Annotated in this window: 208 protein-coding genes, 2 tRNA genes and 2 pseudogenes (2 of these 212 cut by a window edge); 96 read left to right on the top strand and 116 right to left on the bottom strand. The window is 44.2% G+C overall.

Annotation, left to right across the window (positions count from 1 at the left end; all coding sequences use genetic code 11):
- Positions 1–3,933, top strand: the 3' portion of a protein-coding gene (locus tag ACLI09_RS00830; protein ID WP_411417680.1) for a GEVED domain-containing protein. Its footprint begins 486 nt before the window's first position; 3,933 of the gene's 4,419 nt are visible here — the last part of the coding sequence; its start codon lies beyond the left edge, outside the window; it ends in the stop codon at positions 3,931–3,933.
- A 66-nt stretch (positions 3,934–3,999) separates the two neighbouring features.
- On the opposite strand, the gene ACLI09_RS00835 is transcribed toward ACLI09_RS00830, so the two are convergent.
- A complete protein-coding gene (locus ACLI09_RS00835) occupies positions 4,000–4,602 on the bottom strand; it encodes an FMN-dependent NADH-azoreductase (RefSeq protein ID WP_411417681.1) in 603 nt (200 codons plus the stop codon).
- A gap of 121 nt (positions 4,603–4,723) precedes the next feature.
- On the opposite strand from ACLI09_RS00835, the gene ACLI09_RS00840 reads away from it, so the two are divergent.
- Positions 4,724–5,098: a winged helix-turn-helix transcriptional regulator gene (locus tag ACLI09_RS00840; RefSeq protein ID WP_411417682.1), complete on the top strand. Its 375-nt coding sequence runs from the start codon at positions 4,724–4,726 to the stop codon at positions 5,096–5,098.
- A gap of 53 nt (positions 5,099–5,151) precedes the next feature.
- Here ACLI09_RS00840 and ACLI09_RS00845 read toward each other — a convergent pair whose 3' ends face one another.
- Positions 5,152–5,754, bottom strand: coding sequence for a DUF1349 domain-containing protein (locus ACLI09_RS00845; RefSeq protein WP_411417683.1), 603 nt, complete (start codon positions 5,752–5,754; stop codon positions 5,152–5,154).
- A 59-nt stretch (positions 5,755–5,813) separates the two neighbouring features.
- The gene (pdeM, locus tag ACLI09_RS00850; protein ID WP_411417684.1) at positions 5,814–6,464 is read right to left on the bottom strand and encodes a ligase-associated DNA damage response endonuclease PdeM; all 651 of its coding nucleotides are present in this window, start codon (positions 6,462–6,464) and stop codon (positions 5,814–5,816) included.
- A gap of 101 nt (positions 6,465–6,565) precedes the next feature.
- Between pdeM and ACLI09_RS00855 the strand changes: the two genes are divergently transcribed.
- Together ACLI09_RS00855 and ACLI09_RS00860 are read left to right on the top strand one after the other, a co-directional pair.
- A complete protein-coding gene (locus ACLI09_RS00855) occupies positions 6,566–6,967 on the top strand; it encodes a transposase (RefSeq protein ID WP_411417685.1) in 402 nt (133 codons plus the stop codon).
- A gap of 6 nt (positions 6,968–6,973) precedes the next feature.
- Positions 6,974–7,891, top strand: coding sequence for a P63C domain-containing protein (locus ACLI09_RS00860; protein ID WP_411417686.1), 918 nt, complete (start codon positions 6,974–6,976; stop codon positions 7,889–7,891).
- A 3-nt stretch (positions 7,892–7,894) separates the two neighbouring features.
- On the opposite strand, the gene ACLI09_RS00865 is transcribed toward ACLI09_RS00860, so the two are convergent.
- The 3 genes from ACLI09_RS00865 to ACLI09_RS00875 all read right to left on the bottom strand — a co-directional run bounded on the left by ACLI09_RS00865 (position 7,895) and on the right by ACLI09_RS00875 (position 13,213).
- Entirely contained in the window at positions 7,895–10,354 is a 2,460-nt protein-coding gene (locus ACLI09_RS00865; RefSeq protein ID WP_411417687.1) for a ligase-associated DNA damage response DEXH box helicase, read from the bottom strand.
- Between the two features lie 216 nt (positions 10,355–10,570).
- Positions 10,571–12,175, bottom strand: coding sequence for an ATP-dependent DNA ligase (locus ACLI09_RS00870; RefSeq protein WP_411417688.1), 1,605 nt, complete (start codon positions 12,173–12,175; stop codon positions 10,571–10,573).
- A complete protein-coding gene (locus ACLI09_RS00875; protein WP_411417689.1) occupies positions 12,176–13,213 on the bottom strand; it encodes a ligase-associated DNA damage response exonuclease in 1,038 nt (345 codons plus the stop codon). It lies immediately after the preceding gene.
- A 123-nt stretch (positions 13,214–13,336) separates the two neighbouring features.
- On the opposite strand from ACLI09_RS00875, the gene ACLI09_RS00880 reads away from it, so the two are divergent.
- The 3 genes from ACLI09_RS00880 (at position 13,337) to ACLI09_RS00890 (ending at position 15,814) form a co-directional block, all read left to right on the top strand.
- On the top strand, positions 13,337–13,777 hold the full coding sequence (locus tag ACLI09_RS00880) for a very short patch repair endonuclease (RefSeq protein WP_411417690.1): 441 nt from the start codon (positions 13,337–13,339) through the stop codon (positions 13,775–13,777).
- 67 nt (positions 13,778–13,844) lie between these two features.
- Entirely contained in the window at positions 13,845–15,071 is a 1,227-nt protein-coding gene (dcm, locus tag ACLI09_RS00885) for a DNA (cytosine-5-)-methyltransferase (protein WP_411417691.1), read from the top strand.
- A 41-nt stretch (positions 15,072–15,112) separates the two neighbouring features.
- Positions 15,113–15,814 (top strand): Eco47II family restriction endonuclease, encoded by a 702-nt coding sequence (locus ACLI09_RS00890; protein ID WP_411417692.1) that lies wholly within the window; start codon positions 15,113–15,115, stop codon positions 15,812–15,814.
- Between the two features lie 66 nt (positions 15,815–15,880).
- Here the strand turns inward: ACLI09_RS00890 and ACLI09_RS00895 are convergent, their stop codons facing one another.
- The gene (locus ACLI09_RS00895; RefSeq protein ID WP_411417693.1) at positions 15,881–17,245 is read right to left on the bottom strand and encodes a DUF5689 domain-containing protein; all 1,365 of its coding nucleotides are present in this window, start codon (positions 17,243–17,245) and stop codon (positions 15,881–15,883) included.
- Positions 17,246–17,264: 19 nt separating this feature from the next.
- Positions 17,265–20,171, bottom strand: a complete 2,907-nt coding sequence (locus ACLI09_RS00900; RefSeq protein WP_411417694.1) for a carboxypeptidase regulatory-like domain-containing protein — start codon at positions 20,169–20,171, stop codon at positions 17,265–17,267.
- Positions 20,172–20,308: 137 nt separating this feature from the next.
- Between ACLI09_RS00900 and ACLI09_RS00905 the strand changes: the two genes are divergently transcribed.
- From ACLI09_RS00905 to mgtE, 7 genes are all read left to right on the top strand, one after another.
- Positions 20,309–21,427, top strand: a complete 1,119-nt coding sequence (locus tag ACLI09_RS00905) for an endonuclease/exonuclease/phosphatase family protein (protein WP_411417695.1) — start codon at positions 20,309–20,311, stop codon at positions 21,425–21,427.
- Positions 21,428–21,632: 205 nt separating this feature from the next.
- A complete protein-coding gene (locus ACLI09_RS00910; protein ID WP_411417696.1) occupies positions 21,633–22,841 on the top strand; it encodes a serine hydrolase domain-containing protein in 1,209 nt (402 codons plus the stop codon).
- Positions 22,842–22,945: 104 nt separating this feature from the next.
- A complete protein-coding gene (locus tag ACLI09_RS00915) occupies positions 22,946–23,659 on the top strand; it encodes a 3'-5' exonuclease (protein WP_411417697.1) in 714 nt (237 codons plus the stop codon).
- 130 nt (positions 23,660–23,789) lie between these two features.
- Positions 23,790–25,076: an AbiH family protein gene (locus tag ACLI09_RS00920; protein WP_411417698.1), complete on the top strand. Its 1,287-nt coding sequence runs from the start codon at positions 23,790–23,792 to the stop codon at positions 25,074–25,076.
- Between the two features lie 132 nt (positions 25,077–25,208).
- Positions 25,209–25,529 carry a DUF4286 family protein gene (locus ACLI09_RS00925; protein WP_411417699.1) on the top strand — a complete coding sequence of 107 codons (321 nt, stop codon included), beginning with the start codon at positions 25,209–25,211 and terminating at the stop codon, positions 25,527–25,529.
- Positions 25,530–25,580: 51 nt separating this feature from the next.
- Positions 25,581–26,360: a 16S rRNA (adenine(1518)-N(6)/adenine(1519)-N(6))-dimethyltransferase RsmA gene (gene rsmA, locus ACLI09_RS00930; RefSeq protein ID WP_411417700.1), complete on the top strand. Its 780-nt coding sequence runs from the start codon at positions 25,581–25,583 to the stop codon at positions 26,358–26,360.
- Positions 26,350–27,702, top strand: a complete 1,353-nt coding sequence (mgtE, locus tag ACLI09_RS00935) for a magnesium transporter (RefSeq protein WP_411417701.1) — start codon at positions 26,350–26,352, stop codon at positions 27,700–27,702. Before rsmA ends, mgtE begins: the two co-directional genes overlap by 11 nt.
- A gap of 107 nt (positions 27,703–27,809) precedes the next feature.
- On the opposite strand, the gene ACLI09_RS00940 is transcribed toward mgtE, so the two are convergent.
- The 3 genes from ACLI09_RS00940 to serS all read right to left on the bottom strand — a co-directional run bounded on the left by ACLI09_RS00940 (position 27,810) and on the right by serS (position 33,007).
- The gene (locus ACLI09_RS00940; RefSeq protein ID WP_411417702.1) at positions 27,810–29,492 is read right to left on the bottom strand and encodes an ABC transporter ATP-binding protein; all 1,683 of its coding nucleotides are present in this window, start codon (positions 29,490–29,492) and stop codon (positions 27,810–27,812) included.
- A 186-nt stretch (positions 29,493–29,678) separates the two neighbouring features.
- A complete protein-coding gene (locus tag ACLI09_RS00945; RefSeq protein WP_411417703.1) occupies positions 29,679–31,463 on the bottom strand; it encodes a tetratricopeptide repeat protein in 1,785 nt (594 codons plus the stop codon).
- Between the two features lie 272 nt (positions 31,464–31,735).
- Entirely contained in the window at positions 31,736–33,007 is a 1,272-nt protein-coding gene (gene serS / locus ACLI09_RS00950) for a serine--tRNA ligase (RefSeq protein ID WP_411417704.1), read from the bottom strand.
- Between the two features lie 162 nt (positions 33,008–33,169).
- On the opposite strand from serS, the gene ACLI09_RS00955 reads away from it, so the two are divergent.
- Positions 33,170–34,981: a GNAT family N-acyltransferase gene (locus tag ACLI09_RS00955; protein WP_411417705.1), complete on the top strand. Its 1,812-nt coding sequence runs from the start codon at positions 33,170–33,172 to the stop codon at positions 34,979–34,981.
- Between the two features lie 56 nt (positions 34,982–35,037).
- Here ACLI09_RS00955 and ACLI09_RS00960 read toward each other — a convergent pair whose 3' ends face one another.
- A complete protein-coding gene (locus ACLI09_RS00960) occupies positions 35,038–35,757 on the bottom strand; it encodes a hypothetical protein (protein WP_411417706.1) in 720 nt (239 codons plus the stop codon).
- Between the two features lie 91 nt (positions 35,758–35,848).
- Entirely contained in the window at positions 35,849–36,832 is a 984-nt protein-coding gene (locus ACLI09_RS00965; RefSeq protein ID WP_411417707.1) for an aldo/keto reductase, read from the bottom strand.
- A 207-nt stretch (positions 36,833–37,039) separates the two neighbouring features.
- Here ACLI09_RS00965 and ACLI09_RS00970 point away from each other — a divergent pair, with 207 nt between their 5' ends.
- A complete protein-coding gene (locus tag ACLI09_RS00970; protein ID WP_411417708.1) occupies positions 37,040–37,435 on the top strand; it encodes a hypothetical protein in 396 nt (131 codons plus the stop codon).
- Positions 37,436–37,553: 118 nt separating this feature from the next.
- Here the strand turns inward: ACLI09_RS00970 and ACLI09_RS00975 are convergent, their stop codons facing one another.
- Positions 37,554–38,495 (bottom strand): T9SS type A sorting domain-containing protein, encoded by a 942-nt coding sequence (locus ACLI09_RS00975; RefSeq protein ID WP_411417709.1) that lies wholly within the window; start codon positions 38,493–38,495, stop codon positions 37,554–37,556.
- Between the two features lie 128 nt (positions 38,496–38,623).
- Between ACLI09_RS00975 and ACLI09_RS00980 the strand changes: the two genes are divergently transcribed.
- Positions 38,624–39,004: a DUF1508 domain-containing protein gene (locus tag ACLI09_RS00980; protein WP_411417710.1), complete on the top strand. Its 381-nt coding sequence runs from the start codon at positions 38,624–38,626 to the stop codon at positions 39,002–39,004.
- A 94-nt stretch (positions 39,005–39,098) separates the two neighbouring features.
- On the opposite strand, the gene ACLI09_RS00985 is transcribed toward ACLI09_RS00980, so the two are convergent.
- The 3 genes from ACLI09_RS00985 to ACLI09_RS00995 form a co-directional block, all read right to left on the bottom strand.
- Positions 39,099–39,776, bottom strand: coding sequence for a hypothetical protein (locus tag ACLI09_RS00985; protein WP_411417711.1), 678 nt, complete (start codon positions 39,774–39,776; stop codon positions 39,099–39,101).
- A gap of 192 nt (positions 39,777–39,968) precedes the next feature.
- Positions 39,969–40,040: transfer RNA gene (locus ACLI09_RS00990), tRNA-Arg, on the bottom strand.
- Between the two features lie 112 nt (positions 40,041–40,152).
- Positions 40,153–41,205 carry a glycosyltransferase family 9 protein gene (locus tag ACLI09_RS00995; RefSeq protein WP_411417712.1) on the bottom strand — a complete coding sequence of 351 codons (1,053 nt, stop codon included), beginning with the start codon at positions 41,203–41,205 and terminating at the stop codon, positions 40,153–40,155.
- A 232-nt stretch (positions 41,206–41,437) separates the two neighbouring features.
- Here ACLI09_RS00995 and ACLI09_RS01000 point away from each other — a divergent pair, with 232 nt between their 5' ends.
- The 6 genes from ACLI09_RS01000 to ACLI09_RS01025 all read left to right on the top strand — a co-directional run bounded on the left by ACLI09_RS01000 (position 41,438) and on the right by ACLI09_RS01025 (position 49,110).
- Complete coding sequence (locus ACLI09_RS01000; RefSeq protein ID WP_411417713.1) at positions 41,438–42,334, top strand: S66 peptidase family protein; 897 nt, start codon at positions 41,438–41,440, stop codon at positions 42,332–42,334.
- Position 42,335: 1 nt separating this feature from the next.
- Positions 42,336–42,695 (top strand): YraN family protein, encoded by a 360-nt coding sequence (locus ACLI09_RS01005; protein WP_411417714.1) that lies wholly within the window; start codon positions 42,336–42,338, stop codon positions 42,693–42,695.
- A gap of 93 nt (positions 42,696–42,788) precedes the next feature.
- On the top strand, positions 42,789–43,451 hold the full coding sequence (locus tag ACLI09_RS01010; RefSeq protein ID WP_411417715.1) for an aspartate kinase: 663 nt from the start codon (positions 42,789–42,791) through the stop codon (positions 43,449–43,451).
- 373 nt (positions 43,452–43,824) lie between these two features.
- Complete coding sequence (locus ACLI09_RS01015; protein ID WP_411417716.1) at positions 43,825–44,493, top strand: aspartate kinase; 669 nt, start codon at positions 43,825–43,827, stop codon at positions 44,491–44,493.
- Between the two features lie 172 nt (positions 44,494–44,665).
- Positions 44,666–46,837 (top strand): M12 family metallo-peptidase, encoded by a 2,172-nt coding sequence (locus ACLI09_RS01020; protein WP_411417717.1) that lies wholly within the window; start codon positions 44,666–44,668, stop codon positions 46,835–46,837.
- Positions 46,838–46,920: 83 nt separating this feature from the next.
- A complete protein-coding gene (locus tag ACLI09_RS01025) occupies positions 46,921–49,110 on the top strand; it encodes a M12 family metallo-peptidase (protein ID WP_411417718.1) in 2,190 nt (729 codons plus the stop codon).
- Between the two features lie 55 nt (positions 49,111–49,165).
- On the opposite strand, the gene ACLI09_RS01030 is transcribed toward ACLI09_RS01025, so the two are convergent.
- The 10 genes from ACLI09_RS01030 to hemA all read right to left on the bottom strand — a co-directional run bounded on the left by ACLI09_RS01030 (position 49,166) and on the right by hemA (position 57,195).
- Positions 49,166–49,534 (bottom strand): c-type cytochrome, encoded by a 369-nt coding sequence (locus ACLI09_RS01030; RefSeq protein ID WP_411417719.1) that lies wholly within the window; start codon positions 49,532–49,534, stop codon positions 49,166–49,168.
- Positions 49,535–49,582: 48 nt separating this feature from the next.
- Positions 49,583–50,578: a porphobilinogen synthase gene (gene hemB / locus ACLI09_RS01035; protein WP_411417720.1), complete on the bottom strand. Its 996-nt coding sequence runs from the start codon at positions 50,576–50,578 to the stop codon at positions 49,583–49,585.
- Positions 50,579–50,601: 23 nt separating this feature from the next.
- On the bottom strand, positions 50,602–50,967 hold the full coding sequence (locus ACLI09_RS01040) for a four helix bundle protein (RefSeq protein WP_411417721.1): 366 nt from the start codon (positions 50,965–50,967) through the stop codon (positions 50,602–50,604).
- 53 nt (positions 50,968–51,020) lie between these two features.
- Positions 51,021–51,926 carry an oxygen-dependent coproporphyrinogen oxidase gene (hemF, locus tag ACLI09_RS01045; RefSeq protein WP_411417722.1) on the bottom strand — a complete coding sequence of 302 codons (906 nt, stop codon included), beginning with the start codon at positions 51,924–51,926 and terminating at the stop codon, positions 51,021–51,023.
- Positions 51,927–51,948: 22 nt separating this feature from the next.
- Positions 51,949–52,347, bottom strand: a complete 399-nt coding sequence (locus ACLI09_RS01050; RefSeq protein ID WP_411417723.1) for a DUF1801 domain-containing protein — start codon at positions 52,345–52,347, stop codon at positions 51,949–51,951.
- Complete coding sequence (locus ACLI09_RS01055; protein WP_411417724.1) at positions 52,344–52,880, bottom strand: GNAT family N-acetyltransferase; 537 nt, start codon at positions 52,878–52,880, stop codon at positions 52,344–52,346. Before ACLI09_RS01055 ends, ACLI09_RS01050 begins: the two co-directional genes overlap by 4 nt.
- 71 nt (positions 52,881–52,951) lie before the next feature.
- Positions 52,952–53,980 (bottom strand): uroporphyrinogen decarboxylase, encoded by a 1,029-nt coding sequence (gene hemE / locus ACLI09_RS01060; RefSeq protein WP_411417725.1) that lies wholly within the window; start codon positions 53,978–53,980, stop codon positions 52,952–52,954.
- Positions 53,981–54,225: 245 nt separating this feature from the next.
- Positions 54,226–54,921: a uroporphyrinogen-III synthase gene (locus tag ACLI09_RS01065; RefSeq protein WP_411417726.1), complete on the bottom strand. Its 696-nt coding sequence runs from the start codon at positions 54,919–54,921 to the stop codon at positions 54,226–54,228.
- Positions 54,921–55,910, bottom strand: a complete 990-nt coding sequence (gene hemC, locus ACLI09_RS01070) for a hydroxymethylbilane synthase (protein ID WP_411417727.1) — start codon at positions 55,908–55,910, stop codon at positions 54,921–54,923. The genes ACLI09_RS01065 and hemC overlap by 1 nt, the downstream gene beginning before the upstream one ends.
- Positions 55,897–57,195, bottom strand: a complete 1,299-nt coding sequence (gene hemA, locus ACLI09_RS01075) for a glutamyl-tRNA reductase (RefSeq protein ID WP_411417728.1) — start codon at positions 57,193–57,195, stop codon at positions 55,897–55,899. Before hemA ends, hemC begins: the two co-directional genes overlap by 14 nt.
- A 222-nt stretch (positions 57,196–57,417) precedes the next feature.
- On the opposite strand from hemA, the gene ACLI09_RS01080 reads away from it, so the two are divergent.
- From ACLI09_RS01080 to ACLI09_RS01115, 8 genes are all read left to right on the top strand, one after another.
- Entirely contained in the window at positions 57,418–58,287 is an 870-nt protein-coding gene (locus ACLI09_RS01080; protein ID WP_411417729.1) for a helix-turn-helix transcriptional regulator, read from the top strand.
- A gap of 86 nt (positions 58,288–58,373) precedes the next feature.
- Positions 58,374–58,925, top strand: a complete 552-nt coding sequence (locus tag ACLI09_RS01085) for a transposase (RefSeq protein ID WP_411417730.1) — start codon at positions 58,374–58,376, stop codon at positions 58,923–58,925.
- Positions 58,926–59,027: 102 nt separating this feature from the next.
- Positions 59,028–60,059 (top strand): ferrochelatase, encoded by a 1,032-nt coding sequence (hemH, locus tag ACLI09_RS01090; protein WP_411417731.1) that lies wholly within the window; start codon positions 59,028–59,030, stop codon positions 60,057–60,059.
- The gene (locus ACLI09_RS01095) at positions 60,060–61,397 is read left to right on the top strand and encodes an MATE family efflux transporter (protein WP_411417732.1); all 1,338 of its coding nucleotides are present in this window, start codon (positions 60,060–60,062) and stop codon (positions 61,395–61,397) included.
- Between the two features lie 12 nt (positions 61,398–61,409).
- The gene (locus ACLI09_RS01100; protein WP_411417733.1) at positions 61,410–62,111 is read left to right on the top strand and encodes a hypothetical protein; all 702 of its coding nucleotides are present in this window, start codon (positions 61,410–61,412) and stop codon (positions 62,109–62,111) included.
- 41 nt (positions 62,112–62,152) lie between these two features.
- The gene (locus ACLI09_RS01105) at positions 62,153–62,698 is read left to right on the top strand and encodes a CopD family protein (protein WP_411417734.1); all 546 of its coding nucleotides are present in this window, start codon (positions 62,153–62,155) and stop codon (positions 62,696–62,698) included.
- A gap of 3 nt (positions 62,699–62,701) precedes the next feature.
- On the top strand, positions 62,702–64,210 hold the full coding sequence (locus ACLI09_RS01110; protein WP_411417735.1) for a sensor histidine kinase: 1,509 nt from the start codon (positions 62,702–62,704) through the stop codon (positions 64,208–64,210).
- Between the two features lie 12 nt (positions 64,211–64,222).
- The gene (locus ACLI09_RS01115; RefSeq protein WP_411417736.1) at positions 64,223–64,999 is read left to right on the top strand and encodes an enoyl-CoA hydratase/isomerase family protein; all 777 of its coding nucleotides are present in this window, start codon (positions 64,223–64,225) and stop codon (positions 64,997–64,999) included.
- Positions 65,000–65,095: 96 nt separating this feature from the next.
- Here the strand turns inward: ACLI09_RS01115 and ACLI09_RS01120 are convergent, their stop codons facing one another.
- A complete protein-coding gene (locus ACLI09_RS01120; RefSeq protein WP_411417737.1) occupies positions 65,096–65,467 on the bottom strand; it encodes a carboxypeptidase-like regulatory domain-containing protein in 372 nt (123 codons plus the stop codon).
- A gap of 130 nt (positions 65,468–65,597) precedes the next feature.
- Between ACLI09_RS01120 and ACLI09_RS01125 the strand changes: the two genes are divergently transcribed.
- A complete protein-coding gene (locus ACLI09_RS01125; RefSeq protein WP_411417738.1) occupies positions 65,598–67,166 on the top strand; it encodes a hypothetical protein in 1,569 nt (522 codons plus the stop codon).
- Positions 67,167–67,217: 51 nt separating this feature from the next.
- Here the strand turns inward: ACLI09_RS01125 and ACLI09_RS01130 are convergent, their stop codons facing one another.
- Positions 67,218–68,765, bottom strand: coding sequence for an aldehyde dehydrogenase family protein (locus ACLI09_RS01130; RefSeq protein ID WP_411417739.1), 1,548 nt, complete (start codon positions 68,763–68,765; stop codon positions 67,218–67,220).
- A 291-nt stretch (positions 68,766–69,056) separates the two neighbouring features.
- Between ACLI09_RS01130 and ACLI09_RS01135 the strand changes: the two genes are divergently transcribed.
- A complete protein-coding gene (locus ACLI09_RS01135; RefSeq protein WP_411417740.1) occupies positions 69,057–69,446 on the top strand; it encodes a DinB family protein in 390 nt (129 codons plus the stop codon).
- 161 nt (positions 69,447–69,607) lie between these two features.
- On the opposite strand, the gene ACLI09_RS01140 is transcribed toward ACLI09_RS01135, so the two are convergent.
- Positions 69,608–70,417, bottom strand: coding sequence for a PdaC/SigV domain-containing protein (locus tag ACLI09_RS01140; protein ID WP_411417741.1), 810 nt, complete (start codon positions 70,415–70,417; stop codon positions 69,608–69,610).
- A 101-nt stretch (positions 70,418–70,518) separates the two neighbouring features.
- On the opposite strand from ACLI09_RS01140, the gene ACLI09_RS01145 reads away from it, so the two are divergent.
- Both ACLI09_RS01145 and ACLI09_RS01150 read left to right on the top strand, forming a co-directional pair.
- Complete coding sequence (locus ACLI09_RS01145) at positions 70,519–71,664, top strand: cystathionine gamma-synthase (RefSeq protein ID WP_411417742.1); 1,146 nt, start codon at positions 70,519–70,521, stop codon at positions 71,662–71,664.
- Positions 71,665–72,007: 343 nt separating this feature from the next.
- A complete protein-coding gene (locus ACLI09_RS01150; RefSeq protein ID WP_411417743.1) occupies positions 72,008–74,281 on the top strand; it encodes a T9SS type A sorting domain-containing protein in 2,274 nt (757 codons plus the stop codon).
- Between the two features lie 19 nt (positions 74,282–74,300).
- Here ACLI09_RS01150 and ACLI09_RS01155 read toward each other — a convergent pair whose 3' ends face one another.
- Both ACLI09_RS01155 and ACLI09_RS01160 read right to left on the bottom strand, forming a co-directional pair.
- Positions 74,301–74,510: a helix-turn-helix domain-containing protein gene (locus ACLI09_RS01155; RefSeq protein WP_411417744.1), complete on the bottom strand. Its 210-nt coding sequence runs from the start codon at positions 74,508–74,510 to the stop codon at positions 74,301–74,303.
- A 2-nt stretch (positions 74,511–74,512) separates the two neighbouring features.
- The gene (locus ACLI09_RS01160; protein WP_411417745.1) at positions 74,513–75,022 is read right to left on the bottom strand and encodes a DUF2975 domain-containing protein; all 510 of its coding nucleotides are present in this window, start codon (positions 75,020–75,022) and stop codon (positions 74,513–74,515) included.
- A gap of 226 nt (positions 75,023–75,248) precedes the next feature.
- On the opposite strand from ACLI09_RS01160, the gene ACLI09_RS01165 reads away from it, so the two are divergent.
- The gene (locus tag ACLI09_RS01165) at positions 75,249–76,394 is read left to right on the top strand and encodes an aminotransferase class I/II-fold pyridoxal phosphate-dependent enzyme (RefSeq protein WP_411417746.1); all 1,146 of its coding nucleotides are present in this window, start codon (positions 75,249–75,251) and stop codon (positions 76,392–76,394) included.
- Here the strand turns inward: ACLI09_RS01165 and ACLI09_RS01170 are convergent.
- The gene (locus ACLI09_RS01170) at positions 76,381–77,547 is read right to left on the bottom strand and encodes an AI-2E family transporter (RefSeq protein WP_411417747.1); all 1,167 of its coding nucleotides are present in this window, start codon (positions 77,545–77,547) and stop codon (positions 76,381–76,383) included. The two genes, ACLI09_RS01165 and ACLI09_RS01170, sit on opposite strands and share 14 nt — an antisense overlap.
- 137 nt (positions 77,548–77,684) lie before the next feature.
- On the opposite strand from ACLI09_RS01170, the pseudogene ACLI09_RS01175 reads away from it, so the two are divergent.
- From ACLI09_RS01175 to bioA, 5 genes and pseudogenes are all read left to right on the top strand, one after another.
- A pseudogene (locus tag ACLI09_RS01175) lies at positions 77,685–78,067 on the top strand (hypothetical protein).
- Positions 78,064–78,225: a hypothetical protein gene (locus ACLI09_RS01180; RefSeq protein WP_411417748.1), complete on the top strand. Its 162-nt coding sequence runs from the start codon at positions 78,064–78,066 to the stop codon at positions 78,223–78,225. The pseudogene ACLI09_RS01175 and the gene ACLI09_RS01180 overlap by 4 nt, the downstream one beginning before the upstream one ends.
- A gap of 60 nt (positions 78,226–78,285) precedes the next feature.
- Entirely contained in the window at positions 78,286–78,702 is a 417-nt protein-coding gene (locus ACLI09_RS01185) for a DUF2007 domain-containing protein (RefSeq protein ID WP_411417749.1), read from the top strand.
- Between the two features lie 30 nt (positions 78,703–78,732).
- Positions 78,733–79,353, top strand: coding sequence for a dethiobiotin synthase (gene bioD, locus ACLI09_RS01190; protein ID WP_411417750.1), 621 nt, complete (start codon positions 78,733–78,735; stop codon positions 79,351–79,353).
- A gap of 142 nt (positions 79,354–79,495) precedes the next feature.
- Positions 79,496–80,746: an adenosylmethionine--8-amino-7-oxononanoate transaminase gene (gene bioA, locus ACLI09_RS01195; RefSeq protein ID WP_411418004.1), complete on the top strand. Its 1,251-nt coding sequence runs from the start codon at positions 79,496–79,498 to the stop codon at positions 80,744–80,746.
- 32 nt (positions 80,747–80,778) lie between these two features.
- Here the strand turns inward: bioA and ACLI09_RS01200 are convergent, their stop codons facing one another.
- From ACLI09_RS01200 to ACLI09_RS01220, 5 genes are all read right to left on the bottom strand, one after another.
- Positions 80,779–81,351, bottom strand: coding sequence for a Crp/Fnr family transcriptional regulator (locus tag ACLI09_RS01200; protein ID WP_411417751.1), 573 nt, complete (start codon positions 81,349–81,351; stop codon positions 80,779–80,781).
- A 772-nt stretch (positions 81,352–82,123) separates the two neighbouring features.
- On the bottom strand, positions 82,124–83,188 hold the full coding sequence (locus ACLI09_RS01205) for a hypothetical protein (protein ID WP_411417752.1): 1,065 nt from the start codon (positions 83,186–83,188) through the stop codon (positions 82,124–82,126).
- A 272-nt stretch (positions 83,189–83,460) separates the two neighbouring features.
- Entirely contained in the window at positions 83,461–84,282 is an 822-nt protein-coding gene (locus ACLI09_RS01210) for a hypothetical protein (RefSeq protein WP_411417753.1), read from the bottom strand.
- A 187-nt stretch (positions 84,283–84,469) separates the two neighbouring features.
- The gene (locus ACLI09_RS01215) at positions 84,470–86,491 is read right to left on the bottom strand and encodes a T9SS type A sorting domain-containing protein (RefSeq protein ID WP_411417754.1); all 2,022 of its coding nucleotides are present in this window, start codon (positions 86,489–86,491) and stop codon (positions 84,470–84,472) included.
- Between the two features lie 261 nt (positions 86,492–86,752).
- The gene (locus tag ACLI09_RS01220; protein ID WP_411417755.1) at positions 86,753–88,462 is read right to left on the bottom strand and encodes a T9SS type A sorting domain-containing protein; all 1,710 of its coding nucleotides are present in this window, start codon (positions 88,460–88,462) and stop codon (positions 86,753–86,755) included.
- A 470-nt stretch (positions 88,463–88,932) separates the two neighbouring features.
- Between ACLI09_RS01220 and ACLI09_RS01225 the strand changes: the two genes are divergently transcribed.
- Together ACLI09_RS01225 and ACLI09_RS01230 are read left to right on the top strand one after the other, a co-directional pair.
- Complete coding sequence (locus ACLI09_RS01225) at positions 88,933–90,234, top strand: cytochrome ubiquinol oxidase subunit I (protein ID WP_411417756.1); 1,302 nt, start codon at positions 88,933–88,935, stop codon at positions 90,232–90,234.
- A gap of 3 nt (positions 90,235–90,237) precedes the next feature.
- Positions 90,238–91,263 carry a cytochrome d ubiquinol oxidase subunit II gene (locus ACLI09_RS01230; protein WP_411417757.1) on the top strand — a complete coding sequence of 342 codons (1,026 nt, stop codon included), beginning with the start codon at positions 90,238–90,240 and terminating at the stop codon, positions 91,261–91,263.
- Positions 91,264–91,420: 157 nt separating this feature from the next.
- Here the strand turns inward: ACLI09_RS01230 and ACLI09_RS01235 are convergent, their stop codons facing one another.
- From ACLI09_RS01235 to ACLI09_RS01255, 5 genes are all read right to left on the bottom strand, one after another.
- Positions 91,421–92,602, bottom strand: coding sequence for an MFS transporter (locus tag ACLI09_RS01235; RefSeq protein ID WP_411417758.1), 1,182 nt, complete (start codon positions 92,600–92,602; stop codon positions 91,421–91,423).
- A gap of 162 nt (positions 92,603–92,764) precedes the next feature.
- Positions 92,765–92,887: a FeoB-associated Cys-rich membrane protein gene (locus ACLI09_RS01240; RefSeq protein ID WP_411417759.1), complete on the bottom strand. Its 123-nt coding sequence runs from the start codon at positions 92,885–92,887 to the stop codon at positions 92,765–92,767.
- A 9-nt stretch (positions 92,888–92,896) separates the two neighbouring features.
- A complete protein-coding gene (gene feoB / locus ACLI09_RS01245) occupies positions 92,897–94,999 on the bottom strand; it encodes a ferrous iron transport protein B (protein WP_411417760.1) in 2,103 nt (700 codons plus the stop codon).
- 5 nt (positions 95,000–95,004) lie between these two features.
- Complete coding sequence (locus ACLI09_RS01250; protein WP_411417761.1) at positions 95,005–95,238, bottom strand: FeoA family protein; 234 nt, start codon at positions 95,236–95,238, stop codon at positions 95,005–95,007.
- 303 nt (positions 95,239–95,541) lie between these two features.
- A complete protein-coding gene (locus ACLI09_RS01255; protein WP_411417762.1) occupies positions 95,542–96,234 on the bottom strand; it encodes an SCO family protein in 693 nt (230 codons plus the stop codon).
- A 173-nt stretch (positions 96,235–96,407) separates the two neighbouring features.
- On the opposite strand from ACLI09_RS01255, the gene ACLI09_RS01260 reads away from it, so the two are divergent.
- Together ACLI09_RS01260 and ACLI09_RS01265 are read left to right on the top strand one after the other, a co-directional pair.
- Complete coding sequence (locus tag ACLI09_RS01260) at positions 96,408–98,456, top strand: M13 family metallopeptidase (protein WP_411417763.1); 2,049 nt, start codon at positions 96,408–96,410, stop codon at positions 98,454–98,456.
- Positions 98,457–98,758: 302 nt separating this feature from the next.
- The gene (locus tag ACLI09_RS01265) at positions 98,759–99,421 is read left to right on the top strand and encodes a response regulator (protein ID WP_411417764.1); all 663 of its coding nucleotides are present in this window, start codon (positions 98,759–98,761) and stop codon (positions 99,419–99,421) included.
- An 8-nt stretch (positions 99,422–99,429) separates the two neighbouring features.
- On the opposite strand, the gene ACLI09_RS01270 is transcribed toward ACLI09_RS01265, so the two are convergent.
- The 4 genes and pseudogenes from ACLI09_RS01270 to ACLI09_RS01285 all read right to left on the bottom strand — a co-directional run bounded on the left by ACLI09_RS01270 (position 99,430) and on the right by ACLI09_RS01285 (position 103,506).
- Positions 99,430–100,212: an NAD(P)H-binding protein gene (locus ACLI09_RS01270; protein WP_411417765.1), complete on the bottom strand. Its 783-nt coding sequence runs from the start codon at positions 100,210–100,212 to the stop codon at positions 99,430–99,432.
- A complete protein-coding gene (locus ACLI09_RS01275; protein ID WP_411417766.1) occupies positions 100,212–100,577 on the bottom strand; it encodes a DUF2116 family Zn-ribbon domain-containing protein in 366 nt (121 codons plus the stop codon). Before ACLI09_RS01275 ends, ACLI09_RS01270 begins: the two co-directional genes overlap by 1 nt.
- A gap of 287 nt (positions 100,578–100,864) precedes the next feature.
- Positions 100,865–102,394 (bottom strand): annotated as a pseudogene (locus tag ACLI09_RS01280) (GNAT family N-acetyltransferase); the annotation flags it as partial.
- Between the two features lie 392 nt (positions 102,395–102,786).
- The gene (locus ACLI09_RS01285) at positions 102,787–103,506 is read right to left on the bottom strand and encodes a hypothetical protein (protein WP_411417767.1); all 720 of its coding nucleotides are present in this window, start codon (positions 103,504–103,506) and stop codon (positions 102,787–102,789) included.
- A gap of 70 nt (positions 103,507–103,576) precedes the next feature.
- On the opposite strand from ACLI09_RS01285, the gene ACLI09_RS01290 reads away from it, so the two are divergent.
- A complete protein-coding gene (locus tag ACLI09_RS01290; protein WP_411417768.1) occupies positions 103,577–105,058 on the top strand; it encodes a hypothetical protein in 1,482 nt (493 codons plus the stop codon).
- A gap of 86 nt (positions 105,059–105,144) precedes the next feature.
- Here ACLI09_RS01290 and ACLI09_RS01295 read toward each other — a convergent pair whose 3' ends face one another.
- From ACLI09_RS01295 to ACLI09_RS01305, 3 genes are read right to left on the bottom strand one after another with little or no spacing between them, the layout of a single operon-like run.
- The gene (locus ACLI09_RS01295; protein ID WP_411417769.1) at positions 105,145–105,852 is read right to left on the bottom strand and encodes a class I SAM-dependent methyltransferase; all 708 of its coding nucleotides are present in this window, start codon (positions 105,850–105,852) and stop codon (positions 105,145–105,147) included.
- Positions 105,853–105,859: 7 nt separating this feature from the next.
- A complete protein-coding gene (locus tag ACLI09_RS01300; RefSeq protein ID WP_411417770.1) occupies positions 105,860–106,579 on the bottom strand; it encodes an SIMPL domain-containing protein in 720 nt (239 codons plus the stop codon).
- Positions 106,580–106,607: 28 nt separating this feature from the next.
- Positions 106,608–107,399, bottom strand: a complete 792-nt coding sequence (locus ACLI09_RS01305) for a DUF1963 domain-containing protein (RefSeq protein WP_411417771.1) — start codon at positions 107,397–107,399, stop codon at positions 106,608–106,610.
- A 166-nt stretch (positions 107,400–107,565) separates the two neighbouring features.
- Here ACLI09_RS01305 and ACLI09_RS01310 point away from each other — a divergent pair, with 166 nt between their 5' ends.
- The gene (locus ACLI09_RS01310) at positions 107,566–107,898 is read left to right on the top strand and encodes a single-stranded DNA-binding protein (RefSeq protein ID WP_411417772.1); all 333 of its coding nucleotides are present in this window, start codon (positions 107,566–107,568) and stop codon (positions 107,896–107,898) included.
- A gap of 257 nt (positions 107,899–108,155) precedes the next feature.
- On the opposite strand, the gene trpS is transcribed toward ACLI09_RS01310, so the two are convergent.
- On the bottom strand, positions 108,156–109,133 hold the full coding sequence (gene trpS / locus ACLI09_RS01315) for a tryptophan--tRNA ligase (protein WP_411417773.1): 978 nt from the start codon (positions 109,131–109,133) through the stop codon (positions 108,156–108,158).
- Between the two features lie 63 nt (positions 109,134–109,196).
- On the opposite strand from trpS, the gene ACLI09_RS01320 reads away from it, so the two are divergent.
- Both ACLI09_RS01320 and ACLI09_RS01325 read left to right on the top strand, forming a co-directional pair.
- Complete coding sequence (locus ACLI09_RS01320; protein ID WP_411417774.1) at positions 109,197–109,940, top strand: lysophospholipid acyltransferase family protein; 744 nt, start codon at positions 109,197–109,199, stop codon at positions 109,938–109,940.
- 121 nt (positions 109,941–110,061) lie between these two features.
- Positions 110,062–110,445 carry a RidA family protein gene (locus ACLI09_RS01325; RefSeq protein WP_411417775.1) on the top strand — a complete coding sequence of 128 codons (384 nt, stop codon included), beginning with the start codon at positions 110,062–110,064 and terminating at the stop codon, positions 110,443–110,445.
- Positions 110,446–110,501: 56 nt separating this feature from the next.
- On the opposite strand, the gene ACLI09_RS01330 is transcribed toward ACLI09_RS01325, so the two are convergent.
- From ACLI09_RS01330 to recA, 4 genes are all read right to left on the bottom strand, one after another.
- Entirely contained in the window at positions 110,502–112,160 is a 1,659-nt protein-coding gene (locus tag ACLI09_RS01330) for a hypothetical protein (RefSeq protein WP_411417776.1), read from the bottom strand.
- Positions 112,157–112,699, bottom strand: a complete 543-nt coding sequence (locus ACLI09_RS01335; protein ID WP_411417777.1) for an RNA polymerase sigma factor — start codon at positions 112,697–112,699, stop codon at positions 112,157–112,159. The genes ACLI09_RS01330 and ACLI09_RS01335 overlap by 4 nt, the downstream gene beginning before the upstream one ends.
- Before the next feature lie 19 nt (positions 112,700–112,718).
- On the bottom strand, positions 112,719–113,147 hold the full coding sequence (locus ACLI09_RS01340; protein ID WP_411417778.1) for a hypothetical protein: 429 nt from the start codon (positions 113,145–113,147) through the stop codon (positions 112,719–112,721).
- Positions 113,148–113,383: 236 nt separating this feature from the next.
- The gene (recA, locus tag ACLI09_RS01345) at positions 113,384–114,388 is read right to left on the bottom strand and encodes a recombinase RecA (protein ID WP_411417779.1); all 1,005 of its coding nucleotides are present in this window, start codon (positions 114,386–114,388) and stop codon (positions 113,384–113,386) included.
- Positions 114,389–114,554: 166 nt separating this feature from the next.
- Here recA and ACLI09_RS01350 point away from each other — a divergent pair, with 166 nt between their 5' ends.
- From ACLI09_RS01350 to ACLI09_RS01360, 3 genes are all read left to right on the top strand, one after another.
- Positions 114,555–116,282, top strand: coding sequence for an AIPR family protein (locus ACLI09_RS01350; RefSeq protein ID WP_411417780.1), 1,728 nt, complete (start codon positions 114,555–114,557; stop codon positions 116,280–116,282).
- A gap of 179 nt (positions 116,283–116,461) precedes the next feature.
- Positions 116,462–117,814 carry a rhodanese-related sulfurtransferase gene (locus tag ACLI09_RS01355; RefSeq protein WP_411417781.1) on the top strand — a complete coding sequence of 451 codons (1,353 nt, stop codon included), beginning with the start codon at positions 116,462–116,464 and terminating at the stop codon, positions 117,812–117,814.
- Positions 117,815–118,233: 419 nt separating this feature from the next.
- Positions 118,234–118,980, top strand: coding sequence for an NUDIX hydrolase (locus ACLI09_RS01360; RefSeq protein ID WP_411417782.1), 747 nt, complete (start codon positions 118,234–118,236; stop codon positions 118,978–118,980).
- 63 nt (positions 118,981–119,043) lie between these two features.
- Here ACLI09_RS01360 and ACLI09_RS01365 read toward each other — a convergent pair whose 3' ends face one another.
- The 18 genes from ACLI09_RS01365 to ACLI09_RS01450 all read right to left on the bottom strand — a co-directional run bounded on the left by ACLI09_RS01365 (position 119,044) and on the right by ACLI09_RS01450 (position 136,525).
- Positions 119,044–120,477, bottom strand: coding sequence for an NADH-quinone oxidoreductase subunit N (locus tag ACLI09_RS01365; RefSeq protein WP_411417783.1), 1,434 nt, complete (start codon positions 120,475–120,477; stop codon positions 119,044–119,046).
- Between the two features lie 2 nt (positions 120,478–120,479).
- A complete protein-coding gene (locus ACLI09_RS01370) occupies positions 120,480–121,970 on the bottom strand; it encodes a complex I subunit 4 family protein (protein WP_411417784.1) in 1,491 nt (496 codons plus the stop codon).
- 9 nt (positions 121,971–121,979) lie between these two features.
- Entirely contained in the window at positions 121,980–123,896 is a 1,917-nt protein-coding gene (nuoL, locus tag ACLI09_RS01375) for an NADH-quinone oxidoreductase subunit L (protein WP_411417785.1), read from the bottom strand.
- A gap of 6 nt (positions 123,897–123,902) precedes the next feature.
- The gene (gene nuoK / locus ACLI09_RS01380) at positions 123,903–124,226 is read right to left on the bottom strand and encodes an NADH-quinone oxidoreductase subunit NuoK (RefSeq protein ID WP_411417786.1); all 324 of its coding nucleotides are present in this window, start codon (positions 124,224–124,226) and stop codon (positions 123,903–123,905) included.
- A 1-nt stretch (position 124,227) separates the two neighbouring features.
- A complete protein-coding gene (locus tag ACLI09_RS01385) occupies positions 124,228–124,731 on the bottom strand; it encodes an NADH-quinone oxidoreductase subunit J (protein ID WP_411417787.1) in 504 nt (167 codons plus the stop codon).
- A gap of 1 nt (position 124,732) precedes the next feature.
- The gene (nuoI, locus tag ACLI09_RS01390; RefSeq protein ID WP_411417788.1) at positions 124,733–125,275 is read right to left on the bottom strand and encodes an NADH-quinone oxidoreductase subunit NuoI; all 543 of its coding nucleotides are present in this window, start codon (positions 125,273–125,275) and stop codon (positions 124,733–124,735) included.
- Positions 125,276–125,319: 44 nt separating this feature from the next.
- The gene (gene nuoH / locus ACLI09_RS01395; RefSeq protein ID WP_411417789.1) at positions 125,320–126,360 is read right to left on the bottom strand and encodes an NADH-quinone oxidoreductase subunit NuoH; all 1,041 of its coding nucleotides are present in this window, start codon (positions 126,358–126,360) and stop codon (positions 125,320–125,322) included.
- Between the two features lie 68 nt (positions 126,361–126,428).
- A complete protein-coding gene (locus tag ACLI09_RS01400; RefSeq protein WP_411417790.1) occupies positions 126,429–127,472 on the bottom strand; it encodes a 2Fe-2S iron-sulfur cluster-binding protein in 1,044 nt (347 codons plus the stop codon).
- A 136-nt stretch (positions 127,473–127,608) separates the two neighbouring features.
- Positions 127,609–128,979: an NADH-quinone oxidoreductase subunit NuoF gene (gene nuoF / locus ACLI09_RS01405; protein ID WP_411417791.1), complete on the bottom strand. Its 1,371-nt coding sequence runs from the start codon at positions 128,977–128,979 to the stop codon at positions 127,609–127,611.
- A 2-nt stretch (positions 128,980–128,981) separates the two neighbouring features.
- A complete protein-coding gene (gene nuoE, locus ACLI09_RS01410; protein ID WP_411417792.1) occupies positions 128,982–129,524 on the bottom strand; it encodes an NADH-quinone oxidoreductase subunit NuoE in 543 nt (180 codons plus the stop codon).
- A 118-nt stretch (positions 129,525–129,642) separates the two neighbouring features.
- Positions 129,643–130,878 (bottom strand): NADH-quinone oxidoreductase subunit D, encoded by a 1,236-nt coding sequence (locus tag ACLI09_RS01415; RefSeq protein ID WP_411417793.1) that lies wholly within the window; start codon positions 130,876–130,878, stop codon positions 129,643–129,645.
- Between the two features lie 24 nt (positions 130,879–130,902).
- A complete protein-coding gene (locus ACLI09_RS01420) occupies positions 130,903–131,433 on the bottom strand; it encodes an NADH-quinone oxidoreductase subunit C (RefSeq protein WP_411417794.1) in 531 nt (176 codons plus the stop codon).
- Between the two features lie 4 nt (positions 131,434–131,437).
- Entirely contained in the window at positions 131,438–131,989 is a 552-nt protein-coding gene (locus tag ACLI09_RS01425; protein WP_411417795.1) for an NADH-quinone oxidoreductase subunit B, read from the bottom strand.
- A gap of 52 nt (positions 131,990–132,041) precedes the next feature.
- Positions 132,042–132,407 (bottom strand): NADH-quinone oxidoreductase subunit A, encoded by a 366-nt coding sequence (locus ACLI09_RS01430; RefSeq protein ID WP_411417796.1) that lies wholly within the window; start codon positions 132,405–132,407, stop codon positions 132,042–132,044.
- 287 nt (positions 132,408–132,694) lie between these two features.
- Positions 132,695–132,892, bottom strand: coding sequence for a cold-shock protein (locus ACLI09_RS01435; protein ID WP_411417797.1), 198 nt, complete (start codon positions 132,890–132,892; stop codon positions 132,695–132,697).
- 467 nt (positions 132,893–133,359) lie between these two features.
- Complete coding sequence (locus ACLI09_RS01440; protein ID WP_411417798.1) at positions 133,360–133,986, bottom strand: porin family protein; 627 nt, start codon at positions 133,984–133,986, stop codon at positions 133,360–133,362.
- 82 nt (positions 133,987–134,068) lie between these two features.
- The gene (gene aspS, locus ACLI09_RS01445; protein ID WP_411417799.1) at positions 134,069–135,820 is read right to left on the bottom strand and encodes an aspartate--tRNA ligase; all 1,752 of its coding nucleotides are present in this window, start codon (positions 135,818–135,820) and stop codon (positions 134,069–134,071) included.
- Between the two features lie 159 nt (positions 135,821–135,979).
- On the bottom strand, positions 135,980–136,525 hold the full coding sequence (locus ACLI09_RS01450) for a hypothetical protein (RefSeq protein WP_411417800.1): 546 nt from the start codon (positions 136,523–136,525) through the stop codon (positions 135,980–135,982).
- 190 nt (positions 136,526–136,715) lie between these two features.
- Here ACLI09_RS01450 and ACLI09_RS01455 point away from each other — a divergent pair, with 190 nt between their 5' ends.
- The 4 genes from ACLI09_RS01455 to ACLI09_RS01470 all read left to right on the top strand — a co-directional run bounded on the left by ACLI09_RS01455 (position 136,716) and on the right by ACLI09_RS01470 (position 139,231).
- A complete protein-coding gene (locus tag ACLI09_RS01455; RefSeq protein WP_411417801.1) occupies positions 136,716–137,696 on the top strand; it encodes a TlpA family protein disulfide reductase in 981 nt (326 codons plus the stop codon).
- Between the two features lie 75 nt (positions 137,697–137,771).
- Positions 137,772–138,200 carry a hypothetical protein gene (locus tag ACLI09_RS01460; protein WP_411417802.1) on the top strand — a complete coding sequence of 143 codons (429 nt, stop codon included), beginning with the start codon at positions 137,772–137,774 and terminating at the stop codon, positions 138,198–138,200.
- On the top strand, positions 138,110–138,760 hold the full coding sequence (locus ACLI09_RS01465) for a TlpA family protein disulfide reductase (protein WP_411417803.1): 651 nt from the start codon (positions 138,110–138,112) through the stop codon (positions 138,758–138,760). Before ACLI09_RS01460 ends, ACLI09_RS01465 begins: the two co-directional genes overlap by 91 nt.
- 123 nt (positions 138,761–138,883) lie before the next feature.
- Positions 138,884–139,231, top strand: coding sequence for a toxin-antitoxin system YwqK family antitoxin (locus tag ACLI09_RS01470; protein WP_411417804.1), 348 nt, complete (start codon positions 138,884–138,886; stop codon positions 139,229–139,231).
- A 346-nt stretch (positions 139,232–139,577) separates the two neighbouring features.
- Here the strand turns inward: ACLI09_RS01470 and ACLI09_RS01475 are convergent, their stop codons facing one another.
- From ACLI09_RS01475 to ACLI09_RS01510, 8 genes are all read right to left on the bottom strand, one after another.
- Positions 139,578–140,744 (bottom strand): PepSY-associated TM helix domain-containing protein, encoded by a 1,167-nt coding sequence (locus ACLI09_RS01475; RefSeq protein ID WP_411417805.1) that lies wholly within the window; start codon positions 140,742–140,744, stop codon positions 139,578–139,580.
- Positions 140,745–140,753: 9 nt separating this feature from the next.
- Entirely contained in the window at positions 140,754–141,491 is a 738-nt protein-coding gene (locus ACLI09_RS01480; RefSeq protein ID WP_411417806.1) for a DUF4198 domain-containing protein, read from the bottom strand.
- 62 nt (positions 141,492–141,553) lie between these two features.
- Complete coding sequence (locus ACLI09_RS01485) at positions 141,554–143,992, bottom strand: TonB-dependent siderophore receptor (protein WP_411417807.1); 2,439 nt, start codon at positions 143,990–143,992, stop codon at positions 141,554–141,556.
- 234 nt (positions 143,993–144,226) lie between these two features.
- On the bottom strand, positions 144,227–147,403 hold the full coding sequence (locus ACLI09_RS01490; protein ID WP_411417808.1) for an efflux RND transporter permease subunit: 3,177 nt from the start codon (positions 147,401–147,403) through the stop codon (positions 144,227–144,229).
- A 75-nt stretch (positions 147,404–147,478) separates the two neighbouring features.
- On the bottom strand, positions 147,479–148,540 hold the full coding sequence (locus tag ACLI09_RS01495; protein ID WP_411417809.1) for an efflux RND transporter periplasmic adaptor subunit: 1,062 nt from the start codon (positions 148,538–148,540) through the stop codon (positions 147,479–147,481).
- Between the two features lie 7 nt (positions 148,541–148,547).
- A complete protein-coding gene (locus tag ACLI09_RS01500) occupies positions 148,548–149,858 on the bottom strand; it encodes a TolC family protein (RefSeq protein ID WP_411418005.1) in 1,311 nt (436 codons plus the stop codon).
- Positions 149,859–149,953: 95 nt separating this feature from the next.
- Positions 149,954–150,559, bottom strand: coding sequence for a TetR/AcrR family transcriptional regulator (locus ACLI09_RS01505; protein ID WP_411417810.1), 606 nt, complete (start codon positions 150,557–150,559; stop codon positions 149,954–149,956).
- A gap of 90 nt (positions 150,560–150,649) precedes the next feature.
- Positions 150,650–151,270, bottom strand: a complete 621-nt coding sequence (locus tag ACLI09_RS01510) for a TetR/AcrR family transcriptional regulator (RefSeq protein WP_411417811.1) — start codon at positions 151,268–151,270, stop codon at positions 150,650–150,652.
- Between the two features lie 127 nt (positions 151,271–151,397).
- Between ACLI09_RS01510 and ACLI09_RS01515 the strand changes: the two genes are divergently transcribed.
- On the top strand, positions 151,398–152,372 hold the full coding sequence (locus tag ACLI09_RS01515; protein ID WP_411417812.1) for a polyprenyl synthetase family protein: 975 nt from the start codon (positions 151,398–151,400) through the stop codon (positions 152,370–152,372).
- Positions 152,372–152,725, top strand: a complete 354-nt coding sequence (locus ACLI09_RS01520; protein WP_411418006.1) for a hypothetical protein — start codon at positions 152,372–152,374, stop codon at positions 152,723–152,725. Before ACLI09_RS01515 ends, ACLI09_RS01520 begins: the two co-directional genes overlap by 1 nt.
- Before the next feature lie 126 nt (positions 152,726–152,851).
- On the opposite strand, the gene ACLI09_RS01525 is transcribed toward ACLI09_RS01520, so the two are convergent.
- On the bottom strand, positions 152,852–153,409 hold the full coding sequence (locus ACLI09_RS01525) for a hypothetical protein (RefSeq protein WP_411417813.1): 558 nt from the start codon (positions 153,407–153,409) through the stop codon (positions 152,852–152,854).
- 114 nt (positions 153,410–153,523) lie between these two features.
- Between ACLI09_RS01525 and ACLI09_RS01530 the strand changes: the two genes are divergently transcribed.
- Both ACLI09_RS01530 and odhB read left to right on the top strand, forming a co-directional pair.
- A complete protein-coding gene (locus ACLI09_RS01530) occupies positions 153,524–156,310 on the top strand; it encodes a 2-oxoglutarate dehydrogenase E1 component (protein ID WP_411417814.1) in 2,787 nt (928 codons plus the stop codon).
- 51 nt (positions 156,311–156,361) lie between these two features.
- Positions 156,362–157,621, top strand: coding sequence for a 2-oxoglutarate dehydrogenase complex dihydrolipoyllysine-residue succinyltransferase (gene odhB, locus ACLI09_RS01535; RefSeq protein WP_411417815.1), 1,260 nt, complete (start codon positions 156,362–156,364; stop codon positions 157,619–157,621).
- Positions 157,622–157,690: 69 nt separating this feature from the next.
- Here odhB and ACLI09_RS01540 read toward each other — a convergent pair whose 3' ends face one another.
- The 4 genes from ACLI09_RS01540 to ACLI09_RS01555 form a co-directional block, all read right to left on the bottom strand.
- A complete protein-coding gene (locus ACLI09_RS01540) occupies positions 157,691–158,116 on the bottom strand; it encodes a hypothetical protein (RefSeq protein WP_411417816.1) in 426 nt (141 codons plus the stop codon).
- An 89-nt stretch (positions 158,117–158,205) separates the two neighbouring features.
- Positions 158,206–160,530, bottom strand: a complete 2,325-nt coding sequence (locus ACLI09_RS01545) for a T9SS type A sorting domain-containing protein (protein ID WP_411417817.1) — start codon at positions 160,528–160,530, stop codon at positions 158,206–158,208.
- Positions 160,531–160,578: 48 nt separating this feature from the next.
- Entirely contained in the window at positions 160,579–161,832 is a 1,254-nt protein-coding gene (locus ACLI09_RS01550) for a T9SS type A sorting domain-containing protein (RefSeq protein ID WP_411417818.1), read from the bottom strand.
- 41 nt (positions 161,833–161,873) lie between these two features.
- Positions 161,874–162,311: a retropepsin-like aspartic protease gene (locus tag ACLI09_RS01555; protein WP_411417819.1), complete on the bottom strand. Its 438-nt coding sequence runs from the start codon at positions 162,309–162,311 to the stop codon at positions 161,874–161,876.
- A 104-nt stretch (positions 162,312–162,415) separates the two neighbouring features.
- Between ACLI09_RS01555 and ACLI09_RS01560 the strand changes: the two genes are divergently transcribed.
- The 7 genes from ACLI09_RS01560 (at position 162,416) to ACLI09_RS01590 (ending at position 168,702) form a co-directional block, all read left to right on the top strand.
- Positions 162,416–163,189: a TatD family hydrolase gene (locus ACLI09_RS01560; protein ID WP_411417820.1), complete on the top strand. Its 774-nt coding sequence runs from the start codon at positions 162,416–162,418 to the stop codon at positions 163,187–163,189.
- Positions 163,190–163,258: 69 nt separating this feature from the next.
- Entirely contained in the window at positions 163,259–164,392 is a 1,134-nt protein-coding gene (locus tag ACLI09_RS01565) for a 1-acyl-sn-glycerol-3-phosphate acyltransferase (protein WP_411417821.1), read from the top strand.
- Positions 164,385–165,410 (top strand): asparaginase, encoded by a 1,026-nt coding sequence (locus ACLI09_RS01570; protein WP_411417822.1) that lies wholly within the window; start codon positions 164,385–164,387, stop codon positions 165,408–165,410. The genes ACLI09_RS01565 and ACLI09_RS01570 overlap by 8 nt, the downstream gene beginning before the upstream one ends.
- 46 nt (positions 165,411–165,456) lie before the next feature.
- Positions 165,457–165,544 (top strand) — tRNA-Ser (locus tag ACLI09_RS01575).
- Positions 165,545–165,826: 282 nt separating this feature from the next.
- Positions 165,827–167,146 carry a site-specific integrase gene (locus ACLI09_RS01580; RefSeq protein ID WP_411417823.1) on the top strand — a complete coding sequence of 440 codons (1,320 nt, stop codon included), beginning with the start codon at positions 165,827–165,829 and terminating at the stop codon, positions 167,144–167,146.
- 26 nt (positions 167,147–167,172) lie between these two features.
- Positions 167,173–168,237, top strand: a complete 1,065-nt coding sequence (locus ACLI09_RS01585; RefSeq protein WP_411417824.1) for a PDDEXK nuclease domain-containing protein — start codon at positions 167,173–167,175, stop codon at positions 168,235–168,237.
- Positions 168,238–168,339: 102 nt separating this feature from the next.
- The gene (locus tag ACLI09_RS01590; protein WP_411417825.1) at positions 168,340–168,702 is read left to right on the top strand and encodes a hypothetical protein; all 363 of its coding nucleotides are present in this window, start codon (positions 168,340–168,342) and stop codon (positions 168,700–168,702) included.
- Between the two features lie 156 nt (positions 168,703–168,858).
- Here ACLI09_RS01590 and ACLI09_RS01595 read toward each other — a convergent pair whose 3' ends face one another.
- The 9 genes from ACLI09_RS01595 to ACLI09_RS01635 are packed head-to-tail and all read right to left on the bottom strand — an operon-like array spanning position 168,859 to position 174,447.
- Positions 168,859–169,644 (bottom strand): PRTRC system ThiF family protein, encoded by a 786-nt coding sequence (locus ACLI09_RS01595; RefSeq protein ID WP_411417826.1) that lies wholly within the window; start codon positions 169,642–169,644, stop codon positions 168,859–168,861.
- Entirely contained in the window at positions 169,644–170,345 is a 702-nt protein-coding gene (locus ACLI09_RS01600; protein WP_411417827.1) for a PRTRC system protein B, read from the bottom strand. Before ACLI09_RS01600 ends, ACLI09_RS01595 begins: the two co-directional genes overlap by 1 nt.
- Positions 170,314–171,501 (bottom strand): hypothetical protein, encoded by a 1,188-nt coding sequence (locus tag ACLI09_RS01605; RefSeq protein WP_411417828.1) that lies wholly within the window; start codon positions 171,499–171,501, stop codon positions 170,314–170,316. Before ACLI09_RS01605 ends, ACLI09_RS01600 begins: the two co-directional genes overlap by 32 nt.
- A gap of 17 nt (positions 171,502–171,518) precedes the next feature.
- Positions 171,519–171,737, bottom strand: coding sequence for a PRTRC system protein C (locus ACLI09_RS01610; RefSeq protein WP_411417829.1), 219 nt, complete (start codon positions 171,735–171,737; stop codon positions 171,519–171,521).
- The gene (locus ACLI09_RS01615) at positions 171,691–172,329 is read right to left on the bottom strand and encodes a PRTRC system protein E (RefSeq protein ID WP_411417830.1); all 639 of its coding nucleotides are present in this window, start codon (positions 172,327–172,329) and stop codon (positions 171,691–171,693) included. Before ACLI09_RS01615 ends, ACLI09_RS01610 begins: the two co-directional genes overlap by 47 nt.
- Positions 172,330–172,336: 7 nt before the next feature.
- Positions 172,337–172,519 carry a hypothetical protein gene (locus tag ACLI09_RS01620; RefSeq protein ID WP_411417831.1) on the bottom strand — a complete coding sequence of 61 codons (183 nt, stop codon included), beginning with the start codon at positions 172,517–172,519 and terminating at the stop codon, positions 172,337–172,339.
- Positions 172,516–172,914: a hypothetical protein gene (locus tag ACLI09_RS01625; protein ID WP_411417832.1), complete on the bottom strand. Its 399-nt coding sequence runs from the start codon at positions 172,912–172,914 to the stop codon at positions 172,516–172,518. The genes ACLI09_RS01620 and ACLI09_RS01625 overlap by 4 nt, the downstream gene beginning before the upstream one ends.
- Before the next feature lie 42 nt (positions 172,915–172,956).
- Positions 172,957–174,000 (bottom strand): DUF932 domain-containing protein, encoded by a 1,044-nt coding sequence (locus tag ACLI09_RS01630; RefSeq protein WP_411417833.1) that lies wholly within the window; start codon positions 173,998–174,000, stop codon positions 172,957–172,959.
- A gap of 27 nt (positions 174,001–174,027) precedes the next feature.
- Positions 174,028–174,447 (bottom strand): single-stranded DNA-binding protein, encoded by a 420-nt coding sequence (locus ACLI09_RS01635; RefSeq protein ID WP_411417834.1) that lies wholly within the window; start codon positions 174,445–174,447, stop codon positions 174,028–174,030.
- A gap of 290 nt (positions 174,448–174,737) precedes the next feature.
- Here ACLI09_RS01635 and ACLI09_RS01640 point away from each other — a divergent pair, with 290 nt between their 5' ends.
- From ACLI09_RS01640 to ACLI09_RS01655, 4 genes are all read left to right on the top strand, one after another.
- Positions 174,738–174,983, top strand: coding sequence for a UPF0489 family protein (locus tag ACLI09_RS01640; RefSeq protein WP_411417835.1), 246 nt, complete (start codon positions 174,738–174,740; stop codon positions 174,981–174,983).
- A gap of 32 nt (positions 174,984–175,015) precedes the next feature.
- Positions 175,016–175,453, top strand: a complete 438-nt coding sequence (locus ACLI09_RS01645; protein WP_411417836.1) for a hypothetical protein — start codon at positions 175,016–175,018, stop codon at positions 175,451–175,453.
- A gap of 400 nt (positions 175,454–175,853) precedes the next feature.
- Entirely contained in the window at positions 175,854–176,039 is a 186-nt protein-coding gene (locus tag ACLI09_RS01650; protein ID WP_411417837.1) for a DUF3606 domain-containing protein, read from the top strand.
- Between the two features lie 60 nt (positions 176,040–176,099).
- Positions 176,100–177,245, top strand: coding sequence for a tyrosine-type recombinase/integrase (locus ACLI09_RS01655; RefSeq protein ID WP_411417838.1), 1,146 nt, complete (start codon positions 176,100–176,102; stop codon positions 177,243–177,245).
- Here ACLI09_RS01655 and ACLI09_RS01660 read toward each other — a convergent pair.
- From ACLI09_RS01660 to dinB, 7 genes are all read right to left on the bottom strand, one after another.
- Positions 177,232–177,657: a DUF1810 domain-containing protein gene (locus ACLI09_RS01660; RefSeq protein ID WP_411417839.1), complete on the bottom strand. Its 426-nt coding sequence runs from the start codon at positions 177,655–177,657 to the stop codon at positions 177,232–177,234. The two genes, ACLI09_RS01655 and ACLI09_RS01660, sit on opposite strands and share 14 nt — an antisense overlap.
- A gap of 4 nt (positions 177,658–177,661) precedes the next feature.
- Positions 177,662–180,334, bottom strand: coding sequence for a DNA ligase D (gene ligD / locus ACLI09_RS01665; protein ID WP_411417840.1), 2,673 nt, complete (start codon positions 180,332–180,334; stop codon positions 177,662–177,664).
- Between the two features lie 288 nt (positions 180,335–180,622).
- Positions 180,623–184,276 carry a hypothetical protein gene (locus ACLI09_RS01670; RefSeq protein WP_411417841.1) on the bottom strand — a complete coding sequence of 1,218 codons (3,654 nt, stop codon included), beginning with the start codon at positions 184,274–184,276 and terminating at the stop codon, positions 180,623–180,625.
- Between the two features lie 246 nt (positions 184,277–184,522).
- Positions 184,523–185,149: an alpha-ketoglutarate-dependent dioxygenase AlkB family protein gene (locus ACLI09_RS01675; RefSeq protein WP_411417842.1), complete on the bottom strand. Its 627-nt coding sequence runs from the start codon at positions 185,147–185,149 to the stop codon at positions 184,523–184,525.
- Positions 185,136–186,542 carry an exonuclease domain-containing protein gene (locus ACLI09_RS01680; protein WP_411417843.1) on the bottom strand — a complete coding sequence of 469 codons (1,407 nt, stop codon included), beginning with the start codon at positions 186,540–186,542 and terminating at the stop codon, positions 185,136–185,138. Before ACLI09_RS01680 ends, ACLI09_RS01675 begins: the two co-directional genes overlap by 14 nt.
- Positions 186,539–189,616, bottom strand: coding sequence for a DNA polymerase III subunit alpha (locus tag ACLI09_RS01685; protein ID WP_411417844.1), 3,078 nt, complete (start codon positions 189,614–189,616; stop codon positions 186,539–186,541). Before ACLI09_RS01685 ends, ACLI09_RS01680 begins: the two co-directional genes overlap by 4 nt.
- Before the next feature lie 2 nt (positions 189,617–189,618).
- Complete coding sequence (gene dinB, locus ACLI09_RS01690) at positions 189,619–190,773, bottom strand: DNA polymerase IV (protein ID WP_411417845.1); 1,155 nt, start codon at positions 190,771–190,773, stop codon at positions 189,619–189,621.
- An 87-nt stretch (positions 190,774–190,860) separates the two neighbouring features.
- On the opposite strand from dinB, the gene ACLI09_RS01695 reads away from it, so the two are divergent.
- Entirely contained in the window at positions 190,861–191,628 is a 768-nt protein-coding gene (locus tag ACLI09_RS01695; RefSeq protein WP_411417846.1) for an XRE family transcriptional regulator, read from the top strand.
- Between the two features lie 7 nt (positions 191,629–191,635).
- Positions 191,636–191,884: a hypothetical protein gene (locus tag ACLI09_RS01700; RefSeq protein ID WP_411417847.1), complete on the top strand. Its 249-nt coding sequence runs from the start codon at positions 191,636–191,638 to the stop codon at positions 191,882–191,884.
- 30 nt (positions 191,885–191,914) lie between these two features.
- Here ACLI09_RS01700 and mobC read toward each other — a convergent pair whose 3' ends face one another.
- The 6 genes from mobC to ACLI09_RS01730 all read right to left on the bottom strand — a co-directional run bounded on the left by mobC (position 191,915) and on the right by ACLI09_RS01730 (position 198,816).
- Positions 191,915–193,897 carry a conjugal transfer protein MobC gene (gene mobC, locus ACLI09_RS01705; protein WP_411417848.1) on the bottom strand — a complete coding sequence of 661 codons (1,983 nt, stop codon included), beginning with the start codon at positions 193,895–193,897 and terminating at the stop codon, positions 191,915–191,917.
- A 10-nt stretch (positions 193,898–193,907) separates the two neighbouring features.
- Positions 193,908–195,182 carry a relaxase/mobilization nuclease domain-containing protein gene (locus ACLI09_RS01710; RefSeq protein ID WP_411417849.1) on the bottom strand — a complete coding sequence of 425 codons (1,275 nt, stop codon included), beginning with the start codon at positions 195,180–195,182 and terminating at the stop codon, positions 193,908–193,910.
- A complete protein-coding gene (locus ACLI09_RS01715) occupies positions 195,170–195,553 on the bottom strand; it encodes a plasmid mobilization protein (protein WP_411417850.1) in 384 nt (127 codons plus the stop codon). Before ACLI09_RS01715 ends, ACLI09_RS01710 begins: the two co-directional genes overlap by 13 nt.
- Before the next feature lie 203 nt (positions 195,554–195,756).
- Positions 195,757–196,659: a hypothetical protein gene (locus ACLI09_RS01720; protein ID WP_411417851.1), complete on the bottom strand. Its 903-nt coding sequence runs from the start codon at positions 196,657–196,659 to the stop codon at positions 195,757–195,759.
- 2 nt (positions 196,660–196,661) lie between these two features.
- Positions 196,662–197,744, bottom strand: coding sequence for an AAA family ATPase (locus ACLI09_RS01725; protein WP_411417852.1), 1,083 nt, complete (start codon positions 197,742–197,744; stop codon positions 196,662–196,664).
- Positions 197,734–198,816 carry a DUF262 domain-containing protein gene (locus ACLI09_RS01730; protein WP_411417853.1) on the bottom strand — a complete coding sequence of 361 codons (1,083 nt, stop codon included), beginning with the start codon at positions 198,814–198,816 and terminating at the stop codon, positions 197,734–197,736. The genes ACLI09_RS01725 and ACLI09_RS01730 overlap by 11 nt, the downstream gene beginning before the upstream one ends.
- Positions 198,817–199,340: 524 nt before the next feature.
- Between ACLI09_RS01730 and ACLI09_RS01735 the strand changes: the two genes are divergently transcribed.
- The 4 genes from ACLI09_RS01735 to ACLI09_RS01750 all read left to right on the top strand — a co-directional run bounded on the left by ACLI09_RS01735 (position 199,341) and on the right by ACLI09_RS01750 (position 202,027).
- Positions 199,341–199,628, top strand: coding sequence for a hypothetical protein (locus ACLI09_RS01735; RefSeq protein WP_411417854.1), 288 nt, complete (start codon positions 199,341–199,343; stop codon positions 199,626–199,628).
- Positions 199,629–199,774: 146 nt separating this feature from the next.
- A complete protein-coding gene (locus ACLI09_RS01740) occupies positions 199,775–201,289 on the top strand; it encodes a MauE/DoxX family redox-associated membrane protein (protein WP_411417855.1) in 1,515 nt (504 codons plus the stop codon).
- Between the two features lie 69 nt (positions 201,290–201,358).
- Positions 201,359–201,640 carry a hypothetical protein gene (locus ACLI09_RS01745; RefSeq protein WP_411417856.1) on the top strand — a complete coding sequence of 94 codons (282 nt, stop codon included), beginning with the start codon at positions 201,359–201,361 and terminating at the stop codon, positions 201,638–201,640.
- 105 nt (positions 201,641–201,745) lie between these two features.
- The gene (locus tag ACLI09_RS01750) at positions 201,746–202,027 is read left to right on the top strand and encodes a hypothetical protein (protein WP_411417857.1); all 282 of its coding nucleotides are present in this window, start codon (positions 201,746–201,748) and stop codon (positions 202,025–202,027) included.
- A 43-nt stretch (positions 202,028–202,070) separates the two neighbouring features.
- On the opposite strand, the gene ACLI09_RS01755 is transcribed toward ACLI09_RS01750, so the two are convergent.
- The 3 genes from ACLI09_RS01755 to ACLI09_RS01765 form a co-directional block, all read right to left on the bottom strand.
- Positions 202,071–204,587, bottom strand: coding sequence for a prolyl oligopeptidase family serine peptidase (locus ACLI09_RS01755; protein ID WP_411417858.1), 2,517 nt, complete (start codon positions 204,585–204,587; stop codon positions 202,071–202,073).
- A gap of 85 nt (positions 204,588–204,672) precedes the next feature.
- Complete coding sequence (locus ACLI09_RS01760; RefSeq protein ID WP_411417859.1) at positions 204,673–206,067, bottom strand: RagB/SusD family nutrient uptake outer membrane protein; 1,395 nt, start codon at positions 206,065–206,067, stop codon at positions 204,673–204,675.
- 9 nt (positions 206,068–206,076) lie between these two features.
- The gene (locus ACLI09_RS01765) at positions 206,077–209,094 is read right to left on the bottom strand and encodes a SusC/RagA family TonB-linked outer membrane protein (RefSeq protein WP_411417860.1); all 3,018 of its coding nucleotides are present in this window, start codon (positions 209,092–209,094) and stop codon (positions 206,077–206,079) included.
- Between the two features lie 612 nt (positions 209,095–209,706).
- On the opposite strand from ACLI09_RS01765, the gene ACLI09_RS01770 reads away from it, so the two are divergent.
- Both ACLI09_RS01770 and ACLI09_RS01775 read left to right on the top strand, forming a co-directional pair.
- On the top strand, positions 209,707–210,024 hold the full coding sequence (locus tag ACLI09_RS01770) for a hypothetical protein (RefSeq protein WP_411417861.1): 318 nt from the start codon (positions 209,707–209,709) through the stop codon (positions 210,022–210,024).
- Between the two features lie 68 nt (positions 210,025–210,092).
- Entirely contained in the window at positions 210,093–210,329 is a 237-nt protein-coding gene (locus ACLI09_RS01775; RefSeq protein WP_411417862.1) for a hypothetical protein, read from the top strand.
- A 58-nt stretch (positions 210,330–210,387) separates the two neighbouring features.
- Here the strand turns inward: ACLI09_RS01775 and ACLI09_RS01780 are convergent, their stop codons facing one another.
- From ACLI09_RS01780 to ACLI09_RS01795, 4 genes are read right to left on the bottom strand one after another with little or no spacing between them, the layout of a single operon-like run.
- A complete protein-coding gene (locus ACLI09_RS01780; RefSeq protein ID WP_411417863.1) occupies positions 210,388–212,226 on the bottom strand; it encodes a class I SAM-dependent DNA methyltransferase in 1,839 nt (612 codons plus the stop codon).
- Positions 212,226–212,822 carry an HNH endonuclease gene (locus ACLI09_RS01785; RefSeq protein ID WP_411417864.1) on the bottom strand — a complete coding sequence of 199 codons (597 nt, stop codon included), beginning with the start codon at positions 212,820–212,822 and terminating at the stop codon, positions 212,226–212,228. The genes ACLI09_RS01780 and ACLI09_RS01785 overlap by 1 nt, the downstream gene beginning before the upstream one ends.
- Entirely contained in the window at positions 212,822–213,469 is a 648-nt protein-coding gene (locus ACLI09_RS01790) for a hypothetical protein (protein ID WP_411417865.1), read from the bottom strand. The genes ACLI09_RS01785 and ACLI09_RS01790 overlap by 1 nt, the downstream gene beginning before the upstream one ends.
- Complete coding sequence (locus tag ACLI09_RS01795) at positions 213,466–215,979, bottom strand: ATP-binding protein (protein WP_411417866.1); 2,514 nt, start codon at positions 215,977–215,979, stop codon at positions 213,466–213,468. Before ACLI09_RS01795 ends, ACLI09_RS01790 begins: the two co-directional genes overlap by 4 nt.
- Positions 215,980–216,189: 210 nt before the next feature.
- On the opposite strand from ACLI09_RS01795, the gene ACLI09_RS01800 reads away from it, so the two are divergent.
- From ACLI09_RS01800 to ACLI09_RS01810, 3 genes are all read left to right on the top strand, one after another.
- Positions 216,190–216,363 carry a hypothetical protein gene (locus ACLI09_RS01800; RefSeq protein WP_411417867.1) on the top strand — a complete coding sequence of 58 codons (174 nt, stop codon included), beginning with the start codon at positions 216,190–216,192 and terminating at the stop codon, positions 216,361–216,363.
- 62 nt (positions 216,364–216,425) lie between these two features.
- On the top strand, positions 216,426–216,650 hold the full coding sequence (locus ACLI09_RS01805) for a hypothetical protein (RefSeq protein ID WP_411417868.1): 225 nt from the start codon (positions 216,426–216,428) through the stop codon (positions 216,648–216,650).
- 11 nt (positions 216,651–216,661) lie between these two features.
- Positions 216,662–217,189, top strand: a complete 528-nt coding sequence (locus ACLI09_RS01810) for a hypothetical protein (RefSeq protein WP_411417869.1) — start codon at positions 216,662–216,664, stop codon at positions 217,187–217,189.
- Positions 217,190–217,200: 11 nt separating this feature from the next.
- On the opposite strand, the gene ACLI09_RS01815 is transcribed toward ACLI09_RS01810, so the two are convergent.
- Positions 217,201–218,862, bottom strand: a complete 1,662-nt coding sequence (locus ACLI09_RS01815) for a helix-turn-helix domain-containing protein (protein ID WP_411417870.1) — start codon at positions 218,860–218,862, stop codon at positions 217,201–217,203.
- Between the two features lie 301 nt (positions 218,863–219,163).
- On the opposite strand from ACLI09_RS01815, the gene ACLI09_RS01820 reads away from it, so the two are divergent.
- From ACLI09_RS01820 to traM, 14 genes are all read left to right on the top strand, one after another.
- On the top strand, positions 219,164–219,856 hold the full coding sequence (locus ACLI09_RS01820; RefSeq protein WP_411417871.1) for a hypothetical protein: 693 nt from the start codon (positions 219,164–219,166) through the stop codon (positions 219,854–219,856).
- 50 nt (positions 219,857–219,906) lie between these two features.
- Positions 219,907–220,746, top strand: a complete 840-nt coding sequence (locus tag ACLI09_RS01825) for a helix-turn-helix domain-containing protein (protein ID WP_411417872.1) — start codon at positions 219,907–219,909, stop codon at positions 220,744–220,746.
- Between the two features lie 2 nt (positions 220,747–220,748).
- Positions 220,749–221,441: a hypothetical protein gene (locus tag ACLI09_RS01830; RefSeq protein ID WP_411417873.1), complete on the top strand. Its 693-nt coding sequence runs from the start codon at positions 220,749–220,751 to the stop codon at positions 221,439–221,441.
- Between the two features lie 73 nt (positions 221,442–221,514).
- Positions 221,515–222,060: a hypothetical protein gene (locus ACLI09_RS01835; RefSeq protein ID WP_411417874.1), complete on the top strand. Its 546-nt coding sequence runs from the start codon at positions 221,515–221,517 to the stop codon at positions 222,058–222,060.
- A 114-nt stretch (positions 222,061–222,174) separates the two neighbouring features.
- The gene (locus tag ACLI09_RS01840; protein ID WP_411417875.1) at positions 222,175–222,489 is read left to right on the top strand and encodes a DUF4134 domain-containing protein; all 315 of its coding nucleotides are present in this window, start codon (positions 222,175–222,177) and stop codon (positions 222,487–222,489) included.
- Positions 222,490–222,493: 4 nt separating this feature from the next.
- A complete protein-coding gene (locus ACLI09_RS01845) occupies positions 222,494–222,805 on the top strand; it encodes a DUF4133 domain-containing protein (RefSeq protein ID WP_411417876.1) in 312 nt (103 codons plus the stop codon).
- 11 nt (positions 222,806–222,816) lie between these two features.
- The gene (locus ACLI09_RS01850; RefSeq protein WP_411417877.1) at positions 222,817–225,285 is read left to right on the top strand and encodes a TraG family conjugative transposon ATPase; all 2,469 of its coding nucleotides are present in this window, start codon (positions 222,817–222,819) and stop codon (positions 225,283–225,285) included.
- A 10-nt stretch (positions 225,286–225,295) separates the two neighbouring features.
- A complete protein-coding gene (locus tag ACLI09_RS01855) occupies positions 225,296–225,982 on the top strand; it encodes a conjugal transfer protein TraI (protein ID WP_411417878.1) in 687 nt (228 codons plus the stop codon).
- A 12-nt stretch (positions 225,983–225,994) separates the two neighbouring features.
- Positions 225,995–226,612, top strand: a complete 618-nt coding sequence (locus ACLI09_RS01860) for a hypothetical protein (RefSeq protein WP_411417879.1) — start codon at positions 225,995–225,997, stop codon at positions 226,610–226,612.
- Positions 226,609–227,244 (top strand): TerB family tellurite resistance protein, encoded by a 636-nt coding sequence (locus ACLI09_RS01865; RefSeq protein WP_411417880.1) that lies wholly within the window; start codon positions 226,609–226,611, stop codon positions 227,242–227,244. The genes ACLI09_RS01860 and ACLI09_RS01865 overlap by 4 nt, the downstream gene beginning before the upstream one ends.
- Before the next feature lie 11 nt (positions 227,245–227,255).
- Positions 227,256–228,434, top strand: a complete 1,179-nt coding sequence (traJ, locus tag ACLI09_RS01870) for a conjugative transposon protein TraJ (protein WP_411417881.1) — start codon at positions 227,256–227,258, stop codon at positions 228,432–228,434.
- Complete coding sequence (gene traK / locus ACLI09_RS01875; protein WP_411417882.1) at positions 228,421–229,065, top strand: conjugative transposon protein TraK; 645 nt, start codon at positions 228,421–228,423, stop codon at positions 229,063–229,065. Before traJ ends, traK begins: the two co-directional genes overlap by 14 nt.
- 112 nt (positions 229,066–229,177) lie before the next feature.
- Entirely contained in the window at positions 229,178–229,540 is a 363-nt protein-coding gene (locus ACLI09_RS01880) for a hypothetical protein (RefSeq protein WP_411417883.1), read from the top strand.
- Positions 229,524–230,686 carry the 5' portion of a conjugative transposon protein TraM gene (traM, locus tag ACLI09_RS01885; RefSeq protein ID WP_411417884.1) on the top strand. 73 nt of this gene lie beyond the right edge of the window, so only the first 1,163 of its 1,236 coding nucleotides appear in the window; its start codon is at positions 229,524–229,526; the stop codon falls past the right edge of the window. The genes ACLI09_RS01880 and traM overlap by 17 nt, the downstream gene beginning before the upstream one ends.

The raw sequence follows: 230,686 nt of genomic DNA on the forward strand, positions 1-230,686 counted from the left end.
GTAACCAACTGGGACAGCACGCCGCCTGCCGCCACGCCTACCATCATTGGCAACATTGGCCGTGTAAAACGTACTACGGGAGTGGTATCTACCGGTAACTTCCAGTTGTTCCAGATTACGGTGCCTATAGAAATAGGCAACCAGTCGAAACTGGTAAACAGCCTTACTGTTACCAAGACCGCTACCGGAAACGACTCACAAATACCGCACGTATTTGCAGTATCGGCACAAATACCGGGCAGCTGCCCCGTTATAGCCAGCTCTACGGGGGCATCAGCCTCTATGACATCAGGCGCTGTAAACTATACGCTTGGCTCATACGGCACCGGTGGTACCAACATTACGTATACTGTTGAAGTGTATACCGATGCCGCGTTTACTACTGCAATTGCAGGGTCGCCATTTACCGGCCTTACCGCAAGTTCTTATACCGTTCCCGGCCTTACCTTTGGCACCACGTATTACTACAGGGTAAAAGCCAATAACGGCAGTTGTGATTCTGCCTATTCAACAGGAAGCTTTACCATAGCCTATTGTACGCCTACAACAACCAATACTACTTCTACACTGTACTCTATCACACAGTTCAGCACCACGCTGGGATATATGAACATTAACCAGTCCACCGGTTTTGGAGCCTATAATAACTACAGCACTACACAAATGGTAGGCATTTCTGCCGGAAACACCTTTAACTACAGCGGTACTAAATATGGCGGTTCTACAACGGTAGACATTTGGGTAGACTGGAACCAGGACCTTGCCTTTAGCGATGCCGAAAAAGTTGTAGACGGGGGAACCGTTACAACCACAACAGGCACGTCTTTTTCAGGTTCTATAACCGTACCTGCGGGAACTGCTAACGGCAACTACCGTATGAGGGTACGTTCGCGTTATTTTAACTATGCCTCAAGCCCCTGTGCTAACATACTTTATGGCGATGCCGAAGATTACACAATTGCGGTATCAGAACAACCGGCAGACTGCCCCGCGCCTGCCGCGCCTGTGTTTACACTTGGCACCATTACGGCAAGCAGCATGACACCGGTAGTTACCATACCTACAGATGTACCTACGGGTTATGTATTAGTACGCAGTACGTCAGCAACCTTAAGCGCCACACCTGTAAACGGCACATGGTATACCGTGGGCGCAGATTTTGGCGGAGGTAAAGTTGCGGCTGTAGGTTCGGTCGCCGCGTTTACTGATTTCCTTGCGGCAAATACCCGCTACTACTATTTCTTATTTGCATATAACAATGGCGGTGCTACGTGCTACGGCCCTATTTACAGCCCTGTTACATCGGCAGATGCTTCTACCTGTGCGGTTGCTACAGCTGTTTCAGGCGCAAGTAATATAGGAAACTACAGTGCGAACCTAAATGCTACAAACATAGTAGGCACCGGCGGAAGCGCTGCCACCTACACGTTTGAAGTATATACCGATGCTGAAATGGCTAACCTGTTTGGCAGCTTTACATCTGCCACAAACAGCTACGCCCTTACCGGGCTTGATATAGCTACTACCTATTATTTCCGTGCAAAAGCTGTAACAACAGGCTGCTTTAACGATGCCTGGACAACCCTTGCCAGCTTTACCACACAAAGCCTGTATACGCCGCTGGATGTAACGGGCTATAGTGATGATGTAATTGCGAATGGAACCGGCATTGCAAACCTTTCTACTACCAATGCGGTAGATGGAGCCTCAAATGCCTATATCGCCCTTAATTATCAAAATGCGGCTACAAGTGCTGTTACCTCTGTGGGCTTACCGGTAAACAGGATATTAAACAATTCGGGTATTACAGGACTGGGATTTATAATGCCAGATTATACCGGCAATAACGCGTTAAGGCTTCCTGCGCAAAACCAGCCGGCTACACTTACCCTTACGCAGCCACGCAAACTAAGTAATCTGTACCTTGCCCTTACATCGGGTAGTGGGGCATCTACTATTTCTACTGTAATTAATTTTACCGACGGCACATCGCAGGCTTCTTCTTCCTTTGACCTTATCGACTGGTACAACCCGGGTACAGGGGCACAACCTGCATTAATAAGCAACCTGGGGCGTGCAAACAGGCAAAATGCCACAGGCGCTATAGAAACCGGCAACTCAAAAGTATTTTATGTTACGCTGCCGGTTACTGAGGAAAACCAGGCAAAAATGGTAGCATCAGTTACAATAACAAAAACCTCACCGGGTGCTACAGAGCCGGTACCAAATATCTTTGCCGTTTCAGGCAAAGTAATAGACGATTGCCCCGTACTTAACACGGCATTTAGTATGCCTACTGCCGGCGGTGCAAACGTAACTTTTGGCCTACTTGCCGGAAGCAGCGCTGCCGATTCTTACAATTACGCGGTGTATACTGATGAAGCCATGACTACACCTGTAGCAGGCTCTCCGTTTACAACTACTACAACTTCGCTTACCGTAACCGGCCTTATGGGCAACACTACATATTATTACAGTGCAACTGCAATAAATACCTCGTGTACATCAGCACCGGTAACCGGAAGTTTTACTACAACCTGTGTGGCACCTGCTGCGCCAGCCGCTACCGCGCAAACACTTTGCGCAGGCGCAACGGTGGCCGAACTTGAAGCTACTGCTGCAGAAGGCGCTACCGTAAACTGGTATGCCACTGCCACAGCTACTACACCGCTTACCGCAACTACCGCACTTACAGGCACTACATATTATGTATCTCAAACGGTGGCCGGATGCGAAAGCACAAGGGTTGCTGTTGTTGTAACTATAAATGCATTACCTGAAGCGCCTGCTGTGGCCGACCAGGATTTCTGCGGAAGCGCTACCATTGCCGACCTTGAAGTAACCGGTGCCGATGGCGCTGTATTTACATGGTTTGCTGTAGATGGCGAGCCTCTTGAAGCTACTGCGCCACTTGAATCGGGTGTATATTTTGTATCGCAAACCGTAGGCGAATGTACCAGCCCCGCTGCTGAATTTGATGTAACTGTAAACCCAACCCCGGAAGCACCTATAGCCGTTGAAGATGTTGCCTTCTGCGGAAGCGCAACCGTAGCAGACCTTACTGCTGAAGGTGAAGAAGGAGCTACCTTTACATGGTATGCTACCGAAGGCGGCGAAGCCCTTGAGGCTACCACTGCCCTGGAAACCGGTACATACTGGGTTACTCAAACCGTGGGTACCTGCAAAAGCACCGCTACTGAAGTAGCCGTTGCCATAAACAGTATACCGGATGCCCCTGCTACTGAGCCGCAAACGTTTTGCGAAGGTGCTACTGCCGCTGAGCTTACCGCTACAGCAGCCGAAGGCGCAACGCTAACATGGTTCGAAGCCGATGGTAGTACAGTGCTTGAAGCTGGCGCCGTACTTGAAACCGGTTCATACTGGGTTTCACAATCTTTGGGTGAATGTACAAGTGATGTTGCCCAGGTTGCAGTTACTGTAAATGAAACCCCTGAAGATCCTGAAGCGGAAGAAGAGCAGACGTTTACTGCCGGTGAAACGCTTGCCGACCTTGATGTAACCTTTGAGGAAGGTACTACCGTAACCTGGTATATATTTGATGAGGATGTATTTGTTGCAATACCTGCAACCACTGCCCTTGAAGATGGCGTTACCTATTATGTATCACAAAGCAACGGCACTTGTGAGAGTGAGCTTACCCCTGTTACCGCTAATGCGGCGGCAGGTATAGAGGGCTTTAACGCAAAGTCGCTCACGGTTTATCCTAACCCGTCTAACGGTGTAATAACTGTTGCTGCCAATACAAACCTTACCCGCCTGGTGCTTAACAACCTGCTGGGCCAGAAAGTAATGGAGCAAAATACAAATGCTATCGAAACACAATTAAACATTAGCGCACTTGCCGCCGGAACCTACATACTACAGGTAACCTCAGGCAACAGTACCGCCACTGTAAAAGTTATAAAGCAATAAGCTTAAACTAAAATATACTATGTGAGGCCGCCTGTTTGGGCGGCCTTTTTTTGTAGTGTCCCTTTCTTAAACAATATCAATGGCTTCTATGGCTTTTTCAAGTGCCCTAGCCTGCAGGCCGGGAATTGCTAATCCTTCTGCCCTTACAACATTAATATCGGTAATACCTATGAAGTTAAGGACACCTGTAAGGTAGGTTACAGCGTAATCAAATGCTGCCATAGGCCCTTCAGAAAATACCGAACCCGATGCTACCGCGATATAAGCTTTCTTACCTTTAGCCAGTCCGTCGGGTACCCCATCCTTATAGCGAAATGTTTGTCCAGCACGTACCACGTTATCAATCCAGCTTTTTAATGTTGAACTCACCCCGAGGTTATAAAGCGGCAGACCTATTACAAGTATATCTGATTCGAGAAGCTGTACGACCGCCTCATCTGATCGTTTTAGTGCAGCTTTAACTTCAGGTGTTGCCAATTCTGGCGGGGTAAACAAGGCAGTTATATAAGCACCATCAATGTGCGGGAAAGGGTTTACGCTGAGATCCAGTTGCGTTACCGTACTTCCGGGAAATGTTTCCGTAACCCGTTGGGCTATAGTATTGCCTAACTGTACGCTAACAGATGCTTCGCCACGCGGGCTTGATATAATGTGCAGGATGTTTTTCATCGCTTTAATTTTAAAATAGTTATTGTTACAGTTGCCAAAATTAAATACATTTGCTTACCAAAAGTTAGTAGTATACTTAAGGTAAGTAGTAACGTTTGGGTAACTGTAAATAAAAAACGGTATGAAAAATCAACTGGAATTAGCGCACAGTCCGGCACAATGCTCAGCCAGGCTGCGCAATGTGGGCGACGCGCTTTATGTTATTGGCGGGAAATGGAAACTGCGTATCATAATCGCCCTGGCCGAAGGGCATTGTCGCTTTAATGAATTGCAACGCACGCTGGAAGGCATTTCTGCAAAAGTGCTGAGCAACGAATTAAAGGACCTGGAGATAAATGGTTTTGTAAAGCGCGTGGTAAACACCGGCATACCTGTAATAGTTACCTATGAGCTGACAGATTATACCGACTCTTTAAAAGAGGTGCTGCAAGCACTGGGCAACTGGGGCGAACAGCACCGTGAAAAGCTGCGCAGCGAGAGCAGGCAGGCTTCATAATAAAACAAAAGCCGCCCTTGGGCAGCCTTATGTTGTTTATTTGATGAGGTAAATTACTTAACCTCTTTTATCTCAAAATTTTCAAAAGTAACGGGGAAGCTGAGTTTGCCCGGTGCTGCGGCTACCATGCCCACTTTTACCTTAACCCTTGGCGGGAAATAGGCCAGGCGCAGCATCTCGTATTTTTTGCCGTCAAATGAAAATTTTACCTCCACATAATCACCCTTGCGGAGTACCTTAAGCCAAACCGATTTCGGGCTGTCCTTGCGCGGTATAACCGACCAGTCGGAATAATCGCGTGTTACCACGGCACTCACGTTCTGCTTGCCGTCTACATATTCAATGCCGGTTTTTATCCAGTTTTTTTCGTCAATGCGCAGCATAATACCCGCCTGGTGAAACAACTCTTTATAAGCACCGGTTACCTTAACGCTAACCTCAAAATCGCCCTCAACCTCCACATAGCTAAACGGCCCGTTATCGCGGATAAAGCCGTAATGCGTTACCTGCCAGTAGTCGGTGCCCGGCTCCACGGTAAAGGTTAGTTTCTCGGTAGTGCCGCTCCATTGTTCGGGCGTGTTGTACCACTGCATTTTTTGCTGGGCAAAGGTAGACAGTGATACGAGTAGCGTTAGAGATAAAAATAGATTTTTCATGATGTTTTGGATAGATGTTTTTGTAAAGATAATAAATCTGCAATTGCAAATCATCCGCTTTATCGGCGTTCCAATAGCTCCACTTCTACCACATCTTCCTTAGTAATCGCATATACGGTATCGCCTTCGGCGGGTTCTAACACATAGATGCCGGTAAATTCGCCAAAGGCAGGCAGTATCATCTGTTGCGTTGACCTGAAAAAACACGGCAGCTTTAAGAACTGTCGCCCTTTGCCACGAAGTTCAATCGCCGGATGAATGTGGCCACATAGCGTAAACAAATCATCACGCTCTTCGGGGTAGTGGGTAAGCAAAAAACCGTCGATGGCCCATTCGCTTACAATTTGTATGTTGATGTCGTGGTATTTCTTCGGGTTGATGATGTCGTGATTACCCGCAACGAGAACAATAGGTAAATTAGTCCGCTCCACCCAGTCGTGAAACAGCTGCCACTCGTTATTGAGTTCGCTATGGAACAGGTCGCCCAAAAAGCAGATGCTTTCCGGCTCAAAGTAATTCACGGCACTATCCAGCTTTGTAAAATTCTTATGAATAACCCCGCCCGGTATCGCCGACCCATATTTTCTAAAATGCGAGACTTTACCTAAATGGGCATCGCTAATGAGCAGCATCCGCCGCTGCACCCAGTATAAGGCGCCGGAACAATGCAGTACAAAATCGTGGTTGTTTATTGATATTTCGAGGGTCATTGTTCATCTTTTCATATTTACTATTTAATTATAAGCTGTCCTATAATACGGTAGAAAACAGAATATTAATTTAGATAAATTTGTAAAGTAATTAAGATGTGATGAAAGTTGAGCAAATTTATGAAATCCTACCGACACAAGTTGACTGTTTGAAGTTTTTAACATCTGTTATATGGAATGATTGTCCAGTTTGCCCATATTGTACTTCAAATAAACAAACGAAATTAACAAGGGAAAATAGGCATCACTGTAATAATTGTAACACTTCATATAGTATTCTTACAAGGACGATTTTTCACAATACTAAATTAGATATTCAAAAATGGTTTAGATTGTTATTTATCATTAATAACGGAGAAATTTTTAGTGTCCGTCAGCTAAGTATGAATTTGTCAGTGTCAAAAGATACTGCATTAAGAATGAATTCGTTAATTCGTTCAAGATATATTGAGAATAAACCTCTCATTGAGAAAATAATAAAAATGTTAAACGAATATAAATAATATACTATGAAAAAGATTTTAAAAGCGACTCATCAAGGAGAGTTACCAATAAATGGCTTCTTAATCTCATGTGCTGTTTTAGAGAATGGAGAGAGAGTACTTGTAAATAGAAGTTTAGCTACTGCATTTGGATTAAAAGGATCGGGTGCTTATTGGAAAAATAAAAAAGATAAAAAAAATACTGCACTTCCAGAGTATTTATCTGCTAAATATTTACAGCCCTTTATTGATGAGGAGACCAAATCAAAATTATATAATACTATTAGTTATATAAATTCATCTGGAACAGAAACTGAAGGTGTTGATGCTACTTTCCTGTCTGATATATGTAATATTTATGTCAAAGCTGGACAGAAAGGTGTATTTAAAGACAATCCAGAAATTCCCGAAAAAGCGTATAATCTCTTAGTCGCGCTATCCAAAGTAGCTATAACTGCCTTGGTTGATGAGGTTACAGGTTATCAGGATGTTAGGGCGAAAGATGCCTTGCAAGTCTTTTTAATAAAATTTTTAGAAGAAGAGAAAGGTAAATGGATTAAAACATTTCCAGATGAATTTTTTGAAACAATTTTTAGAATGAGAGGGTTAACATGGTCGCTTGCTAATAAAGGGAAAAAGCCACAATATATAGGGCATTATATAAATAACTTTGTATATAGTAGAATAGCTCCACAGGTTTTAAATGAATTGAGAAAAATAAATCCAAAAGATGAAAACGGCAATAGAAAAGGTAAGCACCCTCAATATATTGACGTGGACTTCGGACATCCAAAATTAAAAGAGCATTTAAATATTCTTATTGCTCTTGCCAAGGCTAGTGGATATAATTGGACTAATTGGACTAGACTGGTGGAAAGGGCTTTGCCAAAATTTGAACAAGATGGTAGCCAATTGTTAAGTTTACCCTTCTCTGATCCAGATTAAAATCTATTTCATATAGCTCGCCGTCATTTTCTTTATCCGTTCTGCCAATGTTTCAGATGATAAACGCTCCCGCAGCCTGTCGGTTATAATCGGGAAGCTAAACGGGGTGGGCTTTTCACAACGCTTCCATACTATTTCCTGGCGCTGAATGCGCTCCAGGGCCAGGAGCAGGCGGCCTTCTTCCAGCTGGTGCTCAAAGGTTTCGCGATACGCCTGCTGGAACAACAGGTTGTCCGGCTCATAATCCCGAAAGACTTCGAATATCAGCTGGCTGCCGCTTTGCAGGTGCTTGGTCTTAACCACCTTGCCGGGGTAGCCGGTAAAAACCAGCCCTGCGATTACGGAAATATCGCGGAACTTGCGCCGGGCCATTTCGGTAGCATTAAGGCTGTGCTGCAGGTCGGCGTGCAGGTGGGTGGGGGTAAACAGGTCGTTATCAACAACCTGCTGCATATCGATTTCCTTATCGCTCAGCAACTCAAAACCATAATCGTTATAGGCTAATGAAAAGGTTATTGGCGTAAGCAAACTAATACGGTACGCCATAATACTGGCCAGCGCCTCGTGCACATAGCGCCCCTCAAACGGGTAAAAAATAGCGTGGTAGCCCTCACGGGTTTTAAAGGTTTCTATCAAAAACTGGTTGTCATCCGGTACAATACTTTCTTTTCGCTGGCGCGTAAAAACAGGGTTGAGGGCTTTTAATTCAGGGTTTTTTACATCGTGGTTCGCGGTGTAGAGCTCTTCGCGCAGCAGTTCGCTCATCTGTGCCGAAAGCGTCATGCGGCCACCCATCCAGCTGGCGTGTACGGCCTTTGCACCGGGGTCGGCACGGCGCACCAGCACTTCCATGTTCTTCACACGGAAAAGCTCCAGCTTTCGACCCGCGAAAATAAAGATATCACCGGGGCTAAGCTTGGAAATGAACCATTCTTCAATGCTGCCAATGTAGCCGCCGCCCATAAACTTTACGTTCATAACCGCGTCTCCTACTATGGTGCCCATCTGCATCCTGTGCCGCAAGGCGACTGACTTGCTATTTACCTTAAACTTACCGTCAGCTTCAATCTCCACCTTTTTATATTCGTCATACGCCTGTAGGCTTTGGCTGCCCCGGCTTATAAAGTTGAGGCAAAACTGCCAGTCGGCCTGCGTCATGGCCTGGAAGCAGAACGAACTTTGCACTTCCTTAAAAATATCGTTAGGGTAAAAACCATCACTTACCGCAAGGGTAACGAGGTATTGTACCAACACATCCCAACTGTTGAGGTAGGGCACGCGGTCTTCTACCACCGTTTCCTGTACGGCGCGTCGCAGGGCAGAAGCCTCAACCAACTCAATAGCATGCGTAGCCAGGAAGTAAATATTGCTCTCCTGCCCGGGGCGGTGGCCACTGCGCCCGGCGCGTTGTAAAAAACGTGCCACGCCTTTAGGGCCGCCCACCTGTATTACGGTTTCTACGGGTGCAAAATCGACACCCAGATCTAAACTACTTGTGCACACCACCGCCTTAAGCCGCTCATCACGAATGGCCTGTTCTACCCACTGCCGGGTTTCGCGTGCTATGCTGCCGTGGTGCATGGCTATCTCCCCGGCAAACTCGGGGTATTTTTCAAGCAGCCTTTGATACCATATTTCGCAGGCAGACCGTACGTTAGTAAATATCAGCGTAGTTTTGCTTTGCTTGATTATTCGTGCCACTTCGTCTACCAGGTGCAGTCCCATGTGGCCGCGCCACGGGTAGGCATCCATTTTTTCGGGAATGACGGATAGTACATTTATCTTTTTGTTGATGTGTGCCCGCACCATTGCCGCATTCGCCAATGCGTCGGACTGTGGCCCCAGCAGTACTTCCATGGCCTGCTGCAAATTTCCTATCGTTGCCGAAATTCCCCAGATGCGCATCTTAGGCGCTACGGTTTTCAACCGGCTTAATGCCAACTCTACCTGCACGCCACGCTTGGTACCCAGGAGTTCGTGCCACTCATCAATAATAATGGCGCCGCAGGTTTTAAACGTTTTTGCATAGTCTTTGCTGGCCAGCATCAGCTGCATACTTTCGGGTGTGGTAATGAGCAGGTCGGGCATTTTGTTTTTCTGCTTCGTCCGTTCTGATGCTGTAGTGTCGCCAGTGCGGATGCCCACGGTAAGCCCGGTTTCGAGTTCGTCGGCCACGCGTTCGGCAGCCTGTTTTATTTCGATGGAAAGCGCCCGCAGCGGTGTAATCCATATGGCTTTGAGTCCCGGCTTGTGTGTGTTTTTATAGTTGGGGTTGTTTTTTATGTAATCTAACACTACGGGTATCCACAGCGCGTAGGTTTTGCCACTGCCGGTAGGGGCGTTGAGCAGGCCGTGTTTTCCCTGTAAAAATGCCGCCCAGGTTTGGGTCTGGAACGGGAACGGCTTCCACCCCCGGCCTGTAAACCAGTTTGTGGCAATATCGAAAAGCTGTTCCCTGTTCATTTTTGTTTGTAATTTTTTGTTTGGGGTTGGCCTCACCCCCAGCCCCTCTCCAAAGGAGAGGGGTGGAGCTTCACTCAGTTAGCAATGCGTTTTCCATTCCGACCGAGGCTAAGCGAAGTGGAGGAATCTCAATTGCTGAAATCCTTAATTCCGCTGCACTGCATTCGACATAGAACAGCCGAGTGAAGCTACTGCCACTGCTAACTGAACACTGGCTCACCTCGGAATCATATCCTTCAAATCATCAATACTATTTGCATCTTCAATGGTTTTGTCGTGGCGCCAGCGCAGTATCCGCGGGAAGCGTGTAGCCACACCGCTCTTGTGCCTTCCGGAAAAGGCAATACCTTCAAAGCCTATCTCAAAAACCAGTTTGGGCGTTACGCTGCGCACCGGGCCGAACCGGTCTAACGTATTCTTCTTTATAAAATCATCTACCATCCTGAACTCGGCATCCGTTAACCCGGAATAGGCCTTGGCGAAGGTAACCAACTCTTTTGTGCCGTCATCATTGGTTTGCCAAAGGGCGAAAGTATAATCAGTAAACAACGTGGCACGGCGGCCGCTGCCCCGCATGGCGTAGGTAAGCACGGCATCAATGCTAAAGGGGTCGAGCTTCCATTTCCACCAGTCGCCTTTTTTACGGCCCACACCGTAGATAGAATCATTGCGCTTAAACATCAGGCCTTCGCTGCGAAGGTCGCGGGCCTTGGTTTTTTCGTGCAGGGCTTCATCCCAGTTATTAAGTTGTATCCTTTCGGACAATTGCAGCGGAAGTGCATAATCTTTTATGGTGTCGTATAATTGTTCCAACAGCTTGCGGCGTTCGATATACGGAAGTGTGCGGATGTCTTCGCCATTATATTCCAAAAGGTCATACGCTCGAATGATGACCGGTGTTTTTTTAAGCAGGGCAGGGGTAACCACCTTGCGGCCAATACGGGTCTGCAGGTCGTTAAACGAACCGATGCCGCCCTCCGTCCACGGCAAAATTTCGCCGTCGATAACCATACCGTTCGGTATAATACCCAGGAAGCTATTGAACTCCGGGTATTTATCGGTAACCAGTTCTTCGCCGCGGCTCCATACATATAACTGGTCATTACGAATAATCGTCTGGCTGCGGATGCCGTCCCACTTGTGTTCGGCGCTCCAGTTGGCAACATCGCCCAGGTCCTGCACCTCTCCTTCTACGGCATACGCCAGGTAAAAAGGATAGGGCTTAGAAAGGAAATCTTGTGCTTTTTCTTCCAATACCAAATCCTGGAAGCTGATACGCGCCGGATCCCATTCGCCCATAAGTTTGTAGGCCAGTACATCTTCATCTACGCCGGTGGCCTTGCTCAGGGCGCGGGTCATTAGCTTTTGGCTTACGCCGATGCGGAAACTCCCCGTAATAAGCTTGGTAAACACAAAGCGTTCGTAATAATTAAGCGACAGCCAGTTATCGTGCAGGTATTCTTTCTTTTCTGTATCAGATTTCTTTTTGAGCGTAATCATTTCCTCCACAAACTCGGTTAGTGTTTTTTCGCTATGGTCTTTAGAGGCGGGGATTACGAGCGCAATGGTTTCGGCGAGGTCGCCCACAATGTGGTAACTGTCTTCAAACAGCCATATCGGAATGCCGGCCAGTTCTGACGCCCAAAGCCGGAGCAAGGTGGTATTAACCGGGCGTGGTGGGCGACGGTGCGAGAGGATGGCAATGGTCCATACCCGGTCGGTATCGCTGGCCGCACGGAAGTACTGCGTAAGCGCTTCCACCTTTACGTTAGTCTTATTGCTGCTGTCGAGCGTTTTTATGAGTTCGGCGAAGTTTTGCATTTACAGTCCCTCCTCCTCCGGAACGGTTTCCTGTTCGTTAGTTTCGGTTTCGCCCTCATCGCCTTCGTACTGGGTTTTTTCAGTCCGGGCATCGTAGCCTATTTCGCGCAGGTAGGTGCTAAAAATATCGCTGTAGCCGTGGGTACAAATAATCTTTTCCGCACCCGTAGCCTGTATACTTTCCAGCAGCCCGGCCCAGTCGCAGTGGTCGCTCAGCACAAAGCCTTTGTCTATCGCCCGCCTGCGCCTTGCGCCGCGAAACGCCATCCACCCGCTGGCCGAACCCGTTACATAGGGCGTCATGCGGCGAATCCATGGGGTGCCGTGGGCGCTGGGCGGGGCCAGTACAATGCTACCCAACAGGTCTTCTTTTTTGGTTTCGGGGGTAATGCGTATCGTTTCGGGCATATCTACCATCGGGCGTAGTATTTCGGTCATGTTCTCTACCGCGCCATGGGTGTAAATGCGTCCGATACTTGGATCTAAATGTTTGAGCAGCCGTTGTGCCTTTCCCAGCGTGTAGCCAAACAGCACCGACGTTTGCCCCTCGGCGCGGTTTTGCGACCACCAGGTATTTACGTCGTTCATTACTTCAGCCTGTGGGGTCCACTTAAAGCAGGGCAGCCCAAAGGTATTTTCGGTAATAAAGGTGTGGCATTTTACGACTTCGTAAGGGGTAGAAAGCCCGTCTTCTTCGGTTTTGTAGTCGCCCGTGAATACCCAAACCTCACCCTTATACTCCACCCGAACCTGCGCGCTGCCCACAATGTGCCCGGCCGGGTGAAACGAAAATGTAACGCCGTTTATGGTAAAGGTTTCGCCCCACGCCTTGCCGGTAACGTTGATATTGCCCAGGCGGTGCTGTATAATGGGCACGTTCATGTGGTTTGTTATGTAACTGCCGTGCCCCCAGCGCGAATGGTCGGCGTGCCCGTGGGTAATTATGGCCTTGGGCACCGCACGCCACGGGTCGAGGTATACATCGGCCTGCGCGCAGTAAATGCCTTTATCGTTAAAAGCCAGCAGGGGCTGTTTCATAACACTACAGTTTTATATAAAGTTACACACTGTAGGTTTTTTACGAAAGGGTTTGTGTGAAGTTTAACGGTTGTGCGTCTTAAGATTTGCTACTTTGGTATATGGTTTGTAATTATAAAAGTTATGATTAAGCTTGAAACTACAGAGCAAAGGCGCAAAATTATGCGCGCTATTAAAAGTAAAAACACTACTGTCGAAATAATTTTGGCGAAGGCTTTATGGCATAAAGGTTACAGGTATAGAAAGAATGATAAAACTATTTTCGGGACGCCTGACCTTGTCTTTAAAAAATATAAAATTGCCATTTTTATTGATAGCGAGTTTTTCCACGGGTTTAATTGGGAAGCCAAAAAGGATAAAATTAAAAACAACCGCGATTATTGGGTTGCTAAAATTGAAAAGAATATAGCTAGGGATCAAAAAGTTAATGAATATTTAATTTCTAAAGGTTGGACGGTTCTACGATTTTGGTGTTCTGAAATAAATAAAAATCTAAGAGAATGCATTAAGGTCATTGAGAATGAGATTAATGACAAACACGCAAGGATTTATTTCTTAAAATAATTTAATTTCAGTTGAAGTGTAAGAATTTTTTCTTTATATTCGTAACCAATGTATAAGGTTGTATAATATGGTTATTAAAGATTACTACACGCTTTCAGAAGCTTCAGATTTACTGGGTAAAAATAAAGAAACCCTTAGACGATGGGACAATGAAGGAAAGTTAAGTGCTGTTAGGGAGCCTATGAGCGGCTACAGGGTATATAAGAAACAGGATATTGATTTATTTAAAGATTTTTTCGCGGGCAGTGCAGAAGGGGATACATCAAATTTTGTTGAACCCCTTAAGCAGTATACTGTATTAGAGCTTTTTGCCGGTGCCGGCGGACTTGCAATTGGGCTAGAACAGGCAGGTATAAAATGTGTGGCATTGAATGAAATAGATAAGTATGCTTGTCAAACCCTAAGGTCGAATAGGCCACATTGGAATGTGCTTGAGGGTGATATTAGTCATTATAATTTTTTAGAATATAAAGACCAAGTTGATGTTGTTACGGGCGGATTTCCGTGCCAGTCATTTAGCTATGCAGGTAAGCGATTGGGATTAGAGGATGCAAGGGGTACACTGTTTTATGAGTTTGCACGCGCGGTTAAAGAAGTTAACCCATTAATTTGTGTTGGCGAGAATGTAAAGGGGCTTTTAAACCATGATGGAGGAAATACTCTTAAAGGTATGATATCAATTTTAGATGAAATAGGTTATCGGGTAATGCCTGTACAAGTACTTAAAGCCATTAATTATAAAGTACCACAAAAGCGCGAAAGGTTGATTTTAGTTGGTGTGAGAAAGGATATAAGTTTTGATTTTGAATACCCAAAACCATATAAAAAAATCTATAACTTATCAGATGCTTTAAAAAAAGGAAGTTTATACGATAGCGATGTACCTAACTCTGTTGGTGCAAAATATCCTCAAAGTAAGAAAGAAGTATTAGACTTAGTGCCACAAAAAGGCTACTGGCGTGATTTGCCTATCGACCTTCAAAAACAATTTATGGGCAAAAGTTTTTACCTTGGTGGAGGGAAAACAGGAATGGCCAGGAGGATAGGTTGGGATGAACCATGTTTAACCCTTACCTGTAGCCCTGCGCAGAAACAAACAGAGCGTTGCCACCCGGATGAAACCCGTCCATTTAACGTACGCGAATATGCCCGAATACAAACCTTCCCGGATGACTGGGAATTTAGAGGTTCTGCTGCACACCAGTACAAACAGATTGGCAATGCCGTGCCGGTAAATTTAGGTAAAGAGGTTGGGTATTCTATCGTGAGTTTTTTGAATAGATATTATCGATAGTCATCTGTTTTATTTAACTTTGAGCATCTAAAATATATAAGATGCCTTATTTAAAATGGATTTCAGATGAAAGACTCATAGAGAGTGTTAATCATTTATTGTTAAAAGCTTCGTTAGCCAAAACCAACACTAACATACACAAAAATGTTATTGATCCATTTTCAGCAATTTTTGAAATAGCAGGATTTGAATTAGATTATGAAGTTTGGCTAAAGGGTGAAATATCCCGACAAGCTCAAAAAACCTTACAGAATCACATTGGTGATTTTCATCAGAATATATTAGGTTTCTCAGAAAAGTGGGTAAATAAAAAAACAGGTAGCGTCGTTGATTTAGTTTCAGATGAATTAAAAATCATCGCTGAGATTAAGAATAAGTATAATACAATTTCTGGAGGTAAGCTAGCAGATCTTTATAATAGTCTAAATAGCTTAATCATGCCAAAGGCTAGTATCTATAAAGACTATACAGCTTATTATGTTGTTATAATTCCAAAGAAAGCAAAACGATATAATGTTTTGTTTGTACCATCAAATAAAGAACAAGGAGAAAAATGTCCTCCGAATGAAAAGATTAGAGAAATGGATGGATCAAGTTTTTACGCTTTAGTAACTGGTCATGAAAATGCATTAGAAGAATTATTTGATATATTACCACAAGTTATAATTGATATTTCCTCCGGTAAGTATAGAGTCGAAGATAAAGAAAAACTCAAATTATTCTTTAATCAGGCATTTGGATAATAAAAAACACCAAAATAAAAACGGGGCCCTAAAGCCCCGTTTTATACTATATGTGGTAGGTTTTAATTAACCTCCAAAAGCCCTAAGGTTATCTACCTGGAACGCGCCGTCTAGAGCAGTGTTAGTACCAGAGCCTGTAAACTTAAATGCTATGCGGATGTTGCTTCCGCTAACAGATGATACATCGGCTACGGTGCCTAGAAACTCATACCATGCAGTATCGCTGTTAGGCAGGTTTGCTGCTACAGGAATCCATGTTGCAGTTGCCACATTACCTGTAAAATCTGTAGATACAAATACTTCAAGCTTGTTACCGTCGGTATCGCCATCTAAGTGGTGCTGGGCAATATCAAAAGCTAATATTTTAGTGGTATTGGTGCCAAAATCAATTTCCGGTGACACTAACCAGGCCACATTTATAGCATCGCCTGAACCAAAGGCGCTGAACTCGGCGTAGCCATTGCCGCTAAACGCTTCTTCTCTCCACACCCGGGCTCCCGTTTGTGCAATGTTTGCCCAGCCGTCAATGTTAAAGTTAGTGCCGTCTATAGCTTCCTGAAAATCTTCAGTATAAAAAGGAGGCTCCGGCGCAAAACGTGTTTCGGTTAACTTGATGTCATTTTCCGTCCTTGCCAAAAACTGGTAATCAGAACCAAATTTAGTAAGTACACCCCTTATTTTTCCGCTTTTGTTAGGCACAACTTTACCCGAAAAATTAGCGAATGAACTGGTCCTGAAAATAAGCGTGTTGCCAAATTTATCTGTAATAAGGTGGTTTGTAGCGCCGCCTAAGTCGTTGTCTACGTCATAGTAAGTGTTTCCTACGGCTGCATCTGTAAACTGTACGTTGTCTATTTCAACCAGTTTATTAAGGTAGCTGTCGTTTTTTATTTGTGTAAGCGACACGTGCTGCACAAGGTCTTCTTCGCTAACAACAGTACAAGAACGGTTAAGGTAAGTAAGGTACTGCGTTTCCGGAAGCCTGCCTACCTGTGCCTCGCCGGTATCGGTAAGAAAGATGCCGCCCAGCTCTAATGCGCCGTCGGTTATCTGGGTATAAAGGCCGTCAAGTTTTATAAGAACCTTCCTGCCCGGCTCAAAATTAACAAACGTAGAGTTAACATCTACCGCTACGCTAAACGCAAACGATTTGTCAAGCGTCTGGAACGAAATGGTTTTAAAGAAGTTACCGCCCTGGTCGCTTGATGTAACATAAGCCTCGATAACATCGTCACCCACTATAGCCGCATTTTCGGTATAAAGAGCAATATTAGCTGTTGCCGGTATGGCCTGCGGCTCCATGTTTTTAACAAGGGTGGTGCCGTCGCACTCCAGGTTTGGCGTGTTGTAGTCGTCGTCATTAATACAGCTTGTAAACATACCTGCTGCCATTAATACCACAAGGGTTGATTTATAAAAAGTTGCTTTCATAGTATATCGATTTTTTTTATTAAAAGTTAAGATAAAGGTTTAGGAAATATGTTCTTCCGTAACCGTAAAAATATTTTGGGCCAAATGATGGAGTGCCGCTGGATACATCCTGGTTAAGCTGCCTGTAATTTGCATTACGGGCCTGCTCAAAGCCGCCTGTTTTATAAGTAACATCAAAAACGTTGTTTACAGAGGCAAAGAAGCCTATTAGCTGGTCGCCAAATTTCCAGGATTTGCCTCCCTGTAGGTTAACAAGGTTAAAGTTGTCAAATTTCTCCTGTTTAAGCAATTCCCGGGTTCTTTCGGGTGTAGCTTCCGCAAAAGGCATACCATTTACATCGGCTGGATTTTGTAAAAAGTTGTCAGTCCTTAATAACGCAGAAACGTCAATATAATTTGATGCCAGGTGGTTAGCATTTGCACCTACCCACCAGTAATGAGGGTCTCTGTATTCTAAACCTATTGAATATGCCTGCTGCGGCATACCCGGAAGCCTGTAGTTTTTTAAAGCAGCGGTACCAAAGTTAGTAATTCCCGCGCGTGTTGATGATATAATTCCGGTTTCCTGTTCAAGGGCGGCAAAGGTATCGTTATTTACCAGTACGTTAGGGTTGTTATCATAGGTATACTGCCCATAAGAAGCTGAGCCGGTAACCTTTATGGTAGCCGTAAGGTTATACTCTACACCAAGCTCGCCACCCATCATTTTTTTGTCGATATTAGTAACTGTTTCGGCTACAAACGCATTAGAGTCGGCAGAGTCGGTACCATCAAATACGCCCTCGGCAAAAAAGAACGAGGTTTCGGTAGCGTTTTGTATTTTAGAGAAAAACCCTGTAAGCCTTGCTTTTAATTTTGGGGTCCTTAGCACGTAGCTCAGGTCGGCGCTCGATATGGTTTCGCTGTCAAGGCCGTTTACTATGTTGTTGTTTAGCCTTGCGTTAGGAAACGTGTTCCTTAGCGACGGTGCCTTAGTCATATACACCCCGTTTACCACAACCTGGTTACGTCCGTCTAATTTATATATCAGGCCGCCTTTAAAGCCAAAGTTATCAAATATTGCTTTGTCGCTTTTACCCAAAGAATTATTTCGGTAAATGCCATTTCTATACAAGCCTTCCCTCTGGTATTCTGAGCGTGAAAAACTTTGAGACAGGTAAAAATCTATTTTACGGTAGGTAAATTTAAACTGGGTAAACGCATCATAAACGTCAGCCATAAGGTTGTAGTTGTATCCAAAGGTATCGCCCACACCTACTTGCCTGTCAGGCTGGTTAAGGTCAGACTGCGATTGTGAGCCTGCATAGAACGGGTCGATATCAAGGTAGTACAGGCCGCCCAAAAGGTCGAGCATGTTTTGGAAATTGTGCGATTTAAGTTTTTTAAACGTACCGCCCGCATTAAAGCTTATGTTTTCTGAAAGCTGCGAACGCAGGATAGCATTTGCAGAAAGCGTTTTGTCATCAGTACGGTCTTCGTAAAGTACATATTTACTCACGGCTGCAGTGCGGCCTATCTCATTATTGTTAGCATCGGTAATGGCAGTGGTGTTAGCCCTGTACATGCCATCCCAGTCTAACTGGCTGTTTGCTAAAAACGATTCCCTTACGCCCGCTGCAAGTGCTGTGTTTTCTGCACTTCCGCCCAGGTAGGTTCCGCCCAGCCCGCCCGGCGCGTAAGCGCTTGACGGCACAAGTGCCGGATCGTTTTCATATAACGACGTGTAATAGCTTGGCAGCCTCCTGTAGTAAGTAGGGTCAGGGTTATTTACATCCTGGAAGTCAATCCTGCTGTTGCCTATTTTACCAAACTGGTAGGCCACGTTTGTATTTAAGCTGGTACTTTCGTTAATGTTCCAGTAGTGGCTTAGCATTAGTATCGGCTCCTCTACATCTTTATCGCGGCTGTTGCGCTTTTTGCCATCCTGGTAGCCCCAGTAGCTGTTGTATTTTATACCTTTAAGGTCATTAACCTCTTGTGTGTTAGGCGAGTTTTTACCCCTGCTGTTCTGGGCATATATGCCGGTAAAGTTTATGCTATGCTGGTTGTTGATTTTCTTTTCAACGCTGATAAAGCCAGAGTTTGCACTATAGTCAGTACCTTCAAAATAGCCTTCCTGTGCCCACCTCCTTGAGGCAGAAACCACATAAGCCCATCCGTTTTTATTCATCCCGGAGGCATAAGTGGCCATAGCCCTCCAGTCGTAGGTAGTATTAGTACCACTAAATGATATCCTGCCGCCCGGCCTGTATATAGAGGCGCGTGTGTTTATTTCCTGTGTACCCAGTATGCTGCCAAAGGTATAGTCTGACGGTGCAGAACCCATGGTAAACTCCTGGTTACGTGTAGCATCGTTAAGCCCGCCCCAGTTGCTCCACTGCGGCCTGCCGTCGTAAATCTTGTTCATGGTTACACCATTTATCATGGTCATACCATATTCATTATCAAGGCCCCTTATCCTAAAGCGTGCCTGCCCCCAGTTAAATGCAGCAGCCTGCTGGTAAGTATCACGCGATGCCTGTAGCAGGCCCGCGGTGTTTTCAGAGCCGCTGTTATCATCACCCAGGTCGTTATCGGTAATGGTAATAAGGCCCAGTTGCTGTTCGGTAGTAATATCTGCTTCAAGAGATACAATGCCCAGGTCTAGCGGCTGCCCGGCCTGTACCTCAATGGTAAAGTTCTGGTAAATAAAGCCTGAAGACCCTACGCTTATTACGTGCCTGCCTACAGGTAATTCTTTAAATTCAAATACACCTTCAGCATTGGTTAGTGCGGTTTGTGCGGTAGCATCCATCGTGGCTACAACATTCTCCAGGGGGGCTTGGGTTTTAGAGTCAACCACCTTACCCTTTACAGATGCCCCTTGCTGCGCCCACGCACATACAACCTGCATCACGAATAAAAGACTGAGTACGAGTTTTTTCATAGATAAATTTAAATTATGTCATTCGTAGTTAAGTTAAAAATTTCTTAACGGCGGCAAATGTACACCATTTCAAAATATTATTTACTTTTGGCACCGCGTTTGTTATGAAAATTGACGTTAAATTAATATTTGTGATAATGATAAAAAACATCGGCCTGCTTTTCCTGCTTTTATGTGGTTTTTTTAATGCAAAGGCACAGGACAAAAAGTTTAAGGTACAGACTATTGCGTTCTACAACTGCGAAAACCTTTTCGATACTATTGACGGTTCTAACAGGGATGAAGAGTGGCTTCCGGATGGCACCCAGCACTGGACGGGTGAAAAGTACAAAATAAAACTACAACACCTCGCAAGGGTGCTTGCCGAAATAGGATCTACCGATAACCCGCAGTCGCCCGCCATCATCGGCCTGGCCGAAATAGAAAACCGCGGCGTACTGGAAGACCTGATCAAAGAGCCCCTGCTTGCCGACAAAGGCTATGGAATTATACATTTTGACAGTCCTGATAAAAGGGGTATAGATACCGGCCTGCTATATAAAAAAAGCGTGTTTAAGCCCACAAGTTACAAAAATATACCGCTGATTATATATGATAAGGAAAAGGCTAAAGAAAAAGTAAAAGCCGAGCGGGATGCGGCTTCCGGAATAAATAAAGATTCGGTAGGCGTATATATTAATGTAGATTACAGCGGCCGTATTTATACCCGCGACCAGCTGCTGGTAACAGGCCTGCTTGATGGCGAACCGGTTAGCTTTATAGTGAACCACTGGCCATCACGCTCGGGTGGTGAAAAAAAGAGCAGCCCTAACCGCGAAGCCGCCGCAGCCCTAAACAAAAAAATTATAGACAGCCTGTATGCCGTAAACCCCAATACCAAGCTTATAACTATGGGCGACCTGAATGATGGCCCATACAACAAAAGCCTGAAAGTAGTGCTGGGCGCTAAGGCACATAAAGAAGATGTAAAGGCCGGGCAGCTGTATAACCCAATGGAAGAAATGAGCAAAAAAGGCATAGGCACACTGGCCTACCGCGACGCGTGGGACCTTTTTGACCAGATGATTGTTACCGAACCGCTATTGCGCAAAGACTACAGCTCGTACCGCTACTGGAAGGCTGGCGTATACAATAAAACCTTTTTAGTACAGCCTGTTGGCCAGTATAAAGGTTACCCGCTGCGCAACAGTAACGGAAACGTAGGCTACAGCGACCACTTTCCGGTATACCTGTACCTGGTAAAACAACAAATGTAACACTATAATAATATTAGGAGTAATAGGGGCCCTGCTGAAAAGCGGGGCTTTTTCTTTGGCCTCACCCCAACCACTCTCCAAAAGAGAGGGGCAGCTTCACTAGGGCAATAGCAGCGCCGCAAAAGAGTACCGAATAAAAATTAGGTGAATAGGTGTAATTCATAGCGTCAAAAAAAATCCTTACATTCGTGTAAACGGTAACCTTATGAAATTCCTCAAAAAACTTCTCAAATGGTTTGTACTACCCATTGCGATAATAGTGGCGCTGCTGTACATTTTTGATGTAGACTACCTGCTAAAAGCGGTACGCGTGGTGTACCTCCACGGCAAAACCACCGCCTATCTTGACGATTATACCCACTTTGATAACCGCGTGGTGCACAAAGGCACTGCACAGCCATGGCCCGAGGCAAAAGACTACAATAACGTAAAAGGTACCGAAAGGCTCGAAGCCGTGCACAAAGAGCTGGGTACCGTTGCCTACCTTATTATTAATAACGACAGCATCTGGCATGAAAGCTATTACGACGGTTACGGAGCAGACAGCAAATCCAACTCGTTTTCTATGGCAAAAAGTATTGTTTCGGCAGCGCTGTTTAAAGCGATAGAAGAAGGCAAGGTAAAAAGCCTGGACCAGCCTGTGGGCGATTACTTCCCCGAATATAAAACCGGCCTTGCGGCGAAACTCACTGTAGGCGATTTATCATCTATGGCTACAGGCTTAGACTGGAATGAGGAGTACAGCAGCGCCTTTAGCATTACTACCCGCGCTTACTTTGGCGACCACCTTTGGGATACTATGCTAAGCGTGCCTGTGGTGTCAGCCCCGGGTAAAAAGTTTGTATACGTTAGCGGCGCTACAGAATTATTGGCCATGGTACTGACTAAGGCAACCGGGCAAACGCTGAGCGACTATGTATCAGATAAATTCTGGAAACCCATGGGTATGGACAACGACGCGCTGTGGCAGCTGGATAAAGAGGGCGGCCTCGAAAAAGCTTACTGCTGCGTGGGCAGCAACGCGCGCGATTTTGCACGTTTTGGTAAACTCTTTTTGCACAATGGCAACTGGAACGGTACCAAAATACTTGACAGTACCGATGTAGCCAAAATGGTTACCCCACGCTTTGCGGACAGCCCCCAGTACGGCTATGGGTGGTGGATAAACAATTATATGGGCAAAAAAATGTACTACATGCGCGGCCACCTGGGGCAGTTTGTAATTTGTATACCTGAAGATAAGCTGGTAATAGTGCGCCTGGGCCACACCAAAGGCAAGCAGCGTAAAAAAGATGAAAAAAACTACGACCCGCACAGCAACGACTTTTATGTATATGTAGACGAAGCCTACAAAATGCTGGGGCTTATGAAGCCGGAAGAAGGCGAAGGCAACAAACGTGAAATAGCCCCCTAACCCCCAAAGGGGGCTTCACAGGATGACGAAAAAATAGATGATCTAACACTAATAACGCCCTGCCGCCCCTCTCCTTTGGAGAGGGGCCGGGGGTGAGGCCAATTATGATTGACAAAATAAGGCTTGAAAATATACTCTTCCTCGATATAGAAACCGTGCCGGAATACGAGCACTACAACCTGCTCGACGATGAAACCCAGCAACTTTATGCCCTAAAGACCCAATACCAGCGCAAGGATGATGTTACCGCCGAGGAATTTTATGAGCGGGCGGGCATCTGGGCAGAGTTTGGCAAGATTGTGTGCCTTTCGGCGGGGTATTTTACGTTTAAAAACGACATACGGCATTTTCGCGTCACCTCTTTTTTTGGCGAGGAAGAGAAGATACTCCGCGATTTTAGCAATTTGCTCAACAACCACTTTAGCCAGCCGCAGCACGTTATGTGCGGGCATAATGCCAAGGAGTTCGACTTTCCGTTCATTGCCCGGCGCATGATTATCAACAACCTGCCCATACCTAATAAGCTGAACCTGTTTGGCAAAAAACCCTGGGAGGTGCCCCACCTCGACACCATGGAACTCTGGAAGTTTGGCGATTACAAAAGCTTTACTTCGCTAAAGCTGCTTACTAAAATTTTGGGTATTCCCTCGCCCAAGGGCGATATCGACGGCAGCCAGGTAGGCCATGTGTACCACGTAGAAAAAGACATAGACCGTATTGTTACCTACTGCGAAAAAGACGTGGTTGCCACCGCACAGGTACTGCTGCGCTTTCGCCGCGAACCGATACTGGTAGATGACGAGGTGGTGCATGTGTAGGCCTCACCCCTGGCCCTCTCCAAAGGAGAGGGAGCAGCTTCACTCAGACGTACTATACCCGTACTATCATCGCGAGCGGAAGAACGGAGCGCGGTGATTAATATAAATACCAACTTAAAACAAAATACAAATGAACAGGCTTATTATAGTAGGTAATGGTTTTGACTTGGCGCACGGGCTGCCGACGGGGTATGGACATTTTATTGATTGGTATTGGAAGGATTTAGTATCCCAAGTAGAACTGTTCCAATATCCGCATTGGAAGACACATTACGACCATGAAGATTTAGAAATTCATTTTGAATTCAAAATAGACCCGCACTTTAGTTCTAATAGCGTCATTTTCGTTTATGAGAAATTAAACCAAATAAATTCTCTCAAAGCGTTTAGAAATTTTGTCCGACAACTTGAGATAGAGAACGACGTTCAGGAATACACCTACGGTAACTGGGATGTATCATTCAAAAATAATTTCATACAAGTTATTAATGAAAGGCATTCCATTCAAAATTGGGTAGACATCGAAAATGAATACTATAAGCTTTTGAAAGATTGTCTTAATGAAAAAAACAATATTAAAGTTAAAAAGTTAAATGAAGAATTTGAGAGGGTTAAACAGCTTCTGAAGCGGTATCTAAATGAAGAAGTTGTAAGTAAGTTTGATTTTGAGAAGTCAAATGATAAAGCAGACGAGTTTATTAAACATTTTATTGTCCGTCCAAGAATTTTTGAAGGGAACAGTTATTTGGAAGAATTTCCAAATACAGATTTTGAGTATTTAAAAAAGGAAGACGAGGAAATAAAAAAAGCATTTAAAGATGGGACTTTACAACAAAAAATTTGGAATGGTAAAATAAGCGAAGTGAATCTTTTTTTGAATTTTAATTATACGTTCTCTATGGATAAATATAAAAGGTTTATGAATCGAAATAATTTGCGAGATGTTTTTGGACAACCAGAACTTATTCAAATCCATGGTAGGCTCAACGACCCAAATAACAAAATCAACTTTGGCTTTGGCGATGAGATGGATAATCACTACCAGAAAATTGAAGAGAAAGACGACAATGAATACCTAAAATATATAAAGTCGTTCCAATATTCACAGAATTCAAATTATAAAAGGGTACTGGACTTTATTGATAGCGGAAAGTTTCAGGTGTATATTATGGGACATTCCTGCGGATTGTCTGACAGAATATTACTAAACACTATATTTGAAAATGAAAACTGTAGGTCGATTAAAGTGTTCTATCACCAAAAGGATGATGGCACCGATAATTATACAGAGATTGTACAGAACATTTCCCGCCACTTTAATAAAAAGAAAATGATGCGGGATAAAATCGTAAATAAATCGCTTTGCCAGCCATTACCGCAGGACATCAGGTTCGAGGCGATCGGTGTAAGGCCATAAATTTTACCAAAATTTTACCATTATGTAACCTGCCTGCTCTTATCTTTGTTATAGTAATAATCCGGCTTCTTTTACAGGCGGTATTTTTACCGAATAATCAAAACCCACATCAACAAAATAACCAGACGAAAAATGATTATCTATAACGTAACCAGCAATGTAGACGATTCTATACACCAGCAATGGCTGGAATGGATGATGGATAAGCACGTGCCGGACATCATGGCTACGGGCAAATTCTACAAGATAAAAATTGTAAAGGTACTGGGCGATGAACAACACGGCGGCACTACCTATTCGGTACAGTACACAGCTGAAAACCGAGAAAAGCTTGATGAATACTACCGCGACCATTCGCCTAAGCTGCGTGGTGAAATGAAACAGCTGTTTGGCGACAAGGTATTGCAGTTCCGCACTGAACTCGAACTTGTGCAGGAGTTTAAGATGGTGTAAAAAATACGCTGCCTGCGCCCGTTATTGCCCATAAACAGCGATATTTGCACCATGGATAAAGTAAAAGCCAAAAAGCACCTTGGGCAGCATTTTTTAAAGGACGAAGGCATAGCCCGCGATATTGCCGACACCCTTACCCTGCAGGGGTACAGCAAAGTGCTGGAAATAGGCCCCGGTATGGGCGTGCTTACCAAATACCTGCTGGCAAAAGACACGGAAACGTATGTTATAGAAATAGACACCGAATCGGTAGACTACCTTAACGCGCATTACCCCAAGCTCCATGGGCACATTATATCTAAAGATTTTTTAAAGTATAACATTACTGAAGATTTTGCCGATGAGCCATTCGCCATTATCGGTAACTTCCCCTATAATATTTCTACTCAAATTGTGTTCCGCACGCTGGAACTGCGCGAGCGCATACCGGAGTTTGCCGGTATGTTCCAAAAAGAAGTAGCCGAACGAATCTGCGAGAAAAAAGGCAGTAAAACTTACGGCATACTTTCGGTACTGGTACAGGCGTTTTATGATGCCGAATACCTCTTTACCGTACCCGAACATGTGTTTAACCCGCCACCCAAGGTAAAAAGCGGGGTGCTTAGGCTAAAGCGCAAGGAAAACTTTCACCTGCCGGTAGATGAAAAAGTATTTTTCAGTGTGGTAAAAGCTGCGTTTAACCAGCGGAGGAAGACACTTCGCAACAGTTTAAAAACCTACATTACCACCGATAGTTTAAAGGAAGACAGTATCTTTGACCTGCGCCCGGAACAGCTTTCGGTAGAGCAGTTTATAGACCTTACACAAAAAATAATAGCCGATGGAGTTTAAAATCAGCAGGGAATTTGTTGCCCAGATTGAGCAATATGTCAGCGAAAACAGGGAACAGGAGCTAATACAGCTTTTTGAGGACCTGCACCACGCCGATATTGCCGAGATTATGGGCGAGCTTGACGATGCTGACGCGGTATATATTTTTAATGTATTAGATGCCGAAAAAACATCTGAAATACTACTTGAGCTACACGAGGAAACCCGGGAAAAGATTTTAAGGAGCCTTTCGCCAAAAGAAATTGCCGAAGAGCTTGACGAGATGAGCACCGATGATGCGGCCGACATCATTGGCGAACTCCCTAATGAGGTTAAGGAGGAAGTTATCTCTGAACTCCTTGATGTAGAGCACGCCAAAGATATTGTAGACCTGCTGCGTTATGACGACGACACGGCGGGAGGCCTTATGGGTAAGGAGCTTGTAAAGGTTAACGAAAACTGGAGCGTGCTTACCTGTGTAAAAGAAATGCGCGAACAGGCCGCCAATGTGCAGCGTGTGCACTCAATATATGTGGTAGATGATGAGGAAAGGCTTAAGGGCCGCCTTTCGCTAAAAGACCTCCTAGTAACCAGCACCCGCACCATGATTAAAGAGGTATACATACCCAAGGTAGATTTTGTAAAAGTGAGTACCCCCGACGTTGAGGTAGCCCGCATCATGCAAAAGTATGACCTTGAAGCCATCCCGGTTATTGATGAGTTGGGCAGGCTCGTGGGCCGTATTACCATTGATGACATTGTAGACGTAATTAAAGAGGAAGCCGACAAGGATTACCAGCTTGCGGCGGGTATCAGCCAGGACGTTGAGGCCGACGACAGCATTATAGACCTTACCCGCGCACGCCTGCCGTGGCTGGTGCTGGCACTGCTGGGCGGGTTTGTAAGCGTAAAACTGCTAAACGGGTTTAGCGGAGCAATGAACCACCACAGGGAATTATTCTTTTTCACACCGCTCATTGCCGCAATGGCGGGTAATGTGGGTGTACAGTCGAGCGCGATTATAGTGCAGGGCCTTGCAAACAACAGCATAAGCGGCTCGTTATGGAACCGCCTGGTTAAAGAGGTGTTGCTCAGCTTGCTTAACGGCTCTATACTGGCCTTTATACTTATTATAGGCAGCCATTTATTACTGGGCGTTAGTTACCAGGTAGGGCTTACAGTAAGTATATCATTGGTATCGGTTATTATTATAGCATCACTCATAGGTACGTTTGTGCCCATATTGCTTAACCGCCTGGGTTTTGACCCCGCGCTTTCTACCGGGCCGTTTATTACTACGAGTAACGACATTTGCGGAATATTAATTTACTTCTCTATAGCGAAATTGATACTTGGGTTTTAGCTAATCAAAGGTAACACTGATGACACTGATTTTACTGATCAGCACAGATTTACCTAGAGATCAGTGTGAATCCCTTAAATCTGTGTCATCAGTGTTACCTCTTTCGACTAAGTAGGTATTGCCGCAATAAGCTTCTTCGTATATTCCTTTTGCGGATGGGCATACAAGGCATCGGCCTCGTTCATTTCTTCAATGCGGCCTTTGTTCATTACCAGTACCTGGTCGCTCATGTATTTTACCACCGCAAGGTCGTGCGAAATAAAAATGTAAGTAAACCCAAAGTTCTCCTTAAGCTCGTTAAGCAAATTAAGCACCTGCGCCTGTACCGAAATATCCAGCGCCGAAACACTCTCGTCGCACACAATCAGTTTGGGCTGCAACGCTATGGTGCGGGCAATGCCGATGCGCTGGCGCTGGCCGCCGCTAAACTCGTGCGGGTAGCGGTTGTAGTGCTCTTCGCCCAGGCCCACGCGATTCAGTATTGCAATCACCTTTTCGCGGCGCTCTTTATCGTTAGCATACAGCTTGTGCACTTTCATCGGCTCGATGATGCTCTGCCCCACGGTTAGCCTCGGGTTAAGTGATGAGTAGGGATCCTGGAAGATAATCTGTATCTCTTTACGCAGCGCACGGATTTCTGAACCTGAGAGTTTAGTCAAATCCTTACCCCGGTACAGGATTTTACCGGCAGTTGCTTTGTCAAGCTGCAATATGGCATTGCCCAGCGTACTCTTTCCACAGCCCGATTCGCCTACAAGGCCCAATGTTTCGCCTTCGTATATTTTAAAGCTTACATCGTTCACGGCCTTAAAAGTAGCCGCCTTGCCAAACAGCCCGGCGTTAGAAACGTATTCTTTCTCTACATTAATAACTTCCAACAATGGCGGCTGGCTGTAGAGTACCGCATGGTTTTCGGCGCGTTGCTTTGGTGTAACTTCTATAGTATTTACGGTATTTTCAAGGTAGTCTTTAATGGTAGGCAGCCTTTTTAAGCGCACATCCAGCGATGGCCGCGAACTGATAAGCGCCTTAGTATAGGTATGCTGCGGATTTTTGAAAATACCCAGCGCATCGCCCTGCTCTACAATTTCGCCACGGTACATTACAATAACGCGGTTGGCAATTTCGCTTACCAGCGAGAGGTCGTGCGAAATGAAGATAATGCTCATGCCGGTTTCCTGCTGCAATTCCTTAAGTAGCAGTACAATTTCTTTTTGCACGGTAACGTCGAGCGCCGTGGTGGGCTCGTCGGCAATAAGTATTTTAGGCTTGCAGGCTATAGCCATGGCAATCATTACGCGCTGTTTTTGCCCGCCCGAAATTTCGTGCGGGTAGCGGTTGTAAATCGCGTCAGGATTGGGCAGCTTTACTTTTTCGAAAAGTTGTATTACTGTTGCTTTTATTTCCTTATCCGATAGCTTTGTATGTTCTTTCAAAATCTCAGCAACCTGGTAGCCGCATTTGAGCGACGGGTTTAGCGAACTCATAGGTTCCTGGAAGATCATGCTTATTTCGCCGCCCCGCAGGTTGCGCAGTTCCTTTTGGCTCAGCGCCGAAACATCCCTGCCTTCAAACGTTATGCTGCCTTCGGTTATCCGGAGGATACCCTTTGGCAACAGCCCCATAACTGCCAGTGAGGTAACTGACTTCCCACTGCCCGATTCGCCTACTATGCCCAGTATCTCGTTTTTATGTAGCGTAAACGAACTGTTTTTTACAATAGGCAGCCATTGCCCATCTTTGCGGGCCGATATAGTTAGATTTTGTATGGAGAGGAGCGGGGTGTTCATAAGGTAAAATAAAATTATTTCAGGTATGGCTTACAGTTTTCCATTTCGACCGAAGCGCAGCGGAGTGGAGAAATCTCAATGAAAATTTGTAAGATTACCTGAGATTTCTCCTACCGTCGAAATGGAAAAACCGAAACTTTTCAATTGAGTATAGCTTCCAAATTAACGAATCAACAAATCGACGTATTAACTATTGGTCGCATCGCCCCTTAAAATCCTGAACTGCTTACGGGCTTCGATAAAGTAAATGCTGTCTTCATGCTCAAAAAGCATTTTTTCATATAATGGTTTGGCCTTCTCTGGCTGCTGTAGTTTTTTATTATAGATTTCTGCGGAAAAGAACAGCGCCTCATCTACATAAATGCCTTCTTTGTACTTGTCAATTATAATCTGGTAGTTTTGCAACGCAAGGTCGTACTGGCCCAGGGCTTCGTATATGTGCCCGATGCGGTACAGCGTTACATCCTGTATGCTCTCGGTTTTATCAGTAGCGATAATCTGCTTAAACTCATCAAGCGCCTCCTGTTTTTTATTCTGGTACAGCTTAAAGTCGGCACGGGCAAATTTTTTCAGCGCGGTTTGCGTGCTGTCTTCCACGGTATTGTCGGTAACGAGCAGGAACAGCTCCAGCGCGTCATTGGCAATAAGCTGCGAAGCGCTCGACTTTAACACCTTAAGCTGCTTTTGCGCCCAGGTAAAATCGCCTTTAAAATAGCTGGCGCGCGCCACACGGAAGATAGCCTCATTGCCTATGGCGTCGTTCTTCAGGTCTTCTTCCACCTGAGCGTAGTAGATGATGGCCTGGTTGAATTTCTCGTCCATCAGCAGTACGTCCGCTAGTTTCATCTTAACCTTAGCCTGCTGGAATTTATTCAGTTGCAATGCCAGTGCCTTGTTCAGCGTAGCCACTGCAACCTGGCTTTGTTTTAGCTGGAATGCCTCAAAATCAGCCTTAAGCAATTGCAGGTCCAGCGAGTAGGGTGTAATGCCAAAACGCGTCATCGCGGTATCAATACGCTGTTTTATAAGTGGCAGGTCAGCTTCTTTAGCGTGCTTAATATCAATATCAAGAATGTAGTATTCTGCATTCATCAGTACGTCCGGCTCTTGGGTGTTTTCGTTCACAAAGGTGAAAATTTCTTTGGCAGTGTCGTCTTCGTTTTCTTCAGCTGCAAGCTTGCCCAGGTTTACAATATTGCCAAAAAGCTCCGGCGAACGCCTGAATATGGCCTTTTCCTGGATGAAGGCCTTGCCGTATTCTTTTTGCTGTACAAAATACCAGCTTAAAAATTCGTTCCAAAAAATGTCCTGCGTTTTTTGGGTGCGCAATAGCAATGCCTTGCGCAACAGTGAATTAAAGTTGTCGCTGGTTTGCTCCTCATTCATAAACCGCGAAAGCTGGTTTTGCACAATCACCACATTCTGCTGGTTAGTGTATGAGAAATCGAGCAGCTTTTCTATCATCAGGTCTATCTTGCCCAGCTGCCCCTGTAACAATGCCATCTGGTAATCAAAATTCATGGCCGGGTTTACCTTTTGTGCTGCTTCATACGCACTAAGCGCCTGCTGTACCAGTACTTTTTTCTCGAATGCCTGTGCTATATTAAACACATAATTAGGGTTTTCAGCTACGGCATTTATGGCCTGGCTGTAGTATTTATCGGCATTGGCCTGGTCTTTTTGCAACTGGTAGTTATAACCGAGCTCTACAAAAAGTATAGGCTGGCTGCCTTGTGCAATCTTATCGGTAAGTAGTTTTGTGGCTTTATCGTACTGTTTGAGCTGCTGGTAGGTTTCGGCCAGTTTTTGGGTATAATACACATTGCGCGGCTGTGCCTTTTCGAGGTCCTGGTAAATAAGGGCGGCTTTTTCAAACTCACCCCGCTCAAAATAGTTTTGCGCCAGCTGCTCGTTTTGGGCAAAGGCCGCAAGCGGGAAGAGAAATGCTATGTAGAGGAATATTTTTTTCATAATTAGGAACACTGATGACGCCGATTAAACAGATGGACACCGATTTAAAACGCAGAATATCATTATATAGTGCCTACAACTAAACATATCATCATGTGGTAAAAGCAAATATATTAAATTATGCCTGAAAAACGTGACCCGCCCATATTAAAAGGGAACACGGATAGCACAGATTTTAGAGATTTACACAAATTCAACTACTAATCGAAAAACCTGTGAGAATCCGTCTGATCAGTGTCATCCGTGTTCCAAAAAAGTATCAAGAAAAAATCTTAATCTATAATATCAAAGCCGGTATACGGCCTCAGCACTTCGGGTATTACAATACCATCAGCGGTCTGGTAGTTTTCCAGTATGCCTGCCAGTACGCGCGGCAATGCGAGCGAACTTCCGTTAAGGGTGTGTGCCAACTGGTTTTTGCCCTCTTTATCGCGGTAGCGCAGCTTAAGCCTGTTGGCCTGGAAGGTTTCAAAGTTAGATACCGAGCTTATCTCCAGCCAGCGGTCCTGCGCGGTGCTAAATACCTCAAAGTCATACGTTAGCGCTGAGGTAAAGCCCATATCGCCGCCACAAAGGCGTAGCACGCGGTAGGGCAAGCCCAGCTCATCAAGTATTTCCTTTACGTGGTCTACCATGCCATCAAGGGCGGCATAGCTGTTTTCGGGTTTTTCTATGCGTACTATCTCAACTTTGTCAAACTGGTGCAGGCGGTTAAGGCCCCGCACGTGCGCACCATACGAGCCTGCCTCACGGCGGAAGCACGGCGTATAGCCCGTGCACAGTACCGGAAGGTCTTTTTCCTCGATAATTACATCGCGGAAAAGGTTGGTTACCGGAACTTCAGCCGTAGGGATAAGGTACAGGTCGTCAATACCCACGTGGTACATCTGGCCTTCCTTGTCCGGTAGCTGGCCCGTGCCGTAGCCCGAAGCCTCGTTAACCAGGTGGGGCACCTGCATTTCGGTGTAGCCCGCTGCGGTATTTTTATCTAAAAAGTAAGAGATAAGCGCGCGTTGCAGCCTGGCTCCCTTGCCTTTATACACAGGGAAACCGGCGCCGGTAATTTTTACACCCAACTCAAAATCGATAATATCATATTTTTTGGCAAGCTCCCAGTGGGGCACCGCGCCACCATATAATACCGGAATTTCGCCTGCGGCAAATACCTCAAGGTTTTCCTCCGGTGTTTTACCTTCGGGTACTATGTCAGCGGGTACGTTTGGCAGTTTGTAAAGCGCCTGTGTAAGCGCTTCAGCCGTAGTATTTAGTGTTTCTTCAAGTTCTTTGCTCTGTTCTTTATACTGTACCGTTTGCTCCTTGAGGAGGGCGGCTTCGTCTTTTTTGCCGGCCTTCATCAGTTCGCCTATGCTGCGCGACAGCTTGTTAGATTCCGATAAGATAGTGTCAAGCGCTACCTGTGTCGACCTTCTTTTTTCGTCGAGCGCTATTACTTCATCCACAAGCGGGGCGGCGTCAAAATTGCGTTTGCCCAGCGCCTGTATTACTTTCTCACGGTTTTCCCTGATAAATGCTGTCTGTAACATGGTTACTGTTTAAGGTTTATAATGAGCGCAAATTTAACGAATTGTTTTTAATAGCTGTGCTTTTGTTCCGGCACAAAAGAACGTATAACAAAAAACGTTTACCCCATTACGTTAGCGTATTATTGTTTATATTTGTTTCCTGCCCGAAACACACAAATGTAGATGAGTTTAGTTACCCCTAAAGAGGTTGCAAAAGCAATTAAAACAGATAAATACGGATTTTTAGGGACTTTATCCGGATGGCTCCTGATGAAGGTTTTGAAGATTTCTACCATGAATAAAGTGTACGACAGGAATAAGCACCTGTCTGACCTTGAGTTCCTGAACGCTTTGCTGGATGAATTCCAGATAAAGTTTGAAATTCCCGAGGAAGACCTTAAGCGCCTTCCTAAAACAGGCCCTTATATAACCGTTTCTAACCACCCACTGGGCGGTATAGACGGCATTTTGTTGCTTAAACTTATGGTAGAGCGTGAGCCGGACTTTAAGATTATAGCTAATTTCCTCCTGCACCGCATAGAACCCATGAAGCCTTATATAATGCCGGTAAACCCCTTTGAATCACACAAAGACGCAAAGAGCAGCATTACCGGGATTAAAGATGCGCTGCGCCACCTGGCAGACGGGCACCCGCTGGGTATATTCCCTGCCGGGGAGGTAAGCACGTACAGGGACGGCAAGCTGATAGTAGATAAACCATGGGAAGAAGGCGCCATAAAGCTGATTAAAAAAGCCAAAGTGCCTGTAGTACCCATTTACTTTCATGCCAAAAACAGCCGAGTATTTTACTGGCTATCCCGAATAAGCGACACACTGCGCACCGCTAAGCTGCCCAGCGAAGTGCTTACCCAAAAAAAGCGCGTTATTAAAGTGCGCATTGGCAAGCCTATATCTATAGCAGAGCAGGCCGAGCACGAAAACCTGGCCGATTACAGCCAGTTCCTGAGGCGCAAAACCTATATGCTTAGCAACGCTTTTGTTAAAGAAACAAAGTTGCTGGATACTGCAAACCTGAACCTTAAAATGAATAAGGGGCCGAAGGAGATAGCGCTGCCGGCAAACCAGGATAAGATACTGGAAGAAATAGCACGCCTGCGCACCAGCAATGCCCGCCTGCTGCAAAGTAAAAATTATGAGGTATTTTTTGTATCGGCAGATACCATTCCCAATATATTGCACGAGTTGGGCCGCCTGCGCGAAATAACTTTCCGCGAGGTAGGGGAGGGCACTAACGAGTCGCTCGACCTTGACCAGTATGATAAGTACTACCACCACATGTTCCTGTGGGATGAAGATGCCAAGCGTGTAGCCGGTGCCTATCGCATGGGCCTGGGCGCGCATATTTATAAAAAACACGGTATAGACGGTTTTTACCTGCACGACCTTTTCCGCTTTGAGCCGGAGCTGTATGACATGATGAGCAAGAGTATAGAAATGGGACGCGCCTTCATTATAAAAGACTACCAGCAAAAGCCCATGCCGCTGTTCCTGCTCTGGAAGGGCGTGGTGCATACCACATTGCATTATCCTGAACACAAATTCCTTATAGGGGGGGTAAGCATAAGCAACCAGTTTAGCGATTTTAGCAAATCGCTGATGATTGAGTTTATGAAATCGCATTACTACGACCCCTATATTGCACAATACGTACACCCTAAAAAGGAGTATAAGGTAAAGTTGAAGGATGGCGATAAAGACTTTGTGTTTAACGAAGCCGAGGCCGACCTAAATAAATTTGACAAGATAATAGAAGAAATAGAGCCGGGCGACCTGCGCCTGCCGGTACTTATTAAAAAGTATATAAAGCAAAACGCACGGGTAATAGCATTTAATGTAGACCCTCTGTTCAACAATGCGGTAGACGGGCTTATGTACATTCGCATTGCCGACCTGCCCGAGAGCACCGTAAAACCGGTAATGGAGGAGTTTCAGGCAGAACTGGAGCGCAAGCTCGCAAAAAAAGGCAACCTATAAAAAAGCCCACCTAAAAATGCTTTTTTAGGTGGGCTTTTAGTGTAATTTTATTTCAACTATAGCTTTTTACCGCTTTTGTCTATTATTTTCTGAATGCGTTTGTCAAGGTCTTCCATAAGCTCGTCAAGCGCGCTTTCGCACATAGGCAATATTTTTTCCGGTTTCATTACCGGCACACCACCTACCATTACGCCTGTTTTGCTGGAGTTAGCATGCTCATTAATAACAAATACCTTTTCTGCTTTTTTGTTATACAATGCAATGTGCGTAAATGCCTGCATTTTTGTACTGGCAGTGCCACCTACGCCAAAGCCCTTGTTTAAGGCAAATTTAATATATACAAAAAGTACCCCGTCTGCTTCAGGAAAAAGCTTTACCATTGCCTTTACGTTAGAGGCGTTCCAGGTAGGGTCTATGGCAATATAGTTTTCATACGGCTGAAACCTAACATCCATATCCTGGTCTATTCCTAAAAAGGTAGGCTTAAACGCCTGGTATTCTGCATTACCGGTTACCGTAGCTGCGGGTAAAAACTCAAAAGGGAATTTTTTTGCATAATTGTTCATGAACTGGTCATGGTACTTGGCAAGCAAAGGCTTCAGGTTAAAGTTTGGGTCTTTTTGCAAATCGGCTATTGATGCCAGTGTTGCAAGGCCCATATCCGAAAGGTCTACCATTTTATCTGCATAAAAGGTAACTACTGCTACTTTTTTCGTTTGGGCAAAGCCAAAGGAAATGCTAAGTACGATGAGGGAAAGCGTGAAGATTTTTTTCATTTTTAAACTATTGGTGGTTATTTTTATAAATCATGGCAAATTAATGCAAACGTTTTCATCTGTACAAATAATTAACCTATTTATTTTCAGCTTAATACACACCACGAATTTCAGGCTGTATGTTTTGGGCATAGTACTCTGTAAGTGCCTGCATTGTGGCAGTGTCAAAATCGCTAAGCCCCGCAGCGGCCACGTTACTATGCACCTGCGGTACTTTGCTCGCACCCGGTATTACAGTAGTTATTGCAGGATGCTGCAATATCCATTTAATGCTTTGCTGTGCCATATCTCCCTCAGGTAAAATAGACTTAATACCATCGGCAAGGGCCACACCTTTATTAAATTCCACGCCGCTAAAGGTTTCACCTACATTGAAGGCATCTCCGTTTGCATTATAGTTGCGGTGGTCGCTTTCACTAAATACAGTTTGGGCAGTAAGTTTACCGGTAAGCAGGCCACTGGCCAGGGGTACACGGGCTATTAACGCGGTACCCTGATGCAGCGCTTTATCAAAAAAATCTGAAGCCAGGTGCTGGCGAAACAGGTTAAATATAATTTGCAGCGAAGCTACGTCTTTATGTTCGAGACAAATGTGAGCCTCTTCCGCAGTTTCTACGCTTACGCCAAAGTGCTTGATAAGCCCTTCCTGCTGCAGGCGGCGCAGGTGGTCAAACACGTCGCCCTTCTTTAATTCTTCGGTAGGTATACAATGCAGCTGCTCTAAAAACAGCTGGCTTTGCCCCAGGTGCGTAAGTGAATCTTCCACATGCCGGCGTATGGTATCGTAAGTAAAATTTTGGGGCCAGCCGTTTGGCGCGTCGTGCCTGCGGCCCAGTTTAGTAGCTACGTATATCTCCTGGTTAGCCTGGCTAAGGTACTTTCCTATGATGCGCTCGCTGGTACCCATGCCATAAACATCGGCGGTATCTATAAAATTTCCGCCTGCGGCTGTATAGGCTTCTAAAATTTCAAAGGCTTTATCCTCATCTATTATGCCCCAGTCAGCACTGCCCAGTTGCCATGTGCCCAGCCCTACTTCTGCTATTGGTGTATTTTTAAAATTACGATAGTTCATTTTTTAGTATTTGATAATTATGGTAAACTTACAAAAGCAGGGTGTAATGTGGAAATTTCTACAGGTTTATTGTAGAATCAGCACTTAAGAGAAATTTTATATTTATTTAACCTGCTGATATATTGTGGTTTAAATAAATCGTGCTGTTTAGGCATGGTTATTTCATTCTTATAAACCGTAACAATAACAATTAAAACCACAACAGATATGAAAAAGTTATTTTTAACGGCGGCTTTTATGCTGGCTTTAGCTGGTACCGCCACAGCACAAACAGATAATAAAGTTGAAACTACACCTCCTGCCACCACAGCACCGGGTACAACTACTGACGCTGTAATACCTGCCACACAAACGCCGGATGCTAATACAACGGCGGTAGCTGCATCTACCGATGGTGACAAAGAGTTTGCCGCTGTAAAGCAAAGCGAAATAGCACCTGCCGTACTTAAAGAAGCAGTGGCTAAATATACCGACTATGCACTGGTAGAGGCGCTTGCCGCAACAGATGGCAGCGAATATAAACTGGTGCTTACTAAAGATGGTAAAGACATTGCCGCTTATTATAAAGCAAACGGCGAGTTTATTAAAGAGGTAGCTGCATAAGCAACACACAAACAACTCTATATACTGTTGAGGGAAGGCCGCAAGGCTTTCCCTCTTTTTTATCATAAAAAAGGCGGCACTAATAGCGCCGCCTTAACTTCTTAAGCTAAATGGGTTATTATTGCTTTATCACTTTTTTAGTAGTTACCCCACTTTCAGATGCAATACGGAACATGTATATGCCCGATGCAAGGTCGGCAATATTTATTTTTGCTTCCGCCAGGCCATTTACGGTTAAAGATTTTACGGTACGCCCATTCATATCGGTAATTGCAATGCTTTTTATAAGCGTGTTGTCCTTATTCGCTATAGTAACCTCAGTTACAGCAGGATTAGGCAGTACCGAAAAGCCTGCGGAAAAATTTTGTTTTACGGATCCTATAGGTGCATTTATATTAATATTATCAACATAATAAGAGGTTGAATAATCATCAAACCAGTACCCTATCTGTTTTATCTCGGTTACCGTTTTGAGCAGCGCGCCACTATACACTTCTTCATTATCTATAAAATAAGTTACGGTGCCTTCTGCAAGGTTGTAAGTAGCGGTAACGGTATACCAGGTGTTTGCCTCAAATTCGGCTACCAGTTCATCTTCAAAAATCTCTTCGCTGTAATTGTAGGCTGTTACAGCATACACGCCACCCTCATAATCATAATATAGTATTGAGGCAGGGGTACTTTCAGAGCCTTGGTTGCCTACGATGTTGTCTGCCACGATAACAAAGTCCGATCCATTTTCTTCATCAACATTATTGGTATAAATATCCTGGCTAATGCTAAAAACATTGCCGGTAGGGTTTACGGCCTTTGCGGTAGTAAATGGTATATCCGGCTGGGTATCCTGTCCTGAAAACCTAAGTGAACGTGCACCATCGCTTGATGTTCCGGTTGCAACCTGTGCCGGGTTGCTTTGAATGCTGTTTCCTGTCCAGCCATTTTGTCCAATAATTGCGCCGGTGTTATAACCTTCAGCAGATTCGAAAGAAATGGTTTGCGCCTGAGTTGTAATACCCATGATACCACATAATAATGCGGCAAAAAATAATTTTGTATTCATAGCATATAATTTTTTGCAAACATAATGATTAAAAAATATAGTGTAAAAGGCAATCGTTATTTTTAGGTTTTAATTTAGATTTGTGGTTTTTGCCGAAATAAAAGCATCAACTAAAAGAGGATATAGTAATGGGAATGTTTGTTATAAGCAAGCGGTATAATGAAGAATACAAATTTGTATTTACATCGCGCAAGGGTAAAACGATTTTTACCAGCATTAGCTGTAAAGATAAAACGGGCTGTTATGAACTTATTGCAGCCATGCGCGACAGTATTACGCTGTTTACCTTTACAAAAAACAGCACCCCTGCGGGCAAACATTTTTTCAGGATTAGCAAAGACGGGCTGGTACTGGCCACCAGCCGTAAATATGCCACCCCACTAAGCCTGCAAAAAGGGATTGACGAAGTTATTAAATACCTGCCCCCTGCAGAAACACTCGACTTTTCTGAAAACGACTTTGTTTTTCCGGATGCGGAGGAAGTTTTTGGTGCGGCAGGAGATGTATAATACCTCCATTTTATAGACAGTTCAATTAAGACAGAACAAATTACAGGATAATAGATTAATTAGACAAGTTCAGCATGACTTATCTCTTTTTAATTTACTCGGCTAATTTGGCTTCTATTTTTTCATTAAGTCGCGCCAGCGCCTGGTCACTGTCCAGGGTATCAGGTATATAAAAAAGACCGTATACAATCTGGCCGTATTTTTTGCTCGAAGGCAGTTTATCCTCTACGTCTACAAAGGTGCGGCCGGTGTAATTTTCAGATACCATAAATGGGGCTTTTCCACTGTACCCTTTTTCTAATTTCAAATTATCATAGTGGGTGCCCATCGCGTTAGACATATGTGTTGCAAAGTCGCCGCCCTCATATACATAGTTAAGGCATGTTATTACATACAGCTTATCCATAGCCAGGTCAAACCGGTACAGGTCGTAACAGTTTTCTCCGGGTACGGGAAGCTTACATACAAAGTCTGTTTTATCGTGCAGTGAGTTGTCGGCATTCCAAACCTTTATAACATAATTGCCTTCCGGAATCCGTTCTATAAGGCTTTCGCCGGGCTTTATAAATTCGTCAACATAGTAAGTAGTAGTATCAATAGTGCCATTTTTATCGCGCATTTCAAACGTAACCGACTTAGTAGTTTTGCTGGTGTTTAAAAACTTTATAGACTGTCGCGGGCCATCATGCGTTTCTACCGCTTTGCTTAAAAAGAACCCGATAACAAAAAACGCAATCAGCCCGATGCATCCTATTTTATATGCTTTTTTCATGACGTTTTTATTTATAGGGTTTGGTTGGTTTTATAATGTTCATTCGTTTAAAGGAGGGTAAAGATATATTATTTAACAAGTTTCAGGTTATTGTTTTTGAAATAATGGCTGAATGTTTTTCATGAATATCCGTTTTTTGTTGATAGTTAAATATATAAAAAAAGCTACACATTACGTGCAGCTTAAATTTTGTAGCCTCGCCAAGAATCGAACTTGGATCAAAAGTTTAGGAAACTCCCATTCTATCCGTTGAACTACGAGGCCATTATTTTTCAGGGTGCAAATATATGCAAATTACCCGCTTTCAAAAAAATAAAAACCGTTATTTTTAACCCTATTTTATAGATATGCTATCGGCCTGGCTATAAAAGCAGTACTATGCCCCATTAAGCAGGGAGGCTACAACATTTATTAAACCGTCGGCGTCGGTAATATTGGTGTTTACAGCAACGCTGCCGTTTCCATAAGGGCCGTACCGTTCAGGGTCGGTAACGCTAAATAACCCTACCGTTCGGGCTTTGGCAGCGCTTGCGAGGTGCATAATGCCGCTGTCAGCACCTATAAATAGGGCTGTGCTGGATATAAGGGCAGCAATTTCGCGCACGTCGTGGCTGTAAAAAGTGGGCGCGGCAAAGTTAACCTGGCTTACATTTTCGGCAGGCAGCACTTCTACAATGTTATAATCAGGAAAGCGCGCTTTAAGTTTTTCATACACAGGCAGCCACCACTCGGGAGTGTAGCACTTAGATCCTGTGGCATAAGTAAAAATACTTATGGTTTTTTTATCAGGCGGCACCAGGGCATCGAGCCTGGCTTTGCCCTGTGCCAGCTCCGGCGCATCAAGCTTCAGGTCCATTACGGGTACCGGGCCGCTTTGCACGCTAAAACCCAGTTGCGCCATTTCGCTGCGCAGCATATATACAGGGTATTTAGCCATGTGAATATAATCAGGATACTGCTGAGCGGCAGCTTCGGGCAGGTCGCCAAAAATTTTATAAGCAGCCCGCGCCCGCTGTATGCCCATGCGCCCCGATGCCGAACCTTTTGCTACATTAATAGCAAGGTCATATTTGCCCCGGCTTACCGCATTCCATACCTTAAGGTAATTTATAATTTCGTTAAGCGGCCTTTTAGGCAACTTAAATACCTTACCGATACTGGTATAATTTTTAAACAATACATGTGCCAGCCCACCGCGCACAAATACATCAACCGTACTGCCGGGAAAAGTGGCTTCCAGCTCCTCAATAAGCGGTGTAAGTAGCAGCTGGTTGCCCAGGCGGTGGTTAGGGCGGCTTACCAGTATCCGCTTTATGGCAGCGTTGCCTAAGGCACCTGCTGGCGGGTTTACGTGTTCTGTGCCCACGTTTTGGGTTAAGCCCCGCATCAGGGTGCGCCTAATCCTGTTTATCCGGTTATTATTGTTCATCAAACTTTGATTTTGTACAGGGTGCAAAGATAGCAATTCTAAAAACATAGGTACGTGTATGTACTTACAACCCTGAAAGGCTATTAAGACAAGGTGAGCGTAAAACCATTACCTTTGTTATGCAGCCCTTAAGGCGCATAATTTTTTTACTAAAAAACCTCACATGGCTTTTCACAGGATATTTTTTTTTCTTTCGTTACTTTGCAGCAATGTATATGCACAACAAGGCATCATGAAAATACCACCTTATTTAACAAAGGGCGACACCGTGGGCATACTGGCCACCGCCCGTAAAATAGATCACGAACCACTGGAGCCCGCCATAGCCCTGTTAAAAAGCTGGGGCCTTAATGTAGTAGTGGGCAAAACCGTAGGGCTGGACAACAACCAGCTTGCCGGGGCCGACTGGCAGCGGGCTACCGACTTTCAACACATGATGGATAATCCGGCTATAAAGGCAATATGGTGCGCTAAGGGCGGTTACGGGACTGTGCGCATGGTAGACCGGCTTGATTTTACCAATTTTAAAAAACATCCTAAATGGTTTATAGGCTTTAGCGATGCCACGGTACTGCACAGCCACATTAACAATATGGATATTGCCACCATACACGCCATTATGGCGGCAAGCGTGGCACATGCTACCGATGCGGCAAAGCAAACCTTACACAAAGCACTGTTCGGCGACAAGATTTTGTATGACATTGCACCCCATGAATTTAATAAAATTGGAAAAAGTAGTGGGGAACTGGTAGGGGGAAACCTATCTGTACTGTTTAGTATTGTAGGGTCACCGTCTGAAATAGACTACAAAGGTAAGATTTTGTTTATTGAAGACCTTGACGAATACCTGTATCATATAGACCGTATGATGATAAACCTGGAGCGGAACGGCTATTTTAAAGATGTTAAGGGCATTATTATAGGTGGTTTTACAAAAATGCGCGATAATGATATTCCCTGGGGGTACAACGCGCTTGAAATATTACAGGATATAACAAAAGAGTATAATATACCCATTTGCTTTAATTTCCCGGCTGGCCACATACAGGACAACCGGGCTTTAGTATTTGGCAAGGAAATAACAATGGAGGTAACTACAGCCGGCACTAAAATTACCTTTAAATAAAGTGGCAGAGCATAATGAACTGGGCAAGGAAGGCGAAAAAGCTGCGGTAGATTACCTGCAAAAACAAGGATATACGATTTTACGTACAAATTATGTATACCAAAAAGCAGAGATTGACGTTATAGCCCTGCAGGGAAATGTGCTGGCCGTTGTTGAAGTAAAAACCAGGAGTACCCTGGAGTATGGCCTGCCACAAGATTTTGTAAAGCCTAAAAAAATAAAGTTGCTGGTAATGGCCATAAACCGTTTTATAGAAGAGGAAGGCCTTGATGTTGATGCCCGGTTTGATATTATAGCGGTACACAAAAAAGGTTCAGATTTTGATATTGAACACCTTAAAGATGCATTCTTTATATTTTAGCACAGGTTGGTTTTGTTAAATATTTAACATTTTGTTTAACTTTATATATATTTGTTGCCCAGAACATCAAACGCACACACAAGGATTTTAGTTATGAAAACAATTTCATCTGTAGTAGAACACTATATTAAAACCAAGCCGTTTTTATTAAGCGCCCTTTCCCAAGGCATTATTAACCTTACATCGCTTGCCCGCACTATGATGCCTGAGCTAGAGCAGGAACTTGGTAAAGACATAAAGCAGGGTGCTGTGGTGATGTCGTTAAAAAGGCTTTCGGAAGACCTCGACTTCAGGGTTAACCATAAAATTGTAAAGGTACTTAAAGGCATTGGCGAAATAACGGTACGTTCCTCATTAACTGATTTTACATACGCCGTAAGTGACACCATCCTAAGCAGGCAGGCAGAGCTTATAAACAGCATTAACACAAACCCCGATGTGTTTTACACCTCTTCGCGCGGGGTAAACGAAACTAATATTGTGGTGAGTGCCTCTATGAACAATGTTGTAGACCGCCTTTTTTCTGACGAGAAAAAAATAGAGCGTAACGACAACCTTGCGTCGATAACCGTAAAATTGCCAAAAGACAACATTAATACCCCCGGTATTTATTACTATATATTCCAGAGGCTTGCCTGGGAGGGCATTACCATTATAGAAGTTATTTCTACATCATACGAATTTACCATACTGGTGCAGGAAGATGAGGTAGATCTTGCCTTTAAGGTAATAAAAGACCTTAAAACAAGTAATTAAAAGTTTTAAAATCCGGATACATCATCCGGATTTTTTTTCGGATACTAAACCCTTCCTGCCGAATACTAGCCTGAAACCTGTAAATTCTATTTTCCGCAATTTATTTAAGATAAATAGTAATTGTTTTGCAGTATACTAAACTGCACACAATTCAGGATAAAATTAAATTGCTATGAAAAAAATCACACTATTCCTGGTACTTTTCAAACAAATAATCCATACTGCCCCGCAGTTTATGAACTGTACATACCCTACTGTGGCACTACAGTAACACTGCAATTATATAAAGCAGAAATTTTTGGTACAGGGTTCTATGCCGGTACCAATAGATATTTGTTAGCCGGAACAATCAACGCACACATAAGGATTTAATATGAAAACAATTTCATCTGTAGTAGAACACTACATTAAAACCAAGCCATTTTTGTTAAGTGCCCTTTCGCAGGGCATTATTAACCTTACATCGCTCGCCCGTACCATGATGCCGGAGCTTGAGCAGGAACTTGGCAAAGACATCAAGCATGGTGCTCTGGTAATGTCGCTAAAAAGGCTTTCGGAAGACCTGGACTTCAGGGTTAACAATAGGATTATAAAGGTGCTTAAAGGCATTGGCGAAATTACCGTGCGTTCTTCATTAACTGATTTTACGTATGCCGTAAGCGACACCATACTGAGCAGGCAGGCAGAACTTATAAACAGCATTAACGCAAATCCCGATGTGTTTTACACTTCTTCGCGATGTGTAAACGAAACCAATATTGTAGTAAGCGCGTCGATGAACAATGTTGTAGACCGCCTTTTTTCTGACGAAAAGAAAATAGAGCGCAACGATAATCTGGCTTCCATTACTGTAAAGCTGCCAAAAGATAACATTAACACCCCCGGTATTTACTATTATATATTTCAAAGGCTGGCATGGGAAGGAATTACCATTGTTGAGGTAATTTCCACATCATACGAGTTTACCATACTGGTGCAGGAAGATGAGGTAGACCTCGCGTTTAAGGTAATAAAAGACCTTAAACAACTAATTAAAACGTAGGAATCCGGATAAAGTGTCCGGATTTTTTTTCGGATACTAAACCCTTCCTGCCGAATACTAGCCTGAAACCCGTAAATTCTATTTTCCGCAAATTATTTAAGATAATTAGTAATTGTTTTGCAGCATATTAAACCATTAACTGCACGCAATCCGGAATTAAATTAAAATTGCTATGAAAAAATTTACGTTGTTTTTGGCGCTTTTCAGCACCATTACCTTTTATGCCCAGCACCGCAGGGTTGCCACAAAAGTGAGAGAACTTACTAAAGCGCATACTGCTTTTACAACAGTCAATCCATTCTCTGTACAGGGTAACGCCAGCAACACAAAAATAACCGATATGGTTAGTAATGCCACATTAGCACGTTTAGATAAGGCAGTGGCAAAACAAATAACCCAGGCGGCCCCGCAGTTTATAGAACTGGCAATACCCTACAATGGCACAACAATAACAGTGCAATTGTATAAAGCTGAAATTTTTGCGCAGGGTTTTCATGCTGATACCGATAAGCAAAAAGGCTTTAGTTACAGCCCCGGCGCCTATTACCGCGGTATTATTAAAGGTGACGAAGCATCATTAGCATCCTTTAGCTTTTTTAACGATGAAATAAAAGGTACGGTATCGTCAGCGCAGTTTAATAACCTTGTAGTGGCACATTTACCGCAGGAAAGAGACAGGTCTTCATACGTCATATATTCTGACGCTAATCTTGCGGTTGGTAACAATTTTAACTGTGCAACGTCAGGCATAAACCCATTAGAGCCGAGCACACGAAAGATTGTGGCTGCCCCGGCAGAGGTTGCAACAGACCGTTGCGCCACCATTTATTTTGAAATAGACAACGACATTTATATCCAGAACAACTCGAGCCAGCAGGCTACGGGCAACTGGCTTACGGCACTATTTAATAATGTGCAGACCTTGTATGATAATGACGGTATTACAGTATCGTTAAAATCATTTATGGTGTGGACTGCAGATGACCCGTACTTTGGTGCAGAGTCTTATGATTACCTGAGCCAGTTTTTCAGCAGGTACAACAACCAGGATTTTGATGGCGATGTGGGCCAGCTTCTGGGTTCAGACCCGGGTTCACTTGGCGGCCTGGCGGCATTGAGCGGTTTATGCACCGAAAACAGCAATATTAGCTATGTGGACATAGAAGATCTTAATGTGCCGTCGTTGCCATTGTACTCCTGGGAAGTGCAATCTGTTGCGCATGAGCTGGGCCACTTATTTGGCTCTGAACATACGCACGACTGCGCCTGGAACGGTAACGGTACGCCCATAGACGGCTGTGGTACAATGGCAGGGTTTCCCGGAGACGGCGACTGCGATATAGCCCCGGTACCCCAGGAGGGAGGCACTATTATGAGTTATTGCCATGTAATGCCGGTAGGTGTTAACCTTGCACTTGGCTTTGGGCCACAGCCGGCCGAAAGGATACACAATTTTATAAGTTCCGCTTCATGTACCGGTACTTCGTGCGCGGCTCAGGCATGCCATAGCAATATAACAGGGTTAGCGGCAACTTCTATTGCAGAGGGTACTGGGGTTGTATCATGGGATGATGAAACTACCGGGCCATGGTTGGTATCTTATCATACTACCGGGACAGATGGCGAATGGCAGCAGGTAACAGACAGAGCCATGACCTTTACCGGGCTTTTGCCAAATACCTATTATATTGTTGAGGTAAAGCCGGTTTGCGACGAGGGTGTACCGGCCATTAGCCAGATTATTATATTATCTGATGCCGACTGGTGCAGCGGGCAGGTGTTTACCGATACCGGCGGCGTTAATGGCGGCTATGGCATTAACCAGCACATTACAAAAGCATTTATCCCGCTGGTAGCAGGTAATAAAATAAAGGTAGATTTTACATCATTCGGCCTTGAAGACGGTTTCGATTTCATAAGGGTTTATGACGGTTCAGATACTTTAGCGCCGCTTATCGGTGAATTTACAGGCTTTACCCTTCCCGGGTCGTTTATATCAACCGCGGAGGATGGCTCACTTACCGTCGAGTTTATTTCAGATGAAGTGGCTACCGCTTCAGGATGGATAGCAAATGTAAGCTGCCAGGCTGTACTGGGTAGGAATGAAAATGCATTTACTAACTTTTCTTATTATCCTAACCCGGCAACAAACAGGGTAACTATTACAGCTAAAGAACCCCTAACTGAGCTAAAAATATTTAACGCCGCAGGCCAGTTGCTGCTCTCTAGGCAGGTTGACGGTACAAACGTGGTAATCGACATAAGCCCCTATGCAGCAGGAGTATACTTTTTTAAAGTTTCAGGAGGCGACAAGTCGGCTAATTTTAACATTATAAAATATTAATTGTTAAAAATACCACAAAGTTTGGTTGTTTTAATAAATTTGCAGTGCCCCGTTATTAAGCGGAGCTTAATATTGCTATTAAAATGAAAAAAATTACTACCATTATGGCGCTGTTATGCGCTGTAACAGTTTTTGGGCAGCAACGCGTTTCACAGCATGTAAAGCAGCTCATAGAAAAGCAAACCACCTTTAGGCCGGTAGCGCCATTGAACCTATCGGCGGTACAAAATGACCCCAGGGTAAACGAAGCCGTTAGCAACGCCACCCTTGCCACCCTTAACACGAATTTTAGTAAAGACATACAGCAGCATAAATATGCCGCTATAGAACTTAGCCTGCCTTATAACGGCACCACGATTACCATGCAACTGTACCGTACGGAGGTAGTTGCGCCAGGTTTCCATATAGATACAGATAAGCAGGGCAGTATCAATTTTACTCCCGGGGCATATTATCGCGGTATTATAAAAGGCGACCCTAACTCTATTGCCTCTTTCAGTTTTTTTGATAAGGAAATGAGTGGTATTATATCAACGCAACAGCACGGGGGTAACATTGTAGTAGGCAAGCTGCTTAAACCGGGCAATATAAAAGATTATGTAATTTACTCGGACCTTGACCTTAAAAGCACCAGTTCATTTACCTGTGGCGTAAACGAAAATTACATCCTGCCCGGCGGCGTTAATCCCGGTACAGGAAAGAGCGCCCTTGATGTACAAAGCACACGTTGCGTTACCATATATTTTGAAATGGACTATGCCCTGTACCAGATGAATGGCGAAGATACTACTGCCGCCAGTAACTGGATGACTACGGTGTTTAACAATGTACAGACCTTATATGATAATGATGGTATTAGTGTGGCCATAAAATCAGTTTTTATATGGACGGAACCCGATCCGTATAGCGGTGATTCGTCAAATAATTACCTGGACGATTTTACGGCCCTGCGCCCAAATTTTGATGGCGATATAGGAATGCTTGTGGGTATAGACGAAGGCGGCCTGGGCGGCCTGGCTTATGTAGATGGTTTGTGTAATGATAACAGGACGGGGTATGGTGATATAGATTTTGGATACTCCAGCGTTCCTTCTTATTCATGGACCGTTGAGGTTATAACCCACGAGCTGGGCCACCTTTGCGGCTCAAGACATACACAAAGTTGTGTATGGAACGGCAACAATACCCCTATAGATGGCTGTGTGGAGCCTGAAGGAGATTGTTCGCCCGGGCCCATACCCCAAAATGGCGGTACTATAATGAGTTATTGCCACCTTGCCAGTGTGGGCATTAACTTTGCCAATGGCTTTGGCCCCCAGCCCTCTGCCCTTATACTTAACAACGTTCAAACTTCTACCTGTTTGAGTACTGATTGTATCAATACCTGCATCAACACAATCAGCAAAATAGATGTAATAGATGCAACTTCTTCATCTGTAACCCTGCATTGGGAGGATGCCTTACCCGAAGGCCCATGGCAGGTAGGCTATGCCACAGGAAACAGTGTTATATTAAACTGGCAGCCGGCTACTACTAATACCTATACGGTGAATGGATTAGCTGCTGATAAATATTACCGTTTTGGCGTAAGGTCGCTTTGCCCGGCAGGGGTGTCCGGTACTTACGAAGTAATAACTTCGGCTACAGCTCCGGCCAGCTGGTGTGCAGACCCTGTAAACGGAGTTCCGTTTATTAATTCACCTGTTAACGCAAACAATTCAAATTACCCAAACAATCAGCACCTGGTGCGTATTATAAAACCGGATAGCGCCGGGCTTTATGCCACCGTTAATTTTGTTGGTTTTGATACAGAACTTGATTTTGACTTTATGAATATATACGACGGTGCAGGCGTAAACCCTTCAACACTGATAGGTACATTTAGTGGTAATGAATTACCCACGCAGGGCGGCGGCCAGTTTCAGGCTACAAATACTGCCGGGGCGCTTACATTTGAATTTATATCAGATGGCGGTACTAATGCTACTGGATGGTTTGCCGAAGTGCGCTGTACTACAGAGGCGGGTACTAAAGATAACAGCTTTGCAAACCTTAGTTATTACCCTAACCCGGTTAACGGAAACCTTACCATAACTGCAGCGGCAGGGCTTAGCCATGTATCGGTTTACAATGTAGCAGGCCAATTGCTGGTGCAGAAAAACGTATCGGGCACTACAGATGTTACAGATATGAGTGCCTACGCGAACGGTGTTTACTTCTTTAAGGTAAGTAACGGCGAAAGTAATGCAACCCTTAGGGTTATAAAACAATAAGCTATAAGGTACAGTATATAAAACGTGGCGCTCATATTGAGCGCCACGTTTATTTTTAATGGCTGTATATGTAGGCTTCCACAGCCTTTAGCTCGTCGTCTGTAAAGGTTTTGGTAATATAAAAATTAGCTTTCATAAGCGAATATTTATCAGGGTCTACAATGGGTTTGCTTTCTTCCTTTAAAAAGGAAACGATGTTACCTTTCTTATCTTTATAAATTTTAGAAATGTCTTTTATCGCCGGCCCGATGGACTGCTCGTCGGCGCGGTGGCAGCTGTAGCAGTTGCCCTTGCCTTCAAATATGGCTTTGCCGGTTTCTTCGGGGGTTATTGTTGCAGTAGTTTCAGTGCCGTTATTTTCTTTCTTTTCGCTCCCGCAGGAAAGCAAAGACAGTGAGGCAAGTAATAAAAGTAATTTTTTCATGGTGTGTAAAAAGATGTGAAAACGATTATACTGTTTGGCAGCCGTGGTTTACAAGTTCAATAATATTGCAGCTTCTTTAGCAAAATATGTACTGATAATATCGGCACCGGCTCGTTTTATGCAGTACAGTTGCTCCAGCATTATCTTGTCATGGTCCAGCCAGCCACGCTCGGCAGCGGCCTTAACCATTGCATATTCACCCGAAACCTGGTATACCGATACCGGTACATTAACTGCATTCTTTACCTCACGCACAATATCCAGGTAGGCAATGCCGGGTTTTACCATAACTATGTCGGCACCTTCTTCTACATCGTGCAGCGCCTCCCGTATGGCCTCTATGCGGTTGGCATAGTCCATCTGGTAGGTCTTTTTATCCTTGGGTGCAGTTTCACCGCCCTGTTTTGGTGCACTGTCCAGCGCATCCCTAAATGGCCCATAGAACGATGAGGCATACTTGGCGGCATAGCTCATTATCCCCACATCCTGGAATCCGGCACTATCAAGGCCTTCGCGCAGGCGGATAACACGGCCGTCCATCATATCGCTGGGTGCTACAAAGTCGGCACCCGCTACGGCATGGCTCACGGCCATTTTTACCAGCGCATCTACCGTTTCATCATTTGCAATATCCCCGTTTTTTATTATACCGTCGTGGCCATATATTGAGTAGGGGTCAAGCGCCACATCGGGCATTACAATCATCCCCGGCACGGCATCTTTTATGGCTTTTATAGCCCTTTGCATCAGCCCGTCTGGATTCCATGATTCTACCCCGGCGTTGTCCTTAAGGCTGTCGTCTACTTTTACATAAATGTTTACCGCTTTTATGCCCAGGCTCCACAACTCTTTAACCTCTTTAACAGTAAGGTCAATCGACCGTCGGAAGATGCCGGGCATACTCGGTATACGTACTTCAACATTTGTACCCTCGGCAATAAACATAGGGAACATAAAGTCGTTTGGCGTAAGTACAGTTTCGCGAACGAGTGAGCGGATGGAGTCGTTAATGCGTAGTCTGCGGTTGCGGTGTATTGGGAACATAAGTTTTAGTTTAAAGTTTACAGTTAACGGTTTACAGTCTGAGCTACCTTGCGGATAAGAGAGGCGAGCATTTTCTTGATTTCGTTAATGTCTGAATTTAGTTTTAAGTAAATATTTTCGGGGATAAAGTTTAAATCGCGGGATACTAGTAATAGGTATTCCAATTCATGCGCTGAGCCTGAAGAAATATATAAAAAGCGGATGAGTTCTTTTTGTGTCTCCCTCCCACAGCCTTCGGCAATATTTGTGGGTATGGATAAAGAAGCTCTGTTGATTTGTGATATAAGGTTGAATTGTTCTGATTTAGGAAATGTTACCGTAACCCGATACATTTCGAGAACTAATGCGTGTGACTTTTGCCAAACCAAATATTTTCTATAATCTACCATAACGATTATCCATAAAGTTGAGCAACTGTTAACTGTAAACCGTCAACTGCAAACTAAACTATCCACTCCTTTGGCTCTGCCAGTACCTGTAATAGCCGCTCTTCCTCACTGCCTGGCTCCGGATGATGGTCATACACCCACTGCACGTGTGGAGGCAGGCTCATCAATATACTCTCTATACGCCCGTTGGTCTTAAGCCCAAAGAGTGTACCCTTATCGTGTACAAGGTTAAACTCTACATAGCGCCCACGGCGTATTTCCTGCCAGGTGCGATTTTCTGGCGTATAAGGCAAGTCTTTTCGTCTTTCAACAATGGGCACATAAGCACTAAGGAAACTGTTGCCCACTTCGCTTACAAAATTAAACCACTGCTGCATGCTGGTTTCTTCAGTAGCTTTGCAATGGTCAAAAAAAAGTCCGCCTATGCCGCGTGCTTCATGGCGGTGCGTGTTCCAAAAATATTCATCGCATTGCTTTTTAAAGCGTGGGTAAAATTCCGGGTTGTGTTTGTCGCAGGCTGTTTTGCACGTCTGGTGAAAATGCGTGGCATCCTCGTCAAACAGGTAATAGGGGGTAAGGTCCTGCCCGCCGCCAAACCAGCTGTTTACAATGCTTCCGGCCTTGTCATACATTTCAAAATAGCGCCAGTTGGCATGCACCGTAGGTACCATAGGGTTTACGGGATGCAGTACCAGGCTAAGGCCACAGGCAAAAAAGTCTACATCGCCCACGTTAAAATACGCCTGCATGGCCTTGGGCAATTCACCGTGTACGGCAGAGATGTTTACCCCGCCTTTTTCAAAAACATTGCCGCCCTCTATAACGCGGGTACGGCCGCCGCCGCCCTCGGGCCGCTGCCATTGGTCCTCACGGAATGTGGCCTTGCCGTCTACTGCTTCAAGCCCGGCGGTTATGGTATCCTGTAATTGCTGTATGTAAGCGTAAAATGTATCTTTCATCTTCTTAATAAAAAAAGCAAGGCTATTTCAGGCGCTCCAGTATCCCTTTGCGCTTTACAATATTTTTATAATCCCATTGTATCTCAACCGATTTGGACAGCCAGCGTTTTAGGTCATCAATATTTATTTCGCTCACATCAGTATACCCAATGGCGGCATCTTTAAATTTTTGCCCGTGCAGGTTCAGTTGTGCTTCGTCAAACGACTGCCCGCTCCAGAACATCAGCCGTACATGGTTTTTCAGCTTGCTGTAGCCCACAATAGGGTTGCCGTCTAAAAACCATACGGGGTGTGCATGCCATATCTTGTTTTCTGCACCGGGCAGGTTTTCAGTAATGGTTTGTGCCAAAAGGTTTGCAATAGCGCTATCCGCGGCAACAAGTGCGTCGTTATAGGTTTGTATTTCGGCAGCGTATTTCATATTATATAATCTGATTTTAAAAGCCCAAAATAAACAATATCTTCCAACAGGCCATCGCCGTTCTTAAATTCTTCCTTTAAGATTCCCTCCTGTACAAAGCCGTTTTTGAGGGCTACTTTTTGACTGGCAGTGTTTGTGGTTGAAGTACAGATGTATACCTTGTTCATCAATAACGTTTCAAAACAAAAAATCAGCGCGTTGGCTACCAGTTTGCTCGTAATGCCCAGCCCCTGAAAGTCTTTATCTATAAAATAACCCAACTCGCATTTGCTCACATGCCGGTCGATGTTCTTTACTACCAGGTAGCCTATCAGCTTACCGGAAGATATATCGCGCGGGTAAAAATAGTAATAGGTGCCATTTTCAACATTTTCCGCCCCCTGAAGCAAAAACGCAACCGTTGATTCAAAATCGGTACATCCGGCAAGGGTAACGGGAAACGTTTTGGCTATATGCTCCCTGTTACGTGCTACGAGCGCGTAAAACTCTTCGGGGAGGATATTGGTAATGCCATCGGTTTTCCAGGTTTTCATTGTTTAGTTTTCAGTCTCAATTACAGTTTTCAGTCCGGGTGAAGCTACTCCCTACTGCGACTGAACATGGCCTACTGTTTATACTCCTTCACTGTATCTATAAATGCTTTGGCGTGGTCTACCGGTATATTCGGTAAAATTCCGTGGCCTAAATTTACTATATAATTGTCTTTGCCAAACTCATCAATCATCTGGTGTACCATTTTTTTGATGGTTGGTATCGGTGATAATAACCTGCTTGGGTCAAAATTACCCTGAAGCGTTATCCTGCCGCCACTCAGGTAACGGGCGTTGCGTGCGCTGCACGTCCAGTCAACACCCAGTGCCGAAGCCTTGCTCTGGCCCATTTCATTAAGCGCAAACCAGCAGCCTTTACCAAACACGATAACGTGCGTCTCGGGCGCCAGCGCTTCTACAATCTGGTTGATGTATTTCCACGAGAACTCCTGGTAGTCAACAGGGCTTAGCATGCCGCCCCAGCTGTCGAACACCTGCACGGCATTTACACCGGCTTTTACTTTCTCTTTAAGATAGGCTATGGTGGTGTCGGTTATTTTTTGTAGCAATACGTGAGCGGCTTCCGGCTGGCTAAAGCAAAAGCCTTTTGCAGTATCGAAACTCTTAGAGCCTTTTCCCTCTACCGCATAGCAAAATATCGTCCATGGTGAACCTGCAAAACCGATAAGCGGCACCTCGTCGTTCAGCATTTCCTTGGTCAGCTTTATGGCATCCATTACATACCCCAGCGTTTCATGGATGTCCGGGACGATAACCCTCTCTACATCCTGCACCGTGCGTATCGGGTTGGGCAAAAACGGCCCCACGCTCTCTTTCATGAGCACTTCAATGCCCATGGCCTGCGGTACCACCAATATATCGCTGAACAATATGGCGGCATCCGGCTTTACGATACGGATGGGCTGTACCGTGATTTCGGCAGCAAGCTCCGGGGTCTGGCAGCGGGTAAAAAAGTCATACTTATCGCGTAGTGCCCTGAATTCGGGTAAATACCTGCCTGCCTGGCGCATCATCCATACCGGTGGGCGCTCTACGGGTTCGTTGCGTAATGCTTTTAAAAAAAGGTCGTTTTTTATGCTCATGTTTTTATTTTTTTGCCAACCTGCAAGGTTTTTGAAAACTTGTAGGTTTAACTTTTTTTAATTTCTACTTAATAAATACCTACAAGGTTTTTAAAACCTTGCAGGAAGCCACGATTGCTGTAACTACAACCTCTCGGCATGTTCAGGCGCCTGTCATTGCGAGCGGAGGAACGGAGCGCGGCAATCTCATAATTATTGTTTGGCTTCTTTATGAGATTGCTTCGTTCCTCGCAATGACAAAACGTCTATTCTTTGTGTTCCTTTGTGCCTTCTTCGTGAAACTTTGCGAAATAACTTCGTACCTGCACAATAACATTCTCCACACTCGGCTTGTGGGCAATGACAATCTTATCGGTAATACCCTCTAAAGCAGCAGCGGTTGTGGCGCCGATGCAAAAGCAGGCTTCATCTGTAATAGTATTTTCAACCAAATAACCCTGCACTGCCGAGGGGCTAAAAAACAATATCGCGTCTACCGGGGTGTTTATCTTTTGGGGCGCAAGCACCGTGTCATATACCTGTGTTTCAGTAAGCGGTATATTGGCTTTCGCCAAAGCGTCCGGCAATGTTTCGCGGCGCATGCTTCCACTAAAAAATGTAAACATTCTATTATTATAATCTCTTATTATAATTTCTGCCAAAGCCTCTGCATCATTGGCTACAGCCGTAACCGTAAAGCCGTGGCGTTCTATCAGCTCTTTTGTTTTATCACCTACACAAAATACTATATTGCCTGTAAACAGTTTACTGTCTGCATGTTTTAAAAAACCCCTAAACCCGTTTGCACTGGTAAAGATAAGGTTATTAGCAATATCGGTTATTTCAAAGGGCTTATATTCAATACCTATAAAATCAGCCTCCACTACCGCAAGCCCCGCGTTAAGCAGGTACAGCTTCTGGTTGGGCTGCAGCTTTTTGGTAGAGAGCACACGGTACACCATTATTTACCGAGTTGGTTACGGATTTCGGACATCAGTTCGGCGCCGCCATTTTGTAATAGTTCTTCGGCGCAGATATTCCCAAGGTTTTCTACATCGCCGTTAGCGGGAATAACTTTCTCAATATGCAATTTCTGCTTCCCGTCGATAGAAAGCAAAACGCCTTCAAAACGTATTTCATCATCAATAGAACTTACCAGCGCACCTATGGGGGCCGTACAGCCACCCTCCAGTTTTTTAAGGAACTGGCGCTCTATATGTGTGGCAACTTCGGTAGGTTTATGGTTTAGTTTGGCCAGAGCCTCACGGCAAAAAGCATCGCTTGCCATGGCTACAACTACCATGGCACCCTGAGCGGGGGCAGGTATCATCCAGTCGAGAGCCTCCCCAACCCCTCCAAAGGAGGGGCTCAGAACTTCACTCTTGTCGTTAAGAAACCCCAAACGCTCAAGCCCTGCAGCGGCAAAAATGGCTCCGGTCCATTCGTTATCATCAAGTTTTTTTAGGCGTGTGTTTACGTTGCCGCGAAGGTCGGTCACGGTATGGTGGGGGTAGCGGTTAAGCCACTGCGCCTGCCGGCGCAGAGAGCCTGTTGCGATTATGGCGGCATCGGTAAAAAAATCGGGGTTGCCCTTGTGTACTAATATATCGTCTACATTGGCACGTTCTAAAACGGCGGCCTGCACTATGCCTTTTGGCAATGCGGTAGGCACATCTTTCATGCTGTGCACGGCGATGTCTACCTCCCCGCGTATCATGGCCACATCAAGGGTTTTGGTAAAAATACCGGTAATGCCCAGTTCATACAGCGGTACGTCGAGTATCAGGTCACCGGTGCTTTTTACAGCTACAATTTCGGTAGTATAACCTAAATTGTTCAGTTGGCGCTCTACGGTGTGTGCCTGCCAAAGGGCAAGTTCGCTGTCGCGTGTGCCAATCCTGATAAGCCCCCCACCCCCCGAAGGGGGAGTTGATCCGCTATTTAAATTCATTGTATACGGTTTTGGAAGTTCCCCCTTCGGGGGCCAGGGGGCTTATCTTAAAAACTTTTTCTATCCACTCTATGCTTTCATCCACTACCGTGTCGCGGTCTTTAAGGTGGTTTGCAAAATGGGTGGTAATTTTCTGGATGATGCGCTGGCTGATGATCTCGGCCTGCTCCTCATCAAAATTACTTATTTTTTTACGCTGAAAGTCCAGCTCATTGTCTTTAATGGTATTCAGTTTTTCCTTTAGCGCATTTATGGTAGGGGCAAACTTGCGTGCGTTTGTCCATTCGTTGAACTCTTCCGTTACCTCGGTTATAATGGCCTCGGCAGCAGGAATATGCTTTTTACGGTTTTCCAGGGTGCTGTCTGTTATTTTGCTCAGGTCATCAAGATGTACTACCGTAACGTTTGGCAGGGCCAGAACATCTTCGTCAACATTCTTTGGTACCGAAAGGTCCAGTATCAGCAGCGGTTTGTTAAGCGCTAAAATATCTTTGTCTATAGTGGGCAGCTGTGCGCCGGTAGCCACTACAAGCACATCGGCTTTGGGCACCTCCAGCGGAAGCAGGTCATAATCCTTAACCACCAGGTTAAACTTGCCGGCTACTTTTTCGGCCTTTTCCTTAGTGCGGTTTATAAGCACAATGTGGTCGTTTTTGGTATGCTTCACCAAATTCTCGCAGGTGTTGCGGCCAATTTTTCCGGTACCAAAAAGCAGTATATTTTTGTTCTGGATGTTCTCAACATTTGCCATAATGTATTGCACCGCCGCAAAGGATACCGATGTAGCGCCGCTGCTCAGTTCGGTTTCGTTTTTTACACGCTTACTGGCCTGGATTACGCTGTTAACCAGGCGCTCTAAAAAAGCATTGGCCAGGCCATGGTTCTTGCTTTCTGTAAAGCCTGTTTTTATCTGGCTGATAATCTCGAAGTCGCCCAGTATCTGGCTGTCCAGCCCCGTGCCCACGCGGAACACATGGTCTACAGCTTCGTTGTTTTTATATATAAAAGCAGCGCGCTGAAACTCCTCTACAGAGCCGCGGCTGTTGTCTACCATTAATTTTATAAGCTGGAACGGGTGCTCTGCAAACCCGTATATCTCGGTACGGTTACAGGTGCTCACCACTATCATGCTTTCTACGCCTTCGGCGGAAGCCTGTTGTAACAGGGCTGCCCTGGCTGCTGCGTCAAGGCTAAATTTACCCCGTACCCCGGCATCGGCCTTGCGATAACTAAGTCCTACAGCATAAAAGTACAAATGCCTGTGCGCGCTATTATTATTATCCATATACACTAAAAAGTTTAACAAAAGTATAACAACACACTTTTAAAAAGTAACGCTTCAGGACCTATTTATGTCGCTACGGGATATTTTGGCCTTCAAGCGTTATTTTTTGGCTAAAATCGCTAACTTTGCAGTGAAATCAATGCCTTGCAACGGTTTAGTTTAGAACAATTCTAAATAAAAAATAACTGCTTCAACCTTTTTGGCATACCAAAAAATACCGCTATGGGTTCTCATGAGGAGATAATGATAGAAGACGGTTTTTATGTACTGAAGTTTGAGAACAACAGCGATGAAACCGCCCATTTTACAAGGGACGTAGACACTGGGCTCATACAATTCCACTTTGGGGTAAAGGGCCGGGGGAAGTTTATTTTTAACCAGGGCCGCTACGCGCTCGACCTTCGTGAGGAGGTTTCGCTTTTCCTGTACAACCCGCAAATCGCACTGCCACTGCACCTGGAAGTAGCACCCCACAGCTGGGTGATATCCGTGCTCGTTTCTATAAAAAAATTCCATGGATTTTTCTCTGAACAGGCAGATCACATCCCATTTCTGAGCCCGGAAAATATTGACAGGAAATATTATAAAGACGATACCATAAACCCATCTATGGCCATAGTGCTGAGCCAGCTGTTTCATTTTAACCTGCACCCCAGCATTAAGAAGCTGTACTTTAAAGGTAAAGTATACGAACTGCTGAGCCTGTACTTTAACCGCGCCGAAGACCCTAATGCGGAACAGTGCCCGTTCCTGATAGATGAGGAAAACGTGATAAAAATACGCAGGGCGAAAGACATTATCATTGCGAATATGGCCGAACCGCCGGGGCTGGAAGAGCTTAGCGAGCAGGTGGGCATCAGCCTGAAGAAGCTTAAAATGGGCTTCCGCCAGATATATGGCGACAGCGTGTACAGTTTCCTCTTTGACTACAAGATGGACTACGCCCGCAAACTGCTGGACAGCGGGTCGTATAACGTTAACGAAGTAGGTCTGCGCATAGGCTACAGCACCGCCAGCCATTTTATAGCAGCGTTTAAAAAGAAATTTGGCACCACGCCGAAGAAGTATTTAATGAGTATTGAGAAGGTGTAAGGGCCTCGTCCCGGTGCCGATTGACCTCCTGCAAGGTCTCAAAGACCTTGTAGGTGTAAAAAAAATAACAAATAACTTTTCAGGATGTGAAATTAGAACCGTTAGCAAAAGATAACATGTATCACATTTATAATCGAGGTATAAATGGCGAATCAATATTTTTATCGGATGAAAACAAGCGGTATTTTTTAAGTTTGCTTGATAAATATATGAACGAAAGCGGTGATGTTTATGCTTATTGCTTAATGGACAATCATTTTCACCTGTTGTTAAGCATCAGGGAAGAAGGTGAAGTTGTAACACAGCAGCTTTCAAATTTGTTTAATGCCTATGCTAAGGCAATGAATAAATCTATTGGAAGAACAGGTAGCTTATTTGAAAAGCATTTCCGGAGAATTAGGATTGATAATGAGGATTATTTAAAACAGGTAATTGTTTATATTCATCTTAATCCAAAGCATCATTTTGACCTTGACTTCTCTACGTTTAGATATTCATCATACACTAGTTTCTTGTCGGAAAAAGATACCAAGCTGAAAAGGGAGGACGTTTTAAGATTATTTGAAGATAGACAAAATTACGAATACGTTCATTATCAAAAGAACGATTTAATAAATGAACAATTAACGTTAGAATAATAATTTAAACCTACAAGGTTTTGGAAACCTTGCAGGTTGGTAAAAAAAATCCCTGCATGGTTTTTGATAATTAAAGCAGGCGCAAACACACATAAAACAAATATGAAAGGAGTATTATTAGTAAACCTTGGTTCGCCAGACAGCCCAACAGCAAAAGATGTAAAGCCGTACCTTGACGAGTTTTTAATGGATAAGTACGTTATAGACGTGCCGTTTCTACTACGTGCCTTATTGGTGCGCGGTATTATACTGCGCAAAAGGCCGGAGGAATCGGCGCATGCGTATGCCAAGATATGGTGGGACGAAGGTTCGCCGCTTATCGTGCTTAGCAAAAGGCTGCAGGACAAAGTTACGCCGCTAAGCGATGTACCGGTATCACTTGCCATGCGCTACGGCAGCCTTTCTATAGAAAACGGGTTGCAGGAACTGAGCGACAAGGGTGTAACCGATGTACTGCTTTTTCCGTTGTACCCGCAGTATGCCATGGCCTCAACGCTAACCATACTGGTAAAGGCGGAGGAGATACGCAAAAAGAAATTCCCCCACATGCGTTTTACCGATGTGCCGGCGTTTTACAACAAACCCGATTATATCACGGCGCTTGCCAATTCTATCAAAAAAGGCCTTGATGGCTTTGAGTATGACCACCTGCTGTTTAGCTACCACGGCATACCCGAGCGCCACATCCGCAAAACAGATGTAACCAAATCGCACTGCAAGATAAACGGCAGCTGCTGCGTTACCGAAAGTGCTGCGCACAAATTTTGCTATCGCCACCAGTGTTATGAAACCACCCGACTTGTGGTAGAGCGGCTTGGCCTGCCAAAAGATAAATACAGCCTTACCTTCCAGAGCCGCCTGGCCGGCGACAAATGGCTGGAACCCTATACGGATGTGGAGATAAACAAAATGCCCGCAAACGGTATTAAAAACCTTGCCGTGGTAACCCCCGCGTTTGTAAGCGACTGCCTTGAAACTCTGGAAGAAATAGCCATGCGGGCCAATGAAGATTTTAAAGAGAACGGTGGTGAAAACTTCCTGGCCGTGCCCTGCCTTAATGATGGCGATGAATGGGTAGGCGTAGTGGCCAACTGGATAAATGAATGGGCCCATGCCGAAATGCCGGTAGCCTAAATGGAATTAACCTCTAACGACCTTGCGGAAAAGGACATTAAAAGCCTGCTCATTAAGCAAAGCATACCCAGTTCGGTAGGCATATTGTTTATGAGCGTTAACGTGCTTATTGATACCATTTTTGTAGGCCGCTGGATAGGCTCGCTGGCCATAGCCGCACTCTCGGTAGTTATGCCCATTACGTTTTTTATATCATCGCTGGGCATGGCGGTAGGGGTAGGGGGAAGCTCGGTACTTTCGCGCGCGCTGGGCAGCAATGACTTAGATAAAGCCCGTGCCACCTTTGCCCACCAGCTGATGATGACACTGCTTGTAGCCAGCCTTTTTGTGGTTGCAGGCCTGCTGTTTAGCGACCAGATATTATATGCCTTTGGCGCAGCCGGAAAAATTACCGCGCCGGCTAAAGAGTTCTTTTTCCCCATGGTGCTGGCGGTGCCGTTTCAGGCGCTAATCATGATGGGCAATAACGTTATCCGTGCCGAAGATAAAAGCAGGCATGCCATGGTAGGCATGATAATAAGCACGGTGGCTAACCTGCTGCTTGATGTGCTTTTTATAAAGGTGCTTAATATGGGTGTGTTAGGAGCGGCTATTGCCACAGGGTCATCATTTGTCCTGAGTTTTTTATATGTCCTGTGGTTTTTTATCTACCGCAGCGAACTGCGCCTCACCTGGAGCAGCTTCAGGTGGGATAAAAAATTATCGGGGGAGATACTCTCTATGAGTTTTGTAACCTTTGCCCGCCAGGGGGTTATCAGTGTGCTTAATGTGCTGCTAAACCATACGCTTTTTGCACAGGGTGGCGAGGCCGCCATTACCATTTACGGCATAGTAAGCCGTATGCTCATGTTTGCCTTATTCCCTGTACTGGGAGTTACCCAGGGCTTTTTGCCCATTGCCGGCTACAACTACGGTGCAGACAATAAGGCACGTGTGCGCCAAAGCATCCGCCTTTCTATATTGTATGCGGGGGGGCTGGCTGTTTTGATATTTGTGGTAATCATGGTGTTTGCCCGGCCTATAGTATCAATATTCACTACCGATGCCCAAATTATAAAAGAAACACCCGGCGCACTGCGGTGGGTATTTGCGGCATCGCCCATTATCGCGGTGCAGCTTATAGGCGCGGCCTATTTTCAGGCGGCAGGCAAGGCCACTAAGGCACTGTTGCTTACGCTTACCAAACAAGGCTTTTTCTTAATACCATTGGTACTTATACTGCCGCAGTTTTTTGGTATTTTTGGAGTGTGGGTTGCATTCCCTATAGCCGATGTGCTGAGCACGCTGGTTACGGGCATCTTCCTGAAGAGGGAGATGGTAAGGGAATTGAAAAGTTAGAAAATAGATATTATGATTAAACTTATAGAAACAAGTTCACCTCTCAAACGTCTACCGAAAGAAATTGGTCGAAAAGATATACTTATTTTTGATTCTTTACGATTTACCTGTGAGATTATTGAGCATGCGCATCATCAACTTATGGCAAATATTTTGGAGTTATCTTATGGAACATCAAATAAACATTTACCATCTGTCTTTGGATACGCATGGTCAATAATTGATCAAACAGTTAGATTATCTAATATTTGTAAAAGATTACCATGGGAAAAAGAAAATGAAATTGTTGGTCATCTATCATATTTAAAAGATTTCAGGAATACATATCAACATTTAGATGAACGGATTCAAAAGGCTCTATTAGAAAATGAGCTTCCATTTTATGGAGTCATATCATGGGTATATAAAACTAAAAATACTTTAAAATTTGAACTTTGTCAGCTTGTTAGTGGAAACTGGATTTCCGGCCGAGCAGCTCAACAAACTGTCCCAGAGATTAATTTAGAAAGCCCTGAAATAATCGACCTTTTATTGCATACCGTTAATAGAAAGGGAGAAATCATCAATGTCAATTTAGAAAATGTAATAGAAGATGTAAAAAGCCTTGTAGTTGAAATTGAAAATAGATTTCGCGATTTTTGTGAAAAAAATGAGTTTCAATTTATAGACTGGTCTGCAAGACAAGACGTTTTTTTTAGAATAAAAAATGAGTGATTAAGTTAGGGAACTATAATCATACCAATCAGATATCTTAAATGGAATATTACAATTACATAAAATCGCTGCACCTTATCTTTATCATTACCTGGTTTGCCGGGCTGTTTTATATTGTGCGGCTGTTTGTATACCACATAGAGGCTAACAGCAAGCCTTCGCCGGAAAAAGAAATACTCATTGCCCAATACAAGCTTATGAGCTACCGGCTGTGGTACATCATTACCTGGCCCAGTGCGGTACTGGCAACTATTTTTGCCATTACACTGCTGTGCCTAATGCCCGAATGGCTATCCCAGCCGTGGATGCATGTAAAGCTGGGTTTTGTGGTGTTACTTTTTTTGTACCACTACAACTGCCACCGCATATTCAGCCAGCTGCAACGCGATGACGTTAAACACACCACGGGCTTTATGCGGTTGTGGAACGAAGGTGCTACGATTATTTTGTTTGCCGTGGTTTTTTTGGTAATTTTAAAGAATGCCGTCAACTGGATATTTGGCGTAATAGGCATTATCCTGTTTAGCATATTGCTAATGATGGGGTACAAATTCTATAAACGTATAAGGGAAAAGAACGGCTCTTAAAGCATGAAAGAACAATTCAGGATAAAACGGTGGTCGCTGCGGGTAAGAATATTTCTTTCCCTCATTTTTATTACCCTTATCGCGTCGTTCCTTATCGCTATCGTTTCTATTTACCAGTTTAAAAAAGAAGCCCGTGAGTACCACCAGGACCGCCTGGAGCGCAAAGAAAATTCAATTAAAGAGCATATCAGCTACGTGCTTTCTACCACCACGTACCCGCTTAACACCGAAAATTTGCCGCTCATTTTCAGGGAGCGCATCCATGAACTGGCAAACATCCACGAAACGGAAATTAATATTTATGACCTCGATGGCAATCTGCTCAAATCATCAAAGGCAGCCTTTTCGGTAGATACCATCAACCAGAACATCCCCATGTACATATTGCGCATCATCCGCTCTACGGCAGAAAAGCGCTTTGTAGACCTTAAAACCACCGCCGATAACAAAAAGTTCAGATCTTCTTACAGCTATATAAAAGATACTAAATTCAAGCCGCTGGGCATACTCAACCTGCCCTATATAGAAGACGACGGCTATTATGAAAAGGAGATAAGCAACTTTATTACCCGCTTTATACAGGTATATTCGTTTATGATGCTCATATCGGTTATAATAGCCTACTTTTTGAGCAGCTATATAACCAAATCCATCAAGGAAGTGTCTGACCGCCTTAAGGAAACCCGCCTTAACGAAGTAAACGAAAAGATACACATGGGCGACGCCCCACAGGAAATAAGCCTGCTTGTAACCGCTTACAACAACCTGGTAGACGATCTTGACGAAAGCGCCGCCCTCCTCGCCCAAAAGGAACGTGAAGAGGCCTGGCGTGAAATGGCAAAGCAGGTAGCACACGAAATAAAAAACCCGCTCACGCCCATGCGCCTTACCGTGCAGAGCTTCCAACGAAAGTTTGACCCTGCTGACCCAAACATTAAAGAGAAGCTGGCCGAATACAGCAACACGCTTATACAGCAGATTGACACCATGACGTCGGTAGCATCGGCGTTCAGCAACTTTGCGTCATTGCCCGCGCAGCAAAATGAAACCATTAACCTGGTGAAGATTGTGCAGCTGGCGCTGGAAATATTTACCGAGGGTTATATTACCTTCCACGCCGATGAACCCGTTATTATAACCCGTATGGACCGCACCCAGCTGATACGGATTATTACCAACCTGGTTAAAAACGCTACCCAGGCCATGGGCGAAACCCAGGAAAACCCGCAGATAGAAGTACGCGTATACCGCGAGGGCGACCGGGCAAAAATTACCGTTACCGATAACGGCAAGGGCATAAGCGTAGAAGATAAGAGCCACATCTTTGAGCCGAAATTTACTACCAAAACCAGCGGTATGGGCCTTGGGCTTGGTATTATAAAAAACATTGTAGAGAACTACCACGGAGCCATAAGCTTTGAAAGTAAAGTGGGCAAGGGTACTACATTTTATGTTTCGCTGCCCATAATACACAGCAGCGGTGATGACTTTAACGAACAGATTACTACCTAAAATATAAAAACTATGAGTTTTGAAAACCTACTGGCATCGGCAGAGAACGGCATTGGCACCATTACCATAAACAGGCCTGCCAAACTGAACGCGCTTAACCGTGCCACCATAAACGAACTTAACGACGCCATTACTGCATTTGATGCGGATACCGATGTAAAAGTGATAATCATTACCGGCAGTGGAGAAAAAGCTTTTGTGGCCGGCGCCGATATAGCCGAATTTGCAAACTTTACCGAGGAAGAAGGCGAGAAGCTTGCAGCATTGGGGCAAACCCTGTTGTTTGATTTTATAGAAAACCTGGGCACACCGGTTATAGCGGCTGTAAACGGTTTTGCGTTGGGCGGCGGATTAGAGCTGGCAATGGCATGCCACTTCCGTATAGCGAGCGATAATGCTAAAATGGGCCTGCCGGAAGTATCGCTGGGGGTAATACCCGGTTATGGCGGTACGCAACGCCTGCCGCAGCTTATAGGCAAAGGCCGTGCTATGGAAATGATAATGACAGCTGGTATGATACCTGCGGAAGATGCTAAAGCCTGGGGGCTGGTAAACCACGTAGTATCGCAGGCAGAACTATTAGATTTTACAAAAACTATTGCCGAAAAAATAGCAAAAAACTCGCCGGTTGCCATAAGTAAGGCTATTACAGCGGTAAATGCCGGCTTTGTTAAAGAAGGCTATAACGAGGAAATACGCGGTTTTGGGCAGGCCTTTGGTACCGAAGATTTTAAGGAAGGCACAACGGCGTTTATAGAAAAACGCAAGCCGGTTTTCCCGGGGAGGTGATTTTTTCATGATACGCTAAGTTGGGCCTATAATACAAAAGCTCCGATGCTGTAAGGCGCCGGAGCTTTTTAGGTTTATTGTTAATCCCCAATATAATTACATAGGGGAAAGATTTACCGTAAGTTCTTCTGTTATTACGTGGCACTCGTCGGCTTCCACGGTTATTGTTTCGGACGTATAGGGTTGGTAACCATCTCCGGTTACGGTTATAATATAGTCGCCCGCACGCTCGTCGGCACCTTTATAAGCACCCGATACATCAGACGGGGTTAGCTGCTCTATGTAATCGCCATCGGTGGCAGTAACGGTTATACCGCTGGTTAAAATCGCCGCACCATCTTTAACCGTTACTTCGAGCCCGTTTACTACAATAGTGGTACACGGCTCGGTATTTACCTGGTCGTCGTCATCAGAACAGGAAAATGATACCGCTCCGATGAACGCTAAAAATAATATTGCTTTTTTCATAATGCATTCTTTTTTAGTTAGTACATAAAGGTAACCCTTCAAATGCTTAATTTATCCCAACGCAATGTTATACTATGTTAAGGCTATATTGTTAATTTTTATAACTTTGGCTTATCAACAAGCCAGTACCATGAAATCATTTTTTGCAATTTTTAGCTTTATTATTGTTCTTAATTGTTATGCCCAGGAGCCGGTTTTTAAAATCCGTGCGAGTGATGTTTTTAGAGATGAGTACCGTGAAACTTATGTAGTATTTGCCCAGGACGATTCAAAAGGAGGTTGCTATGTGGGGCGGTCTTACAAAGGGGGTATATTATCTTCAGCGGAAGGTTATTACGTTGAACGTTACGATGCCGGCATGAAACTGGTTAAAAGCATAGACTATCCGCAGGAAAACAAAACCTATCAAAAATATAAGTTACTGTTGGGTGTGGTATCGCATGCTGATACCTTTAGTTTTATAGAGTTTTTTTATAATGTGAAACAAAAGGCATATCAGTGCATTGCGCACAGCATTAATTTTGAAAGTGCAAAATATACTGATACAACACTTTTTAGCATAGACAGGGGCGAATTAGACGATATGGGGAAGATAGCCTTGGGAAAACTTTTTTATAAAGGCGAAAACCATGTTGACGAGAAGTCGGCAATAGCGTTTTTAAAGACTTCAGAAAATGATGCCTTTGCTATAATGCTTAATATAAGGGGCAGGGATAAAAAATATTATAAGATATATTCATTTGACAATAAGCTTAGTAAAAAGATAGAGCATACAGCAGTAAAAGGACTGGGTAAAAAAGAGTATACCCTTAGTACCATAGGCGTATTTAATGCCGGCGAAACGGTTTACCTGCTTACCATGGGAGACTATGATGACAAGCGAACAAACCCCGCAGATTGCCAGATTACTGAAATTTCGGCTGCCGGGGAACGGAGCGGTTCATTTGTAAATGAGTTAAGGGCATACGAAAACCTTAAATTGATTAAAAAAGATAATGCCATTATTTGTGCTGGCTTTTATATCGAACCTAAAAGTAAATGGTTTGATGGGGTTAGTTTCTTCAAAATTGACGGGGCTGGGCTGGGCCTTCAGCAAGTTAAACATACTCCTTTTACAGAAGAAATTAAAAAAGGCAAGACAGGAGGCTGGTTCAGTTCGCGTTATAATAAAGCGCTGCTCTTTAAAAATGCGGTATTGACCGATGATGACAGCTTTATATTAACCGGTGAAGAATATTACGAAGTTGAAACGCAAAATACCGCCGGGCCAGGTATGGTAAGCGCTGGCGGATATGTAACCTATCACTTTGATAATATAATCTGTACAAAAGTTGATGCCTCGGGGAATGTAGTATGGGTGAAAGATGTAGAGAAAGAACAGTCATCAGGTGATATTAATGATGCCAGGCTTTCTTATACACCCTTGTATAAAAATAACATTTTGTCGCTTTTTATTAATGTGAGTAAAGATATCAAGCTTAATGATGCCGGAAACCCAAGATTTAGGGGCAACAATAACAAGAGCGACCTTACGGTATTGAATATATCCTCAGACGGAAACCTTAAATACGAAAAGCTTGTTGACGACGAAAGCAGTATAGGCCCTTATATGACCGCAAGGGGCATAACCGTGCCGGGAAGCATATTCTTTTTAGGCAGGAAGGGTGCCGAAAAGCAAATGCTTGAAATAAGTTATTAAACAACAAATCCCGCATGCGGCGGGATTTAGTATTGCTGAATATAATTGTTGTTACAGGTCAAAACGGATGCCCTGCGCCAGCGGCAGCTTGCTGCCGTAGTTTATGGTGTTGGTTTGCCTGCGCATGTAGGCCCTCCAGGCGTCAGAGCCGCTTTCGCGCCCGCCGCCGGTTTCTTTTTCTCCGCCAAAGGCACCGCCTATCTCAGCACCCGATGTGCCTATATTTACATTGGCAATACCACAGTCTGAACCCTGTTGGCTCAGGAACAGCTCCATCTCGCGCATATTGTTGGTAAATATAGAAGACGATAACCCCTGAGGGACACCGTTCTGCAGTTCGATAGCCTCTTCAATATGGGTATATTTCATTACGTATAAAATTGGCGCAAAAGTTTCGTGCTGCACTATCTCAAAATGGTTTTCGGCAGCGATGATGCACGGTTTCACGTAACAGCCGCTTTCGTAGCCTTCGCCGGTAAGCACGCCGCCTTCTACAAGCACGGTGCCGCCCTCGGCTTTGGCCTTGTCGATAGAAGTAAGGTAGGCATCCACCGCTGCTTTATCAATAAGCGGGCCTACGTGGTTGTTGCTGTCCAGCGGGTTGCCTATGCTCAGCTGGCTGTAAGCACTCTTAAGCACTTCAACCGTTTTGTCGTATACACTTTCGTGGATGATAAGCCTGCGCGTGGTCGTACAGCGCTGGCCTGCAGTACCCACGGCGCCAAACACCGCACCCACAAGCACCATGCTAATATCGGCATGCTCGCTTACTATAATGGCGTTGTTGCCGCCCAGCTCCAGTATGGTTTTGCCAAAACGCCCTGCCACTACCTGGCTTACGTGCCTGCCCACACGGGTAGAGCCTGTAAACGATATCATAGGGATGCGCTTGTCGTTATTTATAAGTTCGTTACAGTCTTCGCCGGTTACAAGGTTGCACACCCCTTCCGGCAGGTTGTTGTCTTTAAGCACGCTTTGTATAATGTTCTGGCAGGCTACAGCGCATAGCGGAGTTTTAGAAGATGGCTTCCATACAAAAACGTCGCCGCACACCAGGGCCAGCATGGCGTTCCAGCTCCATACGGCTACGGGGAAGTTAAACGCCGATATAATACCTACTATGCCCAGCGGGTGCCATTGCTCATACATGCGGTGCTCAGGGCGCTCACTGTGCATGGTAAGGCCGTATAACTGGCGCGACAAGCCCACGGCAAAGTCGCAGATGTCTATCATTTCCTGTACCTCGCCCAGGCCTTCCTGCAGGCTTTTGCCCATTTCAAACGAAACAAGCTGCCCCAGCGGGTCTTTATATTTTCGAAGGGCTTCACCCATCTGGCGCACTACTTCGCCACGCTTTGGCGCGGGTACCAGCCTCCAGGTTTTAAAGGCCTCTTGTGCTTTTACCATTACGGCCTCATAATCATCGGGGGTAGATACGGTTACCTTTGCTATAAGCGAACCGTCTACAGGTGAATAGGAACTTAGCAGTTCGCCATGGGCAAAGCTTTCAAGCCCCGTTGAGGTGCCTTTATTTATTTCAGTTATCCCCAGTTGGGTAAGGGCGCTTTGTATGCCGAAAACATCGGTAAGTGTTGCCATTTTGTAACTTTTTTGCTGTTTGTTGTTATAATTCACAAATATAAATCTTTTTTGCGAAGCCGTTACAGAAAGATTCTTAAAGGAAAGATTCTTTACATGTTTTTTACATAATGGACACAAAGTTGAACAGCTTTGTGGAATATTGTGAAAATTACTTTTTGTGATACGTAAAGTCTCTCGGGCAAGGCGCTAAGTATCGCAAAATTTAAAAAAACTCTTTGCATACTTTGTGCTTTCTTTGTGTTCCTTTGCGAAAGAAAATTTACTTTTATTCAAATAAAAACGAACTGAATGGAAACCGAATTTAAAATCACACGCCGCCTGCGCGAACTCTTCAGCGTCTATTTTGAGAATTATACCCTGGAGCAGCTCAATAAAATTCCCGTTGGCTTTAACAACAACCTGATATGGAACATAGGCCACATTATTGTATCGCAGCAATCGCTGGTATATAAGGGGAGCGGACTGCCTGCAAATATAGATGAAGTGCTGTTTAGCCTCTATGCACGCGGTACAAAACCGGAGCGCGATATCACACAGGCTGAAGCCGATGAATTGAAAACCCTGTTGTTTTCTTTAACCGAAAAGACTGAGGATGATTACGCGAGTGGACTCTTTACAACCACAATGCACGCAAAAGCGAGTTTGGTTTTTCGCTGGATACGGTTGCCGATGCTATAGCGTTTAACAACCACCACGAGTCGATGCACCTGGGTATTATGATGCACTTGAGGAAGTTTGTAGCCCCCTAACCCCCGAAGGGGGAATTCTCACTCAGGCGAAGAAAATTATATCTCTATAGTAACGATTATAAGTGTCATTAAGACATTAGAGTGAAGCTACTACCTCCCTCTTGGGGAGGGCTGGGGTGGGGCCTGGAAAGGCTTCGCCTCATTATATGTAATCAGTACATCTTTTTGCCCCTCGGCGTGGGCGGCTACTTCATCGGTGTTGTATTGCAGCAGGTAGCCCTTATCGGTAACAAAAATGTTATTGGGCAGGGCAAATTTTTCGTCCAGGAAAAATAGCCCGGTACTGTTAATGTTGCCCTTAATGTTATACTTTGCCCTGAATTTCTTTTCGGCCAGGGCCGTAAAACCTTTTTTGTCTTTAAATAAATCATCAGGTTTTATACTCCTACCGGTTTTAGCGTCAAACAGCAGTGATGTATCAGCACCATAGCCATGCGCGCCACCTGCAAACACATAATGGGTCAATTTCACGTTTACTATACTGTCGTTTTGGTAGGCTATGTTTCCGTCTACCTTAGCTTCCCAGGCAATATCCTCATCCGGGTACTTTTTAGTCAGTTCTTCATAAGCGCCTACAAACGATGCCATTACCTCGCTGTAGCTTTTTGCATCGGCGGGCCTTTCACCAAAATGCACTATCTCACGCACCGTACGGAATATCTTATTGTTAATGCTGTCGGCACCCGGCCCCACGGCTTCGGGCACATCAATGCTTACAGAGGTACGCGGCTCTTTCTTGCCCAGCGTCGATTTTTTTTCGTAAATCTTATTGTCAAAAGAAAGCACGGCCGGTTCTGCTATCGTATCGGTAGTTACGGGTATTTCGGTGGTTTCGTCTTTATCTTTTTTGCAACTGGCGAGGGTGAGTATCAGGGCTAAAAGGGCTATATAGCGTGTCATCGTTTTGTGTTATTGTTTTGCAAAAGGTTGCTTACCGGTTAAGGGTGTCACTAAATTACAGTAAATTTGCGGTGGAACTATTGAAAGGAAATCAAGTTTATATGAAATTTAACACAAAAACCATACACGGCGGCCAGCAGCATGACCCCTCAACAGGGGCAGTAATGCCGCCCGTTTACCAAACATCTACCTTTGCGCAAAAGAGCCCCGGCGTGCACAGTGGCTACGAATACAGCCGTGCGGCAAACCCTACCCGTACCGCGCTGGAAAATGCCCTGGCAAGCATAGAAAACGGCGTGCGCGGCCTTGCTTTTTCTAGTGGCCTTGCAGCTACCGATACTGTACTTAAACTACTTAAGCCCGGCGATGAGGTAATTGCGATGGATGACCTTTACGGAGGTACCTACCGCATGTTTACCCGCATTTACCAGGAATATGGTATCATGTTCCACTTTGTGGATATGAACGATACCGAAAAGTTTACATCGCTAATCAACCAAAATACAAAGCTGGTTTGGGTAGAAACGCCTACCAACCCACTGATGAAACTGGCCGATATTGAGGCGATTGGTAAAATAACCAAAGAACACAACATACTGTTTGCTGTAGACAATACGTTTGCCACGCCTTACCTGCAGCGCCCGCTCGATCTGGGTGCCGATATTGTAATGCACAGCGCTACAAAATACCTGGGCGGCCATAGCGATGTTATAGCCGGCGCGCTTGTAGTTAAAGACGAATCGCTGGGCGAGAAGCTGCACTTTGCGCAGTTTGCCACCGGCGGGACACTTGGTCCGCAGGATTCGTATTTAGTACTTCGTGGTATTAAAACACTGCACCTGCGTATGGAGCGCCACAGCTTCAACGGGCAAAAGGTAGCCGAATACCTGGTGAACCACCCGAAGGTAGACAAGGTATTTTACCCCGGGCTGGAAAGCCACCCATATTATGATATTGCCAAAAAGCAAATGAAGGGCGGCTTTGGCGGCATGGTGTCGTTTACATTTAAAAGCGGGGAAAAGGGCGATGCCATAAAATTCCTTGAAAGTGTGGAGGTATTCACTTTGGCCGAATCGCTTGGCGGCGTAGAGTCATTGGCAAACCATCCGGCATTAATGACGCATGCCAGCATACCGGAACCTAAACGCAAGGAAATAGGCATTACCGACGACCTGGTACGCCTTAGTGTGGGCATTGAAGACATTGAAGACCTTATTGCTGATATAGAGCAGGCGTTTAACGCTTAAGTTCTGCTGCAAATATTTTTACCACAAGGGGCACAAGGCCTTTTTCACAAGGAGTACACACGAGGGCAAAGCCCGAATTGACGTAGTAAGCTGTATGAATAAAATGGTAGAGGCTACAAGGCTTTGGAGATCAATGCTCCGTACAGCGTTGTGTCCTTCCGCCGTAGGCGGTTTTTTATAGTGTACTTTGTGAAAAAATCCTTGTGTCCCTTGTGGTAAAATCTATTCTTGGTAAAATTTTTATCCAATACTTTACATCCTTTAGAGGCAACTATTTTTACACGGATATACAAAAACGACGATTACTGCGTTTTAGCTATATTTGCGCAAACAATTGCTTTTAATGAAATTACGATTCGCCTCCCTTCTTTTATTACTATCCTGTATGGCTTTCGCCCAGAACCAGCAGTGGGGCAGCTATTTCTCGTATACTAATATTGTAGACCTGGCGCAAAACAACGGGCGTGTATATGCCGCTGCCGAGAGTGCTGTGTTCTCACAAAATGTAGCGTCTGGTGAACTTAAAACCATTACATCTGTAGATGGCCTTAAAGCAGAACTTATCACAGCTATTTTTTATAGCCCATCTACCCAAAAAACACTTGTGGGCAACAGTAATGGCCTGTTGCTGGTGGTTAATACTGATGGCACTATTACTACTAAAATAGACATTGTACAGGAGGCTACCGTGCCCAACTCGGTAAAAAAAATAAACCACTTTTGCGAACATAACGGCATTATATACATAAGCTGCGATTTTGGTATTACCACCTTTAATCCGCAAACAATGCTTTTTGGCGATACCTACTATATGGGCGAAAACGGCAGTACAGTAGCTGTGAGGCAAACCGCTGTATATAACGGGTATATATATGCAGTAACCGCAAACGGCGTAAGAAGGGCCGCTGTTACAAATCCGAATCTGAACGATTTTAGCCAGTGGCAAAGTATTTTTGGTGGCGGCTGGAAATTTGTCCTTGCTTTTAACGATGCTGTGTTTGCCGTGGCAGACTGGAATGCTTTTTACCGTATTGAAACCGGGGTAGCTTATGAGTTTGCGCCTTTGGGCACCATTAACGATCTTAGGGCAGCAAACGGCTATATGGTGGTTACCCAGCCAAACCGTGTGCTGTTATACAACAGCAGCCTGCAGCAGGAAGTGCAGATAAATACCGTAGGTGAGCCGGCAGTGTTTACAAAAGCTACCCTCGTGGGCCAGAACATATACATTGGCACCTCAGATAAGGGTGTGTTTTCGGTTAACCGAAACACATACCAGGCGTTTAATATAACGCCTAACGGCCCTTTGCGCAGCAATATCTTTTCGCTTGAAAAAGGTAAAACGTCTTTATGGGCGGTTTTTGGGGGCTTTAATTTCCAGCATACGGGTAACGACGCTAAATATGGTGTAAGTAAGTATACCGCAAATGCCGGATGGGAGAATATTCCGTATGAAACGCTTAGGCATCAGGGAAATACCACACATGAGGTAAGGGCGATAAGTGATATTACTATTAACCCTGATGATGAAAAGCAGGTATATTTTTCGGCCTATAATGATGGCCTGCTTAAGCTGAACGACATGGTACCTGAAATTTTATATACCCAGGGAAATAGCGGACTTGAGAACCAGCAGGTTGATAATTCTTTGAGTATTAGGGTTATAGGTGCTACCTTTGATGACAGCGGAGCCCTGTGGGTAATGAACCATTTTACTAAAGAGCCGCTTAAGGTATTAAGGGGTAACACCTGGAGCAAATACAGCTTTGAAGATGTTTTTGGTGCTGCAAATGTTAAAGAAGTGCGTTACGAGCGCATGGTTATAGACCGTAATGGTACTAAATGGATACCTACCTTAGATTATGGCCTTGTAGCTTACAATGAAACCCTGGGGCCTAAATTTATAAAGGTAACCGAAAATGAAGGGCTGCCTATTAACTACGTAAAATCTTTAGCTATAGACCTTAGCGGCAGGCTCTGGATAGGCACGGTAAAAGGCCTTCGCGTAATATATAGTACCCAGCGCTTTATAGACGACACATCACTCGAAGCATCGCAGGTAATTATAGAGGAAGACGGCGTGGCCCAGGAGCTGATGTATGAGCAGGCAATAACCGATATAGAGGTAGACGGCGCCAATAATAAATGGTTTGCAACGGCAGGTGCGGGCGCGTTCCTGGTATCACCGGACGGGCAGCAAACGCTGTACCATTTTACTAAAGAAAATTCGCCCCTGCCGAGCAACAACATTAACGATATTGCCATAGACAGCGCCAGCGGCGAAGTGTTTTTTGCTACCGACAGGGGTATGGTGTCTTTTAAAGGCACGTCTACCGAAGGCGCCGATGACCTGGCAAAGGTATATGTGTACCCTAACCCGGTGCGGCCTAACTTTAACGGCGATGTAAAAATAAGCAACCTTACAGACAGCGCTAACGTAAAAATTACCGACATCGAGGGTAACCTTGTTTTTGAGGCCACCAGCGAAGGCGGTACCGTACTGTGGGACACCACTGCATTTGGCAAATATAAAGTACGCACCGGTGTGTATATGATATTTATATCTACCGAAGATGCTACCGAAACCAAAGTTAAAAAGGTAATGGTGGTACGGTAAACCGGTAAAAAGTAGAACCTTACGGCTCCTCCACAAACTCCATAATATCGCCGGGCTGGCAGTCCAGTATTTGGCAAATGGCCTCCAGCGTACTAAAACGTATGGCTTTGGCTTTACCGGTTTTCAGTATGCTCAGGTTGGCCGTGGTAATGCCTACCTTATCAGCAAGTTCGTTGCTGCGCATCTTACGTTTGGCCAGCATTACATCAAGGTTTATAATTATGGGCATGGTTATACAGTAAGGTCGTTTTCTTCTTTTAACTGCTTGGCATTGGCAAATACTTCGCTTAATACGATAAAGAACAGTCCGATGCTAAGGCTGAAAAATGTAGAGCCGAAACCTGAAAAATCTATACCCATTTCAAAGTCACCGTTAGCTATTACTTTATAGAAAAACGGCGGTACCACCCACACTACAGCTGCGATGATAAATGCCTTTCCGGAAAGGTTTAGCGCGGCGATAACGCGGTCATCAAAAAATACCTTTTTGTAGAAAAGTTCCAGCGTAGCCTTTAACTTATATATGCCGTAAGTAAACACGCAGTGCCCCAGGTAAAACATACTTACCAGGAAAATAACCTGCGCACGGCCTGCCCCGTCTAACTGCCCGTTGAATTTGAAAGGTACGGTATCGGGGAAAAAAACGACTAAAAGAATAAAGGGCAACCCGAAGATTACAGCAACCATACACAGGATAAACGATATTGTAACTATGGTCTTTAAAAATGCTAAACGCTTCATGAGATTTGATTATGATTACTGCAAATATAAATTAATTATTGAAAAACAATAATTAATATTCAATAAACAACAACAAAATATTTTTGTAGCATAAATCGCATACGAAATAACGCGTTATATCAAAGGACACCCACGTTAAGTGCTTCTTTTTAAAACATTATTTTTTAACATTTCGTGTGTACACGGGCAAACTTTGTTAAATTAGCGATAAGAATCAGCCTATACTATGCAGAAGTTTCCTACAGCCTTACAAGATAAAATAGACCAGCGCAAAACCGATAACTCATTACGAACCCTGGGTAATGTAGGTGTAGATGCCGATTTTTCGTCAAACGATTACCTTGGGCTGGCCGCCTCTGAAACCTTGTTTGAGGCAACGCATCAATTTTTAAAAGAAAAAGGCATCACACAAAATGGCGCTACGGGTTCGCGCCTGCTTACAGGCAATTACGAGCTGTATGATGAGGTAGAAGATTTTTTGGCAAAGGTACACGAAACCGAAAGCGCGCTGGTATTTAACAGCGGTTATGAAGCCAATATGGGCTTTTTTAGCAGTGTACCGCAAAAGGGTGATATTGTATTGTATGATGAATACATACACGCCTCCATACGCGACGGGCTGCGGCTAAGCGGGGCCACGGTATATAAATTTGCCCATAACGATAAGGAGGCGCTGTTTAAAATGGTAGAGCGCTACCGCCACAAAGCGCAGGAACTTTATATTGTAACGGAGTCGGTTTTCTCTATGGATGGCGATACGCCTAACCTTGCAGAATATGTGTATACTGCCCGGCGCTACCACTGCCGCCTGGTGGTAGACGAGGCGCACGCTGTGGGTATTTTTGGCGAAAAAGGGGAGGGGCTGCTACAGGCATATGGCCTGCAGGATGAAGTTTTTGCACGCATTGTTACCTTTGGCAAGGCGCTGGGCTGCCACGGCGCGGCGGTTCTTGGCCCGGCCGAACTAAAAACCTACCTGGCTAACTTTGCCCGCAGTTTTATTTATACCACAGGGCTGCCACCGCATTCGCTTGCCGCGGTATACAGCAGCTATAACCATATAGGCCAGTATCCGGATTTGCTGGTTAACCTGCACGATACTATTATGTATTTTAAGGGTGAGACAGAGCGCTGCCACCTGCCTTTTATACTAAGCTTTAGTGCCATTCATTGTATTGTTATCCCGGGTAATGAAAGGGTAAAGAAAATTGCAAAGATATTGCAGCGGGCCGGCTATGCGGTAAAGCCCATACTCTCTCCCACAGTGCCTGCCGGGCAGGAACGCCTGCGGATTTGCCTGCATGTGTTTAATACCCGCCGGCAGATTTCTGCCATGATGGATTTGCTTACCCAGGCCATCAGGTATTCTTAGGTTCCTTTTCCATTACTTTCTTTACTTCGGCATCGGTTTCTTCGTCCCTTTCTTTTTCGGCTATGCTGCGGTTACTGCGCCGCTTCCGCTTTTTAAACCAGTTGCTGTCTTCTTCACCAAACAGGTAGGCATACGGGCGTGTATCGGGGCTAAGCTCAAAAAGCTGCTTTAGTATGGCTATGGTAGGTATAATCAAAATCATGCCCACAATACCCCAAATCGCACCGCCTATAAGCAGGCCTATAAAAGTAACCAGGGCATTAAGGTTTACATTGCTGCCGGTAATTTTTGGCGTAAGGAATGAGCCTTCCAGTATTTGTATAAACGCCAGGGCTACAACTACGGCAAACGGGTAAAAGAGGCTGTCTTTTGTAACCAGGGCAAAAAAGAAAGGCAATATGGCACCCAGCGTAGGCCCCAGGTACGGGATTATATTGAGCATACCTGCCAGCACCCCGAAGAATATGGCATGCTTAATGCCCAGTGCCAGCAGTACCCCTGTGTTAACCACAGCTAATATGCACATTACCTTACCTGCCCCCATTATATAGGCGTGTACTATTTTGCGGATGGATGTGAGTTTGGCAAGCAAAAACCCGTTATTCTGCCTGCTGAATACTTTAGTTACAAATACCGCAAGGTGGTCGCGGTAAATAAGCAGGAAAAATATAAATACGGGCAGTAGTACAATGTCGCTTATGGTATCAATTGTGTTAAATATCATCTGGGTAGGTGTTACATCCTCTGGGCCCACCATCTCTACCGCTTTTTTCATTTCGAAGCCGTTTGGCATCCCCAGGTCAAAGCCAAAGTTTTCCTTCGCCCATTTATTACCTGTAATAACAAATCCGTTTATTTTTTCGCCCAGGTCGCCGCCCACGTCATTAGTAAACTGGCGTACCTGAATATAAATAAATACCAGTATGCCACCCAGTACAGCAATAAATACCAGCAGGCATAGTGCGGCGCTTATGCTGCGAGGAATTTTATGCCGCTCCAGCCAGTTGCACGATGAGGTAAGCAGCATGGCCATGTACCCCGAAATAAGCAGTGGCACCAACAGGCTCTTTGCTACTATCATGAAAAAAACAATCATGATAATTAGCAGTCCTATAATAAAGGCGCGGATATAAGGAGGTACTTTTAATTCCATATGATAGCGTTGTTAAAAACCGGTGAATATCACCAAAATTAGTCAGAATTAGCCTCCATATATGGTAAGGTTTTACTAAAGTTAGCATAATATATAGTGCTGATTTTTAACTAAAAATGTTAGTGATAATTTGCTAAATTTGTAAGGAAGGGCAAAAAAACCTTTATATCATTGCAGGCTATAACGGCGCCGGTAAAACTACGGCATCCTATACCATATTGCCGGACATACTTAACTGCCGGGAGTTTGTAAATGCAGGCTTGACAGTATTGAACAGGCAAAAGACCGTGTAAAAGCGCGCGTAAGCGAAGGTGGACATAATATTCCTGAAGAGGTAATAGAACGCCGGTACCGTGCCGGAATCAAAAATCTTTCTGATATTTATATGACAGTACCAGACAGAGTCCTTATATTTGATAATACAAACGGTCATCCGGAGTTTATTGCTACAAGGGAACCGGATGGTACTTTTACAATTTATGACAACAATAAGCTTATTGTTTTAAAAGGAATGATATGAGTAACGTAAAAGAAACAGAAAAGGAATTCAGGGACAAGATCGTAGCAGGCCTGCATCTTGCTTTTGAACGGCTGGTGGAACAGAAAAGAAAAACGGACTCGGTATTGGTGGTAAAACGAGGCGGAAAAATAGTACACCTGAAGCCCGATGAACTATAAATAAATGACACACTAACCCTTTCCCTAAAGAAAGGGTTTTTATTTGCGTAACTTTGTAGTATGGAACCTACTTTTGAAAAAATTGCCGTTTTTCAGTATTCGGCGGAAGCCATGATTGTTAAAGGCAGGCTGGAAGCCGATGGCATAGATGTTTTTTTGGCCGATAACAACACCATTGATACCGACACGCTGGTGAGCAATGCCATAGGCGGTGTAAAACTGTTTGTGCGTACCGCCGATGCCACAAAAGCTAAGGAAATACTGGCTGAAATAAGCCGCTATGCAGTTGACAATAACGGCAATAATATTATCTGCCCGGTTTGTAACGGAACAAAAGTTGAGGTAATGAGCACCGTGCGGGATGGCAAAGGGCTCTTGGGCTTTTTTCTGGGCACACTCATGTTAGGCACATTACCTTTTTTAATGAAATACAAATACCACTGCAATGACTGCGGTAATGAATTTGAGATGAAATAACAGCGTAATAAGCTGATAGAAGACCTTAAAATGAAACTATTTATAACCGGCATAGGTACCGATGTAGGCAAAACCATAGCCGCCGCCATTATTACCCAGGCGCTTGAAGCGGATTACTGGAAGCCCATACAGGCAGGCGACCTTGATAACTCTGACACTCGCAAAGTACAGCGTTATGTAAACAATGCCAGGACTGTATTTTACCCTAACAGCTATGCGCTCAACACGCCTGCAAGCCCGCACCATGCGGCGGCGCTTGACGGGGTAACCATAATGCCAGGCAACATAGTTGAACCCGAAACCACTAACGAGCATTTAGTTATAGAAGGCGCGGGCGGCATTTATGTACCCATTAATGACACACAAACCATAGCCGATATCATACAACCGGACTATAAAGTAATAATAGTTTCGCGGCATTACCTGGGCAGCATCAACCATACGCTGCTTACCGTTGAGGCAATCAAAAGCCGTGGGCTTACTATTGCAGGCATTATCTTTAACGGCGATGAGAACAAAGCTACCGAAGAGATAATCCTTAAAATGACCGGGCTTAGCGTAATCGGCCGCATTGAAGATGAACCCTATTTTGATGCAAATGTAATCGCGGAGTATGCGGAGGAGTTTAGGGACAAGTTATTTCAGATTTAAGATTGTAGATTTAAGATTTAGCTTCACTCAAACTTTGCTGCGTTGTAATTTTGCCACTAAAAAATAAACATTGAGAGATTCAGAATATACAAGTGAGCCTACTCCCCCTTTGGGGGTTGGGGGGCTTTCGGGGGTTGGGGGGCTGGCCCTCTGGCACCCTTACACCCAGCATAAAACCGCCCCGCTTCCCGTAGAGATAGCCCGGGGCGAAGGCGCATTGTTATGGGATAAGGACGGCAATGCATATATAGATGCCATTGCCAGCTGGTGGGTAAATCCCTTTGGCCATAGTAATAAATACATTGCCGATGCCATTTACAAGCAGCTCACCACACTGGAACACGTGCTTTTTGGGGGCTTTACGCACAAGCCCGCGCAGCTTTTAGCCGAAAGGCTTTTAGAGATTTTGCCATCCAGCCAAAAGAAACTGTTTTTTAGCGATAACGGCAGTACCGCGGTTGAGGTAGCGCTTAAAGCATCTTTGCAATATTTTTACAATAAGGGCGAAAAGCGCACTAAGATAATCGCTTTAGAAAATGGTTTCCATGGTGATACGTTTGCGGCAATGGCTGCCAGCGGCATCTCGTTTTTTACCGAGGCATTCCGCGGGTCGATGATTGAGGTGAGCCGTATACCCGCTCCTACTACAGGCCGGGAGCAGGAGAGCCTTGACACGCTTAACGGCCTGCTTGCCACAGGCGACTATGCCGCGTTTATCTTTGAGCCATTGGTACAGGGCGCAGCAGGAATGGTAATGTATAATCCTGCCCCGCTGGACGCCCTTATGGCCGCCTGCCGTGCGCACAATGTATTCACCATAGCCGATGAAGTGATGACGGGCTTTGGAAAAACCGGGCGTAACTTTGCCTGTGATTATCTTACCCGGCAGCCTGACATGATGTGCCTTAGCAAGGCACTAACAGGCGGCACCATACCCATGGCGATAACCACCTTTACCCAACAGATTTTCGACGGGTTTTATGATGATGATGTAAACAAAGCGCTGTTTCACGGGCATACGTTTACGGCAAACCCTACCGGATGCGCTGCTGCCCATGCCGCGCTCGACCTGCTGCTTACCCCGGAGATGCAGGAGAATATACAGCGTGTAAGTGCCCGCCACCTTGATTTCATGGACGAAATACTACGGCATCCGCGGGTAAAAACCGCTCGGGTACAGGGTGTTATCTTCGCGCTCGAAATTGAAAGGGAAGGGGAGGAGGCTTATTACGGCGGGTTCCGTAACCGGCTGTATGACTTTTTTATGGCAAATGGTGTGGTTATGCGGCCTGTGGGTAACATAGTATACATACTGCCGCCCTATATCATTACAGATGCGCAGCTGGAGCGGGTCTATGCTGTTATTAAGGCAGCGTTGGCTGAGGTTTTTTAAAAAACGAAGTTAACCTTAATTAAGCCAACGTTTTAACTAAGCGTATCGAGCAAAAACTTAAGCTTATATGAGTCGATATCCAGGTAGGTGGCAATGGTATGCAAGGGTGCCCGCGACATTACGGTGGGAAATTTTTGTATAAAAGCCAGCACTTTTTCGTCATCGGTAAAGGCGCGGTTTTCATCAAGGCGTTTATGGTAGGCTTCCAGGTTGCGCTGTATAAGGTTCGTCATAAACTCGCTGAAAGGCACCACGTTTGTACAGAGGTAGTCAAAGTCTGTCTTCTCTATCAGCAGCAGGTCAGTATCGACGAGGGCTTCGATGTTCACGCAGGTAGGCCTGCCTGTAAGCAGCGCTTCGCGGTCGCCGGTCCAGTAATCTTCAGGTGAAAAATTAATGGTTTGCTCTTCCCCATTATGGTTAATGCGGTAGCCTCGGGTAAGTCCCTGGTACACAAATGCATTGTGGTGCCAGGTTTCCCCCTCGGCCAATAGTTTCTCGCCGGCTTTAAGGTGCCTGTATATACATACTTCCTCAACCGTTTTAAGGTCGGCTTCAGTAAAAGCTGCTTTTTCCTGTAGGTATCGCCTGAAATTGGTAAACATTTGGTTAGAATAGGAAACCCAAAGGTAAGGAAATTATGGCAAAATATTGGAGAGTTTAACGCGTTTCACGCAACAAATCCACCGCAATTTACAAACAGCAAGGCTTCAATATCAAGCAATAAGGGATTATAATGGCAGGTGAAACTACTGTATATAAAAGAAGGAGGCCCACGTTACCACGCGCGATGCCTCCTTTCGTTTAAAATAGCACTACTTATTTTACACTGTTAAAAACAGGGGCACAATCACTTTCTCCTTATGTTTGTGCCCCCAAAAGGTTTACCTAAACTACGTTAGTACTGTAAACTTAATAATTAATTTTAACATATTTAACCACTATGTTAAAAAAAATGCTCCAACTACTTAATTATAAAGTTCATTTCGATTAATTATAGTCACCAGCGGCAAAAATTTATTGAATTACCTGTAAAATTCCCTATGGTATGAAGCCGGTCTACAAAACCGGTTGTATTTTGACAACGAATTACAAATTCAGACATAAAAAAACCTCAAAAAGGGCAAAAGTTGGACAATCGGTATATATTTTTTCAAAAAAAGGGCCGTTTTTGGGCTTTTTCCAAAAAAGTTAGTGCTCTGATATTTAGTGTTTTGCGTTTTTTGGTTGTGCAATCGGTATAAAAGTTTTCAGGCTAAAATTTGCGCCTATTTGCCATACCACTTTTTCAGGCAGGTTGTACTGAAGGATTGCGTTCAGTACTTGATGCGGGAATGCGTTGTAATTTTGCGGGGGTAAGAAAAAAAATCTAAATATTTAATCTATATGACTATCATGTCTAATCTCGAAATCAATTTTATAACATCCATTTTTGATATTCCAAATTTTTCTTTGAATTGTTATTTCAAAACTGCCAATTTTTGCACTTGAATCCTTATTTAAGACAAAAGCTTTAGCAAGTTTTTCGGGCAATAAATCATCAAACACTTTTTGGTATAGTGTTGTAATATATTTTAAATATTCTACGAATGCGAGATCATTTGACTTTATATCGTAGATAGTCAAAACTAATTTTAAAGATGTTACGATATGTTCTCTCCCATTCAAATAATATGAGATTCTATTTTTTAAAACCTGATTACCGATACTCAAATCCGCGGATCCGTGCCAATATTCATCCCCAGAATAATTGAAATAAAATCCGGTTGTTAAACCTAATTTTTTCAAATATTCGTTAGCAATGTAAGGTGACCAACCTAAAGTGTTATCAATCTTTGGAGGCTTTTTTTCGAGTACTTGTAAATCTTTAATTTTTTTGATGAGTTCGATAATTTTTATTTTATCAATATTATCAATCGAATGAATAGAGTGCATCTGTTGTAGCCATCTTTTTAAACCTGTAATATTTGTTCCAAAATGGAAAAACAGTTTTAATTTCGCATAAACAAGGAGTTTTGGGTGCAGAATTAATTTAAGTGACACAAATACATTTTCATAATTTATATATATAAAGAACACCCATAGAAAAGGTATAAATGCTATTGATAATAACGGAGCAAGTAACAACTCTGGAATTAAGTCCGGGTTAAAATAATTCCCATAATTTGTAACAAGATCAAATATCTTATATGCAAATAATATTAGCAAAAAGATTGTAGCTGCTTTATTTATTTTTTTTGAAATCGTCATTTTATTGATTTCAGAATATGCGAGCAATACTCCAACAAAAAAATAAAGAGGTACTAATACAAATTCGCTAATAAAACTGAATGAAGAAAGCCCAATAATAAATTCAACCATTATTGTGTAGGAAAGATTTTCATTTAAAATATCAATAAAATTATTTTTAAACTTGCTATTCCTTTCTAATTTGAAGATCATTACAATCCCATTAAATACAGCCCAAATCACAGTTGATTTTAATAAGCTAACGTTCCAGATAGAAACTTTGTAAAGGAGAAATACGATAGCAAATATATAGACGAATGTGATAAAATAAAGTTTGAGAAACATCATTTGAAATAGAGTTGTTAAGACCCTTATGAATGATTTTCTTGTGGATTTACCAATTAATAATATACACGCTAAAATTAGAATCCAAATTATTAATGCTAGCTCGTTATTTTCAAACATTTATCTTCGTGATTAGCTATCTATATAAAAAAATTAGGTTGCCTTTTCAAAACCGTATGAATTTCGCTGTTTAATATGATGTTACAAACATTAATATAATCGTCAATGAGTTTCTGCAATTCAATTTTCCGAGTGGGAACAAAATCAAGATAGTACAAACTATTCTTACTTTTGAGGTTTAACTCAATCCTAAAGTCATGATAACTCTGAAAATGTAAGGTTTCAATATATTTGATTATTTCATCAAAATCTGTCCTTGACTTTGAAATCCTGATTGTTAATCGCGAATCCATCATCGCATCACCAAATGGGAATAAGCTTTCGCCAAATACATAAGCTGAGGTCTTATTAAACTTCGCATCCCAAAATTTGCCTACAAAGGCCTCATGTATTTTAGCGGTTTGATATTCATTAAAAACTACGGTGCTCTCAGTAAGATTTTGTGTTATCCTCGTTGGTACTGGCGGGGGAGTTTTCCTTGTATCAACAATGTACTTGTCTACAAAGCCCAAGAGTTCTTTTCGTTCAGCTTTTGTATCTGTCCTGTAGGCAATATCTATTGAGTTAATGTCGGAATACTGAACAAGGTTTAATGAGGTTACAATTGCATATGAATCGTTGATATAGACTTTCGCATGTAGGTCGTCAATCAATGTGGGCGTGATGCCAATATTCGACAAAACAGATAGATCCTGCTTAGCATTCCTCCTCGCAATAAATGTAATTTTAATACCTTTTTGCACAGCTTTTTCGAGGCATTTTTTCATTTTATCCCATTTGGATAAATCGACATAAGGAGATACAATGATAACTTCTTTATCAGCATCCTGTATCAGTGTCATAATTTTAGATGCAATCTCTAAGGGCGGAATAAAAATCATCTTTAAGTATGTTGGCAGTTATATCAAATATAATGCTTTTAACATATATTTCACAATTATTATCCGCTTAATACACCCCGCACAATACCACAAAAAAATCCCCGGCTGAAAGCCATCAGCCGGGGACTTCAACTATAAACAGTGTAAATTATTCCTTTACTAATTTTTTGATGGCAACACCATCGGCGCTATATAGCTTTACCATATATATCCCTGCTGAGAGCCCACTTACGTCGACGGTAAGCGGCCCGTTAGCGTTGCCATTAATAGTGTGCACGTGGCGCCCGTTAAGGTCATACAACGCCACTTTAGCAATGCTGTAGCCGCTTGCGGCAATGGTAAGCACGCTGTTAGCCGGGTTAGGGTACAGGGTAACGGCATTGGCAAAGTTAGCAGCCGTGGCCGATGTTTCGCAGTAGTTGTTAGGGTCGGTAACGGTAACCACGGCGGTAGTGGTGGCGGTGTGCCCGGCGGCATCGGTAACGGTAAGGGTAACGGTGTTTTCGCCAATGTCGTCACACTCAAAAGACGTGGTGTTTACGCCCCAGTCCACAATACCGCAGTTGTCGGTAGAGCCTGCGCCAAAAACAGCGGCGTTAAGGGTAACGGTAGCGTTTTCGGTAAGCTCCAGGGTAATGTCCTGGGCTATGGCTACCGGCGCGGTTTCATCGGCTATGGTAACGGTAATCTGGCCGGTGCTCACGTTGCCCGCGGTATCAATGGCCGTAACGGTAACCGTGGCGGTACTGTCGTCGCAGCTAAACTCACTCTGGCTGAATGAGAACGAATCAATCGCACAGTTATCGGTACTGCCGGTATCTGCGTCGGCCTGGCTCAGGGTGGCAGTGCCGTTTTCGCCGAGTACAAGTGTAACGTTTTGCAGGGCCAGTACCGGCGGTGTGTTATCGGCGACGCTCACCAATACTTCGGCGGTAGTTGTATTTCCAGAGGCATCGGCAGCAGTTACCATAATGGTATGCTCGCCCATCTCCTCACAGCTAAACATCGCCTGGGAGAACGTAAACGAACTTATGGCGCAGTTGTCGGTACTGCCGTTATCTACGTCGGCCTGTGTAAGTGTGGCCATGCCCTCGTTATCCAATATCAAAACCGCGGGCTGCAGGGTAAGTATGGGGTCTATGGCATCGGTTACATTTACATACACCACCTGGGTAGCCATGTTAGTGCCATCGCTGGCGGTAACGGTAAGCGCGTTCATGCCCAGGTTGGCACAGGTGTAGGAGGTTGGCGGTATACTCAGTGTTACAGTATTTGCCGTGCAGTTGTCTACAGCGCTAATGTCTATATCTTCAAGGGTAATGGTGGCTTCGCCGTTTTCGTTGAGCGTGGCGGTAGCGCCGCCGTTTAGCGTTATGGTGGGCGCCTGGTTGTCTACCACCGTTACATCAAAACTACAGGTGGTAACCACATTGTTAGTGTCGGTAAGCTCAAAGGTATTGGTAGTTGTACCTATAGGGAACACCGCACCGCTGGCTAATCCTCCCGTTTGCACCACTGTTCCTGTGGGTACGGCTACAGTGCACTGCACGTTGGTTACCGCCGCGCCATACTGCCCGGCCCAGTATTCAACATCATCGCCGGTGTGGGCTATATATACCTTGCGCACGCCGGTGCCGTAGCCGGTAAATACATGGCTGGCCGTTTGCAGGTTAGCCGTTGTAGTAAGGGTACCCGTAGTATAGGATGCAATTACGTTATCGGCCTCGCCGCGCAACTGTACGGTAAGCGAGTAGTAGTCGGCATAGTTTATAAACCAGCCTATATAGTCTTCGCTCACGGTTATGGCGGGCTGGGTATCCATGTAGGCATCGGTCATGCCCATGGTGGTAAGGTCAATAACCTGGCTCATGGTGCCCAGCTCATAAGACGACAGAAAATATGCGCCGCTCTCTACCCAGCCGTCGCCGCCGTTAGTAACGGTCCAGCCGCCAAAGCCATTGCCCGCGCTGGGGTTAACCACCCCGTTAACCGACTGCCCGTTACCGCCACCCGCGGGTGTAACGGCATAGGTAACTGTAGCACCGCAGCTGCCGGGAGTATTATTTACCGTGATGTTTGCAGGGCATTGCGCATAGGCAGATACCGCGAGGCCAAGGCAGGCTAATAAATAGGTTGCTGATTTGTTAAATAGCGAAGTAATGTTATCCATATTAAGGCAATTTTAAGATAAATGTGTATCAAATGTAGTGAATTGTTGCTGATGTTTTATTTGTAAAATTCATGAATACACAAAAAATATTTATTTTAATCGCTATTCTAACTAATTGTTATATAAATGGTAACGGAATTTTTGGGGTTATTGAGGCTTGTTTGTTAAATTAATTGTTAGGATAAATTGAGCCCCCCGGAACTGAAAGGGTCGCGTGCATTAGCCACGTATAACGCCCGGGGGGAGGTTTATAATTGATAGTTACTCCACTACAAATTTTACCGTCTGTTTCTCCCTTCCGTTATTTACCTCAAGCATATAAAAACCACGGGCAAACGTTTGCTGCGTAGTTTTGGACCTAAGGTTAAACTGTGCCATACGTTGCCCCAGCAGTGTATATACCGTAGCATTTGCCCCGAGCAGGCTATCCGGTGTATTTATAAACAGCTCGCCCGACGAAGGGTTTGGGTACACCACCACGGTTTCTTTTATAGTTGCGGCAGTGCCGGACGTTTCGGGAAAACCGTAGCGGGCAATAAAAAAGTCGGTACCACCCAGAAAGGTAAGGTCATCTGCCGCGGTGCCGGGCACAAAGTGCACCGTATCCTGAAAAACGCCTGCTGCAAACACATTCTCGCCGCTGCCAGCCGCTACAAACAGGTCATCTTCAACCCCCGTACTGCCCATCTGCTTTTGCCATACCATACTGCCGCCGCTATCCAGCTTAGCTAAAACAACATCCTGTTCGCCAAAGCTTTGCATGGGGCTTGTGCCTTCTGAACTAAAATCGGAAGAGGTGTTAAACCTGCCCGTTACAAACACGTTACCATTGGCATCGGCGTCTACGTCCCTACCTTCAATACTTCCTCCCAAAGCCGTCCTGGCCCATATAAAATTACCGTTATTATCCAGCTTAAGCACAAAAAGGTTAGTGCCTTCGGCTGATGGTAACTCATAAACACCGGTACCCGGGTCAAAATCGGTAGGGTCGCTGAAATATCCTGTTGCCAGTATATTACCCCCATTATCAAGCGTTATTGCGTTAACCCCGGAATTAAAATCGTTGCCAATATTTTTTGCCCAGGCAAAATCTCCACTTCCGGTAAGCTTTAGTATATACAAGTCAGAATAGATGCCGTGTGCTGTAAGGTTGTGTACCCCGCTACCGGCATCAAAATCTACCACACCGCCAAAAACCCCGGCCGCGTAAACATTTTCACCGTCAGATACCAGTGATGTGCCCATCGCGGTCTTAGCCGCCGTACCATAACTTTTTACCCATAAAAAGTTGCCGTTAGTGTCATATTTGGCTACATAGGCATCCCATGTGCCTACAGGTTCGCTGTTAGCAATGCCCGCATCCGGGTCAAAGTCAACAACGCCTGAATAGAACCCGGTTATATAGATATTGCCTGCATTATCCGCGCAGATACCCGCTACGGATTTTTCGATAAGCGGGCTTGTACCCTGTATGGCTTTTGCCCAAAGAAAATTTCCGTTTGAGTCCAGCTTTGTAATAAAAAAATCAGTAAGCATAATGGGTGTAATCGCGGTACTTATATTATAGGTGCCGGCGCCCGGGTTAAAATCGCAAATGCCGTTAAAATGACCGCAACTGTATACATTGCCTGCCGCATCTACATCCATACCGGTAATGTTACTGCCGCTATTCGTTACAGAACATTTAAAGATACCGCCCCATGACAGGCTACCATCTGCATTATAGCGATTTACAAACGCGCCGCCCGGGCCACCGTCTACAACATGTTCGCCTGCGCCGGGGTCAAGGTCTACTGCCAGCGATACCCGCCCGGCAGCATAAAGGTTTCCGGCAGCATCGGTACTGAGGGCTGCTACTTCATCATTAAAATTACTGCCTGTGCGTTTTGTCCAGAGCAGTGCCGGCTCTTGCTGTGCGTGCGCTAAAAAAATGGATGAAATAAAGAGCAATGCAGGTAGTGCTTTTTTCATATCGGATGGTTTTTAGTTGGTTTACCCAAATGTAGTAAAATAATGTTACCCGCAGCACAACAAAAACCCTTGAGGTACTGATTTACAAATTACACAAATCTGTACAACTACACGTAGCTAAAATAAAAAGAACCGTAAAACAAGGTGTGTATAAAAGGTATTTTATTCAATAAACTAACCCGCACTGCGGGTGCTCCTCAAGAGGGGAATAGCTTTACTCGTGCCTGATTGCGAGGCGCTGTTCCACCGACTCTGAAGGGGTCGCGTATATTAGTTCCGGCTTAAATCCGGGTGGCGGTTTATCATGACGCAGACGTTGCACTGCAACGTCGCTACCCCACGCAGAAAAAATCTGTGAAAATCATTCAAATCTGTGGCCTCTGTGTTCCATAAAAATCGACAAAAAAATCTTCCCACCGCATCGGTTTGTGCCGTACCTTTGGGTAGTCTTAAATTAAACCCTCCCTGAAATGGATAATTTAGATGCCGCACGGATGCAAATGGCATTCACCCTAATCTTTCACATCGTATTTGCCTGTATCGGTATGGTAATGCCCTTTTTTATGGTATTAAGCCACGCCAAATACCTTAAAACCCGCCGCCCGGAATACCTCACACTTACCAAGTCCTGGCAAAAGGGCGTAGCCATATTTTTTGTAACCGGGGCCGTATCGGGTACCGCGCTCTCGTTTGAACTGGGCCTGCTGTGGCCTGCCTTTATGAAGCACGCCGGGCCTATCATCGGCATGCCCTTTTCGCTGGAAGGCGCCGCTTTTTTTATAGAAGCCGTGGCCCTGGGCTTTTACCTTTACGGATGGAACAAAATACCCGAACGCTTCCACCTGTTTACGGGGGTAATTGTGGGTGTATCGGGCATGGTATCGGGCATACTGGTAGTATCGGCAAACAGCTGGATGAACAGCCCCGCGGGCTTCGACTATGTTAACGGCGAGTTCCTTAACATCGACCCGGTTGCCGCATTCCTTAACGATGCATGGTTTGCCCAGGCCCTCCACATGACCCTCGCCGCCTTTGCTGCAACCTCCTTTGCTGTAGCGGGCATACACGCGTGGCAAATCTACAAGGGGCGCAACACGCTGGTACACAAAACGGCCTTTAATATCGCTATCATCTTCGGAGCTGTGGCCGCGCTGCTGCAACCCATAAGCGGCGACCATTCCGCCAAGGATATTGCCGTGCGTCAACCCGTAAAGCTCGCCGCCCTCGAAGCGCATTATAACACCGGGAAAGGCGTACCGCTTTATATAGGCGGAATCGTTGACGAAGAAACCGGAACCGTTACCCACAAAATAGAAATACCTAAAGCGCTGTCGTTCCTTGCTTTTGGCGATTTTGATGCCGAAGTAAAAGGCCTTAACGACATCCCAAAGGAAGACCGCCCACCGGTAGCCATTACGCACTATGCGTTTCAGGTAATGGTGAGCCTGGGCGGGCTGCTGATGCTTGCGGCAGTGGTGTATTTCACCAGCCTTAAAAAGAAAAGCTGGCAGGGCAGTAAACGCTACTGGCTGTTTTTTGCCGTCATGGCGCCTGTAGGCTTCCTGGCGCTCGAAGCCGGTTGGATAGTAACCGAAGTAGGCCGCCAGCCCTGGATCATCCATAACGTGATGCGTACTAAAGATGCCGTTACCCCCATGCCGGGCATGATATACAGTTTTTATATGTATGTAGTGCTCTATGCCACGCTAACCGTGGCGGTTACCTGGCTTATGGCACGACAAATTAAGGTACTTAACCAGCAAAACCAGTAAGCCATGTTGTATGTAGTATTGCTTTTCGTAGTCGTTTCCTTCTTTTTATATGTGCTTTTGGGTGGTGCTGATTTTGGCGCCGGTACGCTGGAGCTGTTCAGTGCGCCCGACCATAAAAAGAGTATTAAGAAAACGGTATACAGCGTTATGGGCCCCGTTTGGGAGGCCAACCACATCTGGATTATCATCCTTATTGTAATATTGTGGATCGCCTTTCCCGACTTTTACAACATCATTATCATATACATGCACATACCGCTCACGCTCATATTGCTGGGCATTACCCTGCGTGGGGTGGCCTTTGTGTTCCGCCATTATGATGCCGTTAAAGACAACAGCCAGCACCTGTATGACCGTATGTTTGAGTTCAGCTGCCTGGTAACACCTATATTTTTAGGGATGACGTTTGGCGCGCTCCTTAACGGCGACATCCAAACGCTGGAGCAGGCGCCTAACGCCGATTTTTATGACTTATATGTGTACCCCTGGCTACAGCCGTTCCCCATACTTACGGGGTTCTTTTTCAGTACGCTGTGCGTGTTCCTGGCCGCTACATTCCTTATTGGCGAAGCGCAGGATTATGAAAAACGCATGTACATGCGCAAGGCACGGGTGGCCATTATCGCCGTGGTATTCTTTGGGTTTATAACCATAGGCACAGGGTATGTGCAGGGTAACGAATTCAGTATGGAGTTTGTAACCAATCCGCTGGCGATTGGTGCGGTAACCTTATCGGGAATATTACTCTACCCGCTGTGGAGGGTAATACAAATAGGCCGCGTTATCTGGAGCCGCTTCCTTGCCGGGCTACAGGTATTGCTGATACTATTTGCTGCCATAGGCACGCATTTCCCGAACCTTATCATTACCAAACAAGGCCCGGTAAGCCTGCTGGACCATGCCGCTCCTGAAAAGGTTATGGATGTACTGGGCATCAGCCTCATCATCGGAGGGGCGCTTATTATTCCCGGGTTGATTCACTTACTCAAATCCTTCCGTATGATAAAGGTGCTGGAAGAGCGGGATTAGGTTTTTTTGATTGGAACACAGATGACACAGATTGTACAGATGCAAACAGATTTTTTTTGCCGGAGTGAAGCTAATTCCCCTCTTGAGGGGTGGCTGAAAGCCGGGGTGGTTAATTCTCCACTTGTATAGTACATCAACTTATCCGTAGGTGTAACACCTAGTAACGTGAATCAGTATCCCTCCGGTATAACGAGGCTATTACTATTGCTAACCCCAACACACACCATACCAGCAACTGCCACGTTACCACGTCCCAGCCACCCAGGCCCCAGCATTGCAGGCCGGTAAAGCTGCCCAGCGCCCCGCCTATAAAATAACTCGTCATATAGGCCGTGTTTATGCGGCTGTGCGCGGTGGCATCGAGCGCATAAATAGTGGCCACGTTAGTAACCTGTATGGCCTGCACGCCCACATCGAGCAGCAGTACCGCTATGACAAACGCAGGCACCGACTCGGGCAATACTTTTATTAAAACGATACTTACCAATACCATGAGCCCGGCAAATAGCTGTGCCTTTGCCGGGCTTCCTTTGTCGGCGAGTTTGCCAAATACCGGCGCCAGGAGCGCCCCGCCTATCGCGATAAAGCCAAACAGCCCTATAATATCCGCACCGTAGTGAAACGGCGCGCCACCCAGGTGAAAGGTTAGGGTAGTCCAGAATGAACAGAACAAACCAAACATAAGCGCCCCAAGCAATGCTGTTTTCCGCAACTGCGGAAAACGCTTCAGTTGCAATAGCGACGACCCCAGCAGCTTGCCGTAACTGCCCTCAAACACACCCCGGATGTTGGGCAAGGATACCTGTACCATAGCCATACAGCCTATAACCATAACCGCCGAAATGCCGTATACCCAGCGCCAGCCCAGCCATTCGCCTATCAATCCGCTAAATACCCGTGCCGAAAGTATGCCTACCAGTATACCGGTAAATATAATCCCTACGTTACGGCCACGGTTTTCGGGGTCCATACCCGCGGCCATGGGCAGTATTACCTGTGCGGCCACGCTCAGCAGCCCGGTAAGCAGGCTAAAGGCACACAGCCAGAAAAAGTTTTGTATAAATGTAGTGCCTGCAAGCACTGCCACCAGCAGGCCCATAAAGGTTAGGATGAGTTTTTTACGGTCGGTTTTATCACCCAGCGGGGTAAGGAAAAACAGGCCAAGGCCATAGCCCGCCTGCGCCAGCACCGATATTATTCCCGCACGGCTTTCGGCTACGTTAAAGTCGTGGGCAATGTCTTTTAATATGGGTTGGTTGTAATAAATATTGGCCACGCATACGCCCGCGGCAATACTCATTACTGCCAGCTGTGTTTTAGTTATGGAAGTACTTTGCATGGCGCTAATTTCGGCAAAAAGCGCGGATTATTCCTTTAAAAAAACAGGCACGCCTGTATGTTTATTATGTATCCGATATTTTGCGCCTTTCAGCATAAAAGACAAAAATTCAGTATGTATTTTTTGGCCTTAGCCAAAATACCTTAAAGGCACTCCCTGCGGTTAATGGCAGCCGCAATCGTCGCCGCAGCCAGCCGCTTTTTTCTTTTTAAAGAAAAATTTCTTAACCAGGAAGGCTACCGCTGCGATTACCAATGTATATGTTATTATATCCTGTATATTCATAATCCTGTCTTATTTAAGCAACTGGTATGCTATTAACGATACAACATAAGCAAACGCGCTCATGCCGAATAATTGTATTAACGGCCACGTCCATGAATTAGTCTCTTTCTTTGTAATTGCCAGTGTACTTATGCACTGCATGGCAAACGCATAGAAGAGCAAAAGCGAAGCGCCGGTAGCAAAGTTAAATACTTTTTCGCCGGTTTCGTTATTTACATCGGCGGCCATGCGCTGGCGTATGGTGGCCTCATCATCGGTATTGCCTATGTTGTAAATGGTGGCCAGCGTGCCCACAAAAACCTCCCGCGCCGCGAATGACGATACTATGGCAATGCCCACCTTCCAGTCGTAACCCAGGGGACGGATAACCGGCTCGATGGTTTTTCCGGCGATGCCGATGTAGGAATGCTCCAGCTGGTAGGCCGCAATCTGGTCGGGCCATTTAGCAGAATCAGTGCCATATGTCCTGCCATAATCAGTTATAATTTTCTCCGCATTCTTAAAATCATCGCCCGGCCCGTGCGAACCTAAAAACCAGATGATAACCGACAGCGCCAGTATTATTTTACCGGCGCCAAATACAAACGCCTTGGTTTTTTCAATTACGGTAAGTGCTACATTTTTAAGCAGCGGCAGCTTATAGTTGGGCATTTCTGCCACAAAAAACGTTTTGTGTTTTATAGAGAGTATCTTATTTAATATCCATGCCGAAAGTATGGCGCCGCTAAAGCCCAGCAGGTACAGCAGCATAAGGGTAAGCCCCTGGAGGTTAAAAATACCCAGTACATATTCATTAGGTATAATGAGCGAAATAAGTATGGTATACACCGGTAGGCGGGCACTGCAGGTTACAAAGGGCGTAACCAGTATGGTTATGAGCCGCTCGCGCCAGTTTTCTATATTGCGTGCCGACATGATGGCCGGTATAGCGCAGGCGGTGCCCGATATGAGCGGTACCACGCTCTTACCGCTTAGGCCAAAGCGTTTCATTATCTTATCCATAAGGAATACCACACGGCTCATGTAACCACTCTCTTCCAGTATCGAAATAAACAGGAACAGGAATGCGATTTGGGGTATAAAGATGACTACACCGCCTATACCGGGTATGATGCCCTGAGCCACAAGATCATTGAGCCTGCCTGCCGGCAATTGTGTGGATATATGGGCCGATAACGACGCAAACTGCTCATCGATAAAATTCATGGGTATTTCGCTCCATGAAAAGATACTCTGAAAAATAAGCATCAGTATGGCCAGGAAAATTAAGTAGCCAAAAACCTTGTGGGTAAGCACCCTGTCCAGCCGTGCGCGAAGGTCTTTCGCGTTGCTGTGGTCTATGGTTTGCCCTACCTTAAGCACATCATTTATAAACTGGTAGCGTTTTATAGTCTCTTTTTGCTGCAGGCGCTTAAGCTCCGGCTTGGTCTTGGTAAAAGAGGTGCCCTGCATTTCCTTGCGGTCTACCATACCAAAGTTTACATCCTGGGTTATTACCAGCCACAGCTTATATAACAGCTGGTTAGGAAACGCCTTGCGCAGGTTGTTAAAATAATCAGGGTCTATACTGCTGGCGTTAAGGCAGGGCGCTGTAGGCAGGGCGCTATAAGCCAGTATAAGGTTTTTAAGGTGGGCTATGCCCTGGCCCTTGCGGCTGCTTACCAGCGCAATGCGGGTTTTAAGGTGGTTTTCCAGATAGGGTATGTCCAGCGTTATGCCTTTCTTGTCCATACGGTCGGCCATGTTGATAACCAGTATGGTGGGAATTTCAAGGTCTTTTATCTGGGTAAACAGCAGCAGGTTGCGTTTAAGGTTTTCTACATCGGTAACTACAACGGCCACATCAGGATAATCTTTGTCGTTCCGGTTCATCAGCAGCTCTATAACCACGTTCTCGTCCATAGAGCTGGCATTAAGGCTGTAGGTGCCGGGCAGGTCTAATATCTGCCCCTTAACTGTAGGAGACAATTTACAGGAACCGGCTTTGCGTTCTACGGTTATCCCGGGGTAGTTGCCCACCTGCTGGTTAAGGCCGGTAAGCTGGTTAAAAACCGAGGTTTTGCCCGTGTTTGGGTTGCCTATAAGGGCTATTTTTATACTGTTGCCAGCCATCAAAATCAATCCGTTATAATTATAACGCCTATTTCGGCAGCGGTTTCCATACGGATACTCACGTGGCTGTCGTTAACGTTAATGTAAATAGGGTCGCCAAATGGCGCTATCTGTAAAAGTTGCACTTCATTGCCCGGCAGGCAGCCCATCTCCAGTAATTTAAGCGGAATAGCATCCAGATTAAATTCGGTTATAATGCCCTTTTGCCCTTTTTTAAGCAATGAAAGATTTGTTTTCAATTCTTATTTAGAATAAATTCAGATTACAAAAGTAAACATAAAAATTAAGTAATCGTTAAAAAATGGGGAAAGTCTTAACCCACATAGGTACATAGCCAATTTCATTACTAAAGTTAGTGTAGGCAAAGCTTCGCTTCACATTTTTCCTCTCCCCAGCCCTCTCCGAAGGAGAGGGGGCAGCTTCACTCGGATGTTTTGAGTGCGAATTGGGCGAACTGTACCCATTCCCGGCTCCCCTCTCTTTCGGAGAGGGGTTGGGGGTGAGGATTTTATACGATTAAAAAAGTATGTTGGATAGCACAACTACTCATTTTCCCTCAGCCATTTAATATCCTCCAGCAGTTGCGCTACATTTTTAACGCCTTTCTCTGTAGGCCCATCCAGGTTGGTGCCGTCATAAAACCCCCGTATCCTGCCTTTTTTATCTACCAGTATAAAGTTTTCGGTATGCACCATATCATACAGCTGGCTGCTTTTTTTAGTTTTTACGGCCAGGTAGCTTTTGCGGGCTATGTAGTAAATATCGCGCTTATTGCCGGTTACCATATTCCATTTGCCGTCGGTAGCGCCCTTAAGGTCGGCGTAGGCGCGCAGTACCGGCACACTGTCTGTTTCAGGCGTTACCGAGTGCGACAGCAGCTTTACATCATCCATGTCCTTAACCTTATCCTGTAGCCACCCCATATTATTGGTCATTATGGGGCAGATGGTCTGGCAGGTGGTAAAAAAGAAATCGGCTACATATATTTTGCCCTCATAATCTTTATTTGTAACCGTTTGCCCATTCTGGTTCACAAAGCGAAACGGGGCTATACTGTGGTGGTGTGCCACGGCGGCAATGGTGCTGTCGGCAAGTTCAGGGTTTACATCAGCCGGGCTGTATATCTTAAGTGTTTTTTTAGGCGAAAGGGCGATGTAAAAAAGGGTGAGTATAATAGATGAAAGTATTATAAAAACGCTGATTATAATGCGGTATTTTTTAAGGAAAGATAGCATTGGAATAAAATTTGTACAAAGGTACGCAAGAATGTTTATTCAGCGATTTGAGGCCGCTTTAATTTGGCCGTTATACAAATACGGACCGGATACAAACGTAATTAACACCTTTAAAAATAAACAAATCCCCTAATAAAACTATATTTGTATTTTAAGTTAAGAAAAAGATAACAATGAAATTAAACATTAAGAACAAAACGGCTGCCATAGCGCTTGCCGCCGGGCTGTTTGCCCCCGCAGCATTTGCACAGCAAAAACCGGGCATTAAACTACAGTATATGGATACCTCGGTAAAGCCGGGCAACGACTTTTTCAGGTATGTAAACGGCAAATGGTTTGATGCTACCGAAATACCGGGCAACAAAACGCGTTGGGGAAGCTTTGATGAGCTTCGCGAAAACACTAACAATGATGCCCTGGCGATATTAAAAGAGAGTGCAACAAACAAAAAACTTGCAGCAACGTCTGACGAGGGTAAGGCAGCAAACCTGTACCGCACCATTATGGATACCGTGGCGCGCAACAAGGCAGGGATAAGCCCGCTAAAGCCTTACCTTAAAAAGATTGATGCCATTAAAGATGTAAAAACACTGCAGGCATTTATTACTGAGATGGAACGTGAGGGCGGCATAGGCTTTTTTGGCATATATATAGGTGCCGATGCTAAAGACAGTAATAAAAACACCTTATACCTGGGTACCGGAAGGCTGGGCCTTCCGGACAGGGATTATTATGTATCTGAAGATGCCGACTCTAAAGAGAAAAAGGAGCTGTACCGCAAGCATGTGGCAACCATGCTTACGTACCTGGGTTATAAAAAAGATGCAGCAGCTAAAGCAGCAGATAACATTGTGGCACTGGAAACTGCCATGGCACAGCCCCGCTTTACGCGTGTAGAGCTGCGCGATGACCGCCTTACGTATAACCCTATGACGGTTGCCGACCTTCAGAAATCAGCGCCGTCTATAAACTGGGCAGCATACTTTGAGGGTGTGGGCGCCGGAAAACCCGAAACGGTAGTGGTATCTGAGCCAAATTATATCAAGGCGCTGGATAAGATACTGAACGAAAAAAATGTGGAGGCATGGAAAGACTACCTCAAATGGTCGCTGTTACGGGGCGCATCGGGAGCGCTATCTACAGATATAGAAACGGCAAACTGGCAGTTTTACAGCAAAACACTTCGCGGCGCGCTTAAAGAAGAATACCGCGACAAAAATGCGTTGCAAACCATAAACGGTACTGTGGGCGAAGCCCTGGGCAAGCTGTATGTGGCAAAGAAATTTCCACCGGAGGCTAAGGCTAAGGCCGAAGCGATGATTAAAAACGTGATGCGTGCTTATGAAAACCGCATTAACGCGTTACCGTGGATGGCAAAAGCAACTAAAGACAACGCGATTACAAAACTGCGTAAGCTAAGTATAAAAATAGGCTACCCTGACAAGTGGAAAGACTATAGCGCCCTAACCATTGCCGGCCCTGAAAACGGCAGCTTTTTTAGCAATATGAAAAACATTGCCAGGTGGGAGCACCAGGAGAACCTTGAAAAACTGGGCAAGCCGGTAGATAAAACCGAGTGGGGTATGGCACCGCAGATTGTAAACGCCTACTTTAACCCTTCGTATAATGAAATTGTGTTTCCTGCCGGTATACTACAGCCGCCGTTTTATGATTACCGTGCCGATGAGGCCGTTAACTATGGCGGTATAGGCGCTGTTATAGGCCACGAAATTTCGCATGGCTTTGACGATAGCGGTGCACGCTACAATGCAGAGGGTAACCTTGTAGACTGGTGGAGTGCCGAAGACCTTAAGCAATTTACAGGCCTGGGCGATGCCCTGGCTAACCAGTACAGCGCGCTACAGCCGCTGCCGGGAATTAATGTAGACGGTAAGTTTACCCTGGGTGAAAACATAGGCGACCTGGGCGGTGTAAACGCCGCGCTTGAAGGGCTTAAGATATACCTTAAGGAAAACGGCGACCCCGGCCTTATAGACGGTTTTACACCAGAGCAGCGCTTTTTTATATCGTGGGCCACTATATGGCGTACAAAGATGCGTGATGAGGCTATTAAAAACCAGGTAAAAACAGACCCCCACTCGCCGGGTATGTACCGTGCATACGTTCCGTTACAAAATGTTGATGATTTTTATAAAGCATTTAATATTAAACCGGGCGACCTGCTTTTTGTAGCGCCTGACGAACGTGTAAAAATATGGTAGTATAAATAAAGGTAAAACAGATGCCCCATAAAGCTCAACGCTTCATGGGGCATTTTTATTTGCGGGAAGTTAATCTAAAACATAAATATAACGGCGGAGAAACGGGCACCGTTACCTATAATCCGGGGTATTAAAAACCGTATCTTTATCCGCTGGATAATACCTATATACAATAATTTTAAAGAGATTTATAACATTTTAGGTAAAAAAAATTAAAATTTAAATGTTAATTGCGGAAAATCCGTACTTTAGTTGTTTATTTAAGCTATAATTTTGTTAAGCCAATAATAATTGCCCCCACTTTGAATCGAAATTTACACGTGCTTGCTATAGACGATCACGCTGTGGTACTTGAAGGTTACTATTATTTGTTACAGAACCTTGACCATGACCACGGCGTTCTTGAGTTTAAGAAAGCAAATGATTGCAAAACGGGCTACAAGGTAATATCAGCCAACCGCGATACCCCTTTTGATTTAGCCCTGCTGGATTACAGCATACCACATTTTGACGAAGAAAAGCTCTACTCCGGGGCAGACCTCGCTATGCTTATCCGGAACACTATGCCGCATTGTAAAATAATACTTATGACCATGAATAAGGAAATAAATATTATAAGCGCGGTACTGGATAAAGTTAACCCCGAAGGTTTTATAAATAAAAGCGACTGTACTACCGATGAGCTGGTACACGCGTTTAAGGAAGTGCTGGGCGGAAATATTTTTTACAGCAAAACAATTTCTAACTACCTGAAACGTAAGGAGCGCGGCATAGTGCTGGAGGATATTGATGTGCGTATTATACTGCTCTTAGCTAAAGGTATTAAGAATAAAAACCTTAGCACCTATATCCCATTAAGCGACAGCGCCATAGAAAAGCGGAAGTACAGGATAAAACGCCTGCTGGAGATAGAAGGCGGTGATGAAGACCTGATAAAGGAGGCACGCACTAAGGGGTTTATATAAATAAGCTATTACAGATTTAAAAGTTTTAGGGCAGCTGTACCGTCAACCAGTTTACCCACACAGTTTCCATCATCTGAAAATTCCGGCAGGGGCAGCCCGCGTTTTTCTGCTTCGGAGGTATAATATGCTTTGCGTGCAGGATGCCCAGGGTTCACAACAACAAATACTTCCCCGAAAATAGCGCGCTTTACAATCTTGAGCACAACTTCTATAATCATGTCCCTATCGGCCAGGTTTACAGGAGCGTCCGGGTTAGGCAACGCGGCCCTGCCGGCAAGGTGGTACACCGGGTGCCTGTCGCCCCCGATAAGCCCGCCCAGGCGTAAAACGGTAGTGTTAAAATCAGCACACGATTGCAATACCTGCTCAGCGGCCAGTACCTGTTTACCACTTTCGGTATCGGGGTTTGGCAGTGTGTTTTCTGTAACTACAGGGATATCCGGTGCGTCGGCATATACCGAAGTTGAGCTGGTAAACAGTACTTTTTTAATCCCGGCTTTTTTAATAAACGGAAGTAATCCCTGTAGTTTTTCAGGATAGGGCAGGCCGTTGTTCTGTCTTGCCTTTGGCGGAATGGCAATAATAAATACTTCAGCACACTTTAAGAAATCGTCCATTACATCACCTGAAATTGCATTCAGGTCGATGATATAAGGCTGTATGCCTTTGCTTTGCAATACGGCAACCTTTTCCGGTGAAGTAACCGAGCCCTTAACAGTGTGGCCGTCATTTAAAAACGTTTCGGCAAGGGGCAGGCCCAGCCATCCGCAGCCTAATAGGGATATTTGCATTATACGTCTTTCTTTACGAGGATATAAAAATCATTTTCCAGCGGCATGTAGCCCTGTTCATATACAAAGTAATAGGTATTACCATTCTTGGTGTGCAACACATTGGTAAAGAACAAAAAATCAAATCCCCTACCGTCAAGCTTTGTTTTTGTCGTTTTGGTTTTGCCCTCTATGTTCAGTTCAGATAAAATGCGGTAATTGCGGCGCAGCTTGTTGTTTACATTACGCATATAGTTGTTGCTGTCTTTATTTATCTTATTGTTATAGGCATTGCGGCAGGCATCGCTGCAAAACTTTTTGTCTTCGCGGCCAGTAATTTTATCGCCGCACTCCGGGCACAGCCTGTGTGTTGCGCTTTCCATCATCCCTTTACCTGCCTAGTGTTTGTTTTTATCTCGGTTCCGGGGCCGGCGGGTTTAGGTGCCGCCACACGGGGTGTACGGGTGGTGGCGGGTTTTGCAGTGGTGGCTTTGGGTGCGGCCGCCCTTGGCCCTGTAGCCCTTGGCGCGGTAGCCTTGGGCGTTGTAGTCCTGGGTGTGGCGGTAGTACGCTTGGTTTTTGGCGGCGTAGATTTTACCGTTACCACCTCAACATTTTCCATATTTATTTCGGCAATGCTTTCACTTACAGGGCCCGTTTTGCTCACCGGCTGTTTTTTAATGCGGTACAGGTCCTGCCTGCGGTCTTTAAGGATGCGCACGCTGCCAAACTCGTGCAGCTCCTTAAGCAGGTCTAGGTCTACGTCTACAATAATGGTCATTTCGGTATTGGGCGTAGCCTCAGCCTTAATGCCGTTACTCGGGAAGCTGAAGTCAGATGGGGTAAATACAGCCGTTTGCGCATATTGTATGTCCATGTTATTTACCCCGGGGAGGTTGCCCACACAGCCGGCTATGGCTACATAGCACTCGTTTTCTATGGCGCGCGCCTGTGCGCAGTGCTTTACGCGGGTGTAGCCGTTTTGCGTATCGGTAAGGAAGGGCACAAACAATATGTTCATCCCCTCATCGGCCATAAGGCGTGCCAGTTCGGGGAACTCCACATCGTAGCATATCATGATGCCTATTTTACCGCAATCGGTATCAAACGTCTTTATTTCACTTCCACCCACCATGCCCCAGTAGCTTACCTCATTTGGCGTAATGTGTATCTTGGTATAGGTTTCAAATGTACCATCGCGCTTACATAGGAAGCCCACATTATACAGGTTACCTTCTTCTACCATAGGCATACTGCCGGTAATAATGTTGATGTTGTAGGATATGGCCATTTCCTGGAAACGCTTGCGTATAGGGTCGGTATAGCGGGCAATTTCGCGAATGGCATCGGCCTCGCTCAGGTGGTTAAAGTCGGCCATAAGGGGTGCGACAAACAACTCCGGGAACAGGGCAAAATCACTGCCATAGCCCGAAACCGCATCGATAAAAAATTCGGCCTGCTCAAAAAGTGCTTCCACATTGGCCAGCGGGCGCATTTGCCATTGCACTAACCCCAGGCGGATTACGCTCTTTCGCGCGTTAATAAGCACCGGGCTCTTGTCATAATAAATATTGTTCCACTCCATGAGCACGGCATAGTCCTGGCTGTCTTTATCGCCCTCAAGGTAATTGCGCATTACCTTGATAACGTGAAAATCGTTACTGAGCTGAAACGCCATCACAGGGTCGTGGATTTCTTTAAGTCGTACCTTTTCGATATATTCCTTGGGGGTGGTGTCTTCAGAATGTTCATTGTAATTTGGCATCCTGCCGGCGAAGATGATACTCTTAAGGTTAAGCTGTTCGCACAGCTCCTTACGGGCATCATACAGGCGGCGGCCCAGGCGCAAGCCACGGTAGGCAGGGTCTATAAACACGTCGATGCCATACAGTACCTCGCCCTCATAATCGTGGGTGTTAAAGGTATAATTTCCGGTAATTTTTTCATAGGTATGGTTTGCCGTAGCCTTTTTGTAGTCTACAATTAGCGAAAGGGCGCTGCCCACCACCTTGCCGTCTACCAGTACCACAAGCTGCCCTTCAGGGAAAATTTTGAGCAGGCGCTTAATATCCTTCTCACCCCAGTAAGGCTCTTCCATATCCATTTCTACCTCTTTATAGGCGTGCTGCATGGTAAGGCGCAGCTCTTTATAATCTTCTATACGGAGGTTGCGTAATTCTACTTTGTTTATTTCTGCCTGCATTTTTCTCTTTTTTTAGTTTGCCACGGGGAAATGTGGTTTTGATTTTTACCACAAAGGGCACAAGGTTTTTACACTAAGAACACAAGGTAGCTGCCTGCGGCGGAGGTACACACCCGAGGGCGAAGACCGAACTGACGAAGTAAAACGTTGGGGGCTTACACTTATATTCTTATGGCTAAATATACAAAAACCATTCCGTTTGTAAACGCTTGTATATGGTTAAGGTAAGGTTAAAGCTTCCTGCTCTTTATATTCCTGCTGAAGTAGTCGCTTTATGCGGTTATTTATAATCTTTGTAATCCATCGTCATATTTGCCGGCACGGGTTTACCGCAAACAAAAAAAGCAGCGCGGTATATATTGCGCTGCTTTGTAAACCGTTGTTTTAATATTTTAATTACCAAAACCTAAACGAAGTCCTAACTGCAGGTTTGGTACGGTTTCTTTTTTAGATTCTTTTTCAATTTCGTAAAAGCCTATACCTGTATTTTCATCATATATATATTCACCCTGGTTAACATAATCATGTTTTACAGAAGCAAAACCTATACCCAATAAATATTCGACAGAAATATTTGAATCCCAAAATACCTGCTTAGAAATGGTAAGGGCAAAACCTGTTTTTACTTTTGTATCCTTTTCTCCTTCCAGGGCTGAGCTAAAGTCGTCATAGTCATTTTGTTCATATTCGCGGTTAGTAGTTTTAGAAAATAATTGTACCCCAAAAGCCCATCCTTCTATAGCGTCATAATCTGATGACGGATAAAACTTAAAGCCACCCCTGAACGCTGAGCCCATCGCCGCTTTAGAGTCGAAGCTGCCATCATCATCCATACCAAAAATATCTTCATTTGGTAAAAACGCAAAGGTAACCCCGGCAGAAGCCTCAACACTGAATTTTTTTGCTATCCTGTATTCTCCGATAATAGGGAACTCACCACCAATAAAACTGAAAAGGTCGGTTTTTACCGCCCATTTATATGTCTCGGAAGCGGCTGTTTCATGTTGCAGACCGGTAGGTGTATACACCTTTATCCTGCTTGAAGTTTTGTCTTCGGTTTGGGCATGTAAAAATGTAGTTGTAAAGAGGGCCAGGAGGATAATTTTTTTCATTATAATAATTGGTTTTATTTTGGCAAATATATATGTTTGCAGTAATAATTAATAAACCAATCAAAAAAAAATGAGAAAATTTTTATTTTTTCTGTTAATTGCTATTTCATCTGCAAATGCACAGGAAATAACATTAAAATGGGCTGAAAAAATCCCCACTAAAGGCTATATTTCTATTTTAGGGGGGAAAGACGGGTATTACTTTACCACACACGTAAACCGCAACGACGACCTTGTAGGCCGTAAGTATGATGCTAACATGCAGTTAGTATCAGAAAAAAGCATTGCTTTTAATGTAGACAACAAAAAGTATGGCTATACCGGTGCTTATTTTGTTGATAAAAGCATCATACACTTTATAACAGACGAGAGGCGAAAAGAAGACAAAGAATACCTGCTTACCGGGTTTACCGATTTTAACCTTACCACAACGGATAAGATGATTGTGGCTGACGAACGCGGCGATGACGACAGGGTGTTAAAATTTGGCACGCGCGCTATCTCGCCTGATTCTACTAAAGTTATGGTGTACCATGAAAAAGCGGGTAAAAAGAAAGAACCTACTATTTTAATATATAAGGTTTATAACGCCACATTTACCGATGTTATAAACGAAGGCGCGGCATCGCTGCCTATAAAGACTAAGAACTACTCTACAGATGATGTAACGGTAGACAACCTGGGCAATGTATATGTAATGGCCCGCATTATAAAAGAGAAAGACGAGAAAGGCAAAAACCTAAGCGATTATTACTACAAGCTTATAGTGTTTGGAAAAGACAAAACGGTAAAAGAATTTGATTTTGATTATAAGGACAATAACATTTCTTATGTAGACATGATTCCGGGAAAAAACAATACGTTTTTTTGTACCGGGTTTTTAACAAACCTTAAAGGGGGTAAAAAAAGGCTTATTTCTGATGAAATGTTCTTTGCAACTTTCGACTGCAATAAATTAACGCTTTCTGAATCTAAAATGCTTAAAGTAGACGGGCTTTACCCCGATGAGATTAAAAAAAATGAAGATTATGTACCCTACAAAATTCGTGCTATCTATGAAAAGAAAGACGGAGGGTATTCTGTAGTGGCAGAACAGTATAAACTTATAGTAGTTACAAGTTACTCTAACGGGGTGTACCGCGAAAGTTATATTTACTACTATTGTGATATTGCCTGTGTGCAAACCGACAACAAGGCTAATGTGCTTTCTATTACCCGTATACCAAAATATCAAAAGAACGCGGGCAACCCTTCTATCATTTCTACATTTAAAGATGATAAAACTTATGTAGTGTATGAAGACCTTACAAAAAACCTAAGTGCGCAGGATGATAAGTCGACTAAAAGGAGTACCAAGACCATGTTTTCGTCGGACTCTAAAAACTCATTATTCCTTTTAACAGTGGGTGGCGACGGAACCGTAAATAAAGAAATACTGTATGATTACCGCGACAGTAAAATAAAACCCCGCATACTGGGCAGCAGGCAAACCGCTCCCGGAAAAATATTGCTTAATGCAGACGACCAGCTTGGCCTGATTGAAATTAAATAATGGAACCAGACTGTTATTAAGTAAACCCGGAAAATTTTCCGGGTTTTTTATTTCCTTATAACAGGGTACATGTTTTAACCTACTAATCACCTCACCCCTCCAAAAGCCCCAAAGCACATATTCTTATGCAGTATCTCTGTCCTGCTGAAGCCCACGCGTTTCATAAGGTCGAGCTGGTAGGTCATGCTGCGGGGAGAATCTTCCAGGGCTATGTAGTCTAATACGTTCTGGCGGTAGTCTTTGCCGTTTACGCTTTCAAGGTAATCGCCGTAGCGCTCCCAGGTGTAGGCGGTAATGGCATCGGTTTCCTGGATGATAAGGTCAGAAATCATCAGGCAGCCGCCGGGCTTTAGCAGGCTGTAGAGTTTGGTAAAGGTAGTTTCCCAGTCGGCATCGTCGCGCAGGTGGTGTAGTACGGCTCCGGCCAGGATAATATCAAAACTGCCATCTGCAAGTTCCGCCTCGCGAATGTCGGCACAAACGGTGGTTACGCTGCCCATGGTTTCGGGGCTTACCCGCTCTAAGGCCCTGGTAAGCATCGGCTGGCTCAGGTCGACCAGCGTGCAGTTAAGATTAGGCAGCTTGCCCAGCATCATTAATGTATAGTTGCCAGCCCCGCAGCCTATATCGAGCAGGTGCGTGGCATTGGGCACTAAACGTTTGGCCGACTCCGTAATCAGCTCCAGCGAAATCTTTGCATCAATGGTAGATATTTGCCCGGTATCGAGGTTAGAAAAGCGTTCTACATCATTGTCAAAACGCTCGCGTATCTGGGCGGTGGTCGATTTTTGCATAATCCAGTTATTTGCTTATTTCGTAAATGATGGTAATTTGCTCTTCTTCTTCCTTTTCCTGCATTTCATACTTAGCAAATACAGTAGGTGGGCGTGGGGCATCCATCTTCATTGAAGCCGCTTCTAATCGCATATATTTTACTTCATCTACCATCACTACTCCGTTCCTGCCATATTTAGACACATGGCTTATTCCTGTAATTTTAACGCCTAAAGACTTAGCTATCGCATCAGCTTTCTGCTTTGCATCGGCTATTGCTTTGTCCATCAGTTCTGCCTGTACTTTTTTCTGTAACTCTCCAGACAGGCTGGTTTCATAATCAACCGAGACATCTTTGTAGTTGCCCGCCTGCAATTCGCCGTAAAAAGCATCAAGCACCCGGGTATCCAGTTTAAATTCTATTGTCAGGCTGTTGTGTGCCTGGTATAGTTTTTTGTCTTTATCGTCGCGGTAATCATCGTCAATGTCATAAGAAGCAATTTTAATACTCTTAGTGGGGATACCCACCTTGGTAAAAAAGCCTTCAAGTTTTGTTACTTCCTCATTCAGTTCTTTAAGTGCGGTCTTTTCCGATTCGTTTTGCTTGCTTACACTCACGGTAAGGGTTACCACGTCGGGCATTACCTTCATGCTGGCGTTGCCTTCGGCAGTAAGCTCACCTGTTTTAGGGGTTTGCCCTAAAGCACTTGCGGTAAAAAGCAGGAGTAAGATGATGTGTTTTTTCATTAAAGTATGTTTGGTTAATTATTTCATGTTAATGGCACTGAAGTTCAAGCCAAAGTGTATCGTCATCAGTATCATAAAAAACATAAACGCAGCCTACATCCCCCCACATCAGCCCGGCCTCATCTTCAGAATCTATCTGGAACAGCAGTTTTATGTACGCATCCCTGCTGTTTTTCGGGGTTGCTTCGCCCTGCACCCAATTTGGGTAACCGCCCAGCTGGCTTTGGTAATCGGTAGTGCCAGCCAGTTTTTCTGCAACGGCGTCATAAGGTTCCCAGGGATCATCATCATTTAGTTTCACGCAAAAGTCGGCAATTTCCTCACCATACACGTTAATGCCTTCCCAGTCGGGTAGCGATACAACAGGAACGAAATTTATGTCGCAATATTTTACAGGGCTTCCATCATACGGCTGCGCAATTTTTACCTGTTTTGAGGCATCCAGTTCTCTGTAAATTTTTACAAACCACCCATCCTGTTCTGTATCCCACGGAAATTCTTCCATATCATAAAAAAACTGCACCAGTTTTATCGACGGCGGCAGCCCGGCATGTCCGCTATTAAAAACCTGGAAGATAAACTCAATGGGGCGGCCACTTTTAGTAACCGGCCAGGCCATACCATCTTCAAAATACGGCTGTCCTCCAAAGTGAGATACCAGGGTAGAATCAGCCGGTGGTGCTGTCTTCTTTAGGTTCATCTTTGTAGCTTCCCGTAATAAGGGCGCTGCCATTTGCTCAAGTTCTTTAAGGGGGCCGGCATTGGGTGTATTGCTTTTTCCTGGAGAAAATAATTTGGATATTTTTTTGAAGAAACTCATGTTTGATGGGGTTTAGTGCTTATACAAACGTTTACAAATGGCTACAACCGATAATAAACAGTTAACTACCGAATAAAATTTGGCGGTTTGCACAACTTTGCATTGTGGTTGAAAGATACACAGAAAACAAATTCGTATAACAGTGACAATTAAATTTTTACACGCCATGAACGCATTAAAAAACAAAGTACAGCTAATAGGCAACGCAGGTAACAACCCCGAAATTAAAATTTTTGCCGGGGGTAAAAAGTTTGTCCGCCTGGTGATTGCTACCAACGAGAATTTTTATAACGATAAAGGAGAGAAGGTAACCGACACCCAATGGCACAACGTTACCGCCTGGGGCAAGGCCGCAGAAATAATTGAAAAATATGTAACCAAAGGCAAGGAGCTGGCTGTAGAAGGCCGCCTGATGCACCGCAGCTACGACGACAAGAATGGCGAAAAACGCTACATTACCGAAGTAGTTGTTAGTGATGTACTGTTGTTTGGGAAGTGATTTTAGTGTTGATTTTTTACCACAAAGTTCACTAAGGTTTTTCACGGGGAGCACAAAGCTGTGTGCAATTTATTAGATTGCAAAAGCGCACAAAGCTGTATGGAATTGACATACAGCTTTGTGATTTCTTACCTGCAAATTGTGACACACTATTTTAGTTTGAGTGAAGCTTCACTCCTCTCCTTCGGAGAGGGGCCGGGGGTGAGGCCTCTCCCTACTGCCACTGATGACTGACCACTGCCTTCCCCCTTTGGGGGTTAGGGGGCTTCATACCCCATCTTCTCACGCACGCGGGCAAGCACACTATTAGCCTGCGCGGCGGCCTTAACAGCGCCTATTTTAAGCAGGGCGTCAACTTCGGGCAGGTTAGCCATATAGTAGGCATACTTTTCGCGCTCGGTTTTAAATTTTTCAAGAATCAGTTCGTATAGCGCCGTTTTAGCATGGCCGTAACCGTAGTTGCCGCCCAGGTAGTTAGCACGCATGGCCTCGGTTTGTTCCGGGGTTGCCAATAGTTTGTACAGGGCAAACACATTATCGGTATCGGGGTTTTTAGGGTCTTCCAGCGGGGTGCTGTCGGTCTGTATTCCCATTACCTGTTTTTTAAGGGCTTTGTCATCCAGGAAAATATTGATAAAGTTGTTGCGGCTCTTGCTCATCTTTTCGCCATCAGTACCGGGTACAATTTTGGTTTCCTCGCTGGCAATTCCTTCAGGCAAAACAAAGGTTTCGCCCATCTGGTGGTTAAAGCGGCTCGCCACGTCGCGGGTTATCTCTATGTGCTGCATCTGGTCTTTCCCCACAGGCACAAACTCGGCGTCATACAACAATATGTCTGCCGCCATAAGCATGGGGTAGGTAAAAAGCCCGGCGTTAACGTCGTCAAGCCTGTCGGCCTTATCTTTAAACGAATGCGCCAGGGTAAGCCTCTGGAACGGAAAAAAGCAGCTCAGGTACCAGCTCAGTTCGGCGGTTTGAGGTACATCGCTCTGGCGGTAAAATATAACCTTATTAATATCAAGCCCGCACGCAAGCCAGGTAGCTGCAACGCTGTAGGTGTTTTCACGAAGGGTCTTTCCGTCCTTAATCTGCGTGGCAGAGTGCAGGTCGGCAATAAAAAGATACGATTCGTTTTCCGGTTTCGATGCCATCGCTATGGCCGGAAGTATTGCGCCTAAAAGGTTGCCCAGGTGGGGTGTGCCGGTACTTTGTATGCCGGTTAATATTTTTGCCATTGCTTAAAATAGATTTTGTACAAAGGTATATAATTACAGCCGAATTACTACATTTGGAATTATATGAAAGCCCTTAAATACATTCTCTGGACCCTGTACCGCATCTGGTTTTACATACTTATGGCAGTGCCCATCATTATACTGTCGCCGTTTCTTATCCTCGCGGTATCGTGGGATAAAACCTATCCGCTGTTCTTTATCATGGCGCGCTGGTGGGCAAAGTTCATACTCTTTGGTATGGGTTTCCGGACCGTTATAAACCGTGATGACAACTTTGAAGCCGGTAAAAGCTACATGCTCGTGGCTAACCACACCAGCATGACCGATGTGATGCTTATGCTGGCCATTTGCCCTAACCCGTTTGTATTTGTAGGCAAAAAGGAACTGGCTAAGATTCCCATTTTCGGGTTCTTTTATAAACGCAGCTGCATACTGGTAGACCGCAATAGCAGCAAGAGCCGCTTCGAGGTGTTTCAGCAAGCGCAGGCACGGTTGAGCCGGGGCCTGAGTGTATGTATATTCCCCGAAGGCGGTGTGCCCGATGACGAAAGTGTTTTGCTGGATGAGTTTAAAGATGGCGCTTTTCGCCTGGCGATAGACCACCAGATACCGATTGTGCCCATGACGTTTGCTGATAACAAAGAGCGTTTTTCGTTCCGTTTTTTTAGCGGGAGCCCGGGCCGTATGCGTGCTAAAGTTCATCGGTTTATCCCTACTGCCGGCTTAACCCAGGACGATAAAAAGGAGCTGAAGGAAAAAACGCGGGAGGTTATTTATGGGCAGTTAGTGGAGTTTGGGAAGGGGTAAATTTTAAAACCTGTACGGTTAAGAAAATCCCATAGGTTAGCAACCACAACGTCGGTATCGTGCATGGTCTTGCCCACCTTGTACGTATTATCATTACTATTATTAAAACCGCATAATCACCATGCCCAGAAAACTCATCTCGTCCGGTTCAGATTTTGAAAAAGAAATGGCTTATTCCCGTGCCGTGGTGCAGGGCGACTGGATATTTGTAAGCGGCACCACCGGTTTTGATTATGAAACCATGACAATCGCTGAAGATGTAACCGAGCAGGCAGAACAAGCCTTTAAGAATATCATCAGTGCTTTGGCAAAGGTCGATGCGTCGCTTGCCGATGTGGTTAGGGTCAACTACATTTTGCCCGATGCTAATGATTTCGCTTCCTGCTGGCCGGTATTACGAAAGTACTTGGGCGACATCCGACCCGCTGCCACCATGATATCCGCCGGCCTTGCCGACACGCGTATGAAGATAGAAATAGAGGTTACGGCGTTGCGGGAAAAATAAAAGCGCCCCTACCACGGAGCGCTTTTAAACTTAACTACTTAGGCTAACCAATGAGCCTAAAAACTAAAACTAATGCCGGAATACAAGCCCACAAAATAGGGTTTAAAATTGCCCGCATCCCTGCTAAAGGTATTGACCTGGTATTTAAACGTAGGCTCAAAGCTTGCTTCAAAAGCCTTGAAAAACCTATACCTAAAACCCACGCCGACGTTAGTACTAAAATGTATATTGTTAAGGTTCTGCGCCTCGCCTACGCGGGTGCTCAGCCCCTGTGTACTTATTACGCTAACATTATTCTGGTTAAGGAAGAGCGTACTCACACCACCTATAACATTTATACCAAACTTATTGTCTACCAGCGCGTAAGACATTTCTAACGGTACTTCTACATATCCGGTTTGCTGCACCATAGAGCCTGCAAAGGCATTGTTGCTGCTAAGCTGTGAGCTAAACACGTTAACCGGGTTTACACTGGGCGCGCTACCCTGGTCCTGCACTACAATGTTAGCACTTTTTGCAGTTGCCGAAACATTATTTGTACCGCCTTCAAGAGAGGCATAAAACTCTACTCCCTGGGTAGCATAGTTAAGGTTAACGGTATTTATACCACCCCTTATGTGCAGCCTTTTATTAAGCGCGTAGTTAACACCAAGGCCCAAGCTAAGGTCGGTTTCATAACTTTTTGTATTTGAGGCAAACTGCGCATCAATGGGCGAGCCTTGTGACAGCGAGTTATAAAACACCGGCGCCAGTTGTGGCCTGATGCTCCATTTATTACTATTATCGGCTATCTGCTCGTCTTTTTTATTTTCCTGCTGCTCTTTTAACAGCTTTTCGAGTTCGTTTTCAGGCTTTATTTTGGTGGTATCAATAATCGCTTCGGCAATGGCCTGATTTGCTATAGTATCAATAACAGCCAAATTATCAATTACCCCACCTTCATTATTGTTTTGATTGTCGCGGCCTGTTGTGCCATCAGCTACAGCAGCCTGGCTATCGGTAACCTGCCCGTCAATCTCGTTGCCCTGCTGCCCCGGATTGTTTAGATTGCCGCTTTTACCTGCTGCATCCGCATTATTACCATCATTGGTAATAGTACGGTACGTGTTATTTTTACCGCCATTTGCTGCCGCAACGGCATTTTGGTTATCTGTAGCAATTATACTGCCCACACGTTTAGTACCCCTCCTGCGCTGTTTAGTAACGATAGCATCATGCGCTGTGCCGGCAATGGCATTGTTGTCTGCGCCGTTTTTAATTGTTCGGTTTGGATGGTTTATTTTTTCATGCGCTTTGTGCCCGTTGGCTGTAGCTTTATCATTCGCTGCATTACTGCGGTCAGGGTTAATACCATCTGCGCCGGCTACAGCATCAGTAGTGTACTGAACGGCATCGCTGCCATCACTATTGTGTGCATCATCCTGGATAATGCCCGGTGCGGTTATGGTACTCCCCGGCGTCGGATTGTGTTTCGGGGCCGTTACTACCGGATTTGTATCGTTTCCGGGGCCGCCTATATAAGGCAGGCTAAAAAGTGCACCCAGCACCAGTACGGCAGCCACACCGCCATACCGCCACCATAGCGGTAGTATACGTCGTTTTTTCTTTTCCTGGAGCGCGTCGTGTATGTTATTCCAAACATACTCCGGCGGATCGGCCTCAAAGTCTTTAAACTTCTCCTGGAAAAGCCTGTCAATATTCTTTTTCTCGCTCATTTTGCATTCGGTAATTGTTTACCCTGTAGGGCTTCAATCTTTTCTTTCAATATCATCCTCGCGCGTGCAAGGTTAGATTTTGAGGTGCCATCAGTTATACCAAGCATCTCAGCTATTTCTTTGTGCGAATAACCATCAGTTACATACAGGTTAAACACCATGCGGTAGCGGTCTGGCAATTCCTGTATTATCTTCATCAAAAAATCGATAGACACATCATCCGTTTCTACTTCAACGTCGGCGGTATCGGGCATGTTTTCGCTTACAAGGTCAAATATACCCACCGTGCGATACTTTTGCAATACATTGTTTACCATAAGCCGCTTGGCCCATCCTTCAAAAGACCCCTGGAAGCGGTACTGGCTTATTTTATCAAACAAAAGCAGGAAACCGTCCTGCAGGTTATCTTCGGCATCTTCGCGGTTGCGGCTGTACTTAAGGCAGGCCGCAAACAGCTTGGGGGCTAATAGCCGGTAAAGCTGCTCCTGAGCCTTTATGTTACCGGCCTGACATTCTTTTATGATAAGATCTAACCCCAAAGATATCCATTTTAATAATTTACGGCTCTACAGGTATAGTTACATCCATGTACTGGTCTACTCCGTCGGCATCCTGCCCTGTGTAAAAATGAAACGTATAATCCTGGAACGACGATTGCGGGCATTGAAATTCAAATGTTGCCACCTCCGGCTCAACCTCCTGTATAGGCATGCAATTTTCATAGAGCACGATACTTGATACAGCTACCTTAAAATCATTGCCATCCTGTTCTGTATAAAAGCCATTATAATAGTAGCAGTTAGTAGGGCGTTTATAGTACAGCTTAAAAGGATAAGTGGTACCCGCCTGCATGTACTCCGGCACATCGACTTCTACAACAGGCAAAAAGCCCGCGTCAAAATTAACATTAGGGTCGTCAAGCGAGCAGGAAGACAGTACCCCTGCAAAACCAAGCACCGCCAAAAATAAGACCAAAACCTTTTTCATAAAAACAGTTCAAAAATAAATACAATTTCTCCTCAACTTAATAGATGCAAAACCTTTAAAAAGGTTGCGTAAAATGTGTTATAAATATACAACAAAATTGCAATGCCTGATTTTTGTAATTATTTAGCCAGGCATAAGCTTACCTAAGGCAGGCAAAAAATAAAGGCCGCCAAATGGCAGCCCTGTATTAAATAGTTTGTATTGTACAATATTTTAAGGCTTATTCAAGCCCTATATTATGCCGAAGCCTCTTTTATAGCTTCTTTTATTTTAATTTCAAGTTCGTCGGCCAGTTCAGGGTTATCTTTAATTAATGCCTTAACCGCGTCGCGGCCCTGGCCCAGTTTGGTATCGCCGTAGCTGAACCACGAGCCTGATTTTTTGATGATCTCAAACTCTACCGCAAGGTCTAATATCTCGCCTGTTTTGCTCACGCCTTCGCCATACATAATGTCGAACTCAGCCGTTTTAAATGGTGGCGCCACTTTATTCTTTACCACTTTTACCTTGGTGCGGTTGCCAATTACGTTATCGCCGTCTTTTATTTGTGATGATTTGCGGATGTCTAGCCTTACCGAAGCATAAAACTTAAGTGCGTTACCACCCGTAGTAGTTTCCGGGTTGCCAAACATCACCCCAATTTTCTCACGAAGTTGGTTGATAAAGAACACGGTACAGTTGGTTTTACTAATAGTACCTGTCAGTTTACGCAGCGCCTGGCTCATAAGGCGGGCATGGAGGCCCATTTTAGAGTCGCCCATTTCGCCCTCGATTTCGCTTTTTGGCGTAAGCGCCGCAACCGAGTCGATTACCACAATATCTATAGCGCCGGAGCGAATAAGGTTTTCAGCAATTTCAAGTGCCTGTTCGCCGTTATCAGGCTGCGATATGATAAGGTTTTCTACATCTACACCCAGTTTTTCGGCATAATTACGGTCAAAAGCATGTTCCGCATCAATAAAGGCGGCAATGCCACCGGCTTTTTGGGCTTCGGCAATGGCGTGTAATGTAAGTGTGGTTTTACCCGACGATTCCGGGCCATATATCTCAATTATCCTGCCGCGCGGGTACCCGTTTACCCCAAGGGCAAGGTCTACCCCCAGCGAACCTGATGGTATGGCCTCAACCTCCTCTACGGCACGGTCGCCCATTTTCATTACGGTACCTTTACCGTATGCTTTATCCAGCTTATCCAGCGTAAGCTGCAGTGCTTTTAATTTTGCTTCTTTATCTCCACTCATGGTGCTTTGTGTATTTTGAGTAAAAGTAATCTCTTTTATTTGATACTGCAATAGTAAGAAAATAATCTTAATTAAGAAAATATTTTCTAATAATTTTTTAAAACCTAAATAATTAACTCTATGAAAGGATATTTTTGTTAATTTTATTTAAAATCAACCAGCACTTATGAACAGTAGTAAATTAACCATATTATCAGAAGTTTTAAAGCAAAAAAAAATTGACATCGCACCAGAAATGGATGATGATGAATTTTTTAATCTTTTTTCAAGTGAGCAAATTTTAAAAGATTTCGATTTGTCTTATGAAGAGCTGATTGATGGAGTTGTGGAAGGTGGCAATGATGGCGGTATTGACTCGTTATACACATTTATTAATGGAGAGTTACTTGAAGAAGATACCGATTACACGGGCTTAAAAAAAGAAATAGTTGTCGATTTAGTTTTTATTCAATCAAAAAACACTAAAGGGTTTAGCGAAGAGGCGATAAATAAGTTCATCGCATCAGCGAAAGATTTACTTAATTTATCAATTGACCTGAGTGGTTTAAAGGCAACGTATAAAAAAGAGCTTATCAAAAAAGTTAGCCTTTTTCGTAGAGCATATTTACGCTTGGCATCTAAATTTCCGACCTTAAACATAACATATTATTATTCCGCTTTAGCTGATCTTCCGCACCCAAATGTTACTAGAAAGATACCTCATTTAAAAAGCGAAATAAATTCTTACATTAGCGATTGCAATTTTTTATTTAATTTCATTGGAGTAAATGAATTATTAACATTAGCGAGAAAAACTCCCATTAGAGTTAAGGCCTTAAATATTGAAGGTACACCGATTAATACTAAAGATGGAGGATATATCGCTTTGGTTAGCTTACCAAATTATTACCATTTTATTACAGAGAATGATAAATTAATGAAAGCTTTTTTTGATGCGAATGTAAGGGATTACCAAGGAAGAATAGAAGTAAATCAGGCAATTTCTGATACACTTAGAAATCCAAATAATGAAGATTTTTGGTGGTTGAATAACGGCGTAACTATAACTACAACAAATACCACTTTAGCTAGTCAAGCTCTTATGATAGAAGACCCTCAAATTGTAAATGGTTTACAATCTTCCCATGAAATATTTAATCATTTTAGTTCGGGGGGTACCATTGACGACAGTAGAAAAATAATGATTCGGGTCATCAAGCCCTCGGATGAAAAATCCAGGCTAAAAATAATAAAGGCCACCAATAGTCAGACAAATGTACCAATAGCATCGCTTAGAGCGACAGATGAAATACATCTAAATATTGAAGATTATTTCCTATCTGCAGGCTATTATTACGATAGAAGAAAAAATTATTATAAGAACATAGGAAAGCCGGCGGAATCTATTATTAGTATACCTTACTTGTCTCAAATTATTACTGCTACAGTATTAAAAGAGCCTAATAATTCTCGCGCCAGACCTTCAACACTCATTAAAAACGATGAAGAATATCTAAGAATATTTAATCGGGAGTATGATGTAGATATTTACCTCCAGTCTTTTAAAATACAAAAAAAAGTTGAATCTGCTTTAAAAGCTTATCGTCCAGAATTAACAACAAGCGCTATTGGTGATTTAAAATTTCATGTCACAACGTTTACTGTTGTAGAATATTTAAAGAAAATCACTTACAACCCTACCGAAATTAAAAATATTAATGTCGATAGGATGCCGCCCGAGCAACTAAATACTAACATTACTGTTGTGAACGAAATTTATCAATCATTGGGCGGAACGAATAAAGTTGCGAAAAGTCAAAATTTTATACAGACTATATTTGCGAAATTAGGTGAAATCATTGCTCAGCACAAAGAAGCACTAAAACAAGAAAGTATCGCTAACAAAATAATTTAATAAAAATAATTAATTCAACACCTCAAACATAATCCTGGCTCATTGATTGTAATATACTCCATATGCTGTTAAAAAATCTCCCTTGCCCCGCATAAAAAATTTTCTACCTTTGCTGCGGTTCCGCCAATAGGAGCCAAAACAACATCTTGTAATTTTTTCTCATCTTAAACTGTGATAGCATGCAACTGTATAACACTTTAAGCGCAGAAGAAAGGGCCGCCCTTATTGAAGATAGCGGCAAGCAGCGCCTTACGCTGTCTTTCTACGCCTACGCGCACATTACCGACCCAAAACAATTTCGCGACTCGTTATTCCTGGCCTGGAACCCGCTTGAGGTACTGGGGCGCATTTATGTAGCAAAAGAGGGCATTAACGCCCAGCTTTCGCTTCCGGCAGATAATTTTTACGCGTTTAAAGACCACCTTGATACCATTCCGTTCCTTAAGGACATCCGGCTGAATGTGGCTGTGGAACACGACGACCTTTCGTTCCTGAAACTGACAATAAAAGTGCGTGATAAAATTGTGGCCGACGGCCTTGATGACGCCACGTTTGACGTTACTAACAAAGGCATTCACCTGGGCGCGGCGGACTTTAACCAGATGCTGGAAGATCCTAATACCATCGTAGTCGATTTCCGTAACCATTACGAAAGTGAGATAGGGCATTTTCGTGGGGCGCTAACGCCGGATGTAGAAACCTTCCGCGAGTCGTTACCCATTATAGAACAACAGCTTAACGACCATAAGGAGGACAAAAACCTGCTCATGTACTGCACCGGCGGCATTCGTTGCGAAAAGGCTTCGGCGTTCTTTAAGCACAAGGGTTTTAAGAACGTGTACCAGCTTGATGGCGGTATTATAGAGTACACCCGACAGGTAAAAGCGGAAAACCTGGAAAGCAAATTCATCGGTAAAAATTTTGTGTTTGACGGCCGCCTGGGCGAACGCATAACCGACGATATATTATCGCAATGCCACCAGTGCGGTAAACCGTGCGACAACCATACCAACTGCGCCAATGAGGCCTGCCACCTACTATTCATCCAGTGTGATGGGTGCAAAAGCAGCATGCACAACACCTGTTCGCCGGAGTGCCTTACGGTTATCCAACTGCCGGAAGAGGAGCAAAAAGCGCTGCGCCGCGGCGTGATGAAGGGCAACATGATTTTCCGTAAAGGTAAGAGCGATAAGCTGGTATTTAAGCAGAGTGGTGTACTTAGCGATACGCCTATAGCTATTGCCACGGCTGCAAAACCGGTACGGGCACGCATACGCAAAACACTAATTGGTAATGGCGAACACTACTATCCTAAAGCAGGTGTGGGCCAGTTCACTATAACGCAGGGCGAACTGAAAGCCGGCGACAAAATTATCATTTCCGGCCCTACAACGGGAGAGGAGCAGCTTATGGTGGAAGCCCTGCGTGTAAACGGCAAAGACGGCTACACCGCAAAACCCGGCGATAAGGTTACGTTTAACCTGCCGTTCCGTATACGATTGTCTGATAAGTTGTATAAGGTAATAGGGTAAGTTAAAGCCACAAATACTTGTTGAATAGAAGTAAAAAAATCCCCGGCTGAAAAATATCAACCGGGGAATTTTAACCTATATTCAATTTAAACTTATTCGTTTGGTATAATCGACTACTAATTTTATAATTATTAGCAGCAATAAAAATTTTGTGCTAATTGTTAAAAAGTGCTACATGAGCTTGTAAGAACAATTTATGTTTTTCAAATATAATAGTTTATTGTTAATATTAACAATAAATTCACATTATAATTAAATTTTAAATATCATTATTAAAAACGCCTCTTATGCGTAATTGTATGGGGTATTCGGATGACATTTTTCAATAAGATTAAGTTTAGATGCATAAATGTGAATTTAATAATTTTTTAACCATTCAAAAAACTTATTTTTGACACGAATGATAACGTATTGTTATAATGGAACTAAGAGACCTGATTATAGCCCACAGCGAAAAAGCCTATGAACAGTACCTGCCGCACCTTTCTATCGATTGTGTGGTGTTTGGGTTTCATGAGGCAAGCCTTAAGGTGTTGCTGGTTAAGATGAAGAGTATTGTGAAGTGGGCGTTACCCGGGGGCTATGTAGGCAAGCATGAGGAACTTGAAGAAGCTGCTTCGCGTATTTTAAAGGAGCGTACCGGTGCCGATAATATTTACCTGCAGCAGTTCAGGCTGTTTTCTAAATGCGGCCGCAGCGGCGATTTTTTTGACAGCTTCCCCGACGGGCTTTGGCACAAACAGCGTTTTGTGGCGGCAGGTTTTTATGCCCTGGTAAATTATACGCATGTAGACCCGGTGGTAGACCCGTTTTCTGATGCTTGTGAGTGGAAGGACGTTACTGAAATACCGGATTTGATAATGGACCATCGTACAATTCTCGACGACGCGCTCGTAAACCTGCGGCGCGAACTTAATTATAAGCCCATAGGATATAACCTGTTGCCCGAGGTATTCACCATGCCCGAACTGCAAAAATTGTATGAAGTGATTTTAGGCAGGCCACTTAACCGGGGTAACTTTTACCGCAAGATGATGGCTTATGATATACTTGATAAGCTGGATGAAACCCGTAAAGGCGGTGCACACAAAGCACCAAACCTGTACCGGTTTAATTGCGAACGTTATACAAAAGCATTACAGGACGGCCTCAAAGAAGGCTGGTAACTGAAAATAAAAAGGGCTGCAAAAAATATAATTGCAGCCCTTTTTTATATATTATTTAAAATACTATGCAGCAAACAACGATAAGATAAGGTTAGGCCATACGGCTATCAGCAGATTAAGGCTGATGCCCAAAAACGCCACGATGCTGTAGGCAAGGGGTATCCGTGGTGCTTCGCCGGCCGGCTCTTTAGTATACATGGCCAGGATTACCTTAAAGTAATAGCCCACGCTTATTATAGAACTTATCACCGCAATAATAATCAGCGTTAGCGTAGCCTGGCTGCTTTGAGCGGAAAGTGTGCCTTTTTCAAGCAGCTGGGTAAACAGGAAGAACTTGCCAAAGAAACCTGCAAACATAGGTATGCCCGCCATAGACAGCAGCGAACCTGTAAGTACGGCTGCCAAGGCCGGATGCGTTTTACCAAGGCCGTTAAAAGAGTAAATTTCTTCGTTTTTATTTGATGAGGTTACAGTAAGGATTACTGCAAAAGCCGCAATACCCGCAAGGGCATAAGCCGTGGCGTAATAAAAAAGGTTTGTTTGCGCGGCGGTGATACTAAGGAACTGGAATGCCAGCATCATGTAACCGGCATGGGAAATACCCGAAAAGGCAAGCATACGTTTTACATTGGTCTGCTTCAGCGCGATTAGGTTACCCACTATCATGCTCAGCACCGCCACCACATTTATAGAGGTGAGGAATCCGGGCAGGTGCGGGTTAAGTTCGGTAATCAGCTTAAAGAAGGCCGCCATTGCAGCTACTTTAGCAAGCGTGCTCATGGTAGCCGTGGTAAGCGCGGGAGAACCTTCATATACGTCCGGTGCCCAAAAGTGAAAAGGTACTGCCGCTATTTTAAACATCAGCCCTATGCTGAGCAGCAAGGTACCTATAGAGAACCATTTGTTAAGTTCCATACGGTCAAGCGTTGCAATATAAGCCATGTCAAATGAGCCTGTTGCACCATATATCAATGTGATACCAAACAATATAAAGCCCGATGCAAACGCTCCCATAAGGAAGTATTTCATACCCGCTTCGTTGCTTTTTAAGTTTTTAGGCTCGCTGGCCGCAAGCACATATAGAGCTATTGACAGCACCTCAATCCCTAAAAAGAACATAGACAGGTTGCCAAAGCTTACCATACAGATGGCACCGGTAAGCAGGAACAGCTTTATGGCTACAAAATCAGATATTTTTGGTTTTTGGTTTTTGTGGAATTCCGGGCTCAGCGCGATGAGAAAGATGGCTAGCAGTATAAAGAGCCCGCTGAATGCCAGCCCATACTGGGTGGTGGCAAACATGTTGTAAAAGTCTTTTTCGTCAAGGCCTGCTCCGGGAAAATAAACGGCAAATTTGCCGGTTATCTTTAAGCCTACATAAACAAGCGCGGCAGTAAGGCCCACTATTGTAACGGGGACTATGGCTTTCCTGAGGTTAAAAATTTCAGCTATAAGGCATAAAATACCTAATCCGGCAATAGCTATTAAAATCTCCATTATTAATTGTATCGGTTTATGTAAACTAAAACTTTATTTATTCCGGGCAGTAAAAAATCTGATATGGGTTTAGGGTATATACCAAACCCGATAAGTACTGCAATAATTACCACAAAGGTAAGGCCTTCGCCAAAGGTTACATCGGCAAAGGGTTTCGGGTTTGTTGCGCCCAGCATTGCCTGCTGGAACATCCTCAACATATAAAATGCGCCCAGTATTATGGTAGTTCCGCCCACTATGGCAAACCAGATGTGAAGCTGCGCAAGGCTGTACAGCAATTCAAATTCGCCCACAAAGTTAAATGTACCCGGTAGTGCCACAGAGGCCAGCACCAGTATCATGAACATTGAGGCAAACTTAGGCGCCTGGGAGCGTATGCCGCCCATCCCGGCTATTTCCTGGGTGCCGTAACGGCGTTCTATTACCTCGGCGGCAAAGAAAAGCCCCACTACGCCAAAGCCGTGTGCTATCATTTGTATGAACGCGCCTTTAATACCGTCCTGCGTAAGTGTATATACACCTGCGGCTATAAGCCCCACGTGGGCAAGAGAGGAGTAGGCCAGTAATTTCTTTATATTAGTTTGTTTTAGCGCCAGTATAGAGCCGTAAATAACACCGGCAATACAAAGCCCCGTTACAATATATTTATATTCGTGTGCCGCAAGCGGGGTAATGGGCAATTGCCAGCGCACAATGCTGAACAAGGCCATTTTAAGCATAATACCAGAAAGTAGCATGGTACCGGCAGCGGGAGCCTTTTGGTAGGTGTTTGCCTGCCAGGTATGAAAGGGTATAATAGGTGTTTTAATGGCATACGCTAAAAAGAATGCCCAGAATATCCAGCGCTGCTCATTAAGGGTAAGCAGTGCATTATACAGCCTTAGGTTAAGGAATGAATGCGCGCGGGTGTATAAGAAGATGAACGCCACGAGCATAAACAGTGAACCCGCAAACGTGTATATAAAAAACTTGATGATTGCTTTTTTACGTTCTTCAACATCGCCGCTACCCCATATCATTGCGATAAAGTAAATAGGGATAAGCGAAAGTTCCCAGAAGATGTAGTACACAAAACCGTCTACACTAAGAAACGTACCTACCATGGCAAATGCCATAAACATGATAAGCGCGTAAAACGCACGTGTTTTAGGAAACAGGTTGCCAAAAGATGAATATACGATAACCGGTGTAAGCGCGGTGGTTAGTGCTGTCATGGTAAGGGAAAGCGGATCTGCCTGGAAGCCAAGAAATATTAGTGGTGTCCTGGTCCAGATGTGGGTAAAGCTTACACCTTTGCCCGGTGTGAATACGAACCCGTTATCCCATGTGAAGATTAAACCTTGTCCTGTGGTAAAAAGATAAATAATAAACAGTGTAGCTGCAAATGCCAGCCCGCTGAAGATAAGCGCCGTCCTCGCGGCCCACTTATCGCCCACAAGCCAGGTAGCCGCAGCGCCAGATAGTAAAATAACCAGTATAAATGATACGTCCATCAGAGTAAATTATTTTGCCAGGAATATAAATATATAACCAAAAATTGAACAAATGCCCAGTACAAATACCAGCAGGTAAAACCCGATGCTGCCGTTTTGAAGGTTCCTGCCTTCGCTGCCCAGGGCAGATGCCAGCCAGCCGAGGCCAAACACTAATCCCGAAACGGCCACTTCGGTAACATTTTTAAATATGCCGCCTATAAAGTAAATGGGTTTCACGATTATGGCAGTATAAAATTCGTCTACATAAAATTTGTGGTACAGCACATTTGTAATGCCGGTAATTTCGGCGTCTGCCGGAGGCACTTCGCCTTTACTGTTGTATTTGGCGTAAGCGATACCTATACCTATAAGCGCGCCTACTGTAGCAATACCCATAAGGATATACTCCATACTGCCCAGTTCGTGGTGTTCTGCCGGGCTGGCCATTACAGGGGTAAGGTAGTGGTTAAGCCAGCTGTGTCCCGGCAGGCTAAGCGCACCGCCCACCATGGCAAGTATTGCCAATACAACAAGCGGGAAGGTAATCAGCCCCGGCGACTCGTGCAGGTGGTGTTTTTGCTCTTCCGTGCCACGGAAATCTTTGTAGAATGTAAGGTATACCAGTCGGAACATATAAAATGCCGTCATTACAGAGGCCAATGAGCCTATAGCCCACAGCACGGGGCTGTGGTGAAAGGCGCTCATTAAAATTTCGTCTTTAGACCAAAAGCCCGATAGCGGGAAGATACCCGATATGGCCAGTGATGAGATAAGGAAGGTTGCGAATGTGATTTTCATCACCTTACGCAGGCCGCCCATATTGCGCATGTCCTGCTCACCGTGCAGCGCGTGTATAACCGAACCTGAACCCAGGAACAGGCATGCCTTAAAGAAAGCGTGTGTTATTACGTGGAAAACCGCTACTTCATAAGCGCCACAGCCTAATGCAAGGAACATAAGCCCCAGTTGCGATACAGTAGAGTAGGCCAGTACCTTTTTAATATCATTTTGTACAAGGCCTATAGCTGCTGCTACAAGCGATGTTATGGCACCCACTATGGCAATAACTTCTAGTACTTCAGGAGTAAGGTTAAACAGGAAGTTTAGTCGCGTAACCATAAAGATACCGGCGGTAACCATGGTAGCCGCGTGTATAAGTGCCGATACCGGGGTAGGGCCGGCCATCGCGTCAGGAAGCCATGTATATAGCGGCAGCTGCGCACTCTTGCCACAGGCACCTATAAACAGGCACAGCATGGCTAAGCTGAAGAACATAGGGTAAAGTTCCTCTCTTGGCGTTGTGCCCCATTTGGTCATCCAGCCATTATTAACCATTTTCAGCATAGTCGTATATTCCACGGTGTGGAACAGGTAGGCTAATATAAATATCCCGATAAGGAAAGCGAGGTCGCCTATACGGTTCATGATAAATGCTTTTTTAGCGGCATCGTTATATTCCTGGGTTTTATACCAGAAACCGATAAGCAGGTAGGAGCAAAGCCCTACGCCTTCCCAGCCTATAAACATGATAAGCAGGTTGCTGCCCATAACCAGCGTAATCATAAAGAAAACAAACAGGTTAAGGTAAGCGAAGAATTTGTGCACATTTTCATCATCGTGCATATAGCTGATCGAGTAGATGTGTATAAGGGTACCAATGCCGGTAACGAACATCAGCCACAATAATGAAAGCTGGTCGAGCTGGAAGCTGAAATCTACAGTAAAGTTAGCCAGCGAAAGCCACTGCCCAAGGTTTACCATTAAGGCTTCTTTTGTGCCCAGTATCTGAAGGAAGAAAAACAGGGTAACTGCAAAAGAGGTGGCTACCGCAGCGGTGCCCAGCCAGCCTGTGCCGGTATGCCCTAATTTTTTCCCGAAGAAAATGTTAATAAGGAAGCCTGCAAAGGGCGTAAGCAATAGTAGTAAGGCCAAATTAGTCTCCATCGGGCGTTATCCTTTTAAGTTCTTTAAGTTATCAATGTCAATACTGCCGCCCAGGTTGCGGTATACAGCTACCAGTATGGCAAGGCCCACGGCTACTTCGGCAGCGGCTACGGCCATAGAGAAAAATACAAATACCTGCCCGGCTGCATCCTGGTGCAGGGTAGAAAAAGCTACCAGCAAAAGGTTTACGGCATTAAGCATTATCTCGATAGACATGAACATTACGATGGCATTCCTCCTGAAAAGTACCCCGAAAGCGCCCACGCAAAAGAGCAGGGTAGAGAGGTAAATATAGTTGTCGATACCAATTTGCTGTAATATATTTTCCATATTAGCTGTTAATGTGTTCTTTTTTAGATAGCAATACCGCGCCTATCATAGATACTAAAAGCAGTATCGACGCAAATTCAAACGGTACCATATAGTGGTTTAGCAATACCTTGCCCAGCACCTTAATGCTTTGGTAATCCTGCCCTGAATTTTCATATTGCGTAATAACCGGCCTTGATTTTATAAATGCGGCAAGAAGTACCAATGCCAGTAAGCCAAAGGCGCCCACCGCGGCAAGGCGCGACAGCAGGTTCTTGTTTTTTTCGTCTTCTTTATTAAGGTTCATGAGCATGATGGTAAAGAGCATCAGGATCATGATGGCGCCCGAGTATACAATAATGTGCACTATGGCAAGGAACTGCGCATTAAACATAAGGTAATGCCCCGCGATAGAAAAAAAGCACAATACCAGGTAAATGGCGCTGTGTATGGGGTTTTTACTCAGTATAGTAAGTAGGGCGGTACCCAGTGTAATGGCCGATAGTATGTAGAATAACGTGATCATCTTAGTTCGCCTGGTTTTGAGTGTTCCTTATAGCCATGTCCAGCGGCATTACGAGCTTGTCTTTACCAAAGATAAAATCTTCCCTGTTGCTTTGCGCAGGCACCATCACGCGGCTCTTGGTAAGGTAAATAGCCTGTTTAGGGCAGGCTTCCTCACACAAGCCGCAAAAAATGCAGCGCAGCATATTAATTTCGTAAATAGAAGCATATTTCTCCTCACGGTACAGGTGCTTTTCGTCCGGCTTGCGCTCTTCGGCCTTCATGGTAATGGCCTCGGCGGGGCAGCTCAGGGCACACAGGCCACAGGCAGTACAGCGCTCACGGCCTTCGTCATCTCGCATCAGCATGTGCTGGCCGCGGTATACGGGGCTTAGTTCGCGGGTTTCTTCAGGGTATTTAATAGTAACCTTCCGGGTAAAAAGGTGGCCCAGTGTAATCCATAAGCCTTTGGCTATGGCTACGAGGTACAGGCTTTCCATAAAGGTCATCTTTTTATTGGAAACCTCCTTTTTACGTCCCGATAATGATATTGTTTCTATCGACATTGTAGTATTCTTTAGCCCGGGGGCGTTCTTTCTAACTTCTAAAATTAAAACTTACCGTCAGCAATCAGTATAATAAGGCCTGTGATAACAATGTTGGCAATGGCCAATGGTATCAGCATCTTCCAGCCTAGTTTCATCAGCTGGTCATAACGGAAGCGCGGTATCGTCCAGCGTATCCACATATAAAAGAATATGAAGAAGCATATTTTGATAAACAGCACGCCTATGCCTATACCTGCAGCCCAGTTAGCATTCCAGTTTTCGGCCACCCAGTCCATGCCCGGGTAGTTGTAGGCACCAAAGTAAAGCACCGCAAGTATTGTTGACGAAATAAACATCGAGGCATATTCCGCAAACAGGTAAAAGCCCATTTTCATTGACGAATATTCGGTGTGGTAACCGCCTATCAGCTCGGCCTCACACTCGGCAAGGTCAAACGGGGTACGGTTAGTTTCAGCAAACGAGCAAACCAAAAAGATAAGGAAGCCTACCGGTTGGTACAGGATATTCCACCTCCAGCCGTGCTGGCCTTCGGCAATGTGGCGCAGGCTCAGTGAGCCGTCCATCATTACAAGGGCAATAAGCGCAAGGCCCATGGCAACTTCGTATGATATCATTTGCGATGAGGCGCGCATGGCGCCCATCAGCGAGAATTTGTTGTTAGATGCCCATCCGCCTATCATGATACCGTACACGCCTATAGACAGTACGCCAAATACATATAGCATACCGATGTTAATATCGGTAGCCTGAAGGATAACGTCGCGGCCAAAAATATGCAGTTTGTCGCCCCACGGAATTACTGCGCTGGTAATAAGCGCGGTACTCATAGAGATAGCCGGACCCATAACAAAAAGGAACCGGTTAGGCGTATTCGGGAAAAACTCCTCTTTAGCAAACAGCTTTAAACCGTCGGCAAGGGGTTGCATAATACCACCCGGGCCGGCGCGGTTGGGGCCGATACGGTCCTGGAACCACGCAGCCAGCTTACGCTCCGCTAATGTTTCATACATGGCAAAAAGCATCGTAATGGCAAAAATCACCACGATAAAAATGCTCTTTTCTATAATAATAGCTTGATCCATCTTTTTGTTTGTTTCAAGTTTCAGGTTTCAGGTTATCGGTGCGCTTGGCAACTTGAAACCTGAAACTTTTATATGTTTCCTTTTTTATATACTTCCTGTTCCTCCGGTTTTAGCGGTATGGCAGGCATACTTATCTTTTTACGGTCTTTTTCACGGCCCAGCAATATGTGGCTTTCCGTTTCTATGTGTACGGGCTCCAGCTTGCGGGTGTAGTTGTTCTGGTTGATAACCGAATCTTTCTCAAACTTACGTGGGCCTTCAATTACCCAGTCTGCCACCTCTTTATGGTCAAAGCGGCATTCGTTACAAATGAATTCTTCTACCTCGTGGTACTCGTCCTTACGGGCAGTAACACGCTGAATTTCGTTACCAAACATCCACAGCGTCGTCTTGCCGCAGCATTTGGTACAGTTACGGTGCGCGTTATACGGCTTGTTGAACCATACCCTTTGCTTAAACCTGAACGTTTTATCAGTAAGTGCACCCACAGGGCACACATCGATCATATTACCACTAAACTCGTTATCAATAGCTTTAGAAATCGCCGTTGATATTTGCGAATGGTCGCCGCGGTTCAGCACGCCATGCACACGGTTATCGGTAAGCTGGTCGGCTGTCATTACACAGCGGTAGCAAACTATGCAGCGGTTCATGTGCAGTTGTATGTTCGGGCCTATGTTTTCCGGCTCAAAAGTACGTTTCTCTTCAATAAAGCGCGTTTTTGCGGCGCCGTGCTTAAAGCTAAGGTTTTGCAGGTCGCACTCACCGGCCTGGTCGCACACGGGGCAGTCCAGTGGGTGATTTATCAAGAGGAATTCAGTTACACTTTTACGTGCATCCACAACCCTTTCAGAAGAAATGCTTTTTACTTCCATACCGTCCATACAGCCGGTAACGCATGATGCCATAAGCTTGGGCATTGGCCTTGGGTCGGCCTCGCTGCCTTTGCTTACCTCTACGAGGCAGCAACGGCATTTACCGCCGCTCCCTTTAAGTTTACTGTAGTAGCACATGGCTGGCGGAACGCTTTCGCCGCCTATTTTGCGCGCAGCCTGCAGGATGGTGGTCCCCGGTTCTACGTCTATTTCCTGGCCGTCTATTGTTACTTTCATTATTCTTTTTTGTTTGAAAGTTTAAAGTTTCAGGTTTCAGGTTGCCTCCGGCGCGCTGATCAAAACTTTACAAACTATATTTTTAGAAACGCGTACCGCCAATGGCTTTACGACTTTCAACTTTTCAACGTTATGACTAAATTACGGGTTGCCTCGCTACCAAATGCTTTACCTGTTCAAAAGGCTCGGCAACAAAGTGGTCGCGGTTTTTTATTTTTTCTGGGAAGCGCACATGGTATTCAAACTCGTCCCTAAAGTGGCGTATGGCTGCCGCTACCGGCCAAGCTGCCGCGTCGCCCAGCGGGCAAATGGTGTTGCCCTCTATCTTACGCTGAATGTCCCACAGCAGGTCGATGTCTTCCTCGCGGCCGTGGCCGTTCTCTATACGGTGCAGCACTTTTTCCATCCAGCCGGTACCCTCGCGGCACGGTGAGCATTGCCCACAGCTTTCGTGGTGGTAAAAACGGCTGAAGTTCCAGGTGTTGCGCACTACACAGGTAGTATCGTTATACACGATAAAACCGCCTGAGCCCAGCATTGACCCTGAAGCAAAGCCACCTTCCGACAGCGACTCATAGCTCATGAGCCTGTCGCCGCCCTCGGCATTTTTAAAGATAAGGTGCGCCGGTAAGATAGGCACCGAAGAGCCTCCAGGTATTAGCGCCTTAAGCGGACGGTCGTCCATCATGCCGCCCAAATATTGATCAGAATTCATAAACTCATCAACACTTAAGCCTAATTCTATTTCGTATACACCCGGGTTTTTACAGTGCCCTGATGCTGATATTAATTTTGTACCTGTACTGCGGCCAATGCCAATTTTAGCATATTCGGCACCAGTGTTGTTTACAATCCACGGCACCACGGCTATAGATTCTACATTGTTTACCACAGTAGGGTTGGCCCAAAGGCCACTTACTGCCGGGAATGGCGGCTTGATGCGCGGGTTGCCCCTTTTGCCTTCAAGCGACTCGATAAGGGCGGTTTCTTCACCACAAATGTAGGCGCCTGCGCCACAGTGTACGGCAAGGTCAAGATCCCAACCGGTACCTAATATATTTTTACCCAGCCAACCTGCGGCATAGGCTTCTTTAATTGCATTTTCAAGGATGCGGTATACCCACATGTATTCGCCACGGATGTAGATGTAACTTTGGTTACAGCCCAAAGCATAGCTTGAAGTAATCATGCCCTCAATCAAAAGGTGGGGAATGTACTCCATAAGGTAACGGTCTTTAAACGTGCCCGGTTCACTCTCATCGGCATTACACACAAGGTGCCTTGGCTTACCCGATTTCTTGTCGATAAAGCTCCATTTCATCCCGGTAGGGAAACCCGCGCCACCACGCCCGCGAAGGCCACTGGTTTTAACTTCTTCCACCACCTCGTCCGGCGTCATGCTTTTCAGCGCTTTTTCCACAGAGCGGTAACCACCGTGCTGGCGGTACACTTCGTAGGTTTTTATACCCGGTACGTTAGCGTGCTCTAATAATATCTTTTGTCCCATTGTTATTGCGTAATGGTCAGTTTATGTAAATCTACTTTTCCCGCGCGGCAGTCCTCAATCAGTTGGTCCACCTTCTCCGGATTAAGGTTTTCGCGGTAATAGTCACCTATTTGCAGCATAGGGGCGTAGCCGCATGCGCCAAGGCACTCAACGCCCACCACCTGAAACATTCCGTCGGGCGTTATTTCGCCTTCTTTAACGCCCAGCTTATTGCAGGTATAGTCCATCAGGTTTTCGGCGCCACGCGTTGCACAACATGATGTACGGCAAAACTCAAACATGAACTTGCCGATGGGCTTAGAGTTATACATGGTATAAAACGTTACCACTTCATATACCTCAATAGGTTTGATGCCAATGATCTCGGCAACTTTGTCCTGTAGCGGTATGCTCAGCCAGTTATCGTGCGCGTCCTGAACCTCATGCAGTATGGGCAGCAGGGCGCTCTTGCGCTTATCGGCAGGGTAGTGGCTTAATAGCTCATCAATCCTGGCCTGTAAGGCAGGTGTTATGTTTATTTCCTGATGTGCGTGACTAATCTCCATCTTTCTTTTAATCTATATTTTCTATTTTAAATGTTGAATTTTAAATTTTAAATGACTGTGCCATCCTCAATTCGTAATTCGTAATTTAAAATTCGTAATTCAAAATTTAAAATAACTTTTACGCGTCCAGTTCTCCCGCAATAACGTTCAAACTACTCAGCGTGGCAATGGCATCGGATAGCATTTGCCCCCTAACCATTTCATTAAATGCCTGGTAATATATAAAACACGGCCTGCGGAAGTGCAGCCTGAATGGCGTGCGGCTACCGTCGGTTATCAGGTAAAAGCCCAGCTCACCGTTGCCGCCTTCTACCGGGTGGTAAATTTCGGTTTTTGGCACGGGTACTTCGCCCATTACAATTTTAAAGTGGTAAATAAGCGCCTCCATATTGTTATACACTTCCTCCTTAGGCGGAAGGTAATAATCAGGCACATTAGCATGGAACGGGCCTTCGGGCAGTTTTGCCAATGCCTGTTTGATGATTTTTATACTCTCCCAAACTTCCGCGTTACGCACGCAAAAACGGTCGTATGTATCACCTGATTTTCCTACAGGAATTTCAAATTCAAAATCCTCATATGAGCTGTACGGCTGCATAACGCGGATGTCGTAATCTACACCTGCGGCACGCAGGTTAGGGCCGGTAAACCCATAGCTCATGGCCTTTTCGGCAGAGATAGGGCCTACGTCAATGGTACGATCCATAAAGATACGGTTGCGCATCAGCAGGTTTTCAAACTCCTGCCATATCGGAGGGAACTCCTCTAAAAATTCGTTTATCTTGCGGAAAGCGGCCGGGCTCCAGTCCCTCTCAAAACCGCCTATGCGGCCCATATTTGTAGTAAGGCGGGCGCCGCATATTTCTTCATAAATTTCGTATATTTTTTCGCGATATTGGAACACGTACAGGAATCCTGTTAGCGCCCCGGTATCTACACCCAGTACCGAGTTGCAGATGATATGGTCGGCAATACGCGCCAGCTCCATAACAATTACCCTAAGGTATTGCACACGCTTGGGTACCTCAATATCAAGGGCTTTCTCTAATGTCATCCACCAACCCATGTTGTTTATGGGTGATGAGCAATAGTTCATCCTGTCGGTAAGTGGGGTTATCTGGTAAAATGGCCTGTTTTCGGCAATTTTTTCAAAAGCACGGTGAATGTAGCCTACGGTTGCCTCGCCATCCAGTATGCGTTCGCCATCCATTAATAGTATGTTCTGGAAGATACCGTGGGTAGCGGGGTGGGTAGGCCCCAGGTTAAGTACAGATAGTTCGCTGCCGTCTTCATTCTGCCTTTCGGCAATTAGCTTGGCATAGCGGTCTTCTGGTGGTAATAACAGGTCTGACATAGGGTGTATATAATGTATAGCCGGTTAAAAATTCAGTGCATTGTCGGTACTGCGCCCAAAGAAACGGTCATCCTTGTCGGTACGGCCGCCATCTTCCAGAGGAAACTCCTTACGCATCGGGAACGACTCCATCTCGTCCATATTCAATATGCGTTTCAGCTGGGGGTGCCCTTTAAAGATAATACCGTAAAAGTCATACGTTTCGCGCTCCTGCCAGTTGGCCCCTAAAAATAGGTTGGTCACCGTGTCTACTTCAGGTTTGTCGCCATCCAGGAAGCATTTAACGCGCACGCGAACATTATCCATCCAGTTGTGCAGGTGGTATACCACGGCAAACTGACGTTCTTTATCATTATCGGGGTAGTGCACGCCGCACACATCCGTAAGGAAGTTAAAGCGCAGCAGGCCGTCTTCTTTTAAAAAGCGGATGGCATCGTTTGCCACATCTGCCGCTACCTCAAAGGACAGTATGTCTTTTATCTGAACAAAACCGGTAGCCTTGTCGCCAAATTTTCCGGTTAGTTTATCTTGTATTACAGCTGATTCTAAAGCCATGAACTTATGTTATATTATAAGAAGCCATTAATTCCTGATATTCCGGAGAACTCCTGCGGCGCACCGATTCGCTTTTCACGATGTCCTGCAGCCTCATGATACCATCCAGTATCTGCTCCGGCCTTGGCGGGCATCCGGGAACGTAAACGTCTACGGGGATAACCTTGTCTATACCCTGAAGTACCGAGTAGGTATCAAACACACCACCCGATGATGCACACGCACCTACGGCAATAACCCACCGGGGCTCGCTCATTTGCTCATATACCTGCCTCAATATAGGGGCCATCTTTTTAGCAATGGTACCCATAACCAGCAACATATCAGCCTGGCGGGGTGAAAAACTCATACGCTCTGACCCAAAACGGGCCACATCATACGTTGATGCCATGGTGGCCATAAACTCTATACCGCAGCACGAGGTAGCAAAAGGCAGTGGCCAAAGCGAATTAGCACGGGCAAGGCCCACAACACTGTCCAGCTTTGTGGCAAAAAACCCGGTTCCTTCTACGCCGGCGGGCGTTTCAACTATTTTTATATCTGATGAATTGCTCATAGTAATTAATTTTTGATATTCAGGCTATTACTTTCAATAAGCGTGCCCAAACCTACTCCCATTCAAGGCCTTTTTTCTTCATTACATAAAAGAAGCCTACCACAAGCAGGAACATGAATATTCCCATTTTAGTAAACCCCGCTATGCCCATTTCGCGGAAGTTAACCGCCCATGGGTACATGAATATAACCTCTACGTCAAACAAAACGAAGAGTATGGCTACAAGAAAATATTTAACTGAAAAGGGTATACGGGCGTTACCTATCGACTCGATACCGCACTCAAAGTTTTTGTCTTTATTAAGGGAGTGGCGCTTAGGCCCCAGCATGTTAGATATGGCAATAGTACCGGCCACAAAGCCTATGGCAAGCGCCATTTGCATAAAAATGGGAAAGTAATCTACCTGGCTTGTTTGCATAATTGTGTGTATATACTTAGACAATCACAAATATACACGACGTTAACGAACTTATTCAAGGTTTTGTTAATAGATACATTGCCAAACCTTAATTTTTAACCGTTCTAAATAATAAATATCGCGCCAGGAAAAATAAAAATATGCAAACTTGGCAAAAGCATCATTTCATGCTTTAAATATTCTTAAAAAACCAATGTGTATCTATTAAAATGTACCACTATTTAATAAAAAAAGCCATCCCGGGTGAAGGATGGCTGAGTGTCTTTAGGGTAGGTATGCTTAACTATTTAATTGAGCGCAGCAACCTGGGCTGCTACTTTACCTTTTTTTCCGTCTTCTTCAACATAGCTAACTTTATCTCCCTCACGAAGGCCTTCTACGCGAAGCCCTGTAGCGTGTACAAAGATGTCTTTGCCTGTTTCATCGTCTGTAATGAATCCAAAACCTTTAGATTCAATAAAAAATTTTACTTTGCCTGTTCGCATTATGCAATAAAAAATAATTAATAATGGGGTAAAGATATGATAATTTATTACACAGCAAAGACAAATGTTAAAAAAATTAAGTAAGTGTTATTTTAAGCCTTGTTTATTGTAATGTTGCAAATAAAGTTACAGTTACAATGCTTGTTTTTCAAGCATATTTAATGTAGCTTATTTTTTGTTAAAAAAATTGACCATTATATTTTTAAAACTCCCTAATAAATATGAGGTTTTTTAGTAAAGTTATTAAAAATAGTCTTTATAATTTAGCAGAATAAAACCAACCGGCGATAAGGTTATCATTAATCACAATTTTGATTTTTATCCGGTGCGATTAGATTAGTTTGAGTAGTTAATGTGTTTAGAGTAGTTTTAGTATTTCATCTTTGTTGGGATGTTTGTATAAACTAATTAATCAGCCAATGTTAACAAGGGCGCAACTGTAAAAAGTGCGCCCTTGTTTTTTAATCTTATAGTATAAACTGCCAGTTTACCATCAGGCTTATGGCATTAATTTTATAGCCGTCGCCATCTTTGCGCGTACCGGTTAACCCCAGGTTGTCCTTCAGCTCAAAGTTTATTTCATTATCCTCATTAAGGCTCAGGCGGTAACCTATACCCAGCACGGCACCAAAATCTGTTTTCTTAACATACTTTGTAATTTTATTGTTCTCATCATTATCTAAAGCAACCCTGCTGCCCAACTGGTAGGCTCCATACCCTCCGCCCAGTATATATAAGGTATTGCTTTTGGCGCTTATAAAATATTTTACGCTTATCGGCAGTACAAGGTAATGGTAGGTAGTTGTTGCCGTTAACTCATCGCCCACAACCACAGGGTCAAAATCGTAACCGGTATACTTTATACGGAAACTCTTGGCTTCATAGTTAAGGTTAGCGTTAAGGGCAAAATGTTGAGACAGCGGCACCTCGCCGGATACCCCGGCCATGTAGCCAAACCAGTATTTATAATCAAGACCGCCGGTATCTCTCAGGTCTGAAAAGTTGCGGCCTGTATTGATGCCAAATTTAAAGTTGCTTTGCGCTGTGGCAAGTAACGGCAGGGCAAGCGCCGCCATCAAAATAAATTTTTTCATCGTTTGATTGGTTTTTTTTAAAGTGCAAATATATAAAAGGCCGGCAAAATTTGCCGGCCTTTTATTCAATAAATAGTATGTTTTACTGTTGTTTCACGCTTATATAAAGCTCATCAAGCTGTTTGTTGTCTATAACGCTTGGCGCGTCTATCATTACATCCCGGCCGCTGTTGTTTTTAGGGAAGGCAATAAAGTCGCGTATGGTTTCCTGTCCGCCCAATATGGCTGTAAGCCTGTCAAAACCAAAAGCTAATCCACCGTGTGGCGGCGCGCCGTACTGGAACGCATCCATAAGGAAGCCAAACTGCGCCTTAGCCTGCTCTTCGGTAAAGCCAAGGTATTTAAACATAAGCGCCTGTGTGGCCTTATCGTGTATACGGATGCTGCCGCCGCCTATCTCGTTGCCGTTTAGCACAAGGTCATACGCATTGGCGCGTACGGCGCCAGGGTCGGTTTCAAGCAAGGCTATGTCTTCCGGCTTAGGTGATGTAAACGGGTGGTGCATGGCGTGGAAACGCTCGCTTTCTTCATCCCACTCCAGTAGTGGGAAATCTACCACCCATAGCGGCGCGAACACCTCTGGGTTACGCAGGCCAAGGCGCGTGGCAAGCTCCATACGCAGGGCGCTAAGGCGGGTGCGGGTTTTATGCGCATCGCCGCTAAGCACTAATATAAGGTCGCCCGGTTGTGCACCTGTAATTTCGGCCCATTGTTTCAGGTCATCGGCATCGTAGAATTTATCTACCGATGATTTAATAGAACCGTCAAGCTCATATTTGGCATACACCATACCGGTAGCGCCTACCTGCGGGCGTTTTACCCATTCTATAAGTTCATCAATCTGCTTTCTTGTATACGTTGAAGCTCCGGGAACGGCAATACCCACTACCAGTTCGCTGTTGTTAAATACGCCAAAATCTTTATGCTGGGCAACGGCGTTCAGTTCGCCAAACTCCATCCCAAAACGGATATCGGGCTTATCGTTACCGTATTTTTTCATGGCCTGGTCATAAGTCATACGCGGGAATTTGCCGGCATCAACACCTTTAAGTTCTTTAAGGAGGTGGCTGGCAAGGCCTTCAAACATCTGTATGATGTCTTCCTGCTCTACAAAGCTCATTTCGCAGTCTATCTGGGTAAATTCCGGCTGTCGGTCAGCACGAAGGTCTTCATCCCTAAAACACTTCACAATCTGGAAGTACTTATCCATACCACCCACCATAAGCAACTGCTTAAACGTCTGCGGCGACTGTGGCAGGGCATAAAACTGGCCGGGGTTCATGCGGCTGGGCACTACAAAGTCGCGTGCGCCCTCGGGTGTGCTTTTTATAAGTACCGGTGTTTCTACCTCTATAAAGCCTTTGCCACTAAGGTAGTTGCGTACTTCCATAGCTACTTTATGGCGAAACAGCAGGCTGTTTTTTACCGGGTTACGGCGTATGTCAAGGTAGCGGTATTTCATGCGGATATCCTCGCCACCATCGGTTTCATCTTCAATGGTAAACGGTGGCACCTGCGACTCATTTAATATAATAAGGTCTGTCACCAGTATTTCTATATCGCCCGTAGCCATGTTCGGGTTTTTGCTTTCGCGCTCTATCACGGTGCCTTTTACCTGGATGACAAACTCACGGCCCAGTGTAGCGGCAAGGTCAAAAACGGTTTTATCAGTACGGCTTTCGTCAAATATAAGCTGGGTAATGCCGTAACGGTCTCGAAGGTCGGCCCAGATAAGGAACCCCTTGTTGCGCGTTTTTTGTACCCATCCGGCTAATGTTACTTCCTGGTTAATGTGCGTGGCGTTTAGCTCTCCGCAGTTATGGCTTCTGTACATTATGTAGTTCTTATAGAAATTTGGTGCAAATGTAGAAAATGTTTTTAGCAATTAGCCGAAAGCTATCAGCAATTAGCCGAAAGCTATCAGCAATTAGCTATCAGCTTTCAGTTCTTAAGGATTAGCCTGTACAATTGGCTGAAAGCTAATAGCTAACCACTACTTCCTGCTTTTATTAACCTCCTTAAACGACTTTATAATCTCAACCATCTGGTTATCATACTTATCCTTGTTTTCAGTAAGCGTCCAGCACAGTATCTGGTAGTAGTCTTTCCTGCCCTGCACATAGGCTACCCGCCAGTATACATTAATGTTCTGTACGGTTCCGGTAAGGCTGGTAAGTCGTGCATCAAGGCCATTTATTTTTTCTGTTGTCGGGGTACGCTTATCTTTGTCGCCCAGTTTATCGCGCACGCTGTCTACCAGCAGCCGGCTGTAGCCGTCCAGGTCAGGGCCGTAGCCTAATCCGCCCTCCTTCATAAGGTCGTCAAATGTCTTGCGTGGCTCATCAATTACCACCACATAAAACTCACGCGCGCCGTTTTGATATTGAAGCGATGCATCTTTATTAAGTTCATTAGTAGCGGTAAGGAACGAGGGCAGGTCTACACTATATTTGTTTTTAATAGTTACCGTTTGGGGTTTTTTCTCACAGGCGGTTAAGCTAAGTGCAATGACTATGAGTAGCAACAGGCGTATTTTCATGATTTATTTGCTAACTGGTTTACCCGCAAGTTACAAAAACGATTGTAAACAGCAGGTATTAATAAGCATGGTATGGCTTTTGCTACAGCATTGCACGAATGTGGTCTATTGAACATATTTTAACATACTTCACCCTGCATGCCTAACGTTATAACAATTATCTTTACACTTTAAATTTGAAAATTAAATTATGAAAAAATTACTCGCTTTATTACTGCTTACCGGTACGGCTGTTTTTGCCCAAACAGAAGCGGTAAGCTTTAAGGCAACTATAAAAAACCCTAACAGCGATTCGCTGGTAATACGTAATCGTGGCTTTAGCCAGGTACTAAAAGGCACTAAAGGGGCGTTTACAGGCTCATTTGCCGTAACGCCGGGCTTTTACCAGCTTTTTGACGGTACCGAGCAAACCAGCCTGTACCTTAAAAACGGCTACAACCTTGCCCTTACCATGGATGCTGCGCAGTTTGACGAAACCATAGCCTATAAAGGCCAGGGAGAAAAAGAGAATAACCTGCTGGCCAGGCTTGCTCTTGATATGGAAAAGCTAAGTGAGAGCATGGCAACATTAACTCCTGAAGCACAAAGTAAAGCCATTGCGGCAAAGCTGGCAGAATTTGACAAACTGCTGGCCGACCCGGCACTTGACGCTAATTTTGCTGCCGCGATAAAACAGGAGCTGCAGGGGCAGAAACAGCAAATGGAAATGATGGCCGCGCAGGCTGCCATAACCTCAAAGCTGGTGGGCAAGCCATCGCCGGCATTTAATTATGAAAATGCTAAAGGGGGGCAAACCTCCCTGGCAGACCTTAAAGGCAAATATGTGTATATAGATGTATGGGCTACCTGGTGCGGACCATGCCGCCAGGAAATTCCGCACCTGCAAAAAGTAGAGGAAGCGTTTATAGGAAAAAATATTGCCTTTGTAAGCCTTTCTATAGATGCCGCCAAAGACCACGATAAGTGGAAAAAGATGGTAGCAGATAAAAATTTGGGTGGCATTCAGGTAATGGCCGATAAAGACTGGAAATCTGATTTTCCGCTGGCGTACGGTATTAACAGCATACCGCGCTTTATACTGATTGACCCTAAAGGCAATGTGGTGGATGCCGATGCAAAAAGGCCAAGCGACCCTGCACTTACCGCACAGCTAAACAGCCTTGTAAAATAAATTAACTATATTGCACTATACTAAAACCCATGCTTTTGCGTGGGTTTTTTGTTTAACTTAAATTTCAACCAACCGATGATAAAGTTATTACCATTCTTATGCCTTGTGGGCTTTGCAATGCAGGCACAAACCGCAAATTTTAAAGGGACGATTACTAATGATACTATTGGAGAGATAGTAATTACGGGTGTCGACAATGATTTCAGGCAGGTTATACCTCTGGATAAAAACGGGAATTTTAGTAGTAAGTTAAATCCTGAGCCAAGCCCTGGCCTTTATGGAATGAGCTACAACCGGATGGCGCATTATTTATACCTTTCAGAGAGCACAAACCTTACGATAACCACTAAAACGGTTTACAATAAACCTGTTTTTAAAGGGGAAGGTGCCGTAGAGAATATATTGCTGCAAAAATGCAGGATGATTTTTTTAGTATTTATAATGATTGCAACGCATATCAGGCTAAATATAAAAGGGTTAGTAAGGAGGCCGAAGCAAAAGTAGCATCCTGGTATAAAGAAATAACGCATTCAGGTTTTGAGGCTAATGCACAGGAGGTTCTTAAAATAGCGGCTGGCAAACTGGCGGAGATGGTAACGGTTCAACTGGAAAAGTTACATCGTATTATTACTATGGCAGGTAACCCAGCGCCACCATTTACTTATAAAGATATAAATGGCAAAATGGTAAACCTTTCTGACTTTGCAGGTAAATTTGTGCTAATAGATGTGTGGGCCACCTGGTGCGCGCCCTGTAGGGAAGAAATGCCGGCACTGCAAAAGATTGAAGAAAACCTTAAGGGCCAGAATATTGTTTTTGTAGGTGTTTCTATAGATAAGCCTCAACATGAAAAAATATGGAAAAGGATGGTTGCCGAAAAGGCGCTTGGCGGTACACAGTTAATAAGTGAAGGGGGGTGGCAGTCAAGGTTTATGGTTGACTATGGCATACATGCAGTACCTACATATATAATCATAGGACCGGATGGGAATGTTATTGATACAGATGCCGAATGGCCGAGCCGGGGACTTGAAAGGCAGCTTAAGAAGCTTTTACGCGATTAACAAACACGGGCAATGTTAAGTTTTTCTCAATGTTACTAAATTGTTAAGCAAATGTATTTTTTGTGTAAATTAATTTGTATATTTGTTTTAAATAAATGTATAACCTTAAACGCAAAAAGAGATATGAAAAAGATTTTCGCCCTTGCAGCCCTGCTTTTTGCAGGTGTGGTATCTGCCCAAAATGTAAAACCTGTACACACTATAGAAAATAATATTATTAAAAGCACGTACTATTACGACAATGGTAATGTAAAGCAATCCGGCTTTTATAAAGATGGAAAGCTTACTGGTGCCTGGGTAGCATATAACGAAGACGGTACCAAGCAGGCTATGGGTACATATAATGATGGTAAAAAAGCCGGCAAATGGTTTTTCTGGACCGGCAATACCTTAACCGAGGTGGAATATGCAGACAGCCGTGTTGCTGAAGTAAGAAAATGGAGCAAAGACGCGATAGCTGTAAACAAATAAGTTTATACTAACCCGAATTTATACAAGCAAAAGCCCTGCAAAATAATTCTGCAGGGCTTTTCAATTTTATATGTGTTGGGTAATTTTTAAGGCTGAAAAAATTTTTACCATAAAGGCCACAAAAGGGTTTCACAGAGTTCACGATGAAAACCGCCTTTGGCGGAAGGACACAAAGCTTTGTGTTCTTTCAGGGGGCACCTCTTTACTCGTTAAACTTTGTGAGCTTAGTGTAAAATCCTTTGTGCACTTTGTGGTAAAATCTATTTACTACTTCACATAGCTTGTGCAAAATTTAATTTCTATCCTCTCTTCTCAGAAGCAGAAACTAAGTTCCTATGTGGTAAAATTATTTCGCTGCCACTTTAACCGATTTCTTCACCCTTCCCCTCCATATCAAAAAACCCGTAACGGGCAGCATAGCGCTTATAAAGCTGGCAATAAATGCCAGTATCTTTCCGGGCAGGCCTAATATGGCGCCCACGTGTATATCATAATTTGCGGTAAGTAGCTGCTCGCCAAAGTTTTTGTCGGTATGCAGGCGTTCGGCTATGAATTTCCCTGTATACTGGTCGTACTGCGCCTGGTGGCTTTGCCAGTAGGTACCGGGGTTTTGACCCACATAAATATCAATGGGGGCAAGGCTGTCGGCCGGTTTACCTGAACTGAACGAGTCGGCTTCGGCATGCCTTTTCATAACCTGAACAAAAGCCAGGTCGTATGCAGCATCTTTATCAGTTTTAGCGATTACTGATTTTGATGCCAGCTGTTCCGGCGGGGTTATGCTGCCGCTGGCCACAATGTATACAGTGGCATAAAACCACCTGAATGCCCACACCATGCCGGTGAACGCAATGATTATGGCTACAGTAGCGATGTAAAACCCAAAGATGTTGTGAAGGTCGTAGTTTTTACGGCGCCATTTGGTCGTGTCTTTCCACTGAAACCAAAGCCGCTGCTTGCGTGCCGCCTTGTTTTTAGGCCACCAGAGTATAATGCCGCTTATCAGCATTATTACAAATATAAAGGTAGACCAGCCGGTTATTACCTGGCCTACACTGTCTTTCATCAGCAGGCTCCAGTGCAGTGCTTTTATAAATACAAAAAAGTCGAGTTCCTCATCATACACTTTCAGGACCTTGCCGGTATACTGGTTTGTATATACCGAAATGTACTGGTCTATATTATCGTAGTAAAACAAATTGTCTCCCCCAAATTTATAACAGTGAAATACCACGCTCTGCTTAGGGTCGTTATATACCGTAACATTTGTAATGGTAAGGCTGTCGCCTATTTGTGCCTGCGCCTGTTTCCAGAGCTGGCTAACGGGTATCGGGGTACTGGTAACTTCTTTTACATATATGGCATCTTCGCGCAGGGCATTGGTAATTTCCTGGTTAAACACAAATATGCAGCCCGTAATACCAAGCAGTAAAACAATAAGCCCGGACGTAAGCCCGAGCACTAAATGGGTTTTGCCTACCCAGTGTTTAAATCCTTTTTTCTTTTTGCTCATCAAAAAAAATTATTTTCCGGCTACGGGAATGGTATAGGTGGCACAGTGCCATATAAACTGGTAGTCATTACCGTTGTAAGAGCCTGGTACCTCTTCCTTGGTTGTGGCTTCTGCCAGGTAGGTCGCCTTCCACGGGGTGGTAAAGCTTACCTCGCCTTTTTCGTTAGTTTTTATTTTTTGGCCCCAGTGGTTGCCCATTTCAACAGCCACCTCAATATCTTTAACGGGCTGGCCTTTATATAGTACCCGTAGCGTTGTAGCCCCGTCTTTAGTGGGCGTAATTGCCGTAACATCGGTAATGGTAATGCCATCGGGGTTTACCGCCGCGGTTTCGCCTGCATTTTTTCCCACATTTACTTTTGCCGTGGCATGATAGTGCGTTTTAAAAATGCCAAAGTTATACTGTGTAAAGTCAAGTACATCAATTTTATTATTATTCAGCACCAGCGTATAAGCACCATCTGCCTTTGGTGTAAACCACGCCGAATAATACTTTTCCGATGGTGTAAGTGCCAGCACTGTTTTTTGCCCGTTTGGCGCTACGGCCCACAGTTCAAAATCCTTAACCTTATTATAGGTTTCGCTGCCTACTTCTTCAAAAATGCCGTAGCTGTATTCGCCGTAAAATACCTTTACCTCCTGCTTTTTGTTAACCTTGCCGGCTGCCGCTGTTTCTATCCAAAGGGCATGCGCCATGGCGCTGCCGCAGGTAAGTAAAAGTGCTACTACTGTAAAAATATTTTTCATGGCAAAAAGTATAAAAGCGGCACCCTGATGTTGTGTTTCAGGATGCCGCAGGATTGAAAGTTTTAGAATTTGTAAGCTATACCCAGGCGTAGGTTTCTTGGGGCTTCGGCCTGCCAGTAGTAGGCGTTTAGCCATGAGTAGTATGATCCTGAATACAAATACCTGTTAAGGATATTAAACATATTTGCAGTAAGTTTCATTTTACCCCTTTCATACGATAGGCCTCCGTCAAGCTTAAAGTAGTCCTGCAACCTGTCAAGTCCCTGGCTCCAGGTGTCAGTTTGCCTTCCGCCAAGGAAGGTAAAACCAGCCGAAGCACCCAGCCCCTTTAGTTTGCCATCCTGCACAGCATAGCTAAGCCACGCGTTTGCGGTATGCTTGCTGTAACCTGGCACAATATCACCTTTGTTGATGCCGGTAACACCATTGGCAACTTCGCTCACAAAAGATTCTGTAAAAGCATAGTTGACTATCAGGTTAAGGCCCGGTACTATCTGGCCCCTAACGTCAAACTCTACACCCTGTGCCCTTCTTTCACCAAATACTATGCTGTACTGCTCCCCCGATGTATTTGTAGGGTCGGCTGTAAGCTCGTTATTCTTGTTTATACGATATACAGATACGGTGCTGTTCCAGCTGCCATCAAGCCAGTCTTTTTTAATACCCACTTCCATATTATTACCGGTAAGCGGTTTTACCTCTTTACCATTACGCTGAATGCCCGCTTGTGGTGTAAACGTCTGGTCATATAATGCGTAAACAGCCATGTGTTCATTTACAGAGTAGCTTAAGCCCGCACGCGGTGTCCAGTGCTTGTCTGATATTGGCGCACCGCCCCAGCTGCTTTGTGTAAGGTAGGTATAGCGGCCGGCAAGGGTAAGGCGCAGCTTGTTTTCAAAAAAGCCAATCTCATCCTGAAGGTAGCCCGCTGTGTAGCGGCTGTCCATAAGGCCACCTGCCGCAAGGGCACGCTGCTCAAGTGGTGTATCACGGTCAAACTCAGGCAAGCCGTTAGCCGGTATACCGTAGTTTGGGTTGGTTACACTGAAAGGCGTATCATAAGTATCAAGGTTGTGGCTCTGGCCCCAGTCGGCCAAATAACTTTTATTGGCAAGGTCAAGGCCTCCCAATATCTTATGGCTTACCGCTCCTGTCTGGAACTTACCGTTAACAAACGCCTGGCCAAGTTTCATGGTGCTTTCCGCATCCCAAATGCCCACGTTACGGATTATTTCGCCCGCGGCAAGTAAATCTTCATTTACACCGTCGCCATTGGTATCGGCACTAAGCGGGCCCACGCCTGTAGGCCATGAGCTGTACCCTTGCTGAAGGTATTTAAAGTAGGATGCTTGTGCGGTTAGCTTCCAGTTTTCGTCTATCCTGTGTTCCAGCATGGCATAAAAGCTGTGGTCGTTTATTTGGGTATCAGGCAGACCGGGTTGCGTCATAGTAAAGTTGCGTGGGGCTGTGGCATAACCGCCGGTGCCAAATATATAATACGAGCCTACCTCGGTCATGTTAGCGCGCTGGTAGTTGTATTCTGCCGTAACTTTTGTGTTGTCGTCTACCTGGTAAGATACCACAGGCGCTATAACATAGCGGTCGTTATGCTCATAAGGTCGGAATGAGCCTTTATTTTGTGCTGAAAGGTTAAGGCGGTATTGCAGCTTGCCGTTTTCACTCAGTTTTCCGTCAAGGTCAAGGGTAGTGCGGTACAGGTCGAAGCTGCCCAGCGTCATGCTTAGTTCGCCTTTAGTAACGCCGGTAGGTTTTTTTGTAACTACATTATACAGTCCGCTTGGGTCGCCACTGCTTAGCATAAAGCCTGCCGGGCCTTTTACAAACTCGATATGGTCTACAAAACTCATATCCTCTGTTAACGGCCCCCAGAATGACGAAACCACGTTAAACCCGTTGCGGAATGCCTGAACCTGGGAGCCGCGCATGGTGATGTTAGCATAAAGGTCGCCCCAGTGCTCAATTTTTACAGCACCGCTCACGTTGCGTATAACGCCATCGCTCATGCTTATTATCTGCTGGTCTTTTAGCGTTTGCGCGCTGATAACCTGTATGTTTTGTGGCACTTCTATAAGCGGTGTAGCAAGCCTTAATGAGGTAGAGGGCTTATCAGTTTTGTATTTGTTCTTGCTGCCGTCTATCACCACTTCATTAAGCTCTTCCTGGCTTTCGCTTAGCGTAATGTTTTTTGTTGCGGTTTCACCAGCCACAAGTGTAATGGTCTCTTCAACCGGCTTAATGCCTACAGCGGATATGCGTAGCGTATAGCTGCCCGGCTTTATGTTTTTTATTTCGTAATTGCCCGAAGCGTTTGTAACAGTACTATAGGCTGTGCCTTTAAGGCCAACCGATATCATTTCGGCAGGGGTGTTGCCGCTTAGTTGTACAGTACCGCTTATAGTGGCACGGTCCTGCGCCCATAGTGTAACGCCGCAAAGCACTACCAGCAGGGTAACAAAGTTCTTAAAAGTAAAAGTGTTCATGTTTGTTTTAGATTTTTACGGGGCAAAGGTATGTTCCAAAACAACACTGCGCAACACTATTTTTAATTATTCTAAATAAAATTAATTAGAAATGTAATTTTTAAGAATGTGAAAAAAATCTTAAAATTATTTTTTTGATTTAAGAACTAAACTCAAAAAACATTAGTATATATATAACAAAAAGGCCCCGGTTGCCCGGAGCCTCTTTTTCAGGATGAAAAAATAATCGGTATTTTATGAATGTTTCGGAGTAAAACCATCTTCGCTTAATTCTTTATGCTCGTAGTCTGCTACCATAAGCTCATCATATTTAGGCGGGTCTTTTTTGCTTAACCTGCGTATAAGTCCGTCAAAAACAGAGTACACTACCGGCACGATAATCAGGGTAAGGAACAGCGAGCTTATCAATCCGCCAATGATTACCCAGGCAAGGCCGTTGTTCATCTGCGCGGCGCCACCTTTAGCCAATGCAATAGGTATCATACCAAAAACCATCGCTATTGTGGTCATAAGGATAGGGCGGAGACGGGCATGGTTAGCCTGTACGAGCGCGTTAAACGTGCTTTCGCCCTGCTCTTTACGATGGTTGGTAAAGTCTACCAGTAATATCGCATTCTTACACACAAGCCCGATAAGCATGATAATACCTAATATGGTAAATATGTTAAGCGTGTTGTTAGTAAGCGCGAGTGCAAGCAATGCCCCAATGAACGACAGCGGTACAGCAAACAATACCACAAACGGGTATACAAAGCTGTTATACAGGGCCACCATAACCAGGTATACCAGTATAATAGCTGCAAGCAATGCCACACCCAGCGTACCAAAGCCTTCGCCCTGGTTTTCTTCATCACCACCCCAAACGTAGCTAATGCCGGCCGGTTTCTCCATTTTTTCTAATTTCGCTTTCAGGTCGGCTACCACGCTACCCACCGGGCGGCCCACGGTCTGGCCCTGCACGGTTACTGCGGTACTTTTATCGCGCCTTTCAAGCAGGCTTGGCCCCGAACCTTCGGATATGGTAGCAAACTGCGAAAGTTTTACTTCCTGGCCCATGCTGTTTGTAAAGGTAATATTGCGCACGTTATCTATATTCATACGGTCGTATTGCGCAAAGCGGATATTAATATCATACTCATACTGCCCCGCGCGGAATTTACCATCGGTGTTGCCGTTAAAGGCTGTTTGCATGGTTATACCTACGGTTTGCAGGTCAAGGCCCAGTGCCGCCATTTTATCACGGTCTACCTTTACATCAATTTCCGGAGAACCTGCTTCAGATGTAAGCTTTACTTCGGTAGCGCCACTAATGCTTCTAAGTTCTGTGGCTGCTTTTTGAGCAAATGCCAGGGCGCTTTCAAAGTCGTTACCCGTTATGGTAAGGGCTATGGGGGCTTCGTCAGCACCACCCATTATACTCACCGGCACCGTTTTTATTTTGGCACCCACTAGTTCCCTTTCAAGCTCCAGCTTTGTTTTTGCGGCATATACAAACGAGTTGTCTGCACGTTTATCTTCGTCTACAAGGGTTACAGTAATTTCACCTTTATAAACCGTGCTCTGCGATCCGCTCATACCTTCGCTGGTTTGGCCCACAGTGGTAATAATGCTTTTTACCTCTTTTTTGTTTTGTAAAAATTTCTCTGCTTTAAGCAGCATCAGGTTGGTTTGTTCCAATGACGCGTCTTTAGGCAATTCTACCTGGACCATGAACTGTCCCCTGTCAAGCTTTGCAAAGAACTCACCCCCCACATAAGTGCCCGCTACCATAAGCGAACCAATAAACAGGCCTATTACAATTAAAAGCGTGGCAAGTTTTGTTTTCCAGCTGTTAAGCGACCATTTAAGGATTTCTGTTACCCAGTGGGTAAAAATGTCGAGGCCTTTTTCAAAACCAAGGATGATTTTGCCGAAGATATTTTTTCCTTCTATGTGCTCAAGCTTACCAAAGCGTGATGAAAGCCACGGGATAAGCGTAAAGGAAGACAACAGCGATAGTAGCGTGGCAATAACCACCACCACGCAAAACTGGGTAATAATGTTGCTTACAAGCCCTGTACTCATGGCTATAGGCAGGAACACTACCACGATAACCAGCGTAATGGCCGCCACGGTAAAACCTATTTCGGCAGTACCGTCATAAGCGGCACGCACGCGGTTTTTGCCCATTTCCATGTGGCGGTAAATATTTTCGAGTACCACAATTGCATCATCTACAAGTATACCTACCACCAACGATAAGCCCAGTAAACTCATAAGGTTAAGGGTGTAACCCATAAGGTAAACTCCTATAAAAGTAGCAATAAGCGATGCCGGGATAGATACCATTACAATAAGGGCATTTCTTATAGAGTGCAAAAAGAAGAGCATTACAAACGCTACCAGGAATACGGCTATAAATAAATCGTGTATTACACCTTCGGCGGCTACAAGTGTAAACTCAGAGGTGTCATTAGCTACCTCCAGCTTAAGGCCTTCTTTAGCATAATCTTTTTCAATTTTTGATATAACGGCTTTTACGTCTTCACTTACCTGCACCGCATTAGCGTCGGTCTGTTTGGTTACCTGTATCGCAATAGCGCTCTTACCATCTACACGGGCTATTTTGTCGGCTTCTTTCTGGCTGTCCTGCACATCGGCTATCTGGCCCAGGCGTATTTGCACACCGTTTTTAGATGATACTACCAGGTTCCTCATTTCTTCTACGCTGCTGTATTTGCCCGCAAGGCGCACCAGCATGCTGTTGTCGCGTGTTTTTACACTACCCGTAGGGAAATCAAGGTTACTGCTAAGTACTACCTGCTGTACCTGTGGTATAGTAAGGCCATAGCCCCTTAGTTTATCTTCGTCAAGGTTTACCTGTATTTCACGTTCCTGTCCACCCACAAGGGTAACCTGTGCTACACCGTTAACACGGGATAATATAGGCTCAATTTTTTTATCAAGGAGGTCGTAAAACGCTACCTCGTCCATTTTACCGGTAGCGCCCAGTGTTACTACCGGAAGGTCGCTCAGGGAGAATTTTACCAGCGATGGCGGATCGGCATCTTCGGGTAAATCTTTTTCTATTGCGTTTATTTTGCGCTGGGCATCGTTAAGCGAGTAATCGGCATTGGCCTCAGGCTGAAGCGTAACCATTACTACCGAGAGGCTTTCGTATGATTTAGATTCTACCTTCTTTACCATTTCTAATGACGATACCGCGTCTTCTACCTTTTTAGTTACGGTATTTTCTATTTCACCGGGCGATGCGCCCGGGTATACCGTACTTATGGTAATAACGTTCATTTCAAACTTAGGTATCAGCTCGTAGCTAAGGCTACTGTAGCTGTAAATACCTCCCAGCGTAAGTATGGTGAACAACACTATAACAAGCGTTGGCCGTTTTATGGATATTTCTGCTATTTTCATGTATTGTTTGTTTAAGCAACCCCTAACCCCCAAAGGAGGAAACTGTTCCCCCTTTGGGGGTTAGGGAGCTGGCCTTTATTTAATAACTTCTACTTTGCTACCGTCAGTAAGGTTTATCTGCCCGCTGGTAACTACTGTTTCGCCTGCGCTAAGGCCTTTAAGCACCTCTACATTGTCGCCAAAAATGCGTCCTGCAATAACTTTCTCCATTTTTACGCTGTCGCCCCTTACTACAAATACCTGGTTGTTGCCCACACCGCCCACAAACGCGTTACGCGGAATGGTAAGTACCTCTGCCTGTTTTGATGAGGTGCCAAAGGTAGCCGAACCATACATACCGGCTTTAAGCAAATTATCAGGGTTTTTTGCTATTGTTATCTCAACAGGAAAGTTAAGTGACTCATCTGCCTTAGGCGCTATAAACGTTATTTTGCCTGTAAATGTCTTATCAGGGTATACGCTGGCGGTTACATTAATGGTAGTGCCCAGTTTAAGGGTTGCAACCTGGCTTTCAGGTACGGTAACCTTAAGTTTAAGTGTACTTACATCAACCAGTTCAAATAGCACGGTACCCGGAGATACCACGCTGCCCGGCTCTATGTTGCGCTTATTTACTATACCGTTAATGCTGCTTTTTATACTGGCATCCCCCAGGCTTACCCTTGTCTGGTCATATTGTGCTTTGGCATTTGCCAGTGCAACTTTGCTCTGGTCCAGCTGCTGCTGGGTAACACCTCCGGTTTTAAAGGCGTTTTCATAACGTTTCGCATCGCTTTGCGCATTTTCATAAGCAGCCTTAGCGCTGGTAAGCTGTATGTTAAGCTGGTCGCCTTTTATTATGGCAAGCACCTGGCCTTTATGTACACGGTCTCCTTCGTCTACTAAAACTTTAACTACACGGCCATTATTTTCTGCCGGAAATTCAAGCTGCTGCGCAGCCTCAAAATTACCGTTTGCAACATAGGCAAGGTCAGGCACACCCTGTACCGCTTTTGCCACGCGTACTGCTACCGAGTTGTTTTTTTGGGCCACAACGGCAGTCTCGGCCTCATTCTTTTCTTTGTTCTTGGTCAGTATGTAACCGCCCAGTGCTAACACGGCTACTATAATTACTACGTATATAATTGCTTTTTTCATTGCGGGTTTAATTTTTTAGGGTTTGTAGTTCTCCTTTTGCTTTTATGAGTTGTACTTCGGCCAGTTTATAATCAAGCAACGCAGCCGTATAATTGTTTTGTGCTTCTATATGGGAGGTTTCGGCATCCAGTAAATCGGTAAGTGTGGCAAGCCCCTGCTGGTAGTTGTTTTGGGTGTTTTCCAATACCTCTTTAGCAAGCTGCACGTTTTCCTTTTGGCTTTTTATGGTAATAAGGTTGTTTGTAATTTGCGTTTTCGCATTTTCAAACGCCATATCAAGGCTCAACTGGGTGTCTTTAATATCCTCGGCTGTTTTACGCAGTTCTATATCGGCCTGCCTTACTTTAGCCCTTGTGCCAAACCCGCTGAATATAGGTATGTGCAGGTTTACCCCAATGCTTGAGTAATCGCTCCAGTATACGCCATCGCTGGGTTTTTTAAACCATGGCAATTCCGGCCCCTGGCCTATATAGTTGTATCCGGCTGTTAATGAAAGGGTAGGGTAGTAGGCTGCTATCTGCGCTTTTTTATTGTAGTAATACAGTTTTTCCTGTTTTTTAAGCAACTGGTATTCTGTACGCTGTGTTACGTCAAGGCTTTCGTTAAGCGCAATCGGTTTTACTTCAAAGTCAGTTTTCGGCAGCGTTATAGGAGTATTTATAGGCATACCCATATAAAACTTAAGCGCGTTTTCCTGCAACTCTACCGCGTTTAGTATCTGCTGGCGCTGTGTTTCAATGTTATTCAGGTTAACATTCATACGGTCCAGATCAATCTTACGTGCAAGGCCGGCGTCAAATTGCCCTTTAATAATATTGCGGATTTTTTCGGTATTCTTGTAGGTGCTGTCTATAAGCACAAGCTTTTGGCGCTGCACATATACCTGGTAGTAGTTGTTTGCCACACGCTCTATAACCTGCTCTTCGGTAAGTTTTGCGTTTACCTGGTAAAACTCGCGGGTGGTGCGGGCTGCCTGTAAGCCTGTAAAAACCGACTGGTCAAATATTTTCTGCGTAAGGTTAACGCCGCCAAGGGAGTTCCATTTTTGGCCAAAAGCCAAAAGCTGCGTACCCTGCCCAAAGTTTACCGCGTTAAGCTGTAGTATGGGATTGTACGTAAGGTTGCCGTCTGCCGAAATATTGGGCAAAGCCTGTGCACGCACCTCCTGTATCTGGTATTCGCTGTTTTCAACGTCCAGCCTTGCCTTTGCGGCTTCGGCTTTGTTTTGCAGCGCGTAGTTAACGGCATCTTTAAGTGTTACGGTTTGCGGGGCAGGGGTAACCTGCGCCTGCATAACCGCGACCCCAAAGAGTGCCATTATTAAGGTAAAGGCAACGCGCCATATACCCCTTCGGGTGAGATAACTGTTCATTTTTTTTGATTTTTAATGATGTAGGGATTTTATGTTTGTATTTATTCTAAAAAAAGCATATTCATTATTATTTCCTTGCGTTCTTCCAGCAGGCGCTGGTAGCTGCTGTCGCTAAAGCCCATGGTTTCCTGCAATAGCGGGCGCATAGATACCGGGAAAGTAGAGAGCGATATATAATTGAGCAAAAACTGCTCGGGGCGCATTTTATGTATGGTGCCCCTGTCCATCTCGAGCGCTATTTCAAGGTAAAATTTATCGAGCATACGGTTCATTGTTTCGCGGTCTTTATATACGCAGCCTTGGTTCATCTGGGTTACCATATAAATTTCCAGGTAGGGATATTCCTTGCTTTGCTCAAATTGGAGGTCTAACGACTCCGATATTTTTTCGCGGAAAGGCTTGTTGCTAAACACAATAGCCTCTGTGCGCTCATGTTCTGTCCGGTGCGCTTCATCAAAAACAATGTCAAACAGGTTATCGCGCGAGCGGAAGTAGTAGTTTATAAGGGTACGGTTAACCCCTGCGGCATCGGCTATCTCCTGCGTGGTGGCGTTAAAGCGGCCTTCACGAAAAAATATATTCTTTGCGGTTTCTTTTATCAGCTGTTCAGTATCTACAGCAATCTCTTCGGTTCTTTTGGCTGACATATTTAGTTTAACTTTATTGTTTGACAATTTTGTCAAGACGCAAATTTAAAACATTTGACAATTTTGTCAATGTTAAAGCTTTGTTAATTATTACGGATTTTCTTTCAGGTAATTATCCAGAAGGGTAATACCTTCAGGGGTGCAAATAGCGCGTAAATGGTATTCCAGAAAGAGCAGGTGGAGTGCATCCATACTAAAAAGCTCATCAGGAAATATGTTAGTATCTTTAGTTCCTGATATACCGGTAAAGTAGATGCGTGAAACAAAATCAATGTTAATATCCTTTCGGAACAACCCTTCGGCAATACCTTTTATAAGGTTATTTGTAATACAATACTGCATCCTGTCAAACTTGCTGTTGTTTAGTTTGACAGATACCTCTGGAAAAAATTTCTTCAGCTGAAATGTAGCAAGCTGGTATTTGTCTTCTATCGTTTTACGTAAAAATTTTCGTATTTCAAATAACTCTTCAATTGCATTATACCCTGAACCTGCAATGGTATCAATTTCTGTAAAAATCATTTGCATCAGTGTTCCTGCCACTGCGGCAATCAATTCGTTTTTATTGGCATAATGCTGGTATATTGTTTTTTTGCTGATGCACATTTCCTGGGCTATGTCATCAAGCGTCACACCTTTAAAGCCAAGCCGAAAGTACATCTCGCCGGCTTTTTCACGTATCATATCACATAATTGTGGTTCCTTTTCCATGGTGCAAATATATGCAGGAAACTTTAAAAACAAAAAAAGTTTCCAAAGTTTTTACAAAAATGTCAAAAAATAATTTTGCGTTGCACAACACGGCGGAATAAAGTACTTTAGCTGAAAATTTTTGTAAATGCACCCAATAGCATATTACCAGCAGGTAGTTGCCGATTATTTTGAAACGGCAAATCTGCAAAAAGAGCCTGCAAACCTGTATGCCCCCGTTACCTACATACTGTCGCTGGGCGGCAAGCGCATACGCCCTGTACTTACCCTTATGGCTGCCGAGGTGTTTAATGCAGACTGCCGCGAGGCCCTGCCCGCAGCCATAGCAGTAGAGATTTTTCATAACTTTAGCCTGGTGCATGACGATATTATGGACGATGCCCCACTGCGCCGCGGCCACCAGACCGTACATGAAAGGTGGAATATAAATACCGGTATACTGAGTGGCGATGCTATGCTGATATTAGCCTACCAGTATTTTGAGCAGTACGAACCGGCAACCTTTATGCAGCTTGCCAAACTGTTTAGCAAAACGGCGCTTGAAGTGTGCGAAGGCCAGCAATGGGATGTGGACTTTGAAGACCGCAACGACGTTACCGAGCCCGAATACCTGAAGATGATTGAATATAAAACGGCTGTGCTTTTAGGCGCTGCCATGAAAATGGGTGGTATTGTAGCTAATACAACCCATGAGAACTGCAACCTGATATACGACTTTGGCCGCTACCTCGGCATTGCCTTCCAGCTGCAGGACGATTACCTTGATGCGTTTGGCAATCCCGAAACCTTTGGCAAACAGGTGGGGGGCGATATTATTGAGAATAAGAAAACCTACCTGTACCTCAAAGCGCTTGAATATGGCAATACCGTTGAAAAAGAACAGCTGTTGCACTGGTTTGGCCAACAGCCCGAAAATACTGCCCAAAAAATTGAATCGGTTAAGGCTATTTTTACCGCGAGCGGTGCCCACACCGCCACAACGGCTGCCATTGAGGCTTATACCATGAACGCATTTGCCACACTGGAGCAGATGGATATTGCCCCGGAAAAAAAGGAAGTCCTCCGTGCCTTTGGGCAAAAACTTATGAAACGCAGCGTATGATGACCTATACCCCGCCGGAAAATACCGACCTGCTTTTAAGCCAGGCCCAGAAAGAACAGCTTTATACTAAACTGGTGGAGCAGCTCAACAAGGATTTTGCACTGGCCAATGAGCCTGTGGACTTTGCTGATGGCATAGCGCCGTTTGACCTGAAAATGGCGGTACAGGACAAAATTTTCAGGCTTATACACCATAAGTTTGCTGAGTACCTTAACCTGCTGTATATTATAGATGTACCTGAAAAAGACGTAAAAGCCCTTAACGGAGGCGACATTGCCGAACTTGCAGAGCAGGTTACTTTTTTAATTTTAAAAAGGGAATGGCAAAAAGTGTGGTTTAGGAACCGGTATTAAGTTTTGTAATGAAAAAAGGAACGCGGATGATGCGGATGCTTTGCAATCGCTGATTAACGCGGATTTTTTCAGGATCGTTCTTCAGGTACTGTTCCATTCTGTAAACTGTAAACCGTTAGCTGTAAACTAAAAATAAACCCGCACAAACGGCATCAATGCATCGCTGTATACCATGTCGGTTTTATGGTACAACACATTATACCGCAGCCCTACGGTCACGTTTTCCATCTGGTAGCCCGCGCCTAAAAAGAGTGCTGTATTCCAGAAATCGCGGGAGCGGCCATCGGTATATCCCGCATAACCGGGAATAGTATAGTCAAAACCATCGTCATATTTAAGGTTAACACGCAGCTGCTGCAACTCGGCCGAAAGCTGTATTTGCTGTATGGGGTTGCCAAGTACTATTATCGAGCCCCCATACATAACGCTGCTGTACCAGTCGCGCTGTTTTACATAGCTGCCCTGCAGGCCCACACCTGCCGCTACATATTTATTAAAATGGTAAATGGCGCTGGGTGCAATATTCACGTCGGCATAGCCGGTTCCGAATGCCAGCCCCACCCCGCCGCCGAATTGCACATTATCCCAAAATGTAACTTCCTGGGCGCTTACATTGCTAAAAATGAAAAATAACGCAACCGTTGTTGTTAATTTTGTTAAAAATATGATAAAGCGTTCTTTCATAGTGGTACACCGGTATTGTAGTAAGCTATAAAAGTATAAAAATCGTTGAAAGATTATTAGAAATGATGTACTTTTGCGTAAAATTTTATAACGCACCGTCACAAACATATAAGTATGGACAGGTTTTCCTTTTTAAATGCAGCCAACACTGCTTTTTTTGCCGATTTATACGATCAATATATTGAGAACCCCGATAGCGTAGAGCCTTCATGGCGTGCTTTTTTCCAGGGTTTTGATTTTGCCGCCGCCGATTATGGCTCAGGCGCTACCGAAGTTGTAGCCCAGGCCGCACCAGTAGCCCCCGCACCGGTTTCTGACTACTCCGGCATCCCCGAAAAACTACAGAAAGAATTTAAGGTGCTCAACCTTATCGAAGGTTACCGTACCCGCGGCCACCTGTTTACAAAGACCAACCCGGTACGCGAGCGCCGTACCTTTAGCCCTACGCTCGACCTGGAAAACTTTGGGCTTAGTGATGCCGACCTTACCACCGTGTTTGACGCCGGTAAAGAAGTAGGCCTTCAAAACGCTACGCTTGCCCAGATTGTAGACCACCTTAAAAAAGTGTACTGCGGCCATACAGGTATTGAGTACATGTACATTCGCGACCCTAAAACAAGGCAGTGGATACAAAACAGGCTATCGGTTAACCAGAACCAGCCTGACTTTAACGCTGAGCAGAAAAAGGCCATCCTTGAAAAACTGAACGAAGCGGTTTCTTTTGAGAATTTCCTTCACACAAAATACGTGGGTCAGAAACGTTTTTCGCTTGAGGGCGGCGAAACACTTATCCCCGCGCTTGATGCCCTTATAGAGGCTGCTGCCGAAAAAGGCGTAGAGCAGTTTGTAATGGGTATGGCACACCGTGGCCGCCTAAACGTGCTGGCTAACGTGTTTGGCAAGAAAACGGCAGATATATTCAGCGAGTTTGACGGTAAGGACTATGATGATGATGCCCTGTTTGATGGCGATGTTAAATACCACCTTGGTTTAACTGCTGACAAGGTTACTAAAACCGGTAAGCAGATAAACATCAACCTGGCACCAAACCCCAGCCACCTTGAAACGGTAGGCGCGGTAATAGAAGGTATTGCCCGTGCCAAACAGGACAGGTATTTCCCTAACGATAATAAAAAAGTATTGCCTATAGCGCTTCATGGCGATGCGGCCGTGGCAGGCCAGGGCATAGTATACGAAATTGTACAGATGGCCAAGCTTGACGGTTATAAAACCGGCGGTACCATACACATGGTGGTAAACAACCAGGTAGGCTTTACTACAAACTATCTCGATGCCCGCTCGTCTACCTATTGTACCGATGTGGCTAAAGTAACGCTTTCGCCGGTACTGCACGTAAATGCCGATGATGCCGAGGCAGTAGTACACGCCGTGCTTTTTGCGCTTGACTACCGTATGGAGTTTGGCACCGATGTGTTTATAGACCTTTTGGGCTACCGTAAATACGGCCACAATGAGGGCGATGAGCCACGCTTTACCCAGCCAAAGCTGTATAAGATTATAGCGAAACACAAAAACCCACGCGACCTGTATGCCGATGTACTTTTGGCGAACAGTGTTATAGATAAAGACTTTGTTGCCGGGCTTGAAAAAGAATATAAAGAAAAGCTGGAGGAAAACCTTGAAGCATCACGTAAAAAAGACCTTACCATAATTACCCCGTTCATGCAAAACGAATGGGAGGGTTATGCCCAGGCAGATGCCGGGCAGATGCTTGAGAAAGTAAATACCGCCTTTAGCAAAGACATACTAACCGATATTGCTACCACGATAACTGAACTTCCGGCGGATAAAAAGTTCCTTAACAAGATTACCAAGCTTATTGGCGACCGTAAAAACATGTTTTTTGAAACCGATAAGCTGGACTGGGCTATGGGCGAATTGCTTGCCTATGGGTCGCTGCTTACCGAAGGGTATGATGTGCGTATATCAGGCCAGGATGTAGAGCGTGGTACCTTCTCACACCGCCATGCTGTACTTAAAGTAGAGGATAGCGAAGAAGAAGTAGTGTTGATGGATGCCATTAACAACAAAAAAGGTAACTTTTACATCTATAACTCGCTGCTAAGCGAGTATGCCGTAGTGGGCTTTGATTATGGCTATGCGTTTGCAAGCCCTAAAACACTAACCATTTGGGAAGCGCAGTTTGGCGATTTCTCTAACGGTGCCCAGATAATGATAGACCAGTACATGAGTGCTGCCGAAGACAAATGGAACAACCAGAACGGCCTTGTGTTCTTGCTGCCGCACGGTTATGAGGGCCAGGGTGCAGAGCACAGCAGCGCCCGTATGGAGCGTTACCTGCAAATGTGTGCCAACCATAATATGTATGTGGCCGACTGTACTACCCCGGCTAACTTCTTTCACCTGTTAAGGAGGCAGATGAAGACGGATTTCCGCAAGCCGCTTATCGTGTTTACACCTAAGAGCCTGCTGCGCCACCCGGCGGCTGTATCATCTGTAGATGAGCTGGCAAACGGCAGCTTCCAGGAAGTGCTGGACGACCCTATTGCAGACCCTGCAAAAGTAAAAACACTGGTATTCTGTACCGGTAAATTCTATTATGACCTGGTGGCTGAGCGCGAAAAGCTGGGCCGTGACGATGTAGCGTTTGTACGCCTTGAGCAATTATTCCCGCTGCCGGCAGAACAATTAAAGGCTGCCATTGCAAAATATACCAACGCCGACGATTATGTATGGGCACAGGAAGAGCCGCGCAACATGGGCGCTTACAGCTACATGCTGATGAACTTTACCGAGGTTAAATACCGCGTAGCCTGCCTTAAAGCAGCGGGTGCGCCTGCAGCAGGTAGCTCGGCACGGGCCAAGAAACGCCACGCCGCAGCCATTGCCATGGTTTTTGACAAGAATTTGTTCAATTAATCGTACTTTTGATTTTCAATAAAATAGCAACACATATAAAATTATACTGACATGATTTTAGAAATGAAAGTTCCCTCTCCGGGGGAATCGATCACCGAAGTTGAAATAGCAACATGGCTTGTAAAGGATGGTGATTATGTAGAAAAAGACCAGGCTATTGCCGAGGTAGATTCTGATAAAGCCACCCTTGAGCTTCCTGCCGAAGCCGCGGGTATTATTACCCTTAAGGCCGAAGAAGGCGATGCTGTAAAAGTAGGCCAGGTAGTATGCCTTATTGATACAGGGGCCAGCCCCCCAGCCCCCAAAGGGGGAGACGCGGCTGAAAAAGAAACTCCAAAAGCAGAAGATACAAAACCGGAAGTAAAAGCAGAGGCACCTAAAGCAGAGCCTGTTGCTCAAACTCCCCCTTCGGGGGCCGGGGGGCAAACCTACGCAGCCGGCACTCCTTCGCCTGCGGCTAAAAAAATATTAGACGAAAAAAGCATTGACCCTGCTACCGTAAGCGGCACAGGCAAAGGCGGCCGTGTTACTAAAGACGATGCCGTAAACGCTAAAGCCAGCCTTGGTACCCCTACAGGCGGTAACCGTGGCAGCGAGCGCAGCAAACTGAGCATGCTGCGCCGCAAGGTTGCAGAGCGTTTAGTATCTGCTAAAAATGAAACCGCCATGCTTACCACGTTTAACGAGGTAAACATGACCCCTATAAACACACTGCGCAACGAATATAAAGATGCCTTTAAGGCAAAACACGGCGGACTTGGCCTTGGCTATATGTCGTTCTTTACAAAGGCGGTAACCCGCGCGCTGAAACTGTTCCCGGATGTAAACTCAATGATCGAGGGCGACTACAAAGTGGCTTACGATTTTGCCGACATCTCTATTGCCGTATCGGGCCCTAAAGGCCTTATGGTACCGGTGGTAAGAAATGCGGAGACGCTTTCGTTCCGTGGTATTGAGGCGGAGATAAAACGCCTTGCGCTACGTGCCCGCGACGGACAGATAACTGTTGACGACATGACCGGCGGTACCTTTACCATTACTAATGGCGGTGTATTTGGCAGCATGCTTTCTACGCCAATCATCAACCCGCCGCAGAGTGGTATATTAGGTATGCACAACATCATCGAGCGCCCTATAGCCGTAAACGGTAAGGTAGAGATACACCCAATGATGTATGTGGCCCTTTCTTACGATCACAGGATCATCGACGGGCGTGAGTCGGTTGGTTTCCTTGTAGCAGTTAAAGAAGGCCTTGAAAACCCTGCTGAGCTGCTTATGGATAACAACCCTAAAAAAGCGCTTGAACTATAGTAGATAGTAAGTCAGTATATATAGAAAACGTCCGCTAATAGCGGACGTTTTTTCTGTTTATATGAGACGTCACAAATTTTCCGCCCTATAATTTGCCGGTTTGTACGGCCAGTGAATTTCGTCATAAGCTTGAGAACAAAACTGCTGTACCGCTAATTTCAACGGCTCAATAATCTGCGGTTCATTGCCGGTTATTGTATGCAGCACTATTTGAGCAGTATCAACGTTATGAATATTTTCAGTTTTAGCAATTGTGAGATGAATTTCCGACTCGGTTTTCTCTACATCAAACAAATATGCCGCCGGCTCCAGCCACCACGTTGCCCGCCTGATTTCATTATCCTGCAGCTTTGTAATGGCATGATAAAGTTCTTCAATAGGATCGTTTAATGCATCGGAAGCTTCAAAATCCAGGCTAAAATCTTTATAACAGAAACGGACCGGCAGCCAGCCGTGTTCAGGAGCACCAAATGTTATTGAAATTGAACCATTCATTTTATCGCACAACTAAATTATCAATTATAAAGATAACAAAAACGTCCCCGCTTAGCAGGGACGTTAGTTCGTATAATATATTCAGCGAGCTACTCCTTCATAACCTTCATCGTTTTCAAACCGTTATCACCCGTAACTTTTACCAGGTACATGCCGTTTTGCAGTCCCTGCATATTAATAGTTGCAGCGTTTCCTGAAACATTTTGTGAAAGCGAAAGCTGTCCCAACACATTATATACTTCAACCGATTTAATTTCCGCCGTTGACGAAAGGGTAAGCACATCAGTAACCGGGTTAGGGTAGGCGGTAACCATATTTTTGCCAAAGGCAGCAGTACCCGCTGTTGTAGTAAATTCTGTTGAGGATGTATTGGTAACAATTGCCGGGTTAGTGTCAAAGTAAATCTCGGCTGTATTGTTTATTATTGTGCCTGCGGCGTATCCGGGCAGTGGCTTCACGGTAAATACCACGTAGCCTTTACCGGTGCTGCTTTCAGGGTCGGTAGATGGCGGCAGGTAAATGCTGAAGTTCCACTCCAGGTTAGCTCCGTTACGGGTAAGGGTATAGGAGCCGTTGTGGCTTGAGGCTACCATGCGCACGGTTGAAGCGTCCAGAAGGTTACTTAGCGCATCGGTAATGCGCACATGGTTTGCAGGGCCGTTACCTGTGTTTTCAAAACGTATCATATAGGTAAGTACATCATCTGCTCCAAAACTTTCAACAGGTATAGTACCGCCGTGGGCTTCGGCCTTGTCGTTAGGGTCATAAGAACCTGTAATGGTGGTTGTAAATGAAGCCGTGTTATTTTCCGGCGCTATATCCATATCGGGAACGGTTGACTCAATTGTGGCTGTAACCGTATCACCCAGAGTAACGCCCGGAAGTGCGGGTACCAGCAGCAGCACGTTATAATAACGCACCTCGCCAGGCTGAAGGTCGATATAGCCGCAGGTAAACCCGGTAGGGGTAATATTAGCGTAAGGGCTTGAAACCGATACAATGCTTAGTGACGGGTCTTTAGTGTAGGTAAGCGTGCCGGCTGCCACCACCTGGTTGCCTGCATTATACAGCGTAATGTAGTTATTTGTTGTAGTGCCCGGTACTGCGTTACTGCCATAAACAAATACTTTTACATCATTACATTCCTGTCCGCTAATGGGGAAGTAGTAGGTAGTAATACCGCTTAGCGCAGCTACCGTAACGCCTGTATAGGTGGTTGCAGACGTATATTCGCCTGCGCAGGCTATGTTGTTTACCTGGTAACTTAGGTTATAGAGGTTAGCAGGGTTCGTTTCATAAATTACTGGTTCGCCGTTTCCTGAATACAGCGATACATTGCTACCGCCGTTTACCGTATACACAAAATCGCCACCGTTAAATACTGGTTCACTACTCTCTTTAACGCCATTGTTGTTTTCGTCTAAAAAAGCAATTAGCTGCATGCCATTTTCAATATCAAGCGAAAAATCTACAAAAGCTTTAATATAAGCATTCTGCCCATTGCCATAGGTACCGGTAATGCCCATCCATAAAAACCCAGCGTTTCCATTATTAATATCTTCCTGGGTAATGGTATATGTACCTGTAATACTGGTGTTATCGGTTTGTCCCGGATTTAGCACGGATATCGACCCTGTAGCGTTAAGGCCTCCGTCTATGGCATGTACATTTTGGATGGGGCAATCTAAAAGGTTCGTTATAGATGCTGTTAAATTTATAATATCACCTACACTTATGCTGCCACTACCATCAATGTCGTTTACATCTGCAATGAGAAAGGCATCAAACTCTTGCAGATAATTTACAGACATGCCCACTATTGCCGATGCACAGCCTTCGGCATTAGTAACCCTTACATTATAATACCCCGGTGCTATAACCTGTGTGCTTTGTGTGCCGGTTCCGGTATACGTTGTTATAGGGGTTTGCCATGAGTTAAGCAAGTCTATAGTCCAAGTGCCTGTTTCGGGCAGGCCGGAAAAAGTTACCACACCGTTTTCGGCGGTACATGTAGGGGAGACAATGCTAAATTGCGGCGGCAACTGGCTGCACACATTAAAAGTTGCCACGGCTGTATCGCAAATGTTAGGGTTTGAGGCAAGGCATAACTGGTACTCCAGCGTATAGGCACCTGCCTGTACGCCGGGGTCTACCGTAATACCGCCACAGTCATTTGCAAGGTATATACCGGGATTGCCGGATGAAAGGACAGTAAGGATGGTGGTATTGCACGAAGCCTGGTTTCCGGGTATGCCATTAACAACATCGTTAAGGCGGAGGCCGTTTATGTAGCCACCAACGTTGCCGTTAATGCTAAAGGTATCATCATTAGCGACAATGGTTTGCCCAAAGGCGGAGCTAAAAGCCATGCTGCAAAATGCAGTTACGGCAATAAGGTGTAATTTTTTTAACATATATTGGAAATTTTGGTTTTTAGCTTAACAGGTATGAACGTATTTACCCTACATTTTGATAATTTTAAGTGACTGTATATTGTCATAACCTGTAACTTTTACCAGGTAAATGCCGTTTTTCAACCCCTGCAAATTAATTCTAGCTGTACTTTCTGAAACCTGTTGCGTAAGCGATAGCTCGCCAAGTAAATTATATATTTCAACAGTATCGATTCCTGTAGTAGCCGAAATAGTCAATATATCGGTAACCGGGTTAGGGTAGGCGGTAAAAGTGTTTTTATTTAGATTATCAATGCCGGCAAATCCGCTAACAGCGTATGGATAGGCTGCACTTTCATAGCCATCTATGGTTTGTGTGGCATAGTAGGTAACGCCCGCTACAATCACGGTTTCCGGCGATAGCGGAATCGTACCTTCAGCATCTGCATACCATTGTATGTCGGCTCCGTAGATGATAACGTCGGCCAGGGTATCGCCTTCAACAACAGTTTGATCAGGTTCGGGCGCAGGTGCAGCAGGCAGTACAAGGTAAGTTATCACATAGATGTTGCCACAGCTATCGGTAACACGTATAGTGTGTTCGCCGTAACTTATGTTATAAAAAACATTAGAAGGCTGCGGTGCAAGGTTATCTATCTGGTAGGTAAGCGCCGGTACACCGGTGGCAAGTATGGTAACAGTATCTCCTTCAGATACTATTTCTGCGGAGAGCGACATACCCGAAACCAATTGTATTTCGGTTGTTGCATTACATCCATCTATTGAAGTTACAGTAATATATATACTCCCCTCCCCGGTATAACTTTCAGGTTGAACTATCGGGTTAACCTGCGCCAGAGCATCAGATAATGTAGCATAAAATACAAGGGTATAACTAGTTTCTTCAATGGCAGTGGTAAGGTCAAAAACACCTCCGCAGGAGTACACCATTATATTATCCGGCAGTACAGGCGCGGGGTTAACCATTATGGCAAATGACTCGACAGAAAAGTTATCGGGCACGTTATTTTCCTCAACCCTTATAAATATTGTTTGGGAATCAACGTTAGCTAAGTTTGTGTAATTTTGAGGGAACTCAATAGGGCTTTCACCGGTTGTAGCGCCTTCTAAGGTTTCATAAAAGGTTATACTGTATTCGGCGGGGTTAAGTCCGCCAAGCACCTGCATCTCATTCATGGTTAAGTCAAACGTGGCTACGCCATCATTATTGTCATCGCATGTTACAAGGTCGTCAGGAGTAGCTGTTTGGGGTTGTGCATAGCCTAATGTGCTTACTAAAAGCAGAAGTAGTATTTTTTTCATAAAAGTTGGTTTATACCAAAAATATGAAAAAAATCCCATTCTTACTTCAAATACAAACAAAAATTGTGGTAATCTACTATGGCTTTGCCTTTTATAAGTATGTCGGCTCCTATAATGCCGTGCACGGGCTTTGCGTTATACTGGCGCAGGGCCTCGTTAACATGGCTCATGTCAAAAATTACAAGGCCAAACGTCTTTGTATTCCAGCGGCCCAGCTTCAGGTTATTTTTAAGGGAGGTTTGCGTTAGCATGCCGGTGCCGCCCGCCCCCGCTGCCCTGGTTTCAGAGTCAGCTGCAACCAGTTCAAAATGGTTTATGCCCTCAAAACCCACGCAGCTGTTGCTGGCGCCGGTATCGAGTATAAAGTTGCCGGCAATACCGTTAATACGGGCTTTTATTAAAAGATGCTGGGTTTTGCTAATCTTAAACTTAATGCGTTTATAGCCTTCCTTTTTAAGAAGTGCCTGAAGTTTTTCCATAGTGAAGTGAATGGTTCGCGAAAATCAAATTTAGTTTAAATTGGTAATAAACCGTCAATAACCACACCAAGTTTGTATTTTTGCCCCTCAGCTTATATAAAAAAATGACATTTACCGATACCCATACCCACCTTAACAGTGAGGCTTTTGCCGAAGACCGTGATGCCATGATGCAGCGCGCGTTTGATGCCGGTGTTACCCGCCTTTTTATACCCTCTATAGACAGCGCCCACACAGATTCTATGTACGCCATGCAGGAGCAGTACCCGGATAATGTGTTCCTGATGATGGGCCTCCATCCCACGCATGTTAAGGAGAATTATATTGAGGAGCTGGCATTTGTAGCACAGGAACTGGCTAACCCCAAGCGCAAATTTTATGCCGTCGGCGAAATAGGAGTAGACCTGTATTGGGACAAGACATTGTTGAAAGAACAGCAGGACGCATTTAAACAGCAGATTCAGCTTGCCAAAAAATATAAATTGCCCATAAACATACACTGCCGCGATGCTTTTGATGAAACCTTTGAGGTGTTGGAAAGCGAAAAAGGCGACGGGCTATACGGTATATTTCATTGCTTTAGCGGCGATTTTATACAGGCTAAAAAAGCCATTGGCTACGGCATGAAACTGGGCATAGGCGGTGTGGCTACTTTTAAGAACGGCAAAATAGACCAGTTTTTAAAAGACATAGATATAAGCAATATAGTGCTTGAAACCGATGCGCCGTACCTGGCCCCGGTACCGCACAGGGGCAAGCGCAATGAGAGTGCCTATACGGTGCTTGTAGCGCAAAAACTGGCTGAAATATACCATCTTCCGCTTAGCGAAATAGCACGTGTTACCACCCGGAATGCAGCAAATGTATATGGTATTTAATAAAGATTTTCGGTTTAAATACAATAAATTTTCGTTCTTTTGTAAATAGTTTTAACATTAAAGTATAGCATGCCGAAATTTGATCATATCCGGCCTTTTTATGACAGCGAAGTAAACGAGGCCCTGCGTAGTGTAGTACACCACCCGATGATGAAGGCACTTATGAGTTTTACCTTTCCTGATGCCGATGAAAGTGAATGGAAAGAGCAACTGCTGCGTACCCACTCTAAACGTGATTTCCAGGCAAACTTTATATATAATGCCGTACACCAGGTACTGCGCAAAAGCAGCGAAGGCCTTACCACATCGGGCTTTGAAAAGCTCGACGCTCATACGGCTTACCTGTACATCTCTAACCACAGGGATATTATCCTGGACACCTCTTTACTTAACGTTTCGCTGCTCGAGCACGGGCTGGTAATGACCGCAAGCGCCATAGGCGACAACCTGGTGCAAAAGTCGTTTTTAAACGTGCTTTCAAGGCTTAACCGAAACTTTCTTGTACAGCGCAACCTCTCTCCGCGCGAACTCCTGCAAAGCAGCCGCCTGATGAGCGAATACATATACCACCTTATCCGCCGTGAAAACCGCAGCGTATGGATAGCCCAGCGCGAAGGCCGCACTAAAGACGGTAACGACGCTACCCAGCAGGGCGTGCTTAAAATGCTTGCCATGAGCAATGAGGGCCAGCCGCTTACCACGTTTTTCAGGAAGCTTAAGATAGTGCCGGTTTCTATTTCGTATGAATATGACCCTACTGACGCGCTTAAGATGCCCCAACTTTTGGCCGAATCTAAAGATGAGGTATATGTAAAAGAAAAAAATGAAGACTTCAACACGCTGCTTAGCGGTATTATGGGCCAAAAAAAGCGCATACACCTGCATGTGGACGATGTAATTGATAACGAGCTTGATTTTACAGTAGGCCAGGCCGAAGGCGCAAACAAGCAGTTACAGGCGCTGGCACAGGTTATAGACGAGTCGATTATTAAAGGTTACAAACTTTGGCCTACCAACTATATTGCTTACGATTTGCTTAATGGCACTGCTATGTTTGCCAGTGAATATACCGAAAAGGAAAAGCAGGTTTTTGAGCGCAGGCTTGAAATGCGCATTGATGTTGAAAACAATGTTCTACGTGAAGGGTTCCTGGCCATGTATGCTAACCCTGTTGCCAATAAAATGAAATACCAGGATGCCTAAGCCCAGGATATTGCTGCTCTATACCGGCGGTACCATAGGCATGGTTAAGGATTTTACCAGCGGCACCCTTAAGGTGTTCAATTTTAAAAAGTTGCTGCAAAACATACCTGAGTTACGCCAGCTCGACTGCGATATTGAGACACTTTCGTTTGAAAAGCCTATCGATTCGAGCGATATGGAGCCTGCCCAATGGGTAAAGATGGCACAAATAATAAACGCTAATTATCATGATTTTGACGGCTTTGTGATATTACACGGCAGCGACACCATGAGCTATTCGGCTTCGGCGTTAAGTTTTTTGTTAAAAGGGCTAACAAAGCCGGTGGTGCTTACGGGCTCGCAATTGCCCATAGGCGACCTGCGCACCGATGCAAAAGAGAACCTGATAACGGCCATACAGATAGCTTCGCTTACCGAAAATGGCCAGCCTTATGTAAAAGAGGTGTGCCTTTATTTTGAATACAAACTGTACCGCGGCAACCGTACTACAAAAATAAGCGCCGAACATTTTAACGCCTTTACTTCTCCCAATTACCCCGCGCTTGCCGAAAGTGGTGTACACCTCAGGGTTAACCGCGACTTACTATTCAGCAGCACTAACCCGGAATTTTCTATAACCGGTAGTTTTGATGGCAATGTGGTTATCGTAAAGATGTTTCCCGGCATTACTGCGGCAGTGCTGTCGGCCATTACGAATATTGACGGGCTTAAGGGCATCGTGCTGGAAACCTACGGCAGCGGCAACGCACCCTCGGGCGACTGGTTTATAAGCATTTTAAGGGCGGCCATTGCAAGGGGTATACAGGTAGTTAACGTTACCCAGTGCAGCGGCGGCCGGGTAAACATGGGCCAATATGAAACAAGCGCATCGTTAAAAGAAATTGGTGTAATAAGCGGCGCCGACATTACTACCGAGGCTGCCATTACAAAAATGATGTATCTGCTGGGACAAAAAGTAGCTGCTGCGCACTTTAAAACCCTGTTTGAAACACCGTTTTGCGGAGAACTTTCGCAATAGTTTTGTAATCCGGTTTTTTACGCTATTTTTGCCCGCACTAAACTTTAGAGAGGTGGCCGAGTGGTCGAAGGCGCACGCCTGGAAAGTGTGTATACTCCAAAAGGGTATCGAGGGTTCGAATCCCTTCCTCTCTGCTGAAACGATTTTTTTAGCTTTTCAAAACAAAGCAAAATTTTCAAAAAGCTTCGTAAAACCCACAAAATCACTGTTTTGTGGGTTTTTTATTTTTCAGGGGATATCTAAAATTTTCAAAAGCGCACAAAAAGTTTGTGGCAAAATTGTGGCAAAATTTATTTTTGAAAATTTTGCCACAAAATAGGGGTTAATTTACTGATAATCAAACCAGTTAACCTCGTTAACATCTTGACTGATAAGCGTTATAATTCGACCTTTATTAATTTATAAAATGTTGGATTATGTTACAAAGCAGCTTTGGATTTACCTTCTTTTTGAAGGCATCCGCAAAAAAAGAGAATGTACGTACTATTTACCTGCGGGTAACAGTTGATGGAATTTCGAGAGAAACATCAACAAAACAAAGGTGGGACCTGACCCGTTGGAACCAAAAATTAGAGCGGGCGACTGGTACAAGGGAAGATTCACGCATCCTTAACTTATTTCTTGACTCGTTAGCGGTTAAAATAAATCAGTTCAGGATCGATTCACTAAATGATGATGATATCATTACTGCACAATCCCTGATGGATTACCTCCAAGGGAAAAGGACTTCGAGGGTAAAGGTCTTAGAGGAGTTTACTGCCCATAATGAAGAAATCCTTGCGCTTGTTCCTGCCGAATATGCAATGGGAACCTATGAAAGATTCGTAACCGCAAAATCACATGTCAAAGATTTTATCGCATTTAAGTATAAGGCGGACGATATTGAGTTCAGGCAGTTGAATTATGAGTTTGTCAAAGATTATGAATTTTATCTGAAAACAGTCAGGAAAATAAGCAACAACACCGCGCTCAAGTATATCGCAAATTTTAAGAAAATAGTTTTGCGTGCAATTGATAAGGACATCATTACAGCTGACCCCTTTAAAAATTTCAAATCCCGAAAGACTAAAATCATTAAACGGCCACTGAACTCCGATGAGCTATCCATCGTTGAAAACCACTCTTTTGCGGTTGCGAGACTATCGGTCATCAGGGATATTTTTATTTTTCAGTGTTATACTGGACTTGCATATATCGATGTTTTTAACCTTAAGAAGTCCGATATCCGAATGGGGGTTAACGGTGAACTATGGATAATTACCCAGCGTCAAAAAACGGACAGTCCAATAAACATTCCGCTTCTTCCCCAGGCGCTTAAAATTATTGACCGTCACAAGGAGCATCCGCTTTGCGTAAAGCGCGGTTCAGTATTGCCTGTGGTTTCCAATCAAAAAATGAATGCCTACCTAAAAGAAATTGCTGATATCTGCGGTATTACAAGCGTACTTAATACACATAAGGCCCGACGTACATTTGGTAGTACGGTGACGCTTAATAACAATGTGCCTATTCATGTGGTCAAGGAAATGCTGGGCCATAGTTCTGTCAAGCAAACGGAAGAATATGCACTTACCGAGGAACTTTCAATTGGGAAAGAAATGAAACAACTGGAGATGCGTCTAAACCACCGCCAGGCCACACCACCCCTTTCCATGGAAACACTTTTGGAGATGAAGGAGGAGATCCGTCAGCTTAAAGAGCAGCTAAGCGGAGCAAGTACCATAGCAGTACAGTAGACATTGTAAAATTTAAATTTTCTCGTATGGAACATCAATTTGTAGAAATAATTTCAATCATTAAGAACGCACAGGCCACAGCACTGCGCGCAGTTAATGCAGAACTAATAAATCTCTACTGGAATATAGGCTGTTATATTTCAGAAAGGCTTAAAAACGCAGAATGGGGTGAAAAGACAGTCAATGAACTGGCATCATATATCCAGCAGCATAATCCTGAACTTAAAGGGTTCAGCCGCACGGGCATGTACAGAATGATACAGTTTTTCGAAACCTATAGGGAGAGTTCGTTTACAAAGCATGTTTTGATTCAAAATACTGATAATCAAAATCCTATAATTGTCCCATCACTGATGGGACAATTTCAAATGCAGGATATAAGGAAGACTTCATTAGTGCAAATTAGCTGGACACACCATTCCATTATTGTTTCACGATGCAAATCATCGGAAGAACGCAGTTTTTATATTACCATCAGCCTGAAGGAACACTATAGTGTAAGGGAACTTGAACGCCAGATATCTGCCGGCCTGTTTGAAAGGACAATGCTCGGTCAGAAGAACGAGGCTTTGAAACCTTCTGCGGAACGTAGCGGTACTGCGGGTATTTTTAAAGACAGCTATGTTTTTGATTTTCTCAATCTGCCTGAAGTGCACAGCGAGAACGACCTACAAAAAGGGTTAACCGGCAGAATGAAGGATTTTATATTGGAGATTGGAAAGGATTTTATCTTTATGGGCGAAGAATACAAATTACAGGTTGGAAGCAGTGACTTCTTTATTGACCTCTTATTTTACCATAGAGGTCTGCAATGCCTGGTAGCGTTTGAGTTGAAAGCAGATAAGTTCAGGCCGGAACATATTGGACAGCTCAATTTTTACCTTGAAGCGCTTGACCGTGACATAAAAAAAGAACATGAAAATCCCAGTATTGGTATTTTATTGTGTAAAGACAAAGATATGCAGGTTGTTGAATATGCATTGAGCCGTAGCCTCTCTCCTACGATGGTAGCTGAGTACAGGACGCAGTTGCCGGATAAGACAGTATTGCAGGATAAATTAAATGACTTCTTTGTAGATGATTTCAGATAATTGCTGGATGTGCTTATTAAGCCTGATTTTTGCAATTTTTTGAATGTTTTTCTAAACCTGTAAAACACTCATCCTCGTAATTTTATATGTCAAATCAACGGTATGGGAAAATATCCATTTACAGAAAACGGCATTAAAGACCTGCTACAGCAATTGTATAGTCTGGACGACGAAGATTTGTATGAAGAAACGATTGCTTTGTCGGACGACCCTTGCGGCTGGATAGCGGCCCATATTGAGTTGCAGGTGCACCAGTTAGAATGCCTACGTAGCTATCCAAACAATACTATGAGGATTTTTGGATGGAGTGCCGCTTCATTATTGCTGTCAAGGTGTCCTGTGGAAGTTGTAAATATTTCTGATGAAAAGTTGGCTGAGAATGAAGCCAGCATTTCTATGAGAAGTGATTTTTCTTATCATGTTGGTACTATAAATGCTTCGGGAGAGTTTGTAATCAAGGTATAAATTTTAAATGCATTGTAGTGAGCATGGGAGCATCATTATAATGCTGGCGGTATCTATTAATGCCGCTTTTTTTATATTTAGTTACATGTAGGATTTCAGCGGTTGATTTTAGCAGTCTGGCGCCGCACCAAAGCCCCGAATGTCTTAGTGGGTGTTTCAGGGCATGGGTAGTGGTGCTGTCCTAAAATCCATCAGATTGAGAAATATGCCCCTTTGAAAGGTCAATCCATTTCGGAGCATTTGCCACAGCAGGGAACAGCCCATATGTGCTAAAGTGGAATTGATGAACAAATCCTGTTTTTCAAGTGCTTCGGCAAGGGAGCAACTTGGCAGGTCTTCGGTATCGCCCTGCACGAGCAATTCGGCAAATTCCTGAGTAACCTGTGGCAGGCTGCAGACAGTTGCAAACTTTTCCGATGCAGGTTGTTTGATACTGCCGATGGTTGAGAGGACAACTTGCCCTGTGTCCCTGCTATTGCCAAAGTCCATCCAATAACGGGGCGTATCGACACGGTGTGTACTTAAATCCAAATCATTTAATATTTCAGCTATCCCGAAACGTGCTGCTGCGGTGTCCACGCAGGAGATATAAATAGCATTCCTGCCTGTTGCCGTATCAACAGTAAAAGGTCTTTCAATAGCTTTCCAAGCCGTTCCGAAAAATCGGTTGGTACGGGTAATGAGTGCGGTTGCTTTGGATAAGCCGACTTCACATTCTGCAAATAACTGCCTGCCACGGTTGGCATCGGTTATAATATCGTCATCCCAAAGGCTGACCTGAAAGCCTGCGTGTCCAAACTGTTGCAGGCTGTGTGACATTCGTGCCAAGCCTGTCAGCACCTGTGAGCCTGTGCCGCCTGCCCCGATAAGGCACACGCTTATCGGGTTGGTGGTGTTCAGTAGTTCGGGTGCTGTAAAGTGTGCTTTTATTTTCGTTTCCATTACAGTAGGTTTTTAAGGGTTAGCGTTGTGGTTCTAAGGGTGTCGGTCGGGAATGGCTTTTTAGGGTCTGCCATCAGTTCTTTATAGAGGTTGAACAGGTTAACGCCAACGGGGTTGTGTTCGTTGATGTGGTGGGAAAAATAACTCCCAAAGAAATAGCCCTGCCATGCCGTAATAAATTCCTCCAAGCTCGCAGCGGATTTAATGGCTACATTGACATTACCCATACATACGTTGCCTTTTTGGTAGAGGTTGAAAAAGGGTGCGTGGAATAACGGGGTTTCTGCTTTGGGTTTGGTTTTACCGTTGAGGGCAAATATTTGTAGTTCCCTTTTGGTGGCTTTCCAAACGAGCGCAGGCAATGAAACTTTACCGTTATCCAATCCCAGGCTGTCGGCAAAGTATAACTTTTGGCGTTGGGGCTTGGTGTACCATATCACGCTGCTGTTGTCGGAGGGGTCAAGGTGCAGTACATTGTCAGGCAACACGCCCTCGGGGCGCAGGAATGCCTTGCCTGCCTGCTCTCGGGTATCAAGGGCTTTGGCAAGGCTTTGGGCTTCCCTTACGGTTAACGGGTGTGGGTTTACAGGGCTTCCGCTTTCGTCCATATCGTAATACTCAATATAGGGAGCAGTAAACCCACTTGCTGTAAACACCACAAGCGCTGCTTTAGGCTGGTATAGTGGGACGTTTGGTGTCATAGTCATAGTTGTTTAAGAGGTAACACAATTCATTCAGAAGTGGGAACAAACGACATTCAAAATCGAGGGTATCGTTATCCTGCGGTTGCCCGTCAAAGAAGCGTTTTAGTACAGGCTCTTGTTTTGAAAGGCTTTCGCTAAAAAAGCCGTTAACGGATTGTTGTACATTTTCGTACAGCCACCCGTCGGTAGCTGCGACAAAACCGACGTATTTTTCCATTGTAATACATTCATCATCATCAAAATCGTCATTTCCATAGTCAGGCAGACAGCTTGTATTAGCGTGTTTGTAGATGGAATTTTCGGGATAGTCCTGCCACAGCTTGTAAAACTTGTGGGCAATGATTTGGCATTGTCTGTCCAAATCATCAATGGGCTTAAAGGTTTTAAGCCATTCCCCAAAATGGTCAAAGTGTACCGTGTTCCATATCCTGCGCAACATGGTTTCCCCGTAATGCTGTGCAGCCCGTAACTGGCTTACATATTCGTTGTAATCTTTTTGCTCCCAATCATCGGGGTCATTGGTTACCCATTCGGTAACCATTTCATATTGCCAATACAAAAAACTGTCCTCGGTGTAGTAGGGAATATTTACAGTATGGAACAGGTAGCTGAAAACACAAAGCAACAGCCGTGCGCCCTTGCGGTGCTTTTTGTCCTGCATCATATAATGCAGGGGCAACACAGGAATATAAAACAGCGTATTGCCTGTGTAACAGGTTTCTGTTGCCTGAACCGCAAAGCTGCCGTTATCCTCCAACAGTTCTAATTCAATATGTTGAGAATACATCTCATTGAGCAGCCTCCCTGCTTCGTGCAGGGCAACCTCCCTACCATAGGGATAGGCAAACCCTGTGGTGTCTACTGGATTTATATTATAGTGGTCGCACAGCAATTTAAAACTGCGGTAAAAATCGCCCTTATCATTTCCGCTTGCAATTGCCTGCCCTGCATGGTGTGGCAGGAAGCGGGTTTTCAGAAAACCATAGGCAGCAGTCCCACAGGGGCTGAGGTTGGGCGGTCGGCAAGTACCTCTGCGGTGTCTTTCCTGCGCTGCAACCCCATCAGGAACTCGGCTACGTTTTTGTGTAGCAGCTTTTGCCTTTTGTTGTGGGGCAGCCGTAACTGCCCCGCTATTATCTTTTGCATAGTCCATAACGTTGAATTTTACCATTATCCTTTTGTCCCCATAGTGGTTTCAAAACGGTATAGTACGGTATCGTTTGTAATTTCAGGGCCGACTGTCTTAGCAGTCGTTAGTGTCGGGTACGTATTCGCATAGAAATTCATCACAGCTTCCACGCTCCATTTCGGGTCGGGATCGGTAAGAGAGAACTCATTCCCCTTATCTTTCATCAGGAACACCCTCGGCATCAATACTGTCTGTAGCATCTTGTTCGGTTTTAGGTTCAACATTAGTTACTGCTGTGGCAGGCTGCTCAGCCCCAAACAGGTCAGGGCTGAATTTAGCCGACAGGCTTGACCTGCATTTTTGCATTTCCTCGGTTTTGTCAGGAAACTCCGAAGCCTGTGGCACTTTTATCCACGCTTCCCTGTATTTGCCTGCTGCTTCGAGTTTATCGACTTCCGCCATAATCCCTTTGTATTTCATTTCTTTGATTTCTTCGGGCGTGGTGGGCTTGTCCGATTTATCGGCTTTATCAACCTTTTCGGTTTTCTTCTTTTCCATCGCAGAGTTTTTCTTTGCTTCTTCCTGACCCTTGAGATACTGTGCCATATTGGTCAGTAGCTGCGAGGTCTCTTGTACAGGTTCAGCTACAGCAGGGAAAAATCCCTCTCCAAGTTCTTGTGCCGTACCTTTTAGTATCAGGGGGGGAATGTGGTTTTTTGCGGTGTCCCCACAGGCATCATTTTGCAACAGTACGGAGACTGTCAGGCTTTCGCCGTCCTTGCGCAGGGTCAGGTTCAGGCAGCCCGTAAAGTTGAGGGCAGCTACCTGGCTGAAAAAATTTGTAATTGCCATAATTGTTTTATTTAGTTTTAGTATAATGGGGGTTGCTCTCGACAACTGCCCTTAAAAGGTTCTCCGCTTTGCGGATTTCAAAGGCATCCTCGCTACTTACGCCTAAACCATCTAATTCCCCGAAACGGGACAGTATTTGCTCAATTATATTGATTACTGCTTCTTCGGTTGCATCAGTCAGTAGGCTCATGGCATAGCTGTATAATGGTTAAACAGTAATTGTATAGCAAGCCCGTAGCGTTTGTTTTCGGGTAGTGATGGCAAACTTGCCGCCTGCTTCACAATGCAGTCAATTGTAAAAATGGCGTGGTAACCGTCAAACAATTGGTCGGCAAAGAGGGTACTGCTCTTGGTCAGGGCGCGGCTGTGCCGTTTTATAATATCGGCAACTTCTGCCGCCTGCCTGTACCAAAAGTCAAAAGTCAGCAGGTCATTGCCCCATGTGCTTCGCAGGGCTTCCTCATTTTCCGTTAGGAAATTATACGCTTCTGTAAGGCTGTTTAATATGCCTTTTAGTTGCTCAGGGAAGAGGGTGGCGAGTAGCTTGCCCTTTTCCACATTGTTCATATTCTGTAGTGGTTTCATAATCTTTTTTTTTGCAGCCCCTTGCGGGGCTGCGGTTAATCTTCAATTCATAATCAGGGCAGCAACCCCACCTTTTGTAAAGTCGGCGCATAGGTCAAATGCTTTTTGCGCCCTTGCCTGAGCTGTACCGCCGAGGTAGATGCTTTTCATTTTATCCTCATCATTTTTAAAGTTTCGCACATTCTGATAGTAGCCAGTCACAGCATTATACGCCCCGAATACTGTCCCTTTTGTGGTTTCCATCTGTTGCGTGTCGCTTGCCATTGCATAGGTAAAGGCTGCATCACAGGCGTTTTTGAATACGCTTGAAAGTTCATCTTCAGCCCCTTTCTTCAAAAGGTTGAAAGTTTCTGTGTTAGGGCAGAGTGCGAGTTGTATCAGCTTTTTTACCTCCCTGTCTTCTATACGCACCTTTGACCATTGGTTAAATATACCCTCAAGCTGTACAGACAGATTATCTGCCAAGCCCATAACCCTGTGGGCATCCTCTAACCGTTGCTTTGCATTTGCGGTGTGCCTGATACGTACCACATTGGTAGCCGAACGAAGGGCAGCGTTAAGGGTATTTTGACAAACAATACGAATAGGTGTAAACGCTGCGGTAATACTTCCCGAGCCATCGTGTGAAGTAGTCAGGAAAATAAACTTTTCGGTTACGTCATCCCCATTACCTACTCGTATATAGCCGGGCAGTTTTGCCGTAATAAAGATGCGCTCCCCCTGTCCTATAGCCCCTGCGGTTTCATATAGGATACCGTCCCCACCACCTACGATGGCATCAAAGAATGCAAAGGCATCGGCATTCTGCACGATTTGGTAATCTTTGCCCACCACGCCAAATATGGCGTTGGTATCGGTGCGCATGGTAGCGTACTGGTCGGGAACTGCAAAGTCAATGGCAGGCTCGCTGCCTTTGGCAAATAGGGGCGCTTTCACTACCTCATAGTCAAGCCCTGCATGAGCAATTGCCTCCCGTGAAGTCGGGTAGTCCTGTACGATTTGCCCAAGGGCGTGCCACGCTTTTTCTTTTACGCTGAAAAAAGAAAATTTTCCAGTCTGTTCGTTGAAATTCAGATTATGTGCCATAATATAAAATTTTAGTTGTACGTTGTTTTAAAATGGAAGGTCATCGTGCTGCCCGTCAGGGCTAACCTGAGTACCTGTAACTTCTATCGTTGCGGGTTCATCCTTTTCACTTTGCTTTGCCTGTGGTTTATCTCCTGTAGCCCCGCCACCGTGTAGCGTGATTTTTGAAGTGTGGAAATTAAGACCTGCTTTTGCCTGTCCCTGATTGTCTACCCATGCCCTTGCGCTGACACGTCCCGTAAGTTCTACGATGCTGCCTTTGGTCAGATACTGTGCTATGCCCGTACCAATCCAATAGGAACAATCAAAAAATTCGGTCTGCGTAACACGCTCACCGTTCTTAGCCTTGTAGCTGTCATTTACTGCTACGGAAAAGTTTACCACCTGTTTTCCTTCTGACACGTTGCGAACCTGCGCATCTGCTGTCAATCTTCCTGTAATGTCCATGATGTAATGTTTTAATGAAACAGTCGTATTGCATCCTCTTCAACCCCTGCCAAAAACAGCATTTTCCAAAAGAAAAAAGGGAAAAAAAGAAAGCTGTCCTGAAGTGTGCGGGCGGATGCGGAGTGCTATAAGTCCCGAAGGGTGGCCTGCGGCCATTATGCGCGCGCAGCCTGCGCCCGCACGATAACTTCGCTTGCCTTTTTATCTCTTTTCGCATTGGAAATGCCGCTTATCCCTTATTTTTACACTTGAAAGCCTTCATGGATTTCGAACAATAAAAGAATTACAGGATGTGGATAGTAGAAAAGCCTGAGGTACTGGGCGAGTCAGGTTCAGTTGCGACTAATTTTCTTTACAAGTCAGGAAAAGTATATGTGATGGATAACCATCGTTGCGCTTCATGGTGCTGGCTTCAGGAGATAGATACAGACAAGGAGTATAATTATCTTCATATTGACCGTCATTATGACCTGTGTGAAAGCCCTGAAGAGGTCGATGCGGTAGTGATCGAACAGGGAACGATATTGCAGGGTTAGCATTTGAAGAGTATGCAAATCTTAGTTACGAGGTGAAAGGTACCGGAATATTTCCCAAGCTATTCCGTTGGGATAACTATATATTAAACCTTCAGCAACTTTATCCGAAACTTTTCGCCAGCACAACTTTCATAACCAAAAAAGAAGGCGGAATTACCGATTTCGTACAAGATGAATATGAAATAGAGCAATTCCTAGGAGAGTACAGGCACTGGGTAACCAATTCAAAAAAAGGATGGATCATTAATGTGGACCTTGACTATTTTTTCGCGCCTATCAGGGGCTACTTCCAGTTATATACGGATGAGACCATCCGGCTTGTTGCGAAGGAGATAAAGCGTTACCTGGCTAAGGTTGATGTAGTCACAATTGCGTTGAGCCCGGAATGCTGCGGCAGTTGGGAAAAAGCGATCCATGCCCTGTCAATCTTCTCTGAGGAGCTGGAGCTTGATATCGACCTTGGTGCCTGACCTTTTCCAGCCTTGCTATAGCTTGCCAATATTTTCACGATAAAGGTATATATCAAGTAGTACCACATCCTTAAATTCACTCTCGCCTAGGATTGCACTTGTACGCAGGCAATATCTAATTTCCACAAAAAAGTTACCGATAGCATAAAGCAGGTACGTAGTCCCTTCAAGCGACAGCGTCTCTACGTGTCTGCCAATTTCCCAGACAATCTGGTATTGAAGCTGTTCACCCTTCGATAGAAATTCATATATTTTCGTTGTACCGCATCGGGTTTGCCGGAGCAAATATATCGTCTTATGAAGATATCAGTCTCTGCCTGCATTGTTATAACATTGCGTTAAACTACTGGTTTGTCCTTTTGGGAAGACGTAAATTAGTACTTAATCTAAACTACAACCCATGAGCGATAACAAGTCAAAAACAGGCAGCCCGGACCGTGACCGCATCAGTACTTCGGAAGATTATGAAGTACAATACTGGTCCGAGAAGTTTGGAGTAAGCAGGCAGGAGCTGATCGATGCCGTAAACGCCTCGGGCAGCAACAACCCGGATAGGGTTGAGAAATACCTTAAAAGTAAAAAATAAGGATTGCTATGGCAATCCTTATTTTTGATAGCCTTTTCGAGTATTATCAAAATGAAACCGATGGGATATTTTAATGTAAAAACAATATTACGGACCGATAAAAAGCGTGCGGATAATTCCTGCCCTGTTTATCTGATAGTCTCGATCAAAGGCAAGAAAATTAAGGTACCTACAGGGGTTCAGGGATTTTCTGAGGAATGGATTTCAAAGCCGGGAGCCTTTGCCGAGAGCGGATCAAGCATTCGCAATAGTATTATAAAAAAGAAAGTTGCTGCCATTGAGGAATTCCTTTGGAAGCAGATTGTGGCGGATATTGAAATATCAACGGACCTGGTAAGGTTTCACTTTGGGAAATCTGCAAAATCCGATTTTTATTCCCTGCTTGATGAATGCTATAAAGCACAATTCAGGCTACTTGCCCCAACTACCAGGAAGCATTACCTTCTAGTACGCCGAAGGCTTCTGGAATTCCAGGATCCAATAGGACTGCATAAGATCGACCAAGATTTCCTGCTTCGTTTTGAGGACTTTTTACGGTGCAAAGGTATTGGCGACGGCGGGGTCAGTACGCACCATAAAGTACTTCGGGTTGTCTTGAATTACGGGCTAAAAAGGAAAATTATAAAAGAGAATCCGTATGCTTTTTTCAAAGTAAAAAGGGATTCGCCACGTCATTTAACCCTTACCGAAGACCAAGTCAAGAGGATACAATTACTGGAAATACCGGTAGACAGCCGGCAAAAAAATGGGCTGGAGCTAACGCGTGACCTTTTTCTCTTTAGCTGCTACACCGCCTTGCGCTTCAGTGATGTCATAGGGCTGAGGAAGCATCAGATCGAGCCGGGTTACCTGTTTTTATGGCAGGGCAAAACGGCGAGGCCTGTGCAGGTTCCTTTACTTGAAAAAGCTTCTTTGATTATTGAAAAGTATAGCACGCAGGAGAGGGACACCATTTTCCCCTATATTGCAAACCAGACAACCAACCGTTACTTGAAGCATATTGCGGAGCTTTGTGGGATCGAGCTTAAACTGCATTTTCACCTCTCTAGGCATTCCTTTGGGAGCTTAATGGCAAATACCGGCATTGATGCTTTCTCTCTATGCAGGCTAATGGGGCACGGCAGCATTAAAACCACGATGCTATATGTCAATAATACCTTAGAAAGTGTCAGGGAGAAGATGCGTCGGTCGGCTATCTTTGATTAGCCCCACTGAGCAGTTGTACTGTAAGTGCATCGGGCTTTCCATCGAAATATAAATCGAGTACTGCTTCAAATACAGGATCTGCACCGGGCACGTGGCTAAAAAGCGTCATGCTTGAATGCAGCTTTGCATCATCGGGATACCCAAAAACGGAATTTACAGATACGCCCTGCAAGGATAGCAAGGCCTTTGATATTTCTACCAGTCGGCTACCGAGAATGGGGTGGTTATGGTATTTTTCCGCTTCCCCGATATCTTTGATGCCGTAGTAATTTGCCATCGGGCTGTGGCCAAGCCCTTTCAGCTGCGGAAATATGAACCACATCCAATGCGTCCGCTTGCTGCCCGCTTTAATTTCTTCAAGCGCATCGAAATATACGCCTTGCTGTGCTGCTAAAAATCGTTGTACCTCCATTTTGCTATTTATAGAGGGCATCGTGTGCTTTTTTCAACGCCTTTTCCATATCAATCCCTTTTTCCAACGTAGGCCTAAAAAGGTCGCCTTCACTTTTAATACGCGCCAAAGCATTCTCTATGGTAAAATCCTTCATCTTAAGCCCCTTTTTCACTTCATCCCAATGCAATGGCATCGATACCGTCGCCCCGGGTTTAGGGCGAAGAGAATAAGCGCAGGCGATCGTGGCGCCCGGGCGGTTCTGGAGAAAGTCCAGATACATTTTCCCTCCCCTGTCTTTTATTTTTCGTTCAAGGGATGTAAAGTCAGGAAGCCTGTCATGCACAATGGATACCAGTAAGCGGGCAAACATCTGTGACTGGTCGTAGGTATATTTCGCCCCGAGAGGGATATAGATGTGTATTCCTGTAGAACCAGAGGTTTTGACATAGCCCGGCACATCTATGGCATCGAGTACGTCCTTAACCTCACGGGCGGCCTGTATGACCTGCTCAAACGTGGTACCTTCAGCCGGGTCAAGGTCAATAACACAGTAATCAGGGTTGTCGGGATGCGCAGTACGGCTGAACCACGGGTTCATTTCGATGCATCCCAGGGAAGCCATCCATAACAATGTTGCCTCGTCATCGCCTACCAAAAACTCCTTGTCCTCCCCGTCGCTTGTGGTGTACGGGAATGTCTTTGCCCAATCGGGCGCTTTACCTTTTACATCTTTCTGGTAGAAACTTTTTCCGTGAATACCGCTGGGAAACCTGTTCAATGAAAGGGGCCGGTCTTTAAGGTGCGGCAGTATATATTCGGCCACCTGATAATAGTAGTTGAACATATCGCGTTTGGTATAGCCTTCTTCAGGCCAGTATACCTTGCTCAGGTTGTTAAACTTCAGGTTATGCCCGCTTACTTTTTTCACCTGTGTCTCTTCTTTGGGGTTGAGCAGGGTTTTAGCCGCATCACGTTTGGGTGCCGCCACCAGTTTTTCTTCTTTGGCTGGGGTTGTAATCGCTTTGGTGTCGGTGGCTTTTTCCCGGATCACCTCACGAGCTTTCTTATCAGTACGCATACCTTGAAAGGATGGATGGCGGAACACTCCGTCGCTGGTCACCTCAATAAAGCTTACCTCGCAGACCAATTCAGGCTTCAGCCAGATGGCGGTCGCTTTTGGCGGATTGGGGCGGAACCTCGAGGGCTTGTTGACATCTGGTTTGGTATCAAACGGAATCGTATCGGTAATAAGCGGCTTGAAAAGTTCCATCATCTCCCTTTGTTTCTTATCCGAGAAACCTGTCCCCACTTTGCCTACATATTCAAACTTCCCGTTCGCATACACGCCCAGCAATAGGGAACTGAACTGCTTGGCCGTGCCTTCATTTCGGGTAAAACCGCCAATAACCACCTCCTGGCGCTGGTTGACCTTGATCTTAAGCCATTCTTTGGACCGGGAATCAATTGCGTAGGTACTATCGGTTTTTTTTGCCATAATACCTTCCAGCCCCATCTTTTGTGCAGCCTCAAAGAAATCCACCCCGTTGGTATCAAATACCTGGCTCAGGCGTACATGGTCATCATTGGCAGGTAATATTTCTTTTAGAATTTCCTGCCGCTCCGATAGCGGCAACCCGGTGATGTCTTTTCCTTCATACCATAAAAGGTCGAAAGCATAAAAGGCCAGGTCGCCATCGGCTTCGCTACGCCAGTTCTGCAGGGCACTGAAGTTTGCTTTGCCATCTTTGCCGATCACCAGTATCTCACCATCCAGTACCGCATTGATGGTCCAGGAATCCATTACATTGGCGATAGGATAATACTTTTCGGTAAAGGATTTTAGGTTGCGCGATAACAGCTCTGACTTGCCTTTATTGATATAGGCAAGGGCGCGGTAGCCATCCCATTTGACCTCATAGGTCCAGCCGGGGGTATCGAACGGCTCGTTGACCAGTGTAGCCAGCATAGGCTTTACCTCGGTCAGGATCTTGCTTCTCCTGCCTTTTTTTAATAATGCATCGGGCTGTAAATGCTTAGGGTTTCTCGCTTTGGCATCAACTTTTTTATCAAGAGTTTCCTGCTCGGATTCCGGTGGCTTCTGCCCATAAATATTTTTACTGGTCTTAGCAACCTGCTCCAATGTTTTACCCGATATAACGGATTTAGTTTTTTTGGTAATATCTGCTTCAGAGGCATATTTATCTTCCAGCTTCATTAGTAGCCAGCCATTCTCACCGCGTCCGTGCGCTTTGACCAGGGCAAAGGCTCCTTTAAGCTTTTTGCCTTTTAGGACAAACTTGATTTTGCCGCTGTGTAGCCCTGCACGCAATTCCTTATCCTGCACCTTTTTCGTTTTAGCTTCGGATACATAAGGTTCATAAAAACCTTCATCCCATACAATAACGGTGCCCCCGCCATATTCTCCCTGGGGTATTATACCTTCAAAATTCCGATAATCGTAGGGATGGTCCTCTACCATCATGGCCAGGCGCTTTACTTCAGGGTCTGTTGAAGGCCCTTTGGGCACAGCCCAGCTTTTTAGCACGCCTTCCATTTCCAGCCGGAAATCATAATGAAGGTGTGATGCGGCATGCTTCTGCACCACGAACCGTAGTTTATCCTCATTGCTTTTCCCTCCAAAAGGCTCAGGCGTTTTTGAGGCATCACGTTTCTGTATGTATTTTTCTAAAGCCATGATAAGTCCTTTAACTTACTTAAAGTTAGCTTAATAATAGCAGATGGTAAACTGCTTTATCATAACTTTAGTACCTAATAGCCGTCAACTGTCCTGATGTCGACATTGAAATTAGAATTACTCTGTATTAGGTAATAAAAAATTATTTCCGTACTAGAACTACTTTAATCTTGCCTGTATTCAATACTGCTAGCAAAAATGCTATGTAACGAGACAGGATTAGCATTACCATTAGATGTGTTTAAATTCGCTACATATACAGCACTTTTAGTATCATATAGAGCGTATCTAGTAATTAGCTAGAACCCTAAACTTATCTGAGTTCTTTGGATCAATACCGAAACTACTTATTAAGCTTTTATTGTCGAGCATTTCAAATAATTTCTGATGATAGTCGGTAACGATAAATTTAGGTTTGCACTGGCGTTTGAATAGCTTGCTGTATTCTAAATTCAGGTCGGAAATCAACTCTTTTATCTGCGCATTTTCAAGCTTATTTACTTGCTTATTGAATACCCGTATCTTGTTTTCAATTGATGTTGCGTTTTTGAAAAGGCTCTGTAGGACCTCGTATGATAGTTGGATATGGCCTGTGAAAGCAAGCGTTTTACATACCAGTTTGCTAATCTTGGCATTGTTAATTATAGTTTCATCATCTGTGTTTTGAATAATTAATACCTTATTAGCTTCAGACATATTTGATGACTCCAATAGCCTTATTATATCATTGTCATTTAATTCATAGCTAGTAACATCCTTTGCGAATATTTCCTGATTATTTTCGATAAGAGTAATATGAAGATGTACGGAATCAAAATTATCCTTAAGCCTATCATAATTGTCTTTCGTAAGGTTCAGCTTGCGGTTTTCTGTCAAATAATGTACTTTGTCAGTGCTCAAATTTTCAAAGTGCAGGCTATTCCAAGTGTAATGGACGCTTTTTAGTAAAGTAATATAAGTATTGTACTGTAATTCATTTGTTTTCATCAATTCTATGATGAATTCTTTTAGCTCTTCTACACTCCTGCCCGGAGCATCCTTTATCATCGTCGCTGATAAAGCCTGATAAATTCCTTCATTATTCAGGTAGTCAATGATTGTATCGTCTAGCGACTTATGTTCTAACCCATCGTAATAGGAAAGCAGGTTGGACCAGGATATTACAATCTTAGTTTTCTCAATCAGCAATTTTTTTACCTCATCATCCTGAATTTGAGTAAGATCAGATATCAAGGTTTCCTTTTTAGAGATTAGATCGTTTTTGTGGGCAGCAAGAAGGTTCTCATTATTGAGCAACACTGTTAGACTTTCCTCTTCCTCTAATGTATTACCGGTAAGCTTGAGCAGGATGTTTTTGGTATACTCATTAATGTTTGCTTCAATATACTCTTTTAAAGGTGCGCATCCGGACCTGCTTAGAGTTGTATAATTTGCCGTGTTGAGTTGCCCGTCAGTGATGCTGTCGTTTTTCTGTTTTAAAAATAAGGCAACATTAGTGGGATTGATCTTATAATAGTTTTTATTATATACGTGGTCAAATAAAGCCTGTTCAGCTTCAGATGGAATATCCAGCGCATCAAATTTGATTCCGAGTTTGGTAATGATATCCTTAATCTTACCGGTCTCTCGAGCATCGTTAACGAGCGAAAGATACCCAGGTAGCCTCTCAATATAAGAAGCAATATTTCCGACGCTCTTGAAATTTACAATATCATCTATATCGGCATGATACGAAATGAACTTAAGATATTCCTGCACCTTCTCTTCAGTGTAGTTTCTCTTCAGTACATCCTCCCAAAACCCTTTCCATTTTTTAGAAATGGATTGTATAAACAATGGCCTGTAACTCTCGCGTTGCGAAATATAGCCGTCAATAAATTCCACAGACCTCTGCTTTCCATTGGCAAGGGTGTTAATTATAGCACTATATTCATCTTCATAGCCTTCATAATGCTCAGCAAGGTAATCAAACAGGTCGTAGTTGAGGATAGCCTCCATCGCAAAATACTTTGGTGGCATCTTACGAATTAAGTTTTGAAGTGCTGTAAGCTTGTAATTATACGGTGAATATTCACCGCTCTTGACCCTGCGCTCGAATGCAAAGTCTTCCTTAGTGATATTGACTTCATGGAAGAGTGATATGTAATCATTGTAATTTTCATTTATATATCCGTTGAGTAGGAGGTTGCGCATCAACTGATTATCTGAAAATTTTCCAAGGTGCTCCTCGATGTCTATTTCGCGGAATATATTCACCAGGCTCCAGGAATCAATTTGTGACCGTTTATCCCTAAGTTTCTGTATTTCGATCCTTAGCTGGCTTTCCTTATCATTCTGTTTGTCAAGTATGAATTGAGCCCGCTCATCGTATCTAAAGTCACTGTTGATTAGATCTTCAATATCTGAAAAACTCAAATCCGATTTTTTCGTTGAAATTTGATATTGGCCGTTATCATAATGATAAAGAGGGGTGAAAAATGCATATTTGATTTTGGTCAATTCCCTGAGGTTATCGAAAATGTCCTGATCCAAAAGCTGCTCGAAACTTTTCAGCTGGTCATCAATGTAAACACCGGTTGCCTCAGTAAATTGGGAGAATATTCCACTGACATATATACGCCTAAGGTCTTCGATATCTTCAATACTTTCCTGTTCTATGCGTTGGATCTCTTGTTCCAGCGCTTTTATTTTTCTGGCTGTTTCCTGGATCATGGAAGTGACATAGGAAGCCTTGCTATTGATAAATGTATAGAGATTACCACCCCTTTTATGCAATTGCCCGAAATCTTCAGGGAACAGGTTTTTGTAGATTATTATAGCGAAAAGATGGTCTTGGTTCAAGTCGCTGCTGAGGTTTAGCCTGTAGATCTGATATTCATGGAAGATGTTAGTGAGTAGTCTCATGTCAATGTCATCAATGAAGGTGACCACGTCCTCAGTAAAGTCTTTGGAGAGAATTCCCTGGAGGCTAGCTTCTGCAACTAGCTTTGCCAGCTGGTCACCTGCATTAGTCGGGTTGATGAAGGGAATGACTGGGATGATATACTCAAAGAATTTCACACGTTCGCTTTTATCCTTGAACATCTCGTCCCTTATAGCATATATAAAGTTGATTTCCCTTCCGATAAGTTTTGAGTTATTGAGCAGGATATTTATTTCTCTGAGTTTAGTAAATATGTCCGTGCTTTCAAAACGATCCAGATCTTCTATAACCACGACATTGTAATCGGTTCGTTCGAAGAAGTAAAGTATTTCCTCAAGGTGCTCATTGAATACTGATTTGTCAAGGTTATCACCGAGTTCCAATTCGCCTTTAATTGTGAATTTATTAATTTTTGAATTGCTGAAAAGCCTGACAACGGTCTTGGCGAACATACCTATGCCAGCAAAGAATATGAGGATAAAGAACAGTGCAAAAACATCAAGCTTTTTGGCTAGATTCCATTTGAAAGGATCCAACTGATTAATATGGCTGAATTTGAAGAGAATTAGTGCACTGGCCACCCAGAAAATCAGTCCGATTGCAAATGTCCATATTTTTCTATCGGTTACATTAATAATCCTCTTAAAGCGTGAGTCCGGTATGTCCGAAGGCTTTACATGGTAAAAAATCTGTTGGAGGATACTTACCTCAAGTTGCCGCTCTAGAACGGCACCTTTTTCTGCTGTACCTTGCTTATTTGGGATCGGATTATCTTCCTTCACATCTTTGAAAGAGGCAAGAGAAATATTGAGGTATCTATATGTTTTATAGGTGTGTTGGAAAGTTTTTAAGATGGTGCTTTTTCCTGAGCCATAGCCTCCAGTTAGTGCTATATTGCTAATACCATTATCATCTATAGTTTTTTTAAGAGCGTCAAGGTAAGGCTTAATTCTTTCAAGTTCTTTCGTATCGGTTAGGATTTTAGGGGCCAGGGAAGTGATAGCTGTAGGGGCAAGCACAACGGCTTCTTTTTCGAAATAAGCAAGGCAATAGCGTAGAAATTTAATCATCAGTAAGGAGACTTTATTAATTTATAACGAACTTAGAGGATTTTGCATCTCGCCATCAGTTATTAGCTAATTTAATAAGAATATTGACATAATAATAGTAAGTTCTTAAAACAGTAGCGGTTTGCACTTGATTCAATGTAGATAAATTGCCGCATTATGTAATAAAAAAGAATGACAGTATTTATTAACCAAATCTTACAACGTAGCTAAGTGGTAAACTCTTCTAAAAGTAAGATTAATCCTTGGCAGCATCAACTTAGAAGACTTAGGAATGTGATGTTCCCAAAATGTATTCGTAGTTCCTGACATTAAAAGCAACGTTCCATGATGCAAGGGTATCTCCAATTGCTCAACCTCCTTATCGGTCTTATGGCGAAAACGGAATGGCCGGGTTTGCCCAAAAGTCAGTGAGGCAATATTCGGATTGCGGCGGATCCGGTGTTCTTTATCCGAATGCCAGGCTACACTGTCATTGCCATCACGGTATAGGTTTAAGAGTACCGCATTAAATTTCAGCCCTGTTTCCTGTTCCACCTTTTGTCGGAGTTGCAGGAGTGCCGGTGTCCAGGGCTGTGCACTCTCACCTGATTCCTCCTGTTCGCCATACCAGGCAATCATCCGTGGTGCCGTGACCATCTTATCATACATGGGCATCTGGTAGTGCTTCCAGGGGGTATCTTGTAATAGCATTGTATAATAATGGTCGGCATCTTCTTTAGGGATAAATCCATCAAACTGCATCAAGTGTAGGTCCGGCAGGTCGAAATATCTTTTAGGGCTGTTGCCCACCGTAAAAAGATCAGTATCATTAAATAGTGTCATAGCTGTAATTTTCGATTGTTGACCGGAGCCCCGGTTTCAGCACCTTACCGGGATACTTACTGGCATAGGTTGAAATTAGCTGCATTATATAGCCGTTGGTTTGGTATGGGGTCACATGGTCTTTAATCTCGCTAACTTCCGCAATTGCTATATCAGAAGTGATGTAGCCCATTCCATAAAAATGCCCTTTCTCCACCCAGATGCAGCTGCGTTCATCATGGTTCCGCCCTTTGTCTACAATGGCGTAACTCGGCCGCGAGGCCTCCACAAATTCAAGGGCATTGTTCACTGCATTATTATGCCTTTCCATATCCGGTAACGTTGTATGGTCACGTGCAGCAATCGTTTCATCTTTAGAAGTCCCATAGTGGATAAACCGGTAATCAATGGTAAACTGCCCCGCCAGTTTTAGAAGCAGGTTAACCCCATCATGGAGAGAATGAAACATTTCAACATAGCGTTGGTGTTTGGCAAGCTTTCCCACAGCCAGGTATTTATATCCGTTGCGTGCCTCGTATTCATACAGGCCAATCTTAGGGTCAAATTTCTTGAGTGCCCTGTTGTGGATGGGCCATAGTTTTTTGATTTCACAGCATTCCAATAGTAAAGCCATAAATTCCGAGGCGCAGACCTCGAAAGAAATGGCATAAATGTCCCGGAGGAAGTTTTGCCGCTGGGGCGTGATTTTGTGCCCGCTGAAATGCTGGGCTACCCGTTTCTTCAGGTTCTTTGCTTTGCCCACATAGACAACAGTACGGAACTGGTTATAAAAATAATACACCCCCGGCTTTTCCGGCAGTTGGTCAAAATCTTCCGGTGGCAGGTTTGGCGGCAGGCGCTGGTCCTGCGCATTGTTTTTGATCATTTTTGCAATAGTGCCTTCAGTATCACATTCCAGCAACTCGCACAGTAATATAGCTGTTGCATCGGCGTCGCCACCGGCGCGGTGAGCAGCCAGCAAAGGAATATCTAATGCCTTACAGAGGTTGCCCAGGCTGTAAGATGGAAGGCCCGGCTTAATTTTACGTGCTGCACGTACCGTACACAGTTTGTTTTTGGCCGACCATTTCAAACCCGCCCTTCCCAATTCATGGCGTACGAAAGAGTGGTCAAAGTTCACATTGTGGGCTACGAAAATCCGCCCTTTCAACAGTTCAAAGACCTGTTGGGCAATGTCATCAAAAACAGGTGCATCCCGTACCATTTCATCATTGATTCCGGTAAGGGCGAAGATGGGCAGTGGTATTTCCTTTTGTGGGTTAACCAGCGTTTCAAAACGTTCCAGCACATCTGTACCATCATGGATAATGATGGCAATTTCCGTAATGCGGCTCCCGCTGGCGTTCCCACCTGTGGTTTCTATATCTACTATGGCATATTCTGTTTTTTTCATCCTGCTTTCGTTTGTTGTGTTGTATTCATTTTATGCCTTGGCAGGTTGATTTCCTGTTCCTGTGGGTACGGTGCGCGGTGGGTCATAGAAACATCTTCCCGCAACTTTTCCTGCGTGCGTGTACTTTCCGCATCACTTTCCCTGTAGCGGGGATCCGCTATAAATGGCATCTTTTCCATCTTAGATATTGTAATGGTCGGGAAATGGTAATCGACCTCAACGGTACCCAGCAGCAGATAGCACCCGCCACCCTTGAAGGGATATTCCTTTAAACTCCCTGTAAAATGCGCGGTATCGAAAAATTCCCCATTGGCATCAATCCAGGTGCCGAAGTACATAGCACCCATCTTGGTAGGCACATGCTTGCGTGAAACCAGGTAGGCCAGCATCTTAACCTGTTTTTTGTGGTACTGTACTAAATCACATGCCATTACAGTACCACGGTACCTTGTCTTTAAAAGGTTAAAGGGTGTAACGGAAACCGGGAAGCCCAACAGTTCAATCTCATCGAAGGCATCCTCAAAGGGAGAGCGCTTCAGTTCCGGCAGCTTGTATTCCCGTACCGGCTCCGGCAACAGTTGGGGCTGGCGGTGTTCGGGTTTAAAGTTCATCATGATACGCCTTGCGGTAATCAACAGTTCGTTCTTATTTTTACCTGTGCTTCGGAATGCGCCGATATAGATAAGCAGCTGCAGGCCTTCAATACCAATGGGGATACGGTTGATAAAATCCTCCAGAGAAATATATTTCCCGTTAGCCAAACGTTCCTCTACGATGGTACGTGCAATTTCACCCTGTAAGCCCTGCAGGTGCATAAACCCTAAAAAGATATCCTTGCCGTATAAGGTGGTTTCGACTTCGCTTTTGTTAACGCAAGGGTTATGGATAGCGGCGCCGGACATCCTTGCCTCGTGTACATATACTTCCGTACGGTAGAAGCCGCCCTGGTTGTTGATGACCGCTACCATGAATTCAATCGGGTAATGTACCTTCAGGTAGAGGCTTTGGTAACTTTCCACCGCATAGGATGCGGAATGCGCCTTACAGAACGAATACCCTGCAAAGGATTCAATCTGCCTGTAAATCTCGGCACTTAACTGCTCGGGATGCCCTTTGGCAGCACAGGAAGCAAAGAAATTATCCTTAACCCGTTGCAATGCGGCTTTCGAGCGTCCCTTGCCACTCATGGCCCGGCGCAAGATATCCCCATCAGCCGCTGCAACCCCTCCGTAATGCAGGGCAATCTTGATCACATCTTCCTGGTAGACCATAATGCCATAGGTTTCGCCGAGCTGCTCCTCGAATACCGGGTGGAAATACTCGAACTTATCGGGGTAGTTATGACGGAAAATATATTCCTTCATCATCCCGCTTTGGGCTACACCGGGGCGTATAATGGATGAAGCGGCAACAAGCACTTTGTAATTATTGCATTTGAGCCTGCGTAAGAGCCCGCGCATAGCGGGGCTTTCGATATAGAAGCAGCCGATGGTCTTGCCTTGCTCCAGGTATGTATTGCAGGAGGCCTCATCTTTGGATAAGGATGTATCGCGGATGTTGACATCAATGCCCCGGTTCTTTTTGATCAGGCGTACCGATTCATCTATATGCCCAATGCCACGCTGGGAAAGGATATCGAACTTCTCAAAACCTATATCTTCGGCAACGTGCATATCAAACTGTACGATTGGAAACCCTTTAGGTGGCAACTCCAATGCAGTAAAATCAGTGATAGGGTCTTCAGAAATAATAACACCACAGGAATGCATTGAACGCTGGTTGGGGTATTTTTCCAACATCATGCCGTAACGATGTATCTGCCGAATGACCTCATTTTTGTCGTGCTGGTCCATCGGCGTACCCGATAACGCATCCAGCTCTTCCTTTGGCCTGCCGAAGACTTTACCCAGTTCCCGGAATATGGATTTGTATTTAAATTCCACATTAGTCCCGCAAAAAGCCACATGGTCCCGCCCATAGCGGGTGAAGATATACTCTAAGATGGTATCGCGCTCTTTCCAGGACCAGTCAATGTCAAAGTCCGGGGGGCTTTTACGGTTGAGGTTCAGGAAGCGTTCAAAATACAGGTCAAGTTCCAAAGGGCAGATATCGGTAATGCCAAGGCAATAGGCAATGATGCTGTTAGCACCACTGCCGCGCCCGATATGCAGGAAACCCATAGAATTGCTGTAGCGGATAATGTCCCATGTAATTAAGAAATAGCCGCTGAACTCCAATTGGTGGATTATCCCCAGTTCCTTTTCTACACGTTCCCGGGCTGTGGTGTTATCAGCGCCGTATTTTTTTATGAGACCCTGATGCGCCAGACTTGTCAGCAATTGTAAATCTGTGTCCCGGTTAGCTGTGTAATGCTTTTTATTACGCGGTACACCAAAGGTATATTCAAATTGGCACTGATTGACCAGTGCGAAGGTATTCTCCAGTATCCGTGGATATTGGCTGTAGCGCACCATTATGTCTTCCGGGGACTGCATCATCTCTTGCGCACCGCAGTAATCTTCGGGCGTTAATTTACTTCCCAGGGTATTAAGGTCAATGGCGCGAAGGATGCGGTGCAGGTTGTACTGCGCTTTGGTAGCGAAGGTGACCGGTTGCAATACCACCATTTTATCCAGCCTGTTTTGCCATTCCGGTCGTATCAGTAGGGAGAGGTTTTCAGGCCGTATCCCGATGTACTCGAAATCTTTTAAAATCTCGGGCACATTGTCAACAGGATAGATTACAAACACCTCCTTAAAATCAGAAGCATTGGTAGGGACTTCCATGCCTTCAAGATTGTAAAAGGTGCGGTGGCGGTTGATCTCGCCAATGCCTGCACGGTCCTTGGCCAGGGCAATGTACAGCAATTTGTTACCCTCCCGAAACTCCATACCGACAACAGGCTTTATGCCTGCCGCATTACATGCCTTATAAAACTCGTAAATACCGGTAACGGTGTTGATATCGGTCAGCGCCATAGCGGTAACACCAAGGTTTTTACCCTGGGCTACCAATTCGCTAACGGATATAGTGCCGTAGCGCAGGCTGTGGAAGGAGTGGCAATTCAGGTACATAGTCACATCACTTTAGTCTGGTATATCCCGCTGCCCCGCATCACGGCACCCGCGCCAAAACGGTTCTTAATTTTATCCATGGCCTGATATAGAGACATCATTTCCTGTGTGTCCTCAAAAAGGTTGATCTGGTAGGAACCCCGTACCAGCTTACTAAAGCGGATCCCGACAAGGCGCAGGCTCATACGGCGTTGATAAAGCTTATCGAACGTTTCCACTACGGCTTTAGTAAGCGTATGGTCTGATGAGGTATAGGCTAAAGTAACCTGCCTGGTTTCCGTATCAAAGTTGGAGTAACGGATCTTGACAGTCACATTAGAGGTCAGCCACTGTTCGCTGCGCAATTGGTAAGCCAGCTTTTCAACCATTGTACAGAGTACCGAGCGCAGGAATACCAAATCGGTAGTGTCCTGATGGAACGTATCTTCTGTAGATAGTGACTTACGTTCCCTATATGGCTCCACCGGATTGTTATCTATACCATTGGCTTTTTTCCATAACTCGATGCCATTCCTGCCTATCATCTCCTGCAATACATTGACAGGCATTTCGGCCAAGGTCTGAATGTTTCGTATGGCGATTCGGGACAATAGCTTAAATGTAGCATCGCCGACCATCGGTATTTTTCTTATGGATAATGGATTTAAAAACTGTTGCACCAGGGATTGTGGAATCTCCAGGTTGCCTTTGGGTTTTCCTTCACCGGTGGCAATTTTGGAAACGGTCTTGTTGACCGATAACGCAAAGCTAATTGGAAGGCCGGTCTCACTAGTAATTAAGGCAGACAATTCATTAGTCCACCTGTACGAACCGTGGAACCTGTCCATACCGGTGATGTCGAGATAGAATTCATCAATGGATGCTTTTTCCATAACAGGTGCCCGTTCTTCTATAATTTGCGAGACGGTGTTGGAATAACGCGAAAATAATTCCATGTCCCCCTTCACAACCCGTGCCTCGGGGCACAGGCGTAATGCCATCTTTATAGGCATTGCCGCATGCACGCCAAATTTTCTTGCCTCATAGGAACAGGAAGCTACCACGCCACGGTCGCCACCGCCCACAATCAGTGGAATCCTTTCTAAACCAGAATTTTGCAGCCTTACGCAAGACACAAAAAAAGTGTCAAGGTCCATATGTACAATCGAGCGTTCCATAAATCTTTCCTATTTGTACCGAACAAAATTAGGACAGATATTCCCAAATTATTTATATTTGTCGGGATAAATAATCCCAAAAAGCGTATGTCTTTATTTTCCGACAATATCAGGCACCTCAGGGTAAAAAAAGATGTTTCCCAAGAAATCGTTGCTGAAAACCTTTCTATAAGCCGTGACAGCCTTGCTAAATATGAGCAGGGAAAATCGCAGCCACCCCATGAAATCCTGATCCGGATTTCCAGGTATTACCATGTGAGCATTGACCTGCTGTTGACAGCAGATATTCGAAAAATAAATATCGAAAGCCTGCTGAAGCTCGACGATAATCGTATCCTGCTTCCAATAATGGTAGATAGCCACGGCGACAATATCATTGAAATAGTGCCCCATAAAGCAAAAGCAGGGTATCTAGCCGGTTACAGCGACCCGGAATTCATCGGGCAGCTGCCCCAAATCTCACTGCCCTTTCTGGGCAACGGCAAATTCAGGGCAATGCCCATTGATGGCGATTCCATGCCCCCGCACAGAAATAGTTCCTATATCATAGGAAAATATCAGGAAGACAGGAATGATATCAGGGAAGGCAAAACTTACGTCTTCCTTACAAAAGATGAAGGCATCGTCTATAAAAGGATACAGAAAAAGGACAAGGAATATCTCACCCTGCAATCGGACAATGCGTTTTACCAGCCATATACCATCCATTTTTCAGAAGTTCTGGAAATATGGAAATATGCAGGCAGCATCGAAACCGAAGAATTCGAACCCGACAGTCTCGAGCCGCAGAACATACGCGATATGTTACATACCATAACCAATGAAATCAAAGCTTTAAAACAATTACAACCCTGAGTACTCTATGACAGCCACTATACGCCTGAGGATCAAAAAAGATATCGACACTGCAACTGAAAAGAAAATACTAAAGATGAAAGGCGGCCTGATTTCGCAGTCCTTCACGGACCTTGTCCATTTTGATGATGATGGCGAGGAGTATTATATCAATCATTTCAGCGTTGAAAATGCGAAGAAAGAAGCTGCCATCCTTTTTATTACAGATTTCATTGCCGCCAATAGTATCCAGGCAATTGAATTTATAAGCAAATAAGCATGTATGCTGCAAAAATTTATGTGTCTGTCATTTGCGAATAACCATTCCTGCTTTTGCAGGGTCGGCAAGCAGCATTTCAATTTCCGATTGTATGATTTCCTGCACATCCTGCTTTACCTGTTCGTAATTTCGTATAATGATACCGTTGTCAATCTTTCGGACCGCTTCAATTTCCCTGTAGCCGGCTTCCTCTTTCCGGAGTGCTTCATGGTTGTTTTGTATCTCGCAATGGAATGCTTTGAGATCAATCTTATTTTCGGGCTCATCCGCTACCATGCCTACAAACTCACCTGAGCTGAGCGCCGTAATCTTAGAGGGCGGTATGGCCGATTCTAACTGCTTTGACCTGCTTATCGAGGTGTCGTTGCTGTTTATGGAAAGGCTTTCCCTGTCCTGCATGATTTTGCCAAAGCGCTCGGAAAGCTGCTTCGCGGTATCGCCTGTCACCTGTCCTGCAACGATGTTTCCGGTAATGTTCATGATTACCTCTGCCTGTTCCCGCCCATAATCTTTGCGCAGCTGGCTGAAATCCTGGATTCCCAGGCAGGTCGCTACTTTATTGCTTCTGGCCGTTGCGATCAGGCTGTCCATGTTGTTGAGGTAGATGGTCGGGAACTCGTCAAATATTAGGCTGCTTTTCTGCATGCCCTTCCGGTTAACCTGCTTTACAAGCCGCGTTACGAAAAGGGAAAGTACTGCACCATAGATCTGTATCTTCTGCGGATTATTTCCCATGCATACGATCTTGGGATCGGAAGGATTGTTGATATCCAGGGTAAAATCATTACCTGAAAGGACATAGTATAGTTGCGGCGAGGAAAGCCTTGCCAAGGCAATTTTTGCCGAAGCTACCTGCCCCTCAAGTTGCTCCATAACGTCATTAAGATACGCCGTAACAAACGGGTTGATTAACACCTCGATCTCTTTTTCTGTCCTGAGCAGCGTAAACAGGCTGTCATATTCCACCTGCATAAGCTCAATCACATGGGGCAGGGTACAGAACCTGCCATCCTTATATTTCCTGAGGTACCAGATAACGGCTGTCAGGAAGTTGATGGGTGACTCGACAAAGAAATCGCCCTGTTTTTTGATCCATTCCCTATTTAGGCCCATCAGTATGGTACGTGCAGATTCGGCCGCATCGGTAATATCGGTCATTGATGAAGGGTCAAGGGGATTGCATCGGTGTGAGCGGCTCAGGTCATCGAAGCAGATGGTATAAAATTTCGGCGGCACAGGGTAGCTGTCCTTATGTTTCAGCCATGAGTTGTAAGCAATACGGGAGAGATCGTCAAATTTAAAATCATACACGAACATGGTAAAGCCTTTGGCAATGTGCTGGGTGATTACGTGGCGTATCACAAAATACGATTTACCTGCCCCTGGTGTGCCCAGGACCATGAGGCCCCTGAAGGGGTTGATGATATTAACCCAGCTTCTGCGTACCTTGTCCTTAAGGTGGTATCGTGCCGGTAAATTAATGGAATACTCATTATCCAGACGGCGTTCCTCCTGCGGAAAAGTCTCGTTTATCTTGTTGAAAATATCTTTTCCATCAAGTTTTCGGGTAATGAGCCTGGATAGTTTTGTACCAGCGGAAAGCATAAGAAGATAGCCGATGGCTGTAACTGCCAAATAAGCAAAAAAGCATATCAGCATTTCGCTAAATAATTTGACCACCAGCCCTGATGTAACAAAAAGTATAAAGCCAACAGCAAATCCCCTCATTGCAGTCTTTAAATTTAACTTCTCATCCTTGCGGCCCTTGGCACCCATCAGGGAGATGAGCAGGAATAATAATGCTATCCACTTTGGCTTGGCGAAGGAAGACAGCAAACCGGTCTTTATGATGTTGGAAAGGATATTATCGGTGAGGGCTGTAGTGAACCCGAAAAGCTCAAATACCCTGTGAAATTCATAGTAAAAATGCAGGAAAAGGACTGTCAGGCTTATAAGCCTTGTCATATCCAGAATCTTCCTGAGTGCCTGCTCATTTTCTCCCGTATTCATACTCCTTCATTTAGCTGTTTCCCTGCTGCCCCCTTCGTTTCCTCCGCTTTTTACGCGTCAGGTTTTTTGGTATATAATCCCCACCAAATTCTTCTCTGGTTAGCGTATCCAATATCGAACTGATCTGCTGTATTAACTGTGCAGCACCAGTATTGCCGGTTGAAACACCAGTCGCAATAGCATCCAGTTTTTCCCTTACTTTACCCTGTTCACGAACCCGTAAAGGATTCGAGGGAGGTACATCAGGGAAGCGGTTCAGCATTTCTTTGGCGCTGTAGGCTTTTCCCAGATCGCTCCCGTTAAGCACAGCGCCACTTTGGTGATCTATATACGTTATCCCGTACAGGCGGCCCTCATCGCTCTGCCGCTTTACCAAGGTTATCCCCTGTGCTGCAAGCCCCGATACCATCTCCTCGAACCGTAAAGGTTTCCCATCCGTGCGTAACCTGTCAATTGTATTTTTCACACGTGCTTTGTGCTGTCCAAGTGTAATTGCATTCTTTGCAAACTTTACCTCGAGCCTTGCCAGTGTAGGGCGGGTATGGAACAAGCTCGCTTTAACCGGAACACCCACTGCTTCCCCCTTATCGTCCACAATGTGGTACAGCAGGCCGTGATGTCGGTTCACACGGGAGCCTTCAGCACCACTATCTGCCCTGATGTTGTAAATGCCCAGTACAGCATTAAGGCCTGCCAGGGAGGTGTATTTATATTTGCTGAGCACCGCGTCAAGCACATTCTGTATAGCGTTACGGGTTTCGGACTTCCCGTATTCTGCAGGGCGCGTCCCTGCCTTCTCGATAATTGCCCGCCTGCCTTGTGCACGTATAAGACCAAATGCTTCTTCGAGCTTTTTCCTTGCCGGCTCGGACTTGCGTATTGCCAGATGGTGCAGGTCAATCCTGCTGCCATCCTGCCGGATATTGGTAGTAACCAGATGCAGGTGGGGATGCCCCGCATCAAAGTGGCGGTACACCAGGTAAGGCTGTTCCCCAAAACCAATTTCCTGCATGTAAGCACCAGCAATCTCAGTCATTTTATCATTGCCCAAGTCCTTTTCCGACGGGTCAAAATTCAACGAGATATGCAGGCTGTTCCGGCTAACGTTTGTATTCAGTTGCATTTGCCTAAGCAAGTACCCCTGCTTCATAGTGAAATTTAGCCTATTGGCATCGACGGGATAGTTTCCGGCATAAAGGCAGATTGCCTTTTGCTGGGTGACCTTATTTTCATTGTAGTTCAGCATCCGGTTAATCGAACTACCCACCTTTATTATCGCAACCATCGATTGGAAAGTTGCTGCATTATTTCTTTAACCTTGTCAATTTTTAGGAGTACAGCTTCAGCCTGTCCCTTGAATTGCAATCCCCACAACCGTTGTTCAGGGGGCTGAAGGGTATGCATTTTTTTGGTAACTTGGTTAAGATTATTTCCAATGGATTCGAGCTCTCGATTAAGAGCGGCCAGCTGTTGTATCAGATCATCCTGAGATTTGTTCCGATAAAAAGCAACCACAGGCCGATTGAATAATATAATACGTGCATATTGGCTAAGATTTCGGCAAGTAGTTTTACTGAATTTGCCATGCAATTCTTTGAGTTCATCCGGCGTGAGCCTGAGATGTAACCATTTTGTTTTATAGGTGCCTGCTTCCATTACATATCAATTACATTAACACTAATGTATTGACATTGTCACATAAAATCTATCTTAGGTAAATTTAACCTATGACTATGATTTATTGATCTTATGGATTGGAATTATTAAAGTTAGATTTAAATTCAATAAATAAAATTTTCAGAGCCTATTATATTTTTATTTTATGAAAGTAAAGAACTGGAATAGTTCTAATGAACTATTTATTCTAAATTTAAGTCATGACGACCTTTTGGATCTGCATTATCAATCCAATCACCTTCAAAATTGCATTCACCTTTGTGTCTACCTTTTCTGTCAAAAACCTCAAATGAAACTGTTTTTGTATCAATAGACAAATATGCTGTTACATTGCGTGCTTTAAATACTAATCGATGGTTGATTCTACTCAAATCGCCATTATAAACCCATCCATTTAGTTCTGCAATTCTCCTGCCTATCCAATTGGCAGATTTTACTCTTTCATTAGAATCAGCACTTGTTCTTATCTTGTTTAAATTTTCATCATTAACTATCTCTTTACTTATGTCTGCGAATCGAACAGGATTTTCTATGGCATTCCATTTTGCATCTAAACTGGAGGTTTCAAGTTTTTTTTCTCGAAGAAACTTCTCATGAATTGTAAAGTGGATCTTGTTACTTAAGTTAACTATTTGATCATTTATTATATTGTGGTTGTCTGCATTATCAATAAATTCATTAGTGACATTAAAAAAATTTTCATCAAAATCTATGAGAGTTCTAAAACTAATAACTGGCGCTTTGCGGTTTACTGCTCGTCGAAAAAATTCGGATTCTTTATTTTGCCACTTCACATATTGAATAGATTGATCGTCCTCGTCGTCGGAAATCTTTGTTAGATTATTTGCTATTATACTTTTGACGCGGGTAATACGCTCATCTTTCTTATGTCTGTCAAGATGATGATCAGAAAAAGAATTATCTGAAATTATCAATTTACCTTTATAATCGTCCGCCATAAAAATTTTCTGGACAGAGAATTTAGAAATCCTCTCACAAGTTATTATAAAATCATCAAGTAATGTTAAGAAGTTTTTAGAAGTTACTTCAGGCGCATATGAAAAATCATTTATATAAGCGTGCATCTCTATTCTATTAGCTGAGTTAATCTATTGTCCCACTCATCAAAGAAACCCTCAGGCCAACGCTCTAGGGTTCCTTCTTTTTGTATAGCAAAAGACAACTTTTTTAAATCTTTTCCAGTTGTAAAAAAATGTATCTGCGTTTTTATTGGATTAAGCTCTTTGTGTTTTACTGCAACACGAATTCCATTTAGTAAGTGATCACTGTGCGTTTCAGCTACAATTTGAAGACCACTTTCAGCGGCCAGTGCTAAAAGTTTACCCATTCGGGATTGGCCTTTTGGATGAAGATGTGCTTCTGGATTCTCGACTATAAGTAACGAGCCAGGTTCCGCTGTTAAAATTGCTACAATGACCGGTAGAGCGTAAGAAAATCCAAAACCAATATTTACGGGATTGAATCTTTTGTTAGGCTGATCTTTAAATGTATATTCCAAGTTAATTTTAGAAGTATCACTTCCATCAATTATAACTTTTGAACCGGTATAAATAATTTCGCTAACCCAATATGATATCAGATCATATACTCTTGTAACATTTCCTACTCTCACACCATCAAGTTTTACTTCGTCATTAATGGTTTCCAGAATTCTATTAGCTACAAATTCACCAGCATAGCCTACAGGGCTATGATGTCTAGTAATTGTTGGCCTTTCATAGCTGGGTCTTGGGCCTATACGTTCTGCATTAAGATATTGGAATGTAGAGGCAAATAATGAACTGTCATAGATATTCCCATTTTTTTCTGAAACTAGTGTTGTCAGAGTATTGGTTTTTCCTTTAGCTTCTATCGACCACTTAGCATTATTTTCCTGTTCATCAGTTAAAGTGAATGAAACAGATGTGTCGATAGCATCAGCCGCTAACATATCGTCTGGACTAATCAAATTAGCCAGTACATCGTCTATTATCAATCTTCCATGATTTTGCAAGTCACCTCTATCAAAACTTTGTCGAAGTATTAATAAAGACTGTACTACGGATGACTTACCCATTCCATTGATACCTGTAAGGAGAGTTAGTGGAAATAACTCAATGTGCTCATTTAGAAAGCGCTTGAATTGATATAAATATAAATCAGTAAGCATTTAGTGTATGTTGTATTAAATAACTTATATGTTGAAACCTTATCTGTACCGCTCTTCTTCCTGAAGTACTGGAAGTAAATGACCTATTAAATTCCAAATCTTGTAATAACATTAAAAAGTCAGGTATTATTAAATTTTTGGAGTTAACAATTTTATCCAGTTCATTCTCCGATAGACGTGCTAAATTTACCGCCCAAGTTTCAAAAAGAGCAATATTTATATTATTGCCCTCGCGATGGCCGTTTCTGTTCAAATAATAAAATGCATTTTCGTTAAACAATCTATTACATGCCCACATGCTATTAGCGAAACGATACTTTATATCCTGAAGTTCAGCTGGATCTGTTCTATAGATTTCTTCCATTGCAAAATCTAAAAATTTTTCCATGGGAGGAGCATAATCGTCAAGAAATTTATAAAATGCAAAGAAGCGCAGGACAGCCTCTTTATTTTTCATTTTCTTTTCCGAAAATTTGTTTTGTGTAGCCCTCAAAAACTCATTAAGAGTAGAAAGCGTATCCAAATAATCGGCTGGTACTCCTCGATAGTACGCATTCCTGATTTCCTGGCGGCTTAGAGAACTGCCGCCAGTATTTATGCGTTGGAATATATTAAGTTTTACTTTGTCAGGGGTGCCTGGATTGATGACGTAAGCCTGAATCTGAGATTGTTGGATAACTCTTTGGTATTGGAATGGGAGCTCACTAAAATTATAGCCTTCAAGATCCTTGAGATATTCAAGATCGTGAAGAGTAAAATCATTATGGACAATGAAACCATGCAGAGTAGTCAGACGATGTAGACCGTCGACAACTTTCCACGGTCGTTCACTTCCATCAAAATAAAATATTGGCAATGGGATGCGCATTATTAACGATTCGATTAATCTGCTTTTTTGGTTCTTACTCCAAGAGCCAATCTTTCGTTGATAATCTTTTTCACGCCATAGTTCAATTTCACCGTGGTAAATCATATCTACAATATAACCGACCGTAAATGTTTGCTGTCTGATGTCAACATCGCTCGGATCGTAAGGTAATTCATTATAGTATGGACGGTCGTTATAATTCATCAAATAATTTATATTCAGTGAGTAAAGTAAGTTGATTACTAAATAGGCATACTATTTATTCGCTTACTATTGCGTATTGACAAATATACTAAAGTTTGTAGTACTTAAGTTCACGTACACTTTAAACTTCTATGTAATTATTGATCTGTATTATAGATTCTAAAAAAGTATCTGACACTTTTTTTCCTCCCCCGAGTTCCGAGGAAGGGAGGCAAGATCCGGTTGTGTGATACAACCGTTCATCTTGCCGATTGCGACAGAGAGGCAATCTCCCTTGACAAGCCGTTATCTTTTAAAAGCAGCAATTGTTTAAGGCGTCCTTAGAAAGTGAATGCCGTGCAGGGCGAAAGGCATTCTTTTTCGACACTGCAAAAGAAAAATCCTGAAGACAGTGAAGGTTTTTTCTGCACGATTCTTTCAGCATTACAATCACATCAGACCAAGGGTAAATTATACCGAAGGTTTTTATGATGGGAAATGGCTAAATTAGTGATGTATATTGTTTAATCTAAATCCATTAATTTATGCTGACAACGAATGAAGCTGCCCAGGTATTTGATACAATACTAAGCAGCCCGGGAATGAATGATGCGGTGCGAATTGATCTGCGTATCTCAAGGAAAAATGTTTTGTTGCTCACCCATGTTCTGGAGCAGGGGCTCAATGAAAAACAAGAGAGTAAAATAGGATTATTTGCCTCGGCATCCGCAGATGCAAAGCAGGAACTAAAAGAATTGTCCGATGATTTTTTACAGAAAGCAGGGCTTATGGAGCTAAGCGAAAAGCTTAAGGCAATCGCTACTTCCAAATGACTTATGTGAGGGCTGCAATTTTGCAGCCTTTTACAATTAAAAAAAGCCTGTTTTTTACAATTTGCTGAGCGGTTTATGAAACTGCTATTGTATTGTCAGTAGGTAACTTAGCCATTATAAAGAATGTATAACCTTACTGGCAAATTATGAAAATCCCTTCCTGTTCCAAACGTTATGTAATAGCAGTTATAAGTTATCTCTACATCCTATTATTTGTATATGCTTCGGTCAGCAAACTGCTTGATTTTACGAACTTCAGGGTTCAGGTTGGCCAATCGCCCCTGGTAGGGGCATTGGCCGAGTATATCATCTGGCTTGTGCCGTTAACAGAGTTGGTAATTGCGGCACTACTGATGTTTCCGCGTAGCCAGTTAATGGGATTTTACCTGGCCCTGGGGCTAATGGCAATGTTTACGTCTTACATCTATCTTATTATAAATTTCAGTTCGGTCGTGCCGTGTTCCTGTGGCGGGATCCTGGAAAAAATGGGGTGGACTGAACACCTAATTTTTAATATTGTGTTTGTCTTAATGGCGGCACTCGCAATTATTTTGCTGTATAAAAAAGAGAAACCTCAAAGTAATAATGCGCGCCGCATCATAGGAAAATTACTTGCTGTAACACTTGCTTCAGCAGGCGCCATGGTTGGGCTATTCATTATATCAGAGAATATAATCCATTACAACAATAGTTTTATACGGCGGTTTACCCATTTCCCTGCTACGAAAGTGCACGAGCTTGATCTCAAATTCAATTCATTCTATATTGCCGGTATTGCCCAGGGTAAAGTCTACATAGGAAACCGCACCGCTAACCTTAATGTCGGGGAGATTGATTCATCATTGCAGTCCATCAGGCATTACAGGATTGGAATCGACAGGAAGGATTTACCGTTCCGCGCCTTAACAATAAATGTACAGCCCCCTTATTTTTATGCTACAGACGGAGCGGTGCCCTGTATTTTCCGTGGAAGGACCAGCGACTGGAAAGCACAATTAGTGAAGATGAATGATGAATATTTCACATTGGCAGTGCCTGTAGATTCTTCGGCTTTAGTTTTAAGAACCCAAAGGAGGGGTAATGCCGAGAGCGTGATAGGGCTTACATCTATTAAAAACCAAAATAAAACATTGCTCAATGAAAACTTTCTTGAAAAGCAAAAGGATGGATTATTTGATACGGACGGGCACCTGCTATACAGTCCAGCCTATAAAAAAATTGTCTATCTGTATGCCTACCGGAATGAATTCATCGTGTCTGAACCAAACCTTGACATCGTAAAACGGTTACATACGATCGATACGATTTCAAAGGCAAATGTTGATATCGTAAACATTGAAAAACATGGCGTAAAAAAACTCGGGCATATCCCATTAACCGTAAACCAAGGTTGCGCCGTCTATGACAACCTGCTTTTTGTACATTCCAGGATTCCCGGCCGCTATGAAGGCAGCAGGATGTGGCGTGAGGCCAGCATCATCGATATCTACGATCTTTCTGATAATTCGTATAGGCTGAGCTTTTATGTTTATAATGAAGACGGCAAAAAGCTGAGAGATTTTGTAGTCGAAAAATCGGCACTTTTTGGCTTGGTGGGTAATAGGATCGTCAAATACCAACTCGATTCGACCATTACCAAATACTACAGGCATAAGAGGTAATATCACCGGTAACAGGGGAAGGTCGAAAACCTGGAAAAGAGTAGACCACCAACTTAAATTTTTATTATTATGAGAACAAGAATTTTATCTTTTATCGCACCTGTTGCAGTTGCTGCACTGGGTTTTGGCGGGGCTCTAAGAAACAGCGCAGATGAAACAGCAGGAAAAAGACTAGCACCTGAATGGGGCTACAAACATGTCAGCGCGCCTGTAAATTGCCAGCAGGTGCAAATTTGTTCCAATTCAGGAAGCTTTGTGTGCAAATCGGACATTGACGGGTCAACTCTTTACCGCCTGGAGTCAACAAATCCGAACCAGTGTCCAAGCATATTAATGAGGAACACCCAGTAACCTCAACTGATCCCATAGGTAAAGCCTTTTTAATCTATCGGCCAATAGTCAGGGGAAGATCGAAAACCTGTAACAGAGTAGATCACCAACTTAATTTTGTAAATTATGAAAACCAAACTTTTTTCTATCGTTGCCCCTTTAGCGATTGCTGCCTTAGGTTTTGGCGGGGCTGTGCAAAACAATGCTGCCGAACAATCTGAAAGCAAAACAGCATCATTGCCGGGCTACAAGCATGTAAGCGCTCCGCAAAACTGCCAACAGGTGCAGGATTGTGCCAACACGGGTAACTTCGTGTGTAAATCTGACATCGACGGTTCAACACTTTACCGACTCGATTCTTCAAACCCGAATGTCTGTCCGAGCATTCTTATGCGCACTACGCCATAAGTAAATCATTAAGAGAATACCGCCACTACGGCGGTATTCATTTTTATCGTGGCATCATCCAGCCTTGTGCCGGTTCTCCTTTAAGGTAATGCCCAAACCACTGCTCAATGCGTTTTGATAAATCTTCCTGGTTGAGAGGTTCTAAAAGCATATGGGGTTCTGTCGGGTAAAGCAGCAAAGTATTTATTTTACCAAGCCTTCTTAATGCAAGATGAAATTCAATACTCTGATACGGATTGATTGTCTCATCCTGTAACCCTGCCCAGGACAGTAATGGCGTATTGACAGCATCCGCCCTGAGGACGGGAGAGTTATCAATATACGGCACGATATCTTCATAGGGTGATTTTCCCAGGCGCAACTGGTCCTGCTCATACCTCCAAAAATCGGCAGTCATTGTGTTCTTACCTATACTGAAATAGCCGCTGACCAAATCTGTCCATGCAGATCCCGAAACAGCAGCTGCAAAACGGTCAGTATTTGTGATTATAATTGCGGTTTCAAAACCGCCAAACGAATGCCCTATCAAACCAACCTTGTCAGCGGAAACGTGGCCGTGGGCAAGTACAGCATCGACAGCGGCATTAACTGACCCGGTTGCCGAATTTCCCGTATTACCGATCTCGTACCCGATATCAGGCAACAGCACAAAATAACCATTAGCGGTATAATTCGTTATATTAAAGCCCCCCTGTTCGAGATAGGAAGGATTGGTAAATTCGTGGACGTAGGGGGATTGCCTTTCATAAACCTGAACAATCATAGGGTACATTTTGGCAGACACAAAATTTGCGGGGTAATATAAGGCCGCACTAAGTGTCCTTCCGTTATAATTGAAGGAGATTTTTTCAGAACGGCCCCATAGATACTTCTCCTGTTGCGGGTTGCTCTTAAAAATGGTTTTCCTTTTACCTCCCGGCATGGAAAGGTGCATGAGCTGCCTTGGAATATCGAAATCCTGTTCCATGTATATGTATTTATCAGCTATAGCTGCCTTGTACAGGTGTGAAGTTTTACTGAGGGGCTTAACCAGTGGAATCATCTTCCCGTCCCCGTTCAGCAAACTGTAGCCGATTACTTGGTTCTCAACATCAGTAACCTGAAGCATAAGCCCTTTTTCCAAGTCAACCGAACGCGCTATATTATTTGAGAATTCATAACCTGAAAGCTCTGGCTGGCCTTGCACAACGCGATAAGAATATCCTCTCTCACGCCCAAATGTTAGCCGCACCGGAACGCCATCTGAAGGTGAAATTTCCCATATATCAAACCTGTCATAAACCAACATCGCCCTGTCACCTTTAACCCAGCCAGCAGAACCGTAAAGTTCAGGGCTTGAAGGCTTGTTGTGGGCTTCATTAAATACTGGAAAAGGTATTTCTTTAGTTATATTTTTAGAGGTTCCGCTAAACAGGTTGTATAGCCACCAGTTGTGACCATCTGTATAGCTGATATAGCGGCCACCGGGCGAAGCAATAATGGACTGCAGGGTGACTGGATTCTCCGTCAGTATCTCACGCCTAACGCCGCTTGAAATATCAGTTACCCATATATTTTTACTTTCATGCTGTAAATGCAATGATGGCTTATTGCTGACAGTAGATGCTATAAGCTTATCTGCAGCGCCGTTCAGGGTTTCAAACTGATATTGGCTGTCGGTTAATTGTGCGGTATCATTCCTTTCCAAATCCCAGACGGCAATTTTGTTTTTTCGAGCCTGGTCACCATACCGCTGCCTGTTAGGGTATAGCTGCCGGTCCAGCGAATTCCATACCTGTACACCCCCCTCTTGCTTTACCATATCATTTTCAATAAGGTGAAAGAAAATCCGTTTTTGATCCCCTGAGATATATAAAGACCCGTATTCGCCTGATAACTTCATCCCACCCGCGCTGCCCGTTATTCCGGGATAACTTTTCAACAGCTTGCTTTTTGTATTATAGCTATATAAAACCGCGGCAGGCCCCAGGGATGTAAAGGCAATCGTTTCTTTTTTCCAAACCGGATGTGAAAACCCTGCCGAAGGTCCGGATATAAGCAACTCATTTGTCAGCCTGCCCGTTAAAGCGGCTATGCACATCCTGGAGACATGACCATCATTCGAACAGTAAACCATCTTATCCGTGGAATCGTTAAATCCTACAGCGGTGACTTTCCCAAATTCCCGTAACGGCAAACCAAGGCTGTTATATATAGTCAGTGTTTCGCCACCGTCATTGATACTATGAAATACAGCCATATTCCCGTCCGCAATTATGCGATACCTGGCAACACCTGCAATTGCCTTAGCCGTTCCGGTTTTTAAATCCTGAATAATCAATTTGTCTGCAACGAGGCACAAAAAGGCAGAATCGCCATTAAAATAACCTTCTCGGCCACTCGGAAAGGAATATGCAGGACTGCCTTTCTCATGCCTGACAAAAAGGGTGTCCATTCCCGACTCATACTGTATGGCATAGCTTGCCCAGTTTCCCTTAGGAGAAATCTTTTGCGGCCATAATGTTCCAAATTGAGGGTACTGTGCAGGCGTAAGGGGAATTTTGATGTTACCCTGCCCCATTACGGGACAGGTAACTAACATCAAATATAATCCATACAACCTATGGAAAGACCTTATAATCCTGTTTGCTGTGCTGTTTGGCCGATTAGTATCCATCATTTTGCGGCAATAGATTTTCGTTAAGCATAAGTTCGGATTCGGGCAGTGGCAAATTTCGGTCTGTGGCCTGCCATCCAGGTTTCACCAAGGAGAGTGTTTCATCCAGCTTGCCACGCCTTTTGAGGTCAAAGAACCTGTGACCATACTCTGTAAATAGTTCAAGCCTCCTTTCCAGCAGGATTGCATTCAGGATTGTTTCCGCAGTCGGGGGAGTGATAGCTGCAAGCCCGGCATTATTTCGGATGCTATTCAGGTCTTCTACGGCTCCTATCAATTCTCCCTGTTGTGCCCTTGCTTCAGCCCTTATAAGGTACATTTCCGATATTCTCATTACGATGGAATGCTCCAGAGAGTTGCCCGAGTTGCCCACCGCATCATATTTTGAAGCATGATACCAAATATTGCTGTCCTGTGCCACTTCGGTTACCCAATAGGTTTTGCGCAGGTCACCTTCAGGGAAAGCGTCGTAAAGCTCTTGTGAAAGGGCTGCTAAGGGCGGAGGCCCAAAAGTAAATGAGAAGGTTGCCGCTTCTAAGGTGTTGTCGCCAGCCTTCTCGGGAGCCAACTGCCAAATTGTGGAAGCAGCTTCCTTAAGGAAAGTATCCTCTATAGCCGTCAATTGATAAAGATCGTCCCTGTTTAAAACCGCAGAAGCGAGATCTGCTGCCTGCGGCCAATCCCCGCTATAGAGGCATACCCTGGCCAGAAGCGCCTGGGCAGCCGCTTTATTCGGCCTTATCCTTAAAGGGCTTATGTAATTTTCAGGAAGCAGGGAAATCGCTTCGGTAAGGTCCGATTTCAGGTGGTCATATAACTGATCTTGGTTCGACTTTTGTACCTGCCTGTTACTATTAAAATCGGCCGATGTAACATAGGGAACATCCCCGAAGGTGTTCGCCAGATAGAAGTGAACAAGAGCCCGTATAAATAGTGCTTCCCCACGCAAGAGTCCTTTTTCTGATGCACTTAGTGAAGAGGAAGAGGAGACGCCCCCGATGACTGCATTGGCAGCATATACCTGATTATAGGAACTATTCCACAACTCGGATATTTCATATGAAGAGGGCAGCACTGTGTTGTTGTAAAAAGAGGGATCTCCGCCATACATCACGAGTTCGTCGCTATACAACCCCAGCTGTTGCGAAACACCGGTCGCGTAGCCCGTAAGAAGCCCGCGGTCCCTGATTTTTGCGTAGATGTCCATAAGGGCGGCAGTGGCTGTTGCATTACTCTCATATACTGCCGGGGCAGCCAATTGCGAAGACGGCAGGTCAACTTCGGTAAAGCTGTCGCATGCCACGGTGCTGCACAGAAGCAAAATTAAAGCCGGCAACCTGAGGACCCTGCTGCCATATCTGTAAAAATTTATTATGGTATTCATATTTTCCGTTTAAAAAGTGAATGTCAGATTTGTTGTAAACATCTTAAGTGGCGGAAGCACGCCTGCCACTTTGAATTCCGGGTCGGCCCCTTTATAAGACGTGAAAGTCAGCAGGTTCTGTGCCTGTACGCTGACCCTGCATTTCGCGTTCCCTGTCCATTGTTGCGGTATGTCATAGCTTAAGGAGATATTCTTTAGCCGGATGTAACTGGCATCGCTGATACCAGCATCGCTTTGCATGTACCGTGTATTGGCAATGAGTGCCGGAAAGTTTGCCCCGCTGCTAAATTGTTGGTAGGGTGACTGGTCACCCGGATTTTGCCAACGCTCCAGCACATCTACGGGCTGGTTAACCATTGTTCCAGGCATCATGCCTGAAAAAGACTGATTAAAATTCTCCTGCTTAACGAACTGTAAAAGAAAGTCAAGGCGGACAGGCCCAAGCACAAATTCATTTTGAAAACCCCCAAAAAAGTCGGGGTTCAGGTCTATTGATTTCTGTTTGTCCCCGCCACTGCTTATTATCCCGTCGCCATCGACGTCCTCGAACTGGTAAATTCCTGTTTGTGGGTCAACGCCGGTAAAGTGGTATGCCTTGACGATATTGAGGGGTTTTCCGATTTCATACTGGTATTTGTAAGGAGAACCCTGAAGTCCCGGGAATGAGAGAAGTTTATTGCGGAGCCTGCTGAAGTTAATCGAGGAGGACCACCTGAATCCTTTTGCTTTTATGATGTCAGCCATCAGCGTAATTTCAACCCCCTTATTTTCCACAGTTGCATCAAGGTTAGCCTGTATCTCGGTAAACCCGGTAGTGCCCGGCAGCGGTATGCCTACAAGCTGGCTTGATGACCTGTTCCTGAACCAGGAAAAAGCCAAGTTCAGCCGGTCGTTGAAGAAGCCGGTTTCAGCGGCGATCTCAAGTTTTTTATTGTTTTCCCATCCAAAATCAGGGTTGAAAAGACGTGAAGGCTGCAAGCCGCTTACCCCGCCATAGTGGGAACCTGACGAAGAATAGGTGTTCAGGTACTGGTAATCGCCAATCTGGTCATTCCCGGTTATACCGTAACTTGCACGGAGCTTCCCTAAACTGAGGAATGGGAGATTCTCCCTGATCCACTGTTCGCTGCTGAAAAGCCATGCACCGCCAATTGCGCCAAAGTTGGCGAACCTGTTATCGGGGCCAAAGCGGCTCGATCCGTCCCTGCGGCCTGTCAGGTTCAGGAAATAGCGCTTCCCGAAGTTGATATTGATTCTTCCAAACAGCGCCTGATACTTATACACTGAACTGAAACCGTCCATTACAGCATAGGTATTTGCAGCAGCAGGATCGCCTATAAGGCTGTTACTTGAAAAACCATAACCCCTTTGTACCAGTTTATTGTCGTCCCTTTTTTGGTATGTTGTCCCAACGAGGACTTCGAAACCAAACTTCTCAAGGTCTTTCCTATAGCTAAGCTGAGGCTCAATGATCCATGAACTCCTATCAACCCTGTTGACGTATACTGAAGATATTTCGCTGCCGTATCCATAACTGGGATTGTACATCGATGAAGGGAGCGTCTGCTTTTCCGTATGCCGTAAATCCGTATAGCCTGCAGCCACTTTGGCCTGGAATCCCTCCAGGATATCATACATAATGACTGTATTTGCAATAAGGTCATACGTATTCGCTGTAAAATCACCTTCGAGGCTAGCTAACGGATTAGTAAAGGTGTTGTTTTCCCAGTTGAGATGGCCACCGGCATCGTACAGATCCGGTGCATTGGGGGCCAGTTTAATTGCCTCGCGGGTAAAGTCCACGGGCGGAAGATAATTGTCCTGAAAGGTATAACTCGCCGAGAAGTTGACCTTGAGCCTGTCATTAGCCCCGCCCTGGCTTATGTTCGCCAGTACATTTGCCTTATTATACCGGAAATCACCGGGGAATACTGTTGTCTCCTTATTGTAGTTCCCACTAAGGAGAAAACGGGTCTGTTCATTGCCTCCCGACAGTGAGCCCTGGGCTGTTGTAAAGGATGCTGTACCGCCTGTCAGCTCCTTTTGCCAATCCGTATAGCGGTCCTGGTTCCAGGCTCCGTTGACATCATATGCATCAGCGGGATATTCCGTTACGCCATCATTGGCATACGCCTCACGGCGCATTTCGAGGTACTGTTGGGTATTCATAAGGTCCAAAAAACGGGTTACCCGTCCAAAACCACTGCTAAGGCTTCCCGTGAAGCTTGTCTTTCCGGTCTTGCCTTTTTTAGTAGTTACCAATACTACGCCATTAGCCCCACGTGAGCCATAGATTGCGGTGGCATCAGCATCCTTAAGTACCTCGATGCTTGCAATATCAGATGGATTAATGCTATTGAGCGGACTTGTGGGCAAAGGCGTTGTCGAGGAGGTATATGAGCTGCCGATGGGCGCGGGATCGTATGGCACGCCGTCGATTATAAAAAGGGGATAATTGCCGTCAGGCCTCAAGCTGTTTTGCCCGCGGATAACGATATCAAACCCACCCCCGGGAACGCCGGTAGTCTGTGTCACGTTCACCCCTGCCATCCTGCCCTGCATCGTAGCCAGGGCGTTGGTGACTGGCTGGTGCTCAATATCTTTTGTTGTTATCCTTGCGATACTTCCCGTGCGTTCTTTGTCTTTTACGCTGTAATAGCCCGCATTGATAACGACTTCCTCAAGCTGCGCAGTGTCTTCAAGAAGCAGTATGTCAATAGTGTTTCCGGCGACTACCTGCCGATGGTTTTTATAACCGGTAAAGGAAAACACAAGGGTGTCACCGATTGCAGCGACAATTGAGTATTTACCCCTGTCATCTGAAATAGTGCCCTGGCCCTTGGTGGTATTATAGATTGAGACGCCAGGCAGTGGCCCCGTGTTATCCGAGACTGTGCCCGAAGCGGCTGACTGCCAAAATGCTGCATGACGGGGGGCATATCTGTTGTGGGCATCCATGTGGGTGCACCACAGCAATAGCCCGAAAATAAAGGCAAAGCAGCCCTTATCCAATGAAATTATTTTCATAATTTTGAATTGTTAAATGAAACGAAAGTCTAGTTTAATCCGCCTTCTGCTGGCACCGCCAAGTAACAGCAGAGGGTTTTTTTGTGTTTGGTCTATAGGTATCTCATCAGCAAAAATGGTTTTGGGGTTAATGATTAGTTAGTTACGTTTATCAGAATGTTACCAAAGACTGCTTTGGGCATTCAGGGCAGGAGTGCATGCCGCCTCACAAGGGATGGGGCGGAAAGGAAGAAACAATAAGGTATTCTTACATGCATCCATAAAGGTTAAGAACCATGAGATACCGCACAGAAACAAAAGCTAAGAATAAAGATGAGAAAAAATAATACACTCCTTAAAAAGGAGGCGTGGGTTTAAACTCATCCTATTGCCTTAGAGGTACTGGTATACCATGGAACAATAAGTGAGCCCACGCCGTATGGCGTGAGCATTTACACTTATCTTCTCGTTCCTAATAAAAGTACCAGTTTTCTAAGGCGAGATTCAAAGCGAATGCTTCATTTTATTTGAAGTATCGCAAATATATGTATTTGATAACAAATATAGAATATTATTCCGAATTGCACACTATCGTGTGCAGAAAAATTATCAATATTCTATTCTTTTGTCCTAATGGCTCTAAAAAATAATAATAGCAACCAAACTAAAGATACTAAGAAAACAAAAGTTTTCTTAGTTGATAGACACGTATGCAATTTTATTAGAGATGAATGGATGAAAGACTTAGAGTCTTTTAGAAAATGGGGAAAGCAACATGGTGTACACGAAGCAATCGCCCGTAAAATTAATGAGAATGAAGGATATAATATTCCAGTATCTACCCTCAATACAATATGTTTTTACAGACAACTAAAACTTTCTGATTTTTTTAGCTTAGTAGAAAAAAAATATGGATCGGCTGAAGATAAGCATTATTATACAGACAAATAAAAGCTGGTTTTTTGCAATTTACATTTAGGCTAAAAGCGTTAATTTTAGGTTTTATAAAGTACCGCATCATGGAATTAATTTCAGTTTTAGTCCTTGGAATACTCATGCTTCTTATGGGAATAATACTGAAATATATAATAGGTAAGAGAAGGTTTCGCCGTCGTACTCTTGGAAATATGGAAGTATTTAAGAATTACAACAGTTCTCTTTATATTCCTTTTTTTGAAAAAATAGTCGTATTGTTTTCTTGGCTTTTCATGTTGGGAGGCGTATTTCTCATTGGATTGTGGTATTTTGGAATATAAAGGAAAAACTGCCTGGATTTGAACTCATAGCAAAAAATTTAAGACGCCCTAAGGCGCCTTAAATTGAGACTTTGTAATAATCTTCTAAAAATTCATCTACAACATTTTTATCTGATTCTTGAAGCATGAAATCAATCTCATTTGTTGAAAATTCCGGGATACCAAAATTTTTAATATAAGTACCATTCAGTGAAAAGTAATTTGATGAATATGGTTTGCTTGAAGTTTGAATGTAAAACCAAAATATTCTGGATTCCATAATTTTTTTAATTAGCAACATCTCCTCCTCTGAATGTCCAATAACTGCCTGACCATTGTAAAACATAAGATTATTGTCAGTGCTTAGTAGATAACTAGGTGTTTGGTCAGAATACTTCGGAAAAAATAATTTATTTCCCACTTTTTCTAAAGACTGCGTTCTGCCGAAAGCAAACCATTCATCGTACTTACCCTTTCCTTTATCTCTTTTAGCTAATTCCAGCTTCTTTTTGGTTAAGTATTTGTAGGCATAGGGATATTGCTCCTTCAAATATCCTTCTCCCAAAACTTTAGGCTTTTCCTCATCAGTATAAGGAAAGATTACTTTTTCTATAGCATTGTTTAAATCAATATTTCTACTAAGTCTATTTGAATTTAAAATGTCACGACAAATACTTTTTTCAATTGGAAAAAGGCTTCCATTTTGTAAATAGAAAAAATCGTCGTCTTCGCCGACCGGATTAAAAATATACAAGTCATTTCTTAATGTCGCAATCCCATGCCTGGTTTTGTATAATTCTCCAAAAGGTTTTCCTGTAGATTCGATCCGCGATATAATTTCATTTTTATTTAAATTCCATCCTTTCTTTGCATCCAAATTTTGATAATTAATCCTTGTATACTGATTTATATTATTCGGAAACTCTTTTTCAGTAGACTTATAATATTCAATATAGGTCTGTTCTGTTTTTTCTAAAAAACAAATACAAGTGTAAGTACTTTTGGATTTAAATATCTGCAATGTACCAAAATCAATTATTTTAATTGAAGTGTTGTTATCTTCAAAATAACGCCTTAAAGCTCTTCCATTTAGACTTTTAAAAAAAGTGTTCATAGTTATGTATCCTAAAATTCCATTTTCCGTAAGAATCTCATAACCTATTTGAAAAAATGGAATGTAGAGGTCGGGATTTCCCGAATTACAAACTGACCAATTCTGTAAATTTTCTTTTATCGCGTCTTCTAAATTTCGTGCACACACATAAGGTGGATTTCCCACAATAATTTGAAATCCATCGAAATCTGTATAATGGTTTACCCAATTGAAGATTAGCGCATCTCCCTGATGTATGTTGAAATGAAAATCTTCGATTTCTTCCCCTTCAGTTATAGCTAATATACTTAATAATAGCTTACTTCTTGTAACTGAATACTCTTGTATATCCAAACCATAAATCTGGTTTTTAAAAATAAATTCGTAGGTGTTTCCAGTCCTGACTTTCAATTCTTTTGCAGCAGTAAATAAAAAACCGCTACAGCCACATGCAATATCAGCTATTTTCGCATGGGGAAGATTCATCCCTTCTTTGTTAAAAGCTTGCTCTACGATATATTCCCGAATTTGTGATGGAGTGTAAATGGCTCCATTTATAATTCTATCTGATGGAGAAATGACGAACTCGAATAATTCAATTAAATCTTCAATTTTAAATTCATTTTTTGTGCTGTTTATTATTTCAATGAAACCCAAAAGAGTTTCGTAATCATCTTCGTTTTGACGTATAAAATAGCTTAATAAAAATTTATTAATATTTACTTCTATGTTGTTTATATACAAAAATGCAGAAATAATAAGTCTATCCACAAACAATGGGTTTGAAGAGCATCTTTGACTTAAATATTTTGTTGCGTTTCTCATTATACAGTTCCTAGTTGCTTGACATAAGCTCTATATTTCAATAATAGATTTGTAATTCTTTTGTATAAAGCTATATCTTCCAATTTATTTAAGTTAGGTTCTAGCTGGTCAATTATAAAGTCCAATTGTTCCAGATTATAAATGATCTCATGTTGTGGTTTATCAAGCCTTAATTCTTTATAAATCCAATCTCCTAACTTAGTTACGGCTCTTATTTGACCATTAGGTAAGCGAATAAATTGACTGTCATATTCTATATCGCAAGGATCAATAAATCCTTTATCATCCCTATTTGGTATATTTTCATCATCAGTCGGCCATTTATTTCTTTTGGCATTGTTACAAGATTTACATGAGTACACTAAATTTGAATAATCCGTATCAGTTTTAATAGATAGAAATGGTTTTTTCTTCCTTATTCTTGGTATAAAGTGATCAATTTCAAATGAAGCGATTCTGTATATATGAATATCATTGCAGTATCCACATCTTTGTTTAAAATCTATAATTAAGTCAGGTCTGTGCGCACTATAGCTTGCCACGGCAGTAATTATATTTCTGCGAGCAGGTATTTTATCAGCTTCTCTAAAACTCATTACTTTTTATTTATTTTCTTTAACTCTTCTAGAATTTCTTTAGCTTCACTAACGAAATCATTGAGCTGGGTGATAGATTCTTTTTGAATTAGATTTGCAGGAATTTCTTTTCCGTCCGGATGCAGTTCATCATTCAGAATGTATAATTTAGTTAATTCCTCCTCTTCAGGAATCTCTAAACTTGAACTATTCCTTTTATCTACTAATTCACCAATTCTATTATTGGTGTCTTCAATCTTTTTATAATAATTTCTAATAGTAGAATTTATTTTAGATTTGAAAATTGTAAATTCATCACTATTCTTACCGTCTAAAATGTCTTTATTGTATATCAAATGAACATTCTCCATATGGTCTATGGCATCTGGTTCCCATGATGTTAACATTATAACTGGAAAATGGGGATGTTTAGATTTAATCGTATTAAATAACTTATCGCCATTAAAGTTTACATCTCCTTCTTCTTCTAATTTATAATCGGTAACTATGGCATCAACTTCATTTTCAAAACATTCTTCTAATATTGAATCAATTGTTGAGTCCTTATCAACTTTGATCATTATAAGTTCATATTCACTATTGAAATGACTATAAAAATTGCTTAAGGAAGTTTCCTGTTCATCGATATAAGCTAATCTGTATTTCATTTTCTTGTTTTAAAAGTTATTTTAAAAGCTAAACCTCTTCCCGGTTCTATCACTTTGATTCGAGAATTACTATACTCATTTATTATTGTTTGGACAATTGAAAGACCGAGCCCCGTGCCCGTAACATTACCATGTTGATCAACCTTACTCGACTCAAATAAATTAAATATTTGGTCTGGATTGTCTTTATATTTACTATCTAAACCTTTACCATTATCTGAAAAAAGAATTTCTATATTTTCATCTTTAGTTTCACAAGAAATAGAAATCTTCTTTTCACTTTCAATTGAGCCCTTTAAAGCATTCAGAGAGTTTGATAGTAAATTATTGAATATACAATCTAAATCAATTTCAAAAGCTCGAAGTATACTTTGGTTTGTAGGATCCTTAGTAAATTCAAAATTAATTTTTCGGTCATTCAAAGAGTTCTGCCAAATTGATTTAAATGTTTCAAAGTAGTCATTCAAATTAACATTTTTGCGTTCTCTCTTATCTCTTTTCAACGTATTCAATGAATAAACTAACCAATGTTGAAGCTTTAAATCTTCTTGTTTGATTAGATCCAACATATAATAAGGATTCTCATACTTATTCTTTCCTTCAAATAGCTTTCTGTCAATGTGTTTAGATAGCTCAATCTCTAAAAAATTTGTACGGGGGACCAACCTGTTTTTTAAATTATGTAATTCATGCGCAAAAGAAGATATTATTAAGCCCACACTTGCCAAACTACGTAACAATCTTATTTCATCATCTTTTTTATCATTTTCTTTCTCAAGTATTAAAAATGCATCAGCTAATTTTTTAGTGGATTCGGAATAACCATCGCTATCATTTGCGCCTGCTGAATTATTTTTGCTATTTGAATGATTGTTCTCTTGTTGTTTCTGAACTTTTTGAGCTTCCTCTTTTCCCTCTCTTAATTTTTGAGCTTCACGATTGTTTAATTTGTACAACTCTGATAAGTTGTACATAATATTATTTCTATCTTTCTCAAATAAGGAAATGATTTCTCTTAATAAATTTTTGAATAGCTCAAATTCATCATTTTCAATTAATCCTTCACGACCTGATTTATCTTGAAAACTCAAATTATGAATTCGAGAGATATTTATAGTTCCGGCAATTTGATTTGGTCTTATTCGGTAGCCGCCAAGTCTTTGACCAGCACCACCGGGACTTTGAGCTTGTCGTTCCCCTAATCTTAGCCAATCATCTCCATTTTCTCCGTACGGTCTGATTCTAAAATCATCTCTAAAGATTTTTATTCCACCAAACTTTTTTAACCATGATCTCCGGGCTGCACTATTAATGTTTTTATATGGATACTTCTTTAAATCTCCATCTTCCTTGTCATCAGCAATAGTATTTTTTAAAAAATAGAAGGTAAAATCGAATTTTCCAATTCTTTCGAGTAGCTCTTTGTCTACTTTGTCAGATGTCCATTTATCAATAGATAATTCAAACTCAATTTTATTTTTTTTAAAATCCTGTAGCCGAAAGGGAAAATTTTTCATTGTATCAAACGAAAAAACTTCCAAGTATTTGCTTTGTAAAGATTCAATATCTAATTCGTTTCGAAAAATTTCTACCTTTAATACCTTATTGTTATTTTCGTTATAAGTTGCTTTTAACTTGTAATCATAATCATCATAATAGGCACGTTTAACACTTCCAAACTCGTTTAAATTATTAAGTAAAAAGAAATTTATATTAAAATCATTCTGCTCTTCAGGAGGTAGCAACATTTCTAAATTACTAAACAACTTAGATAATTTCTCCTCATTCCAATCGTCATTGAGTTCAGTTATACCGATAATTGTGCCTGATTTTATATCCATATTTCCAATCGCTTGCGAAATTTTTGGATAATTAGAATATCTTGCTAATAATTCTTGTTTAAAATTAAAATTTTCACGAGTGGTCAAAATTGCTTCGACATCAGAGACTGTAGCACCTTGTCTGTCAAAATCTTTCCAATCAACTGTCCATTCAAAACCTCTACTTAGTTCATTTGGTACAGACACATTAGTCAAAACTTCATTTTGGTTAATATTGCTTATATTGTCTATTTCCTCATTCTCTACATTTAAAAAAGTTGGTAACGTGACCATTTCAGTTAGCATTCCTAATCTATTCAATGCAAAACGGCCGATACCTTTAGCTCCAGTTTTAACCCTGCCTCCTTCAGTTGTATGCTCATAAAGTTTATTATCCGTACCAATAGTCATCCATTGATTTTGAATAATGCTGTCATTCATCCCAATGCCGTTATCGATGACGTAAATAGAGCTATTTTCTTTGTCGAATTTATCGACTGTAATTTCGGTTTTATCTGGATTTTTAAGTATTTCGGTTTTAGTCTTAAAATCAAAAATTAAAATGCAATTTTTTGCATCTGCATCGAAAGTATTTTTTACAAGCTCAATAACAGCACCTTCTTCGGTTGAGAAGTTCTCTAAGCCTATAAGTTTAGCTGTCCTGGCTGAAACTTTAAATGGTATTTTCATTTATCTCCAATTATATAGTTATTGGGCTATGCTATATTAAATAATAATTTCTAAAATCAAAATGGTCAAATATGGATATTATTAAGGTATTACTATAGAGCCATTGTTTAAAAAATGATTTTAATCTATCTTGCGCAACAACAGTGCTTTTACAGACTTATTTTATATATTGCATATTTTGTAAAGGTATTGAAATAAACAAGAAAATCAATGAATGTAACCGATCTAACAAATGAAGATTTAAAACTTATTAAGGAATCACTAGAATACACTCGATTAAAATTTGAGAGCTATGAAAAGTATCCTTCTGTAGAGTTTAAAAATCAAAGAGTTAATGATGTAGTGGAAGTAATAAAAAAAATAGATTTACTTATTAATCAGTAAGTGTTGAATATATTATTTGGATTCCAATAATTTAAAAACTATTTGCAAACAATTTAAAAATTATGGAAGAGCTAATCATCGAAGATAAAAAGGACTATCTTACTAATAATTATCCTTTTGAAAATCCGCCCGCCCTTGAAGAAGAAATCGTGTGCCTACATTGCAACAGAATTTCCAAAGTGGGTGATTACAAAGTATATAAGGATGAGTGGGGAGACGAATACATCTGTTGCGCATATATGCCAGATTGCGATGGAACAGTGATTGATTGGATACCTTTAGGCTAGATTAAACCTATATGCGAGTCCTAATCTACAAGCGAACCCACAAGGGCGACCCGGACAGCAGGGGCATATTCGGCAACCAGGACTGTATGGGCAAGGTGCGAAATTGGGATTTTGATGCGGTCATTGGCATTGGCGGCAAAGCACCCTGGAGAAATGACAGTGATATAAGGTATAAGATTAACTGGATTGGCCTTGGGCCGCACAAGGTTGAATCTGCAGGGCGAGGCCCTGCTGTGGTATTCTCAAATTTCGCCCTGTTTGAAGAAACAGGTTTAAATATTGAAGAAAACTTCCCAAATTTGTTTGACTACATGTATGACAGCAGAAAAAGATTTGATATGTCCGAGATGCTTCCGGAAGATGTTTTCAAGGAGGTGAATAAAATCCTGGCTATTGCTACTGATTACCCACCTTCAGCCCATTTCAATGCCACTTACGTAAAGCGTGACCAGCATGACCATTTCACCACAAATTCATGCAGTGGGTGTTTTAATGCTACAAATTTTGAACTGGAAATCGACCAGGAGCGTACATGTTAAGAACGGTATGCTCAATCGTTGCTGTTGGTTTTCAATTTCTCGAATTCCTTAATAAAATACCCGGGTGAAATGCCAGCCCTCTTTTTAAAGGCCGTTGTAAAATGCTGTGTGGTACTGAAACCCGCCTCGTTTGCCAGTGTGGCATTCGTGTAACGTCGCAATACCGGCTCTGTTTTAAGGCGTTCCAGGAGATAATCTATTCTCAGGTCGTTTATATAGTTGGTAAACCCCTTCTTTTTGTTTGCTTTTATGATTTCCCGCAGGTATTTCTCATTCGTGTCAAAAGCTTCTGCCATCCTGGTGGCATTGATATCTTTCTTCAGGTAACCTTTTTTCCTTTCAAATTCTTCTACCTTTTTGGCTATATGTATTTCAATTACCGGATTAATGGTAAGTGCCTTGCCCTGAATGCCAACCGTTTTGCTTTCCGGTGCAGGCCTGTTTTCAAGCAATTCTTTAAAACGCTTCCTGTTGATCTTTCTCATCCTTACCTGCCAGTAGACCAGGCAGGCTAAGGCAACCGCCAGAATGCAAAAGGCAACTTTAAAAATAATACCCGAATATTGGCTGCGGGCAAGTTCAGACTGAATCTCCTGTTTCTCCGCCATGAGCTCCGCTGTGTCATATTCCTTATGAATCTTTTTTACAAGATATCGGAACTCTTTTCCAAGTACACTATCAGCCTTCAACAGTTGATTGACATACATCAGCTCTCTGTCTCGGGGCTTTATGTAATGGTAATATTTGATCAGGTATTCATAACTCTGGCGCAGGTCAGGCCTGAGGTATTGTTTTTCTGTAAAGATGCCGTCTACGGCCTTGAAACTCACAACGGCCTTTTCTTTTAAACCGCTTTCCCAATACGCCTTGCCCAGGAAAAAATGGGTTATTGCTTCATTGGGATAGTCTGCATCTTTCTCTATTAAAGGCAGTGCATAGCTGAGGCTATTTATGGCCTTTTCGTATTCTCCGCTCTTATAAAAAATCATACCTGCCGCGCTTTCGATGTAGGGAAGCATATCCTTTAGGCCCAGCCGGGCACTTTCATTGAGGGCCAGTTGGTTGGTTTGCGCCGCGAGGGCTATATTATCCGTAAGGATATAGCAAACTGTCATCCCGTGGAGTGATTTAAGATAGGGAAGGCTGTCCCCCTCCTGGAAATAACGGCTACAGTCCCTGAACAAGGCAATAGCTTCATCATAGTAGCCGAGATAGAATTTGATCTGGGCGATGCTGTACATTACCTTATGCCTTAGGTAGGGGTCGTGGGATTTCACGAGATATTTGTTAGCCCGGATATAATTATCAAGGGCAAGCTGGTGTTCATTGCGCTGGTAGTGCAGTATCCCTTTTGTGAGGTAAGAAGCGCCGATAAGGTCATCAATTTTGGCATCCTTAGCAGCCATGATCATGCTGTCGGCATATTGTAGCCGCTGGCCCTCGCTGCATTCATGCAGCATTTCCTTGTATGCGGCAACAATTTGCGGCTTATTTCCGGCCAACCTGGCAACCAGGAGGTATTTATTAAGGTAGGGCCACACCTTTGGAGTGCCCCTGTGGAGATCAATTTGCTGTAGCAAATCATCATATGGTATATTACTCAAATGGCCCTGCCCAATTAAGGTTACAGGCAGCAGAAAAAATAGGAGTACCCCCGCAATTTTTAATTTCATATAAAATAATTCTAGGCAGGGAAGCCTTGGGCTTTACCTGGCGTATATGGGAGACTGCATTACCAAAATTAGCCTAAAACCTCGTTAAGAAAATCATAAGGCCGGTATAAAAAAGCAGGTGTAATTCCGGAATTACACCATTTTTATACCGGAACGGTGCTGGTAATTTGTTGTAAGGCAGATTCTTGCGGGATAGTTTTGTTACTGAATTCATCACATAGGGAACGTAAAAATTTCCTTGTTCTGCTCCCCGGGCGAATGGAACTGAAGAACTGATTCAGTAACATTAACTTTTACTACAATGAAACTCATTACTTCACTATTTGTATTTTCTATATTGGCCGGCTGTTCTACGGATGATCCGCAACCGGCTACGGCTACTTATAAAAATGATTTTTACAAAAAAACCGGCAACTCTGTAAATGCTACGGGTAATACATATGCCCAGGCAGGAGTGGTGTACCAGGAAATGCTTGATGCCTATTTCCTTCTGCCTGATATACCGGGCAATTTGCAACAGGTCATTGGACGTGCGGAAAACATTGCTTTCCTAAATCCGGGATTTATAACATTAGACTCCGCCTCACCTTATCAGCCTCTTGAAGCGTCGGATTTCACTCCCTACCTTCAGGGGGGAACCATTGAGGGGTTGCTGTCACAGGGCTACAGCAACCAGGCGAGGGAAATCCTGATCGCAATGGCTTCAGAACTTGAGCAAATGAAAGCCCAAAACCTTCCTTTCCAAGACGTAGCGGCATTTTTCAAGGAATCTGATGGTAACATAGCCAGTGATTTATCGCTGGCAGCTTCCGAAAAAAATGCAATGCTTGCTACAACCGCCATCATCTGCAATGCCCTAGATAATGACAGGAAAAGAAAACGAAGGGACAGGGACTGGGAATGGATGACGACTCATTACGCTGCTACTGCCAATGCCGCCCTTGAATCAGTACCTCAGGCAATGATAATGTCATTTGTTATTGATGTCTACTAATTATTATCCCGGAGCAAGAGCCTCCGGGATTTTCATTTAATACGGATAATTTGAAAGGAAATAGTAAAAATACAGACACCATCAGCGTCAGGCAAATCAATTTGTCTCCGCCGGCAATTACCTTCGCTTTCTATTATCGCGGTGTAAGGACACATGCCCTTATAACTGTTGTTCAGGGGGAGGTTGAGCTAATGGATAAAGACGGTTCATATACCGCATCCGTGCAGGAAATACATTATCTGAATTCTGACTGTATGATCAAGAGTAATTCCTGCGAGCCACCTTGTTTATGGCTATTGAGCTTTACTGAGGATTTTGCCCTTTCCGCCCTTTATGCGGTCAATAGATCAAATATAAAGTTTTTGGACAGCCAGCACTATCCCATGTCAGCGGACAAGGAATCTTTCAAAACAATTATCTCATTGCTGGAATTGCTTGACAGGCATCATTCTAGTACCCGGGAGAATTCTTTTACAATCTCTATCCTGGCATTTAACCTCATCCTTAGCAGTCTGGAAGAATTACATCATTTCTCGCTTATAGGCAGGCCAGAACGGCTCCGGCGTACGGAGATAACCGCAATACAGTTCTTCAGGCTGGTGGAAGATTGTGTTACCGAGCATCACGACGTCGGCTTTTATGCAGGAAAGCTTTGCATTGAACAGGGCCATATGGCTAAAATAATTAAAAGTGTGACGGGCCGCACGCCCAAGTCCATTATAGATGATGCTGTCATCCGGTTAACTAAGCAAATGCTGCATGCTTCTACTTCAAGCATATACAGCATAGCAGAAGAGTCCGGTTTTAAATCCTCATCTGCTTTTATAAATTTCTTTAAGTCGCACTGCGGTTACACACCACAGGAATACCGTAACAGAAAAACCAAGTAGCTATGCGAATAGTTCGAACGTACTCTTTGGAATGGCTCGATTCCCTTGTCTCTGTTACCCTTAATCCGGATAAGCCTTTCCTGTCCAAACTGGATAAAGATACCATTGGGGCTTTGCTTGAAAAGGTGCCGCTGGAAGCCCTGCAGGTGCAGACCGAACTAACATTGCAGATTTTTGCAGTCGATAAGGAAAGTAAGGTTAGGCACATAGTTGGCAAGTATCATGTTACCTTCAATGCCCTTGCAGAAAGCATACTTTCCTATCGTGACCATCCCTCCTTCAGGGCGGATAGCATGCAGGCTCTGGTTGAAATCATAGCAGCCAGCCTCAACGAACTGTGCCAGTTTATTGAGAAGCGCTTTGCGGCTTACCTGACAACCCTGCAAAATCCTTTTCCCATTTCCACAGCTTCGAAAATTGAAAAGGAGTCTACTGAGTCCAGGAGCAAGGTACTTTGTATGTTATCAGCCGACCAGCTCGCACTTCTGCTCCGGGCTGCTGATGAATCGCAGCTTGTTAAGGCACGCTCGATGAATGCTGTATTTAAATATATTATCCCCCACCTTTCCACTCCCAACAAAGCCGACCTTTCGCCTAATGCTGTACGGAGTAAAGCCTATCATCCGGAGGAGGCAGACCGTGAGGCAGCCATTGATGCTTTGCAAAAACTGATTAAGAAAATCCAAAGCTACTGAGGAACAACTTGGGGAACAACTGCAAGTTGTTCTTTTATGGTTTAAAAAGGTTGGGTACATTCGTTACTGTAAAATGAGTTTTAACGGCGATGCCGCAATGATAGTTGAGAATGTTGAACGAATACCAATGCTTATGTTTACAGAAATTACCTGGGCAATGTACCTTAGGACAGTTGCAGCCCTTTTGTTCATTTATTACATGATCCTCATCCTAAAATTTTACCTTCCGCAATTTAGTGCTTCCCTACGGGGAACATCGGCAGGGGCAGTTGCACAGGGCAGCTTTAATCCTGCCGGGGCGCATGCAGAGCGGTTAACCGAAGCCGATGCGCGCCTTGCATCTTCCGGGTCGTTCACAGCACCTGAGACCGGGAATGATTATGACGTCATTGAAGAAATTGTGGACAGGGTAAAATCATCCCTCCAGTATGCGTCGGAAACCACTATGGAACCTAACGACGTACTTTCAAGCTTTCGGACAATACTACAGGATTACCCTTCCCTTGGCCGTTCTACCTTCAGGCCATCCATTAATGAGTTTATTGCCAGTGAAAGTGCTCAGCACGGTTACCTGACCATTACACAGGATACCGTAGAGCCGTTATGGCCTACAAAATAAACAGCGGAGGCTTTCCCCTGTCCATCCTACAGCAGCGAGAGGAAAAGTGACAGAATGAGGGGATTGGTACAGTGGAAGCCTTCGTTTATTTTACAACTATAAATCTGAAATTTTATGAAAACAAATGCAAGCAAAGCATTACGCGCAGGCGTAATTCTCTTTGTGCTGGGACTGCCATGGGCAGTAGCGGCACAGGACGGGCTGGCAGGTATCAATGAGGCCAACCAGCAGGTACGCAGCTACTTTGACGCCGGCACTGACCTGATGTATGCCGTTGGTGCAATCCTCGGCTTGATCGGAGCTGTTAAGGTCTACCAGAAGTGGAATGCCGGAGACCCGGATACCGGCAAGGTAGCTGCAGCGTGGTTTGGCAGTTGTGTCTTTTTGGTTGTCGTTGCTACGGTCATTCAATCCTTCTTTGGAATATAGCGCGATGGCAACCCTGTACAAGGTTAATAAAGGCATTAACCAATCCATAGAATTTAAAGGGCTGAAAGCGCAATATATCTGGTACCTCGGAGCGGGAATTATTGCACTGCTAATCATTTTTGCAGGGCTGTTCATACTGGGATTACCTTCCCTGCTTTGTGTCGGGCTTATAGCCGGGCTTGGAACGCTCCTCATTATAAAGACGTATTCGCTAAGCCGCAAATACGGCGAACACGGAATGATGAAGGCCTTTGCCAGGCGCCAGCTGCCTAAGGCCCTTAAGAATAGCAGCAGGCGGATGTTTATGCGAAAGTAAAAAAGAGAGTTATGGAAAAGAAATTTGAAACTGTACTTCCTATACTTGATATCCAGCAGGGGGTAATCATTTCAAGGCAGGGTGATGCTACTTTAGGATTCGCCATCGAGCTGCCTGAAATCTTTACCCTGTCCGATTCTGAATACGAGACATTTCACCACGCCTGGCTAAAGGCTATACGTGTGCTACCAAAGCATACCGTGCTGCAAAAGCAGGACTGGTTTGTGCGCAAAGGCCATAAACCAAATTTGCAGGATGGTGTGAGGAGTTTCCTGGACCGCAGCAGCGACCTTTTTTTTAATGAGCGCCCTTTCCTTGACCACAGCTGTTACCTCTTCCTGACCAAAAAGCCCGAAGGCCGAAAAAGTTCAAGTTCGCTGTTCTCAACCCTTTCCCGGCCTACACTGCTGCACAAAGATACACTTAGTGCACAGGGGTTACAGGATTTCAGGGATGCAGCGGGGCAGTTCCGCAGGATACTGGAGGACAGCGGCTTTGTAAAAGCACTGCCGCTCACTGATAATGATCTTTATAGTGAAGAACGTAAAATCGGCATACTGGAGCGTTACTGCAGCTTGGGGGAAGATAGTGACAGTTTCGTGTTTGGGGACCTTTCATTTGATGACGGGTTGCTGATCAACGGCAAGCATGCACAGCTTTATACACTCGCTGATGCTGCTGACCTTCCTTCGCTCTGCGGCCCACGCGTAACCTATGACCCTTATTCTACCGACCGCACCCGTTTCAGCGTAGGGTTCTCATCACCGCTCGGGCAGCTGTTGCCCTGCAACCATATCTACAACCAGTATATTTTTATTGAGGACAGTGCCAAAACGTTGCAGCGCATGGAAAGCAAGCGCCTTCGCCTGCAATCGCTTTCCGCCTACAGCAGGGAAAACCTTATTGCCCGCGACGCCACTAACGAATTCCTTAATGAGGCGATCAGCAAACAGCGCCTGCCGGTCAGGAGCCATTTTAACCTGCTGGTTTGGTCACAGCATAAAGACGAACTTAATGACCTGAGGAATATGGTTAGTTCGGCATTGGCGCAGATGGACGCTTCTGCTAAGCTGGAGACCGTGGGTGCGCCTCAAATTTACTGGGCAGGCATCCCCGGCAATGCCGCTGATTTTCCGATGAACGACACCTTTGACAGTTTCGCGGAACAGGCATCCTGCTTCCTGAACCTGGAGACAGGCTACCGCTCCTCTTTAAGCCCTATGGGTATCCGCCTTGGTGAAAGGCTTACCGGAAAACCCGTTCATGTAGATATCAGCGATGAGCCGATGAGGACCGGAATCATAACCAACAGAAATAAATTCATCCTTGGCCCATCAGGAAGCGGAAAGTCTTTTTTTACCAACCATATGGTGCGTAGCTATTATGAGCAGGGTACACACGTGGTGCTGGTGGATGTGGGACACAGCTACAAAGGCCTTTGTGATATGGTTGGCGGTTACTATTTTACCTACGAGGAGGAGCATCCCATAATGTTCAATCCGTTTTACATCGGAGAGGGAGACAAACTAGACACCGAAAAGAAGGAAAGCATCAAAACGCTTTTGTTGGCACTATGGAAAAAAGATAATGAAACGTACCGCCGCAGCGAGTATGTAGCCCTTTCCAATGCGTTGCAGCTTTACTATGACAAGCTTGCCAGCGATGAGTGCCTGTTCCCAAGCTTTAATACGTTCTACGATTTCCTGAAAAATGAGTTTACTGCCGTGCTGTCGCAGGATAATGTCAAAGAAAAGGATTTTGATATAAGTAATTTCCTGTATGTACTTAGGCCTTATTATGCCGGAGGGGAGTTTGATTACCTTCTGAATGCTACGGAGAACCTGGAGCTGCTACAGGAACGCCTTATCGTATTTGAGCTTGACAATATCAAGGACCACCCTATACTGTTTCCTGTGGTTACAATTATAATCATGGAGGTTTTCATCAGCAAAATGCGAAAACTCAAAGGCATACGCAAGATGATACTTATTGAAGAGGCCTGGAAGGCAATCGCTAAAGAGGGTATGGCAGAATATATAAAATACCTTTTTAAAACGGTACGCAAGTTTTTCGGTGAGGCTATTGTCGTCACCCAGGAAATTGAAGATATCATTTCTTCGCCTGTGGTAAAGCAGGCGATCATCAATAACAGTGACTGCAAAATCATGCTCGACCAGCGAAAATACCAGAACAAATTTGACCAGATACAGGAACTGTTAGGGCTTACCGATAAGGAGAAAGCGATGGTGCTCTCGGTAAACAAATCTAATGACCCCGGTAAAAGATACAAGGAAGTTTTCATTTCCCTGGGCGGGGTCCTGTCAAAAGTGTACCGGACCGAGGTGTCGCTGGAGGAGTACCTTGCCTACACCACCGAGGAGAGTGAAAAAGTGAAAGTGCAGGAATATGCCGCACGCTATGGCGGCGATATAAGAAAGGGTATTGCGGCACTGGCACAGTCCATGCGAGAATCCACTTAAATATACTATTATGAAAGTACCACTTATCAAAATGATGCTTTGCCTGCTACTGCTATGCAGTAGCGCAGAAGCAGCACCAGTAAATGCTGCGCCACCGATATTAGGGCTTATTAAAGAGGCTGTAAAAAAAGTCATAAAGGCGATGGACCTTAAAATACAAAAACTCCAAAATAAAACCATAAAACTTCAGAATGCGCAGAAGCAGATTGAAAATACGCTTTCGAAGCTGAAGCTCGAAGAGATTTCGGACTGGGCAAAAAAGCAAAAAGATCTTTACAGCCAGTACTACAACGAACTGAAAGAAGTAAAATCCGTAGTCAGCCAATACCAGCGCATCCGTGATATTACTGCCAAGCAGGCAAAACTGCTGTCGGGTTATCAGCGTACCTGGAACCTCTTACGTCAGGGTAGCCATTTTACTGATGACGAACTTGACCATATGCAGCAAGTCTATCAGGGTATACTTGAAGAAAGCATGGCTACTATGGAGCATATCTTCACAATCATTGAATCCTATGCGATGAGTATGAATGATGCTGAACGTCTGCAGCTTATCAACGCTGCCGCCGACCGTGTAGATGCAAATTATGATGACCTTCAAAAATTTAACCGCGAAAACATCATCCTTTACATCCAGAGGCAAAAAGCCCAAAATGAGGTTAATCATTCAAAGAATCTGTATGGGATTGGCAACTAAAAAAATAACGAAATGAAAAACCTACTAATTTTTATGGGGTTGCTTGTGACATGGTGCGGCGGTGCACAAGCAAAACAGGAACGGGTGATGCTCGAGCAGATCGTTTTGCTTAAAACCTATGGGGCCTACCTTTCTAAAAGCTATAAAATAGCGAAAGACGGCTTGTCCTTTATTGGGCGGATGAAAGATGGCGAGTTGCAACTGCATACGCTTTTTTATCAGGGGCTGAAACTTGTCAATCCACTGCTTAGGCATTATTCCGGTGTGGAGAAGTTGCTTACGATGGGTGCCGGTATCAGCACGATTACCACAGCCTTGGAACGTGGAGCCGATGATGACCTTTTATATGCAAATGAGAAGCAATATATCCTACGTGTCGTAGGGCGCGTCTCTGCTGATACTGCCGATGACCTTTCATCCCTGTATGAGCTACTGTCTGATGCAGCAATTGAAGCTGACGATGCAGGCAGGCTTGAGCGCATCGATGCGCTTGTGCAGGACATGGAGGGCCGTTACATTTTTATCAGGGGATTCAGCGATGAGGCCACTGCACTTTTCCTTTCCAGGAAAAGGGAACATTTGGAAACCCTGGAATCACGAAAATTGTTTAACCTAAATGACGCACCATGAGATGGATGGTCTATATTATGCTGGTAGCGTCCCTGCTGGCACCCTTGCAGAAAGCCGGTGCGCAGGGACAGGAGCTCAGGCAGCTTGCCCTGAACATTGAGAAACTAAGCCAGTTCAGGTCAATCCTAAAGGACATGAAAAAGGGCTACGAGATTTTGACTAAGGGATATAATACCGTAAAGGATTTGACGGAAGGAAACTTCAGCCTGCACAAAACCTTCCTTGACAATTTACTGCAGGTTAGCCCTTCTGTAAGAAACTATAAACGCGTAGCGGATATTATAGGTTGCCAGGTCGACCTGATGAAGGAGTTGAATACGCATAGGGTCAGGCTGAGCGGCAGCGGCCTTTTCAATTCACTTGAAATATCCTATTTCAACAGGGTGTATGAGAACCTGGTTGCCAATAGCCTTAAGGACCTGGATGAACTTACCGCTGTGCTTACCGCCGGAGAACTGAGGATGTCAGACGAAGAACGCCTGCAGGTTATTGACCGTATTTATGCTTCAGTCCAGGATAAACTGATGTTTCTGCGCGATTTTAATGCTGATACTTCCATTTTAGCCCTGCAAAGGGCTAAAGAGACCAATGACATAAAAGCCATCCGGCTACTGAATGGCATTAACCCTTAAGAATTTGCAAAATGGCTATACTAAGAAAAAAGGCTGTATTATTTACAGGCGCAGGAGTGCTATTGCCTTGTTTTGCCTACTGCCAGTCTATGGCAGATGAGATGAGTGGGCTGCATGGCCTGCTTGAGCAACTGTACGATGAGATGATACCCCTGTGCAGCAACCTGATAGGCGTAAGCCAGGGAATAGCCGGGTTTGCCGCTTTATGGTACATCGCTTCGAGGGTTTGGAGGCATCTTGCCAATGCCGAACCGATCGATTTTTATCCCCTGTTCCGTCCTTTCGTAATCGGATTCTGCATTATGCTTTTCCCGTTGGTACTTGCGATGATTAACGGTATCATGAAACCTACTGTTACAGCCACGGGCGCTATGGTCGAGGATTCCAACAAGGCAATAGAGGAATTGCTGCGCCAGAAGGAAGCGGCAATTAAGACGACAGACACCTGGCAAATGTATGTCGGGGATGATGGAAATGGTAACAGGGACCAGTGGTACAAGTATACGCACGACGGAGAAGATGCCTCGGATGAGGGACTGATCGAGGGACTTGGCAACGACATCAAGTTCGCAATGGCTAAGTATTCGTATAATTTCCGAAATTCCGTAAAAGAGTGGATGAGCGAGGTGTTGCGCGTCCTCTTTGAAGCCGCATCTTTATGCATCGATACGCTCCGTACTTTCCAGCTTGTGGTGCTGGCCATTTTGGGGCCATTGGTCTTCGGCCTCTCCGTATTTGACGGTTTCCACCACACGCTGAATGTATGGCTTGCACGCTATATCAATATTTTTCTCTGGCTTCCGGTTGCCAATATCTTTGGCAGTATCATAGGCAAGATACAGGAGAAAATGCTGCAAATGGATATTGCGCAGGTCAACGAACAGGGCGATACCTTCTTCAGCCGTACCGATGTCGCCTACCTTGTTTTTATGATCATAGGAATTGTCGGTTATTTTACCGTGCCTTCGGTTGCCAATTATATTGTCCATGCGGGCGGTGGCGGTGCCCTTGGGCAAAGGGTGACAAGTTTTTTCAGCACGTCATCCACGACTGCGGCAAGTTCTGCCTATTCAGGGGCTGAAACAGCTGTTGGGGGTTGGAAGGATATGGCAAGGGGCATGTTCAGTGATGGGGGTGCGGGCAACAATACAGACCAGTACCAGCGCGATAAAATAAATGGCAACACTTAAAAACCCTACTATGTTCCGTAAATTAAACAACATTGACACTGCTTTCAGGCATGTAAGGACTTTTACGCTTTTAACGGTATTAGCCAGCGCGGGAGTCACTGCATTTGCACTTTACAAAAGCTTTGCGACAGTGAACCGCCTGCAGGATAAAATTTATGTGCTTGCCGACGGGAAGGCAATTGAGGCCTACGCATCTGACCGAAGGGACAATATACAGGTTGAGGGCAGGGACCATGTCAGGAATTTTCACCAAAATTTCTTTACCCTTGATCCTGACGAAAAAGTGATACGACAGAACGTCTCGAAAGCACTATATCTTGCTGACAATACAGCAAAGGCGGTCTATGATGACCTCAGGGAAAACGGCTATTATGCCGGTATAATTTCCGGCAATATCAGCCAGGAAATCATTATCGACAGCATCAGGGTTGATATTGGTAGCTATCCTTATCATTTCCGGTGTTATGCAATCCAACAGATAGTCAGGCCAACAACTACCGTAACGCGCCTGCTGGTCACTGAGGGGAACCTACGCAACGTATCACGCAGCGACAATAATCCGCATGGTTTTCTCATTGAGCGCTGGCGTACTGTTGATAACAGGGATTTAAAAATCGAGAATCGAAATTAAAATGAAAAAGAACCACACGGCAAATAGGCCGCTCATTGACGGCTACCTGCAATTGCTTTACCTACGAACCAGAGCACGATGGGCAGAATGGATGGGACGGCAGTCAATGCGTATGGGACGCCGAAGCCTGACCCTGACCTTTGCGCTTTTCATGGCCTTATCCTTTAGTTGCTGTGTCTACCTTATCATTTCGGGTAGCATCGCTTTAGGGAACAGGTACGTACTCCGCCCGGAACGTATTGTAAGTATCAGGGCACCTGATCCTGCGCCTTCAAGGTCGGTGGTGTATGATACGCTCCTGGCACAGCAACTTCTTAACTTCAGGAATTATGTTACTGCGCTACAGTCTTCGGAGAGCGGGCGCAGGCAATTGGATAGCCTGTTGACTGCAAGGCCCGGACTGCTTGACAGCGTATCGATGGCCGAATCACTAATTATAAATCAAAAAAACACTGATCATGGAAAAGGACAATAAGCTGCCTTCCGGCAGGAAAAAAAAAATACTGTTGCTGCTTCCCCTCGTGCTGCTCCCCTTTGTGACAATCCTATTTTGGGCTTTGGGAGGTGGTAGTGCAGAAGGGCATGCAACTGTTAATAAAAAGGGTTTCAACATAAAGCTTCCTTCCGCACAGCTACAGGACGACAAGGGGCTGGATAAGCTAAATTATTACGAGCAGGCTTCAACCGATTCAACCAAACTCGAGGATATGCGAAGGAAAGACCCGAACTACAGGTTCGCGGTCAATGACTCTTCCGCCGCTACCAGTCCGGGTGGCCTGAGAGCATCCGCTTACCAAAGCAGCGAGGAAACCAAAGTATACCAAAAGCTTGAAGAACTGAAGAATGCTGTCAATAAGCCCATTCGATCGATTCCGGCCGGTACTGCTGCTCCCCACGCAGAGGCCGTAAACACATCCGGATATGAAGCGCAACTGGCAGAGTTACTTGAACCAACTGATTCCGAATCGCAACCTGATTCAGAACTGCAACAGTTAAGCGGTATGCTGGAAAGTATACTTGACCTGCAATATCCTGAACGTATGGAGCAAAAGGTTAAAGAGCAATCCGCCAAGAACAGGGGCCTTGTTTATGCTGTGGGCAATGTGCAGGAGCCTGAAGTGGTTGGGTCGCTGCGAAGCGCCGATCTGGGAACTCAGGCCACGTTCGGGGCAACATTTCAGCATACGGGCTTTTACGGGCTGGAAGCCGGAAGGGGCAGCATCCAGGATAATGCCGTCAGGGCGACAGTTCCTGAAACGCAGACCGTGGTTAATGGCTCGACGGTCAAACTTTTACTTATGCAGGATATTTTTGTCAACGGCACCAAGATTCCAAAAAATACCTTTGTCTACGGAATGGCTTCCCTAAAAGGCGAACGGCTGGCAATAGAGATTACCACCATACGTTACGGCGCCTCCCTATTCCCGGTAGAACTTACCGTCTACGACCTGGATGGCATGGCAGGCGTCTATATCCCCGGGGCTATCAACAGGGACGTTGCAAAATCCTCTGCGGAGCGTTCTGCGCAGACTTTGGGTATTACGACACTTGATGATTCCTGGGGAGCGCAGGCAGCCGGAGCCGGAATCGAAGCTGCGAAAGGGCTTTTCAGTAAAAAAGT

The sequence above is a fragment of the Flavobacterium sp. RHBU_24 genome (assembly GCF_046613695.1).
Classification (GTDB): domain Bacteria; phylum Bacteroidota; class Bacteroidia; order Flavobacteriales; family Flavobacteriaceae; genus Flavobacterium.

What these genes read in the sequence shown, in the direction of transcription:
- ACLI09_RS00835 (WP_411417681.1), bottom strand. Translation starts at nt 4,602, where the DNA reads ATGAAAAACATCCTGCACATTATATCAAGCCCGCGTGGCGAAGCATCT.
- ACLI09_RS00840 (WP_411417682.1), top strand. Translation starts at nt 4,724, where the DNA reads ATGAAAAATCAACTGGAATTAGCGCACAGTCCGGCACAATGCTCAGCC.
- ACLI09_RS00845 (WP_411417683.1), bottom strand. Translation starts at nt 5,754, where the DNA reads ATGAAAAATCTATTTTTATCTCTAACGCTACTCGTATCACTGTCTACC.
- pdeM (WP_411417684.1), bottom strand. Translation starts at nt 6,464, where the DNA reads ATGACCCTCGAAATATCAATAAACAACCACGATTTTGTACTGCATTGT.
- ACLI09_RS00855 (WP_411417685.1), top strand. Translation starts at nt 6,566, where the DNA reads ATGAAAGTTGAGCAAATTTATGAAATCCTACCGACACAAGTTGACTGT.
- ACLI09_RS00860 (WP_411417686.1), top strand. Translation starts at nt 6,974, where the DNA reads ATGAAAAAGATTTTAAAAGCGACTCATCAAGGAGAGTTACCAATAAAT.
- ACLI09_RS00865 (WP_411417687.1), bottom strand. Translation starts at nt 10,354, where the DNA reads ATGAACAGGGAACAGCTTTTCGATATTGCCACAAACTGGTTTACAGGC.
- ACLI09_RS00870 (WP_411417688.1), bottom strand. Translation starts at nt 12,175, where the DNA reads ATGCAAAACTTCGCCGAACTCATAAAAACGCTCGACAGCAGCAATAAG.
- ACLI09_RS00875 (WP_411417689.1), bottom strand. Translation starts at nt 13,213, where the DNA reads ATGAAACAGCCCCTGCTGGCTTTTAACGATAAAGGCATTTACTGCGCG.
- ACLI09_RS00880 (WP_411417690.1), top strand. Translation starts at nt 13,337, where the DNA reads ATGATTAAGCTTGAAACTACAGAGCAAAGGCGCAAAATTATGCGCGCT.
- dcm (WP_411417691.1), top strand. Translation starts at nt 13,845, where the DNA reads ATGGTTATTAAAGATTACTACACGCTTTCAGAAGCTTCAGATTTACTG.
- ACLI09_RS00890 (WP_411417692.1), top strand. Translation starts at nt 15,113, where the DNA reads ATGCCTTATTTAAAATGGATTTCAGATGAAAGACTCATAGAGAGTGTT.
- ACLI09_RS00895 (WP_411417693.1), bottom strand. Translation starts at nt 17,245, where the DNA reads ATGAAAGCAACTTTTTATAAATCAACCCTTGTGGTATTAATGGCAGCA.
- ACLI09_RS00900 (WP_411417694.1), bottom strand. Translation starts at nt 20,171, where the DNA reads ATGAAAAAACTCGTACTCAGTCTTTTATTCGTGATGCAGGTTGTATGT.
- ACLI09_RS00905 (WP_411417695.1), top strand. Translation starts at nt 20,309, where the DNA reads ATGATAAAAAACATCGGCCTGCTTTTCCTGCTTTTATGTGGTTTTTTT.
- ACLI09_RS00910 (WP_411417696.1), top strand. Translation starts at nt 21,633, where the DNA reads ATGAAATTCCTCAAAAAACTTCTCAAATGGTTTGTACTACCCATTGCG.
- ACLI09_RS00915 (WP_411417697.1), top strand. Translation starts at nt 22,946, where the DNA reads ATGATTGACAAAATAAGGCTTGAAAATATACTCTTCCTCGATATAGAA.
- ACLI09_RS00920 (WP_411417698.1), top strand. Translation starts at nt 23,790, where the DNA reads ATGAACAGGCTTATTATAGTAGGTAATGGTTTTGACTTGGCGCACGGG.
- ACLI09_RS00925 (WP_411417699.1), top strand. Translation starts at nt 25,209, where the DNA reads ATGATTATCTATAACGTAACCAGCAATGTAGACGATTCTATACACCAG.
- rsmA (WP_411417700.1), top strand. Translation starts at nt 25,581, where the DNA reads ATGGATAAAGTAAAAGCCAAAAAGCACCTTGGGCAGCATTTTTTAAAG.
- mgtE (WP_411417701.1), top strand. Translation starts at nt 26,350, where the DNA reads ATGGAGTTTAAAATCAGCAGGGAATTTGTTGCCCAGATTGAGCAATAT.
- ACLI09_RS00940 (WP_411417702.1), bottom strand. Translation starts at nt 29,492, where the DNA reads ATGAACACCCCGCTCCTCTCCATACAAAATCTAACTATATCGGCCCGC.
- ACLI09_RS00945 (WP_411417703.1), bottom strand. Translation starts at nt 31,463, where the DNA reads ATGAAAAAAATATTCCTCTACATAGCATTTCTCTTCCCGCTTGCGGCC.
- serS (WP_411417704.1), bottom strand. Translation starts at nt 33,007, where the DNA reads ATGTTACAGACAGCATTTATCAGGGAAAACCGTGAGAAAGTAATACAG.
- ACLI09_RS00955 (WP_411417705.1), top strand. Translation starts at nt 33,170, where the DNA reads ATGAGTTTAGTTACCCCTAAAGAGGTTGCAAAAGCAATTAAAACAGAT.
- ACLI09_RS00960 (WP_411417706.1), bottom strand. Translation starts at nt 35,757, where the DNA reads ATGAAAAAAATCTTCACGCTTTCCCTCATCGTACTTAGCATTTCCTTT.
- ACLI09_RS00965 (WP_411417707.1), bottom strand. Translation starts at nt 36,832, where the DNA reads ATGAACTATCGTAATTTTAAAAATACACCAATAGCAGAAGTAGGGCTG.
- ACLI09_RS00970 (WP_411417708.1), top strand. Translation starts at nt 37,040, where the DNA reads ATGAAAAAGTTATTTTTAACGGCGGCTTTTATGCTGGCTTTAGCTGGT.
- ACLI09_RS00975 (WP_411417709.1), bottom strand. Translation starts at nt 38,495, where the DNA reads ATGAATACAAAATTATTTTTTGCCGCATTATTATGTGGTATCATGGGT.
- ACLI09_RS00980 (WP_411417710.1), top strand. Translation starts at nt 38,624, where the DNA reads ATGGGAATGTTTGTTATAAGCAAGCGGTATAATGAAGAATACAAATTT.
- ACLI09_RS00985 (WP_411417711.1), bottom strand. Translation starts at nt 39,776, where the DNA reads ATGAAAAAAGCATATAAAATAGGATGCATCGGGCTGATTGCGTTTTTT.
- ACLI09_RS00995 (WP_411417712.1), bottom strand. Translation starts at nt 41,205, where the DNA reads ATGAACAATAATAACCGGATAAACAGGATTAGGCGCACCCTGATGCGG.
- ACLI09_RS01000 (WP_411417713.1), top strand. Translation starts at nt 41,438, where the DNA reads ATGAAAATACCACCTTATTTAACAAAGGGCGACACCGTGGGCATACTG.
- ACLI09_RS01010 (WP_411417715.1), top strand. Translation starts at nt 42,789, where the DNA reads ATGAAAACAATTTCATCTGTAGTAGAACACTATATTAAAACCAAGCCG.
- ACLI09_RS01015 (WP_411417716.1), top strand. Translation starts at nt 43,825, where the DNA reads ATGAAAACAATTTCATCTGTAGTAGAACACTACATTAAAACCAAGCCA.
- ACLI09_RS01020 (WP_411417717.1), top strand. Translation starts at nt 44,666, where the DNA reads ATGAAAAAATTTACGTTGTTTTTGGCGCTTTTCAGCACCATTACCTTT.
- ACLI09_RS01025 (WP_411417718.1), top strand. Translation starts at nt 46,921, where the DNA reads ATGAAAAAAATTACTACCATTATGGCGCTGTTATGCGCTGTAACAGTT.
- ACLI09_RS01030 (WP_411417719.1), bottom strand. Translation starts at nt 49,534, where the DNA reads ATGAAAAAATTACTTTTATTACTTGCCTCACTGTCTTTGCTTTCCTGC.
- hemB (WP_411417720.1), bottom strand. Translation starts at nt 50,578, where the DNA reads ATGTTCCCAATACACCGCAACCGCAGACTACGCATTAACGACTCCATC.
- ACLI09_RS01040 (WP_411417721.1), bottom strand. Translation starts at nt 50,967, where the DNA reads ATGGTAGATTATAGAAAATATTTGGTTTGGCAAAAGTCACACGCATTA.
- hemF (WP_411417722.1), bottom strand. Translation starts at nt 51,926, where the DNA reads ATGAAAGATACATTTTACGCTTACATACAGCAATTACAGGATACCATA.
- ACLI09_RS01050 (WP_411417723.1), bottom strand. Translation starts at nt 52,347, where the DNA reads ATGAAATACGCTGCCGAAATACAAACCTATAACGACGCACTTGTTGCC.
- ACLI09_RS01055 (WP_411417724.1), bottom strand. Translation starts at nt 52,880, where the DNA reads ATGAAAACCTGGAAAACCGATGGCATTACCAATATCCTCCCCGAAGAG.
- hemE (WP_411417725.1), bottom strand. Translation starts at nt 53,980, where the DNA reads ATGAGCATAAAAAACGACCTTTTTTTAAAAGCATTACGCAACGAACCC.
- ACLI09_RS01065 (WP_411417726.1), bottom strand. Translation starts at nt 54,921, where the DNA reads ATGGTGTACCGTGTGCTCTCTACCAAAAAGCTGCAGCCCAACCAGAAG.
- hemC (WP_411417727.1), bottom strand. Translation starts at nt 55,910, where the DNA reads ATGAATTTAAATAGCGGATCAACTCCCCCTTCGGGGGGTGGGGGGCTT.
- hemA (WP_411417728.1), bottom strand. Translation starts at nt 57,195, where the DNA reads ATGGATAATAATAATAGCGCGCACAGGCATTTGTACTTTTATGCTGTA.
- ACLI09_RS01080 (WP_411417729.1), top strand. Translation starts at nt 57,418, where the DNA reads ATGGGTTCTCATGAGGAGATAATGATAGAAGACGGTTTTTATGTACTG.
- hemH (WP_411417731.1), top strand. Translation starts at nt 59,028, where the DNA reads ATGAAAGGAGTATTATTAGTAAACCTTGGTTCGCCAGACAGCCCAACA.
- ACLI09_RS01095 (WP_411417732.1), top strand. Translation starts at nt 60,060, where the DNA reads ATGGAATTAACCTCTAACGACCTTGCGGAAAAGGACATTAAAAGCCTG.
- ACLI09_RS01100 (WP_411417733.1), top strand. Translation starts at nt 61,410, where the DNA reads ATGATTAAACTTATAGAAACAAGTTCACCTCTCAAACGTCTACCGAAA.
- ACLI09_RS01105 (WP_411417734.1), top strand. Translation starts at nt 62,153, where the DNA reads ATGGAATATTACAATTACATAAAATCGCTGCACCTTATCTTTATCATT.
- ACLI09_RS01110 (WP_411417735.1), top strand. Translation starts at nt 62,702, where the DNA reads ATGAAAGAACAATTCAGGATAAAACGGTGGTCGCTGCGGGTAAGAATA.
- ACLI09_RS01115 (WP_411417736.1), top strand. Translation starts at nt 64,223, where the DNA reads ATGAGTTTTGAAAACCTACTGGCATCGGCAGAGAACGGCATTGGCACC.
- ACLI09_RS01120 (WP_411417737.1), bottom strand. Translation starts at nt 65,467, where the DNA reads ATGAAAAAAGCAATATTATTTTTAGCGTTCATCGGAGCGGTATCATTT.
- ACLI09_RS01125 (WP_411417738.1), top strand. Translation starts at nt 65,598, where the DNA reads ATGAAATCATTTTTTGCAATTTTTAGCTTTATTATTGTTCTTAATTGT.
- ACLI09_RS01130 (WP_411417739.1), bottom strand. Translation starts at nt 68,765, where the DNA reads ATGGCAACACTTACCGATGTTTTCGGCATACAAAGCGCCCTTACCCAA.
- ACLI09_RS01135 (WP_411417740.1), top strand. Translation starts at nt 69,057, where the DNA reads ATGGAAACCGAATTTAAAATCACACGCCGCCTGCGCGAACTCTTCAGC.
- ACLI09_RS01140 (WP_411417741.1), bottom strand. Translation starts at nt 70,417, where the DNA reads ATGACACGCTATATAGCCCTTTTAGCCCTGATACTCACCCTCGCCAGT.
- ACLI09_RS01145 (WP_411417742.1), top strand. Translation starts at nt 70,519, where the DNA reads ATGAAATTTAACACAAAAACCATACACGGCGGCCAGCAGCATGACCCC.
- ACLI09_RS01150 (WP_411417743.1), top strand. Translation starts at nt 72,008, where the DNA reads ATGAAATTACGATTCGCCTCCCTTCTTTTATTACTATCCTGTATGGCT.
- ACLI09_RS01155 (WP_411417744.1), bottom strand. Translation starts at nt 74,510, where the DNA reads ATGCCCATAATTATAAACCTTGATGTAATGCTGGCCAAACGTAAGATG.
- ACLI09_RS01160 (WP_411417745.1), bottom strand. Translation starts at nt 75,022, where the DNA reads ATGAAGCGTTTAGCATTTTTAAAGACCATAGTTACAATATCGTTTATC.
- ACLI09_RS01165 (WP_411417746.1), top strand. Translation starts at nt 75,249, where the DNA reads ATGCAGAAGTTTCCTACAGCCTTACAAGATAAAATAGACCAGCGCAAA.
- ACLI09_RS01170 (WP_411417747.1), bottom strand. Translation starts at nt 77,547, where the DNA reads ATGGAATTAAAAGTACCTCCTTATATCCGCGCCTTTATTATAGGACTG.
- ACLI09_RS01180 (WP_411417748.1), top strand. Translation starts at nt 78,064, where the DNA reads ATGAGTAACGTAAAAGAAACAGAAAAGGAATTCAGGGACAAGATCGTA.
- ACLI09_RS01185 (WP_411417749.1), top strand. Translation starts at nt 78,286, where the DNA reads ATGGAACCTACTTTTGAAAAAATTGCCGTTTTTCAGTATTCGGCGGAA.
- bioD (WP_411417750.1), top strand. Translation starts at nt 78,733, where the DNA reads ATGAAACTATTTATAACCGGCATAGGTACCGATGTAGGCAAAACCATA.
- ACLI09_RS01200 (WP_411417751.1), bottom strand. Translation starts at nt 81,351, where the DNA reads ATGTTTACCAATTTCAGGCGATACCTACAGGAAAAAGCAGCTTTTACT.
- ACLI09_RS01205 (WP_411417752.1), bottom strand. Translation starts at nt 83,188, where the DNA reads ATGATCTTCAAATTAGAAAGGAATAGCAAGTTTAAAAATAATTTTATT.
- ACLI09_RS01210 (WP_411417753.1), bottom strand. Translation starts at nt 84,282, where the DNA reads ATGACACTGATACAGGATGCTGATAAAGAAGTTATCATTGTATCTCCT.
- ACLI09_RS01215 (WP_411417754.1), bottom strand. Translation starts at nt 86,491, where the DNA reads ATGGATAACATTACTTCGCTATTTAACAAATCAGCAACCTATTTATTA.
- ACLI09_RS01220 (WP_411417755.1), bottom strand. Translation starts at nt 88,462, where the DNA reads ATGAAAAAAGCACTACCTGCATTGCTCTTTATTTCATCCATTTTTTTA.
- ACLI09_RS01225 (WP_411417756.1), top strand. Translation starts at nt 88,933, where the DNA reads ATGGATAATTTAGATGCCGCACGGATGCAAATGGCATTCACCCTAATC.
- ACLI09_RS01230 (WP_411417757.1), top strand. Translation starts at nt 90,238, where the DNA reads ATGTTGTATGTAGTATTGCTTTTCGTAGTCGTTTCCTTCTTTTTATAT.
- ACLI09_RS01235 (WP_411417758.1), bottom strand. Translation starts at nt 92,602, where the DNA reads ATGCAAAGTACTTCCATAACTAAAACACAGCTGGCAGTAATGAGTATT.
- ACLI09_RS01240 (WP_411417759.1), bottom strand. Translation starts at nt 92,887, where the DNA reads ATGAATATACAGGATATAATAACATATACATTGGTAATCGCAGCGGTA.
- feoB (WP_411417760.1), bottom strand. Translation starts at nt 94,999, where the DNA reads ATGGCTGGCAACAGTATAAAAATAGCCCTTATAGGCAACCCAAACACG.
- ACLI09_RS01255 (WP_411417762.1), bottom strand. Translation starts at nt 96,234, where the DNA reads ATGCTATCTTTCCTTAAAAAATACCGCATTATAATCAGCGTTTTTATA.
- ACLI09_RS01260 (WP_411417763.1), top strand. Translation starts at nt 96,408, where the DNA reads ATGAAATTAAACATTAAGAACAAAACGGCTGCCATAGCGCTTGCCGCC.
- ACLI09_RS01270 (WP_411417765.1), bottom strand. Translation starts at nt 100,212, where the DNA reads ATGCAAATATCCCTATTAGGCTGCGGATGGCTGGGCCTGCCCCTTGCC.
- ACLI09_RS01275 (WP_411417766.1), bottom strand. Translation starts at nt 100,577, where the DNA reads ATGATGGAAAGCGCAACACACAGGCTGTGCCCGGAGTGCGGCGATAAA.
- ACLI09_RS01285 (WP_411417767.1), bottom strand. Translation starts at nt 103,506, where the DNA reads ATGAAAAAAATTATCCTCCTGGCCCTCTTTACAACTACATTTTTACAT.
- ACLI09_RS01290 (WP_411417768.1), top strand. Translation starts at nt 103,577, where the DNA reads ATGAGAAAATTTTTATTTTTTCTGTTAATTGCTATTTCATCTGCAAAT.
- ACLI09_RS01295 (WP_411417769.1), bottom strand. Translation starts at nt 105,852, where the DNA reads ATGCAAAAATCGACCACCGCCCAGATACGCGAGCGTTTTGACAATGAT.
- ACLI09_RS01300 (WP_411417770.1), bottom strand. Translation starts at nt 106,579, where the DNA reads ATGAAAAAACACATCATCTTACTCCTGCTTTTTACCGCAAGTGCTTTA.
- ACLI09_RS01305 (WP_411417771.1), bottom strand. Translation starts at nt 107,399, where the DNA reads ATGAGTTTCTTCAAAAAAATATCCAAATTATTTTCTCCAGGAAAAAGC.
- ACLI09_RS01310 (WP_411417772.1), top strand. Translation starts at nt 107,566, where the DNA reads ATGAACGCATTAAAAAACAAAGTACAGCTAATAGGCAACGCAGGTAAC.
- trpS (WP_411417773.1), bottom strand. Translation starts at nt 109,133, where the DNA reads ATGGCAAAAATATTAACCGGCATACAAAGTACCGGCACACCCCACCTG.
- ACLI09_RS01320 (WP_411417774.1), top strand. Translation starts at nt 109,197, where the DNA reads ATGAAAGCCCTTAAATACATTCTCTGGACCCTGTACCGCATCTGGTTT.
- ACLI09_RS01325 (WP_411417775.1), top strand. Translation starts at nt 110,062, where the DNA reads ATGCCCAGAAAACTCATCTCGTCCGGTTCAGATTTTGAAAAAGAAATG.
- ACLI09_RS01330 (WP_411417776.1), bottom strand. Translation starts at nt 112,160, where the DNA reads ATGAGCGAGAAAAAGAATATTGACAGGCTTTTCCAGGAGAAGTTTAAA.
- ACLI09_RS01340 (WP_411417778.1), bottom strand. Translation starts at nt 113,147, where the DNA reads ATGAAAAAGGTTTTGGTCTTATTTTTGGCGGTGCTTGGTTTTGCAGGG.
- recA (WP_411417779.1), bottom strand. Translation starts at nt 114,388, where the DNA reads ATGAGTGGAGATAAAGAAGCAAAATTAAAAGCACTGCAGCTTACGCTG.
- ACLI09_RS01350 (WP_411417780.1), top strand. Translation starts at nt 114,555, where the DNA reads ATGAACAGTAGTAAATTAACCATATTATCAGAAGTTTTAAAGCAAAAA.
- ACLI09_RS01355 (WP_411417781.1), top strand. Translation starts at nt 116,462, where the DNA reads ATGCAACTGTATAACACTTTAAGCGCAGAAGAAAGGGCCGCCCTTATT.
- ACLI09_RS01360 (WP_411417782.1), top strand. Translation starts at nt 118,234, where the DNA reads ATGGAACTAAGAGACCTGATTATAGCCCACAGCGAAAAAGCCTATGAA.
- ACLI09_RS01365 (WP_411417783.1), bottom strand. Translation starts at nt 120,477, where the DNA reads ATGGAGATTTTAATAGCTATTGCCGGATTAGGTATTTTATGCCTTATA.
- ACLI09_RS01370 (WP_411417784.1), bottom strand. Translation starts at nt 121,970, where the DNA reads ATGGACGTATCATTTATACTGGTTATTTTACTATCTGGCGCTGCGGCT.
- nuoL (WP_411417785.1), bottom strand. Translation starts at nt 123,896, where the DNA reads ATGGAGACTAATTTGGCCTTACTACTATTGCTTACGCCCTTTGCAGGC.
- nuoK (WP_411417786.1), bottom strand. Translation starts at nt 124,226, where the DNA reads ATGGAAAATATATTACAGCAAATTGGTATCGACAACTATATTTACCTC.
- ACLI09_RS01385 (WP_411417787.1), bottom strand. Translation starts at nt 124,731, where the DNA reads ATGATCACGTTATTCTACATACTATCGGCCATTACACTGGGTACCGCC.
- nuoI (WP_411417788.1), bottom strand. Translation starts at nt 125,275, where the DNA reads ATGTCGATAGAAACAATATCATTATCGGGACGTAAAAAGGAGGTTTCC.
- nuoH (WP_411417789.1), bottom strand. Translation starts at nt 126,360, where the DNA reads ATGGATCAAGCTATTATTATAGAAAAGAGCATTTTTATCGTGGTGATT.
- ACLI09_RS01400 (WP_411417790.1), bottom strand. Translation starts at nt 127,472, where the DNA reads ATGAAAGTAACAATAGACGGCCAGGAAATAGACGTAGAACCGGGGACC.
- nuoF (WP_411417791.1), bottom strand. Translation starts at nt 128,979, where the DNA reads ATGGGACAAAAGATATTATTAGAGCACGCTAACGTACCGGGTATAAAA.
- nuoE (WP_411417792.1), bottom strand. Translation starts at nt 129,524, where the DNA reads ATGGAGATTAGTCACGCACATCAGGAAATAAACATAACACCTGCCTTA.
- ACLI09_RS01415 (WP_411417793.1), bottom strand. Translation starts at nt 130,878, where the DNA reads ATGTCAGACCTGTTATTACCACCAGAAGACCGCTATGCCAAGCTAATT.
- ACLI09_RS01420 (WP_411417794.1), bottom strand. Translation starts at nt 131,433, where the DNA reads ATGGCTTTAGAATCAGCTGTAATACAAGATAAACTAACCGGAAAATTT.
- ACLI09_RS01425 (WP_411417795.1), bottom strand. Translation starts at nt 131,989, where the DNA reads ATGAGCAATTCATCAGATATAAAAATAGTTGAAACGCCCGCCGGCGTA.
- ACLI09_RS01430 (WP_411417796.1), bottom strand. Translation starts at nt 132,407, where the DNA reads ATGCAAACAAGCCAGGTAGATTACTTTCCCATTTTTATGCAAATGGCG.
- ACLI09_RS01435 (WP_411417797.1), bottom strand. Translation starts at nt 132,892, where the DNA reads ATGCGAACAGGCAAAGTAAAATTTTTTATTGAATCTAAAGGTTTTGGA.
- ACLI09_RS01440 (WP_411417798.1), bottom strand. Translation starts at nt 133,986, where the DNA reads ATGAAAAAATTTATTTTGATGGCGGCGCTTGCCCTGCCGTTACTTGCC.
- aspS (WP_411417799.1), bottom strand. Translation starts at nt 135,820, where the DNA reads ATGTACAGAAGCCATAACTGCGGAGAGCTAAACGCCACGCACATTAAC.
- ACLI09_RS01450 (WP_411417800.1), bottom strand. Translation starts at nt 136,525, where the DNA reads ATGAAAATACGCCTGTTGCTACTCATAGTCATTGCACTTAGCTTAACC.
- ACLI09_RS01455 (WP_411417801.1), top strand. Translation starts at nt 136,716, where the DNA reads ATGAAAAAATTACTCGCTTTATTACTGCTTACCGGTACGGCTGTTTTT.
- ACLI09_RS01460 (WP_411417802.1), top strand. Translation starts at nt 137,772, where the DNA reads ATGATAAAGTTATTACCATTCTTATGCCTTGTGGGCTTTGCAATGCAG.
- ACLI09_RS01465 (WP_411417803.1), top strand. Translation starts at nt 138,110, where the DNA reads ATGCAGGATGATTTTTTTAGTATTTATAATGATTGCAACGCATATCAG.
- ACLI09_RS01470 (WP_411417804.1), top strand. Translation starts at nt 138,884, where the DNA reads ATGAAAAAGATTTTCGCCCTTGCAGCCCTGCTTTTTGCAGGTGTGGTA.
- ACLI09_RS01475 (WP_411417805.1), bottom strand. Translation starts at nt 140,744, where the DNA reads ATGAGCAAAAAGAAAAAAGGATTTAAACACTGGGTAGGCAAAACCCAT.
- ACLI09_RS01480 (WP_411417806.1), bottom strand. Translation starts at nt 141,491, where the DNA reads ATGAAAAATATTTTTACAGTAGTAGCACTTTTACTTACCTGCGGCAGC.
- ACLI09_RS01485 (WP_411417807.1), bottom strand. Translation starts at nt 143,992, where the DNA reads ATGAACACTTTTACTTTTAAGAACTTTGTTACCCTGCTGGTAGTGCTT.
- ACLI09_RS01490 (WP_411417808.1), bottom strand. Translation starts at nt 147,403, where the DNA reads ATGAAAATAGCAGAAATATCCATAAAACGGCCAACGCTTGTTATAGTG.
- ACLI09_RS01495 (WP_411417809.1), bottom strand. Translation starts at nt 148,540, where the DNA reads ATGAAAAAAGCAATTATATACGTAGTAATTATAGTAGCCGTGTTAGCA.
- ACLI09_RS01500 (WP_411418005.1), bottom strand. Translation starts at nt 149,858, where the DNA reads ATGGCACTCTTTGGGGTCGCGGTTATGCAGGCGCAGGTTACCCCTGCC.
- ACLI09_RS01505 (WP_411417810.1), bottom strand. Translation starts at nt 150,559, where the DNA reads ATGTCAGCCAAAAGAACCGAAGAGATTGCTGTAGATACTGAACAGCTG.
- ACLI09_RS01510 (WP_411417811.1), bottom strand. Translation starts at nt 151,270, where the DNA reads ATGGAAAAGGAACCACAATTATGTGATATGATACGTGAAAAAGCCGGC.
- ACLI09_RS01515 (WP_411417812.1), top strand. Translation starts at nt 151,398, where the DNA reads ATGCACCCAATAGCATATTACCAGCAGGTAGTTGCCGATTATTTTGAA.
- ACLI09_RS01520 (WP_411418006.1), top strand. Translation starts at nt 152,372, where the DNA reads ATGACCTATACCCCGCCGGAAAATACCGACCTGCTTTTAAGCCAGGCC.
- ACLI09_RS01525 (WP_411417813.1), bottom strand. Translation starts at nt 153,409, where the DNA reads ATGAAAGAACGCTTTATCATATTTTTAACAAAATTAACAACAACGGTT.
- ACLI09_RS01530 (WP_411417814.1), top strand. Translation starts at nt 153,524, where the DNA reads ATGGACAGGTTTTCCTTTTTAAATGCAGCCAACACTGCTTTTTTTGCC.
- odhB (WP_411417815.1), top strand. Translation starts at nt 156,362, where the DNA reads ATGATTTTAGAAATGAAAGTTCCCTCTCCGGGGGAATCGATCACCGAA.
- ACLI09_RS01540 (WP_411417816.1), bottom strand. Translation starts at nt 158,116, where the DNA reads ATGAATGGTTCAATTTCAATAACATTTGGTGCTCCTGAACACGGCTGG.
- ACLI09_RS01545 (WP_411417817.1), bottom strand. Translation starts at nt 160,530, where the DNA reads ATGTTAAAAAAATTACACCTTATTGCCGTAACTGCATTTTGCAGCATG.
- ACLI09_RS01550 (WP_411417818.1), bottom strand. Translation starts at nt 161,832, where the DNA reads ATGAAAAAAATACTACTTCTGCTTTTAGTAAGCACATTAGGCTATGCA.
- ACLI09_RS01555 (WP_411417819.1), bottom strand. Translation starts at nt 162,311, where the DNA reads ATGGAAAAACTTCAGGCACTTCTTAAAAAGGAAGGCTATAAACGCATT.
- ACLI09_RS01560 (WP_411417820.1), top strand. Translation starts at nt 162,416, where the DNA reads ATGACATTTACCGATACCCATACCCACCTTAACAGTGAGGCTTTTGCC.
- ACLI09_RS01565 (WP_411417821.1), top strand. Translation starts at nt 163,259, where the DNA reads ATGCCGAAATTTGATCATATCCGGCCTTTTTATGACAGCGAAGTAAAC.
- ACLI09_RS01570 (WP_411417822.1), top strand. Translation starts at nt 164,385, where the DNA reads ATGCCTAAGCCCAGGATATTGCTGCTCTATACCGGCGGTACCATAGGC.
- ACLI09_RS01580 (WP_411417823.1), top strand. Translation starts at nt 165,827, where the DNA reads ATGTTACAAAGCAGCTTTGGATTTACCTTCTTTTTGAAGGCATCCGCA.
- ACLI09_RS01585 (WP_411417824.1), top strand. Translation starts at nt 167,173, where the DNA reads ATGGAACATCAATTTGTAGAAATAATTTCAATCATTAAGAACGCACAG.
- ACLI09_RS01590 (WP_411417825.1), top strand. Translation starts at nt 168,340, where the DNA reads ATGGGAAAATATCCATTTACAGAAAACGGCATTAAAGACCTGCTACAG.
- ACLI09_RS01595 (WP_411417826.1), bottom strand. Translation starts at nt 169,644, where the DNA reads ATGGAAACGAAAATAAAAGCACACTTTACAGCACCCGAACTACTGAAC.
- ACLI09_RS01600 (WP_411417827.1), bottom strand. Translation starts at nt 170,345, where the DNA reads ATGACACCAAACGTCCCACTATACCAGCCTAAAGCAGCGCTTGTGGTG.
- ACLI09_RS01605 (WP_411417828.1), bottom strand. Translation starts at nt 171,501, where the DNA reads ATGGACTATGCAAAAGATAATAGCGGGGCAGTTACGGCTGCCCCACAA.
- ACLI09_RS01610 (WP_411417829.1), bottom strand. Translation starts at nt 171,737, where the DNA reads ATGCTACAGACAGTATTGATGCCGAGGGTGTTCCTGATGAAAGATAAG.
- ACLI09_RS01615 (WP_411417830.1), bottom strand. Translation starts at nt 172,329, where the DNA reads ATGGCAATTACAAATTTTTTCAGCCAGGTAGCTGCCCTCAACTTTACG.
- ACLI09_RS01620 (WP_411417831.1), bottom strand. Translation starts at nt 172,519, where the DNA reads ATGAGCCTACTGACTGATGCAACCGAAGAAGCAGTAATCAATATAATT.
- ACLI09_RS01625 (WP_411417832.1), bottom strand. Translation starts at nt 172,914, where the DNA reads ATGAAACCACTACAGAATATGAACAATGTGGAAAAGGGCAAGCTACTC.
- ACLI09_RS01630 (WP_411417833.1), bottom strand. Translation starts at nt 174,000, where the DNA reads ATGGCACATAATCTGAATTTCAACGAACAGACTGGAAAATTTTCTTTT.
- ACLI09_RS01635 (WP_411417834.1), bottom strand. Translation starts at nt 174,447, where the DNA reads ATGGACATTACAGGAAGATTGACAGCAGATGCGCAGGTTCGCAACGTG.
- ACLI09_RS01640 (WP_411417835.1), top strand. Translation starts at nt 174,738, where the DNA reads ATGTGGATAGTAGAAAAGCCTGAGGTACTGGGCGAGTCAGGTTCAGTT.
- ACLI09_RS01650 (WP_411417837.1), top strand. Translation starts at nt 175,854, where the DNA reads ATGAGCGATAACAAGTCAAAAACAGGCAGCCCGGACCGTGACCGCATC.
- ACLI09_RS01655 (WP_411417838.1), top strand. Translation starts at nt 176,100, where the DNA reads ATGGGATATTTTAATGTAAAAACAATATTACGGACCGATAAAAAGCGT.
- ACLI09_RS01660 (WP_411417839.1), bottom strand. Translation starts at nt 177,657, where the DNA reads ATGGAGGTACAACGATTTTTAGCAGCACAGCAAGGCGTATATTTCGAT.
- ligD (WP_411417840.1), bottom strand. Translation starts at nt 180,334, where the DNA reads ATGGCTTTAGAAAAATACATACAGAAACGTGATGCCTCAAAAACGCCT.
- ACLI09_RS01675 (WP_411417842.1), bottom strand. Translation starts at nt 185,149, where the DNA reads ATGACACTATTTAATGATACTGATCTTTTTACGGTGGGCAACAGCCCT.
- ACLI09_RS01680 (WP_411417843.1), bottom strand. Translation starts at nt 186,542, where the DNA reads ATGAAAAAAACAGAATATGCCATAGTAGATATAGAAACCACAGGTGGG.
- ACLI09_RS01685 (WP_411417844.1), bottom strand. Translation starts at nt 189,616, where the DNA reads ATGTACCTGAATTGCCACTCCTTCCACAGCCTGCGCTACGGCACTATA.
- dinB (WP_411417845.1), bottom strand. Translation starts at nt 190,773, where the DNA reads ATGGAACGCTCGATTGTACATATGGACCTTGACACTTTTTTTGTGTCT.
- ACLI09_RS01695 (WP_411417846.1), top strand. Translation starts at nt 190,861, where the DNA reads ATGTCTTTATTTTCCGACAATATCAGGCACCTCAGGGTAAAAAAAGAT.
- ACLI09_RS01700 (WP_411417847.1), top strand. Translation starts at nt 191,636, where the DNA reads ATGACAGCCACTATACGCCTGAGGATCAAAAAAGATATCGACACTGCA.
- mobC (WP_411417848.1), bottom strand. Translation starts at nt 193,897, where the DNA reads ATGAATACGGGAGAAAATGAGCAGGCACTCAGGAAGATTCTGGATATG.
- ACLI09_RS01710 (WP_411417849.1), bottom strand. Translation starts at nt 195,182, where the DNA reads ATGGTTGCGATAATAAAGGTGGGTAGTTCGATTAACCGGATGCTGAAC.
- ACLI09_RS01715 (WP_411417850.1), bottom strand. Translation starts at nt 195,553, where the DNA reads ATGGAAGCAGGCACCTATAAAACAAAATGGTTACATCTCAGGCTCACG.
- ACLI09_RS01720 (WP_411417851.1), bottom strand. Translation starts at nt 196,659, where the DNA reads ATGCACGCTTATATAAATGATTTTTCATATGCGCCTGAAGTAACTTCT.
- ACLI09_RS01725 (WP_411417852.1), bottom strand. Translation starts at nt 197,744, where the DNA reads ATGCTTACTGATTTATATTTATATCAATTCAAGCGCTTTCTAAATGAG.
- ACLI09_RS01730 (WP_411417853.1), bottom strand. Translation starts at nt 198,816, where the DNA reads ATGAATTATAACGACCGTCCATACTATAATGAATTACCTTACGATCCG.
- ACLI09_RS01735 (WP_411417854.1), top strand. Translation starts at nt 199,341, where the DNA reads ATGCTGACAACGAATGAAGCTGCCCAGGTATTTGATACAATACTAAGC.
- ACLI09_RS01740 (WP_411417855.1), top strand. Translation starts at nt 199,775, where the DNA reads ATGAAAATCCCTTCCTGTTCCAAACGTTATGTAATAGCAGTTATAAGT.
- ACLI09_RS01745 (WP_411417856.1), top strand. Translation starts at nt 201,359, where the DNA reads ATGAGAACAAGAATTTTATCTTTTATCGCACCTGTTGCAGTTGCTGCA.
- ACLI09_RS01750 (WP_411417857.1), top strand. Translation starts at nt 201,746, where the DNA reads ATGAAAACCAAACTTTTTTCTATCGTTGCCCCTTTAGCGATTGCTGCC.
- ACLI09_RS01755 (WP_411417858.1), bottom strand. Translation starts at nt 204,587, where the DNA reads ATGGGGCAGGGTAACATCAAAATTCCCCTTACGCCTGCACAGTACCCT.
- ACLI09_RS01760 (WP_411417859.1), bottom strand. Translation starts at nt 206,067, where the DNA reads ATGAATACCATAATAAATTTTTACAGATATGGCAGCAGGGTCCTCAGG.
- ACLI09_RS01765 (WP_411417860.1), bottom strand. Translation starts at nt 209,094, where the DNA reads ATGAAAATAATTTCATTGGATAAGGGCTGCTTTGCCTTTATTTTCGGG.
- ACLI09_RS01770 (WP_411417861.1), top strand. Translation starts at nt 209,707, where the DNA reads ATGGCTCTAAAAAATAATAATAGCAACCAAACTAAAGATACTAAGAAA.
- ACLI09_RS01775 (WP_411417862.1), top strand. Translation starts at nt 210,093, where the DNA reads ATGGAATTAATTTCAGTTTTAGTCCTTGGAATACTCATGCTTCTTATG.
- ACLI09_RS01780 (WP_411417863.1), bottom strand. Translation starts at nt 212,226, where the DNA reads ATGAGAAACGCAACAAAATATTTAAGTCAAAGATGCTCTTCAAACCCA.
- ACLI09_RS01785 (WP_411417864.1), bottom strand. Translation starts at nt 212,822, where the DNA reads ATGAGTTTTAGAGAAGCTGATAAAATACCTGCTCGCAGAAATATAATT.
- ACLI09_RS01790 (WP_411417865.1), bottom strand. Translation starts at nt 213,469, where the DNA reads ATGAAATACAGATTAGCTTATATCGATGAACAGGAAACTTCCTTAAGC.
- ACLI09_RS01795 (WP_411417866.1), bottom strand. Translation starts at nt 215,979, where the DNA reads ATGAAAATACCATTTAAAGTTTCAGCCAGGACAGCTAAACTTATAGGC.
- ACLI09_RS01800 (WP_411417867.1), top strand. Translation starts at nt 216,190, where the DNA reads ATGAATGTAACCGATCTAACAAATGAAGATTTAAAACTTATTAAGGAA.
- ACLI09_RS01805 (WP_411417868.1), top strand. Translation starts at nt 216,426, where the DNA reads ATGGAAGAGCTAATCATCGAAGATAAAAAGGACTATCTTACTAATAAT.
- ACLI09_RS01810 (WP_411417869.1), top strand. Translation starts at nt 216,662, where the DNA reads ATGCGAGTCCTAATCTACAAGCGAACCCACAAGGGCGACCCGGACAGC.
- ACLI09_RS01815 (WP_411417870.1), bottom strand. Translation starts at nt 218,862, where the DNA reads ATGAAATTAAAAATTGCGGGGGTACTCCTATTTTTTCTGCTGCCTGTA.
- ACLI09_RS01820 (WP_411417871.1), top strand. Translation starts at nt 219,164, where the DNA reads ATGAAACTCATTACTTCACTATTTGTATTTTCTATATTGGCCGGCTGT.
- ACLI09_RS01830 (WP_411417873.1), top strand. Translation starts at nt 220,749, where the DNA reads ATGCGAATAGTTCGAACGTACTCTTTGGAATGGCTCGATTCCCTTGTC.
- ACLI09_RS01835 (WP_411417874.1), top strand. Translation starts at nt 221,515, where the DNA reads ATGAGTTTTAACGGCGATGCCGCAATGATAGTTGAGAATGTTGAACGA.
- ACLI09_RS01840 (WP_411417875.1), top strand. Translation starts at nt 222,175, where the DNA reads ATGAAAACAAATGCAAGCAAAGCATTACGCGCAGGCGTAATTCTCTTT.
- ACLI09_RS01845 (WP_411417876.1), top strand. Translation starts at nt 222,494, where the DNA reads ATGGCAACCCTGTACAAGGTTAATAAAGGCATTAACCAATCCATAGAA.
- ACLI09_RS01850 (WP_411417877.1), top strand. Translation starts at nt 222,817, where the DNA reads ATGGAAAAGAAATTTGAAACTGTACTTCCTATACTTGATATCCAGCAG.
- ACLI09_RS01855 (WP_411417878.1), top strand. Translation starts at nt 225,296, where the DNA reads ATGAAAGTACCACTTATCAAAATGATGCTTTGCCTGCTACTGCTATGC.
- ACLI09_RS01860 (WP_411417879.1), top strand. Translation starts at nt 225,995, where the DNA reads ATGAAAAACCTACTAATTTTTATGGGGTTGCTTGTGACATGGTGCGGC.
- ACLI09_RS01865 (WP_411417880.1), top strand. Translation starts at nt 226,609, where the DNA reads ATGAGATGGATGGTCTATATTATGCTGGTAGCGTCCCTGCTGGCACCC.
- traJ (WP_411417881.1), top strand. Translation starts at nt 227,256, where the DNA reads ATGGCTATACTAAGAAAAAAGGCTGTATTATTTACAGGCGCAGGAGTG.
- traK (WP_411417882.1), top strand. Translation starts at nt 228,421, where the DNA reads ATGGCAACACTTAAAAACCCTACTATGTTCCGTAAATTAAACAACATT.
- ACLI09_RS01880 (WP_411417883.1), top strand. Translation starts at nt 229,178, where the DNA reads ATGGGACGCCGAAGCCTGACCCTGACCTTTGCGCTTTTCATGGCCTTA.